The sequence below is a fragment of the Butyrivibrio sp. TB genome (assembly GCF_900110805.1).
GTDB classification, from domain to species: Bacteria; Bacillota; Clostridia; order Lachnospirales; family Lachnospiraceae; genus Butyrivibrio; species Butyrivibrio fibrisolvens_C.
In genome coordinates this window covers 1-166360 of the sequence record NZ_FOER01000008.1, presented here as the reverse complement: position 1 = coordinate 166360, position 166360 = coordinate 1, and the positions used below count along the sequence as shown (strand labels likewise).

Genomic DNA, 166360 nt, shown 5'->3' with positions numbered 1-166360 from the left:
TATAAGATTCAGGCTTCGCATGTGTATTTGGAAGCACTGGAAAACTCCAAAGAACAGGGCAAAGAACTTGATGAAGCTTAATGTGCCAAGATGGGCGGCTTTTAAAATCGCTTACAATGGCGACAGATATGCTAGACTTGCACACAATGGCTGGGTACAGAAAGCTATAAGCACAAAGAGACTAACCTCATTTGGATTAGTCTCAATGTTAGATTACTACACCGATAGGTGCGTTACTTGTTAAGTTGATTGAACCGCCGTATACGGAACCGTACGTACGGTGGTGTGAGAGGTCGGGAGATTGATTAAATCTCCCTCCTACTCGATTATAATCTATGAAGCGGATTGTGCTTTCTTCTGTATTCACTTGGTGTACACTTGTTGACCTGCCTGAATATCCTGTTAAAAGTTGAGATGCTGGCAAATCCTACAGCAAGAGATACTTCCGTGATAGACAGATCAGGCATTGCCAGAAGATCAGATGCTGCCTTGATCCTTCTGTGAGTAAGATATTCGTTAAAAGTAAAATTAGTATACTGTTTGAATAGTCTTGAGAAGTGGAACTTACTAAATCCTGCCTTATAAGCAATTGACTCAAGGCACAGATTCTCCATATAATGCTCATCAATATATTCAAGTACTTCATTGAATTTATCGATGTATTCTTTCTGCTTATAGATCCTGGTATTGGACAGCTTCATCTCGGAGATCCTGTATCTTCCAATAAGGGAGAAGAGCTCCAGAAGATGAGAGTATATCATGATATCTGCAAAATCACTGTCTGAGAAGTATTCTGTTCTCATCTGGATGAGAAGGTCATAGATATCATCATAGACAGGCAGGAAGGTCTCTTTTTTGATCACAATAGGCTTTCCAAGGATAGTGCTTATGGATGTGAATCCGCTAAGCTTTTCAAGGAAGTGAAGATCGAAAAGGAATATAAAACGAGCTCCTTTGCTTGGTGCATGCAATGAATGAAGAGAACTGGACGGGATGATAAGGATCTCTCCCGGAGTTATATGGAATTTTTCTTCAGAGATAGTAACTTCATACCACTCTTCAACGGGCATGATGATCTCAATTGCATTGTGCCAGTGAGTTTCGTAATCCTCATCCTGGTCATTGTACCAGATCCGGAGTGTTGAATCGTTAAGATATTGAACTATTTCCTGATTCTGTTTAAGTTTTCTGGTGCCTGCAAAATCTTTATTGATTATGTTAATTCCGGAATTTAACTTTTGAGCTGCCAAAACCATTAAAATCCCCCTCTAACCCTAAAAAATAGCAAAAAATGCCTGCTTAAAATTTGCGATTTATCGGTCACAAAAAATATTACCATGCAAAATATAAAAAAAATACAGGAAAAATTATTGTATTTTATAAGAAAAACTATGACACTTTTGACGCGAAATATCAATAAAATAATTGCTTTTTAAAGTAAGCAAATTCTGAATACGATAGCGCAATATCTGGCAAGTTAAGACTTATCATGGAATTTATAATTATTGATAAAGCTAGAAAAATAGCTGTTTTGGCTAAAAATAGCAATAATTGATAAATCATCTGCACAAAAATAAGCCTTTATATATTACATTTTTGGGCAAAAAGGTGATTTGCTTATTTCTAAAAGAGAGGAATTATTATGAAAGCAGTTGCAACAAACCCGATTCTTTCGGGCTTTTATCCTGATCCATCTATCGTCAGGGCGGGGGATGATTATTACATTCTGAATTCATCTTTTGCGTATTTTCCCGGTCTTCCGATAATGCACAGCAAAGATCTTGCCAATTGGCATCAGATCGGTAATGTGCTGTGTGATGATAAGTCTCTTCCGCTTGAGAATACCAGACTTTCACAGGGACTTTTCGCTCCTACCATAAGGTATCATGAGGGAAGATTCTATGTTGTATGCACCAATATCTCACATGGAGGTAATTTCATCGTAACAGCAGATGATATAAACGGCCCCTGGTCTGAGCCTGTATACATTAAGGGTGCTGACGGAATAGACCCGAGTATCTTCTTTGATGAGGACGGAAAGTGCTACTATATCGGAACTCATCCCAATCCGGAAGGAGAGAGATACAGCGGCAATTACCACATCTATATCGGTGAGCTGGATACTGAGACTTTCCAGTTCTGCGGGGACAAAGTAGATGTATGGAACGGCTCTATGAAGAATATCATCTGGCCTGAAGGACCTCACCTTTACAAGAAGGACGATTATTACTACATCATGCACGCAGAAGGCGGCACAGGACCTAACCACTGCGAAGCAATCTGCAGAAGTAAATCTCTTTTCGGACCTTATGAAAATAATATGAATAACCCCATTATCACTCACAGGGATATGGGTAAAAAGTATCCTATCCAGTATGTAGGCCATGCTGATCTTGTAGAAACTCCTGATGGAGAGTGGTTCATGGTAATGCTGGGTGTAAGGCGTACTGAAGGCTACACAACTATAGGTAGAGAAACCTTCCTTGCCAAGGTGACCTGGGAAGACGGCTGGCCGGTTGTAAATCCCGGAATAGCCAAGCTTACACAGACAGTAGATACCGGTCTTGAAGAAGTTAAGTGGGATGATGATGTCAAAAATAACAGAGACTACAGATTCTCTTCCATGGACAAGATAGGACCTGAATTTGTTACATTAAGAAATGAACAGGAAGGAAGATACACTCTTTCTAAAGAAGGTCTTGTCATGAAGGCTTCAAAGCTTCCTGTTACACAGGAGTCCAATCCTTCATATCTTGGCTTAAGAGTTCAGAATCATGCTTTTAAGGCATATGCAACAGTTAACACTACAGAGTCAGATAATCTTACAAAAGGCCTTGTGCTTATGCAGAATGAAGGCTTCTCTTTAAGAGTAGAAGTCAGCAAAAATAAGGCATCTGCTCTGCTTAGACAAGACGGCGCTGACAAGATCATAGGTCAGACAGAAGTTAAGGACGGATCTGTCACATTTGTAATAAAGGGCGATGGACTTAAGGGCCAGGCTGGAATAGTTGAAGGCGATAAGGAAGTTATGTTTGATGAAGTAGACATAAGAGCCCTTTCAACTGAGGTAGCAGGCGGATTTGTAGGATGTACAGTAGGAATGTATGCTTCAGATAATACAGGAAGCGATCTTACAAACAGCGCATTATTTACAGACTTTAGATATGAGGCCTGATATACGGGGCACATATCTTATCTGTTATCAGACCATCTGCAATATGCCTTTGTTATGAGATTAATACAATAAATGAGGTTTAGAATGAATTACATTATTAAGAACAAAAACAGACTGGTTTTTTATTATCAGGCAGGAACTTGTAAAGGCGTACGCCGTGTTATCGGCAAGGTATCAGAGGATATCAACAAGGTTTTAGGTATAACTCCTGAGGAGCTTTTAGTTGAGTCCTTTGAAGATATATGTACTGATTCTGATAGTAAAGATATAAAAGGTATATATGTTGCAACACTTGATGGCGACAATTCCTTCCCTCTTACAGGGGACGAACTTGAAACTCTGCGTGGAAGAAGAGAGGCTTATGCATTTCTTCTTAAGACGCTTCCCGGTGTTGAAGAGCCTATCCTTGTAATAGTAGGAAGTGACAAAAGAGGTGCTATTTACGGTCTGTTCCACCTGTCTGAGCTTCTGGGAGTGTCACCCTGGGTCAACTTTGCAGATGTAAGACCAGCTAAGAAGGACGAAGTTACTATAACAGATGAAGATACACTCATCTCAAGACAGCCTTCTGTTAAGTATAGAGGTCTTTTCATCAATGATGAGTGGCCGTCTTTTGGTAACTGGACCATGAAGCATTATGGCGGATTTACAGCTAAGATGTACGACAATGTCTTCGAGCTTATCCTCCGTCTTAAGGGCAACTATCTCTGGCCTGCAATGTGGACATCAAACTTCTCACTTGATGGCCCTGGTCTTGCAAGTGCAGAACTTGCAGATGAATACGGAATCGTAATGAGTAACTCTCACCATGAGCCTTGCTCAAGACATTCTGAAGAGTGGGATCTTGTAAGAGGTGAAGATTCTAAATACGGCAATGCCTGGAATTTTGACAAGAACAAGGAAGGTCTTACCAATTATTGGAGAGATGGTCTTAAGAGAAATGCGCCTTTTGAAAATATCATCACAGTAGGTATGAGAGGTGAGAGAGATAGCGAGGTTCTTGGAAGAGAAGCAACTCTTAAAGAGAACATCGACTACCTTAAGGAAGTTATACTGACTCAAAGAGATCTCATACAAGAAGTATATGGTGACAAAGCACAGAATGTTCCTATGATGCTTGCTATATATAAGGAAGTAGAGAAGTACTACTTCGGAGATGAGAATACAGAGGGTCTTAGAAGCTGGGATGGTCTTGATGGCGTAACACTTATGCTGTGTGAAGACAATCAGGGCAATATGAGAAGACTTCCTGAATACGGCGAAGAACACAACGGCGGATTCGGAATGTACTATCATTTTGATTATCACGGAGACCCGGTTTCTTATGAATGGGTTAACAGCACATATATACCAAAAGTATGTGAGCAGATGAGTGAAGCATATGACAAGGGAGTAAGAGATATCTGGATCGTTAATGTTGGAGATCTTAAGCCTCAGGAATTCCCTCTTACATATTTCTTCGAACTTGCATATGACTATGAGAAGTGGAGTATCCATTCTGAGAAGCCATATCTTAGATTCCTTGATTATTTTGTAAATCAGCAGTTTAAGAACTTCCTTCCTGATTCAGAACTTGGAAGACTCAAAGAGCTTCTTGATGAATATACATATCTTAGCAGCATCAGAAAGCCTGAAAGTCTGTATCCAGGAACACTTCACAACTTTAACTATGGTGAAGCTGATCGCATATATGCTAAAGCCAAGAATATAAGACGAAGCTGCGACGAACTTGAGATGTTCATCTTAAGTAACAGGCTAAAAGAGATTGACTCTGCTTTGTTTGAACTTGTAGTTTTCCCTGCAAGAGTAATAGCTAATCATTATGAGATGATGATTGCAGCAGAAAAGAACAGAGTATGTGCGGCTCAGGGAAGAGTCACAGCCAACTTCTATGCAGAGGAAGTTGAGAAGTGCCATAGGATTGAGAAGAATCTCATCAGCACATATCATTCTATCGAAAGCGGCAAGTGGGATGGAATGATGCTCTCACAGCATACAGGCTTTAGATTCTGGAATGAAGAAGAGAATATGTATCCTGTAAGATCATATATATGGCCTGCAGATAAACACAGGATGATAGTTACCGTTCCTCTTACAGGTCAGTATTCTATGGGCGGAGATTGGACCAGAAAGAATCTCTTCTTATATGAATATATAAAACCTGAAGTAAGCTCCCAGACTTTCCTTATCGAAAATGGCGGCAACGTAGATGTTGATTATAAGATTGAATCAGGTGATGACTGGATCAGTCTTAGCGAAACAGAAGGCAAGATCCCTCCATTTGAACAAATTGATGAGATCATAAGCGAGAAAGAGATCACTGTAACAATAGATAGAGACAAGATCGTTGAGCTGATCGGAGATGTTTCTTCTATTATAGATGCTGATGATAAGAATACCGATAACAGCGAAAAAACTACTATTAATAAAGAAGTTTTTGATAGAAACGGTAAGAAGGTTAACATCGTAAGGAGAAACAATACTTATTATATAAGCGGAAGCATTCTTGTAAGCTCCGGCAATAAGAAGGTAACACTTGTAGTCCTTGCTGCATGCTATGGCGAGGAGATCTCCAAAGAGCACATGGTTCCAGTTGTTCCGGATGAATGGGTGAGATTTATCAATGCTTTTGATTATCCGACAGTATTTGCAGAAGTAAGAGAGCCTGCTAATACCGGAGACTCGGTAGGACTCGTTATCGAAGCTGATGAATATGAGAGTATCAGTGATGATAAGGATAGAGATCTTAAGGTAATAAGTCCTATAGGCAAGTACAGGAGCGGTGTCAAAGCACTTGGAAGAAGAAAGGGTGATAATACAGATGTTACTTATTCTATAAATACTATAGAAGAAGGCGAGTATGAATTTACCTTTATCATTGCTCCATCTAATCCTATCACCAAGGACAATAGCCTGAGAATCGCAGTTACCTGGAACGGCGAAAGACATGAGCTTAATCTTATAGGTAAGGATTTTGTTGGAGGTGATAATTCCAACTACCTTTGGTCAAAAGATATATTTGCAGGAGAGCACAAAGAAAGCCTTGTTCTTAATTGCAAAGCCGGAAAAGGCAGTCTGAATATAGATTTCATTGATGAAGGTATAGTTCTTCAGAGAATTCTTGTTAAGAATGTGAAGAGCAAATGGCACAAAGGCTTTCTTGGTCCTAAAGCAATAATTGAAAAATAATTGGTCAAAATAACCAATACAAAGCGCCTAAAACTATGCACAATTGTGGATGATAGCAAAGAATAGCAATTGGTGAACAAGTAGTCGCAATATATAGGAAGTTTACGAAACTTGCGAAACGTATAATTAAATTATGAAATCTAATGCAGGAGATAGGTATATGAAAAGTTGGAAAAAAGGCCTGGCAATCGGGGCTGTAGCGGTTCTGGCAGTAATAGGCATCGCTGCATTGTTTCTGACAAAAAGGGTCGAAAACTTTAGGGACAAGTACGAAGGGGTAGACCTCACCAAAGAAGTTGAAGGTATGGAACGTACAGGCGGCTATACCGGATACCTTCTTGAACATGAGGGAGCCAAGAATTCCGACAAGGACATTGATATTGATCTTTCCACATATGATGCTGAAGGCGATGTCAAGTTCGAGACAAGCTATGAAGGCGAAAGCAATGTTCTGTATACAGAACTTGATTCAAAAGTAACCTTTAAAGTTAATGCTCCGGAAGAAGGTTTTTATAATCTATACCTTGAGTATTATCTCCCAGAGTCAAGAGGTGTTGCTGCTGAAAGAGCAGTATACATCAACGGAGAACTTCCGTTCGATGATGCCATCAATATTTCTTTTTCAAGAGTATGGGTTGATGGTGGAGAGAAGAGAGTTGATAACCAGGGCAATGAAATAAGACCAAGACAGGCTGAAGAGTACTGCTGGCAGAATGCTTATTTCAGAGATAAGCTTGGTTACATCTCAGAACCATACAAGTTCTTCCTTAACAAAGGCGAGAACGAAGTAACACTTGAAGCAGTCAATGAGCCGATGGCAATCAAGAGCCTGAAGTTCACAAGTGTATTCGAACTTGCAACATACGAAGAGTACACTGCTGCTAACTCTGATAACAGTGCCAACCAGAAAGATGGTTATACACAGGTTGTTCAGGGCGAAGAATCAGCAAGAAGATCAGAGTCATCACTTTATGCTAAGTATGACAGATCTTCACCATCCACTCAGCCAATGTCACTTATGCATACAGTTCTTAACTATGTTGGTGGAGAAGCATGGAGCACAAACGGACAGTGGATTGAATGGGATGTAACAGTTGAAGAGGATGGTTTTTATAACCTCACTGTAAAAGGAAGACAGAACTATTCAAGAGGTAATGTTTCTAATAGAACTCTCTATATCGATGGAGAGATTCCATTCAAAGAAGTAGAAGAGATCTCCTTCCCTTATGCAAACAACTGGGATCTTATAACACTCTCTGATGAGAATGGTAATCCTTATAATTTCTATCTTACAAAGGGTACACACACAATCAGACTTGAAGCTTCACTTGGAGGGCTTGGTACTATCCTTGAAGAGATTGAAGATTCAACATACAGACTGAATCAGATGTATCGTAAGATTCTCGTTTATACAGGAGCTTCACCTGACCAGTACAGAGACTATCATATCGAGACAACATATCCTGAAGTTATGGAAGCTATGGATCTTGAGTCTAAGAGACTTTATAAGATAGTTGATGACATGGTTGACTATTCAGGTCAGAAGGGCGACTCAATTGCAACAGCTCAGACTCTTGCACAGCAGCTTGAAAGATTCTGCAAGCAGCCCAATAAGATAACTACAGAATTTGGTACATTCAAAGATAATATTACAGCTCTTGGTACATCAACTCTTAATCTTAGTATGACCAAGCTGGACATCGATTATATCGAAGTAACAGCAGCAGGAACTGCGCCTAAGAAGGATACGGAAAGCGCTCTTGACAAGATCGGACATGAGATCAAGTCATTCATAGCTTCTTTCCTTGTTGATTACAACGCTGTCGGTGATGTATATGGCGATGACGAAGATGTAGTTAAGGTTTGGGTTCTTACTGGTAGAGATCAGGGTACAATCCTTAAGTCCATGATCGATGAAGACTTTACTACAAATACAGGAATCAAAGTTAATGTAGAGATCGTTGATGCAGGCGCGCTTCAAAGTGCCGTAATAGCAGGAAGAGGACCTAATGTAGTTCTTTCAATAGGTGCTGATCAGCCTGTAAACTATGCACTTCGTGGATCTGCAGAAGATATCACTCAGTTCCCTGATTATCAGGAAGTTCTTGCTAACTATTCTGAAAGCTCATATGAACAGATAAGTCTTGACGGACATATCTATGGTGTTCCTGAGACACAGACCTTCAACGTAATGTTCTATAGAAAAGACGTTATGGAAGAACTTGGTCTTAAAATTCCGGATACATGGGACGAGCTCATTGCAGAAATGCCTACTATTCAGGGTAAAAACCTTTCAGTTGGTATACCTAGTGCAGCAGGTTCATCTTCATCTGCTCAGGCATCAACAAGTATTATGTCAGCATCAGCCGATCTGTCTATGTACTTTTCACTTCTTTTCCAGTATGGAGGAGATGTATATAACGAAGCCGGTAATAAGACAACAGTTGATACAGAAGCTGGAATCAGAGCTTTTGAAGATTATGTAAGGTATTTCAATGATTATGGCATACCTACAGTTTATGACTTTGTTTCACAGTTCCGTTCCGGTGAGATGCCAATTGGTATTGCACCATACTCAACTTACAACACTCTGATGGTTTCAGCTCCTGAGATAAGAGGTCTTTGGGACTTTACACTCATTCCTGGAACTGTTCGTACAAATGAAGATGGTACTACTTATATTGACCGCTCAGACTTTATATCAGGTGCGGCAACTATGATGATCAAGACTGAAGATGAACAGCTTCGCCAGAACTCATGGGAATTCATGAAGTGGTGGGCTAAGCCTGAAACTCAGGTTACATTCGGTCGTGAGATAGAAGCTCTTCTGGGTGCATCTGCAAGATATGCAACAGCTAACAGAGTAGCATTTTCCAATCTGTCATGGAGTTCAGATGATATCGAAGTACTCAATGCTCAGTGGGATCAGACAGTAGGTATCAGAGAAGTTCCTGGTGGATATTACACAGGAAGACATTTATCCAATGCAATACGTAAAGTATTTAATGAAAAGGTAGATTCACGAGAAACCATAATCGACTACTCCATCAAGATTGATGATGAGTTAACCAAGAAGAGAAAAGAATTTGGTCTGCCGGTTTATGGGGAATGAGAGAAGAAGGTATGAAAGATTTTTTCAGTAAGTATATTAAGCTGAGGAAGCGTGAAGCCCAGATAATGGTCAAAAAGGCCAAAGTATCCAAGATGTGCTACGCATTCCTTGCACCATATGCAATTCTTTTCGCAATGTTTTTTGTCTTCCCGGTTGTAGCTTCAATATATTTTAGTTTTACTTACTACAATATATTGCAGCCACCGAGGTTTTTGGGATTGCAGAACTATGTATCCTTGATACTTGAGGATGATGTCTTCCTTACCAGTGTCAAGAATACGCTTATGATAGCGGTTATCACAGGACCTCTTGGATATATCATGTCATTCCTTTTTGCATGGCTTATCAATGAGCTTCCAAGATGGGTCAGATCCATTGCGGTTATCGTATTCTATGCACCATCTATAGCAGGTAACTGTTATGTAATCTTCTCTGTATTCTTCAGAGGAGATGCATATGGATACGTTAACGCAGCACTTATTAACCTTGGAATAATTGATTCACCTATTCTTTGGTTCGTAAATCCACAGTATATGCTTCCTATATGTATGCTGGTTATCCTGTGGATGAGTTTGGGAACAGGCTTCCTTTCCTTCGTAGCAGGTCTTCAGGGTGTCGATAAGGCACAGTTTGAAGCAGGTTACATGGATGGCGTTAAGAACAGATGGCAGGAACTGTGGTACATCACACTTCCTAACATGAAACCAATGCTTATGTTCGGTGCCGTTATGAGTATCACTCAGGCATTCGGCGTAGCTGATGTAACTATGGCCCTTTGTGGTAACCCAAGTACTGACTATGCAGCCAGCACAATCGTTACTCACCTTATAGACTATGGTTCACAGAGATTTGAAATGGGTTATGCGTGTGCAATAGCAACAATTCTGTTCCTTATGATGATCCTTTGTAACAAGTTAATTCAAAATCTGTTGAGAAGAGTTGGTACGTAAAATGAAGAAAAAGGAAAAAGTCGTAAAAGAAAAAGAATATCGTAAGCCCTTAGTGAAAAGAAGGAAGCCTAACCGTTCCATTATCGGCGACATATTCTTATATCTGTTTTTATTATTTATAGCAATAGTAATGGCTTTCCCAATCATATATGCGGTCAGCAGTGCTTTAAAGCCTCTGGATGAACTCTTTAAGTTCCCGCCGCGTATATTCCCTCAGAATCCGACATTGGATAACTTCTCGGATCTGTTTGTAACAATGGGTAAGAGCTGGGTTACATTCTCAAGATATCTGTTCAATACTGTATGGATCACATTTGCAGGTACATTTGGACATCTGATCATAGCTTCTATGGCAGCTTTCGTACTTGCTAAGTATGATTTCCCGGGTGGACAGACATTCTTCAAGATTATAACAGTTGCGATGATGTTCACAGGTTATGTTACACAGATTCCTAACTACCTGATCTTGAACAAGCTTGGATGGATTGATACATATTGGGCAATCATAATTCCTGCGTTCGCATCACCTATGGGACTCTTCCTTATGAAGCAGTTCATGGAAGGTCTTCCTACATCACTTATTGAAGCTGCCAAGATCGACGGTGCCAATGAGTGGAGAGTATTCTGGACAATTGTAATGCCTAATGTTAAGCCTGCATGGATGACACTTATCATCTTCTCAGTGCAGGGTCTTTGGAACAACAGAGCATCTACATATATCTACTCAGAAGAGCGTAAGACACTTGTATATGCACTTCAGCAGATTCAGGCAGGTGGTATTGCAAGAACAGGTCAGGGTGCAGCGGTTCTCGTTGTTGTAATGATTGTACCTATCATTATATTCGTTCTTTCAGAAAGCCAGATTCTTGAAACAATGGCTAGTTCTGGTTTGAAGGATTAAGGAGGGGACATGAAAAAAGCGACAATTAAGAGAATCCTCGCCGGGGCATGTGCGGTAGCGGTAGCAGTTCTTGCTCCGCTATCAGCAGTAGCTGCCGAGAGAAGCTACTCATATATTTATGACTATTGGGGAGATGTACAGGATGCACCTAATGCATATACCTGTAGCAAGGTTTTTACATCATCAGAACTTGGACTTGATGTAAAGCTCAAATCTCCACAGGGACTTACAGTAGTAGGCAATAAGCTGTATGTATGTGATACAGGTAATAACAGGATCATAGAGCTTAACAGACCTACACCTCAGACACTTGAAGTTGAGAGGATAATCGATTCGTTTAAAGGCGCTGACAACAGCACTTTTGCAGCACCTACAGATGTTCAGGTGTCAGATGATGGCAATTTCTTTATCGCTGATAGCGGTAATGCCAGAATCTTAAAGCTTGATAAAGACCTTAACTACATAATGGAATTCAATAAGCCCAATGATAAAACACTTGATCCGGCACTTGTATTCCAGCCTACAAAGGTATCCGTTGACTCCGCAGAGCGTGTTTACTGTGTAGCATCAGGTATCAACAAGGGTCTTGTCAAGTATGAATCAGATGGAACATTTGCCGGTTTCGTAGGAGCTACACCTGTTACCTACAACTGGACAGATTATATCTGGAAGAAGTTCGCAACACAGGAGCAGAGAGCTCTCATGCAGAACTTCGTACCTACTCAGTATGATAACCTCTATATGGATCATGAAGGATTCATATATGCTGTTACAGGTTCCGGTGAAGCAGAAGAAATCAAGAGCGGAAGCGTAGATGTTATCAGAAAGCTTAACCTTATGGGTAATGACATCCTTGTAAGAAACGGTGAATGGCCTGTTATAGGTGACCTCTACATGGGTAACGGCGGTGGTTATGAAGGCGCATCCTATTTTACAGATGTTACCTGCTTTGATAATGATATCTATGTATGCCTTGATAAGAACAGAGGCAGACTCTTTGCTTATGATGATCAGGGCAACATGGTGATCGCATTTGGTGGTAACGGTAACATGGATGGTTACTTCAGAAGACCTTCTGCTATCGATCATATGGACTACGATCTGTTCGTACTTGATGAACTTGACTGTGCTATCACTCTTTTCACACCTACTGAGTTCGGTCAACAGATCTACGAAGCTATCGATCAGTTCGATAAGGGCTTTTATGAAGAGTCAGAGCAGTCATGGCGCCAGGTTATGGCACTTGATGGCAACTATGATCTTGCTTATATAGGAATTGGTAGAGCACTTCTTCGTCAGAAAGATTACAAGGGTGCGATGGATTATTTCGAACTTAAGTATGACGCAGATAACTACTCCAAAGCTTATAAACAGTACAGAAAACAATGGGTAGAAGATCATATCGTAATAATAGTTATTGTTATCTTGGCTATATTCCTCATTCCGCTTGGCATTGAGAGATACAAGAAGATCAAGTGGGAAATAGAAAAGGCTGAAATTGATGATATGAAACGTAACGGAGGATGATATGCTTCAAGTTTTAACACAAAAGGATAAAAGGACTAAATACCTGGATTCGTTAAAGTTTGCCTTGTACTGCATGTCACATCCTCTTGATGGTTTCTGGGATCTCACTCATGAAAAACGAGGAACAATGGCTGCAGCCAACACGATTCTATTTGCAACAGTTTTGATTCGTGTTTTGAAGCTTCGCTTCACAAGCTTTATATTCTTAACGGTTTACTGGGAAGACTTAAATATTTTCTTATACATTGCAAGTATTCTTTTCCCACTTGCATTGTGGGTTATTGGTAACTGGGGACTTACAACACTATTTGATGGTAAAGGAAGACTTGGCCAGGTATACATGGCAACATGTTACGGCCTTACTCCTTATCCGCTTGTACAGCTTCCTCTGATGATCTTCAGTAATTATGTAACAGTAGATGAGCAGGAGTTCTATACAGTACTTAGCGGACTCACACTTGTCTACGCAGGAATACTGATAGTAACAGCCATGGGACAGATACATGAGTTTTCATTTGGTAAGAACATTTTATTCACAGTATTTACACTTTTTGCGATGCTGGTAATGATCTTTATCTTAATGATATTCTTCAGTATGATCTCACAGGGTGTCGCTTACTTTATCTCTTTAGGTAGAGAATTTCTATTTAGGTTGTAATGGGAGCTTATATGAAAAAAGAATTGACAGAAAGACAGGTAGAGAGACGAAACGCTATAAAAGAAACTCTCAAGAGTATGATTGCTCCTGTGATATTCCTGGCTATAATCGGAGCAATTGTATTTGCGGTCGTTACTTATCAGAATGCGGAAGTCCCACCTGAGATTATCGAACCAAACGCGTATACGGAAATCGAAGGACCTGTGGTTATCGAAAATGATTCATTAAAGCTTACTATGGATCCTGAGACCACACAGTTCGAACTGCTTGTAAAGTCAAGCGGTAAAGTATGGAAATCATGCCCTGATGGAAGTGAAGATGATCCCATCGCACTTCCTGAGGAGAAGGCAAAACTTCAGTCAACTCTTGTTATGTCTTTTAACACAGAGGCAGGTCTTGAAACCACATATGATTCATTCAACTATTCTGTAAAGAATAAAATCTATGAAGTAATCCCCGGTGAAGACCAGATTGAAGTTAAATATTCACTTGGACAGGTTCAGAAAGAATTCGTAATTCCTCCGGTATGTACAGCAGAGGATTATGAGAAGTGGACCGGAGCTATGACCAAGGAAGGTCTTAATATCATAGGCGAGTATTACAAAAAGTATGATATTAATGATCTTGGTAAAAAGGATAATAAAGAAGAACTTCTTGCTAACTATCCTATATTAGAGACAAATGTTATATATGTTCTTCGTCCCGGTACTAAGGATAATGTTAAAAAGACAATTCAGAAGTATTTTGAAGAAGCCGGATACACATATGAACAGTATCTTGCTGACAAAGAACTCGATCTTTCAGAGACAGTCAATGACAAACCTATCTTCAATGTAAATGTTATCTACAGACTTGAAGGCGATGAGCTTGTTGTAGAGGTTCCTCTTAAAGAGCTTGAGTACAAATCAGATTATCCGATCTACACACTTTCAGTTCTTCCATATTTTGGAGCAGGTGGCAAAGATGATCAGGGATTCATGATGGTTCCTGAAGGCGGTGGTGCTATCATCAACTTCAATAATGGTAAGACTTCACAGAACAGTTATTATGCAAACGTTTATGGATGGGATATGTGCCTTTCACGTAAGGCCCTGGTTCATAACACAAGAGCATCATTTGGTGTATACGGAATATCTCAGGGTGATGATTCATTCATCTGTATGCTTGAAGATGGTAAGTCATATGCTTCCGTTCAGGCTGATATATCCGGCAAGAACAACAATTATAACTATGTAAATGCTGTATACAGCATCTGTCAGAGAGAGCAGTATGAAGTTGCAGATATCGCTAACTCTGAGATCTACAAATATCTCGAAGAACTTCCTGATGAGAATCTGTCTCAGAGATACAAATTCGTAGATTCAGGCAGCTATGTAGATATGGCTAAGGGTTATGGCTCTTATCTCAAGAATAAATATGGAGATTACATGGCACTTAACACTGATGCAGAAGCTCCTGTAGAAGTTGAGATCGTAGGTGCAGTTGACAAGGTTAAGCAGATTGTCGGTGTTCCTGTATCAAGGCCTCTTCCTCTTACAACATATGCAGAAGCTCAGGGCATACTTGAAGATCTTAATGCAAACGGCTTTAACAATATGTCAGTTAAGATGTCAGGCTGGTGCAATGGTGGTGTAAGCCAGAAGCTCCTTGAGAATGTTAACCTTGTAGGCGGTCTTGGCGGCAAGAAGGATCTTACAGCTCTTAGTGATTATGCTAAGCAGCAGAACATTAACCTGTATCTTAACGGTGTAACACAGTATGAGTACAACTCAAATATCTTCGATGGTTTCTTCTCATACACAGATGCAGCTAAGTTCATCAACAAGGAAAGAGCAGAGCTCTATCAGTACAGTGCTGTAACATATGCTCAGAGAGAAGGTGCTAAGACATTCTACCTTCTTCATTCAACACTTGCCGGACAGATGTCTGACAATCTTGTAAATGCAGCAGCTGGCTACGGCGCAGGCGTATCATTCGAAGATGACGGTAAAGATCTTTCTGCTGACTATTATGTTAAGGATACTCACTCCAGAGAATCAGTTCTTAATTCTCAGGTAGCAAGATTCCAGGCAGTTAATGATTCTGGCCAGAACATTATGGTCAATATGGGTAACGACTATGCAGTTCCATATGCAAGCATGGTTACTAATATGGATCTTAGAGGAAATGATTACACAATCCTTGATGAATGTGTTCCTTTCTATCAGCTGGCTATACACGGATATGTAAACTACACGGGTTATCCTCTTAACATCTGCGGAGATGATGTACAGCAGCTTCTCTATAGCGCAGAGTATGGTGCAGGTCTTTCATTCACAGTTATGAAAGAATCTTCATTCGCACTTCAGAAGACACTTTACACAGAGTACTATGGATCAGACTATGATGCATGGCGCGACAGAATGGTAGAGTACTACACAAGATACAATGAACAGCTTGGACATGTATTCAATCAGGAAATGGTAGATCATCAGAACCTGTCAGGTACACTTTCTGTAACTACTTATGCTGATGGAACCAAGGTATATGTCAACTATGATTTTGAAGATGTAACAGCAGACGGTCAGACAATTCCTGCCAGAGATTATCTGGTAGTGAGATCATAAGCGGAAAGGATTTAATGATGAAGAAGCAAAAGAATAAACTGGCGGGTCTTCAAAAGAGAAAAGCCATTGCCGGATATTTGTTTATATCGCCATTTATTATTGGATTCCTTGCCTTTATGGTTAAGCCACTCTTACAGTCACTGCACATGAGCTTTTCTGAAGTAAGTCTTGGATCCGGTAACTTCACACTTACATTTAACAAACTCGAGAACCTAAAATATGCATTTAGAGTTGATCCTGAGTATACAAGACTTCTTGTAGAAGAGCTTGGAAGAATGGTCGTCTACTCACTGGCTATCATAGTATTTTCATTCTTCGTAGCACTTATACTTAATCAGAAGTTCAAGGGAAGAGCACTTGTACGTGCAATATTCTTCCTTCCGGTTATCCTTTCATCCGGTGTTATCTTAGGACTTGAAACCAATAACCAGCTTATGGCTACACTTGCAGCTCAGATCGAAGATACAACAAGCGGTGTTAGCATCACAGCAGCTCTGGAAGAGATCTTAAGAACTTCCGGAGTTGGTGTAAGAGCTTTTGAGAAGGTCTTCGAAGTTATTGATAATATCTATGATGTTGCTATAGCATCAGGTATTCAGATCATCATCTTCCTGTCAGGTCTTCAGACAATTTCAAGCAGTATGTATGAAGCAGCTGATATCGAAGGATGTACTAAGTGGGAAAGTCTTTGGAAGATCACATTCCCTATGATAAGCTCAATGTTCCTTGTTAACTGGATTTATACAGTAGTTGACTTCTGCATGAGATCTGATAACGAGGTTATTAAGAAGATTCAGGCTGTAATGATCGATCAGATGCAGTACGGCAGAGCTTCAGCGATGTCCTGGGTATACTTCATAGTTGTCCTGGCATTTATAGGAATCTCATCATTCCTGATCTCTAAGGAGGTTTACTACTATGACTAAAGCAAAGAATATCGAAAAGCTCGGATTCTGGGAGAGAAACAGGCGTTCAGGCGGATATCTCCTTAGAAAGAAGATCATAGAGATAGCAGTAAGTATCTGCAGATTCATCCTTTTGTTCGGAATGTGCTTCCTTATACTTCAGCCTATTCTGAATAAGATCTCTGTCAGCTTCATGACAGAGCAGGATCTGTATAACCCGATTGTTACTAATATCCCGGAGCACTTTACAACAGCCAATTACAAGATGGCATCAGATGTAATGTCTTATCCTAAGGCTCTTGTAAATTCAATCGTTATATCATTTACGATAGCTCTTTTACAGATTACTGTATGTACACTTGTAGGATATGGTTTTGCAAGATTCAAGTTCCCGCTTAAGAATATGTGGTTTGCTTGTGTAATCCTTGTAATCCTCATCCCTCCGCAGACAATCGTAAGTTCACTGTATCTGCACTTCAGATTCTTTGATATTTTTGGAATCATTAAACTCATAACAGGTGAGACTATAAACCTTAGAGGTTCCAAGCTTCCATACTATCTTATGAGTGCTACAGCGATGGGACTTAAGAATGGTCTTTATATCTATATGATAAGACAGTTCTTCAGAAACATCCCCGGTGATATGGAAGAGGCTGCATATGTTGACGGATGCGGCATGCTAAGGACATTTGCAAGGATCATGCTTCCTCAGAGTAAGCCAATCCTTTCATCCTGCTTCCTGTTCGCATTTGTATGGCAGTGGACTGATGGATTCTACTCCAAGATGTTCCTTGGAACAACACCTCTTGTAAGTACATCACTTGCAAGAATCGTTGATTCACTTGGTGCATATATTCAGAGAATATCCGGAATCAAGACAACTATCTCAGTTGCTTATTCCAACTGTATCTTATCAACAGGTACACTTATGATCATTCTGCCACTTATTGTTATCTATCTCTTCGCACAGAGAGCTTTCGTAGAGAGTATAAGTGCTACAGGCATTAAGATGTAATGGGGATGTTAGAATTGCCTTTGGCAATTTTAACTCCTGGATTGTAAACAATCCGTGGGATGTTAGAATTGCCTTTGGCAATTTTAACTCCTGAACTGTAAACAGTTCTTGGGATATTTGAATTGTCTTTGACAATTCTGACTCCTGGATTGTAAACAGTACACCTTGTGGGGGCTGGTGTTCAGGCTCCACAAGAAACCAAAATAATGATATAATCTAAAGTTTACTTATGGTATTTAATTACTGGTTTAGGTATACTTTATAGGGGATCAATTTTTGAGAAGGAAGATTTCCACTATCAGTGGTTATCGATAAAACAATTTTTTCTTATGAAGGAGGAAAAATATGAAAAAGCAGTTAGCAAACAAAGCAATTGCTGTAGCAACAATCACAGCTATGTCAGCAGGTCTTGTTGCTTGTGGCGGTTCAGGTGATGCAGGAAATCAGGGAGATTCAACTACTGATTCAACAACTAATGAAGGCACAACAGATCAGGCATCAAATGAAGCTACAGAAGCTGAGGAAGAGGGTCCAAAGATTATCACAGATGAGAATGGTGATCCTATCGACCTTGGCGGTATGGAAATCGTAGTTCGTGACTGGTGGTCATCAGAAGAGCAGGCTGAGCCTTCAAACGACTATGAGGAATCTCTTGACGAGTATCGTGAGTGGATCCAGGAGACATACAACTTCAAGATTAAGCAGGTTGCTATTTCCGATTGGGGAACAACACCTCAGGATTTCGTAGACTATGTTACAACAGGCGGCGACGATAATAACTATGTATTCATCTTAAGAGGTGATGCAGCTATCGTTTCAGCTATGAACAATGGTCTTATGTATGACCTTGCAACTCTTGACTGCCTTGACTTCACACAGGATAAGTTCACATCAAACCTTATCCACGAGCAGTATTCTAAGGGCGATTCCATCTATGCTATGTCAGCAGGTATCGCTGAGCCTCGTACAGGTGTTTACTTCAACAAGAGACTTCTTACAGAAGCAGGTATCGATCCTGAAAGCATCTATGATATGCAGGCAGATGGCACATGGACATGGGATAAGTTCGAAGAGCTTATGGCTAAGTGTCAGAGAGATACAGATAACGATGGTGTCAATGATGTATATGGTCTTACACTTAACGAAGGTGTTATGACAACTGAAGCTGTATTCTCTAACGGCGGATCTTATGTAGCTAAGGATGCTGACGGTAAGTATGTATACAACCTTGAAGCTCCTGAGACTCAGGAAGCTCTTGAGTGGTGCGTAGATATGTACAACAAGTTCGACAACCACGATCCAGAAGGTGCTGAATGGGATTACTACAAGGAAGAGTTCGTTCAGGGACACGCTGCATTCATGGTAGAAGATGAGTATGCTGGCGGACCTGGTGCATTCCTTGCTGATATGGAAGATGAAGTTGGTTTCGTAATGTTCCCTAAGGGACCTAAGATGGACACTTATGTAAACGTATGGAGCAACAACCCGGCAGCTATTCCTGGATGCTATGATGCAGACAGAGCTTGGAAGATCGCATTCGCTTACAACCTCTACACAGAAGCTCCTGAAGGATACGAAGATTACAACGGATTCCTTTCAACAGCTCGTCAGGGTGTATTCGATGAAAGAGCAGTAACAGAGACAATCACAATGATGTCTGAGCCTGAGCACGGTACAGTTGCTTACCACGACATGATTCCTAACCTTAAGCTTGGTGAGGAGCTTGTATGGAGCATCGGACCTAACGCAGACGTTGCAGCTCTTACAGAAGCAATTGCTGATACATGGAAGGCTTATATCGACGAAGCTAACAAATAATTTTGGATCATTGATTCAAAATAGAAAGTGCTTTTATACTAATAATAAACTTCTGTTTAAAATCGTATAAGAGTATAAAACTTAAGAGGCGGTGCATGATGCATCGCCTCTTTTTAGAAAATGGATATGATGTATTTTATAGGTTTTATATGTAAACTTCCAACTTGGGCGGCGCTGTGTCTGAGAAGGTCTTGCATGGGCAGACAGAATATGAATCTTTGCCACGTTGTTAATTGTTTTATAATTCATGGCATGATATCTGAATTCTTTTATTCTGGGGTCCAAACTCGCTTCGCGGGGGCATGTGGACCCCGGGCAGAATAAAAAATTCATCTATCATGCTCATGAATTTTATAAAACAATTAAAAAACGTAGCAAAGATTCATATTCTGTCTGCCCATGCAAAACCTTCTCAGACACGGCGTCGCCCAAGTTGGAAGTTTGAGTATAAATAATGCAGATAGATATATTAGTAATATAGATTTATAAGTAAAATGATATGGATAGTATATTGTTCAAGGAGATTCTATGAAAAAGAAGGTAGTTAGCGTATTGCTGGCACTATTACTTGTTGGGTGCGGCGTATCAGGGAATGATAATGGTAATGGATCAGTGGATGATGGAGCCGCTGGTGGAGAAGTTACTAATGACAGTGCAAATGCAGATGCATCAGAAACAGGCGATAGTGCTGATAATAATGCCGGCAGTACTGATGATACAAGCGAGAGTTTGACAGGTGATGTTAATGCAGATGCAAGTACTTTAGATTCAGATAAGGAGACCGAAGAGATGGCTACTGAGATTGTGATTCCGGAATTAGATATAGCTCAGAAAGATATTCCTGATAATGATGGTCTTAAGTTCGTTCAGGATATGAAGCTTGGTTACAATATTGGAAATACATTTGATGCTTTTGTTGACAATGGTGTCAAAGATGATCTTACTATAGAGACAGCATGGGGCAATGACAAAGTTACTAAAGATTATATAAAAGCTATACATGATAATGGATTTAATACAGTAAGAATCCCTGTGAGCTGGCACAATCATGTAGATGAAGATCTTAAGATCAATGAGGCATGGCTTGACCGCGTTCAGGAAGTTGTAGACTATGCAATAGAAGAAGATATGTATGTTATTATCAATATACATCATGATAATCATCTTGAAGCAAATGGCTTCTATCCTGACGAGGATCATAAAGAGCAGTCTCTTAAGTATGTTGAGTCTATCTGGTCACAGGTTGCTGACAGATTCAAGGATTATGATGATAAGCTTGTATTTGAAGCTCTTAATGAGCCCAGACTTGTAGGTCACACTAATGAATGGTGGATTGATCCAAATAACGAAGACTGTAAAGAGGCTATTGCCATAATCAATGAACTTAATCAGAAGTTTGTAGATGTTGTAAGAGCATCCGGCAGTAATAACGAAAACCGCTATCTTATGTGCCCCGGATACTGCGCAAGTCCTGACGGAGTTCTTAATGATGGATTTGTGATTCCTACTGACAGTGCTGATAATAAGATAATCTTATCTATCCATGCATATACACCATATAGCTTTGCTCTTGAAAGCCCCGGAATAGACAACTTTGATGCAAGTTCATACGATAGCAGAAAAGATATTGACTATTTCATGGATAAAATATACTCAAAGTATATAAGTCAGGGTATTCCGGTTCTTATCGGAGAGTGCGGAGCAGTTGATAAGAATGGTAATCTTCAGGATAGAGTAGACTGGGCAGCATATTATACAGCTAAGGCAAGATCCTGCGGTCTGACTGTTACGATCTGGGACAACGGCGCATTTGCAGGAAACGGAGAACTATTTGGTTTCATAAACCGCGACGATGGTACACTTGCATATCCCGAGGTTATGGAAGCAATGCTTAAGTACTGCGAATAACGTTGTTTAAGTATTGTGAATAATGTTGTTTAAGTACTACGAATAAAGTGGTTAGTTACTGCGAATAAAGTTGATTTGGTGCTTCGAATATCGTTTTATAAACAGGCGTTCCACTTATATATCAAATACAAGTTGGACGCTTGATATATGTCAGTGTAAAAAAGTCCGGGTGGGCATTCCCTGCTTGGACTTTTTTGATGTTATAATTTGTGGCGAAGAGTTTATCATAAGTCACATGATGGCATATAATATGGCAGATACATTTATATACTTGCAAAGAGAATTATATGTGGCGGGTACACTCATAAACTTGTAAAGATAATTATGAATGCGATAGTTCATAAAGAGTATTTTGGAGGGTGAGACTTGAATATTACTTTTGATATAAATGGAATTGAAGTTAAGGCAACGTATTCTGAAGATAATATAGACAATATCTTTATTCCTTTGCTGGAGAAAATGAAAGATCTGTATGACCAAAAAGAAAAAAGAGTACTTGTGATGCTTGCGGCTCCTCCCGGATGTGGGAAGAGCACTCTTTTGTCTTTTCTAAAATATTTATCAGAAAATACAGATGGTCTTACGCCGGTGACGGTAATAGGTATGGACGGTTTTCATAGGTATCAGGATTATCTTAAGACGCATTCTATCATAAGGGATGGACATAAGATTCCTATGATAGATGTAAAGGGTGCACCGGAGACCTTCGATCTTGATAAGCTTCTTGATAAAGTAAAGCATGTAGCAGATGGAGATATATGCTCGTGGCCTGATTATAACAGGATGACTCACAATCCGCAGGAAGATGCCACTATTGTAGATAGTAATATTGTAATACTTGAAGGTAATTATCTACTGCTTAAAGATGAAGGCTGGAACAGGCTCAAGGATTATGCAGACATGACTATCAGTGTTACAGCTGATACAGATATGCTCCATGCACGCCTTATAGACAGGAAGATTATGAGTGGTAAGGGAAGAAGTGAAGCAGAGCACTTCGTTGACTATAGCGATATGTACAATGTAAGAACAGTTCTGGACAGATCATCAGATGCAGATGTTATGCTTAAAGTCCTTGAAGATGGCAGTTATAAGTGTGTCGGCAATTTATAATGTTGTCTTGAAAGAATCTTATCAAGTCAATACCGGCTACGGATTTCGTGGGATAATATCTTTACCTTGAAATTGACCTATTTGGTACATTCTTGAATTTTATGTTCAAGAATGCATATGTAAACAAGTTCATGATTGCGTAATCTTTTTGACATTTTTAGGGATTAAATATATGTTATAGTTAATCTGTACGATTTTTTGCAAAAGGAGGTGCTTTCATGAGTATTACTGTAAACCTTAGATATACAGGCAAGAATGAATCTGCGGCCAAATTTGCAGAAGAAATGATAGGAAGCGGGACAGTTGCTGCTATCAGAGCTGAAAAAGGAAATCTAAGATATGAATACTATATCTCTATGGACGATCCTGAGACTATCCTTCTCATAGACAGCTGGGAGAATCAGGCAGCTATTGATGCTCACCATGCATCACCTATGATGAAGACTATTGCAGAACTTCGTGATAAATATGATCTTCATATGACAGTTGAGAGGTATGTATCAGATGATAACATGCCTGATAAGGATGCAGCATTTATAAGAAAGTAGGAGGCTAGGCAGACTATGAAAGTGGTACTTGTTAACGGCTCACCTCATGTTAAGGGCAATGTGGCTGTTGCTCTAAATGAGATGGTAAAAGAATTTGAAGCAGAGGGGATAGAAACTCAGATCCTTAATATCGGTATGAAGGATATAAGAGGATGTATCGCATGCGGCAGATGCGCTGAGCTTGGAAGATGCACATTTGATGATATTGTCAATGAATCCGTGCACTTGTTTGAAGAGGCTGACGGTGTTGTATTTGCTTCACCTGTATACTATGCCTCAGCCAATGCTACGCTTATAGCATTTCTGGACAGACTTTTCTACAGCTCGCATTTTGACTGGACCATGAAAGTCGGTGCCAGCGTAGTTGTGGCTAGAAGAGGCGGATTGTCAGCAACATTTGATGAGATCAATAAGTACTTTACTATATCAGGCATGCCTGTAGCTTCTAGCTATTACTGGAACAGTGTCCACGGCGGCGCTGACGGCGAAGCAAGAGGCGATGCAGAGGGCCTTTTTGACATGAGAGCTCTTGCAAGAAATATGTCTTTTCTTATGAAAAGTATAGCTCTTGGCAAAGAGAAGTTCGGACTTCCCAAGAAAGAGCAGCATGCATGGACCAACTTTGTAAGAGAAGATCTTCTTAGCTGAGTTCATAATAATAGAACATTATATAAAGAGCTGTGAAAGGCTTAATATTGGCATTCCCATTCCAAAATGGGAAACCACAGAAGAAAGAGAACATCTCGAAGAACGCTGGAGATAAATATAAAAAATAGTAAAAAATATAGTAAAAAATATAGTAAAAAGGTATACTAAGTAGCGAACGGCAAAATATTTCACCTAAACCAAAAATATAGTTTAGGTGAAATATTTTTGTGCTGTAATTCACCTATAAAATTAAAGACACGAGGAAATAAATGAAAACCGGTAATGATATAACAATTAATGTAGTTTCATCTACAGTAAGTCAGTCAGATTCATCAGAATCAGGGAAAAAAACAAATAAAGATTTAAATTCAAACAAGAAGTCAATCTGGACGAGACTTCCTATAGTGATCCTTACAGCAATCTTTTGCTGTACTTTATGGGGGAGTGCTTCGCCTGCTATTAAGATAGGATATGATCTATTTGCCATAGCGCCGGGCGATACACCCTCGAGGATACTCTTTGCCGGTACCAGATTTATAATTGCAGGTATCATGGTTATCGTCTTTGGAAGTATACTTCAGAAAAAAGTGCTGATCCCTAAGAAATCATCTATTTTATACATTCTGGTCTTAGCCTGCTTTCAGACGATACTTCAGTATATATTCTTCTATATGGCCCTTGCCTTTACATCAGGTGTAAGAGGCTCGATCATTAATGCTGCCGGAAGCTTTTTCAGTATCCTTCTAGCAGTATATGCTTTCAGATTTGAAAAGTTATCTGTTCGTAAGGCAGCTGGCATGCTGATTGGCTTTTTAGGAGTATTTCTCTGCGTTACAGGTGGTAGCGCCTCCTTCCTTGAAGGAGGATTCTCTATTCAGGGCGAGGGAGCGATGCTTATTGCAGCATTTGCAAGTGCTGTTGCGGGATGTTTTATTAAGCTCTTTTCCCAAAAAGAGAATCCTGTAATATTGTCAGGCTATCAGTTCTTTATAGGCGGGATCGTCATGAGCATAGTCGGAAAGCTTATGGGCGGGAATCTAACCATCGTGTCTGCAGGAAGTATACCGCTTCTTGTCTATATGGCATTCATATCTGCCGGTGCATATACATTATGGGGAGTACTCCTTAAATATAATCCTGTTAGTACTGTTACAGTACTGGGTTTCGTAAATCCTGTGATGGGAGTTATATTATCAGCGATATTCCTTCATGAAGGCGCGGAGGCACTTAGTATCTATACTCTTATAGCGCTTGTGCTTGTAAGTCTTGGAATATATATCATCAATAAGAAAAGTAAATAGAATAATATAACTTAAACTTCGTAGCTGACAAAAGAAAGCCAGAAGAAATATTCAGGAATTAGTGCGATCCTCCGATATATGTATATCTGAATGTTTGTTTACAATATCAATTCAAAGAGGTGGTATTAAAGCCATTGCTTTAGTTTGGTATTAAGACTTTATATGGAGTTTTCAGGTATAAAGAGAGGTTATCTATGAATCAAAAGAAAAAGATTTCTGCTATATTTCTGGCACTTGTTGCCTTGTTTGTATTTCTGGCTCCGTCTAAGCTTCCTGCAAGAGCTGCTGGAACTGTAAGTATTACTTCGGCTCAGATTGAAGGAAGTAATGTAATAGTCAAGGCGTCTGCGTCATCTGTACCTTCAAGCGATGACGGATTGTACCATTTGTTTGCGCTTAAGATGTACGAAGTTTCGCCGTCGGGGACTCCTGTTGCAAGTGCAGCTGCAGGTACTAGTGCGACATTTTCTTTTGCCCTGAATAAGGAAACTGCAAGCTCGCATCTGTATGACAAGTTTGCAATAGCTACCTTAAATAGTGGCAGCTACACAATAGTTAGTAACTTCCATTACATAACTAACCCGGAAGCTCTGGCAACCAATACGTCTTCAAGGAAAAACGAATCTAACAAAAAGGGGATCTGGGGCAATAACCTTGGAGGCCTTAATGCAGGGCAGACTGCCTATAACTTTAATATCCACCAGTTCAGCATAAGCGAATCTTCCAGCGGCAACTGGAATTATAATGGCAAGACCTGGTCTATCACAGGTAACTTCTCAGGCTATGACGAGCTGATGAAAAAGTATAACAATCAAGGCCTTGCAGTAACGATGGTGGTTCTAAATGGCTATAAGGATGCGGAGTTTGTCTATCCTACGGCAAGGGATGGCGGCGGATCCTGTCCTTATTATATGCTCAATACTGCTGATCAAAGAGGTCTTGAGAAGCTTGAAGCTCTGATGTCTTATATCAGTAACCGCTATAACGGAAGTACCGGACATGGCCAGATCGATAACTGGGTTATAGGCAATGAAGTTAATGCGTATCTGTCATGGAACTATCTGCCATATACTGATGTTGCAACCTACTCAAGGATATATGCTGATAGCCTTAGGATCTGCTACAACGCTATCATGAGTGAGAACAAAAACGCCAATGTCTGCATGTGTATTGACCAGATGTGGGACAGAAACAGAACTTCTGATCCGACTTTCTACGATGGAAGAGATGTTCTTGACAATGTCAATGCTTATATTAAGTCAGAAGGTAACATTAACTGGGGACTTGCACAGCATCCGTACAATACTCCATTGTACTGGACACCATTCTGGACTCCGATGACGCCATATTATGGGTCACTTATAAGTCATGATGCAGGCACAGATATGCTTACAATGGAGAATATAGAAGTTCTCACGGATTATCTGTGTCAGTCAGCTTATCTTAATAATAAAGGTCAGGTAAGACCTGTATATCTGACAGAATGCGGCTATAGCTCAGCGGTATACGGTGATCAGAACTCGCAGGCTGCGGGGATCATTTATGCCTACAACAGAGTTATCCGTAACCAGTATATAAAAGGTATATTTATCAAAAATCTTGAAGAAAGCGGCGAAGAGATAGCGCAGAACCTGTACTTCGGAATCCTTGATTCAAGCGGCAATCAAAAAGTTGCATATGCCTACTTCAGGGATATGAACACCGGCGGTTCTGATAATGCAGTAGCTTTTGCCCAGTCCATAATAGGAGCAGATAAGTGGGCTAATGATATGAGTGCATATTCAAGGTAAAAGGGACTTAACCATAGAAGATTATAAGTTAGATGATGCAGCATGGACCAGGATATAAAATCTCTTGATCTGTAAGGGGATGGAACGAACAGAGGTACAGTTTGCATTTAGATGGTAAAACGTGCGAATGTATACGTATTGTAATTGACTACGCATATATAGCAATGAGATAATATTAAAGAGCAGCGCGATGAAGAGCTTATAGACTCTCAAGGCGCTGCCTTTTTATTTTTTAGAATCGTTGGACCTTGGCTCGTTGGAGCCGGAAGGAGGACTATGGGTAGGAAGAATTTTCTAAAAAGTTATGGTTTCATTATGGCTATGCTGATAGCTATCGTTGCAGGCTGCATTGTCGGATGGATATGGCCTGTTGTAACAGGGGAGGATGGCAGCACTATATCAAACGGTGCCACTGTTCTTGAACCACTAGGTAAGCTGTTTATAAACCTTATGTTCTGCGTAGTTGTGCCTATGGTATTTTTCTCAATATCAAGCGCCATTGGTAATATGCAAAGTCCTAAAAGGGCAGGCAAGATACTTGGAACCACTATTGCAACATTCTTTGTAACAGGTCTTATTGCTGCAGTTTTATTTTATATAGTCATGATGGTAATCCCGCCCGTTACACATACATATGATCTTACTGAAGGTGAGATTGGTGATACTATTTCGATTCCGCAGATGATCATTAACTTCTTTACAGTTGAAGACTTCACAGCTCTTTTTTCAAGAAGAGCGATGCTGCCTCTTATCGTAGCATCTGTATTTACTGGCTTTGGAATTCAGGGATGCGGCGGATCACAGTCTATTGTAGGCAAGTTCTTCTCTAACATGACTGAAGTTATCATGCGCATCGTTAAGCTTATCACCTACTATGCACCTATCGGATTCTTTGGATTCTTTGCAAGTCTTGTAGCTACATACGGACCTGACCTTATCGGTGACTATTCAAGAGCGCTTATTACTTATTATGTATTTTGTTTCGTATACATGTTTGTTTCATTCCCTCTGTATGCATGGTTTGGCGGCGACAAAAAGGGTATATCAGTTATGTTCTCACACCTGTTCAGACCTGCAGTTACAGCATTTGGAACATGCTCATCTGTTGCAACCATCCCTACCAATATGGAAGTTGCGCAGGAATCCGGTGTGCCTAAGGATGTTACGGATATAGTCCTTCCTATGGGCGCTACAATGCATATGGATGGCTCATCAATGTCTGCAATCCTCAAGGTTGCCTTCCTCTTTGGAATATTCGGTATGGACTTTACCGGTGGCAGAGCTGTCCTTGCTATCATAATAGCTGTGTTCTCATCAGTAGCTATGTCAGGAATCCCGGGAGGCGGCGGAGTAGGAGAACTTGTCCTTGTAACTATGTTCTTCCCTGATCAGATGGCAATTGCATATCCTATAGCTCTTGCGCTTGGCAATCTCATCGATCCTCCTGCAACTATGGTCAATGCAGCAGGGGATTATGTAGTTAGCTTCATCGTTGCAAGATTTACTGATGGTAAGGACTGGATCAATAGAAAATCGTCTAAGCCTAAAGAAAGTGAAAAAGCAAGCTGAAAAATAAATAACTGAAATTATAAAATCACAAAAGCAGTAGGTAGGGGCTGTACCGTGTCTACTGCTTTTTATGTGCAGGTAAAAGTGTGCTTGCGTGCAAACTTAAAGAAGTTGTATTATTGTTATGTAAACGCTTACATTTATATGGGGAGACATTTTTATGCGAGATCTTGACTATCTTAAGCTTTTAAGCCAGAAATATCCAAATTCAAGAAAGGCTGGTGCAGAGATCATCAATCTTCGTGCGATCTGTGCACTTCCAAAGGGAACAGAATATTTTTTCTCAGATCTTCATGGAGAGGATAGGAGCTTCGTGCACCTTCTTAGGAGCTCATCAGGTATCATACGGGCCAAGATCACAGAGACCTTTGGAGATATGTTATCTAGTCAGGAGCAGTTGGATCTAGCTAACCTTATATATTATCCTGATAGAATTATTTCAAATGCCAGACAGACGGGCGTAGATAATGCTGAGTGGCAGAAGATTACCATATTTAGGCTCGTTCAGATAGTAAAATGTGTTGGAAGAAAGTATACAAGGTCCAAGGTTCGTAAGAAGATGCCTGAGGATTATGCCTATGCTATAGATGAGCTCTTGCACAATGATGCCAAGGATGTTGACAAGAAGCAGTATTATCAGGAGATCATAAACGGTATCATAGACGTGGATGCAGGAGATGAGTTCATCACAGCCCTGTGCGGTCTTATTCAGAACCTGACTATAGATTCACTTCATATAATCGGTGATATATTCGACAGAGGACCTCATGCCGATGTTATCATGAACGAGCTTATGAATTTCCACGACGTTGATATCCAGTGGGGCAATCATGACGTTAGCTGGATGGGCGCTGCCTGCGGCAATACAGCCTGCATAGCCAATGTGCTTAGGATTGCGACCAGCTATAACTCTTTTGACGTACTTGAGGATGGTTATGGTATTAACCTTCGTCCTCTTTCTATGTTTGCTGCCAATACATATGCGGATGATCCTTGTGATAATTTCAAGATACATCAGCTTGATGAGAACAAGTACGACTCTGTAGAGCCCGAGCTTGCTGCCAAGATGTGTAAGGCTATCTCTATCATACAGTTCAAGCTTGAAGGACAGCTTATAATGCAGCATCCGGAATACGAGATGGAAGACAGGCTCCTTCTTAATAATATCGACTATGACAAGCATACAGTTACAATAGATGGCGTAACATATAAGCTTAAGGACTGGAACTTCCCTACAGTTGATCCGCTCCACCCTTATAATCTGACTATCGAAGAGGGCGAACTGATCCACACTCTTAAGATGAGCTTCATCCATTCGCCGCTTCTGCATAAGCATATACGATTTATATACTCCCACGGAGCTATGTACAAGATATGCAACAATAACCTCCTTTACCATGGCTGCATTCCTATGAATAATGACGGATCGTTTGTTGAGATCAGTAATGCAGACGGATCATTCTCCGGCAGAAGCCTTATGGATTATCTGAACCAGATGTGTATAGACGCATATTTTCTGGATGAGGTTACAGATCCTGTCAGGAAAAGAAAAGCAGTAGACCTTATGTGGTATCTGTGGTGCGGCAAGAATTCGCCTCTTTTTGGCAAAGATAAGATAACAACATTCGAGCACTATTTTGTCGATGATAAGGCAGCTTGTAAAGAGACTTTTAATGCATATTATTCATATACTGATAATAAAGAATATGTTGAAAAGATATTGAGTGAGTTTGGTCTGGGCTGCGCAGGATCTCATATAATCAACGGACATGTGCCTGTTGAAGTTAAGAATGGAGAGAGCCCTGTCAAGGCTGATGGAAGGCTCTATGTCATAGATGGAGGCTTGTCCAAGGCATATCATGAAAAGACAGGAATAGCAGGGTATACACTTATCTGCAACTCTCATCACCTTGCCCTTGCTGTTCACAGGAGCTTCACACCCGGGCAGGAATATACGCCCAAGATAGTAAGCACTGAGGAGTTTGAGAAGAGAGTTATGGTAAGGGATACTGATGTCGGACGAGAACTTAAGAAGCAGATAGATGACCTTAAGGAACTAATGGAAGCATACAAGAACGGTCTTATCAAGGAAAAGTGATAAAAGAAGTGCATCCACACCTCTGCATATTGGCATTCTCAAAATCTTTGCAATGGCGGACTGTATATGAATCATTGCCACGCTGTTAATCGTTTTATAAATTCATGGCATGATATCTTGAGTCTTTTATTCTGGGGTTCAAACTCGCTGCGCTCAGACATGTGAACCCCGGGCAGAATAAAAAAATCAATCTATCACGCTCATGAATTTTATAAAACAATTAAAAAGCGTGGCAATGATTCATATACAGTCCGCCATTGCAAAGATTCTGAGAATGCTGCTACGTAGAGGTGTGGAATTTAAGTAAAAGGATAATGAGAATTAGAAGTCGGAATATACACTTTGATTGAATCGTAGTAAGTATAGAGCTTCTGGACTCCGTTTTCCAAAATATAGTAGTGCCTGATGTATGGAATGAGGAGTATAATAAATAGGAATGTCAGGACGAGTAACAGGAGCATGGATGTCATTACATATGCAATTACTCCCATGAGAGTAAGGATTGCAAATGTAACGGTGACAATAAGATGGATGAGCCTTTCGTGCTGGAAGAAGGCTATCTGAGTCATGAGATCTTTGTATGCTCTTAGGTATTCTTCGCCGCTGTGGTCAGTGGTGATGAACTCTGCCATATAGGATAGATACTCTTTTAGACGTTTTTCCATACTGATTACCTTAGACATTTACTGAATACTTTCTGCATTCTGTACTTAGAAATGAATCCATGTTTTTTGAACAAATAACAGATATGACCTGTATCCATGGGTTTTGAACAAATAACAGATATGACCTGTATTCATGTGCTTTTATATAAATATTAGATATAATCGGTATATATAAGATATATCTTAACGGCATTCTGATAATAGCTTCTAAAATAATTGTATCACAGGAATGGGGGATTTTGATTCTATGAAAAAGTTTAAGATCACATTTAATTCACCTGTAGTTCTTGGTTTTATCTTTATAAGTCTTGCAGTATTGCTGCTTGGTTTTGCAACGCTAGGTGTAAGCAACGAGGTTTTGTTTATGACTTATCACTCATCGCTTACCAATCCTCTAACTTACATAAGGTTCTTTACTCATGTACTTGGTCACAGCGGATGGGATCATTATATAGGCAATGCTTCTTTTATCCTGCTGCTGGGACCTATGCTTGAAGAAAAGTATGGGTCGAAAAGGATAATGCAGGTCATCCTTATAACAGCCTTTGTAACAGGAGTTGTGAACTATTTCCTGTTTCCAAATGTGGCTTTATGCGGAGCAAGCGGCGTAGTATTTGCATTTATACTTCTTACATCTTTTACCAGCTTTAGAAATGGTGAGATACCGCTTACATTCATACTGGTAGCGGTGGTATTCTTGGGGCAGCAGGTGTACGAGGGCGTAGTCCTTACGGATGATATCTCGAATATGTCACATGTTATAGGCGGTATCATCGGCGCAGTTGTCGGATTCAAACTCAATAGAAAATAAAACATCTTTTTAATATCACGTTCCAATAAAAGGAATATTCATGATTAAGAATACGAAACAATTCCAGCTTCTTGTCTATTCAGACGCTACGGAGGATACAGAGTTCATAGATAATGTTAATGGCCTTGATATTGAGGCTGTAGCTGAGAGCATGATGTAATAAATGTTAGTTTAGAATTAAGATCCCGCGGTGATTGGATTCATCGTGGGATTTTTTAGTGAGATTTTTACTAATAATGTGTGTTCCTGTAATTGGCATTTAGAATCTTTGTTTTGAGCCTAAATTGTATAACGTTACTTCTGGATGAATGACATAGAGATTATCAGAATATATTCAGGATATATAATCAATCTGGCAATATAGAGATTCTATGAATTTTGAACGATATAAAAGGATGCATATGAATATAAAAGGTTGCTAATATATATAGACAATATAAAAGGTTGCTAATCATACATGGTTTGATATACACATAGTAAGATAGGAGGTTGGTTTCATGCAGAATCCATTTACACATACCTTTGGTATGGATTCGATTCAGTACTTATCAACTCTTCAGACAGAAGAGATAACAAAAGTCCTACTTAGCAAAAGAGATAGCTGCTAGGTAGGACTTGATTATTTTTATGCTTCTACGCCTTTATCAGCTAAAAGCTGCCTTAACCTTATGATTTCTTCTGCCTGAGAAGAAATAGTATCATCTTTCTTAAGATTCATCGAATTAGCGATATCCAGCTGTTCTTTAGTAGTATCCAGCTGTTCTTTAGTAGTATCGAGTTCTTCCTGAAGTTCATCAATCATATATGTAGCTGTATTGTGATCCATGATCTGCAGTTCTTTAGAGAACATATTCATCACTCCTTCGATATTCCTGCACATATCGTACAGGTGGGAATGCGGCGGAGTCGTACTTTTGGATAATAAAAGATAAAACCACTCTGACATTTTAAATTCGAGCAGAGTGGTTTGGATTTTCACTATACAACAAAGAAAGTCTATGCTAATATATTTCCTGTGCTCATTTCTGGAGTACATTTTCAACAGCACAAAAGCTGTCAAGGCGATTTCTCGCCGACATAATTTCCACTGATACTTGCGCAAGTACTTAGGAAACATATTTTTACAGGAAAGGATTCGATTTTATGTCACAAAACCAAATATCGATGGTCTTAGAACTAGTATACATTACTAACAATCAGACCATAAAGGATATTCAGTCACTAAATTCATTAATGGCTTTCTTTTGGACAGCGTTCAAAGAGGAAAGCAAGATTGACTGAATGAGCAAAATATGCTATATATAACATAAAAGAAAGGGAGTATTTTGGAAAAATTTGAAGTGGATTTTTACAAAGAGGAAGATGGAAGCAAACCAGTTGGCGCTTTTATCAGGACTCTTGATTTAAAATTGAAGGCTAAGGTGGTGGCTGACCTTCACTTGCTTGAGGAATATGGAAATATGGCAAGAGCACCACTGTCAAAGGAACTTGATGATGGAATCTTTGAAGTTAGAACGTGTGAAGGTAATAATATTGTAAGAATTCTTTATTTTTTTGATGCTGGAAGATTGATAGTTGTTACTAATGGTTTTGTAAAAAAACAGCAGAAAACTCCAAAGAGTGAAATTTTGTTAGCTAAGACTCGGAGGACTGATTATTTCAGAAGAAAGGAGGCAGGTACATATGAGTGATTTACAGGATCTTACAAATGAATTGATGCAGGATAATGATTTCAGAAGAGAGTATGAGTCTTTACAGCCTGAAATGGATATAAAAAGAGCAATTCTTGATGCTAGAATCAAATCAGGGATGACTCAGATGGAACTGTCTGAGAAAAGTGGTATTACACAAGCTGATATAAGTAGACTTGAGAACGGCACAAGGAATCCCAGTCTTGCGCTATTGAAGCGTTTGGCAGAAGCAATGGATAGCACTCTGAAAATTGAGTTTGTTCCCAAAAACAATATTGCTGAAGGGTAAAGTGCTTTTATATTATCTCTACATATTATGATGTAAGGAATACATTTATAGCAGAATCAATTTATATCTCTAATACGAACAAAAAAGAACTGTGAAAAAGTGATCATCTCATTTTTCACAGTTCTTTATATTTATCCTTCTTATTATGTACTTCAGTTCTTCTTGATTTTCTTCTTCAGCTTTTGATCGTGCTTATCAGATCTTTTTAGCAGTATGATCGTCAGCAAATAATATTCCTCTTACAGGGAAGAGAGCATTGAGAAGTATCTCACCAAATATCACACAGGTAATAACTTCGCCGGCTCCTACTGTAAGCATCATAAAAGGAATCAGGTCTGTCATGCCGTAAGCATATTTTAGTACGAACGGAATGATAAGCGCATTGCTTATTACAGGCGGAAGTGAGCAAAGAATCCTGTGTTTTCTAAGAGCATATGTTCCAATACATCCAATAAGTGTTGCTAAGGTTCCAAATATTACATCCGGAAGTGCACTTTGCATCAGGATATTAGACAAAAGACATCCTATTGTAACTCCGGGAATAGCAGCCGGTGTGAAAAATGGGAGGATTGTCAGAGCTTCTGAGAATCTACACTGGATTGCTCCGCTTGCAAGGTCGAATCCCTGCGCGAACATTGTTAATACTACATACAAAGCGCCGATGGCGCCTGCCTGTACGATGTACAGAGTTTTTGTTTTCTTCATTTTCTTTCTCCTTTAGTGTACGGCCATGTGCCGATTTTGCGAGTGGGAAGGATTTAACACTCGTATAGCAACAGGTATGATAACACTGAATAAAAGCTTTGTAAAGGCGATACTGATCAGACTAAAAATAAATAATCACTAAACCACTTGGACGGACCAGCATCCCCAAAGCTTTTATAAGGGCAGGCAGTATATAGAAAATAGCTTATCTAAGAATTATTTCCGGATGAAGTAAATTAATCATAATGATATAATGATAGTGCGAGATATTATGCATACTAATTGTATTACTTGGAGGTATTTATGGGAGATAAGTTATTGCCGCTTGTTACGAGGCATTTTTTGATACAGCCTCAGAGTGTTGATAAACTCTGGGAAGAAGAATGGTCAGTTACCCTTAGAGATGATGCTGATAAGAAGGTAGGGAGATTTCATTTTGAAGAGGCCGGAATTGATGGGGAAGTAACGCTTTTATTGGATATTGAACCTGCATACCAAAAGCCCTCTCTTGGTGCTGAAATATACTCTGCTATAGCAAGTTTTGTGTTTAAATTCCAGGAACTTAAGGTAGTCAGAACGTCTTGCAGGCATGAGGATGATGATCTTGTACATAGCCTTGAAAAAGCCGGCTATGTAAGGCGCAAGAACAGTGATGGCCGTGACTTTTATTCAATCACAAAACAGAAGACATCCTGGACAGGCCTTTACATGATATTAGGCCTTGTTGCAGGTTTGATCATTGGAATCACTATATCTAATCTCTGGGTTGGAACTTTTTCTGGAATAATAATAGGGACAGTAATCGGATATCTGATTGATAAGAAAGCGTGAATATACCGGATTTGTCGAGACTTTATGACGATATATGTTTTTTCATAGACTGATTATTTTTCGTATATAAATGGACCGGTACTTGCAGGAACATGGTGGGGGACATAGATGGACATTGCGGTTTTTAGCGATATACATGCCAATCACAGCGCCTTTCAGGCTTGTTTTGACAAGGCCTGTGAGAAGGGAATTACCAATTTCGTACTTCTGGGGGATTATGTAACGGACTGTCCTAATCCTCAGAAAACTATGGAAATGATATACATGATGCAGAAGTTTTTTAACGTCTGGATCGTGAGAGGCAACCGCGAAGAGTATCTTCTTGATTATAGGAAAAAGGGCGAGTCAGGATGGAAGAAGGGTTCTGCCAGCGGTACGCTTTTGTATACTTATAATAATATGACGGACAGGGACTTTAACTTTTTTGACTCACTTCCTATATATTCGATGTGGAAGCAGAAGGGTATGCCTTCTTTTGAACTATGCCACGGATCGCCCAATTCTTCAAGGGAATTCATGATGGGTAAGAGCCGTACTACAAGGCGTATTGTGGCTCAGCTAAGGTCTGATTTTATCCTGCATGGTCATCATCATGAACAGGAGACTTACACCTATAGAGACAAGAAAGCTGTCAATCCAGGCTCTATAGGCATTCCCTGGAACTATGGCGGCAAGACACAGTTTGCCATAATTCATGATGAAGGAGACAGGTGGGAAGAAGAATACTTTCAGCTTGATTATGACAGAAAAGAGATTCTGTCTGAGTTTATGTCATCAGGACTTATGGAGATGGCGCCTGCCTGGGCAGCAGTTACAATGCATACTATAAGAACAGGTGTGGATCTTAATCAGACAATCCTTATGAGAGCAATTCAGCTGTGCGAGCAGGAAAGAGGAGAAGCCCGTTGGCCGGATATCCCTGAGAGGTACTGGGCTCTCGCCCTTAAAGAGAACTATATAGATATGCATGGAAAAGATATACCTCATAGGTAGATTTTTAAACTTCCAACAAAAGCCAGACGCAGATTCAAGGGTAGGAGTCTGTCTGGTAAGGGGGAAGTCTGCAAGTAAATCAGATAATAAAGAGCTCGAAGCTTTGTAATAACAAGGCCTGTCAAAAATAAAAAAAGAATAAACAAAGGATTATAAAAGAAGGATACAATCTTCAAAGCCGCTCTGGAAGCGCGTTTGAAGGGGTATCCTTTTTTGATGATAAAAGGCCAAGAAGCAAATGAGAGAAAACGAGAGAATATAAGAGATATTACGAGAAAATGCTACAATATCCACCTGTAAATCAATTTGCAACATAAAAGCCGCAACATTATTATATATTTTGTGGTTAGCACTCAGGGAGTTTGAGTGCTAACAATTCTATAAGACTTAAGTTTTAGTCTAAAGTTAACAAGCACAGATATGATTGTTAATCTTTAAAAAAGCAAATTATATATCTATATAAAGGAGGCTTTATCATGAAATTAACACCACTTGGAGACAGAGTTGTATTAAAGCAGCTTGAAGCAGAGGAGACAACAGCATCAGGAATCGTTCTTCCTGGAAAGGAAAAAGAGAAACCTCAGCAGGCTGAAGTTATAGCTGTTGGACCTGGCGGAGTTGTTGATGGCAAAGAAGTCAAGATGGAAGTTAAAGTCGGACAGAAGGTCATTTATTCTAAATATGCAGGAACAGAAGTTAAGCTTGATGAAGAGACATTCATCATTGTAAAGCAGAACGACATTCTTGCAACAGTTGAATAAATCAAAAATTGCAAAAAAGATTTTGTCTATTTGATTTCGGATAAAAAGAAGATCTGAAATAAAGATGATAAACAGTTTTTATATGAAGCAGGATCATATCCTGCAAACTAGATAATATATTATGGAGGTCATGTATCATGGCAAAGACAATTAAATCAGGTGATGATGCTCGTATGGCAATGGTTGCAGGCGTTAACAAGCTTGCAGATACAGTAGGTGTAACAATCGGACCTAAGGGAAGAAACGTTGTAATAGACAAGTCTTACGGCGCTCCTACAATCACAAACGATGGTGTTACTATCGCTAAGGAGATCGAGCTTGAAGATCCATATGAAAACATGGGTGCTCAGCTTGTTAAGGAAGTTGCTACAAAGACTAACGACGTAGCAGGTGATGGTACAACAACAGCTACAGTTCTTGCACAGGCAATGATCAACGAAGGTATGAAGAACCTCGCTGCAGGTGCTAACCCGATCGTTCTTCGTAAAGGTATGAAGAAGGCTACAGACGCTACAGTAGAAGCTGTTAAGAAGATGGCTACAAAGGTAAGCGGCAAGGAGCAGATCGAAAGAGTAGCAGCAGTTTCATCAGGTGATGATGAAGTTGGTAAGATGATCGCTGACGCTATGGAGAAGGTTTCTAACGACGGCGTTATCACAATCGAAGAGTCCAAGACAATGCAGACAGAGCTTGACCTTGTTGAAGGTATGGAATTCGACAGAGGTTACATCTCAGCTTACATGGCAACAGACATGGACAAGATGGAAGCTAACCTTGAAGAGCCTGCAATCCTTATCACAGATAAGAAGATCTCTAACATCAACGACATCCTTCCTCTTCTTGAGCAGGTTGTTAAGACAGGTCAGAAGCTCCTCATCATCGCTGAAGACGTTGAAGGTGAAGCTCTTACAACACTTATCGTTAACAAGCTCCGTGGAACATTCAATGTAGTTGCAGTTAAGGCTCCTGGCTATGGCGACAGACGTAAAGAGATGCTTCAGGATATCGCAATCCTTACAGGTGGTAAGGTTATCTCATCTGACCTTGGTCTTGAACTTAAGGATACAACACTTGATGACCTTGGACGTGCTAAGAGTGTTAAGGTTACTAAGGAGAAGACAACAATCGTTGATGGTGAAGGCGACAAGGCTGACATCGATTCAAGAGTTGCTCAGATCAAGAAGCAGATTGAAGATACAACATCTGATTTTGATAGAGAAAAGCTTCAGGAAAGACTTGCTAAGCTCGCTGGCGGTGTTGCAGTTATCCGTGTAGGTGCTGCTACAGAGACAGAGATGAAGGAAGCTAAGTACAGAATGGAAGATGCTCTCAATGCTACACGTGCAGCTGTAGAGGAAGGTATCATCTTCGGCGGTGGTAGCGCATACATCCACGCTTCTAAGGAAGCTGCCAAGTCTCTTGAGAACCTTGAAGGTGATGAAAAGACAGGTGCTAAGATCGTTCTTAAAGCTCTTGAAGCTCCTCTTTTCCGCATCGCAACTAACGCAGGTCTTGATGGATCCGTTATCGTAAATAAGGTAAAAGAGTCTGAAGTTGGAGTTGGTTTCAATGCATATAAGGAAGAGTATGTAGATATGGTTAAGGATGGTATCCTTGATCCTGCTAAGGTTACAAGATCAGCTCTTCAGAATGCTACATCAGTTGCTTCTTCATTCCTTACAACAGAAGCTGCTGTAGCAACAATCAAAGAGCCTGTACCGGCAGCTCCAGCTCCTCAGCCAGGAATGTATTAATTAACTGATGGCGGAAGCTCTTGGTTTTTAAGAAGAACTTGTACATTCATAGGAATGGCAGGAGACTTCGTATAAGTTAAGATATATTTTGCACCACGATTATATCAATACGATATGATCGTGGTGCATTTTTTGCCCTATAATATGCAGTTTTGATGAGGTGATCATAATAAAAATGCGTAGTATCTTGCTTTACAAGCGTTTTCTTGGTAAAATTACCAATATATGTCTAATATAATCAGTAAAATGTTATAATAATTATTTAAAAGCGATAATAATTATACTGATGATCATTAGAAGTGCATTATAAGTCAAGGATTCTGAGGATTACACGTTCTTGAAAGCGCATTATGACGTTATTGCACAATCTATAATATGTTAAATAATGATGTTAACTAAAAGGTATATTATAAGGATTTGATCCTTTACCTTTATAAACTATCATCATTTTATAATAATCATTCATTGATTATGGAAAAGAGGAATAATGAAAGAATTAAAAGACTATGTACGTACAATACCTAACTTCCCTGAAGAAGGAATCATGTTCAGGGATATCACTACAGTAATGCAGGATCCGGATGGACTCAAGCTTGCTATTGATACAATGCAGGACCTTGTTAAGGATCTTGATTTTGATGTAGTAGTAGGAGCAGAGTCTAGAGGATTCATATTCGGAACACCTATTGCATATAATCTCCATAAACCTTTTGTACTTATCCGCAAGAAGGGTAAACTTCCTGCAGAGACAGTTTCAATCGACTATGATCTTGAGTATGGCAAGGCTACTCTTGAGATGCACAAGGATTCTATTAAGCCTGGTCAGAAGGTTCTCATCGTAGATGACCTTATCGCTACAGGCGGAACTACAGAAGCTATGATCAAGCTTGTTGAGTCTCTTGGCGGAGAAGTTGCAGGTGTACTTGTAATGATGGAGCTTGCAGGACTTAAAGGAAGACAGAAGATCGCCGGTTACAGACTGGATTCTGCTGTCGTATACGAGGGCAAGTAATTGGAAGATTAATCATTTATATTCTATAAATGATTAACTTCTAGAGATAAAATATTTATGTTCCATAAATATTTTACTCCAGGAGTTAATCATAAGATTAACTCCGAGAGATTAATCATTTATATTTTGTGATTAATTTCGAGAGATTAATATCAATTTCATAGATATTGATCTAAGTATATGCATTTTCTATAAAACTAAAAGATTGGCGCAAGAGGGAAAATGTTAGAACAAAGATTTGATGACGGTAAAATTGAATCAATTGAAGAGTTTCAGCCACCGGAAAGGCTTTATGAAGGTCTGATAGCCAGGGTACAGAAGTATCATCCATCTGATGATATCACCATGATCGAGAAGGCTTATAATATAGCGCGCGAAGCTCACAAAGATCAGCTTCGCAAATCCGGAGAGCCGTATATTATTCACCCTTTGTGTGTGTCCATTATCCTTGCAGATCTGGAACTGGATAAGGAGACTATTGCAGCAGGGCTTTTGCATGATGTCGTAGAAGACACTATTCTCACCAAAGACGAGATAGATGAGCAGTTTGGATCTGATGTAGCACTTCTTGTAGATGGTGTTACCAAGTTGCAGAGTCTGCAGCTTCCTGCCGACTATAAGGACAAGACAGCAGAGCAGCTTGAAATGCAGGCGGAGAACCTCAGGAAGATGTTCCTGGCTATGGCCAAGGATATACGTGTCATCCTTATAAAGCTTGCCGACAGACTTCACAATATGAGAACACTTGCTCATATGCCGCCTGAGAAGCAGCACAGGATAGCTCAGGAGACGTTGGACATCTATTCTCCTATAGCAGGGCGTCTTGGTATCAGTAAGATCAAGGTAGAGCTTGACGATCTGTCTCTTAAGTACCTCAAACCTGATATCTATAAGGATCTTAAGGAAAAGGTATCTGAGAAAAAGGAAGAGCGTGAAGCCTATGTTGAGATGATCGCCAAAGATGTTGAAGCTGCTATCAAAGAAGCCGGCATCAAGGGTGAAGTCAACGGAAGAGTTAAGCATTTTTTCAGTATTTACAAGAAGATGCACAATCAGGGCAAGACTCTTGATCAGATCTATGATTTGTTCGCTGTCAGGATAATCGTTGAATCAGTCAAGGACTGCTATGCAGCTCTTGGTATAATCCATGAGATGTACAAGCCTATCCCCAGAAGGTTCAAGGACTATATAGCTATGCCCAAGGTCAATATGTATCAGTCTCTTCATACGACACTGATAGGACCTAACGGTGCGCCATTCGAGATACAGATCAGAACTTTTGATATGCACAGAGCAGCAGAATACGGTATTGCTGCTCACTGGAAATATAAAGAAGCATCTGATGGCAAGAAGATCGAAACTCAGGAAGAGGAGAAGCTGGTATGGCTTCGCCAGATTCTTGAGTGGCAGAGGGACATGAGCGACAACAGAGAGTTCATGAACCTTTTAAAGAGCGATCTGAATCTTTTTTCAGAAGATGTATATTGCTTTACTCCTCAGGGTGATGTCAAGAATCTTCAGAACGGATCTACCCCAATCGACTTTGCATACAGCATTCATTCAGCTGTTGGTAACAAGATGATCGGTGCCAAGGTTAATGGTAAGCTGGTTCCTATTGATTATGTGATCCAAAATGGTGATCGTATTGAGATCCTTACTTCTCAGAATTCCAAGGGACCATCACGTGACTGGCTTGCAATTGCCAAGTCCACATCTACCAAGAACAAGATCAACCAGTGGTTCAGATCTCAGCAAAAAGAAGAGAATGTTAACCACGGTAAAGAGCTTATCGCTGACTATTGTAAGACCAAGGGTATTGAGATCTCTGATATAACCAAAACTGAGTATATCAATATCATCATCCGCAAGTATGGTTTCCACGACTGGGATGCTGTACTTTGTGCAGTAGGTCTTGGAGCCTTAAAAGAAGGCGGTATTGTCAACAAGCTCTGTGAGCTCTATGAGAGAGATCACAAGAAGGATCTTACTGATGAAGAAGTTCTTGCAGCAGCTAATGTTTCAAACTCACCTGCAAGGATCAATGGAAGTGGTAATGCCATTATCGTTAAAGGCGTTCATGACGTTGCAGTAAGATTTTCAAGATGTTGTAATCCTGTTCCAGGAGATGATATCGTTGGCTTTGTAACAAGAGGCAGAGGCGTATCTATTCATAGACGTGACTGCGTCAATGTTGCAGAGATGACTATGGAAGATAAGAGCAGGCTCATAGAAGCCCGCTGGGAGAGCGATGGTATTATTGGCTCTGAGAAATATACTGCTGACATCAAGATCTTTGCTAACGACAGACGAGGCCTTCTTGCAGATGTTTCAAGAATTCTTACTGAGAACAACATCAGCATCCTGTCTCTTAATACAAGAACCAGTAAGCAGGGCCTTGCTACCATGGATGTTTCATTCCAGGTTTCAAGCCGTGAAGAGCTTGTAACAGTTACAGATAAGCTAAGACAGATCGATAGCGTCATCGATATTGAGAGAAGTACAGGCTGATACGAACATTCTGATAAGAATAGTCTGATAAAAATAGTCTGATAAGAATGGTCTGATAAGAATAGTTTTATAAGAATAGTCTTATAATAACAGGCTGATTATAATAGACTGATAAGAACAGGCTGTTATATCGGCATCAGTACCTATTGACAAGCATTTTAATAGTTTAAGAATTAATATCAGCATGCCGGCATTATTTATATAATGTCGGCATGGCTGTGCATCATACCAAAGATTGGATCAACATTCTAATGGACAGTAATATTAAAGTTGGCCAGGTAACACTTGGCCCCATACAGACCAATTGTTATTTTGTTTTTAAAGATACAGAAGATAGAAGTGCTAGTAATGAGCCAGTGCCCTGCATCTTCTTCGATCCTGCGGACGCCGGAGAGTATCTGTATGAAAAGCTTACAGAGAAGAATATTAAGGTTGAGCTCATACTCCTAACTCACGGCCACTTCGATCATATGGCCGGAGCTGCAGATCTTAAAAGGCTCTCAGGAGCTCCTATATGGTGCTGGGAAAAAGAGTCATCGGTATGCGAAGATCCCGAAGTAAACCTTTCGTATGATTTTATTGGAAAAAGTATAACGATTAAACCTGACAGATTTTTAAGAGATGAAGAGATAATCGAAGCTGCCGGTCTTAAGTGCAGGCTCCTTGGAACACCGGGACATACAGTTGGTTCCTGCTGCTACAGTTTTGATGATGATAAGATCCTTATAAGCGGAGATACTCTATTTGAAGGATCTGTTGGACGTACGGATTTCCCCGGAGGAAGTTCTCAGGCTCTGGTTAGATCTGTACACGAGAAGCTTTTTGATCTTCCTGATGATACTATTGTATATCCGGGGCACGGCGGTGCTACTACAATTGGAGATGAGAAGCTCTACAATCCGTTTTTAAGGTGAGTTCTATGATTATAGTATATACAGATAAAGAGAAATACTTTTATGACATCCATTCTCTGGTCAAAAGTTTCTATCCGGAGGAGGATGTCCTTGTTTTTGTAAAGGGAACGAGGCAGATTCCCGAAGATGCCAATGTCATACTTACTATAGATATGACTCTGTCCTGGGATGAAGGACATATCGATGCTGATTTTATCTGGGATGGAAGAGCTGTTAAGTCTTTTTCCATGGACTGTATAAGAGAATCGGAAGCCTGCAGCGCAGATATGACGGATTCTCCAAAGAATGTCTTAAAGCGCCTTTTGTATACAGCGCTTAATGAAGAGACAGGCAAAAAGCTTCCCTGGGGGACTCTTACAGGTATAAGGCCTGTTAAGATCGCTATGCACAGACTTCTTGGCGGCGACAGCGACATGCAGATTGGCGATTATATGAAGAAGACCTATATCTGCTCTGATGAAAAGACTGAACTTAGCATCGAGATAGCGCACAGAGAGAACAGGCTCCTTGAAGGCACAACGGATGGCAAAGGATACAGCCTTTATGTGAACATACCTTTTTGCCCGACAAGATGTGCTTACTGTTCATTTATGTCATCGCCTATAGGCCTTTGGAAGGGGAAAGTTGATGACTATCTTGACTGCATCAAGAAAGAGATAGATGAGACTGCTCCTTTGTTTAAAGATAAGCGACTTGACAGCATATATATAGGCGGGGGAACTCCTACTACACTTGAACCTTATCAGCTTGAAAAGCTTATAGGCTGGATCAAGGACTCTTATGATACTTCTTATTCAAGAGAATTCACCATAGAATCAGGCCGTCCTGACTCTATTACTATGGATAAACTTAAAGTAATGAAAAAGGGCGGAGTTACAAGGATATCTGTTAACCCTCAGACTATGAGAGACAGAACACTTGAACTTATAGGCCGTCACCACAGCGTACAGCAGACCATAGACTCTTTCTATATGGCCAGAGAAGCGGGATTTGATCACATCAATATGGATATAATCCTTGGACTTCCGGGAGAAGAGCTTAGTGATGTTCAGTACACAATGGATGAGATAGCTAAGCTTCGTCCTGATGAACTTACAGTTCATTCGCTTGCCATTAAGAGAGCATCAAGACTCTATGACTACGTAGCAGATCACGGCCTTGCAGGTATGGATACCACATCCGCCATGATGAAAGTGGCAGAAGACGGTGCCAGAAGTATGGGACTTGGCCCGTATTATCTCTACAGGCAGAAGAATATAAGCGGCAATTTTGAAAATACAGGATATGGGCGCGGGGACAAGATGTGCCTGTATAACATAATCACCATGGAAGAGACACAGAGCATCCTTGCACTAGGCTCAGGTTCAGTATCCAAGCGTATCTTCGAGGGTAGCAGGATAGAACGAAAAGGTAATCCCAAGGATGTAAAGCTGTATATGGAGAATACAAGTAGCGATCCTTCTGTAATGAGAGATTTCTTTTCATAAAAATGATCCTAAAAAAGCTAGAATAGTCCCCTACATCCGGTCACCTCGATCTTGATGTGGGGGATTTTTTTGACCTTCTGTTCAAAATTAATAAAAAATACATCTTTTTGTCTTTGAAATTTGTTTGAACAGTCGTTCAAAAATCCATTGACATTAGTAGCCGGAGAACTTATATTTGATAACGTAATAAATACCTCTTAATTTTCTTTTGATCGAGTAGGTGATGTCCTTCTCGATTAATATGTTTTTAAGGGGATTTTGATTTCATCGAAATATAATCAAACGGAGTTTAAGATAATATTTTAAACTCACGGCTTTAAGAGGGCCAGGAAAGGGAGATCATTATGAAGAAGAAACTATTAAGCACTGTTCTTGCAGCAGCTACATGTGTATCTATGCTTGCAGGATGCGGATCATCTGATGGCAAGAGCACAGACAATGGCGCTGATAATACTGCAGAAAACACTGCAGAAAACACTGCAGAAGCTGAAGGCGGCGAGGCACTCTCTGCTTCTGACATCAAGATCGGTGTTATCTACATCGGTGATGAGAATGAAGGATATACAGCAGCACACATGGAAGGTATCGATCAGATGCAGGCTGCTCTTGGAATCTCCGATGATCAGATCATTGAGAAGACACTTGTTCCTGAAGATGAGTCCTGTACAGATGCTGCTGAAGACATGGTAGATCAGGGATGTAATATTATCTTTGCAACAAGCTTCGGTCACGAGTCTTACCTTATGCAGGTTGCTGCAGAATATCCTGAGATTCAGTTCTGCCATGCAACAGGTTATCAGGCTGCTTCTTCAGGCCTTTCTAACTTCCACAACTATTTTGACAACATCTACGAAGCAAGATATGTTTCAGGTGTTGTTGCAGGACTTAAGCTTAACGAGATGATCGCTGACGGCAAGATCACTGAGGATGCTGCCAAGGTTGGTTATGTAGGCGCTTATCCTTATGCAGAAGTTGTTTCTGGTTTCACATCTTTCTATCTTGGTGTTACATCTGTATGCCCTTCAGCTACTATGGAAGTTCAGTATACTAACAGCTGGGCTGATATGACAGCAGAAGGTGAAGTTGCTACATCACTTATCGCTGATGGATGCGTACTTATGAGCCAGCATGCTGATACAACAGGTGCTCCTACAGCATGTGAATCTGCAGGCGTTCCTTGTGTAGGTTATAACGTAGATATGACAACAGTTGCTCCTACATGCGCTCTTACATCAGCTACTAACAACTGGGGTGTTTACTACACATATGCAGTACAGGCTGTTCTTAACGGAGAGGCAATGCCTACAGACTGGACAGCAGGTTACAACGACGGAGCAGTTGCTATCACAGCTTTAAATGATACAGCAGTAGCAGATGGAACAGCTGATAAGGTTGCAGAAGTTGAGAAGGCTCTTGCAGACGGAACTCTTCACGTATTCGATACCAGCAAGTTCACAGTTGGCGGCAAGTCACTTGAAGATGCTATCGCAGAAGGCGGAGATTATGCCAAGTATGCTGATTATGTATCAGACGGATATTTCCACGAATCAGAACTTGCATCTGCACCTGCATTTGATATCATCATCGACGGCATCACTTCTAATGCAAACTAATGCAAACTAATGCATAGTGATACAAAATAGAAATTGTAAGTGCAGACAAGAGCACTTAATGCAAATGAATGCGAACTAATTAAAGTTAAAAAGTAGGATTATTATGGAAAATTACGCGATAGAACTTAAAGGTGTTACAAAGCGCTTTGGTAGTGTAGTTGCCAATAATCAGGTAGATCTCGCCCTTAAAAAGGGCGAGATTCTCTCTATTCTTGGCGAAAATGGAAGCGGTAAGACAACACTTATGAATATGCTCTCCGGAATCTATTATCCGGACGAGGGTCAGATACTCATAAATGGTAAAGAAGTGTCCATCAACTGCCCCAAAGATGCATTTGATCTTGGAATTGGTATGATCCATCAGCATTTCAAGCTTATAGATATACTGACAGCAGCCCAGAATATAATTCTAGGGCTTGATGGTGCTATGAAGCTTGATATGAAGAAAGTCAATCAGGAGATAGATGCTCTTGTAAGTAAGTACGGTTTTGACCTTACTCCTGCAGAGAAGATCTACAATATGTCTGTTTCACAGAAACAGATCGTGGAGATCGTCAAAGTCCTGTACCGCGGAGCTGACATCCTTATCTTCGATGAGCCGACTGCAGTTCTGACACCTCAGGAGACGCAGCGTCTTTTTACTGTTCTTAAGAAGATGAAGCTTCTTGGTAAGTCTATCATAATAATCACTCATAAACTTAATGAAGTTCTTGAGATATCTGACCGCGTAGCTGTCCTTCGAAAGGGTAAGTGCGAGGGCGTAGTTGAGACCAAGGATGCTACAGCTGCCTCTCTTACAGAGCTTATGGTAGGAGAGAAAGTAGAACTCAATATCCAAAGAAGTGATCCTCAAAAGCCCGAGAAACGTATCGAGATGAGAGGCGTAACAGTTAGAAACAGTGAAGGTCTTTCTATACTCAAGGATATCTCATTTGTTGCAAAGAGCGGAGAGATACTCGGCATTGCAGGTATATCCGGCAATGGACAAAAAGAGCTTCTTGAAGCAATAGCCGGCATACAGAAAATAGACAGCGGAGAGATCCTTTATTATCCTCCAAACGGAGCAAGTGTAGAGAAACTTTCTGAAAAGACTGTCAGGGAGATACAGAATCTTAAGATAAGCCTTTCTTTCGTACCTGAAGACAGACTTGGAATGGGTCTTGTAGGCTCTATGGACCTTACTGACAATATGATGATCAGAAGTTACAGATCAGGTAAGAGCAGATTTTTTACCGACAGAAAGACACCTCAGAAGCTTGCGAAAAGGATTGTAGATAAGCTCGAAGTTGCAACTCCCGATATCGATACACCTGTCAGAAGACTTTCAGGTGGTAATGTACAGAAGATCTTAGTAGGACGTGAGATTGCACTTAATCCTGATGTTCTTATGGTTGCATATCCTGTAAGAGGTCTTGATATCACATCTTCATACACTATCTATAACCTTCTTAATGAGCAGAAAGAGAAGGGTGTTGCTGTTATGTGCGTCGGAGAAGATCTTGATGTACTACTGCAGCTGTGCGATAGAATACTGGTACTGTGTGAAGGCAGGATTAGCTGCATAGTAAATGCTAAGCTTACATCCAAAGAAGAAATCGGTATGTACATGACAGGAGCCAGAAAGGCAGGAGTTAAATGATTAAAAGAAGTACAAAAACATCATCACGTATGTCGGTTCATCTTTCAAAACGTGATACCATATCTGTCTGGAAGGCATGGGGAATCAGACTTACCGCTGTTCTTATAGCTCTTGTCGTATGTGCGATCGTGATCGTAGGAATTACAGGTCAGAATCCTCTTAATGTATATTCGGGTATCATAGACGGAGCAGTAGGTTCAAGGCGCCGTATCTGGGTGACAGTCAGAGAGACTGTAGTATTACTTCTTATAGGTGTGGGACTTATGCCTGCATTTAAAATGAGATTCTGGAATCTTGGAGCAGAAGGCCAGATCCTTATGGGAGGAGCTGCTACAGCAGCACTTATGATATATCAGGGGAGCCTTCCTAGTGTGCTTCTTATAATCCTTATACTTATAGCATCAGCATGCGCAGGTATCATATGGGGCTTTTTGCCTGCATTTTTCAAGGCTCATTTTAACACCAATGAGTCTTTGTTCACACTGATGCTCAATTATGTAGCAATGCAGATAATTACTTTCTTGATCGTATTCTGGGAGAATCCTTCAGGATCTAATTCTGTAGGAATTATCAATTCAGCCAATAAAGGCGGTTGGTTTCCTAAGATACTAAGCTCAGACTATACTCTTAATATAATCATAGTATTAGTTGTAACCATTATGATGGCTATATACATGAAATATACCAAGCACGGTTATGAGATCGCAGTTGTTGGTGAAAGCCACAATACAGCTAACTATGCCGGTATCAATGTTAAGAAGGTAGTGATCCGTACTATGCTTATTTCTTCCGGAATCTGCGGCCTTGCAGGTGCAGTGATCGTAAGCGGAGCAAGCCATACGATATCTACCTCTACAGCAGGTGGAAGAGGTTTTACAGCAATCATAGTAGCCTGGATGGCCAACCTTAATCCTCTTGGAATGCTCCTTGTATCTGCATTTCTTGTATTCATGCAGCAGGGTGCTATTCAGATAGCTTCTCAGTACGGACTTAACGAGAATGCATCTGACATCATCACAGGTATCATCATATTCTTCCTTATTGGATGTGAATTTTTCATCAAATATAGGGTACGAGTTGAGAAGAAAAAGGAGGATGCAGCATGACACTTCTTCTTACATTTTTGGTTGCGGCAATAGGGCAGGCTGTACCTCTTTTGTTTGGCGCAACTGGTGAGATCATTACAGAAAAATCAGGTAACTTGAATCTTGGAATCCCAGGTATAATGTATATGGGCGGTATTTCAGGTCTTATGGGAGCCTTTCTTTATGAAAATAATACGGATGATCCTTCTAAAGTGGTAGGAGTTCTTATAGCTATACTTTGCAGTCTTATTGCAAGCGGACTCGGCGGTCTTTTGTACAGTGTACTTACTGTATCACTACGTTCTAATCAGAATGTTGTAGGCCTTGCACTTACCACTTTTGGAGTAGGATTTGGTAATTTCTTTGGAGGATCACTTTCAAAACTTGCAGGTGGCGTAGGACAGATATCTGTAGCTCACACAGCAGAAGGCTTTGGCGCATTTCTTCCTAAGGCACTTCAGAATATACCTGTTGTAGGCAAATTATTGTTTTCATATGGTTTCCTTACATATCTTTCTATTGTTATAGCCGTTATTATTACCTGGTTTTTGACTAAAACAAGAAAAGGCCTTAATCTAATAGCAGTAGGTGAGAATCCTGCAGTTGCAGATGCAGCAGGAATCGATGTTAAGAAAAATAAGTATTATTCTACAGTTATAGGTGCTATGATCGCAGGACTTGGAGGACTCTATTTCGTAATGGAATATCTTCACGGAACATGGTCCAATAACGGTTTTGGTGACAGAGGATGGCTTGCTATAGCACTTGTAATTCTTGCATTATGGAACCCCAACAATGCTATCTGGGGATCGCTTGTATTTGGAGCACTTTATGTTCTGTATATATACATTCCGGGTCTTACAAGAGCTACTTCAGAGCTTGTTAAGATGCTTCCATATGTTGTAACAATCGTAGTACTAGTCATCACAAGTAAGCGTAATAAGCCTGAGAATCAACCACCGTCAGCACTTGGAAGGTCATACTTCCGCGAAGACAGATGAGGAGACTAAATGAAGAATATCGAAAAGAACAATGAAGAGAAAATACTGGACGCAACACTTCGCGTAATCGAATCTCATACAATAAGCGGAACCAGGATCAGTCTTATTGCCAAAGAAGCTGATATGCTCCAGTCCAATGTTTTATACTATTACAAAACCAAGGAAGAAATCCTTGTTGCTATGCAAAAAAGGATATTGGACATTTTTCCAAAGCTTCGTGAGGAGCTTCGTAATAATACCGAGGATACACTTGAGTCAGCACTTGAAGTTTTTTCTAAGAATGAAGAGAATCTTCTCAAGAACTTCCCTGAATACAACCATGCTGAGATGGATTTTTGGGTACAGAGCAGAACCGATGAGGATACTAGAACACGTTTTTCACAGTCGTATGACCTGTGGAGACAGGAGATAAGAGATGTTCTTGTAAAATACGTACCGAATCTTCCGGATAATCTCAAAGAGATCCTTCCGGCTCAGTATGTATCAATGCTTGAGGGATTTACGATTCAGTATCTCATAGATGAGAATAAAATTGACATGACAGAGTATTTTGCCTTGAGCAGACAGCTTATACTAAATATGGTTAAGCCGTATATAAAATAAGAAAAAATAATAACTCAAGAAGTTTGAGATAATAATAATATCGGTATACCAAAACTATAAAAGATATACCCAGCAAGGAGAACAGACATGAATTTTCTGGAAGAACGCATTGCCAGAGACGGACAGGTTAGGGCAGGAAACATTTTAAAGGTAGACAGTTTTTTGAATCATCAGCTGGACGTAGATCTTCTTGATAAGATCGGACAGGCATTTTATGACAAATATAAGGACAAGGGGATCAATAAAGTCCTTACAGTTGAGGCGTCAGGTATTGCTATTGCATGTATGACAGCAAGATACTTCGGTGTTCCTGTTGTTTTTGCCAAGAAAGCCAAGAGTAAAAATCTTGATGGAGATCTTTATACATCAGTAGTTCATTCTTTTACTTACGACAAGGATTACAATGTTACTCTTGCCAAGAAATTTCTTTCATCTAATGATAAGGTTCTTCTGGTGGATGACTTCCTTGCTGTAGGTAAAGCCATGAATGGTCTTATAGATATCTGCAATCAGGCAGGAGCCAAGGTTGAGGGTATCGGCATCGCAATAGAGAAGGGCTTCCAGGATGGCGGTAAGAGACTTCGCGGCGAGGGATATGATGTAACATCACTTGCTATCGTGGATGCCATGGATGAAGAGAAGGGGCTTACTTTCAGAAAACAGGATTGATCGATGATCAAATATAATTGATTTTTAAATAGGCTGTCGCATTAAATGATTATTGCGCAGCCTATTTTTTTGCAAATAGATCCTAATATTATCTCAGTATATGAGCTGTTTTACCCGATATAAGAAAAGAAAATGAGCTTTTTGACTAATATACTGGTTCATTCATGTTTGATCAAATATGAACATGTCTGCATACTAAAAGAGAGAGTTCTATGCGTTCATTAAGAACAAGGATCACAGTAACCATGCTTTTGATTGTCTGTGGGGCGCTTATGCTCGTCACTTTTCTTAGTGCGGTCTATATTCAGAGGACCGAGAGCCGCGAATCCGAAGAGATTCTTATGAACATGTGCGAAGCTGGAGTTCGAAGTCTTGATTATTATTTTGACAGTGTTGAGGATACTGTGATCAAGGTCACTGATTACGCTGAGAATCATCTTGAAGGCCTGGGCAAGGATGACCTTGAGGCTCATATGGAGATTGTCTGCGATTATTTTGACATGATGGCATCAAAGACCAAGGGCGTTCTGACCTATTATTATCGTATAGATCCATCAGTTTCTACTGATGTCAAGGGATTTTGGTATGTGAATGTTGCGGGAGAAGGATTCAAGGAACATGAAGTTACTGATATCACCCTTTACGATGTTGAGGATACTTCCAAACTTGTCTGGTTCACGGCCCCCAAACATGAAGGTAAAGCCATCTGGTTACCTCCTTATATCACTGAGAATCTTGATGCTTATGTTATATCTTATGATGCGCCTGTATATTACAATGACAAGTTTATAGGCGTTGTGGGGATAGAAGTCGATTATTCAATTATGGCGCAGGAAGTTGATGTTATAAGACTTCCAAATAAAGGTTATGCATTCCTTAGTGATGAAAACGGATATCTTTTTTACCATCCCTTTATAGATGTGACTAAGATAAAATCAGGGAATTTATTCGAGATCCCTTATGATACGGCTACTGGAGATGACAATGTAGTCTTATATACATACGAAGGTGTAGACAAAAAAGCTGTATGGCTGCCTCTAAGTAACGGGATGCGGCTTAATGTATCGATCCCGTTAGCTCAGACACAGGCTACCGCGAAGAGACTGGTCCTGAATATTATAATATGCTCTGTCGAAGTTCTGATTCTTGCCAGTATTTTTATGATGATATATACCAAAAGGCTTACAAGTCCCTTAGAACAGCTTACTAAAGCAGCTGAGAAGGTTGAGAAGGGAGAATATGACTTTTCTTTGACTTATGATAAAGATGATGAACTTGGAAGACTTACAAGAGCTTTCCAGAATCTATCTGATAATGTCAAAGAGCATATTAGCGATCTAAGTTCACAGGTGTTTGTGGATTCACTTACCCATGTCAAGAATAAAGGGGCATTGATCAATACCCTTGAGCAGATCCAAAAAGAAATAGATATAGATCCTGACAGCGTAGAATTTGCTATAGGAACATTTGACTGCGACAATCTTAAGCTTATAAATGACAGATACGGACATGACAAGGGAGATATATTCTTAAAGACAGCCTGTTTTGCTATAAGTGATGTGTTTAAACATAGCCCTGTATTTAGAATGGGCGGAGATGAATTTAATGTTATCCTGCAAAAAGAAGACCTTAGTAATATGCAGGTATTGTTAGAACAGTTTGATGATAAAGTCAAAACGATCAATGAAGAGGCTAATAAGCCTTGGGAGCAGGTATGGATATCCAAGGGATTTGCAGTATATGATAAAACAAGGGATAAGACAACTATAGATGTCATGAAAAGGGCCGACGACCTCATGTATGAGAATAAGCGTATGAGGAAAGCCGCGCGGAAGTGAATCTATCCTAGCTTATCTCTGTCCCCGGTGGGTACTCCGGGGCATTGACCTGGCAAAATGGTCCCTTATCTCCTTATCTAGGGGTCATTTATGGTATAATTTTGGTATGTATATTTCTAAAAAATAATCTATTTATGCCGATATACTTATTTGGAAACCTTTTTATCATCTGTAGTAATACACTTGGAAAGGAAGAATAAGTCTGTGAGTGAACTCGAGCCGCGAAATACAATAGATGAGCTGACAGGGCTACCTAATTTTGCCGCTTTTATCGCTATGGCTCAGCATGTTCTCAATGATCCTACCGAACGTAAGGATATTGCGTTCGTCTATTTTAATCTGGAAAATTTCAGATCATATAATGAAGCATATGGACTTGCAGCCGGCAATGACTGTCTTGTTACTGTTGCAAGAACTATTGAGGCATTCTTTCCACAGGAGCTGTGCGGGCGTATTGCGTCTGACCATTTTGGGGTTCTGACAGACAAGGCTGATCTTGAATTCAAAATCGTTGGTGTATGTGATGAGATGCTTCCCTTCAGGATGGATACCCATCTACAGATGAGAGCAGGTATCTATTTTCCTACAGATAAGGACTTCGATGCCCATTCTTGTCTTAATAAGGCCAAGGTTGCCTGTGACAGCATCAGGAAAAAGTATGACTCAATGTTCGGCTATTATGATTCTGCTATAGATGAGAGGTATCAAAGAGAGCGTTTCATAATAGATAAACTGGATAATGCTATAAAGCAAAGGCATATTACTCCTTACTATCAGGCTGTGATTCGTGTTATGACCGGTGAAGTGAGCGGTTATGAAGCTCTTGCAAGATGGGATGATCCTGAGATAGGCAAGATATCTCCCGGAGATTTTGTCCCTATACTTGAAAAATACCAGATGATCAGAAAACTTGACCTGTTCATCTTTGAATCTGTATGTATTGATATAAAAGAGAAGCTGGACTTGGGCGCAGTAGTTGTTCCTGTGTCTATCAACCTGTCCCAGCAGGACTTTTTTGGCGGTGACATAGTAACGGAAGTTGATGATACTATCAAGAAATACGGAATATCCAGCGATCTGTTCCACATGGAAGTTACAGAATCCATCTTCGCCACAGAGCCCGGCAAAGTCGGAGACTGTATTGAAAGATTCAGAAAACTGGGCTATCAGGTATGGCTTGACGATTTTGGAAGCGGATATTCTTCTCTTAATATGCTCAAAGATTACAAGTTTGACTGTATTAAGCTTGATATGATCTTTATGCGCGGATTTGAAGAAAACCACGAGACCAGAGTTATCCTTCAGTCTATGATCAATATGGCCAAGAATCTTGGAATACAGACTGTTGCAGAAGGCGTCGAGACCCAGAAAGCTGCAGATTATCTTAGGAAAATAGGTTGTGAGAATATTCAGGGATTTTTGTATTCGCGTCCTGAAAAGATAGAAGTTACCTTTAATTCTCAGCTTAAGAGAGAATCTGAGGGTATGAGGAAATATTACACCAGAATTGGTAAGGTTAACCTGTTCTCAGCAAATCCGCTTGATCTAAGCGGCGGTAATGTTGATGAAGAGGGTCTTCCCATGGCTATTATGGAGATGAGAAGAGACAGACTCATCTACCTTAGCTGCAATCCTGCTTATCTTAAACATCTGGAAGAGTTGAATCTAAGCAGTCTTGATGAAGCCGAGGAGTTCCTAAACCAGGGCAAGAGGAAACTCCCATCTATATTTGTTAATGCTGTTATAAGGTGTAAGAACTCGGGCAAGCAGGAATCCTGTGACTATATACTAAACGGACAGAATTGTACTTTTCAGGCAAGGCATATCACAACTTACAGAAACAGATCTGCTTATCTTATAACGAGCCTTAATATGTCTGTATATAAGCAGGCTGCAAGATCTGAGAAGCAGCAAGCTCTTCTTAAGTTCATCTATACTCAGTACAACAAGATTGATGTTCTGGATCCTGAGAAGCAGACTGTGGAGAACATATATATTAACAGTTCTGAATATACAATCGCTGATCATATCATGTCCAGTGATGAGTATAGTCAGCAGTTTATAAATGAAAGCGTACATGAACTTGACAGAGACAGGTTCGTTAACTTTTTTTCCAAAGAAGAGATAATAGGCAAGATATCCAATACCAATAAAGAATACATAACAGAATACTTCAGGATCAAGAATAAAGACGGTTATTACAGATGGCAGAAATTTGACGTTATCTTCATAGAAATCAAAAAAAAGCCAATGTTCATGATATGTATAAGTGATATTGACTTTAGCCGTGTAAGGATGCTCCGGGATATGGATGAGAAATTACAGGAAGTTCCAAGGAACCCTGCATTTATGTGGCTTTCAAGTCGTGATTTCTCCAAGATCCTTGGTTATAAATCCTACAATGACTTCTTGGAAGGATCCTTCTACTTTGAAGTCAATCTGACTCAGAATACCATCATTGATATGCATCTTAGTGATATCAGTGAGGTTTACAGCAAATCTTATAAGGAAAGGTTCAATGACTATGAAGGTGTTGTTCGGGATATGATCAACACTCAGGTAGACATACAGGATATTGAGGCTGCTTCACTGTTTTTTGACAGGATCAATATCATAAGAGAGTATAAGGCAGGCAATGAGATAGGGTCTTTGGAATTTCGTTCTTATGCCAAGGGCAAGATGGCATGGCTGCACTGTACATATCAGGTTGTTAAGTCGCAGGAGACAGGAGAGCTTTTTGCTTACTTCTTAAACTACGATGTTGATGAATATAATAGGAAGCTCCTTAAAGAGAAAAAAGCTGTAGAGACAGATTTCCTTACAGGGCTCTTGAACAGATATAGTGCTGTTCCTGTTATGCGTGATTATCTGTTTAATAATCCTGAGAGCTCGTCTGCTCTTATCATGTTGGACCTTGATGATTTTAAGTTTGTTAATGATACTTATGGTCACGGCTGTGGTGATGAGATGCTCAAGGCTGTTGCAGCCAAGCTAAAGGACAAATTTGAGTTATATGGTATAGTATGCAGACTTGGCGGAGATGAGTTCCTGGGTCTTATAACCAATAAGTCCAAGGACTTTGTGGATGAGTTTTTGGCAGAACTTCTTGCTAAACCTGTAACGATAGAATATGACGGCAATATAGTAAAATGCTCCATGTCAGCAGGTTATGCAATGTATCCGTCACAGGGCAAGGAATATCATCATCTGTATGAAATGGCTGACAAGGCAATGTACTCAGCCAAGCATAGCGGTAAAGCTCGATTTTGCATGTATTCTCATAATGATAATGAGGAAAAGATCATTAAGATCGAACTTACAACAGATGAGATTTTAGAGACATTGCCTGCTGCATATGCTGTATGTGAGGTATCAGCCAATAATCCTATTCTTCTTGTTAACAGCGAATTTACAAGATTCTTTAAATGCAGTTCTGTAACGCAGCTTCATAATTTCTGCGACGGACATATAATAAATCTTGTAGCCAAGGAAGACAGAGATGGAGTAATAGATACTATCTATAGCGGTTTTGACAACTATACCGGTCAGACTATCAAGATGGCAGTTAACTTCAGGCAATATGATGGAAGTGAAAGTAAGTGTATGTGTCATATCAGATTTGTAAGGACAAGAGAAGGCAAGAGACTTCATGTCATGATAACTTAAAGCATATTGCGCCAAGGCGCGGAAAGCGGGGTAAATATATGATAATTGTAAAATCTCAGACATTTACAACAGAGCGTGAACTTAATGAGTATATCATGAATAAGATGACAGATCCTGTTAAAAAGGATGCTGCATTCAAGGTTCACAGGATCATACCTGTAGTACTTACTTCTTCAGCAGGCAAGGGCGAAGAATTCTCGATATCATCTACCATCAACTATGTCCTTGAAAGTGAAGAAACACTTGATACCAAGAAGGTATACTAAAAATATGATCAGGAGGCCATAAAGAGGAGGAAAAAGCATGGGTGACAAGTACAACATATGCCTTGATATCGGCGGAACCAAGATTCTGGGAGCAATCTTCGACAAAAAAGAAAATATCACTTACAGGCTCAAGAAGAAGACCAAAGAAGGCGGAGAGAGCGCCGGCAATGTAGAAGAAGTCATAATCAGTGTTGTTGACGAACTTATAAAGGAATCCGGAATCGATAAAAAAGATATAAATGCTATAGCAGCAGGGGCTCCGGGTGTCATAAACCAAAAAGACGGTATCATACTCTTTTCCCCGAATCTTCCTTGGAAGAACTATGATATCAAGTCTCCGATTAAGAAAAAATTCGGTGTGCCCTTCTATATTGGCAATGATGTAAACGTAGGAGTTCTGGGTGAGTATAAATACGGCGCTGCCAAGGGCTATAAGAATGTCGCAGGCTTCTTCGTAGGAACAGGTATGGGCGGCGGCCTTATACTTAATGGCAAACTCTTTACAGGCAATGAGTTCAAAGCTGCCGAGTACGGCCATATGATATTGGATCCCGAAGGCCCCTTATGCAACTGTGGTCAGAGAGGATGCCTTGAAGCTTTTTCCAGTAAGCAGGGTATGTCTTCTTACATAAGACAGCAGGTATCAAGAGGCCGCAAGAGTGAGATGGCTGAAGCCGTTGAAGGTGGCGTATTTAAGAGTAAGATCCTTAAAAAGGCTCTGGAAAAAGAAGATAAGGTTGCCATGGAAGCTGTTGACAGAGCTTGCCACTTTCTTGCCATCGCATCCGGCAATATGATAAATACCATAAGTCCCGATATCATAGTATATGGCGGCGGAGTTATGGAAGCTGTAGGAGATATCTTCATGGAGAAGATCCTTGCAGAAGTTGACAGATACTGTATGCCGTCCATAAGAAGTACGGTTGAGCTTAAAAAAGCAGCCCTTGGAGACGACTCCATACTCTATGGAGCCCTCTCTATGATAAATGATCAGAAGGGCTGACCTGCGATCATGATTAGGTAACGCAAACTTCCCATTTGCCAAACAGACTCCGGCCCTTGGATCTACGTTTTGCCGGGTGGTTAAAAAGTATTGTCGTGTCTTGAAGGTGTTATAATTCAAGGCATGATATCTAGATATTTATATTCTAGGGTCTGAAACTCGCTGCGCTCAGACATGCAGACCCTAAGAAGAATATAAATATCTAGCTATCATGCTCTTGAATTTAATAACACCTTCAAAAGAACACGACAATCCTTTTTAATCACCCGACAAAGCGCAGTTCCAAGGGTCGGAGTCTGTTTGGCAAATGGGAAGTCTTCAATGAATAATATATTGTCATTAAGCATAGAATCTTGTTTTATTCCGGCATAGTATGTATATCAACATATTCTCTTGGAGAGTAGCTATACTCCTTGCGGAATGCCTTGTAGAAATTTGAATAGTCGTTAAAGCCATACGTGATATACGCTTCGCTTATAGGCGTGCCGCCCAGCATCAGGTCTCGGCACCCGGCGAGGCGTTTTTTAACAATATACTGGTGAACAGAAAGGCCGAGCCTGTTCTTGAATTCATGTACGATATAGGACTTGCTGACATAGAGCTTTTCTGCGAGTACGTCAAGGGACAGATTGTCAGTAAGGTGCTCGTCTATATAAGATATGAGCCTTCCCATCATGTCTGTGTTCTCGGGTACGCTTATCTTGTTCTCGGATTCGTAGACATATCTTGTAAGCGTAAGGAGTAGTTCTGATGAATATATCCTGAGAAAAGCATCATGGCCGTAGTGCACAGTACTGATCTCTTCAAGGACAGTAATGGCACGGGATTGTACCTGATAAAAGAGCGCAGTCTCAAGATGGTGTACATATCTGCCCTTATCAGCTTCATCTATAAGGTATGAATAGTCGGATGATATGCTAGAGAGCTCTTTTAGATACATATCACTTATCCAGAATACAAATCGGCGATATGGCTTTGGGGCCTGATCATCTACTGCGTGGTTTTTGTCTATAACTCTTTTTATGGCATGGTGAAAAAGCCCTGGAGGAAATACAACGATATCTCCCGGAGTTAGCTTTATTGTATCTGCCACATTTTCAATCTGCATGTCTATATCGCCTTCTAAAAAAAGATAGAATTCATAATAGTCATGCGAATGCATCTCTACGGGCTTTATCACAGTATCGCTGTAATAATAAAGCTCGAATAGGTCTGAAAGCATGGTCTGTCTGGTTGTAAAATCACTTCTAAGTTCTCTTCTCATAATACCTATATTTTAATGCCAAATTTGCAAACTACGCAACTTTTTTATCAATTGTAATTATGGCATAAAAGCACGAAAATAGGTATTGTAAACGTTTTCACTGCAATTTGCTGATACTTTATGCAGAGGGCCCCTTTACAGGGGCTCATAGTTTAAAGCTGCAGATTGGGTGATTGCTGTTGACATCCTGTCGGGAGACTGAGGCAGATTGATGATCGTTAAAAAAATTATTTATATAAGAGAATGGAGATTTTGAATTATGGAAATGACTCTTCGCTGGTATGGTAAGGAATTTGATACTGTTAAGCTGTGGCAGATCAGACAGATCCCTGGTGTTAAGGGTGTTATTACAACACTTTATAATAAGGCAGCAGGTGACCTCTGGACACAGGATGAGATCAAGAAGCTCAAGGCTGACGTAGCAGAAGCTGATATGCACATCTCAGGTATCGAGTCCGTTAATATTTCTGATGATATCAAGATCGGCGGCGGCAAGCGCGATGAGCATATCGACAATTATATCAAGACTTTAGAGAACCTTGGTAAAGAAGACATCCACATGGTATGTTATAACTTCATGCCTGTATTCGACTGGACCAGAACAGAGCTTGCAAGAAGAAGAGCAGATGGTGCTACAGTTCTTGCATACAACCAGACAGCAGTTGATAAGATCAATCCTGAAGATATGTTCGCATCTATCAATGGTGACATGAACGGAACAGTTATGCCTGGCTGGGAACCTGAGAGAATGGCCCGCGTTAAGGAACTCTTCGAGATGTACAAGGATATTGATGAAGAGAAGCTTTTTGAGAACCTTGTATACTTCCTTAAAGCTATCATGCCTGTATGTAACAAGTATGATATCAAGATGGCTATCCATCCTGATGATCCTGCATGGAACGTATTCGGACTTCCTCGTATCATCAATAATGAGAAGAATATCCAGCGTATGATGAAGGCTGTTGATGATGTACACAACGGTGTTACATTCTGCTCAGGTTCTTATGGTACAAATCCTGAGAACGACCTTCCTCAGATGATCAGAAATCTTAAGGGACGTATCCACTTTGCACACGTACGTAACCTTCAGTTCAATACATTCCAGCATGAGGACGGAAGTCAGGTTACAAGCTGGGCAGGAGAGAAGATCCCGGTTGGTCCTGCTGATTTCGAAGAGGCTTGCCACCTTTCTTCAGACGGAAGCTTTGATATGTATGAGATCGTTAAGGCTCTCTATGAGACAGGTTTTGACGGACCTATCCGTCCTGACCACGGCCGTATGATCTGGGATGAGAAGGCTATGCCTGGTTATGGTCTTTATGACAGAGCTCTTGGTGCTTGCTACATCCAGGGTCTTTGGGAAGCAATCGACAAGGCAGCAAGAAGATAATCGATTATCATTTTGGATAATGATAGATCTTTTGGAAAAATAAATAACAAGTATGTATTCTTGAATGAAAACACTCAAGGATACATACTATAAAACTTAGATAATTGGAGATTAGTCATGAAACTTACAGTAGAAGGAATTAAAGATACAAACGCTTGGGAGTCCAAGGGATATCATCTTCCTGCTTATGACAGAGAGCAGGTTATAAAGAATACACAGGAGGCTCCTGAATGGGTACACTTTGGTGCTGGTAACATCTTCCGTGCATTCCATGCAGTTCTTGCACAGAACCTTATTGAAAAGGGACTTATGAATACAGGTATCGTAGTTGCAGAAGGATTCGACTACGAGATTGTTGAGAAGGCATATAAGACATACGAGGATCTGTCTATCCTTGCAATCCTTAAGTCTGACGGATCTGTTGAAAAGCAGGTCATCGGTTCTATCGCCAAGTCATACATCCTTGATTCTGAAAGAGATGCAGAATTTGAAGGTCTTAAGAATGTATTCAGAAATAAGAGCCTTAAGCTCTGCACATTCACAATCACAGAGAAGGGTTACAACCTCAGAAAGCCTGACGGAAGCTATATGGACGCTGTTGCAGCAGATATGCAGGAAGGTCCTTCCAAACCTCACAGCTATATCGGTAAGGTAGCAGCTCTTCTTGCTGAGAGATATTCAAATGGTAAACTTCCTATCGCTATGGTCAGCACAGATAACTGCTCACATAATGGTGAGAAGCTCTATGCAGCAATCTATGATTTTGCTAAGGCATGGGCTGATAATGGCAAGATCGATGCAGGTTTTGTAGACTATATAAATGATAAGAGCCTTGTATCATTCCCTTGGTCTATGATCGATAAGATCACACCAAGACCTGATGACAGCGTTAAGGCTATGCTTGCAGAGGACGGCGTAGAAGGTCTTGAGCCTGTAATCACAGGATTCCATACATATGTTGCTCCTTTTGTAAACGCAGAAGAGAGCGAATATCTTGTAGTAGAAGATGACTTCCCTAACGGAAGACCTGCTCTTGAAAAGGCTGGTGTTATCTTCACAGACAGAGATACAGTTAATAACGTAGAGCGTATGAAGGTTACAACATGCCTTAATCCTCTTCACACAGCACTTGCTGTATACGGATGTCTTCTTGGATATACAAGAATCTCAGAAGAAATGAAGGATGCAGACCTTGTTAAGCTTATAAATCAAGTTGGTTATGTAGAAGGACTTCCTGTTGTAGTAGATCCAGGCGTTATCAATCCTAAGGACTTCATCGATACTGTAACAAAGGTTCGTCTTCCTAACCCATTCATGCCTGATGCTCCTCAGAGAATCGCTACAGATACATCTCAGAAGCTTGCAATCCGTTTTGGCGAGACTATCAAGAGCTACATCGCAGCAGATGATCTTGATGTACACTCACTTAAGGCTATTCCTTTCGTACTGGCAGGATGGCTTCGATATACAATGGGTATAGATGATAAGGGCGAAGAGTTTGAATGCAGCTCAGATCCTCTTCTTGAAGAGGTAAGTGCTATCACACGTACTATCAGCCTTGGCGATACAAGATCATGTGATGAACTCAAAGCTGTTCTTCTTCCTATCCTTAAGAAAAAAGAGATCTTCGCTGTAGATCTTGAAGAAGTAGGCCTTGCAGATACTGTAGTAGCTAACTTTAAGAAGCTTATCGAAAAAGAAGGCGCTGTAAGAGAAAACCTTGCTGCACTTTAATCTATGATATAAGATCATTTGCATCAGATAGATGTTTAGATAAGATCTTTTAGCTCTAGCTATAAACACCTTATAATGTTTTTATAATTACTTAAGACTGCCATCTTATATGCCGAAATAAAGAACGGATTATTATGCTCGTTCTTTGTTTCGGCTTTTTGTTTTGGCTATTTATTTTGATTTTTGTTTTGGCTTTTTTCGGTTAGTTATTTCGATTTTTTGCTTCGCTGTTCATATGTAAGATCAATAGCGGTCTTTGAAAGGATCTTTATGCGCAAACATATAGTTCTGATAACCAATATCCTTATTATTGTAGTAGTCGTGGCAGGCTTCATCGCTATAGAGTATGGCTTTGTAAGTTTCTATAGACAGCAGACGAGGGAACAGGCCCAAAATGCGGTAGTTGTAACCGGTGTAGATGTATCTTCCCAGATCTCAAATGTATCTACCACCCAGAGAGTAGCTTCTCAGATGATAGCTTCAGATCTTTTCTTGAAACAGTGGATCAAAACTGAGACACCCAATCCTGACGACAACAAGGATATACAGGTTCTATATGATTACCTTAAAGAGTACAAGAATGTACTTGGCTATGACACGGTATTCTTTGTATCAGATGAAACAGGCAATTATTATTATCAGGATGGTCTTAATAAGATCATCTCTCCTTTGGATGATTTTGACAGCTGGTATTACAATTTTGTAGAGCTTGATGAACCTTATGATATTGAGATTGACAGAGATGAAACTCAGGGGTATGCAGTTAACCTCTTTGTAAACTGCCGTGTTGAAGACGAGAAGGGCAATCTTCTGGGAGTTGCCGGTACTGCGCAGGAAATTGGTGAGATTGAAGAATATATCACCAGCATGCAGGATGCAATGGGCGTAGACATAATGATCGTCAACAATGGCAATGCCATGAATTCTTTTAGCGGAAGTACAGATCATTATAAGGATGTTTCGGAAGCTTCTAAGATTTTGGGGATTCCTGAGATAGTACTCACTTCAACGGATCTTGGAAATGAGGATTATATCTGGCTTGACAATATTCATTGTATGACGGTCAAGCACAATGCAGACCTTAACTGGAATGTTATCGTTGTTAAAGATATCACACAGATTCTTAATGGATACAAGAAGTTTGTATTTTATGCGATACTGCTTCTTATAGCAGTTCTTGTAGTCTTCATAACTGTCGCTACGGTTTTTCTTACCAAAATGAACAGGATGTCAATAGAACATGAGAATACAGACGATCTGACAGGCCTTTTTAATAATAGGATATTTAGGCAAAAATATACTGAAAGTCTTCGAAAACATCGTGACAATATATCACTTTTTATGATTGATGTTGATGATTTTAAAAAGTACAATGATCAGATGGGCCATCTGTATGGCAATGGTGTTCTTAAACTTGTATCAACACTCCTACTACAGACTGTTGGAGATAGCGGTATCGTAGGAAGATGGGGCGGCGATGAGTTCATAGGTATCATGTATATGAATTCTCAAAGAACTGCGGATCTTCTAAGGCACCTTCAAAAGGACCTTGATGATGCAGAGACCAAGATGCCGGTGAGGATCAGCGGTGGCGTTACTGGTGTGCGCCATGGCGATACAATAGAAGCTGCCATTGATAGGGCTGATGTGGGCCTGTATGAGAGTAAGAATGCGGGCAAGGGCACGGTGACCGTGCATGATGCGTGAGAAGATGCGGTCGTGGTGTGCTTTGCAGATTTGCAAGTATACATAGAAAACTGAAAGGAACTTATATGAAATCTGATATGACTAAGGGAGCGATTGCCCCTATATTGATAAAATTTATGCTGCCACTATTTATTGGGAATCTGTTCCAGCAGTTTTATAATATGGTGGATACGCTAATTGTAGGCAGATATGTAGGGACGGATGCTCTTGCGGCAGTTGGTGCTACGGGTACTATTATGTTCCTGATCCTGGGTTTTGCTAACGGTCTTGCTACGGGATTTACTGTTCTTACCAGTCAGAGCTACGGAGCTCATGATGACAGAAGACTTCGTCATAGTATTGCCAATGCTGTGATACTGGCAGTTATCGTGACACTTATAACTACTATGGTAAGTGTTATCAGCATGAAGTCTATACTTCGTATGATGAATACGCCGGATGATATATTCGATTATGCATATTCTTATATAATCACTATATCTTATGGTATATGTGCAAGCGTCTTTTATAATCTTGGTGCATCAATACTTAGAGCTGTAGGCAATAGTAAAGTTCCGCTTTATTTCCTTATTTTCTCTGCATGTCTTAATGTGGGACTTGATTTTGTATGTATAGTAGGATTTGATCTTAAGACTTTCGGAGCAGCTCTTGCTACCGTTGTATCTCAGGGAATATCAGCAGTTTTATGCTTTGTATATATCTATAAGAAACAGAGGTCTATGTGGCCTGAAAGAAGTGACTGGCACCTTGAAGCCAGGGATACAAGCCATCAGCTAAGAGTAGGCGTACCTATGGCGCTTCAGTTCGCTATAACTGCGTCAGGAACCATGATCATGCAGGCTGCTATCAATCTGTTTGGCTCTACAGCTGTTGCATCATTCACTGCTGCAAGTAAGATCCAGGGACTTATAACTCAGGGTATGCCTTCCATGGGACAGACTATAGCTGCCTATGCCGGACAGAACTTTGGCGCTGGCAGGTACGACAGATTAAAAGATGGTATCAAGAATTCCATGATCATCATGACTGTATATTCTGTTGTTGCAGCTGTTCTTTCATTATCACTTTTAGAGCCTGCAATGCATCTGTTCTTTGATTCGGCGCAGGATGTTGCAGTTCACCTTCCATGGGCTATTCCATACATAAGATTCTGCGCTATGTGCTATATACCTCTTTCTGCTATATTCATCTTTAGAAATATGATGCAGGGCTGCGGATTCGGGTTCCTTCCTATGATGGGCGGAGTAGTAGAGCTGGTATCAAGGGCTATCATGGCAGTTTTGTCAATGAAGCTCATGATCTATGAACTTGCCAGCGCCTGCGACCCGGCAGCATGGCTTACTACCGGTATATTTACATTTGTAGCATGGCTCTATGTTGCGCCTAAGATTGAGAAGACGTTTGCCGGAAGGCAGATAATTAAATAAAAATATTAATCCTCTGTCAAAATGGCTAAGCTACATGGCTGAAATAGAAGATGAGTACCCTAGTGTGGGAAGGGAGATCTTTATGCTTCTATAAGAAAAAACAGCCGAAAAACACCAAATAAAACAGCCGAAAAACACCAAATAAAACAGCCTAAAATCACTTGAATTGATGATTTTGGGCTGTTTTATTTTAAAAAGTCATTCCTGTGATCAACCTGATTAAAGTTGTATCCGCGCCTTATCATATCTGAAGCCTTCAGGGCTACAAGATTGATGTCTGAATACATGGCGCGGGCTATCTGTGATACATCCATGCCCTGATAGATGTAGTCGAGGATTTCGTCATCGGGAAGGGATATTTCTGCAGCAAAAAGATTGGCCTCATATTCCATGCGGCTTGTCTGCATATCAAAAAGATCGTATTCTGCAAAGGCCTTGGCTATGTCTCTATGAAGACGGTCATGGCCTATTTCATGCAAGATTACGATGTTGTAGATCTCGGGAGCAAGGTCTTCCTTGATGAATATAAAAGGTATATCTTCTATGACCTGATATACCCCTTTTTGTTTTCTGAAAGGGACAGGCTTAACTGATATATCCAGATAATCAGCCAGAGAAGCCGGATCAGAAGTTCCGGCTTCTCTTATAAGTTTATGTGCCTGTTCAATTATATGATCATTATCGTAGTACATAATATGTTTTGATTTTTGTTTTGGTATATACGTTAGGCGTTTGCATCGTCATGGTGCTTCTTCTTGGCTTCTACATAAGCCTGCTGCATAGAGAGCATGAGAACATCCATATCGTCCTCATCCATCTTGCCGCCTGAAAAAAGGCTTGTAAGCTCTGCTACAAGACGCTTGGCTTCGACCTTATATTCAACTTCCTCTGAACTTATCAGGAATCTGTCATCGTCAGATACAAGATCTGCAGGAGTTACGCCCAGTACGTCAGCTATCTTGCGGAGCTGATTGGAGGTACGTGGGATGCTGAGATCTGTCTCGTAGGATGAGATGGTTCTCTGGGCTACACCCGATGCCTGTGCAAGTTCTGTCTGGGATATTTTACGTTCTTTTCTGATTGATTTAAGTTTCTGTCCAAATGACATAGTGATCTCCTCTGAGTTAGTCCTCTTATATTGTTAATGCTAAGCTTGAATATTGAATTACCGGTTCGGAAAATGCGTAAAATATAGCTTTCCGATGATTGTATTTCAGAATCTGCAAATTCGTGAAATGAACATATAGATCCTCTGAAAAATAGTAATACAAATGCTAAAATATTGACATTAGCATATTAACATCATAAAATGAAAATGATGAAGTTGAAATGCTAAAACTATGATACAGTATTGTAACATGTTTGGCAAGAGATAAGAGCAGGTTTTATGACTATAATAAAGCTGATAGCAGATCTGCATCGCATGAACACAGCAGGAAGTGCTTATCTGCCAATGCCGGGGCTCACAATATGAGGTTATATATGGATCAGAACAAAGTATTTGTAAAAAGGACGACCAGCCAGAGAGGTACTGTTTCAGGCAACAGGAAAGTATATGTGGAGGTCGAGGCCACTTTTACCAAAGACGGGTTCCTAAGACCTGTCTGGATCATATGGGAAGACGGGACTCGTTATATGATAGATAAGGTCCAAAACTGCAAAAGGGCTGCCAGTCTGTCAGCCGGCGGTTGCGGCATCTTGTATGAATGTATGGTCTGCGGCCGGCAGATACATCTTTTCTATGAAGAGAATTATAAATGGTTTGTATGCAGGAATTAAGATGTAAGCAAAAAATATGCTAATATAGCTTTTGCATGATAACTTCCAAAATCTTTTAAAAGAACTACTATGCATTCCAAGTGGGGAGCTTTAAAGAAATATATTTAAAGTATCAGTAGATTTTCATATATCAACCTTACATTTTGAGGATAATGTGCAGTTTTAATGATAATAATTACGGGTGATCTGGGCACTTTAATATATTTTTTTCAAAAGATATTGATTTGAAGCGGTTTTATGGTTTTTGGAATAACATGTAAAAAGTACCTATAGAAAAGTAATATTAGAAGATTTTTTTAATAAAAGTTGCCAAATTCTAAAAAGTAGAGTATAGTTCTGACTTGTACAAAGCGAAAAAAATGAGTACATATATATAGAAGAAACTCAATTTGCATTTGGATAAAAATAAAAATGTGGCCCAAGGCTGCAGAAAGGTTATTTAATGGCAGGAAACAAATTACTCATCGTTGAGTCACCAACCAAGGTCAAGGCAATTAAAAAATTTCTTGGAAGCGGTTATGACGTTGCGGCGAGCAACGGACATGTAAGAGATCTTCCCAAATCACAGATGGGAATAGATATTGAGCATGATTATGAGCCAAAATATATAACAATTCGCGGCAAGGGAGACTTGCTTGCAGATCTTCGCAAAAAGGTTAAAAAAGCAGATCATATATATCTCGCAACTGACCCTGACCGAGAGGGTGAGGCTATAAGCTGGCATCTTATTGCAGCTTTAAAACTTGCAGACAGCGGCAAGAAGGTATCTCGTGTTACATTTAATGAGATAACCAAGAATGCTGTTAAGGAAGCACTCAAGCATCCAAGAGACATAGATATGAACCTTGTTGATGCTCAGCAGGCAAGACGTGTTCTTGACCGTATCGTAGGTTACAGCATCAGTCCTCTTTTGTGGAATAAGATCAAAAGAGGTCTCTCTGCCGGACGTGTACAGTCAGTAGCGCTTCGTATCATCTGCGACAGAGAAGATGAGATCAATGCATTTATACCAAAAGAATACTGGAGCCTTGATGTCAATCTTGGAGTATCAGGTGAGAAGAAGCCTCTCGTAGCTCACTATTATGGTGAGGGCGATGAGAAAAAAGAGATTGAATCCAAGGAAGAGCTTGAAAAACTTGTAAAGTCACTTGAGGGTGAGAAATACAAGATAACACAGATCAAGAAGAGCGTAAGAAGTAAGAAGGCTCCGCTTCCGTTTACAACATCAACACTTCAGCAGGAAGCATCTAAGGCTCTTAACTTCAGCACACAAAAGACAATGCGTGTTGCACAGCAGCTCTATGAAGGAATTGATATCAAGGGAAGCGGTACTGTAGGTCTTATCACCTATCTTCGTACAGACTCTACACGTATAGCAGATGAAGCTCAGGCAGCTGCAGCAGGATATATAGAGGCTAACTTTGGCAAGGAATATCTTGCAGAAGGCGAAGCTAAGTCAAAGAATACACAGAAGATCCAGGATGCGCATGAAGCGATCCGTCCTACAGATGTTAACAGAACACCTGTAGTTGTTAAGGAATATCTTTCAAGAGAGCAGTTCCGTCTCTACCAGCTTATATGGCGCAGATTCATGGCATCACGTATGGCACCTGCCAAGTATGAGACAACATCAGTTCGTATAGATGCCGGAACACACAGATTTACTGTTGCTGCATCCAAGACTGTATTCGATGGTTTCATGAATGTATATACAGATGATGAAGACAAGATCGAGAAGAATACGCTCATGAAGGGAATAGATGAAAAGTCTGTTCTTAAGTTCGAATCTTTCGATCCTCAGCAGCACTTCACACAGCCCAAGGCTCATTATACAGAAGCATCCCTGGTACATGACCTTGAGCAGCTTGGAATAGGACGTCCATCTACATATGCTCCTACAATAGGAACTATTCTGGCTCGTCACTATATCTCCAAGGATGGCAAGAATCTGTTTGTAACAGATTTGGGACTTGCTGTTAATAAAGTAATGAACGATCAGTTCAGCCAGATCGTTAATGTTAACTTTACAGCTAACCTTGAGACACTTCTTGATGGCGTAGCAGAAGGTACTGTTAAGTGGAAGACTATCATTGAGAACTTCTATCCTGATCTTGATGAGGCTGTTAAGAAAGCGGAAGAGGAGCTTGAGAAAGTAACGGTCGCTGATGAAGAGACAGATGTAATCTGCGAGAACTGTGGTCGTAACATGGTTATCAAGTACGGTCCTCATGGTAAGTTCCTGGCTTGCCCGGGATTTCCTGATTGCCGTAACACCAAGCCTTACTTTGAGAAGATCGGTGTAGAGTGCCCTGAGTGTGGCAAGGATGTTGTCATCAAGATGACAAAGAAGGGAAGACGCTATTATGGCTGTCTTGGATTCCCGGAGTGTGAATTCATGTCATGGGCAAGACCTTCTAAGATCAAGTGTCCTACATGTGGCGGATACATGGTTGAGAAGGGCAACAAGCTTGCATGTGCCAATCAGGAATGCGGCTATGTAATGGACAAGCCTGAAGATGATAAAGACTGATCTGATTTAGTAAGAATAAAGCTTTTCCAAAAGCATATAGATTGTAATTCAAAGAGCTGTTTAGCAGATGCTAAATGGCTCTTTTTTGTGTCTGCTGTGGACTGAGGCAAGGACCATTTAGGTATAGGAATGTTATTAGAGTATATGTGAGTTTATAGAAAGACAAAAGCGAAAAAATCAATCATTGATAGATGATAAAAAGATAATTTAGGGATTAAAACTTTTGAAGTTAAAAGCGTTGAAGTACTGAAATTTCAACGTTTTTGGACATTTTCACCTAGAGAAAAATGACATTTCATGGTATACTAATTGGCGTTGCTTTGCAAAAATTTATACTTAAAATTTTTATGGAAAGAAGTTAGCTATGAAAGAGAAAAAGTTAGGACTTACGTCCCTCATATTGATGATTTTTACATCAGTTTACGGATTTAATAACATCCCGCGTTCTTATTACCTAATGGGGTATGCAGCAATTCCCTGGTTTGTGATAGCAGGCATCTTATTCTTTATTCCATTTGCATTTATGGTTGCTGAGTTTGGATCTGCATTTAGCCATGAATCAGGAGGTATGTACTCATGGATGTGCAAGTCAGTAGGACCTAAGTATGCATTCATTGGTACATTCATGTGGTATACATCATATGTTTTATGGATGGTCAATGTTTCATCTGGTATCTGGGTTCCGGTATCTAATATTCTATTTGGTAGAGACACGACAGCTACCTGGTCATTATTTGGATCAGACTTTTTGTCAGGCTCAAGACTACTTGGTATCATGGCTGTAGCATTTTTTATCTTCATCACATACTTTGATGCCAAGGGCGTTGATAAGATAAGCAAAGTAACTTCGATCGGTGGTACAGCTGTTCTTACTATCAATATATTAGTGGTTGTAGGCTCTATCGTTATGATAATTGTCCGTGGCGGGCAGCTGCAGCAGCCATTTGAGGGCTTCGAGTCACTTAAGACTCCGCTCAATGCTTCATATCAGGGTAGCCCTATTGCTATTCTTTCATTCATCGTATATGCACTCTTTGCATATGGCGGAATTGAAGCTGTAGGCGGCCTTGTTGATAAGACAGAAAATCCAGAGAAGAACTTTCCTAAGGGAATAATTTCTGCAGCTATGGTTATTGTTGCAGGATACGCTTTTCTTATCATGCTTGTCGGTTCATTTACAAACTATAGTGAGATCCTTGGAAGCAAGGAGATCACACTTGGAAATGTGTCATACGTGATCATGTCCAATTTTGCTGCAGAAATAGGTAAAGCATTTGGCGTTAGTCATTCAGCACAGCTGGCACTTGCTCACGGCTTTGCACGCGTTTATGCATTTATCATGCTTCTTGCACTAATGGGAGCAATGTTCACACTTGTATATTCACCACTTAAGCAGATCATCGAGGGAACCCCCAAAGAGCTCTGGCCAGGTAAGATGGGTGAGATTGACAAGGACGGCATGCCAGGGAATGCTATGTGGATTCAGTGCACTATCGTATGCGTAATGATTCTACTTATATCTTTTGGCGGCGATACAATGCAGCAGTTCTTCCTGATCCTTACCGCAATGGTTAATGTTGGAATGACAGTTCCTTACATGTTCATATCATATGCTTTTCCTAAGTTTAAGAAGATGAAGGATGTAGACCGCAGCTTTGTTGTATTCAAGAGCCAGAAGTCAGCAACTATCTGGGGCTATGTAGTAACGATCACATTGTTTTTGGCGAACTTATTTGCTATCATCCAGCCTGCAATGGAAGGTGATATCAAAACAACAATATGGTCACTTAGTGGTCCTGTCATCTTTGGTATATGTGCATGGCTTATTTACTCTTCATATGAGAAGAAAACACATGCAAGCGAAGCTGCAGAAGATATTCTAAAAGACAATACTGCAGAGGATGCTAGAGTAATCTAATAAGATATGTATAAAGCTGTTGGCGATAGTCAGCAGCTTTTTTGCAGAAAAGAGCCCTAGTGACGGAGGTAAGGACTTATTTGTCATAATACCGATAATTGTCAGAACATTAATGCAAATTGTTGCATTTGTTTGCTTTATTCGATTGATTTATGCCTTGTTTGTGTTTATAATGAGATGGGTATTATAAAAAATGTTTTATGTGCCTAAATATAAATATCAATTGAATGATGCAAATAGTATTCTATTGGCAATTACAGAAAGGATTTGATCATGAGCAGCGTTCAGCTTCTTGACAAGACTCGTAAGATTGGTAAGCTTCTTCATAATGTTAATTCCGGCAAGGTAGTATTTAATGATATCTGTGATGTTCTGGGAGAAATTCTTTTTTCAAATGTTCTTGTTATAAGCAGAAAAGGCAAAGTCCTTGGAACTTCAACAAGGCCTGATATTCCGGAGATAAGCGATCTTCTTATTGGTAAGGTTGGAAGTTTTGTAGATCCTATGCTCAATGAGAGACTTCTTACAATCCTTTCTACCAAGGAGAATGTGAATCTGACTACTCTTGGTTTTGATTCTGAAGAATCAGACCGATATCAGGCAATCATAACACCTATAGATATAGCCGGAGAGAGGCTTGGAACCCTGTTTATATATAAGGTTGAGCAGGCCTACGAGATAGACGACATCATCCTGTGCGAATATGGCACTACAGTTGTCGGTCTTGAGATGCTTCGTGCTGTTAATGAAGAGAGTGCAGAAGAAAACCGTAAGATAGCGGTTGTTAAGTCTGCAATCAGCACCCTTTCATTCTCTGAGATGGAAGCGATCGTACATATATTCGACGAACTCAACGGTATGGAGGGCGTACTTGTAGCCAGCAAGATTGCTGACAGAGACGGAATCACCCGTTCAGTTATAGTCAATGCTCTTCGTAAGTTTGAAAGCGCCGGTGTTATCGAGTCCAGAAGTTCCGGCATGAAAGGAACTTATATCAAAGTTCTTAACGATGTGGTTTTTGATGAAGTTAAGAAACTCAAAAAAGAGTCAAAATAAGCTGGAAAATCCTTAATGTATTGCTTCTTTATATAAAAATTATTTGTCAAAATGTCTAGAAAACAAAAAAGCCAGGAGATGCCGCTCCCTGGCTTTTTCTATACCGTTCTGGTCAAGGTAGCTAATTTATAATGAGCTTCGCTGGCATACTCCCTAGTTGTGCAATCCCTAAACAATCTGCATTTTTCAGCCGAAATAATGTTAGAGAGTAAAGATTTTTACAGCAATATACGATAATACGTTAACGATGCTTGCATATTACAATTAAAAGTTTTATCATAAATATTGAATAAACAGATAATATTTTACTCTATTTGCGATAATTAATTCCAAGGATGGGAGAAGCGCATAATCAAGCAGGAGCAATAAGCTGCAAAATTATAACGTTTAGGGCCGCGGAATAGGCGGAAAATAGGAGTAAGTATGATTAATTCCAACGCATTCGATTATATTAATGTTCTAGATGCAACGGCTGATGCTACGTGGGTAAGGAATGAGATCCTTGCCAATAACATTGCTAATGCGACAACTCCCGGATATAAAAGAGAAGATATAGATTTTGAAAATGAACTAAGACGAGCTCTTGGTAATATGAAATATAAATCACTAGACGAAAAGGTTGCTAACCTTCGCGGAACTAAAGTTAAAGGAAGAAGCTTTAAAGATAGCGTTAATTATTCCTATCGTCTTGATGAGAACAATGTCGATCCGGAGCAGGAGAACATAGAGCTTGTATCTAACCAGCTCAAGTATCAGGGTGTAATAGCAGGGCTTACATCTGAGTTCCAGAATCTTCAGACGGCTATGAAAGCGCCTTCATGATGAAGCTTAGAAAGGAGCTTTAAATGGGTTTATTTACTTCTTTTGATATTAATGGATCCGGTCTTACAGCGCAGAGATTCCGTATGGATATCATCTCTGAGAATATAGCCAATGCTAATACGACCCGTGATGAAGACGGAGATCCTTATGTACGTAAGGTTGTAACATTTGCGGAAAAAGGGGAACAGACCCCCTTTACAAAAATATTTAATAAAAAACTTGATCAGTACTCGGGTAAAGGTGTGAAAGTCACAACCGTTCGGGAAGACACCGAGACGCAGATGAACATAGTATATGATCCGTCTCATCCGGATGCTGATGAAGACGGCTATGTTACATATCCTAATGTCAACATCGTAACAGAGATGACCAATCTCATCGATGCTGCAAATGCTTATCAGGCCAATGCGACTGCTTTTAACGCAAGTAAGCAGATCGCGCAGATGGGACTTACAATGGGAAAGTGAGGTAGCTAAAAGGGCGGAAAGTTTTATTTCGGGTAAATACTATTGTTAGGGGCAAATGTTCGGGGCGGAGACTTGTTCGGGGAGTATCCTTTCGTGAAGATCTGTATGATCTTCATGCCTTAATGCACAGGGCAGATTTAAGGCAGCTTTAGGGGAAGGGTATTTCATGGGACAAGTTTTGTGTACCCAAAAAGGAGAGGGCTGATGGCTGATATATCTAATCTTACAAATGTATCTTCCGGCGCTGTCAAAGCTGCCGAGAAAAGAACCAGCCGGGTTAGTAATCCGGTTGGCAAGGCAGAGGATGATCGCAACACTTTTTCCAGAATCCTTGCTACAACTATCGATAATATCAATACTACCAATGCTTATCTGTCAGATGCCGAGAATGCAGAGATAGAATGGGCACTTGGTCAGTCCAAGAATACCCATGATCTTACAATTGCCATGTCTAAAGCTTCAACAGCACTTCAATATACAGTAGCAGTAAGAGACAGAGTGCTTACTGCTTATAACCAGCTAATGCAGATGCAATTCTAAAGTGCCTAGAAATGCATCCATGCATTTCTATACAGGCACAAGATACATCCTGTATCCGGGGCGCCAGGAAATGCATCCATGATCATCATTATGGGAGACATCGGATTATAGTCTTAATTCCTTTTTGAAAATGGGACATTTTCAAACTCATCATTTCATATTCTTGACTTCGGGTTTCTGACTTCTTGTTATTGACTTCGTGTTACATGCTTTATGGATGCAGCCTATGTTATTTGCAACTGGGAGAGGCTGATGATTCCAAATTAGGGTTGGCCGTATGGATCTTATTCTTCGTACGCAGAAGGGGAGGTAAGCATGCCCGATAGATTAAAAGCAATTCTCGACCGCGCCAAAGAGTGGTGGAACCGCTTTACAACTAAACAAAAGACTATGATAGTCGCAGTAGCTGCCGGTGCGCTTGTCACCCTGGCAGTTCTTGTGATGATATTTTCACAACCTAAGTACATCACGCTGGTTACAGCAGATGATACCAAGCAGGCTGCTGAGATAAGAGATCTTCTTGAAGAAAACAGCATAGATTATCAGCTGTCGGAAGATGCTCTTGTATTTAAGGTCCGCGAAGAGAGCCAGCAGGATGCAAGACTCCTTCTTGCGTCCAACGGCGTGCAGGCTGACGATTATACAATTGATAAAGTTACTGATTCTTCTTTTACCACAACAGAATCTGATAAACAGAAGAAGTACGTTACATATATGGAAAAAAAGCTGGAGAAGGATCTTGCATCTATTGAATCAGTAAACTGGGCAAGGATCACTCTTCATGTTCCTGAAGATGATGGAACTCTTCTTGCATCACAGGAAGATTCTACAGCAAGTATACTTCTTGAATTAAATGATCCGGAGCATTTTACCAAAGACAATGCAACATATATTGCCAAGATAATATCCGCAGCTTTAGGAAATGAGACTACCGAAGGCATAGTTATCATGGATTCGACAGGCATGATGCTCTATGCGGGTGGAGATGAGACTGTAATGGGTATAGCTACTTCTCAGCTTACATTAAAACAACAGGCTGAAGCTGCAGTAAGAACGGCAGTAAAAAATGTAATACTTGGAACCAACATGTATGACAACGTAGAAGTTGGTACCAATCTGAATATGGATTTTTCCACAATAGATGACACGATTCATACATACACACCTGTTGAAGGTGGATCTCAGGGCGTTTTAAGTGAACACAGATCTTATTCCTCGGATTCTACAGGAGGTGAGTCGGGGGTACCTGGGACAGATAGTAACGATGGCACAACCTATGTGACTCAGGACAATGAGAATTATTCTCAGTCGGTCACGGAAGAAGAGTCACATTATCTTCCAAACGAAAGGATCACAACTACCAATACCCCTCCCGGGGCGATTGATTACACTACATCAACTGTATCTGTATCAGCAATCAATTATGTAATACTTAATGAGGATGATTACAAAGCAGAAGATCATGAGGGTCTTAGCTGGAAAGAATATAAGGTTGCAAATGCTCAGCCTGTTGATGTTACTGAAACAATAGATGCAGCAACGCTTACAAGGCTTCAGAACCTTGTAGCCAATGCAACAGGCATCAGCACAGAAAATGTTACCGTAGGTCTTTTTGAACAGAATATCTATTTTGATAGTGAAGGCTTTAATATGAGCCTTACAGATCTGCTGCAGATAATCCTCATCCTCGTGATACTTGCACTTCTTGCATTTGTTATCATCAGAAGTCTTCATTCCGAGCGCCAGGAAGAGGTGGAGGACGAGCCGGAAGAACTGTCTGTTGAGCAGCTTCTTGAGTCTCAGCCAGAAGAAGCTGAATCTCTTGAGAATATCGAAATGGATGAAGGATCTGAGACCAAGAAACTTATCGAAGAATTTGTTGAGTCCAATCCGGAAGCAGCTGCGAACCTGCTCCGTAACTGGCTTAATGATGATTTTGCATGACATAGAAATGCATCCATGCATTTCTGGACATGTCTTGGAAGCAATCCTGCTTCCGTGATTGGCACATAGAAATGCATCCATGCATTTCTAGACATGTGCTAGATGCATCCTGCATCCGTGACTGGCACATAGAAATGCATCCAATATAGTTTTAACAATAACAAAATGGGAGAAAACGTATGTCAGAAGAAGGCTTAATGCAAGGCATGGCGCCTGCGTCAAATTTGACAGACAACCTTTCAGGCACACAGAAGGCGGCGATACTTCTCATCGCGCTTGGACCCGAGAAGTCATCTCTTATCTTTAAATACCTGAAGGAGGAGGAGATTGAGGAGCTCACTCTGGAGATTGCCAACACAAGATCTGTAAGCTCTGAGATAAAAGAGGCTGTTATCAATGATTTCTACGGCGTATGTCTTGCTCAGCAGTACATTGCTGAAGGCGGTATCACATATGCCAAGGAACTCCTTGAAAAAGCACTTGGTGAAGACAAGGCTATGGATGTTATCAGTAAACTTACTGCATCCTTGCAGGTTAAGCCTTTTGAATTTATCAGAAAGACTGACCCTTCACAGATACTTACTTTCATACAGGATGAGCATCCTCAGACGATCGCACTTATTTTGTCCTACATGTCACCAGCGCAGAGCTCGCAGATCCTGGGTGCCCTTACTCCTGACAGACAGGCAGATGTTGCCAAGAGGATAGCGACTATGGATAGAACGAGTCCGGATACTATCAAGGATGTAGAAAAAGTACTTGAGACCAAGCTGTCGTCTCTTGTTAACCAGGATTATACGATCATCGGCGGTGTCGATGCTGTTGTTGAGATTCTCAATACAGTTGATCGTCAGACAGAAAAGCATATCATGGAAACTCTCGAGATCGAAGAGCCCGAGCTTGCTGATGAGATCCGTAAGAAGATGTTCGTATTCGAAGATATCCTCATGCTGGATGACCGTTCGATTCAGAGAGTACTTCGCGATGTTGATAACTCAGATCTGTCTCTTGCTTGTAAAGGTGCAAATGAGCAGGTTCAGACTGCGATTTTCAACAACCTTTCAAAGCGTCTTGCAGTTATGATCAAGGAAGATATGGACTTCATGGGTCCTGTTCGTATGAAGGATGTTGAAGAAGCTCAGCAGAAGATCGTTAACATTATCAGAAAGCTTGAAGATTCCGGCGAGATCGTAATCTCCAGGGGCGGAGGTGATGATATAGTTGTCTAATCTTGTAAAAGGCATGTGGGTAACTCTTGATAGTGAAGATACAAGAATCATCGATAATAATGAGCTGTCTGATATCAAGATTCAGGAGTCTTACGAGGAAGAGATGCGGCGCCGTGCAAGGCAAAGTGCCCAGATGCAGACTGAAGAAGGCATGGACGGCATGGATGACACGTACGAACCCTCTTTTAACGAAGGACTTCCTGCAGAACCGATTGACAGACTGATGGAAGATCAGGAGGGTATGGATGGAATGGATGCAATGCCCTCTGAGATGAGTCTGTCTGATTTTGATGGCGAAAGCGGCATGATGCCGGATTCTCCGAGCCAGATGCCGGGCGACGAATACGGCGGGCAGGATCCTTCATATGGCGGTCCGGGAGATATGCCTCCAAATATTCAAAAAGATATAGATCAGATATTAAACGATGCTCAGGTACAGGCCAATCAGATAGTTGCTGATGCCAGAGCTCAGGCTGATCAGATTCTGAGTCAGGCAAGGGAAGAAGGCCACCGCCAAGGTTACGACGAAGGTTTTCAGGAAGGCATGAGTAAGTCTGAAGACAAGATAGAGAAGACCCTTCAGAAAAAAGAGAAAGAGCTTGAGGCAAGATACGAGCGTATGACCCAGTCTGTAGAACCTGAGATGGTTGATACACTGACAAGGATCTACGAGCATGTGTTCAACGTATCCTTTAAAGATGATAAGGAGATAATCCTTCACCTTCTCCAGACGGCTCTTTCAAGGATAGATTCAAGCGGAAGCCTTCTTATACACATTTCGCCTGATGACTATGACATGATCACAGATGCCAAGGAACAGCTCATGCAAAACGTAGTAAGCCCGGATACGGTACTTGAACTTGTAGAAGATCCTACACTTAAAGAAAATGAGTGCATTATCGAAACTGATGGCGGAATCTTTGACTGCAGCGTTGGAGTTGAGCTTGAAGAACTCGGAAGAAAGATAAAGCTTCTTTCTTTTGACCGTAGGAATTAGTAGGAGACCTTATGTCAGGTGGACTTATAGATTTTGGCAGATATAGAAAACTTGAAACTCAGACCTTTTACAGAACAAGGGGAAAGGTCATAAATATCGTCGGTCTTACAATCGAGTCAGCAGGGCCCGATGCCAAGATGGGCGATATTTGCTATATCTATCCCAAACAAAAAGGGGATGAATCTCCTGTTAAATATTCCGGAAAGCCCACTATGGCTGAAGTTGTAGGCTTTTCAAATGGAAGAGTGCAGCTTATGCCATATGAGAATACCAGCGGAATAGGAAGCGGCTCTATCGTGGAAAATACAGAGTCGCCTCTTAGAGTTAATGTTGGTGATGGTCTTCTTGGTCAGACACTTGATGGGCTTGGCCGTATTGATGGAACCAGCTATGGTCAGGGACATGTCCTGGAAAATGGAATCTCTTATTCTGTTGAGAACCAGCCTCCGGACCCTATGTCAAGAGATCCGATATCAGAAGTACTGCCGCTTGGCGTTAAAGCTGTTGACGGACTTCTGACTGTCGGTAAGGGGCAGCGTATAGGGATATTTGCAGGTTCCGGAGTCGGCAAATCCACCCTCCTTGGTATGTTCGCTCGCAATACTAAGGCAGATATCAACGTAATAGCCCTGATCGGAGAGCGTGGAAGAGAGGTTAGAGAGTTCATAGAAAGAGATCTTGGCGAAGAAGGCGTCCAGAGATCTGTAGTAGTAGTAGCAACTTCAGATAAGCCGGCCCTAGAACGTGTCAAGGCAGCTAAGACAGCAACGTCAATAGCAGAGTATTTTAGGGATCAGGGCAAGGATGTTCTTCTTATGATGGACTCACTGACACGTTTTTCTATGGCACAAAGAGAGATAGGGCTTGCCAGCGGCGAACCTCCTGTATCAAGAGGCTATCCGCCGTCTGTATATGCCGAGATGCCCAAACTCTTGGAAAGAGCCGGCAAGTCTCAGAAAGGATCTATAACAGGCCTATATACAGTGCTTGTAGATGGTGATGACTTCAATGAGCCTATCACAGATACAGCAAGATCGATCCTGGACGGACATATAGTTCTAAACCGTAAGTTGGCACAAAAGAACCATTATCCTGCAATAGATGTACTTCAAAGTATCTCAAGATGTATGTCTGCCATAGCATCTCCTCAGCAAAAGAGGGCTGCAGGTAAGTTCAAAAATGTAATGGCAACCTACAATGATGCAGAAGATCTTATCAATATCGGGGCCTACAGGAAGGGTGCTAACAAGAATATTGATTATGCCATCGAGAAGATAGATGCAGTCAATGATTTTCTACTCCAGTCAACGGATGAGAAGTTTTCCTTCGAAGAGATCATAGACCAGCTTGAGACTCTTTTTCCTGACGAACCCAAGAAATAAAGGCTTTCTTAGGAGCTATGCCTTGCTAAAAACAAGGCGCAAAGCGCCTTAAAATGACCAAGCCGGTCGCAAAGCTAGATTCAGAGCGGCTCAGACCAATCTGGTCAAAAGAGGATTTACATGGCAAAATTTGTCTATAGCATGCAAAGTGTACTCAATCTAAAGATCAAGACTGAGAATCAGTCCAAGATGGAATTTGGTGTAGCGCAGATGCACCTTAATGAAGAACTGGACAAAATGGAATCGCTTCAAAGACGGCTGGAAGATTATCTGTTTCAAGGCGAAGAACTTCAAAAAAGTATACTGGATGTAAATGAGATTCTGTTTAACCGGAATGCGGTTGAGAATGTAAAAGCTCAGATAGAAGATCAAAAGCTCAATATAGAGCGGGCTGAAAAAGTTGTAGATGAAGCAAGGATCAAACTCTCCAAAGATATGCAGGAGCGCAAGATGCAGGAGACACTTCGTGAGAGAGCATATCAGGAATATCTTCAGGAAGAAAAAGATGCTGAGTTTAAGGAAAGCGACCAGAGAACCAGTTTTACCTATGGTCAGAGGATCAGTGACAGAAAGAATAAAGAAAACAATGCGCAAGGAAGATAGCTATGTCTGACCACAATAAAAAACGCAAGGAAGATAGCTATGTCTGATCACAATATAAAGACGTAAGGAAGGAACTATTATGGCAGATAAGAAGAAAAAGGAACAAGAGCCCGAAAGACCGGCATACACATTGCCAGATGATCCCAAGGAGGCAATGAAACAGCTTAAAGCTGACAGAAAGCAGCTTAGGAGTGATCAGAAAGCTGCAGCTAAAGAGGCAAGACTGCGTGCAAAAGAAATGGAAGAAGCGGAAGCAGAGCTTAATGGAGATATCCATGGAGGTCTTGGTTCTTTTCTTCTGATACTCCTCATAATACTGGTATGGTTGCTTCTTATGGCCATTATGATCAAATTCAACATCCTGGGACTTGGCGATACCCTTACGCCTGCGCTTAAGGACATTCCTTATATAAAGAATCTTCTCCCGGGGGCGCAAACAGTGCAGATGAATAATAGCGGCGAAGATTCAAGCCAGGTCGTAGCCGATAATTCTGACTATGTTGCATCTCTTGAACAGGAACTGTCCAGACAGCTTGCTTTAAATGCTTCTTATGCAGCGACCATAGACAAACTCAATGCTGAAGTTGCAAGACTTGAGCCTTTTGAAGAAGAGCAGGCAGAGTTCGATAAGCAAAGACAACAGTTCTATCAGGACATTGTCTACAACGACAACGCTCCCGACGCTAGTGCATACGCGTCTTATTATGCAATGATAGCACCTGAGGAAGCTGCTGAGATCTATGAACAGATTGCTTCTGACGAAATCTCTGATGAAGAAGTTAAGGTCTATGCTGCAACTTTTACTGCAATGAAACCCAAGGAAGCAGCAGCTATTTTTAATAATATGTCTAACATAACTCTTGTTGCAAGGATCCTTCAGCAGATGGGAAGTGATGACAGAGCCAAGATCATGGGTAAACTCGATACTGAGGTGGCAGAGAAAGTTACTGAGCTCCTAGAGCCTGAAGGACTTCCGGAACTGAACAACGGCAAAAGTGCTTCGGGAAGTTAGAGGCAACTATGACTTCCCACTTGGACGGTGCAGTATCACCAAAGACTTTGCTGGGGCAGGCAGTATATAGATCATTGCCATGCTGTTAATCGTTTTATAATTCATGGCATGATATCTGGCGATTCCCATTCTGGGGTCTGAAACTCGCTTCGCTCAGACATGCAGACCCCGGGCAGAATGGAAATCTCCATCTATCACGCTCATGAATTTTATAAAACGATTAAAAAGCATGGCAATGATCTATATACTGCCTGCCCCAGCAAAGTCTTTGGTGATACTGCACCGTCCAAGTGGGAAGTCTGTAAATAGAAATATGTAAAGTTACTGTATAAAAAACTACTGCATAGAAAACGGATGCAGTAGCTTTTTTATATACTTTATATATAATTTTTATATAAAAAGTATAGTGGGAGATTGATAAGAATATTGTTGACATTCATAAATAGCGATGCTAGCATAAAAAATAGATGAAATCTGGTCTGGGGATGATACCCATGATAAAAAACGAGGGCTGTGATTTTATACTAAATCTATATCTACATTAAAGTTAACATCTTGTAAAAGGGGAAGACACCCATGACAAAAAACATTACAGTTACAGATGCAAACGGAGACATTATTGGGACCACATACCCTAAGAGGGCAAAGGGTCTTGTTAAGAATGGGCGAGCATGCTATGTAGGCAGCGGGACCATTCGAATGTCTGCATTGGATGCTTCGTCCGATAATATGACTATTTCGGAGGAAAAATCCATGAATTATATTACTTTTAATGGCGATGAATGGATTCGCCGCGATGCAGATATCTCTTATATGACCAGCGTGATGGACGGAACACTTACAGAAGCTTTGATGCTTGGTAATTGGGACGATCGCGAGAAGGTTGCCAGATCTAAGGACTTTACACTTTCCCCATTAACTGAATATCATTTTATATTCTGGCTTAACGGCGGCGAGAATGAAAAAGGTGATGAGACCTGCCTTTTCAAAGTTACCTTTATGGGTGACGATGGTAACAGCAGGATCTATAAGCTTAACAGGAACTTTATTCACCCGCTACTACATCAAAAGGGATGGGAGCTTTATGAACTTCCTTTTGTAACGCCGGATGTTCAGGATGGTGTAACTGTCACATTCTCTTTTGTGGCCGGCAAGGCTCCTATGGCTGTACTTCCAGCCCGTGAACCATCTGCTTATCTTGATCTTAAGGATGAGCCTGATGAGTATGAAGACTACAGACCACAGAGGCACAACCTGGTCTTCAAGGACGGATGGCCGTCAATCTCTCAGTATGGAGGAGATAGGTATTCCACTCAGGCTATCAAACAAAAGCTTGCCGGGAAGCGCTCCAAACCTGAAAAGGGTAATAATTTTTTTAATATCACTTATTCAGGTGGCGATATTGACGAAGAATGCAGGGAAAGTCTTGAAGAGTCTCTCTATGAAGAAGCCGAGCAGCAGTGCGATGAACTTGAGGACATGCTGGATGAACTTGAAGACCGCCTTGATGACATCAAAGATGAGCTTGACGATGCAGAAGATGAGCTTGATGATATAATGGATGAGGACGATTTCAAGCATAGAAGCGACTTTGGCAAGATCACAGAAATGGTTGGTCAGCTTGGAATATTGCATTCAGCTATACCTGCTCATAAAGCAGCTATAAAAGGTTATACGGGAACATTAAAGAGTCTTTCAAAGAGCCTTGGAAGGTCAGATTCTCAAGCGATAATTGCACAGACAGCTCATCTTAGAAGCATAGTGGAAGCTTTTGAAGAAAAGATAAGCTCATTCCAAGATCAGGTAAACGATTTTGTAGATTCTATCTCATCGCTGCAGGATTAAAAGTAATCTTTTGGTTTGGACGCTTAACATAATGAAGCGTCAAGTATAAACAAGCTTTATGTAAAAGCTTCAATTACAAGGCATGATAAGGGGCTGTGAAAAAATGAGAAATCATATTTCACAGCTCCTTATTTTTGTGCTTTATATTGTTATATAAAACATAGAAGCTCAAACTGCTTGACTGAAGTAGCATTTTCATAAATTAAAAGGTGATGTGAGCTTCGGGGAGACAGAGTATAAATTGTTGCCACGCTTTTAATTGTTTTATATAAATTCATGAGTATGATAGCTGGAGTTTTTTATTCTGCCAGGGGTCCACATGTATGAGCGAAGCGAGTTTGGACCCCAGAATAAAAAACGCCAGATAGCATGCCATGAATTTATAAAACAATTATAGCGTGGCAACAATTTATACTCTGCCTCCCTGAAGTTCACATCACCGGCATAGCCTTTATTGATAATACACTGATTAAGAGAAGGAAGTTTTTATCAGAAAAGGTTATTCCTTTTGCAATTTGCTCCGATATATGTGATGACAGGTAATATATGCGCAGGGAAGCGCGTCTTTATAAGAGCTTGAAACATACAGATTCAAACTCTCTCTAAATGCAAAATCCAAGGACAAGGACGTCACAGATGTAGCAGGAAAGGAGTGAGCGTACATGCCGGGTAACACAGTGTACGATGCCTCTATACTTTCGATGATGCCACAGGTGGCGACTGCAGCTACAAAGGTAGTAAGTAAAGTACAACAGGCAAAAGGTGATGATTTTGGCAGTGTTATCACAGATGCAAGACTTTCGAACATAGCAGGTTCGGATCAGACTAACCAATTAGACAAGACGCTGCAAAACACCGGTCAGGGAGCTTCACCAAAAAAGGTGAGTCCTAAAGTAAAACTGAATAATGACAACAAAGATTCAAAAGTAGACGTAAAGAAAGATGAATCAAAGGAAATCGACATCAAGGATCCCCAAATAAACGGGAATGAAGACATAAGTACCACAGACCTTGAAAACCAGATAGACAAAGTAGTTCAAGACGTCGAAGAAGCAGGTAAAGAACTTATCTCACAGATCGCCGATGAACTTGATGTTACAGATGAAGAAGTATTAGAAATTCTAAATCAGCTTGGAATGACACTTACAGATCTTTTTAATCCTGAGAATCTGACACAAGTGGTAATGGAAGTCACCGGCACGGGTGATGTAGCAGAAGTCCTGATGGATGAAGACTTATCATCATCACTTCAAAACCTACTTGAAAGTGCTCGTAAGATGATGGAGGACATAGCAGCAGATTACGAGACAGAGCCCGAAGAGATAAGTAAGATGCTTGAAACAGTCAAAAACTTAGAAGAAAAAGGGCAAACGCAAGGACAGGAAAATGAGTTTATCAAAGTTCTAAAAGATAAGCAGCCCAAAGACTTAGAAGACAAGATCGAGATCAAAGTAGAAGACAAAGCGGTAACTACTAATGAACAGGTGACAGTAAATAAGGGTTCTGAGAAAAAAGACAGTCAGAGTGATGAACGAAGCGAAGAAGGCAAGAATCTTTTTTCACAAAATGAAGGAATTAAAACTCCTTTGATGAATCCTTATCAGCAGATGGTAAAAGACTTAGAGAGTGCATTTAGTGAAGCAGCAGGAGCTAAAGAGGCAGCAAAAAGCACTACCACAAGTCAGATAGACATCATAAACCAGATCACAGAGCATATGAAAGTAAACATCAAAGAGGAAATGACATCAATGGAGATACAGCTCCATCCCGCAAGTCTTGGAACAGTAAAAGTCATGGTAGAGCAGGCACAAGGCGGCGGAGTTACAGCTAAGTTTACAGCATCAACACAGGAAGCAGGGGCAGCGCTTCAGACACAGCTGATGCAGTTAAGACAACAGCTTGACGAGCAGGGCATCAAAGTAAATGCAGTAGAAGTTACAGTAGATGCACATGCATTCGAACAAAACTTAGAACAAGGCAACCAGCAGAACGCTTCAGAACAGGAAACAAAACGTCAGAGCAGAATACGGAGAATCAACCTTGGAGATCCGGACCTATTGCAGGAGGATACCTTGGAGCTCGACGAAGAAACAAGGCTGGCAGCCGAAATGATGGCAGCAAATGGACAGACCGTTGATTACATGGCTTAAACAAGCTTATTACAAAGTCACTATTAAAGTCATGTAGCAGATCTATTTCTGCTAGAGAAATGAGGTAATAGAAATGGCAGTAGATGCAATAGTAAAAGATGGAGTTATCGTAAATAACGGTCAGGCAGCTTCTGAGAAAAAAGACTCAACTACAACCAACAAACTAGGCGAATATAAAGAACAGTTCATGCAGCTTCTGTGTGCACAGATGAAATATCAGGATCCTCTGGAACCTACATCCAACACCGAGTATATCTCACAGTATGCGCAGTTCACACAGGTTGAGCAGATGCAGAACCTCTCCAATACGGTAGCTCTTAACAGAGCAGCAGACATGGTTGGTAAGACAGTTCAGATCACTCAGGTAGATGAAGAGACTGGCGAGACCAAATTAACAGTTGAAGGTAAGGTTGACTTTGTGACCTACGAAAGCGGCACTTCTTATGTGAGCGTTAACGGCAACAAGTATAAGCTTGATGATGTTACAGCAGTTGTAGACGGAACCTATTTTGACAACACTCAGCTTGCAGAGTCCGTAAGAAAAGACCTTGATAAGCTTCCCGGCGTAGATTATGTAACACTCTATGCTGACAAGGACAGACTTGAGAGAATGCTTGCTAATTATGAAACAATGACAGCAATGTCAGGCGATGTATCACAATTCTTCTCGACAGCAGAGCTTTCCAAGATATCACAGTATGCGCTTAAGTACGCAGACCTTATCGATCAGGCAGCCAAAGAGACAGAGAATACTAACACTTCGCAGCCTGTAGAATCGTTAAATAATGAAGACAAAGAAGACACCTGATATGGCATCTGACAGATTGCCGGACAAGTTACCGGTAAAGTCATCAAAACAAGTTACTAAATAAGCTACACGATAAGGTAAAGGACGTTCCGGAGATAAGCCCTATCTAAGTGATTATCTCCGGAAGATAGAAAGGAGTAAGGATATCAAATGAATAGTTTTAATCCCTCCTTTCTTTCCATAGATCAAGTTCAGGGGCAGTACCTTGGCAAAGAAAAGACAGTTAATAGTAGTCCTAAGATAAACAGTGGACAAGAGTCATTCTCATCGATTCTTGACAAAGCCCAGGAACTGGCCAAAAGAAATGAGCCGTTAAAATTCTCAAAACATGCTACGGCAAGGCTCAATGACAGAAATATCGAAATATCCAAAGATCAGCTTGAACGCCTGAACCAGGGAAAGATACAGGCAGGAGAGAAAGGAATTAACGAATCACTTATACTTGTTGATTCACTGGCATTTATAGTCAACATACCCAATAACACAGTGGTGACAGCCATGAATCAGGAAGATTCAAGTGATAGCAAAGTATTTACAAATATCGACGGAGCAGTAATTGCATAAGGCCGGACTTAAGAAAAAAGAGAAAGTTTTTTTCTACAAAGAGGTCTTTTAAAATCCCGACTGACAGAAGGATTTTAAAGTTAAAGCATTCTGCTCCTACCAGTACCCAAGAGTTATTATTGTAGAAAGCAATTATTATCTCCCGGTGCTCTATAGTAGGAGGTTTTATCTATGTTAAGATCAATGTATTCAGGTGTTGCAGGTCTCAAGACTCATCAGACCAAGATGGACGTTATTGGTAACAACATCGCCAATGTTAACACCACATCTTTCAAATCACAGTCTATCAGCTTTGCAGATCTTATGTACCAGACAACACAGCACGCATCAGGCTCAACCGAAACAACCGGTGGTGTCAATGCCCGTCAGATAGGTCTTGGTGCTCAGTCAGCTTCTATAGCAACAGCGATAGAGACTCAGGGCGCAACTCAGACTACAAACAATCCATACGATCTTATGATATCCGGTGATGCATTCTTTATCGTCAATGACGGAACTCAGAATGTATACACAAGAGATGGTTCATTCTATGTAGATGGTAATGGTAATCTTGCTACTCAGTCAGACGGTTACTACATCATGGGATGGATGGCAGTTACTGATGAAGATACAGGTGTTACATCTATCAATACCAACGGCGGTCTTACCAAGCTCCAGATCATATCAGATGAGACCAGTACATTCCCTCCTGAAGGAACATCTCAGGCAGTAGTAAGTGGCAACATCGATGCCAAGGATACCAATATCACATCATCTGCAGGTAAGACTATAGCTCTTGAGTTCTATGATAATCTTGGATATCTCTACACAGCAGAGTTCACTATCAAGGACGTTGATGATGCCGAGAATACATATACCATGACACTTACAGATATCATGGACAGCGACGGCGTATCAGTAGGAGCAGAGCAGCTTGCTATGGTACACCTTGGTAATGATAATCAGGCAGGTGTTACCAATCAGGTACCCGGCGTTTTGAAGTCAGGCTATTATGTAAATAACTATTCCGCAGCTAAGGGAACAGCAGATTTTGCTATAACAGACAGTGATGTTAATACTACAGATACTACAATGTTCTCAGCAGTTCCTACAAGCGGTAAGCTCTCTGATCTGGATGATGCAGGAGTACTTAATGACCTGTACAACATAGTAATAGATGACGTGAATTTCTATGACAATGATACATATACAATGGATCATCTTGGTAATCTGACAATCTCTCATACAGGCACAACATCTCTTACAACCAAGAAGGGCGTTGTAAATGATACCAACACATCATCCTATAAGGTATCCGTATCAGGTGCAGTAGCAACTATAAACTATACAACCTCAACAGGTACTCTTACATCTGATGTTGATGGCGGCAAATACACAGGTATATCCTCTGCGTTAAAAACAGCTTATGCGATTCCTACAGGACTTTCGTCATCTACAACCTATCACACAACAGATGGCAATTCACTTACACTTACAGTTCCAAGTACAACATCTCTTGGCGTAGCAAGCGGCTATGAAGCAGTTGTTACAAGCGGTACAGCAGTAGTGACATCAGGTGCTGCTATCAAGAATACAACTCCTGTTAAAGGCAATCTCAAGAACCTTCCAGAGACAATACGCGGATATTATAAAGACCTTACCGAAGATAAGTATAATGCATATCCTGATACTGCTACATATTCACTGTCATCAGATGGAACACTTACAGTAACATATTCAGAGACTAATGAAGTTACTAAGACAACTGATGCGGTATCACTTTCAAATGCATATGTATATTCAAGTGTAGATGATACTGATAATCCTACAACTGTTACAGTTGTAGGTGCTTCGGATTCTTCTATCACACATACACTTGCCTTAAACGGCAAACTTGATAATACAACTCAGGCTTTACTGGCAGCTTGTTTTGGCATATCAGATGAGACTCTTTCTTCATATCGTACAAAAGAAGATTCTACATATGCTCCTACATATGCGATCGAAGTAGATACTACAACAGGTAAGATGTCTATTAAGTTCACTTATAAGGCTGATGAAACAGAAAGTAAGACTGATACCTATTCCATAACAGATACTACTAACATTTCAGCAAGTGTAGGAAAAGAGACTGCTGTATATACAGATAAGTCCGGCATCTCAACATATACGCTTAACTCCACAGGAAGTCTTGCTGATCTCATGGCCAATACAGATGCTGATGCTATTCTTGCAGCATTTGGAATTGATAAGACCAAGGCAGCAAATTATATATCCAAATCATCATATTCACAGTCATCATATGTTATATCCAACTCAGGACTTCAGCTTACAAGCTATGAAGACAGTGAGTATACACTTGATACAGGATCCGGTTACTCAGCATCAGTAGCAGGTACAACTGTTACAGTATCTCTTACAACTTCGGAAGAGGTTAATACTTCAGGTAATATGACAGAACTTTCATCTCTTGTTAAGAATGCTTTTGGTATATCAAGTGCAGATTATGATACAAGCGAACCTCTGGATACTTACACAATAGAGATGGATGCCAACGGCGAAGCTAATCTTACTATTACTGATAATTCTTATAAGACAATAGCAACAGAGTACAACCGTAATGAGATGACACTCAACTACGACCATGCGAATGGTTCATACACAGGTGCGACATTCAAACAGGCAGATGGAACAGAGAATGGAATAGGATATTCAACTATCACAACTGATAAGATCGTGCTCAATTTCAATCCTGATATGGATGATACTGTTAACCCTTGGACAGACGTATATCTTGACCTTAGTACAACAACTAACTATAACTCATCAGGTACATCAACACTTCAGGCTTCTAAGGGTGATCTTGCAGGCAATAATACAGGTCGTATGATGGGCGCTATGACAGGTATCTCCATCTCCAAGGATGGTAAGATATCAGCATCATACTCTAATGGTCAGACACTTCTTCTAGGTCAGATCGCATCTGCAACATTTGCTAATGCATCAGGTCTTGAGAAGGCTGGTAACAACCTCTACACAGCAACACTCAACTCCGGTGACCCTGTAGTTCAGGATATCACAGTAGGCGGCGGCTCAATTTCAACAGGCGTTCTGGAAATGAGTAACGTAGACCTTTCAAATGAGTTCACTAACATGATCACAGCACAGCGTGGTTTCCAGGCCAACTCACGTATCATTACAGTATCAGATACACTTCTTGAAGAGCTGACCAATCTGAAGAGATGATGATATGAAGTCATAAGATTTTGATTTCTATTATAAGATTTTGATTTATATCATAAGATTTTGATTTATATCATAAGATTTTGATTTATATCATAAGTTTTAGATTTATATCATAAGATTTCGTTTTTTATCATAAGATTTATACCGAGCAGATGCCCCTTATTACCAGGGCGGCATCTGCCGGCATTTGTATTTTTCAAAAAGGATAATGACCGTATATTAGATTTTTAACCTAATGTCGCGAGAAAAGCGAGTGACTAATGGTTCAAATTGTACCAAAAATTGCAAAAAATTTTGTATCTTTAGTATAAAATTGACAGACAAGTACAATATTTCGTGATATAATATTTTTTATAAAAAATATTTATTGCGAGCAGTTGTTTGTACGAATCATGTCTATCTATTGTTAATAACCTGGATAAAGGAGATTTAACGTGGATATAGCTACATTAGCAGCGCTTGGTGGCGGTGTATTTATCATTCTTATAGGAATTGCAACTGCTGGTGGTCTTCAAACAATTCCCAGTTATATTGATATACCATCAGTTATTATCACAATTGGAGGTTCGCTTCTTGCTACATTGGGTACCAATACGTTACCCGGTGCCATAGGTGCACTTAAGACTGTAGGAATCGTTATCAAGATGCCAAGCCTTGATATGTCAGGTCTTGTTAAACAGATTGTCGATTTGTCCAACACTGCAAGAAAAGAAGGACTTCTTGCTTTGGAAGAAGCGGCTAACGGTATCGAGGATCCTCTTCTTAAAAAGGGACTCCTATTAACAGCAGACGGTACCGAGCCTGAACTTGTAAGAGCTATTCTGGAAGCAGAAATTGATGCGGTTGATGCAAGACATAAATTGAATATCAAGTTCTTTGAGGACTGGGCCAGCCAGGGACCTTCCTGGGGTATGATCGGTACACTTATAGGACTTGTTAACATGCTCAATAACATGTCTGATGCATCATCACTTGGACCTAACATGGCGGTTGCTCTTATCACTACATTCTACGGATCTGCAATTGCTAACTGGATATGTTTCCCTGTAGCAGAAAAATTAAAATTCGATAATGATCAGGAACTTACTTATAAAGGGGTTATGATAGAAGGAATCTTGTCTATTCAGGCAGGCGAGAACCCCAGAGTTACAGAAGAAAAGCTTAAGGCATTTATGACTCCATCAGAAAGAGAAGCTTACGACGCAGCTAACGGTGGCGGAGGTGAGTAATGGCTAAAGCAAAAAAAGAAGCCCCGCCTAAAAAAGGATGTCCTGCCTGGCAGGGTACATTTGGCGATCTTATGAATCTGCTTTTGTGTTTCTTCGTACTTCTTTTCTCGATGTCAACTTTGGATGCGGCCAAGTATGAGGAAGTTGCAGCTTCTTTTAGTGCGGCTTTTGGTATTTTCTCTGGTGGTCAGAACGCTCTTGGTGATGGAGCACTGATAGGAGATGGTGTATCACAGCTAAGTTCGCTGTCTGCATATACTACTTCTATGGGGGCAGCAGCATCAGGTGATGCCCAGAACCCGACAGATGCCACGTCCGGAGATCAAAGCGCAGTGGGAGCTCCCGATGTATCTGAAGCAGAGGCTATGCTGGAAGCAGCTCAGATGGAAGCTTCAGAGAATCTTGCCAAGGAAGTGACAGAAGCTTTGCAGGCCGGAATGACTGATTCTGAGAAGGCTGAGCTTACAGAAGAGGAAGTTATATCAGATGTAGTTCTAAATTATACGAGTCAGTACGTACAGCTTACTATTAATGGATCGCTCCTTTTTGCATCAGGTAGTGCACAGGTTCAGGAGAGCGCATATCCTGTTCTTGATAAAGTTGGCGCCGTGCTTTCAAGCTACGCTGGCGGCACTATAGAGATAGAAGGTCACACAGATAACGTGCCTATTCATACATCACAGTTTGCCAATAATGATGAACTGTCGGATGCACGTGCACTTGCCGTTTTTTATTATATTATCGATGCAACAGACCTTGATCCTGCCAATATCAAGCACTCCGGAAGAGGTGAGTATCAGCCGGTTGCGGACAATACCACCGCAGAAGGCAGGGCCAAGAACAGACGTGTAGAGATAAGGATCTACAACCCACTTAGTGCTCAATACTAGGATGTTAAAATCCCCAAGGGGGATTTTAAATCCGAGAAGTCATTTTTCTTTGAAAAATGACTTCCCCAGAGCCTGTAACATTAGTAGCTAAGAGCTTATTTCCAGGAGTTTGGAGGTAAATATGAAAAGGAATATGCTGGCGATCATTATTCTGGCTCTTCTTGTGATCAATACAGTATTAACCGGAATAGTAATGCTGTCAGTTATGCAGACCAACCAGAAGACAGCTACAGTAATATCAGATATTGCAGCAGCTCTTGAACTTGAAGCCGGCGGTGGAGCCGGTACCAGTTCCGGATTTGCAAGGCAGGCATCTGATATCACAGCTGCAGAGACAGCCAACTTCGAGATCACAGATATTCAGATATCTCTTGCTAAGACAGATAGCGGTCAGGCTGCGATCCTTCAGTGCTCTCTTAACATATCCATGGATACGGTGAATTCTGATTATGCAACTCTTGGATCCAGTGAAAGCCTTGCAGGTGCCACATCCAAGATCAAATCTATAGCCAACGAAGTTGTATCCCAGTACAACTATGACAATATCTCAGATAATCAGGCTGCCATAGAGAGAGAGATTCTTGATAAGGTTCAGGATTATTTTGGTTCAGCATTTATTTATGACATAAGCTTTAGTTCGTTCTTGCCGGTTAAGATGTAACATAGGGACTTATGGGAGAATTATATGAGTGATGTCCTTAGCCAAAATGAGATAGATAACCTGCTGGCGGCGCTGTCAACGGGTGAACTTGATGTAGAGGAGATGTCCAAGGCCGATGAGAAGAAGGTCAAGGACTATGATTTCAGACGCCCTGCGAAGTTCTCTAAAGAGCATCTTAGGACTCTTGAGATCATCTTCGAGCACTACGGAAGACTCCTTGCTACAACTATGCCTCTTTATCTTAGAAAAAATGTACAGATCACAGTAGAGAACTCAGAAACAGTTACTTTCTCCGAGTTTTCCAATGCTCTTTCAAACCCTGTAATCCTTGGAATAGTTAATTTTAATCCTTTGCAGGGTCAGATAATAGTAGAAGTCCAGTCCAATATCGGATTTGCTTTTATAGACAGAATGCTGGGAGGTGAGGGAACTGCTCTTGACAGACCCAGGCCTTTTACAGATATAGAGATGCCGCTTATAGAGAAGATGGTAACTATCTGTGTCCAGCAGCTTGTTGAACCATGGGAGAACGTTGTTAATATCGATCCTATTCTTGACAGAATAGAGACCAATCCTCAGTTCGCCCAGGTCATATCACCTACTGATATGATCGCTATTGTAACACTGAATATGAAAATAGGCGATGTGGAAGGACTTATGAACTTCTGTCTTCCTTTTTTTACACTGGAAAGTGTAATGGATCGTCTCAATACCAAGTACTGGTTCTCCAGTATGCAAAGGCATAATGAAGAGAATGATTCTGAATTCCTTGAATCACTTGTCAGGAAAATCGATGTTCCTGTCAAAGCTGTACTTGGAAAGTGCCAGGTATCTGTCAGTGACTTTGTGCAGCTGCAGCTTGGCGATATTATAAGACTTGATTCCAAAGTAACTCAGGAAATGCATGTATATGTGGGAGATATTGATAAATTTACGGCACTTCCCGGTACTTCGGAAAAAAAGTATGCGGTTAGGGTTACGTCGGTGATAAGAGAGGAGGAATAAAAGATGGACGGAACACTCTCTCAGGATGAGATCAACGCCCTCTTGGAAGGGATGGATACATCCGGTGGTGCGGATTCCGGTGACAGTGCACCGGCCGGAGGTGGCGCTATGAGTAGTGAGATTGATGAATCCCTTCTTACTGATGTCGAGAAAGATGCGGTTGGCGAAGTTGCCAATATCAGTATGGGTTCTTCCGCGACAACACTATTCTCACTCGTTAACCAGAAGGTTAATATCACAACCCCCAGAGTTACACTTTGTAACTGGGACAGACTCATGGCGGATTATGAAAGGCCATGTGTATTCGTACAGATCAAGTACACTATAGGTCTTGATGGAAGTAACATCATGATATTAAAAGAACATGATGTTATGGTCATTACAGATCTTATGATGGGTGGTGACGGTACTAATATTCAGGATGGAGAGATCGGAGAGCTGCAGCTGTCCGCTATTTCTGAAGCTATGAACCAGATGATGGGTGCTGCTGCGACCGCTCTTTCATCTATGATCGACCAGAAAGTTGATATCTCACCTCCGCAGGCAACACTCCTTGCAGCAATGGATACGGATCCCGGTGAGATCGCTGAATTTTTAAGGGGTACTTTCGTAAGGATTACCTTTAAGATGCAGATTGGTGATCTCGTAGATTCGTCAATTATGCAACTGTATCCCGTTGACTTTGCGAAGAGTTTGTACGATACTTTTATTACAAGCACTAAAGAGGATCAGCTCCCACCACCAGGAGAACCGGCTCCTGCGCCGGCACCTTCACCGGCTCCGGCAGCACCCGGACCGGAAGCTGCAGCGCCTTCTATGGATCAGTCCCAGATGATGGGACAGCCAATGATGGGTCAGCCTATGATGGGGCAACCCATGATGATGCAGCAGCCTATGATGATGCCTATGCAGAACATGAACGTGCAGCCGGCATCCTTCCAAAACTTCTCACCGGACGGGCAGCTTATCGCAGGCGGAGAGAACATCACGCTTATCAAAGATGTTCCTTTGGAAGTCACAGTAGAGCTTGGACGTACTCACAAACCTATATCCGATATCCTTGATTTTGCACCGGGTACGATTATAGAGCTTGACAAAGTCGCAGGTGAACCCGTTGATGTACTTGTAAACGGCAAGTACGTAGCCAAAGGCGAAGTAGTTGTAATCGATGAAAGCTTTGGTGTAAGAGTCACTGAGATAATTAAGTAAAAGGGTTTTGTATCATTTATTAAAGATGTAAAGTTATTTGCAAATCTGTCCGATATATTCAACGCAGATTGCGATTAACATAATACTGACAACAAAAAACTTACTTAAAGAAATGGAGAATGAGCGATGGCAAAAAATGTGTTAGTTTGTGATGACGCAGCATTTATGAGAATGATGATCAAGGATATTCTTACAAAAAATGGCTACAATGTCGCAGGCGAAGCAGAGAATGGAGCTAAGGCTGTAGAGAAGTACAACGAGCTTCATCCGGATCTTGTGCTTATGGATATCACTATGCCTGAGATGGATGGAATACAGGCTTTGAAGAAGATCAAAGAAGGTGATCCTAAGGCAGTAGTTATCATGTGTTCAGCAATGGGTCAGCAGGCCATGGTTGTTGAAGCTATACAGTCAGGCGCTCGTGACTTTATTGTTAAGCCTTTCCAGGCAGACCGCGTTCTCGAGGCTGTCAAGAAGGTAATAGGATAAGTTGGATCTTACAGCATTTGCTCAGTTTTTGACTGTGATATTTCTATTCATAGTTATACTGGTGCTGACATATTTTACCACCAGATTTATTGCTGGATATCAGAAAAATCATTCTGTGAATACCAACATTGAATCTGTTGAAGTTATGCGCCTTAGCCCAAGCCAATATGTACAGATAATACGTATTGGCCAAAAGTATGTGGCAATAGCTGTGAGCAAGGATTCCATAGAAAAACTCTGCGAGCTTTCATCCGAGGACGTGGAAGCGATTTCGCATGAGGAGACTTCTATGAATTCCTTCAGAGATGTCATGGACAAAATTAAACAGGGTTTGCAGCGATAATATATCGCCGATAATGTCGCGATAGCGGGGGAATAAGCGGAATATGAGAAATCCTAAGGGAAAGGACAACATACGCCGGCTTTATTCTACGGCTGTCATCAGCACCGTAGCATTTGCGGGTATGGTGGCCTTTCTTTTCTTTGCTATTCCAATAGTATCTTATGCGACCGAGGCCGGAACGGTTTACGTTGACGACACCACGGATACTGACCCTACAATAGAACCGGATTATCATCTTACAGGTACTGACGATGAACGTACCAATATCACAGAACCCGGCACGGCTCAAACGGCAGAAGATCTATCGGAACTTAATATAGCCAACTATGTCACTGTTACTTATGACAACGGTAACGGCGAAATTAATGGTGCACTGCGCATTTTCATAACACTTACTTTACTTGCGCTGCTGCCTTCTTTTATCATCATGATGACCTCTTTTACGAGGATCATCCTGGTTCTTCACTTTACCCGAACAGCACTTAATACACAGACAGCCCCTCCTAACATGGTAATAATAGGACTGGCTTTGTTTCTGACATTCTTTATCATGCAGCCGACTATACTAAGAGTATATAACGAAGCATACGTCCCCTTTGAAAATGGCGAATTAACACAACAGGAACTACTAGACAGTGCCATGAAACCCATAAGAGAGTTCATGTATCCTCAGACCCAGCGTAAGGACGTAGTCATGTTCATGGAGATAAGCGGCGATGAATGGGACGGTACCTTGGATGACATACCTACAACAGTCCTGGTTCCATCATTTATGATAAGTGAATTAAGAACAGGATTCATCATAGGCTTTCTTATCTACATTCCATTTATAGTGATCGATATGGTAGTAGCTTCAGTACTCATGTCAATGGGTATGATGATGCTGCCACCAACTACGATCTCAATGCCTTTTAAAATCCTGCTATTCGTCCTAGCCGACGGCTGGAACCTTATAATAGGAAGCCTGGTTAAAACTTTCTATTAGTATAACTTTTGACCCTCCAAACATGAGCAAAGTAGCACGTAGTGCGGATTTGCGTTAGTTTTTTTAAAACGCTTTAATACAGATGTAAATTCACGGAGGCGCCTATGGATGCCGGAGTTGTTAATCAGATCATAAGAGATGCACTATTCTTAGTTATCAAAGTCGGAGGCCCCATGCTCCTGGCTTCCCTTATCATGGGCCTAATAATCTCAATATTCCAGACGGTTACATCGATCCAAGAACAGACGCTGACTTTCGTGCCTAAACTCCTAGTTGCCTTTGGCTGTTTGATTTTCCTAGGAAGTTACATGGGTACTCAAATATCAGACTTTATGACAAAACTCTGGTCAGACTTTTCTCTTTATATTCACTAATTAGCGCGGCCACTCCTTGAATCATTGATTCAAGTACCTTGGCAAGTATGAATCAATCACCTTTAAACTTATACCCCAAAGCCAATGATAGACGTAACCTTTACTTATGGAGATCTTGAATATTTTCTTTTGATCCTCGTGCGCGTATCTGCGTTTGTATTTGTTGCGCCTTTTTTCTCAGCAAGAGGAATCCCTGCAAGATACAAAGTTGCCTTTTCGCTCTTTATTGCCATAGTCCTCTATGACGTAGCCCCAAGAGCAGGCCTTAATTATTCCACAGTATATGGTTATGCCTTCATAGTCATAAAAGAAGTCTTGTCAGGAGCAATACTTGCTTTTGCGGCACTTATCTGTATGCAGATAGGAAGCTTTGCAGGACAGATCATAGACATGATGACAGGTCTTTCCATGGTATCTATCATGGATCCTGCCACCAATACCAACGTGACAATAACAGGAGCACTGTACCAGCAGATGCTCATGATAATGCTTATAATAAGCGGCATGTACAGATATCTTATAAAGGCACTTGCAGACTCTTTTACCATAATCCCTGTAAACGGAGCCGACTTCCAGATGCATTTCCTTTTAAGGACTATGCTTGAATTCATGAAAGATTACATGGTCATAGGTTTTAGAATCACACTTCCTGTGTTTATAGTATCTTTTACCATGAATATTGTCCTTGGTATCCTTGCCAAGGTATCACCTCAGCTCAACATGTTCGCTGTGGGTATGCAGCTCAAGATATTAGTGGGACTTGGAATTTTGTTTCTTACAAGCTCTATGTTATCGATTGCATCTGATTTTGTATTCGATCAGATGAAAATACTGATCCAGGAGTTCGCTTATGGACTTACGCCTTAGATATGATCTTCAGTTTTTTGCCAAAGAAGGTCCTGGCGGTGAGAAGACTGAAGAAGCTACCGGTAAACGATTAAATGATGCAAGAAAAAAAGGTCAGGTTGCCAAGAGTCAGGAGATAACCGTGGCAGCGGATCTTTTTGCTTTTTTTATCATACTAAGCATTTATAAAGAATATCTTGGAACTAATTTTGTATTCCTTTTTAATGATATCTATGGCAATATTCCAGACACTATCGTGATGGTGGATGGATATATTCCTAAAACTACTTTCGATTCCCTTTTTGTTAAGATCATAATAATAGCTCTTATTACGGTGCTTCCGTTTCTTATCGCGGGCTTTGCTCTTGCTCTTATCTGCAATATAGTTCAGTTCGGCTTCAAGATAACAACAGAGCCTATGAAACCCAAGTTCAGTAAGCTCAATCCTCTAAACGGTATCAAGCGTATCTTCTCGGTTCAGTCACTGTTTAATCTGGTTAAATCCCTTATGAAGATAGGTCTTATATCTATAGTCGTATATGTGACCTTGACAGGGAGAGATGAGTCACTGTTCCTGCTCTATGATATGCCTCTTCGTCAGGGGATTGCCCTTATGGGAGATATAATCATAGATCTTGGACTTCGCTGCGCTTTTGTATATATCATTATCGCTGCGGCAGATTTTATATACCAAAAGCATAAATTCCGTGAAGACATGAAGATGACCAAGCAGGAAGTCAAGGATGAGTATAAGGATACAGAAGGTGATCCTCAGGTCAAGTCCAAACAGAAGCAGAAGATGAGAGAAGCATCCCAGCGCCGTATGATGAAAGAACTCCCCAAAGCGGACGTTGTCATCACTAACCCGACTCATTATGCGGTAGCTCTTGTATATAATCAGGATGAGGACCCTGCTCCCAAAGTCATCGCCAAAGGTGCCGACTATGTAGCTATGAAGATAAAAGAAGCTGCCAAAGAAAACAATATTGAGATAGTAGAAGATAAGCCTCTTGCGAGAATGCTCTATGCCAATGTTGAGATAGGCGAATTCATCCCCCCGGAGCTCTACAAGGCTGTAGCGGAAGTACTGGCATATGTCTACAAGCTTCAGGGCAAAATATAATAGTAAACTCAAACTTTCCAAACATATGTTTGGCTGGCACAAGATGCTCAATCTCAAGAATTATACAAAAAATCGTACATATTTTTATAAAAAGTGATGAAATTACGGAGATTCTTTGATAAAATATCATTAAGGTGTTAGGGTTAGTGCAATTTTCGACCATTCTATGATGGATATCCTTCTTATAGAGTGGTAGGGAAAGGGGGATGCTTATGAATCGTAAGAAGTTCACTGAGCTGGTATTTGACTACGGCGTTGCACTTTACGTAGTATCTGCTCTTATCATGCTCATCATCCCTATTCCTGCATGGCTTATGGATCTTCTCCTTGCAGTCGACCTGTCTATGGCATTTGCTATTTTGTTTAATGCCATGTATGTCAAGGAAGCTCTGGATATGAGCTTTTATCCTACAATGCTTCTATGTACAACAGTATTTAGAATAGCTCTGAACGTTTCATCTACAAGACTTATACTTACTACAGGTGATCCCGGCAAAGTCATCGAAGTATTCGGTGAGTTCGTTGGTGCCGGTGATCTTATTATTGGTATTATCGTATATTTTATCCTTATAATCGTTCAGTTCGTAGTTATCAATAAAGGTTCTGAACGTGTATCTGAAGTTACTGCAAGATTTACACTTGATGCTATGCCCGGTAAGCAGATGGCTATCGATGCCGATCTTAATACGGGTGTTATAGATGACAAGGAAGCCAAGAGAAGACGTGATCATATACAGCAGGAAGCAACCTTTTTTGGTAACATGGACGGTGCTTCCAAGTATGTTAAGGGAGATGCTACTGCAGGCCTTATCATTACTGCTGTCAACATTGTAGGTGGTATTCTTATGGGAGTTCTAAGACAGGGACTTCCTATGAATGAAGCTGTTGACAAGTACACGATACTGACTATAGGTGACGGTCTTGTATCTTCAATCCCTTCTTTGTGTACGTCACTTGCAACTGGTGTTCTTGTAACCAAGGGCGCGGGAGAGTCGGATTTTGGACATACTCTTATCAAGCAGGTTTTCGGACTTCCTAAGGTTATGTACCTTGTGGGCGCTGTAGTAGCATTCCTTGGACTTTTTTCTCCACTTCCACCTGTTATATATGTGGCTATAGGTGCTGTATATATATTTGGTGCAAGGATGATGCAGCAAAGGGTTGAGGAGGCATCTACAGAAGAGGCGGCGGCTCAGGAAGAAGAGACAGAAGCAGAAGAGATAAGGCAGCCCGAGAATGTTAATTCGCTTCTTCAGGTGGATCCTATTGAGCTTGAGTTTGGTTATGGTATCATCCCCCTTGCTGATGTCAATCAGGGCGGAGACCTTCTGGACAGAGTTGTTATGATAAGGCGTCAGATTGCACTGGAACTTGGAACCGTAGTTCCTATCATACGTCTTCGTGATAATATCCAGCTCAATCCTAACCAGTATATTATTAAAATAAAAGGTATACAGATAAGCGAGGGCGAGATCCTGTTTGATCACTATATGGCAATGAATCCGGGACATGTAGAAGAGGAGATCACAGGTATACCCACTTTCGAACCTTCCTTCCATCTGCCGGCTATATGGATCACTGAGAGCCAGAGAGAGGGCTGAATCAATGGGCTACACTGTAGTTGATCCGCCGTCTATAATCGCAACGCACCTTACTGAAGTAATAAGAGAGCATATAGCAGAACTTCTTACAAGGCAGGATGTACAGAATCTTGTCAATAACCTTAAAGAGAACAACTCGGCACTTGTTGATGAGCTTGTACCAAAGCTTATGAGCCTTGGTGAGATAGAGAAGGTACTTCAGAATCTTCTTTCTGAAGGTATATCCATAAGAGACCTTGTTACTATATTCGAGACACTTGCTGATTATGCGCCCAGTACTCATGATACGGACATACTTACTGAATATGTACGTCAGAGCCTCAAGAGAGCTATATCCAATAAGTATTTCATATCAGGTGAGACTACAAGTGTAGTAACGCTTGATCCCAAGGTGGAGCAGGAGATCATGGGATCTGTCAAACAGACAGAGACCGGCGCATATCTTACACTTGATCCTGAGAGGACGAGGGCTATACTTAAGAGCGTGGTAACCCAGGCCAAGAAGCTTGAAGATAACGGCAGAAGTCCTATTGTTATGACTTCGCCTATCGTAAGGATGTATTTTAAGAAGATGACTGAAGATGCTTACAAAGATCTGATCGTTATATCTTATAACGAGGTAGAGAGTGATGTTGAGCTTCAGTCGGTTGGAATGGTAACGGCATAAGTTTTTTCAACAACAATTAAGAACTTTGGATACAGGGATTATAAATGATTGACATTAGGAAAAGAGGCCTATGATCATCAAGAAGTTTGTTGGTAAAACAGAAGAAGATGCCACGCAGCAGGCAAGAGATGAACTTGGTACAGGGATAGTAGTGATGAATGTCAGACCTGTGCGAAGAGTTGGCTTTTGGTCTTTTCTTCAAAAGCCCAAAACAGAGGTGACGGTTGCTCTTGAAGAAGAACCTGATCTGTCTGATAGAATAGTGCGCCCTAAAAAAAGTCAGATAACGCCTGATAAGGACAAGGAAACTACCGCTGTGGAAGAGCCTGTAGACATTAATAAAAAACTTGTCAAGGCAGCTCAGTCCGGTATACTTCCGCCTCTTAAAGTCGCTGGAGCCGATTCATTAAAACTTGCTACTTCCAATGCCGTTGCAGCAGAGAATGCCACGGCTTCTTCGGCTGTCCTTGAAAGGGCAGGAGTCACTGTTCCATCTTCCAATTCAGTTATTGAAGAAAAGCTTGACTCTCTTCATTCACTTCTTGAACAGAATATTGTGCGTCCGCAAAAGGATGCCGGGTCTTCTAAAGACGCTTTGGAACATAAAGAAAGCACGAATGCGTCTTCTAACAATAGTACTAATGTAAATTCCAAGGATGATCCTATTCCGGATGAGACTTTGTCTTTTATCAAGCTCTTATATAACACTATGATCGAGAATGAAGTTGACGAGCGCTATGTTAATGAGCTTACTGATGAAGCTCACAGATTTGCAAGGCCGGGTATACCGCTTGAATACTTTCTTAGCAATGTGTATCAGAAGATGATACTTAAGTTTGGCAAGCCTGAAGAGATCACTCCTTCTGAAAATGGCGTCAAGGCTGAAATATTTATAGGACCAACAGGCGTAGGCAAGACTACTACTATTGCCAAGCTTGCATCTAACCTGTCTGTAACAGCTCACAAGAAAGTTGCACTTATAACAGTTGATACATACAGGATTGCTGCTGCAGAGCAGCTTCGAACCTATGCTTCTATTCTGGAGATTCCATTCAGAGTCATCTATAGCGTAGAGGATATAAGGAAGGCTGCTGATGATTTTCAGGATATGGATTATATCATGGTGGATACAGCAGGACATTCTATTCACAATGATGAGCAAAAGAGTGAAGTGGGCAAATTTGTGGATGCACTTAAAGAAAAGATGGATACGGATACCTTCCTTGTAATGAGCGCATCTACCAAGTACCGTGATCTTTTAGAGATCGTGGATGCGTATAAAGAGGATTTTGACTACAAGCTTATTTTTACCAAAATGGATGAAACCGGTGCGGTTGGCAATCTCTACAATATAAGGCTTCATACCGGTGCTCCTATGTCTTATATCACAAATGGTCAGAATGTTCCTGATGATATTGCGGTATTTGACGCGCAGAGGGTTGTTAAGAGCCTTTTGGGAGGCAAAGGCACGCTGTGATCATAAAATGAGGCTTTAGGCGGTCAGGTATCCGGGGGATTGTGTATGCAGGATCAGGCTAGTCAGCTTAGGAATATTATAAAAAATGCAAATTCGTCAAGATCCAACAGACCTCTTGCCAGGGTTATAACCGTAACCAGCGGCAAAGGCGGTGTTGGCAAGAGTAATGTTGCTATCAATCTGGCCATTCAGTTTCGAAAGATGGGACAGAGGGTCATAATCCTTGATGCAGATTTCGGGCTTGCCAATATTGAGATCATGTTCGGGACTGTTCCTAAACATAATCTGTGCGATCTTATATATCAGGGCAAAAATATTAAAGAGATCATAACCTGGGGACCTATGGGCGTAGGCTTTATCTCCGGAGGTTCCGGGATATCGGGTATGTATAATCTTTCAAGAGATTATCTTGTTTATATAATAGTTAATCTTGCGGAACTGGATGCAATAGCCGATACAATAATTGTAGATACGGGAGCAGGTATCTCTGATGCTGTTCTGGAATTTCTGGTTGCAAGCGGCGAGATCATACTGGTGACTACTCCGGAACCAACATCCATCACTGATTCCTACTCACTTCTTAAAGCGCTTAATCACCATCCCAGATTTAGTAGGGAAGATACTGTTATCAAAACGGTCTCGAACAGAGTCGGATCCGAGGCGGAGGGCCAGCAGCTCTACCATAAGCTTAGTGCGGTTTCCAACAGGTACTTAAAGCTTCCTTTGACTTATCTTGGCTCTATTCCGCAGGACCAGCAGCTATCTAATGCTGTTATGCAGCAATCGCCTGTGTCGATTGCTTTTCCGAATGCAAAGTCGGTTAGATCATTTGAAAGTATTGCCAGAAATCTGAGCGGGGCTTTGGGCACTGAGCCGGAGGTACAGCCAAGAGGTATGGCAGCTTTCTTTTCACATATCATTAAGAGCAGAAAACTTGAATCTACCACAGCCGAGGCCGTGAGCGGCACGAAAGGATGACATGCTATCTGATTACATCATACCGGGAAACAGAATAGAACTTCAGACATATTCAAGTGGTTATAGTGACAACAGTGGTGATAGAAAATCTTATGCCAGCAAGATATACGATATCATATCCGAAGAGAGTATAGATGTCATGATGCCTATGGAGAAGGGACAACTTCAGCTTCTTCCTGTAGATGGTATCTATAACATCGTATTCTACTCAGACAAGGGGCTGCTTCAGTGCACTGGCAGAGTTGAGGACAGATACAGGTCCAACAATATGTATATTCTGACACTGGAACTTACAAGTCCGCTTTCCAAGCTCCAACGAAGAGAATATTACAGATTCAGTTGTGCTATTAATTTTAAATTCAGGAGCCTTTCGGATGAAGAGGATGAAGCTATTAAGGACAGTCCTTTTTTCTCAATAGATGAAGAACTTCCTATGGCTAAGGGTATGATCGTTGATATAAGCGGCGGTGGTATCAGATTTATAGCATCTGAAAGGATGGCCGAGAATACCAGGCTGTACATATGTTATCAGCTTCCTCAAAAAGGTGTTCTTAAGGATTACAGGATCATAGGACAGATACTTAAGACAAGAGAACTTGAGAACAAGCAGGGGAGCTTTGAACACAGAGTGAAGTATACCAATATAAATGAGGATGATAGAGAAGATATAATTCATTACATCTTCGAAGAAGAACGTAAAATGATGCGTAGATCATAAGAAGTACATCCCTGTACTTCTGGACATTTTCTTGTTACGTCCTGTAACGACGGGTAACTATAAACGTAATAAAGACAGAAAGTAGGCGAAAATATGAAAAAAATTTTTCTGGTTGATGACTCTGCACTTATGAGAAGCGTACTCAGTGATATCATTAATTCAGATTCGAAGTTTCATGTGGAAGCGACAGCCAGAGACGGTGTCGAGGCACTTGAAATGCTGAAGAAGTCGAATACATATGATGTCATGGTCCTTGATGTTAACATGCCCAAGATGAATGGCATCGAGCTTCTTAAGAAATTGAACGAAGAAAAGATCAGAATTCGCACTATGATGGCCAGCACTGATACTGTAGAAGGCGCCAAGGTCACAATGGATGCGCTGGAACTTGGAGCAATAGACTTCGTTCATAAGCCGGATAGAGCTTCTGCCTGCAAAGGAGAGGATTTTACCAAGGATTTCCTCACAACCCTTTGGAGCGTCAGTGTTTCAAAACTGCCTACAATTGTAAGTGTTAATAAAACTGATAAACCCGCCGATAAAAAGATTGATAAGCAGATAATACAGGCTGTTCAGAAGAATACAGCCAGTATATCCGGTAATAAGATCGTCGCAATTGCTTCATCTACAGGCGGTCCAAGAGCTCTTCAGGCGGTAATACCTAAGCTTCCAAAAAATCTCAAAGCACCTGTTGTTCTGGTGCAGCATATGCCGGTTGGCTTTACAGCTTCACTTGCTACACGTCTTGACTCTCTGTCCGAGATCCATGTCAAGGAGGCGGCAGAAGGTGATGAACTGCAAAGAGGAACCGTATATATCGCCAAAGGCGGTATACATATGCATATAGAGAAGAATGCTTCCGGTAAGTTTGTGATTCATTTTAAGGATGGACCTACAAGAGAAGGTGTTAAGCCAAGTGCCAATTTCATGTACGAATCACTTGCAAATTCTTCCTATGATGAAGTTGTATGTGTAGTCATGACCGGCATGGGAGCTGACGGAACTGAAGGAATCAAGAATCTTAAAGCAAGTAAAAAAGTGCATGTTATCTCTCAGGATGAAGAATCCTGTACAGTTTACGGAATGCCGAGAGCTGTAGCTACTGCCGGACTTTCCAATCAGGTGGTATCTTTGGATAAGATTGCACAGGAAATAGTAATGAATGTTGGTGTGACCTGAGGGTTGTATCTAAGGAACACGCCTTCATTCCATTGATAACTCTTCAAGGAGGGTAATAAAAAATGGATACTTCCCAATATCTAGGCGTGTTTCTTGATGAAGCTAAGGAACATATCCAGACTCTGAATGATGCTATTATGACTCTGGAAGATGATCCTACCAATGAAGACTGTGTCAACGAGATATTCCGTGCGGCGCATTCCATGAAGGGTATGGCTGGTACCATGGGCTATAAGCGCATGCAGCAGCTGACTCATGATATGGAAGACGTATTCTCTGATGTGCGTAATGGCACACTCAAAGTTGATACGCATATGACAGATACCTTGTTTAAATGTCTGGATGCTGTTCAGGAATATGTTGATAATATTGAGTCTTCTCAGGATGAAGGAACTGAGGAAAACGCAGACCTTATCAAGGCTCTTGCTGATATAAGGGCAGGTAAGTCCGGAGAAGATGCAGCCCCTGCAGCAGCTCCTGCAGCAGCTCCTGCTGAAAGTGCAGCGGCACCCGCGGCACCGGCAGCTCCTGCTGTAGCTCATGGGGACTGGCATCTTGTTCCTCTTGATGATAATGCCAAAGAAGCTATCAAGAAGGGTATTGCGGATAGCCGCAGAGTATTCGGTCTTACTGTCAAGATTCAGGATACATGTCTTCTTAAGGCTGCAAGAGCTTTCCTTGTAGTTAAGGGTCTTGAAGATATAGGTGAAGTTGTAGCTTCTGATCCAAGCAATCAGGATATAGAAGATGAGAAGTTTGAATTTACTTTCTCTCTTATAGTTGTAACTGATACAGATGATCCTGAGAAGGTTGCAGAGATTGCCAAGAACGTATCTGAGATCGAGTCTGTTGATATAGGTGAATTCGATCCGGATGCACCTGCAGCAGCGCCTGCAGCTGAAGCACCTGCACCTGCAGCTCCTGCGCCTGCTGCACCCGCAGCACCTGCACCTGCAGCTGCAACACCTGCTCCTGCACCTAAAGCTAAGCCTGCAGAAGCAAATAAGACTGCTGAAGCCAAGAAACCGGCAGGTAAGCCTGTTGTATCAAGAACTATCCGTGTTGATACAGAGAAGCTCGATTCCCTTATGAACCAGGTATCTGAGCTTATTATTGCCAAGAACTCGCTGATATCTGCTACAGAATCAGCAGGAATACAGAATAGTAATGTTGCTGAACAGATAGAATATCTTGAATCAGTAACAACCAACCTTCACGAATCAGTTATGAAAGTACGAATGGTTCCTATTGAATCCGTACTTCAGAAGTTCCCTCGTATGATCAGAGATCTTACCAAGACTCTTGGTAAGAAGATGGAACTGACAATGACCGGTGAAGAGACAGAAATGGACCGTACTGTTGTAGATGAGATTGGTGATCCGCTTATGCACCTTCTTAGAAACAGTGCAGACCATGGTATCGAAGATGCAGAGACAAGACTTGCCCGTGGTAAGGATGAGACAGGACAGATTTTCCTTCATGCTTATCAGGATGGTAACTCAGTTGTCATCGAAGTTGGTGATGACGGTAATGGTATCGATGCCAATGTTGTCAGAAACAAAGCTGTTGAAAAGGGTATCATGACCCGTGAAGAAGCTGACGTTCTCACAGAACAGCAGGCAATAGAGCTTTTGTTCCACCCGGGATTCTCAACTGCCAAGCAGGTATCTGAGATTTCAGGTAGAGGTGTAGGTCTTGACGTTGTTAAGAGTAAGGTTGAGTCGTTGTCGGGTACAGTTACTGTTAATACCAAGCTCGGAGAAGGATCCACCTGGATCATCAGACTTCCTCTTACACTTGCTATTATCCAGGGTCTTATGGTTGAAGTCGGCGGCGAGAAATATGCTATTCCGCTTGATTCTATTCAGTCCATTGAGAACGTTCCTGTATCGGATATCAAATTTGTATCCAATAAAGAGGTTATCAACCTTAGAGGCAGTGTAACAAGACTTATCAGAATGAATGAAGTTCTTGAGAATCAGTCAACCAACGATCCTAATGAAGATATGATCGTTGTTATCACTAAGCGCGGCGATCAGCAGGTTGGTCTTGTTATCGATAAACTTGAGGGTCAGCTGGAAATCGTTATCAAGCCTCTTGGTAAGTACATGACAAAGTGCAGATTCATCAGTGGTGCTACTATCCTTGGTGATGGTGAGATCGCACTTATTCTTGATACCAATCAGATTGGAGGATAATAATAATGGATGCACTCAGAGATACACAAGATATAGGAGAAATTGTTCAGTATATTATCATCAAGCTTGCTGATGAGCAGTATGGTATCGACATCAAGTATATAGATAATATTGTCAGAATGCAGAATATTACAAGAGTTCCTAAGGTTGATGACTATTTCAAGGGCGTTCTCAATATCAGAGGCGTTATCGTTCCTGTAATGAGTATTCGTATCCTCATGGGAATGGAAGAGGATGTTATCACCAACAAGAGCCGTATCATCATCCTTAAGATCGGAGATGAAGGTGAACTTCTTGGCATCATAGTCGATCAGGTCAACCAGGTTCTTAATATCGGTTCTCGCAACATTGACAAGCTCTCATTTGATGAAAAGACCAAGAAGACCAATGGAAAGTTCATCTCAGGAGTAGGTAAATACGAAGGCGGACTTGTATCAATTCTTGATCTGACCGCACTCGATCCTGAAACTGCAAAAGAAAAGAAAGAATAACGATATAATATTAAAATTAAAATGAAAATGTGATACTATATAAAGAGAGAACGAAAATAACAAATAGTTCTCTCTTTATATAATACATGGAAGTACATCCATTCAATGATTCCTTTCCGGGAAGCTTTTAAAGATCAGGAGGGTACGATTTGGCTGATTTAAGTCTTGATGCTCTTTCCGAGCAATATTACGATGTGCTCAAAGAACTTGGCAATATCGGTGCAGGCAATGCAACAACAGCCCTTGCACAGATGCTTGGTGCCAAGGTTGATATGTCAGTTCCCAGTGTAAAACTTCTTGAATTCAAAGATGTAGGCGACTGTATGGGCGGTGCGGACCAGATTATGGCCGGTATTTATCTACGCATGGAAGGTGATGTAGATGGCTCTATCATGTTCCTTACCGGACAGAAGGAAGCCAGATATCTTGCTAACAAACTTATCATGCAGGACAAGCCTGAAGATGAACCATTTGACGAAATGGAACTTTCTGCTCTTAAGGAAATCGGTAATATCATTACCGGTTCATATCTAAATTCCCTTGCTACAATGACAAACTTGAAGATGATTCCATCGGTTCCTTATGTTGCCGTTGATATGGCAGGTGCCATCCTGTCAGTTCCGGCTATCGAATTCGGACTCATGGGAGATAAACTTCTTCTTATAGAAAACCGTTTTTCAGATGATGTTCAGATAAGCGGTTACTTTATTTTACTACCGGATATTGATGGTTATAAGAAAATCCTTGGGTCCCTTGGAATTGATGTTTCCATGTTTGATTGAGGATATAAACAGTATTTTATGAGGATTATGCATGTCTGAAATAATAAAAGTAGGGATGGCTGATCTGAATACTTGTAAAGCCCCGGATGGTATTACGACCCTTGGTCTTGGCTCTTGCTGCGGTATAGCGATACGAGATCCTGTTACCAAAATCGGAGGCCTTGCGCATATAATGCTTCCGGATTCGACGGAGATCAGGAACAATAATAATGTTCCGAAATTCGCTGATACAGGTATCAGAGAACTCGTAAAACGCATGGAAGCTCTTGGTGCGTCCAAAAGCAGGATGGTTGCCAAAATTGCCGGCGGAGCTACAATGTTTGCATTTCAATCTGCAAGCGCCAGTATGCATGTAGGCGATCGCAATGTTGCAGCTTCTTTAAAGACGCTCAAAGAACTTGGTATCAGAGTATTATCGCAGGATACAGGTCTTAACTTTGGTAGAACGGTTATTTTCTATCCTGAAACGGGTGACTATGTCATCAGAGCTGTCGGTAAACCGGAGAAGATCATATGAGTGATGAAGATATCGATGTTCAAGGCGAAGAGACAATGGACGAAGGCCCTGATGAAGAAGAGATAGTAGATGATCATCCTGAGATGTGGAAAGATCCCAGGGTTGAGAATATCATAAGAGTCATTCGCAAAAATGAAAAAGCCAAGAACAAAAACGAGATCATCAAGGTCAATTATAAAGTTTTGATAGATCCTAAAACAAAGCTGATAGCTCCTTTTGTTACTTTGTTTGGGTCTGCGGTTATTGCTATTTTTACATTCTTTGATAATATGCCCACTGCCAGATGGTACATCGTAGTATTTGCTTCCATGGTTCTTTTTCTTTTTTTTGGAGCAGTACTCCAGAATATGGTGGAAAAATATGAAGAAGAGGCGGTAAAGAACTGGATTGACAGAAGACTGGAACAGGAACGCCTGAAAGATGAGGAAAAAGCAAGGAAAGAGGAAGAAGCTTTGATTGCTCAGGCGAAGGCAGCGGTAAAAGAAGAAGAGGATCTTTTTTTCTAGTATATTTTTTATTTAATTCATTCTATAAATATAAGATTATGCTCATAAATACTAGAACATGGGGGTAAGCGCTACATGGATGAAGCAGCAAGAATCAAGTTATGGAAAGAATATGAAAATTCAAAACTTCCCGAAATAAGAGAAAAGCTGATACTTGAATATGCTCCGCTTGTAAAACTGGTTGCGGGCAGACTTTCTATGTATCTTGGGTTTAATGTCGAGTATGATGACCTTGTAGGCTATGGCATATTCGGCCTTATCGATGCTATTGACAAGTTTGATACTTTGAAGGATGTCAAGTTCGAGACATATGCATCTCTTCGTATCCGCGGAGCTATCCTCGATCAGATCAGGAAGATGGACTGGATTCCCCGTACTATAAGGGATCGTCAGAAAAAGATAGATATAGCCATCAAAGAGGTTGAGGCAGAGAGCGGACATGTTGCGACTGATGCCGAGATAGCCAAGAAGATGAATATCTCTGAAGAGGAATATCTTAATTGGCAGAGCCAGATGAAGGTCACAGGTGTCATATCCCTTAATGAGTTTATGGAACAGGGATCAGATGTACCTGAGGATCGTAATCATGGTGCCAGATTTGATAAGCCCGAGGAAGTTATTGAGAAGGCAGAACTCAAGAAAATGCTGGGAGAAGCCTTGGAATTGCTCACAGAAAAAGAACGAAAAGTTATCCTTTTGTATTATTACGAAGAGCTTACTTTGAAAGAAATCAGCAACATTTTAGAGGTTTCGGAATCAAGAGTATCGCAGCTTCATACTCGTGCTCTTCAGAAGATGCGAGGCAAGATGGGCAAGTACATGGGTATTCTGACAGATAGAGCGTGATAACGAGATCCATAGACGATAGTATTGACATATGCCTTTTTGAGGCGGTTTTATATACTGGAATTTCAGGAGAATATATTGATCTTATGAACGGATATTTTCAGCTTGTTATAGGCAAATCCGGTACAGGTGTCAGGGTTTTTGATGCAACAGACGGCTGTGCGGAGGTTACTACAGGTGAGATAACTGAATATCTGGACAGAAACAGGATCGGCTATGATATTCTGGCTGTTAATGAAGCTGTCAAAAAAAAGGGTGCTGAGCCTGTTTATTTTACTCAGAATAAGGTGAATCCTGTTAGAGAACAGTATGTTATGACTATAGCGCAAGATCAGATGTCTGTGTCAGTTCGTTTTTATCCGCCTTCTGAAAATGTTAGCGGCGGGGAGCCTGGTCAGCTTACTGATTCAAAAGAAGTTATAGGCGATCTGGTGCTTAAAAAGATCAGGTTTGGCGTCGACAAGGATGCTATTGATAATTTTTTTTCTAATAGAGAATATTGTAAGGACATCGTCATCGCAAGGGGTAAGCACCCAAGAGATGGCAGCGATGCTGTTATAGAATATAAATTCGGAACCAGTAAAAAGCCTCGTCCATCGCTCAATGAGGACGGATCGGTTGACTATCATAATCTTAATATCATAAATCACTGCAAAGAGGGTGATCTTCTTGCTGTCCTGACTCCTGCGGATATGGGGGACTATGGGACAAGTGTTTATGGCAATCAGGTTAAGCCCAGGAGTGTTAAGGTTAAAAGCCTTCATTTTGGACAGAATGTTAAGCTTTCGGAAGATAAGCTTACAATTAGTGCTGAAAAATCCGGGCATGTGTCGCTTCAGGATGGTAAGGTTGTTGTGTCCAACGTCCTTAACCTTAAGAATGTGGATGTTGCTACAGGCAATATTGATTATGACGGAAGCGTGGCTGTTGCCGGTAATATTGCCTCAGGATTCAGTGTTAAGGCTGGTGGCAATATTGAGGTCAAGGGCACTATCGAAGGTGCTGTACTGGAAGCCGGAGCTGATATAATCCTTGAAAGGGGTGTCAATGGAGCCGGAGGCGGTCTCATAAAGGCCGGAGGCAATATTGTCACCAAGTTCATAGAAAATGCAAAGGTTGTTGCAGGCGGAAGCGTTAACGCAGAATCCATCCTTCATTCTGATGTGCAGGCAGGGACTGAGGTTAATGTAACCGGCAATAAGGGATTTATAGTAGGTGGCCATGTGATAGCCGGAGAGAGCATAAACGTCATAACTATAGGCGGTGAGATGGGAACCACCACAAGGATTGACGTTGGAGTTGATCCTTCGCTCAAGGTAAGGATCCGCGATCTTATGAAAGAGATAGGTGAAGAGAACAAGAACCTGCAGCAGATCAGACCTACTATAGATGGAATTGTAAAAAAACTTCAGGCAGGAACGGTTCTTGCTCCTGATCAGGCAGCTTATGCCAAGAAGCTTATGGCTATGAAGGCTCAGCTTGAAAGTGATATTAATGAAAAATCAGAGAATCTGATGGAGCTTCAGGATACGCTATCACAGACTCATAATGCATATGTAACAGTTAATGGAATATGCAACGCAGGAACAGTCATAACAATCGGGGAATTGTCCATGACTGTAGATAAAGCCGTTAAGTACAGCAAGTTTGTTGAAAAGGAAGGAGACGTAAGGGTAGCGCCTCTTGACTGAATGTTTAGTAATATTTTTTATGACTTGGGTTATGCCTTTGTTTTTCCATAAACAAAGGTAAGGAGGACTTGATGGGAATTGGTGTTATCATTTTACTTGTAGGCGGAGTGGCTGCTATAGTTCTTGGTTTTATCCTTCCTATAGGCAAGGAGCTTGAGAAGGATGATCAAAAATCTATGGAGTCTGCCGTTGCGCAGGCTGTTCATAAGACGATCGAAAAATCCCACGATAAAATTCAACAGCAGATAGATGATACGATTGAGGAATCTCTTATTAAGACAGAGAGAGGACTTGATCGTATTACCAATGAGAAGATGAGTGCTATCAGTGAGTATGCTGATACTGTCATGAATGATATCCATAAGAATCATGATGAAGTTATGTTCATGTATGATATGTTGAATGACAAGCAGAAAAATCTCACTTCTACAGTAGATGAAGCTGCCAAGGCTCAGGAGAAGGTCAACCAGACGGTTCTTGATGCAGAGATAACGGCCAGGCAGGCAAGAGAAGCTGCCACTAAAGTCAGCATGATGGCTCATGGAATAAATCCCGGATCAGCCAATATAGCGCCGCCTGATTCTAATTCTGCAGCAGGATTTTATGATGCGGCAACACCTCCTGTTTCTTTTCACAATGCTGCAGCTTCCAATTTTTTTGAAAATCTAGGAATTGATGGCTATGAACTTGATGGAACTGTAAGTGGTATACAACAGGCCAGAGCTGCTACTGATAGAAATAATAAAAAGGCAGGAAGCTCCGTATTTGGCGATGTAAGAGCCGGTAAATCATCTCCTGGAGCAGATCAGAACATGTTTGACGGAATAGATGCCAAGAGTTCCGGGTTTGCACCTCTTGGAGCTACGCAGCATCTGTCCAGTGAGGATCTTGATCAGCAGTTTGCAAGAGTATTTGGAAGTACTGATAATAACGAAGAAGACTATAGCGCACTCACAGATGAGATGGAAGCAGTTAGGGCTATAGCTGCAGCTACAACAGATCCTGTATCTGACAAGGTGATCCCGATAGCAGATGCTCAGCGCTCTGTAAGAGAAGATGATGATGCCGGTGAGCAGGCTCGTCAGAACAATAAGATCATGGAGATGCATGAAGCCGGAAAATCCAACATTGCGATCGCAAGAGAGCTTGGACTTGGAGTTGGCGAAGTAGGTCTTGTAATAGAACTTGCTCAGAAGAATAAGAGAAAAAGACAGATTTAGCATTGGTAAACTCGTCCGTTTTTGAACAGCTTGCGGCACATAGCCTCTTAGCTTGAAAGGAGGAGCATGAAACTAAAATTATATTTGCGAGGTCTTGGGATAGGTCTTTTGATAGGTGCTTTGGCACTTTTGATATTCGGCGGTGTTGATATAGGAAAAGGGTCTGAATCTGATTCAGACAATGCTACAGTACTTGTGACACCGGTGGAGGAAACTGATGAAAGCAAAGAAAGCGAAGGGACACTTTACGCTACTGCGTATCCTTTGGATGCTTCTGCCACTTCGCAAGCGGGCAATGAAGTATCTGAAGAAGGAAAAGAAGTATCTAAAACGATCGACGATGAACTCACTTCGACAAGTGACTCTATTTCGAAAGAAGATAGCGAAGCTGAAGAAGCAATATCGCAGGCACTATCAAAATCAAGCGATGCCAAAGCTAATGAACAGGCCGGAGAGTCTAAATCAAGCGATACTTCAAAAAATAATGAACAGGAGATTGAAACCGAGGACGGCGAAGCCTATGCTGTAACGGACGATAGTAAGAAGAATAGTGATACAGCTACCGACAATGGTCAAGCTGATACTTCTAAGAAAGATGATACAAAAACAGATACTACAAAAACAGATACTACAAAAACAGATACTTCGAAAGCAGGTAATACAGATTCAGATGTAGTGGGCACAGATACAGCCGGTTTGAGCGAAGGTCAGACAAGTACGGGAGACTCTGATACAACAGAATCAGGAACAAACAGTACTGATACTACAGCTTCAAGTCAGAATACTTCAGGAAGTGATCAGGCAGGTCAGTCTGTAGTAGTCCAGATTCCTGGAGGAAGCGACTCGGCATCTGTCTGCAGAGTGCTTCAAAATGCAGGCGCTATAGATGATGCGGCGGCTTTTGATGCATATCTTGTATCGAGAGGTATAGACAGATATATAAGATCCGGAACCTACTATATTACCGCAGGTTCCTCATATGAAGAGATAGCAAAGCTCATCACCGGGAGGTGATGGGCTTTTTTGTGATCTTGTTTTAATATATGTTTTTTGCTTATTTTACTCCTAAATATGCAAAAAAGCCTTGCATAAGCTCTTTGGTTGTGTTAATGTAATAGAGCTGTGGAAATTTCATGGGATATTTATGTCCTCATGGATTTCTACTATAACAAATCAATCACGTATGTCTGTTATGCTTTCGGGTGCTGCATTGCAGTTGGAAGCTGATCTCTCCGGGGCACGACGCCGCCACGGAACTTAGAGTAAAGATGTACGGAAGAATAACCAAATGGAGGTAATATCATGAGCGTTGTTACAATGAAACAGTTACTTGAAGCAGGTGTACACTTCGGACACCAGACAAGAAGATGGAACCCTAAGATGGCTCCTTACATCTTCACAGAGAGAAACAATATTCACATTATCGATCTTCAGAAGTCAGTAGGCAAGGTTGACGAAGCTTACAAGGCAATCTTCGAGATCGCTGAGCAGGGCGGTACAGTTCTTTTCGTAGGTACTAAGAAGCAGGCTCAGGATGCTGTTAAGGAAGAAGCTCTTCGTTGCGGTATGTACTATGTTAACGAGAGATGGCTCGGCGGTATGCTTACAAACTTCTCTACAATACAGTCAAGAATTCAGCGCATGAAAGATATCGAGAGAATGCAGGCTGATGGAACATTCGAAGTTCTTCCTAAGAAGGAAGTTGCTGGTCTTAAGAAGGAGCTTGATAAGCTTCAGAGAAACATCGGCGGTATCCGTGATATGAAGAGAATCCCTGATGCAATCTTCGTAGTAGATCCTAAGAAGGAACACATCTGCATCCAGGAAGCTCACGCACTTGGAATCACACTTGTTGGTATCTGTGATACAAACTGCGATCCTGAAGAGCTTGATTACATCATCCCTGGTAACGATGATGCTATCCGTGCAGTTAAGCTTCTTGTTGGTAAGATGGCAGACGCTGTTATCGAAGCTAAGCAGGGTGCTGAGAATGAAGTACCTGCAACTGAGGAAGCTGAAGCTCAGGACGCTGAATAATTTTTCATTATCGAAGAGAAGGAGAATAAAACAATGGCAGCTATTACAGCAGCAATGGTAAAAGAATTACGTGAATCAACAGGCGCAGGAATGATGGAGTGCAAAAAGGCTCTTTCTGCTTCTGATGGAGATATGGATGCAGCAGTTGAGTTCCTCAGAAAGAACGGTCAGGCTAAGGCTGAGAAGAAGGCTAGCCGTATCGCTGCTGAGGGTCTTACAGCAGTAGCTGTTAAGGATGAGAAGACTGCAGCAGTTGTTGAAGTTAACTCTGAGACAGACTTCGTTGCTAAGAATGAGAAGTTCCAGGCATTCGTTAATGCAGTAGCTACACAGGCAGTTAATTCTGATTCTGCAGACCTTGATTCTTTCATGAACGAGGCATGGAATGAGGATTCCAGCAAGACTGTTAAGGAAGCTCTCGTAGAGATCACAGCAGTTATCTCTGAGAAGATCGATATCCGTCGTTTCCAGAAGCTTACAGCTTCTGAAGGTATCGTTGTACCTTATGTACACGGTGGCGGACGTATCTCTGTTCTTGTAGAAGCTAAGACAGACGTTGTTAACGATGCTATCAAAGAAGCTCTTCACAACGTTGCTATGCAGGTTGCAGCTCTTGCTCCTAAGTATGTAGATATGAACGATGTTCCTGCAGAATACAAAGAGCACGAGAAGGAGATCCTTCTTGCTCAGGCTACAAAGGAAAATGAGGAACTTCCTGAAGAGAAGAGAAAGCCTCAGCAGATCCTTGAGAAGATGCTTATTGGTCGTCTTAACAAAGAGCTTAAAGAAATCTGCCTTAACGAGCAGGTTTATGTAAAGGCTGAAGATGGCAAACAGACAGTAGCTCAGTATATCGCACAGGTTGCTAAGGCAAACAGCGCTGATCTTACTATCAAGAGCTTCGTTCGTTTTGAGACAGGCGAAGGCATTGAGAAGAAGCAGGATAACTTTGCAGAAGAAGTTATGGCTCAGGCTGGACTTAAATAATCAAAACTTTGTTTATCAGGGCTCCGGTTACAACCGGAGCCTTTTTATTTCAAGAGATATTTGATGACTCATAGGCCTGTATTTATAGTATTGTGACGGTTTTGGGACTTAATGGGTATTAATGTATCTCGAATTTACTGAACTTTAGCTATAATTATTATTATAAAGTCAATATATATCGGATTCTCGATTGCCTGAATTTGATTAATGAGTTAAAATATTAAGTGCATCAGTGGTTTTTATATACTGACAGCATGGTATTGAAATGAGGTTTTAGAAATGGCACAGCCAGTTTCTATTAAGGGGACAAAATCAGGTATCATTCTGGTACTTGATGAAACAATTCCTTTTATTCAGCTTAAAGAATTAATTGAACAAAAGTTTATAGAGGCTTCATCCTTCCTGGGTCATTCCAGTATGGGACTTATAGTACGAGGGAGAAGGCTATCAGATGCAGAAGAGGCTGAGGTCCTTGATATAATTTCAAGAACTACTCAGCTTAACATTGTCTGCATACTTGATGAGGATCATCCGCTTGATGCAGCTTTTACTAAGATGGTATCGGGCGCTGTATCTTCGGAGAATTCTTATAAAGAGCAGGTTCAGCCACAGGCTATAAGACCTGAGCTGTCAGGAGAAGAAAGACAGCAGCTGATGGACCAGGCTTATAATGAAGCTTATCAGGCAGCATTTGAACAGATTGGTGATGCTAATGCCAGAATTCATGTTGGTAATATTCGTTCAGGACAGGAGATCATATCTCAGCATTCTATAATCGTCTTTGGCGATGTTAATCCTGGTGGAAGCATTGTATCTGCAGGATGCATATTTGTATTCGGAGCTTTAAAAGGCAATGCATTTGCCGGAGCAACAGGCGATCAGAACGCATTTGTAGTTGCTACTGATTTTAAGCCTCTTCAGGTTAGGATTGCTGATGCTATAGCTGTATCTGAAGATGAGACGGTTTCTAAATCCAAAAGGCTTCTTAGAAGGAAAACCGGCAAGAATACAGTATCAGGTCCTGAAGTTGCATACACTTATCAGGGAGCTATTGCAAGATCAGAATTTAATAGCAAATATCTTAGAAGCAATCAGTTCTTTAAGTGATATTTTATGCAATCGATGTTTTAGAATTATGGATTTTGCAAGTATCAAGGATACATTTGCTGATCTATAACATGTTTTAGGTTGTTTTACTTGATTTGATCCTTTATGGATCAGATCAATAGATTTTAATAAAATTTATTCTTTGGAGGAAGGCTACAATGGGAGAAGTTATAGTTGTTACATCTGGTAAGGGAGGCGTAGGTAAGACCACAACTACTGCCAATCTTGGAACCGGTCTTTCACTACTTAACAAGAAGGTAGTTCTGGTAGATACAGATATAGGTCTTCGTAACCTTGATGTTGTACTTGGACTTGAGAACCGTATTGTTTACAATCTTGTTGATGTTGTTGAAGGCAATTGCAAACTTGCACAGGCTCTTATTAAAAATAAGGATAATTCAAATCTGTATCTTATTGCAGCTGCACAGCAGAGAGATAAAAATGCAGTTAATGAAGAACAGATGAAAAAGCTTACAGCAGAGCTTAAAGAGCAGTTTGATTATGTTATCATTGACTGCCCTGCAGGTATAGAACAGGGATTCAAGAATGCCATTGCAGGTGCTGACAAGGCAGTTGTTGTTACAACTCCTGAGGTATCAGCTGTACGTGATGCAGACAGAATCATAGGACTTTTAGAGGCCAATGAGATGAAAGATTCTCAGCTTATCGTTAACAGACTCAGACCTGATATGGTAAAGCGTGGCGATATGATGAGTGCTGACGACGTTGTAGAAGTTCTTGCAGTTAATCTTCTCGGAATCGTTCCTGATGACGAAGACGTAGTAGTTGCTACTAACAGAGGTATTCCTCTTGCAGGTAACGGTAAATCACTTGCAGGTCAGGCATATATGAATATCTGCAGACGCCTTAATGGAGAGCAGGTTCCTTTCCTGGATCTTGAGTCTAAAAAAGGATTTTTCAGCAGATTATTCAGCAAATAATAAACTACCAGGTGGAAGGGGAGACGTACAATGAAACTGTCAGATTTGTTCAAAAGAAAAAGTTCAGGTGACGTAGCAAAAGACAGGCTTAAAATGGTTCTTGTCTCTGATCGTGCTAATTGCTCACCTGAAATAATGGAGCGTATTAAAAGCGATATCCTTGAAGTACTTTCCAAATATGCTGAGGTAGATAAAGATCAGCTGGATATTCATATTACTCAGATGGAGACGGATGAAACCGGAGCTAACAGTGTACCGGCATTATATGCTAATATTCCGATCCGAAATATTCATCATACGGCAAAGTAAGGATTTTACTTGCCTGAAAGGCTATTTATGACAGGACTTACTGCGCAACAGGCGCAGGACAGATATATTCGAGGCTATGGCAATACACAGATAGATAATGCTCAGAAGTCTACGAAGGATATCTTAAGAGAAAATATATTTACATACTTTAACTTGATCTTTACGGTGCTGGCGGTTTTACTTATAATCGCCGGCTCGTATAGGTCATTGACTTTTTTGCCGGTTGTTATTGCCAATACTCTGATCGGTATTTTTCAGGAGCTTAAAGCTAAAAAGGTTCTCGATAACCTTTCTGTCTTGAATGCTCCCACATGCCAGGTTATAAGAGATGGTGAAGAGATCACAGTTCCGATACAGAATCTTGTAATAGATGATGTTATCGTACTAAGAAGTGGGAATCAGATTCCTGCTGATGCGGTTGTTATATCCGGAGAAGTCAATGTTAATGAGGCGCTGCTTACCGGTGAAGCTGATGAGATCAACAAAAAGGTCGACAGTGAGCTGATGAGTGGTAGCTTTGTTGTGAACGGACTTTGCTATGCCCGTCTTATCAGAGTGGGTGAGAAGTCCTATATCTCACAGCTGACCTTGAAAGCCAAGAAGATGGAAGGTGGCGAGCAATCTGAGATGATCAAATCCATTAACAGGATAGTCATCTTTTCTGGTATTGCCATTATTCCTGTTGGTATCACACTTGTGTGGCAGAGCCTTTCGCTAGGCAATGATTTTAGCGAAAGTATAGTTTCCATGGTGGCTGCTGTTATTGGAATGATCCCTGAGGGTATGTACCTTCTTGTGAGTCTGGCTCTTGCCATGAGTGCAGTAAGACTTGGTATGAATCAGGTTATGCTTCATGATATGAAGAGTACAGAGACACTTGCCAGAGTAGATATTCTCTGTGTTGATAAAACCGGTACTATTACAGATAACTCGATGCTTGTCTGTGACATTATACCTGCAGAGGGCAGAAGTGAACAGGAACAGACCGGTGATCGTATTCGTATGTCTGAGTACATAGAAGCGCTTCCTGATGATAATATGACCATGAAGGCGCTGGCAGACTATTTTCCGTCTATGGGCTCAGGAGATTGTGTATCTAATCTGCCTTTTTCATCTGTAAGGAAGTATTCAGGTGTACAGTTCAATGATAAGACATATGTTCTTGGTGCTCCTGACATTATCCTTCAAAAAGATTATGACAAATACAAAGGTCTTGTAAATGAATATGCCTGCAAGGGACTTCGCGTAATTGTTTTTGCTGAGTATAGTGAAAATGAAAGCAGTGTCCCTGTCCCTGAAAATGGTACAGCTGGCGGTAAGGTAACTCCTGTGATGTTTGTCCTACTGCAGAATCCCCTTCGTGAGAATGCTGCAGAAACCTTTGCTTATTTTAAGAAGCAAAGCGTAGAAGTAAAAGTTATATCTGGTGATAATCCTGTGACAGTCTCGGAAGTTGCAAGACAGGCCGGGATACAGGGTGCCGAGAAATATGTGGATGTTCGTTCTCTTGACGATGAGAAGCTTAGTGAAGCGGCTGTAAAGTACACTGTATTTGGTCGTGTACAGCCAGAACAGAAGCAGAAACTTGTAAAGGCACTTCAAAAGGCCGGACACAAGGTGGCAATGACAGGTGACGGTGTTAATGATATTCTAGCCATGAAAGATGCAGACTGCTCTATAGCTATGGCGGCCGGTTCCGAAGCAGCTATGCAGGCAGCTCAGGTAGTCCTTCTGGACTCTGACTTCTCTCATATGAAGCAGATTGTATCTGAAGGCAGAAGAGATATCAATAATATTACAAGATCCGCTACATTGTTCCTTGTTAAGAATATCTTTTCGTTATTATTATCGATATTTGCTATTGTGAGCCTGATGACTTATCCGCTTCAGGCATCTCAGGTTACATTTATTAGCATGTTTAACATAGGAATACCTGCCTTCTTCTTTGCGTTGGAAGATAATACAAAGAAAAGCTCCGGATCTTTTATGGTACATGTCCTTATGAAGGCACTTCCTGCTGCGATTACAGATTTTCTGGCAATAGCAGCTCTAGTCTTATTCGGTGAGACTTTTGGTGTATCAACAGAGGATATTTCGGTAGCGGCTACATTCGTTATGACGATTGTCGGTTTTATGATACTTATTAATATCAGTTCACCTATGAATAAATTCCGCACAAGAGTCATATTAGGGTGTATTATAGGTATGATATTTGCAGCGGTCGTATTTAGTGACCTGTTCGCAATTACGTATGTTTCTAAAGAGTGCATAATGCTCTTTGTACTCTTTGTAATTGCTACAGAGCCGTGTATGCGTTACCTTACAATGCTGTGTGAATGGATAGAAAACAAACTCAAAAATAGAAAAAGGAAGTCAAAATAATGTCTGAAGAAAAAAAATATGAAGCATTAAAACTTGAAAACCAGTTATGTTTTCCACTTTATGCTTGCTCAAAGGAAATAGTAAGGTCTTATAAACCTTTCTTGGACAAGATTGATCTGACTTATACTCAATACATTACAATGATGGTTCTGTGGGAAAAGAAGAAAGTTAATGTTAAAACTCTCGGAAAATGTCTTTTCCTGGATTCCGGTACACTTACTCCTGTACTGAAAAAACTTGAATCAAAAGGTTTTATTAACAGGGAGCGAAATGCTGCTGATGAGAGAAATCTTGAAGTGACTATAACACCTGCGGGTGAGAAACTTAGAGATGAAGCTCTTTTTATTCCTGAGAATATAGGCTCATGTGTTAAACTTACATCTGATGAAGCTAAGGAGCTTTACAGACTTTTATATAAGGTTATTGGTAATATTCGAGAAGATTGAAACTTTTTTGATAATATATACAGCTATAATATGTGGTTTGATAGGATATGTATTTAGCTTATAAAGTAATACTTTCAATTGGCTTTATAGAAGATTAATACTTCTTTGTTCAAATAAGATGTGTGTTATGATATACTGTTTAAAAGTTTTTGATTTATATAAGCATTATAAGTTAGATTATTGAAAGGTTATAGGCCGCAGGGGACGGCAGGTATTTTATGAAGTTTAATCGCGTTGATGATACACGTGTTGAGTGCATAATATCCGAGGAGGATCTTGAAGAATATGGTATTGGCCTGCAAGATCTTCTTACTAAGAAAAAAGAGGCTATGGACTTTCTTCGTGAAATTATAGAGAAAGCTGAAGAAGAGGTTGACTTTAAACCTATTGATGGTGCAATGATGCCTATGCAGGTGACAGTAACTCCTGATAAGCGTATATCCATCACTCTTAGCGAGGATCCGGATGGTACGATTCAGGATCTTCTTGAAAAGCTTACTAAAGATGCAGGAATCAGATTCCCTAAGAACTTCCTTGAAGAGCTGGGAGATGCTCCTGAGCCTGAGAGAATCGAGCGTATCAATGAATATCTTCAGCACCTTCACGAAGTAAATGATGAGAAGAATGATATTATAAATAATACATATTCTAAAAAAGGATCTGATATCAAGAATGCCGGTGGAAGATTATCACAGATTCGTGAAGGCAAAAGAAAACGTAATTCTTTTGCTCTTGGAAGACTTGAATCAACCGGTTTTGTATTTTCTTTTAAGAATATGGCAGATGTAATAAGGTTTTCACACCTTATTAAAGGCAGGATCAGAATGCAGACCAGTCTTTACAAGAATCTTAAGGACGATCTGTATTATATGCATTTTGAAAAGGGTACAGATAGTGTTGTTCACTTTGCTTCTGTATTTACTATGGCTTATGAGTTCGGAACATATATTACAAGCAGTCCTATCTATATTGCTAATGTTGAAGAGAGTTATGAGGTTATCATTAAGACCAAGGCGGTTGATACACTCAGAAACTTTACAGTTTAATATTCAGTTTGAATCTCTTGGATATTTTTTGAATCTGTTAGATTCAAACTGAAAATAGTTTTGAATGGAGATTTATATGAGTCACAAGGACGAGAGCGAACAGGTAAGGCTTAACAAATATATTGCACAGTGCGGAATTTGCTCTCGCAGAGATGCAGATAAGATCATCGAAGAGGGACGAGTATCTGTTAATGGTCAGCCTGCTCTGGCAGGTACCAAGGTTAATCCCGGAGATGTAGTAAAAATTGATGGCAAGAGAATAAAGCTAGTTACAGATACCAAGGTATATGCATATTATAAGCCTGAAGGAGTTGTATGTACTCAGCGCGATGCTCATGCGCAGCGTACAGTTGCTACAGAGATCAAAACTCCTGTCAAGGTCAACTACGCAGGACGATTGGATGCTAATTCAAGCGGACTGCTTATTTTATCCAATGATGGAGAACTCATCAATAGAATGATGAAGTCATCCAACAATCATGAGAAAGAATATGTTGTAAGGGTTGATAAGGAAGTTAATGGCGCTTTTCTGCGTCAGATGGCTGGTGGAGTATACATTGAAGATCTTGATGTTACTACAAAAAGATGCAAGGTCGTTAAGACCGGAAGAAATTCATTCAGGATCATCCTTACTCAGGGCCTTAACAGACAGATCAGACGTATGTGTAAGGCTCTTGGCTATAATGTAAGAGAACTTATGCGTATCAGAGTATTAAATATTGAGCTTGGCAGCATGAAGCCTGGAGAACTTAGGGAAGTTACAGGAAGAGAGCTTACAACGCTTTATTCAAAGTGCGGACTTAGGAAAGATACTGCATCTAATTAACCTGTGTTAGATGCAGTACAAAATTATAGAATAAAAGATATATTTATTGAATGTTGGCCAGGGATATGGGCCTTTATTTCATTGGATATTGATAAGAGAGGACTAACCGTTGGGAGAGACTAATTTAATACAAGAATACAATAAACTGTGTGAGACTATTAAGTATCACATGGATCGTTACTATAATCAGGATGCTCCGGAAATAAGCGATTATGAATATGATCAGCTTATGCTTCAGCTTAAAGCTGTTGAAAAAGAGCATCCTGAGCTTATATCTAAGGATTCACCTACAAGGATCATAGGTGGTTCTGTCAAGAGAACTGCAGGTGTTACAGTTGAGCATGATGTTCCTATGCTCTCTATTCAGGATGTCTTCTCCAAAGAAGAAGTACTTGAATGGGTTCACGACGTAAGAGCTATGCACCCTGATGTGCGCTTTTGCGTAGAGCACAAGATAGACGGACTTTCTATGAGTATCCGTTATGAAAATGGTAAGCTTACACTTGCAGAAACCAGAGGAGATGGCCTTATTGGTGAAGATGTTACTTCCAATGCCATTGTTATACCGGATGTTGTAAGAAGTATATCCTCTGAGTTTAATTCGCTTGAAGTGCGTGGCGAAGTATATATGAGTCATGAGGATTTCGACAAGACCAACAGGATTCAGGAAGCTCATGGCAAGAAGACTTTTGCTAATCCCAGAAACTGTGCTGCGGGTACTCTGAGACAGCTTGATAGCGGAATGGTAAGAGAACGTGGCCTTTCTATGTTTATTTTTAATATACAAAGATCTGATCCGCAGATAGCTTCTCATTCTGAAGGCCTTGAGAAGATGAAGGCTCTTAAGATGGCTGTTGTCCCATCTGCAGTCTGCGTAACAGATGATGAGATCCTTGCACAGATTGATGCTATAGGAGAGTCAAGAGGATCTCTCCCGTATGATATAGACGGCGCTGTAATTAAAATCGATCAGATAGCCTATAGAGACGATTTTCCGGCAGGCTCCAAGTATTCAAGTGGTCATATTGCATATAAGTATCCTCCGGAAGAGAAGGAAGCTGTTATCAAAGATATAGAGCTGTCAGTTGGTATGACAGGAAGAGTTAATCCTACAGCGGTATTTTCTGAAGTCAGACTTTGTGGTACTACAGTTTCAAGAGCTACTCTTCACAACCAGGACTTTATCGACAATCTAGGTATTGGTATCGGAAGAACAGTTCTTGTATATAAGTCAGGCGAGATCATTCCTAAGATAAGAAGCGTGGTAGCTTCTAAGAATCCTGCTGATTCTGTGACATTCAAGATTCCTGATGTCTGCCCTGTATGCGGTGGCAAGGTTGTAAGAGAGCCTGATACAGCGGATATGATCTGCACTAATGATGACTGTCCTGCCAAGCTTGAAAGGCGTATCATCAACTTTGTAGGTCGTGACGCCATGGATATAAAAGGTTTTGGTGAAGAGTATATCAGAACCCTTATAGAGAACGGCTACCTTCATGATATAGCTGATATATATCTACTCAAGGACTATAGGCAGGAACTTATTGAAAAAGGTCTTATAGGCAAAGAAAAGGGCACTGATAACGTTCTTAATGCGATAGAAGCTTCTAAGTCCAATGAACCTTTCAGACTGCTTACAGGACTTTCTATACCAAATGTAGGAAAAACATCGTCTAAGACAATAATGAAAGCTTTTAACAGTATAGACGACCTTATGCACGCGAGAGTTGATCAGCTTGTTGAAGTTCAGGATGTGGGAGAGACTACAGCACTTTGCATCCATGACTTTTTCCATAAAGATTCTAATATAAGACTTCTTGAAAGACTTAAAGAATATGGTCTTACTTTTGATATGGAAGTTGTAGAATCTTCAAGTGAACTTGCAGGTCAGACATATGTTATAACCGGAAGTCTTGAAAAGTTTGCCAACAGAGACGCTATGGTAGCATTTATCGAAAGCCATGGTGGAAGCGTATCTGGAAGCGTATCCAAGAAAACTTTCGCACTTATCAATAATGATATTGCTTCTAATTCAGGCAAGAACAAGAAGGCCAAAGAACTTGGAATTCCGATCATAACTGAAGAAGAGTTTTTATCAAAAGTTCAGAGTTAATGAAGGTATAGCAAAAAAATATATGCGGTATTAAAAACTTTCATATATAATTGCTGTAATACTATTGCTAAAGTGCCATAAGACAGCAGCGCTTTTTTAAGTAGTAATTTAAAAGGTACAGGATCTGTCATAAGCATTTTAAAATTAAAAGTAATATCAGAATGGAGATATAAGGTTATGCCTATTAAGATTCAGAACGATCTTCCTGCCAGAGAGCAGCTTGAGAAAGAGAATATATTCGTAGTAGATGAGAACAGGGCCATGCATCAGGATATCAGACCCCTGTCCATATGTATTCTTAATCTTATGCCGCTTAAGGAAGATACTGAGCTTCAGCTTCTTAGGGCTCTTTCTAATACTCCTCTTCAGATAGATGTTACATTTATGAGAGTAAGTACACACGAAGCCGGACACACCTCTACAACACATCTAAACAGCTTTTATAATACCTTTGATGAATTAAAGGACAACCATTATGACGGAATGATCATAACAGGTGCACCTGTTGAGAAGATGGAGTTTGAAGAGGTTGATTACTGGGATGAGCTGTGCCAGATTTTTGAATGGACCAAGAAACATGTGACATCAACTTTTCATATCTGCTGGGGGGCGCAGGCTGCCTGCTATTATCACTTTGGTCTTAAGAAGATACAGCTTCCTCAAAAGCTATTTGGAATCTATGCTCACAAAGTGCTCAACAGGAAGGTTCCGCTTATTAGAGGATTTGATGACGTATTCTACATTCCTCATAGCAGATATACCTCAGTACCGATCGATGATATTCACAAGTGCAATAAGCTTGTAGTACTGGCAGAGTCTTATGAAGCAGGAGCAATGCTCTGCATGACCAAGGATGGAAGACAGATCTTCAGCTTCGGACATGCAGAATACGACCGCTTCACACTTGATAGTGAGTATAAGCGTGATGCCAAGAAGGGGCTAGGAACTCCGCTTCCAAGAAACTATTATCCGGATGATAATCCGAATAATAAACCAAGGCTTACTTGGAGAGCGCATTGCAACCTCTTGTATTCTAACTGGCTTAACTATTACGTATATCAGGCAACTCCATATAAGTGGGGACAGATACTCGATGCTGATAACATTGTCAAGGCATCAAAGGCACTGACAGAAAAAACTGATAATGGTAAATAAGAATAGATATAGTTGTTATGAGAAAGACTGTCTTTGGAGGCAGTCTTTTTTGAATGGGTTATCGAAATACCGTAAAAATATATTTGAAAAACACCCATGAAAGTTTTAAAATATATATATGGTGTTTGTACTTTTTGATACTCAGTAAATAATATTTCATAGCCCACAAACAGGCCCTGAAAGGAGATTATATTATGGCTCTCAATCTTGAGGAGGAACAGGTAGAAAAGAAGGAAGTTAAAGCAAGAAAGAAAACCAAAAAGACAAGGGAACTTTTAGAAGAGGCTGATCGCCAGATGAAAGAGCTTCACAGACAGCGCGATGAATATGTAGAAGTTCTTGATTCTCTTAACAAACAGTCAGAAGAGCTTGGTGAGATGAGCGCCAAGGGCTTAAAAGTCGAGCATGAAAAGTTTGGAGAAGGAAAAATTTCTTCTCAGGACGGAAAATATATCGAAGTCAAATTCGGTAAAGTGGTAAAGAAGTTTGTACTTCCTGGTGCAATTGCAGAAAAACACCTTAAAGTCAGTGATGAAAAAGTCTTGGAGTTCTATAACAAGAGTGATGATATACATAAACAGATACTGAAGGTTCAGATGCAGCTTCGTTCTACAGATTTTGCAATTGAGCGTCAGGCTGATAATATTGAAAAACTTAACCAGAAAGCTTGATCAAAAAGGTCAGATAGTTCTAATAGCTGAGCAGCTAATATAGAGGATTTTAATTAGCTGACATATGGTTACAATAACAAAGGTTCTACCGCTTGCTTATTATATGCGGCAGAACCTTTTTATATTGATGTTATGTGTGACCGGATCTAAATATTATGCATTAGCCTAAATTTAGATCATAAGATTGATCATAAATCGAACCATCAATTGAATTATCATTTCGGATCAGTTTAATGATTAGATCGCAACTTTCTCATCATGTTCAGTATTGTTTTCCTTAGTCTTCTTGTCAGCAAGCTTCCTGTTAGCAGTAGAGAGCATGAGCTTGATCCTGTTGAGCTGATTGACTTCAGAAGCACCCGGATCATAATCGATTGCAACTATATTAGATCCCGGATAATGTCTTCTAAGCTCTTTAATAACGCCCTTACCTACAACGTGGTTTGGTAGACATCCAAATGGCTGTGTGCAGACGATATTGCCAACGCCTTCTGTGATAAGCTCGATCATCTCACCTGTAAGGAACCATCCCTCACCTGTCTGATTACCGATATCTACGATAGGCTTAGCATATTCTACAAGCTTGTAGATACTTGTTGGAGCCTCAAAATGTTTGGAAGCTTTAAGTGCTTTTGTTGCTCCGCCTCGAAGCTTTTCAAGAGCCCAGATGGCTACTTTCATTGCCTTAGCAGTCTTTTTGCTGGTTCCAAGATATTCAGCCTTGTATATCTGGTTGTAGAAACAGTAGAGCATGAAGTCCAGAAGATCCGGAACTACAGCTTCTGCGCCTTCTGCTTCGAGAAGATCTACAAGATGATTGTTAGCAGCAGGAGCGAACTTGACAAGAATCTCACCTACGATACCAACCCTTGGCTTAACTTCATCTGTGATCTCGATGTTATCAAAATCTTCAACCATCAGACGACACATCTTCTGGAATTTAACCATATCAGTTGTAACATTTATATTCTTTTTAGATACAAATTCTCTGCATCTTGTAAGCCACTTTTGATGAACTTTTTCAACAGAACCCTTGACCTTCTCATAAGGACGCATTCTGTAGATACATCTCATCATGATATCTCCGAATACAGCACCGTATGCAGCACGCTTGAGCATCTCAAAGTCTATCTTGAATCCTGGATTGGATTCGAGCTTGGATAGGTTGAAGGATATAACAGGTATCTGTTCCATTCCGGCCTTTTTCAGAGCTCTTCTGATGAATCCCACATAGTTGGTTGCACGGCATCCGCCGCCTGTCTGAGACATTACAACTGCTGTCTTGTTAAGATCATATTTGCCGGAATGAAGTTCATCCATGATCTGACCTACAACCCAAAGAGAAGGGTAGCATGCATCATTATTAACATACTTAAGACCCATATCTATGGCATGCATATTGTCATTTTGCATGACAATAAGGTTATAACCACAGGCACGAAGAGCGCTCTCTAATATATCGAAGTGTATAGGTGACATCTGAGGACACAGGAGAGTATATCCTTCATCCTTCATCTCTTTGGTGAAGAGAACTCTGTGGTTAGCACAGTCACGAACTGTAGCATGCTTGCCTTCTTCTTCACGTACACGGATAGCAGCAAGAAGTGATCTTACACGGATCCTTGCAGCACCGAGGTTGTTAACTTCATCGATCTTAAGACATGTATAGATCTTGTCAGATCCGTTCAGAATATCTGCAACCTGATCTGTGGTAACAGCATCAAGACCGCATCCAAAAGAGTTGAGCTGGATAAGGTCGAGATCATCACGTGTACGTACGTAAGCTGCTGCTGCATAAAGTCTTGAGTGATACATCCACTGGTCTGATACGATAAGAGGCCTTTCAGGAGCTCCAAGATGTGAGATAGAATCTTCTGTAAGTACGGCTACTCCGTAAGAACAGATCATATCAGGTATACCATGGTTGATCTCAGGATCTATATGATATGGACGACCGGCAAGGACTATACCATGGCGATGATTTTCTTCCATCCATTTAAGGGTTTCTTCACCTTTTTTCTTAACATCTTCACGGCACTTTGAAAGTTCATCCCATGCAAGCTTTGCTGCTTCAGCAAGCTCTTTTTTAGGAATCTCTGTGAATTCCTTATAAAGAGAATGAAGTATAGTATCAAGAGAGGTAAAGGCCATGAAAGGATTGCGAAGGCGCGCTTTACCTGATGTGATAGCTTCAACGTTATTTTTGATATTCTCAGAATATGATGTAACAATAGGGCAGTTGTAGTGGTTGGTAGCCCCCTTTACTTCTTCTCGCTCATAGAAAATTCCTGGATAGAAGATGAAGTCAACTCCCTTGTGTATCAGCCATTCTACATGACCATGGCTGATTTTGGCAGGATAACACTCGGATTCTGAAGGTATAGATTCTATACCCATCTCATAGATCTGATGTGATGATCTTGGAGACAATACTACCTTGTAGCCAAGTTTAGTAAAGAAGGTATGCCAGAAAGGATAGTTCTCATACATGTTAAGAACTCTCGGGATTCCTACAGTACCTCTTGTTACTTCGCTATCAGGAAGTGGCTTGTAGCCGAATACTCTCTTATATTTCCAATCAAAAAGGTTAGGAACTCCATCAGCGTTCTTGACCTTGCCAAGACCTCTCTCACAGCGGTTGCCTGAGATGTGCTGTCTTCCGCCTGTGAACTTGTTGACTGTAAGGCGGCAGTGATTGGTACATCCCTGGCAGGTAGCCATAGATGTAGAGTACTCAAGGCTGTTAATCTGATCTATTGTGAGCATTGATGTCTCGTAAGAAGGATTCTGCATGAATCTGTTTCTTGCGATAAGAGCAGCACCAAAAGCGCCCATGATACCTGCGATATCAGGACGGATAACCTCTGCTCCGGCTATCTTTTCGAATGCACGAAGAACCGCATCGTTGTAGAAGGTTCCACCCTGAACTACGATGTTACTTCCAAGTTCCTTGGCATCAGACACCTTGATAACCTTGAAAAGAGCATTCTTGATTACAGAATATGCAAGACCTGCAGAGATGTCATCTACACCGGCACCCTCCTTCTGAGCCTGCTTAACTTTAGAGTTCATAAATACAGTACAGCGGGTACCAAGATCGATAGGATGCTTAGCAAAAAGAGCTTCTTTGGCAAAATCCTGAACGCTGTAATTAAGAGACTTGGCAAAAGTCTCTATAAATGAGCCGCAGCCTGAAGAACAAGCTTCGTTGAGCTGAACTGAATCAACAGCCTTGTTCTTGATACGGATGCATTTCATATCCTGACCGCCGATATCAAGGATACAATCGACTTTGGGATCGAAGAATGCAGCAGCATTATAATGAGCGATAGTCTCAACTTCACCATCGTCAAGCTGGAATGCTGACTTCATGAGAGACTCGCCGTAACCTGTAGAACAGGAGCGGGCTATACGTACGCCTTCCGGCATCAGCTTATATATCTCCTGCAAAGAGTTAATGGCAGTCTGCAAAGGAGAGCCGTTATTGCTTGAATAGAATGAATACAGAAGATCACCGTTTTCTGATACAAGAGCACACTTGGTAGTTGTAGATCCTGCATCTATTCCAAGGAATGCATTGCCCCTATAATTGTCAAGAAGTGAAGTCTTGACCTTGTACTGATCCTGACGCTTCTTGAAAGCATCATAATCTTCCTGAGTAGGGAAAAGAGGCTCCATTCTGGCAACTTCAAACTCCATATGGATCTTTTTGGAAAGTCTGGAAACCATCTCATTCATATCATAAGAAATAGCTTCCTCGGCATTCATAGCACTACCCATAGCAGCAAAAAGGTGAGAATTGTCCACATCTATAGTATGCTCATCATCAAGCTTTAAAGTCCTGATAAAAGCATTTTTAAGTTCTGACTGGAAGTGAAGAGGACCACCAAGGAATGCAACATGACCTCTTATAGGCTTACCGCAGGCAAGACCTGAGATAGTCTGATTGACAACTGCCTGGTATATAGATGCAGCAAGGTCTTCCTTAGTAGCACCGTCATTGATAAGAGGTTGGATATCAGTTTTTGCAAATACACCACATCTTGCAGCGATAGTATACAGAGAATTGTAATTTTTGGCATACTCATTAAGACCGGCCGCATCAGTCTGAAGAAGAGATGCCATCTGGTCTATAAATGAACCTGTACCGCCTGCGCAGATACCGTTCATACGCTGTTCAACATTGCCGTCTTCAAAATATATGATCTTGGCATCTTCACCGCCAAGTTCTATAGCAACATCAGTTTTAGGAGCAATTTCTTTAAGCGCTGTAGATACAGCAACAACTTCCTGTACAAATGGAACTTCAAGATGCTTGGCCAGATTAAGACCGCCTGAACCTGTTATCACAGGATGAATTCTAACGTTGCCAACTTTGGCCTGAGCCTCTTTGACGAGCTCGGCAAGAGTCTCACGTATATTGGCGTAATGTCTCTTATAATCAGCAAAAATTAGTTCATGTTCCGGATCAAGAAGTGCAACCTTTACAGTTGTAGATCCAACGTCAATGCCAAGTGTGTAGTCTTTTGAAATCATCTAAACCTCCGAATGAAATTACCAAAAAGCCGAAGATAACTGTAATATTACACATCGTCTCTTAACAAAAAACGGCGGCAGCGTCCCTAGTCAGTACACTAGCGTTAATCTTGATGCTGCCACATAATTGTAATTTCATATTCAACTATAATTTCTTATTAAAAGGAAATCCCTAAAAACATTCTTAGTGATTATAAAACATGACCGGTATTTTTTCAATGTGCTACTTTACTATAGTTAAAAAATCCAAGTTAAAAAACTATAAAGTGTTTGAGAAATATTTGCGCTATTCATTTACAGAAAAAACAATAAATGCTAAAATCAAGGATAAAGAAGCGCAGTGGGATGTAAGTACTTACCGACTGCGCTTAATATTGCCACATTAAGTTCTATTATCGCACATATGTAAATATGAACACTTGTTTTTTGGCTTGTATTTTCTATGGATTTTTGGCGATAAATACATGAATATTTAAGAGGTCATTATGTTCAATAAACTTGAAAGAAAATTTGGCAGATATGCCATCAGAGATCTTACGATCAAACTTATGATCGTTTATGCCATAGGATATATGGTATGTCTTATGGGAAGCCAGGCAGATCCGTTATTTGTTGATAATTATATCAGCTTCAATCCATACATGATCCTTCATGGACAGATCTGGAGACTTGTAACATGGATTCTTATACCTCTTCAGGATAATTTTCTTTTGTATGCGATCTCTATCCTGCTTTTCTATATGCCAATCGGCAGAACCATGGAAAGCGCCTGGGGAGATTTTAAATACAATCTTTATCTGTTCCTTGGATTTATTATCACTATCATTGCAGGTTTTGTCCTCTATGGAGCATATGCTTTATATGGACTTTCATTAGGTGCAGAAAGTGAGACATTCTCTCAGATTCTGCAGCTTATAGGCACAGCTGTCGGAAGCTGCACAATTCCTTATTATATTACGATGTCTATCTTTTTTGCATATGCTGCAACATTCCCAGATGCGACTGTACTTCTTATGTTCATCATCCCGATTCAGATGAAGTGGCTTGGTATTGCATATGCAGCTCTTTATGGATATAAATTTGTAATGTCTATTGTAACTTTGATAAGAGCTTTTGCGCAGTATGGATTTATGACAGGATGGATAGGCGGATGCGGTATCATAGCAGGTATCATAGTACTTATAGCTTCACTCATTCCGTTTGTTATTTTCTTTTTTGGAGACCGTTCCAGCAGACTTAGGAGAAAGGCCGGAAGATACAGACCTTCAGAAGTAAGAAGAAGAACAGAATTCAGACATAATGTTGAAAATGCTAAAAAGGCTCAGCGCATGACAGCTCCAGGATCTGCACATCATAAGTGCGCCGTATGCGGACGTACAGAGATTGATGATCCAAACCTTGAGTTCAGATACTGCTCCAAGTGTAAAGGAGCCTATGAGTATTGTCAGGATCACCTCTTTACTCATGTTCATGTTGAGAAATGATCGCATTTGCACGATTTACTGATATATTTCGTTTTGAGCTGATAACGAAGACTTTTTACCAAATATATTGCATGCTCAAATATAAAGTTTGAGTTAGAAAATTAATCATACACAGAATAGGAAATATTGATATATGGATAAAGAAAAAGAATTTGCCGCATTACTTGCGGATGTTACTAATCTTGGAAGACAGCAGAAAGGTATTGTTTCTAAGGAGCAGGTAAAAGAAGCTTTTGATAAGCTTTCACTATCTGATGATCAGCTTACACTTGTATATGATTATCTTAAGAAACATGGAATTGGTATAGGAACACCGGCTGATCCTGAAGAATTCCTTACAGAAGAAGAACACAACTATCTTAAAGATTATATCGAATCCTTATCAGAACTTCCGGAAGTAACGGATAGTGAGAAGATTGGTATTACAATATCTGCAATGTCAGGAGATAAATCAGCACAAAACAGGCTTATAGAGATCTATCTTCCTACAGTTCCCGATGTTGCCAAGATGTATGCCGAACAGGGCGTATATATCGAAGATCTTATAGGTGAGGGCAATCTGGTACTTACATCCGGCGTCACAATGCTTGATGCCATAGAGAAACCTGAAGAGGCTGAAAGCTTCCTTACCAAGATGATGATGGATGCGATGGAAGAGCTTATATCTGATAATCTTGATGAAGATGCCAGAGGCCAAAAGGCTGTCAAACACGTTCAGAAGGTTGCTGACAAAGCAGCAGAACTTGCCAAAGAGCTTAGAAGAAGCGTAACAGTAGAAGAACTTGCTGCAGAAACTGACCTTACAGAAGATGATATCATCGAAGCTATCCGTATGACAGGCAATAACATAGAAGATATAGATTTTAACGAAGAATGAATCTGATCTGGTAATGATTTAGTAGTCAAATAGGCCCATTGATAAAATTCACAATTAAGCTTCGGGGGCATTATGAAACAGTTTTTGTATGAAATCGTGAGTAATAGCAAAAAAGACAACTCTTTTGACGAAGCAAGAAGATATGCAAAGGAACATGAGGATTTTCAGGTTCTTGCTCATATTTATTTTGGATATGCTCAGCTTGATAAGACAATGGAGATGGTATCATATTTGAAATCTCTTTTCCCGGGAATCAAAATTGCCGGTTCCAGTTCTTGTGGAGAGATCAAGGATGGTCATCTTACAGATCGTTCTATTCAGATATCCATATCTTTTTTTGAAAAGACTAAGATAAAAACAATTATATATGATTGCAGGGATAGGAGCGAGTTTGATAACGGCATTCTCATGCAAGAAATGGTTGACAGCGATCCTTATGCAAAAGCTGTAGAAGTAATTGTTGCAACTCATTCAGGACTCCATGCTCAGAAATTTTTTGATGCTCTCGAAAAGTGTAATGAATCTGTGGCTGTATTCGGCGCAGCTGCTGCCAAGTATGATGATACAAGTGATACCTTTGTATTTAATGAAGATGGAATATCCCTCTTTGGTATAGTATGCGTATTGTATTCAGGTGAGGACTTTCATATCAGTACAGCTTATGCACTTGGCTGGAAGGAACTGGGCCATTCGATGACAGTCACTAAGGCTGAGTCTGAGAAGCTATATGAACTAGACGGCGAGCCTGCTTTTAATGTATACAAAAAGTATTTGAAAATTCAAAATGACAGTTCTTTTTCCAGAAATGCACTGGAATTCCCGCTTATGTATAGTGAATATGATGTTGACGTTGCCAGGATCTCCTTAAAATGTGCCAGTGACGGAACTCTCTACCTTGGCGGAGAACTAAGAAACGGTGATATAGTAAGACTTGGCTATGGTGATCCTGTAGCCATCCTGGACAGTGTATACGAAGCTCAGGACAAGATCAGATTATTCCAGCCTCAGGCGATATGGATCTATTCCTGCATGACGAGGATGAGTTTCTGGGGAGATGATATTGACTGCGAGATATCACCCTTTGATAAGATCGCTCGCACGTCCGGATTCTATACATTTGGTGAATACATAAGGATTGGCAAAAAAATCTATATCCATAATGCAACTCTTATTTCAATTGGTATGAGAGAGAACGCTCCTGCAGGAATCCCTGTAATGGCTCTTCCAAGGCTCACCCAGAAGAAAATGAGTGGTGAAATATCCATGGTTGAGCGCCTTGTAAGCTTCATTCAGGCGACAACAGGAGAACTCGAAAGACTTAACAAAAATCTTGCTCAAAAGGCACTAACTGACGATCTGACCCGAATATATAACAGGCGCAGGATAGAAGAAATAATGGAGAGCTTTATTGAAGAAGGTCGTCAAAGCCGCGATCAGATTTTCTTCCTGCTTATGGATATAGATTATTTTAAGCAAGTCAATGATACTTATGGACATGACACCGGAGATGTTGTTCTTAGGAAGGTTGCAGGCGTTCTTAAGAATTACATGAATGATGATTGTGTTCCCGGAAGATGGGGCGGTGAAGAGTTCATGATCGTAGCTCGTAATATCACCAAGACCATGGCTCTTGACCTTGCTGAGAGTATCAGAAGAGATATCTGTGATGAAGATTATGATCCGGTTCCGGAACTAACTGTATCTATAGGTATAGCCGGTATGTCTCCAAACGATAATATTCTGGAATTATATAAAAGGGTGGATAAGGCTTTGTACCATGCCAAAAAATCCGGAAGAAATTGTGTGTTTTTCAGCACTGACTGATATCTTTGGACAGATGGAAGGATTAATAATTTTTGACATCTATCTCGTTATTTGCTGCTAAACTTATTCAATAGTTAAGACGAATTAACCCTTTATTAGTGCTACAATATAAGGCTTTGTACATCCTGACCTGGGAAACTAAAGAAAACCGGTGGTCATTTTTTGTAAATATTACACAATAAAAAAATGCGGGATTTTCGCGTTTTTTGAAAAAAGGTGTTGATTTTTTGAAAATAATCTGTTATATTTTACTACGTTGAATCCACGAGATAATCTTTAGCAAAATAAGCGAAAGCTTATGACGCAAAGCTATAGGGCCTTTAAAATGGCAGCCAGTTGCACTGTACTTTAAATTCTTGCCGTCTGCTTTATGCAGACGGTTTTTTACTTGTGTACCGGCTCATTTCGAACTTGTAACTTCAATTCATTGTTAAAAAATAATCTTTTTTCACTCTTTCTCCGATATATTTATATGACGTAGGCGGTAAAAGGATTTTTATCGTTCTTAATATGATCATGATATTTTTATGAAACTCCCAGAACTAAGGATTGGCTTAGTGAGCACAGTATGAGAGTAAATAATAGTCTTAGGTCTAAGATCTTCAAGTCTATGCTTTGTCTTATAACAGTTATTATCATGACTGTTTCTTTTGCATTGCCGCAAACTGTAAGATATTCCAAAGCTGCGCCTCCGGAAGCTGAGAAGCTTGATGATGAACCGGTAGAGGCGAATTTCTATGGAGATATAGTCCCATCTTCTGATATAGCTAATTATAAAAACGGAAAAACAGGAACAAGGACAGTTAAAGTTGGATATTTTATGATAGACGGCTTTCAGATGTATGATGAGAATTATGGATATTCCGGTTATTGCTATGATTATCTTCAAAAGATCCGAACCTATACCGGGTGGGATTATGAATATATAGGAGATGATGAAGATATAGCATTCTCTGATCTGTACAGGATGACTGTTGAGGGCGAGATCGACCTTATAGGCGGCATAACCTGGACACAGGAAAGGGCTGATAAGCTCATCTTTTGCAATGTGCCAATTGATATGGAGTATACGACCATATATGTAAAAAATGGCGATACAACTTTTCTTGCCGGCGATTATTCCAAATGGAGAGACATAAGGCTTGGCATTGTCAGGGGGACTACTTACGTTGACAAAGTCAGGGATTTTGCAGAATCGAATTATTTTACCTACAAGGGATATTATTATGACGGTGATGAAGATCTAATTGCTGCTCTTGAAAACGGCGATATTGATGCCTTTGTTTCTGGAAGTTCCCATAACTTTCCCGGAGTTTCAATTTTGGCACAGTTTGATCCAAGCTATTTGTTTTTTGCCACGGGGCTTGATAACAGTGATCTTATGGACAGTCTCAATCATGCTCTTTCTCAGATAGAGACTGTTGATGCAGGCTTTAAAGAGTCACTTATGTCCAAGTATTATCAGGGCAACGGCACTAGTAATATTACATTCACATCCACAGAGAAACTCTATCTTGATTCCCTTATCACTAATAACAGAACCTTTACTCTTTTGGCCAATCCCGATAACTGCCCATTATCTTATATTGATGAAAACGGTAAACCATCAGGTATCCTTGTGGATATGACAACGTCTATACTTGACAGTATAGGCCTTTCATATGAATTTTATGAAGTATCTGACAGATTTGAATATATAAATGCTTATAATGAGCACAGAGCAGATATAGTGATCGACTTTATATCGGATTTTGGCCGGTCCGAAATGGGAGGATATTACGAGTGTGATTCCTATTTTGATACCTCTCTTGCCAGTGTCCATAATGATAAAGAGTATTCTTATGATACGATAGTAAAAAGACATGGAGACGGAATCTTTAATGATAGTATACTTCAAAGCCTAAGCGATACTGATAATGTTGTATTCCTTGATTCTTTAGAAGCTACAAGGCGTTATCTTGCAGCTCATCCCAAAGCCTGTACAATGCTGCCCTTGGAAAGCGCGGTAGTGCTTGTCGGACAAGAAGAGACCAATGCACTTGTTGCTGAAGATATATCTTATAGAAATCTGCGCTTTTGCATGGCTGTTAACAGTAGCTGCGGCCATTTTCTTATAGGAATCTTTAATAAAGCATGTAACTCTTTTCCTCAGCAAAAAAGAGCTGAGATCATCAGCAGATATGATATTGACAATTACACACCGAAGACCTTTAGAGCCTTCATATATGATAACCCTATGTACGGCTTTGTAGTTATTGTTTCAGGTCTTGTCATCTTCTTTTTGGTGATCATAAATCATATTGGCAAAAGAAACAGACGTAAGGTTGAAGATCTTAACCAGAAGCTGTCTACAGCGCTTGATGGAGAAAAGAAAGCGTCTGAAGCCAAGAAGAGATTTTTCAGTAATATGAGCCATGATATGAGGACGCCTCTTAACGGGATACTGGGGCTTACCAGAAGCGTTATTCGAAATGGTATAAATTCGGTAAACGATCTGGATTATCTGTACAAGATAGAAGACAGTGCCAATTATCTGGAGCTGCTTATCAACGATTCACTTGCAATGAGCAATCTGGGAAGAGTCGAGATAGAACTAAATCCTCAGATGTGTGATCCCGGACAGGTCTTTGACAGCCTTAAAAATGTTGCACTTACCTTTGCAAGAGAAAGAGATATACGAATTATATTAAGAAGAAAAGAAATAGTAAACCTTCCGACAATGATCGATTATAGCAGACTTGAACAGGCGATACTAAATGTTATCTCCAATGCAGTTAAGTTCTCACGTAAAAGCGGTACTATCGAGATCGATCTGACCAGCAGCATGATAGACAATGGCAAGGTTGAATACACCTTAAGCGTTCAAGATCACGGAATCGGAATGAGCAGCGATTTTCAAAAGACGATGTTTGATGCCTACACGCAGGAAGACAGAGGTGAGATGACAGATCATGCAGGGACAGGAATAGGGCTTTCTGTTGTCAAATCCATTGTCGAGAAGATGAATGGCAGAATTGATATTAAGAGTAAAGAAAATATAGGAACGATAGTGACTCTTGTCTTTGTATTTGATGTCTGCGCAGGAGCCATGCTCGATGATCTGCAAGAAGATTATGAGCAAAAAAGCCTTGAAGGTAAGACTGTTCTGTACTGCGAAGACAATGAGCTTAATATGGATATAGTATGTGCTATCCTTGAAAGCGAGAATGTCAAAGTTGAAAAAGCCTGGAACGGCAAAGAAGGTCTTGATTCATATACAAACCTTCCGGAGGGATCACTTGCGGCAATACTTATGGATATCAGAATGCCTGTAATGGACGGCCTTACTGCTGCCAGAGCCATAAGAAATTCAGACAGAGAGGATTCAAAGACCATACCAATCATAGCTGTATCTGCCAATGCCTTTGAGGATGACAAAAAAGCTTCGAAAGATGCAGGGATGAATTCGCATCTGTCGAAGCCTGTTGATCCAAAGCTTCTGATAAGTGAGATTAAGAAATATGTATACATATAGTTTGTATGATCGAACCTATCTGCTAATAAAATTACTCCGCCTTGTGGTAACTATGCTACAAGGCAGAGTATATTATCTATAGAATAATCTATTTCTTGCGTATTCTGCGCTTTTTGAGCCATCTTATGATCATGAACCTAAGGATCAGGAAACCTGCAGAAGTTGAAGCTATGGCAAATCCTATGAATCCAAGAAATGGGATTCCAAATACCTGGGGTTTCATATCTGTGGTGCATATGATTGCCGATCCAATGAGCAGACCTGTAATACACATTCCAATTACAAGGTTTCGTACAGACGTATAGACAAGCTCTGCAAATGGGCCTGAAATCTGAAGCCTTAGATTGGTTCTGGATTCTCCCTTTAGGTATTCTTTTAACGCATCTGTTGCAAGACCCGGAAGCTCTATTCCTTTACTTGCGGATCTATAGAGTCTTTTTAGATTGGTCTTAAGTTCAGCCTTTAGATCTACGTCTTCAAGATATGTCTCGCCAACTCTTGATGCAGCTATGTCGAACATATTGATATCAGGTGCAATAACTACAAGATCACCCTCTATATGTGCAAGGCCTCTTGCCAACATAGTAACGCCGTGTGGTAGGGCTAAAGAGTTACTCTTCATGATATCCATAAGATCCTGCATGGATTCCGGGATATTGATAGAACCCATGGAAAGAGACCCGTATTTATTTAGAAAGTCCCTAAGATTCTCATACAGTAAAGCTCTGTCTACAGGCCCGAACTCATCGCACAGGTCCATTACAGCACTTTCCAGCATAGATACATCTCTAAGAGCGATACTTTCGACGCCTCTCATCATGATGCGGCGCTGCTGCTCGGTAAGTCTTCCCATCATCCCCATATCAAGCCATATGATCTTGCCATCCCGTACACACAGATTGCCGGGATGAGGATCTGCATGGAAGAAGCCATCATCCATTACCTGCTTGATGAAGTTATTGACAAGCTTCTGACCGATCTCATGGCAGTCATAGCCCATTTCTTCAAGCTTATTTATATCTGTTATAGATATACCATCTATATATTCCATAACAAGAACGCGGTCTGTAGTATATTCTTTGTATAGCTGCGGAACACCTATATAGGCCACGTCTTTGTTATTATGTGCAAATTCGGTTATATTGGCAGCTTCCTTTAAAAAGTCCATCTCCTGTTGGGCGACAGTCCACATCTCATCAAGGACCATGTCAAGATCTACCATGTTCCTAAGATCGCCGATCTTGGGCATAAGTGATACCAGGCGGTGTAGAAGACCTATATCGCGGGCCATGATATCATAGATGCCTTTTCTTTGAACTTTGATCACGACTTCTTCGCCGTTTAATAAGACAGCTTTATGAACCTGTGCTATAGAAGCTGAGCCAAGGGGCTTTTCTTCGATAGAAGATAGGATATCTTTTATATCGCACATCCATGACTTTTCAAGGACCTCTTTGACCTCTTCAAAAGGCATGGGAGTTACATCTGTTGTAAGCTCCATAAGAGCATCACAATAGCGCTTGGGCAGGATGTCCGAATGAAGGGACATTATCTGCCCAAGCTTAACATAAGTGGGCCCTAATTCTTCGAGAATCGTCCGAAGCTTTTCGGGAGATATGCCGCGGGTTATGTGATTGCGCATAAGGACCTCGCGGATTTCTTTAAATCTGGAGCTGTTGTCTTTGGTGTTTTTGGTAGTGGTTTCTGTCATATTCCTCATAGCCTCGGGCATAACTTTTTTGGTTATTTTTTTGTATTGTCCATGTACATTCAGTTAGATACTGATCCATGAATATACACAGTGATAATACATGATGAAAATACATGAACTTTATTTGTCTTTTAAAGCTTCCTTTAAATTCTTGAGCTCTTCTTCAGAAAGAGATCCTACAAAATCCTCCATGTTTTTGGGAGCGGAAGAGCCTTCTTTATGTTCTTTATAAGTGCGCTTTAACTCTTTGTTGAGCTCTTTGCCCTGTTCTACAGTAAGTTCGCCCTTTTCAACAAGGGTTCCTACCAGCTCGTCAGCCTTCTCTGCTGTAAGAGCAACAGCGCCGACACTTGCCAGAAGAAGCTTCTTAAGACCGTCAGTAATAGGGTTTTTGTTGTCTGCCATGATGAAATCCTCCTTATTTGCATGTATTTTAGTATTTATTGACTTGAACTTCGCACATTTAAAATAGTCTAGGTTGTCGAGTATTCCTGAGGATGACAGTTGATAAATGATTTTATTGTCATGAAAATTGTATAAAATTCAAGGCATGATATCTGGAATAATATATTCTGGGATTCATAAACTCGCTTCGCTCAAACAGATGAATCCCAAACAGAATATATTATTCCATCTATCAAGCTCTTGAATTTAATACAATTTTCAAAGACAAAAAAATCATTTATAGGCTGTCATCCTCATGAATATTCAAGGTATTGAGTATGTTATAAATGTGCGAAGTTTAAGTTATCAATTAAATAATCCAATAATGAAATAGTATAGTTTTGGAAAGAAGATAATACTGCCAATAACAGCTGACAGGATCGCTGCGACTAAGACGGCGCCTGCGGCAGCATCTTTTGCTTTCTTGGCTAGGGGTGCATATTCTGAGCTTGCAAGATCGACGACTGCTTCGATTGCTGTATTTACAAGCTCAAGAGGAATGATTATTGCAAAAAGTAAAATACATACGAACCATTCGGTAAGGCTGATCTTAAGAATAAAGCCGAATATAATGACCAGAGTAGTAACAATAAGGTGAATCTTGATGTTACGCTCATCTTTGATAGTATTAAAGATTCCTTCAAATGCATATCCAAAGCTCTTGTAAAGTGGACTTCTTTTCTGATTGTTATCCATCGGCACTTTCCACCTTTGTTTATGACTTTTGAACTGAAAAGATATTAGAACTATATTATTTATTTTACTATAAATGGACTATTTAATCCACATCTGACTTCGCTTTTACGCATTTTAAGCCGCTTATCCTGAAAATTGTGCAATTCGTCGGATTTTGAAGAGGAATAAGGTGCAAGGTAGTACAATGCTGTTTAAGCGGTATATCGTAGAAGTTTTTAAATTTAGGTGAAATGAAGAAGGATAATAATCAGATGTATGAGAATAATTTAGTAATGAACCAAAATACCAGAAATAATAAGACTAAGGGAAGTCCTATAAATGTATCTTATTTTTCTACTGAATATTTTGCGCTTTGTTTTGCTGGGGTTATGGTAATTTTGCTCGGATTACTTTTCTTGACAAATGATAGCTTTGATAGACACGGTAAAGAAGATAATGCGCTAGGTGTATTAGTTATTATTATTGGTATATCAGTGATAGTGGCTGGCATTATGATCATGAAAAATCGAAAAATAAAGATTGTTGGAAATAGGCTGATATATGTATCAATGTTTAGGAAAAAACACTCTTTTAATATTGATAATATAAAGAAAGTAGAAATATTGGGATATAGGAATACTTCAGAATATAAGATTGAAATTATAATAGATAATTATTCTTGGTGGTTAAAAGTTTATAAGGACTGTCCGGGTTATGAAGAGTTAAAAAAATATTTTTACAATAAAGGAATGTTATCTGTAGCCGGACTTAAAATACGGCCTTACGATGATGAAAATGAGATATATAGTGATGATGAAAACTGATAATAAACAGTTATATCTATAAAAAAGACCTGACAAAATAATAAATATAAGCAGGATATGGAAAGAAGGAGCTATTTATGAAAAAAGTTACATTACTTAAAAAATACTGCCTAGTAGGACTGGCAGGAATTATTGCTGCATCGGCTATAGGATGCACTAGCGAAGATATCAATCTTGATAAAGATGAAGTTGCAGAAGATGTATCTTCGGAAGAATCATCACAGGATGAAGAAAATGAAAAGGTAGAAGATAATAACACAGGTTCTACAGACAATTCTTCAGATAGTGAAGATGGCAAGGATGAGTCAGATGCTAATACTGAAAGTACCGAAGATGCTGATGTTAGCGAGGATGATACAGATATTGGTGCTAATAGCAGAACCGCATATAAAGAATTCGAAGATGGCACAGCGAAAGTTAAATATGTGATATCAGATGGCGACTTATTCTTCAATGCTGAGTATAATGATCCGGTTTTTGAAGAAGCCGAGTTCTATTCTATGGATGAAATCATTGAAGCTTGTAAAGAGCTTGATTATTACAATGCTGATGGAAATCCTACGATTACCTATACAGAGATCGACTGTGGAGACGATTGCATTCCGGAACTATATGTTGATATTCAGTTTGGCGCTGCATCTTCTCTTGCGATGATCATTAAAGAAGTCGATGGAGAACTGGTTCTTTGCTATGATGAACTTTATGGTGACAGATATATGCTGGAAATTGGCTCTGATGGAACTATTGAAGGATCAGGAAGCAGTGCGGCAAATATTCATTCTATTAAGAAAGCATTTATTGACGCTGATGGAAATTATATTTACTATTACGGATGTACAGAAACACTTGGTTTATACAACTTCAGCTTATATACATCAGGAGTAAACGAAGCAGACTTTTCTACTGACGGACTTGATATTGATCACATCGGCGTAGACCAGTACTACTTTAGTGCAGACTATAGAAACTGTGATTACTTCTATCATTACTTCATATTCGATGACAACTATGAAGATATTTCTACTGATGCAGACTATGAAGATTCAAGCGAGATCAAGCAGGCATTCAGCGATGCTGGCGTACTGCCTTATACTCAGGATGAGATAGACGAAATGCTTGCTGAAAGGGCAGAAGAAGTCGGATATCCTGGAAAATAATCTTTATGAGATAGTATAAATTCATGACTTTTAGTATGAAGTGAAAAAAGATATAGAATCATAAAGAACAAAGATTATAATTCAAAAACCCGTTTACGTTAAAGTGAACGGGTTTTTGATGTAAGTACAGAATTTAATGTGTGAAAACAGATAGCTAAGTAGCATCTTTTACTTTGTGTGGTTTTATATATGTTACACACAGTTTCTAAAAGGAGATAGAAAATGGAATCAATATTGATCAAAGACACAACTCGCGAGCAAAGAGAGCAGATAGTAACAGAGTCAATCGGCAACATAAGCGGATCATGTGACGGCTTCATGTCCGGCCTTGCAGAAATGTATCAGGACCATATTGATGGCAAAAAAGAGATCCGTGAGATCAACATGGAGTTCAGGGCACATTACGAATCAGGTGTTGAAGGGCCGGAAAAGCTGATTGCGGATATAAAATTTGAAAAGAAAAGCCTCGATATAGGATATATTATTGTATTTGATCTATATATGTGATATCATGCAGTTGAATAAAAGAAAGGGCGATTTTGTCGCAAGGGTGAACGAATGATTATTAGATAATTTGATTTAGGTGAACATATTGATAGGACTGCTGCTTATGGCGGCGGTATTATGTGTACGCTTAAATTGGATTATCATGCATTCGAAGCCTTTATTTATATATAGGTCTTTTTGTGTGAGTCTATTTTGCGTACGCAGGATAGGCTTTTTTTAGCTGAAAAGGGAGACTTATATGGCGAGACATTTATTGATAAAAGCAGAGAATATAGTCCATTCCTATGGAGAACAGACCGTACTGGATTTCGACAGGTTCTATCTGTATGAGGGCGAGAAGGTTGGACTTGTTGGGATGAATGGCGCAGGCAAGAGTACGCTTCTCAAAATTTTGGCAGGGGAGCTGAAACCAACCAAAGGAACAGTATCGAGCAATTGTATTCCGTTTTTTTTCGAACAGTTTGGCTCAGACAGTGAATACTTTGAAACTGACTATGCAGAAGCCGGCAAGATGGGAGTTGCAGACCACATCTGGCAGGAAAACGTTAGCGGCGGAGAAGATACCAGGATAAGACTTGCACAGCTCTTTTCAAGTCCACATGCAGTGGCATTTCTCGACGAACCCACATCAAATCTGGATTATAACGGTGTGGAAATGCTCAAAAAAAGACTGAACGAAATAGAAACACTGGTTGTGATCAGCCATGACAGGTCCGTTCTTAATGAAATATGTGACAGGATTGTAGAGATTTCTTTTGGCAAACTTCAGAACTATAGCGGAAATTATGATGAATATGTTGTTCAAAAAGAAGAACAGCGAAAGACTCAGCAGGCCGAATATGAGAACTATCAGGCTGAGAAAAAGAGGCTTCAAAGCGTTTACGTTGAGAAAAAAGCCAAGGCCAAAACTGTAGATAAAAAGCCAAAGAACATGTCAGCAAGTGAAGCAAAGGTTAGAGCGTTCATTGGAAATAGAAAACCTGAGGACAAAGCCCGTGGAATAGAAAGAAGTGCCACAAATGTCCTAAAACGCCTTGAACATATGGAGATTAAAGAAAAGCCCAAAGAAGAACTTACAGTAAGACCTGATTTCAGACTGACCAATCCGCCAAGAAATCCCATAGTGATCCGTGGAGAACATATTTCTTTTGCCTATGATGATCACGTTATATTCGACGATGCAGATTTTATGATCAAGAATGGAAGTAAGGTTGCGCTACTGGGCGGTAACGGAGCCGGCAAGACTACTTTACTGGAACTAATAAATAATAGAGAAAAAGTATACGTAGTCCCAGGAGCCAAAATAGGATATGCCAAGCAGAACATGTCCCAGATCGACCTTGATCGAACCGTTCTTGAAAATGTGCGCAGGGTCAGTATCCAGAGCGAGAGTCTTTCAAGGATTGTACTGGCACGTCTTTTGCTATCAGAAAGAGATATGAACAAAAAGGCATCAGAGCTTTCGGGTGGTGAGCGGATGAAGCTGTCTTTTGCCATGCTCTTTGTATCGAATGTGAATTTGCTGATACTGGATGAGCCTACTAATTATCTGGACATCCCATCTGTCGAAGCTTTAGAGAAAATGTTGGTGGAGTATGAAGGAACTCTTATATTTACTTCGCACGATAAAGTGTTCGTGGACAGAATCGCTACGGATAGGCTTTATATTAGCGATGGGAAGATAAGATAGACTTAAGTAATGTTTGCGATATCACTTGAACTGTTTAAATAGTTTTCTATACAGAGTAACTTCGTATCTATGATGAAAAGAAAATAATAGATGCAATATAAAAACTGCGGTGTAAACAGCCATTTCAAATGGCAACTTACATCGCAGTTTTTTGTCAAAAGTAAAGGATTTATTTCCTTATCCCTGTATCTATTATAGCATAAGCTGCAAGCTGATTTAAAGCCTTGTTTTTCAAGGAGTTAGATGGTAATTTATTGCCTAATCGCAGTAATAAAGGGGGATTTAGATATCATGAGAAATTATTTTAAAATTGTAAGAATGATGTTTGCATCAAGTAAGAGGCTAATAGTTGGGGCATTTGTTGTAATGTCAGTGCTTATTGCTGTTGAAATGGCAATACCACTCGGGATCAATACTATGATCGACCGTTTGGAACATGATAAAACAGTACATACGTTTATAGTATCGGTGTTTTTGTTTGTGATCGGGTATTTTTTGCTGTCTGTTTTGTCCGGAATCAATACAAGGCTTTATATCCGTATAGGCAATGATCTTCTGTGGAATATGAGAGTGAGGATATATAGGGTTCTTTGGGGAAGTGATTACATGGAACATATACAAAAGTCTAAGGATAAGTTTAAATATGTTCTGTCAACGCAGACATATACTGCATTTGCAATCGCAGTGATATATTCTGTCGGAGGCTTTGTTAATGCGCTTACGGTTATGGCATTTTTGGTAATAACCTTTTGGTATAGTATTCCGGCAGGTCTTACATTAGTTTTTGGGATTGCGATAACATTAGGAACATCATTTATAACCGGTCGCGGTATTTTGGGTAACTATGAACTATGTGACAAAGCTCATGAGTCGGATACTGCGCAGGTTTATGAGACAGTAGATATGGTAGAAGCTGCTCGTACTAATGGCCTGGAAGTATATTATCTTAGAAAGAATAAAAAAATACATGATAGTTTCATGAAGCTGTCAGAGAAGGCAGAAGGAAAATCCACATTCTTTGAAACTATAGAAAGCAGCTTAAATAACCTTATCTATATTCTTGTGGCAGGCATGCTGCTATTGACATCGAATGTTAGCGGAGGAAGACTTGTAACAGTTCTTTTTATTACAAATACAATTCTCTCGGTTAGCGGAAGAGTTCAACGACAGCTTCAGGTGATAATCAAGAATATTCCGGCTTTTGACAATGTCGCAGGGCTTATGGATATTTCAATTGATTCGGGAAAAGAGATAAGTGATATAGACAGCATTAAATTCGACAATGTCACCCTGGACATTGATGATAGGAAGATTGTAAGCAATGTCTCTTTTGAGATAAAAAAGGGTGATAATGTACTGATCCGCGGGGAAAATGGTAGCGGTAAAAGTTCGCTACTTAAGATGATACTTGGCTTATATAAGCCGACAAGCGGACAGATTTCTATAAATGATACGTCAGTTTCTGAGTATGATTCTCGCTCTTTTTACAAAGAGATGTGCTATGTTTCGCAGGATGAACTGATACTTAATGAAAGCGTTGAAGATTATCTTAGATACGTAACTCATACTGATTGCAGCGACGATGAAATAGGAGCAATGCGAGGGAAGTTAAAGCTAAATTCTGAGATTGGAATTATAGAAGAAAATGGAGCGGCTCTTTCCGGTGGCGAAAAGAAAAAACTGTTCATGATGAAATGCATGATGGAATCTAATGCTTCGCTTGTTATTCTGGATGAGATCGATGCAGGACTGGATGTTGAAACCAAGGCACTACTTAAGAATTCGGAAAAAGAACTACTAAGTGATCCTACTAAAATAGTCATTAAGATATCTCATATTGATAGTGACGAAACGGGATTTGATCAGATTATAAATTTGTAACAGGTTAAGATTTACATCTATCATGCTCCAGAATTTAATAGAACGATTTATAAGTTTGGCAATGATTTATATATCACAGCCCCTGAATAGGATTTGGGAATGCTGGTTCGTATATGTGAGAAGTCTGCTTGTATACAATAAGCATTATACTTCAAAAACAGTAGAATAGCCATTTTCACTATGCTTTTACGCATTTTAAGCCGCTCATCCTGAAAATTGTGCAGTTCGTCGGATTTTGAAGAGAAATAAGGTGCAAGGTAGTACAATGCTGTTTAAGCGGTATATCGTAGAAGTTTTTAAATTTAGGTGAAATGAAGAAGGATAATAATCAGATGTATGAGAATAATTTAGTAATGAACCAAAATACCAGGAGATAAAGAAGATGAATAATAAACAGATTTATCAAGAAAATATGAGCCCCAGTCAAAGTTCAGGAAGAAATAGTGAGTCGAGGAATGCGATAATTGTGTCGTATTATGATGGTACAAGAATTACTGTAGTTTTAATTGGATTGGTTTTGATTATTATGGGGCTCAATTTTTGGGAGAACGATAGTCAGTTCATGGATAGCCAAAGTTTGAATATTCCTGTGTTCGTAGGTATATTATTAGTCGTAAGTAATGTTTTGATCATGATTAATAGAAGAGTAAAAATAATAGGAAACAGGATTATCTATACATCAATGTTTAGAATTAGTCATACTTTTAGTCTTTATGATATCGAGAAAGTAGAAATTGCAAGCTATCATAAATCTCCAGGAGAAAAGATTATTATAACTCTTGATGATTGTTCTTTTTGGATAACTGTTGATGGGTGCTGCCAAGGGTATGATGAGCTGAAAAAGTTCTTTTACCATAGAGGAATGTTGACGGTGTCTGGCATTATAGTACGGCCTTTCGATTATGATTATGAGAGTGGAATAGATTACGAAGATTACGAAGATGAGTATGAGAGTGGAATGGATTACGAAGATGAGTGGGATAAATTACTAAGATGAGTATTAAACAAAAGTATGAAAACTTTAAACCCGTTTACTATAAAATGGTAAACGGGTTTTGCTATAAATAAATATATATGCAGATGTCAGTGCTTTTAAAGAATTTCAATGTTATTTATTTCTGCCAATTTCATCATCCCATAACTTTCTCATATCCCAAAAGCTCAAACCGTCTGCAGTAAGCTCATAGAACATTTTTTCATTAGCAGCGCGGTCAAAGATATCAAAGAACATCTCATCAAGGTCTTCAAATTTGGGATCAAGTTGATATTCGCTAATATCCTTGAAACCAAGCTTTCTGAGTGAATCATAGGCGAGATCTCTTTTTTCAGGATTCTTTGAGGTGTGCATATCGGTACAGCCGTCAATATAGGATATAAGCAATGTTCTAGGCTCTTTCGTATCTTTGGCTATAGCAGCGATAAGAGCTTTGTTATAAAGATAGCCTTCTATGTCGATCCAGTTCTGACTCTCTTTTACCACCTTATTATCGGAGCTGTCTAAGGAATAGCCGGATGACACGGGGGCAAAAGTCTCATTTTTAAGCATCCTGCCAAGATCTTTGCTCCTATATTCAGGACTCAGCATGGGAACACATATCAAATTAAATAAAATATACTCAATACTCAGTTTTACAAATAAAAGGCCGAGTAATAAAAGTATAATGGCCTCTATTATTGTGCCGGATATATCTCCATCCCTGACGTCTAAGACAATCATAAATACGCTAAATCCCACCCAAAGAAGTGATCCGAGAAGGGCGAAGAATTTGCGCCAGAATGCAACTTTCATTTCGTTTTTTATGATTGTTTTCATCATTAACCTCCTGTGGTTATATGAAATACTTTTATAATAATTGTAGTATAATTGCTGGATTGTTGCATGCATGTTTTAGACTCCTAACTTATCCTGTCTTATCGACAGACGCTGCACTGCTAAATTGGGAGAAAAGAAATGTTGAGGGGGCAGATATGATAAAAGGTTATTCGAATGTGGCTATGTCGCGTTTGACGCTGGGCACTCATTTGGGAGACGTTACAGATACAGTGTCAAAGCAGTATCGAGGTGCTATAGAATATGCGTTGCAACATGGTATCAATACAATAGACGGAGCTATAAATTACCGAGGCATGCTTTCTGAAAAGGATGAGGGCATAGCACTGCGAGCACTTATTGAATCATGTGCTTTACGCAGAGAAGATTTTTGTATTACATCAAAAGCGGGACTTCTTTTTGGAGATATTACAGAACGAATTAACCCAAAGATGTACCTTGAAAATATATTGAAACCGCAAGGAATTACAGAGGAAGATTTCTATCAGTATGATGGCCTGTATCAGACATTGAACCCTACGTTTTTTGAAATAGCACTTGAAAAGAGCCTTCAGAATCTGTGACTTGAAACAATTGATATTCATTATATCCATATCCCGGAGATTTCAAGAGCAGGGATGTCCGAAACAGAGTTCTATGACCAGATGGAAAATCTCTTTTTCTGGTATGAAGATAAGGTGAGAGAAGGAAAAATAAGATCCTATGGCATTGCTTTAGAATATATGGGAAAAGAGCCGTTGGAAACAAAATGGCATTTTGAATTGGAAGAAATAAAAAGAAGAGCAGATATTGCCGGAAAAGAGAAAAGCAGTCTTAAGTATGTGATCTTTGAGTATAACATTGATTGCCCATATCTTCAGAGCACTGTGAGCCAGATGGTTGCAGGCGAGAAAGTAACATTGGCAGAAGATTGCCACAGATTGGGATTTGAAACCGTAGCCAGTATGCCATTTGCCATGGGAGATGCCTTAAAGAATCATTCGGTAAAAGAGCTACTTGAGTTTGCGTTAAGTGGCTCTGACCATGTAATTGTGGGCAGCAAGAATGTGAAACATATTGAAGAGATTCTAAAGTATATATAATATACAATAAGTATTTTTACTAGCACTTGGATGATAATTTTGGAAGCGGAGAAACAAGTTCATGAACTGGTATCATGCATCACCAATTAAAGATCTTAAGACCTTGGAACCACGCATTTCCAATCACGGAGTTCCGCTGGTTTATTTATAAAAGAAAAGAGAAAATGTTCTAGTTTATCTTAGTAACGCCGTTGAAAAATACTGCAAAGAGACAGGCTTTGTGCATGAAGGCTCGCTATGATATCATAAGGCATATGCTTACACTTTAGTAAGTGTGTGCCTTTTATTTTTGCTTGTAGAGATAAGGAGTGCTTTAAAGTATTATGGAAGATCTGCATTTTTTATATACAGCATTATTGGAACATCCAGCTTTTATCATAGGCGAAAAGGACAAGACTACTTTTGAAGAATTGTTTAAGAGTAGACTTGATCAGGCAAGCGACTTTGATTCTTTTATTGATACGACCATAGATATGACGGCTTTCTTTGGTGATGGTCATACAAGAAAGTCGGAGTAGACTTTTCAAAACTAGATGATAGACTCAAAGACTTTTCAAATCGGTACAAAGATGAACCAACAGACAAGCAGGCTTCATATGCATCTGAAATCAGGAGTGATGCAAAATATCTTTTAGCTAAAGCTGGTCTAGATACAGATCAACCTGTGTGGGAAATACAGGTTGATGAAGATGAGCTCATTGTTCTGATCATGGGAAAAGAACATAAGAAAATTGCTGAAGTTGAAGGAGAGCCTAATATCTGTGTCGTGGAAGTACCATCTAATCAGTGTCTGGGACTGTATAAGGCGGCTTTGTATGCAAGGAAGAATCAGATATCTTTAGCTCGATTATTGGTAGAAGGATAATATTATAAATTATGATGATAGATTTTATAGAGTTGACCCGTGATAATTACGCGGAAGCATGTCATGTAGACAGAGAAGATATTCCATCCGATTTTGTTTCTGGCATAGATGAAATAATGGAAATAACCGAATACGGAATCGCGCATAATTGCATAGGACATACCTATATTATTATGGTAGATGGTGTCTGTTCTGGTTATATATTACTTGGCGAAGCGCTTAGATGGGAAACTGATCCACCACAAATGCAAGAACAACCCTTTTACCGATTGATGGTTTTTGTTATAAGTAAGAACTACCGAAACAAGGGCATTGGTGGCGAAGTCTTAGAAAAAGTGATTACACAGATATACAAGGAATTTGGTGTAAGACCTATAGCTCTCGGATGCCATAGAGATAATTATAGAGCAGAAGAGTTTTATAAAAAGCATGGCTTTATCAAGACGGAGTATCTGGAAGGAAATGATTACTATTTTCTCAGGTATCCGGGGCAATAGAGAAAGATTAAAACGTAAAATATTTTATGTGTAAAATATTTGCACGAAAAATATTGTGATGCTATAATTATAGTGAACAATAGGAAAATCCTTAATGGAGGAACGGCTATGATTATAGAGATTAGGGCAAAAAACTGCTTCGCATTTGATGAACAGATTGCTTTCTCAATGAAAGCTGATATGCGTAATAAAAAATTTGCCTCAAATGTACATAAAGAAAATAACTTTAATGTCCTTAAGACAGCTGGAATCTACGGACCTAATAATGCAGGAAAAACCTGCCTTATAAGGTGTATTAAAGCTATAAAAAGTGTTTTACTGAATAAGAAAAATGGCCTTATGTCAAATATTTTTACAGACAACGATATCTGTGAACTTGGAGTCACTTTTTTATCCGGTGGAAGAAAGTTCTCGTATGATTTCAAGTACGATGTCAAGAAAGAGGCTTACGTCTTTGAATCATTTATAGAGGTGTTGAAAGATCAGTACAATAACGAAAAAGAAGTGTGCTGGCTGAAACGCGATACGCTCAATGAAGAATATGAGTGCATAGATACAGAGCTTTTGACAATGATGCCTGTTGTTGCAAAGAATAATGTTATTTTCCACCTTATTGATTCTACAAAATTTAAGGCACTCAATGAGATGAAGGAAGTTCTGGTTGGTTTTGCTGAAAAGATAGATGTTATCAATATGAATAATATCCCTATGGAGCATACCATCGACCTTATGAAAAACAAGAATCAGCTACAGCAGAAAGTTGTTGATTTTATTAAAAATGCAGATCTTTACATGGACAATTTTGAATATGTGGAAATGGGGAATGTAAAGCTTTCGTCTGGTGACGCTGATGAAAAGCCTGAGGAAAAAGTGCTGGATGTTCCAGATAGTGTAATGGATCAGATCAGACTGGTTTCTACATATAAGGGCGTTCAGGTTCCAAGTATGTTATTTGATTCTACAGGAACTAAAAAGATAGCAGCAATGGCAAGTTATGTTATTGAAGCGCTTGAGCAGGGACGAATCTTGGTAGTAGATGAGCTGGATAGCAGTATTCATTTTAAACTTACAAGAGCCACCGTCGCCATGTTTAATAATGAGCTCAATACTGATGCTCAGATGATCTTCACAGTACATGATATTAACCTTATGGATTGCAAACGCCTTTTCAGAAAGGAACAGATATGGTTTGTTGATAAGGATGAAAAGGGCGTTTACGTTTATTCATTGTCTGACTTTACCGCAGAAAATGGTGTGAGAGATACATCTGACATAATAGAAAAGTACCGAAAAGGAGCTTTTGCGGCGCTGCCTGATCCTGAACTGATAAATTCTCTGTTAAGTATAAAGGGAAATGTGAAGGAAGCAGTTGCAGATGGCGAATAGACTTCCTGATATATCGGACAAACATAAAATCTGCATTATCTGTGAAGGTAATGAGGAATATAAGTATCTGGAACATTTGAACAATTTACAGGTATGGAATGATGTTTATGAAATAGCCCTTGTTAATGCGGCGGGAAATGGTAATATTCCTGCTCGGTATCAGGATAAGTACCAAAATGGATCTTATGAAATTGTTCTTATATTCTGTGATACAGAAAAGAAACCATATGAACAATATGAAGATATTAAGCGAAAGATAAATGATTTCCATGGTGTCGATAACGCTGCTGAAGAAGTGATAATATTTGGTAATCCATGCACTATGCAGATTATATCTAAACACTGGACTGATGAGTTTATCAAAAGACCTGCGAAGGCTGTCAATGCACCGCTTATAGAGAAATATACAGGTGTTAAAGGTTACAAAGGTAGAGCTGATCAGATTGATCAGGTAATGAAGAGCATTGATACTGATAATTATACTTATATGAAAGAAAGAATCGGCAAGTTGCCTACAGACGATCATGTTGACGGCTCAAGCAATTTCAGCAAACTTGTGCAGTGCTTGGAATCAGATGATGTTAAGTGGATAGATAGAATTAATGATTCTATAGAAGCGTAAAGGATAATATAATGCGTATTCATGAAGTAGATTTAAATGAAGACGTTCTGGCTAAGCTGATCCGTTTTTCAGAGGACTGGGCAGCAGAGAACAGTTGCTACGGATATCGCCAAAATGACAGATCAGATATTGAAGGCAATAGAATATTTTTTGCAGAGGATAATGGCGATATAGTTGGGTATCTTTTTGGTAAAGTTTGTGGATCTAAGCAGATGAAATCCATTATGCCGGAGGGTACACCATACTTTGAAGTTGAAGAATTGTATGTAACTCCGAAGAAACGCTCCCAAGGCATTGGAGAGAAGCTTTTCAGTTTTGCTGAGGATGCTGTCAAAGCAGAGGCAGAATATATGGTTCTGAGCACTGCTACGAAAAACTGGAAGGCTATATTTCATTTTTATATTGACGAACTCAATATGAATTTCTGGAGCGCAAGGCTTTTTAAGAAGATAGAGAAATAAGACTTGGAGGACTGAAGGGGAATGGTAGTCCGTATGTGCTTGAGTTTAATGAGATTGCTCTTAGTTGAATGACATAATTTTTAAAGGACGTCAAAATGAGAAAAAAAGTAACTTCGGTAATTCTTATAGGCATGCTTATTATTTCTGCATGCTCTTTTTCCAATTCAAATAAAAATGATACAGAAGGTGCTGGGAGCACAGAATCAATATCGGATAAAGAAGCTGTTTCTGATAGCTCGAGTGAAGGAGCTACTGACGACGCGAATTCTATAGATGCATACGAAAGTCTTTGGACTACATTCGGAATCAGTGAAGAAACAATCTATGACAATGGCGGAATGATATTTTACTGCGAGGAATTTAGTGATAAGCATCTTTCCGGAAAGTTAGTAAATGTTGATTCGGGTTCTCAAAAAACGGCAGAAATACAATTTGATGATATTGATGTTGATGAAGATCGGGCTAAGTTCTATTTTGAGGATGAATGGGGCAATACTGGGAAAATGATTGTTTCTAAATCTGAAATAGTCATGCATATAACTGTTGAAGAGTTTGTTTTATCTGACAATAGCCCAAGTGAATTCAATATGGATTATGATTATTCGTTGGTAAAAGTTAGCGATGTAGATATAAGTGGCGAAAGAACTAAAGCGACTCAAGCTGCAACAAATGAGCCGGTAAGTATTCCTGAGTTTATCAGATACGAGGATAAGGATACCATTACGGGAAGCGGTGTTGATGGAGGAGAAATGTCTTTTGAAAAAAACATTTCTCTTGCATATTTGTCAGAAGAAAGTGAAGAACAGTTTCAGGCACTAGCTGATGTAATCTCGCAAGTAGCGGATGAAAAAAGAGCTTATATCAAAGAAGATGAAGATGGTTTCAATAAGGAAATAAAGGAAATTGCAGATGGAACATGGCAAATAGAGCATGCTGATGAAATTGGAGTTGTTGGATATCCTGAGAGGACTGTTCATGAAAGGACAGATTATTTACAGAGAGTAGATTCTGAGTATGTATGCATTCTTTCTGTTGAGGATGATTATGAGGGGCAGTTGAGTGTTTCTGCATATTATGAAACTTACAACTATAATGTCCATACCGGAGAGAATATCAAGATTTCTGATGTGATACCGGACAAGGAGACCCTAAGATATTATCTTGTTAGAGAGCTTTTGCTCATGGAAAAGGAGTATCAATATAGCTTTTATCCAACATTAAGTAAAATAGATGAATACATTATTTATGATTATGATGGCATAGTCGAAGATGAGTATTCCAGAGGATTTATATGGTATTTGGATAGTATTGGTGTGACTATTATTCTTAATCCTTATGATGTAGATAGAAATTCAGTTTGGATAACGATACCATACACAAGTGAACTTATTTCTGATAATTATCTTCCTTTTGAAGGTCAGGAAATCACTTCAGAATATAATTATGACCACCAGATATGGAATATGAATATTGAGCTTGGCAGAGATATCGAATACTATCTGCCGGTTTTTTCTGAAGACGAAAGCGTAAATGATATTTTTATCCAAGCTATTAAGACTCTGGAGTCTACTGGGTATATGCCAAATGGAGAGTACTGTTATGGTAGTGGGAGACAGGATTATGCTAAAGAAAAAGATGTGTCCTATCGGGATTCTGTAGCTGTTTGCGATGCTACCGGTGATGGAAAACCGGAACTTCTTATCAGAATAGAAGGCGGACATACATCCACTATATCGCAATGGATATTTTCATATAATGAGGAAAAGAAATGCTTTGAGAAGTTGCTGGTTGACTATACTATGGAGTATTTTGATGACGGAATAGTAAAGTGTGACTTTTCTCATGGAAGTATGTATGAGGATGATTTCTGGCCTTACGATCTATATCAGTATAACGATCAGACTAATGAGTATGTGTATATTGCATCGGTTAATTCAAAGCAGCTTCTTCACGATTATGAGACAGGAGAGCTTGATGATGAACTAAATAAAAATTTTCCATATGAAGAAGATAAGGACCAAGATGGAAAAGTCTACGATATCAGCATAGATGGTCAGGTTGTTTGGATGGATAATGCTGAATTTGAGGCTTGGCAGGCTGGTTATATAGAAGAAAGCAAGAGAATAAGCCCAGACTGGCATATAATAGCTAAGACAGCGGTTATTCATTGAACATTGTTAATTCCAAACAGGAGATTGTTGAGAAAGTTATCATAAGTCCGATTGGTTTTCCAACCGGACTTACTTATGTAGCTCATTTACTGATTAAATCTCTTTTTGGTCTTGATTATCATCGCTATTCATATATCTATTAATGATGAGGCATTTTGATCGAATTAAAGTTTGTAAATTTAGTAGAATAGCCTTTTTTACTGTGTTATTATAAGGCATATGCTTGCGAAATCGTGAGTATATACCTTTTATACTAGAATGTTAGAAAAATATACTATGAGTAAAGTGTAAATAGATAAAATGCAGTTTAAAATAATGATGTTAGGAAAGCAATATGAGCTCAGATAATAGAGATATTGTAAGGATAGATTCATACGATGATACCAGGTTTTCTCAGATGGTTCTTAATCAACACGGGGCTTATCTGATAGATGGAGAGCCTTATGAAGTTGAAATAATTGACAACATAACAGCAATTGTCAAGGGGAAGGATGCTTCAGTATATGTTGATTTAATCGAGGAATTCCGCTTTAATGCGCCTCATATTACAAGATATATTGATTCTGATAATAATCCTGTATCTGAATTTGAGCAGGAACAACTGGTAGAAATAAAGCTATCAGATATACAACCATCACAGTTTTTTATCGATGAAACCAAGTTAGAGGCTGTAAAAACTTTCGTTCATGACAAAAGCGATATTGTTATACAGGCTAAGCCTTGTAACAACCGTTATATATCTCTGGATGGGCATACAAGACTTTACCTTGCAGTAGAGCGAGGCTATGAAACAGTTAAGGCTGTTATATCTGAAAGCGATGAGTGGGTATGGCCCTTTGTTAATGAAGCAGTAAAAAGAGAAATCAAAACGCCAAAAGATATGCAGTTACTTACACATGAGCAGTATGAGATCCAGTGGAATCAGTACTGTGACAGTGTTTTTGAAAAGGATAATAAAACAGGAGAAGTATTTTAAAAGGTATAGAAATGATAGAAATAGTTGAGTTTACAAGAGATTACGTTGATAAAGTGATAGATTATGAAAAGAGATTACGTCAGGAAGAGCCAGATACATATTTCTGGGAGCCTGATAATGAGTATAGGGATAAAATCATAGCTTCTTTTTCAGATAAAAGATTTGTTAATGCAGTGTCATTTCTTGCGTTAGAGGGGGACGCTGTTATTGGCAGAATTGATGCTTCAATCGTATCAAGCCGAAATGATGGAGAGTGTTATGCAGCATACCTTGACTGGATATGTGTTCTCAAAAGTAAAAGGCATCTTAAGGTTGCTCAGATGATGCTTACAAAGCTTCGTGAAGAGCTGAAGAATAGAGGTACATCTATGTTGATAGCACTTATGGCGCGAAATGATGAAGCTCAGAGATTTTATAGAAGTGTAGAAAATGCAGAGATCCATGATGAAGGGATATGGATGAACATTTGATGAGGAAATGTTATGTTGGAATATCATGTGACTACTGACGTAGAAAAGAGCATAATATCTGACTGGAAATATGCTGGAGATTATTCAATCTATAATAGTATTCCCTATGAAGAGCAACTATCGAACCATATAGAAAGACAACGCCTATAGGGGAAGGTTTGTTCTATAGGATGCAGATTTAGAGGAACTGTGTGATGGATATTAAGCTTGTTTCTGAAAATGAAATTGACAATGCATTGGACCTTATCCTACGTGTCTTTATGGAGTTTGAAGCGCCAGATTATTCTTCAGAAGGTGTGGATTCTTTTGTAAATGATATTATTAAGAATGATGATTTTAGAAAAGGCTGTATCGAAGGTCAGTTCAAGATGTATGGAGCTTTCGATAATGGAAAAATAGTTGCTGTGATGACTATGCGAAAGCTTTCGCATATAATGCTGGCTTTTGTTAATAGAAATTACCAAAGACAAGGAATTGGAAGAATGCTTTTTGAGCATATCTGCAACGACATAAGATCAAATAATGACAATATTTCTGAAATAACTGTGAATTCTTCGCCTTATGGTTTGAGATTCTATAAAAGTCTTGGATTTACAAAAATATCTGAGGAACAGGAAAAGCATGGGATTAAATTTATTCCTATGGCATATAAGTTATGACAATATAGTAGTATTAGATTTATTGACAGCAGAGGTGATGTTATGGCGAAATTATACGACAGAGCAGACATATATGATCTGATAGAAAGTGATGCTCGAACTGAGATTATACGTAAAGATTGGGAGGAATTCCTAGGAAACAGAAAAATAGATACTGTCCTTGATGTCAGCATCGGTTCAGGCGGACTAACATTACCGCTTCTGGATCTTGGTATAGAAGTATACGGTTCAGATCTAAGTGAAGCTATGCTTTCTAAGTGTGCTACGAAAGCAAATAAAAAAGGAAAAAGTATCGAGCTAAAATGCAGTGACTTTCGTGATCTTTCCTGTTGGGAAGATAGGTTATTTGACTGCGTTGTTAGTTCCGGCAACTCTCTGGCATATGTCTCGAACGAAGACGTACTAAAGACTCTGGAGCAAATGGATGCTCATGTAAAACAAGGCGGTTTCCTATGCTTTGATTCTCGAAATTGGGAGATGATACAGCGTGAGAATCAGAGATTCTATTTTTATAATCCTATGTTCAAAGACGGCAATCGTATAAATCTGATCCAGGTTTGGGATCATAATAGTGATGGCTCCATTACTTTTAATCTGATCTATACTTTCGAAAGAGATAACCATATTTTCCAAAAGGAAGTTTTTGAGGAACACTATAATCCTTTTCCCAAGGACATGGTGATTGAGAAGATGGAAGCCATGGGCTATACGGATATAGAAATTAAGCCGTTTCCTTGTAACGTCCCAGAGACGGATTTTGACAAGATTGACTGGTACAGAGTGATCGGGAGAAAAAAATAATGGGAAAAATAGACCTTATTCCGGTAAAAGAGAATGAACTAGATAAGGAATGGATACTTGAAACAATACTTCAGGAGCCGAGAAACTGCCACTTATACGAAAAATGCGGATTTGTAAGATTCGGCGGCGAAGAGGTTGTTAATGATAAAATGACACTGATAACATACAGGCTTGAAAGAAACGCCCCTAGTAAAGAAGGATAAAACTATGAAAAAAGTATATCTAAAAGAAGCAAACATGGAAGATGTGCAAAAGGAGTATGAGTTTATTACTCAGCTTCCAGAGGACGAAAACGGCTTCACCAATAAGGATTATGGTTGCTCATACGAAGAGTTTGAAAAGAAGATTCTCCCGGGATATATAGATAAATCCAATGGAATAAACCTTTCTCCCGGACATGTTCCCGGAACAGAATACTTCCTGTGGGATGGCGATACGATCGTAGGACTTTTCAGGATCAGGCATCACCTGTGCGAAGCGCTTGCCAATGGCGCCGGCCACATAGGATATGGAATCAAAAAAGAATACCGAGGCAAAGGATATGCCAATGAAGGCCTGCGCCTGACTATAGAAAAGGCATGGGAGACCATTCCGGAAGACGAGATCTATATGTCGGTTCATAAGGATAACCCAGCATCTTTGAAAACGCAGCTTAAGAATGGCGCTTATATCCACCATGAAGATGACAAGGAGTTTTTTACCAGAGTAAAAAGACCTGAGGCAGACCTTAAATTAGTAGAAGCTGAGGACAAATATGCCGATGAGATTAGCGCATACAGACAGGAATTTCTGGACTGCGAAGACCACATGGATGGTTGCGGGTCTCTTAGAAAATATGAGAATCCGCTTGAGTACATTGAGAATTGCAGACAGAGGGCAGCAGCTGATGCTTCATCCAAGATTGGAGGGCAAGCCGTGCAGTTTTTGTGCGTAAGGAAGTCTGATGATCACCTTATCGGAATGATACAGTACAGATACGAAGCTGATCCGAAGTTCCGGATAGGTTATTCGGTTAGGCCTTGCGATAGAGGGCATGGCTATGCCAAGTGGATGCTCAGGCGCCTTTTGGCATGGCTTAAACAGCAAGGGATGTCAGAAGTTACTATAGCTTGTGAACCTTCTAACACTGCCAGTGAGCATGTAATTCTTAATTGTGGTGGCAAGCTTGTCGAAAGCTGCACTTATAAAGGAATTGAGCTACTTGTATATTCTTTGGAGATATGATGATGGAATTAGTATTAATCAGGCATGGTGAAAGCTTGGGCAATGCTTTGAAAGGTGAGTCTGCTGTTTATACGGGAAGATGGGACTGCAATTTGACTGAGCGGGGGTATCAGCAAGCGAAATCTCTCATTGGGAACCCGATTCTTGAAAACATAGATGCCTGGTATTCTTCGAATCTGATACGAACAATTGAAACAGCGAAGACTATAACCGACAGAGATATAATTGTAGATAAGCGGCTGCAGGAAAGATCCTTAGGCGAATTTGAAGGTTTGACCATAGAGAGTGTGAAAAAAGATCCTCGTTATATAAAGTATTTTACAGATCCGGAGTTTATGCAGTTTAGAAATAGCTTTACAGTTAAGGCTCCTGGCGGCGAAAACTATGGAGATGTTTGCGAAAGAGTTAGAGACTTTTTACAGGAATTAGTTAGTAAGGACTATAAGAAAGTTGCGATTGTTACTCATCATTGCGTGATTAGATGTATTGTGAAAATTCTCAATAATCTTTCGGAAGAAGAAACTTTAAGTTTTAAGGTCAATAACTGCGAGCCTATTAGTGTTCAGCTTAGAGATGATGCATTACATTGATATGCGAAGAAAAAATCAATAATTAGACTACCAAGGAGAAGACAAAACATGAAGAAAAGTATTTACGGAGTTTACAAAGGATCGTTCCTGGTTTCGAAGGCGGAGATATTTATTGGTGAAAAGGAAGATGGCGAAGAGTTTGTTCAGTTTTCACTTCTGGATATTGGACAGATACACGGCGACTTTGATGAGATCAAGAACATCACTGATCAAGAAGCTAATGTAGTCCTGATCAATAGTGGCACTCCATATGACGTGGCAATGGTGCTTAATGGTGATAAGCTTAATATTCATATGGAGCTTAGCGAAGAACTAAAATTTGATTTTGAACTTGATAAAATTTCTGATGAGGCGGATTTTTGCGAATCATATAGCATAATTCCCGAAGAAAATGTTGATTTTCTTAAGGCAAACAATGAATATTCAAGTGATGAGAAGCTTATAGATTATAAATATGAGTTCAATAATCCTGAAGTACTTGCTGAACTTGATAAAAGAGGTTTTGAGAGAGTTAAGGATTCATCTTTTTCGTCTATTTGGAAGCTGTTTACTAAGATGTGCGAACTATTTACACAGAATGGAATGAGCGTATTGAACCAAAAGAAAAGAGGAACAATTGCCAAAATGTTAGAAGCAGACGAGTTTGGCTCATGCACCAATTGTCGCGGCATGTCGATAATTTTTGCAGGGGTACTTAGAGCTAATGGAATCAAGGCATTTTATGAAGGCTTATTTAGCGCGGATTCAGATGATAGAGAATGCCATATAGTTAATGAGGTCTATGTGGAAGAATTTGGAAAATATATTTTGTTTGATGCTTCTTTGTGCTCTGTATATAAGCTTGATGGCAAGTATCTGAACTCAGTTGAATTGAAAGACGCAATCATAAATGGCAGAGCAAATGATGTTGTAGTTGAGCGCTGCAATGATAAGAAAAAACAATCAAATGTTGAAATCCTGTCATATTACAGCAAGAACCTTGTTCACTTTATGCGCTGCATTAACAGCAGTGAATCCACTGATACAACAGAGGATAATACTGTTGTTTTGTCTCCGGTATCAGCAATAGAGGAGTATGGAAATAAAGGAATTATTACTACTGACATTGATAAGTATTTTGCGGCATGATTCATGTGAATATTTATTAAGGGTAGAATTGGAATTGACACCTGACACGTTACAAGGTACAATTATATTATGATAAAATCATTTACACATAAAGGACTAAAAGAGTTCTTTGAAACTGGATCAAAAAAAGGAATACAGCCTGATCATGCACCTAAATTAGCCAGAATGCTTGATAGATTGGATGCTAGTACTAGTCCACAAGATATGAATTTGCCTGGATATCGGCTACATCCTCTAAAAGGTGATATGAAAGAAATGTGGTCAGTTACAGTAAATGGAAACTGGCGAATGACATTTTACTTTGAAGGGCAGGATGCCTATCTTGTAGATTATATGGATTATCATTAAGAAAGGAGCATCAAGATGACACGTAAACCAACACACCCAGGATCGGTGTTTTTAGAAGATGTAATGAAACCCTTGAATTTATCAGTAACAGACGCGGCCAAAATGTTAGGTGTTAGCAGAAAAGCACTTTCTGAATTTATAAATGAAAAGACTTCGCTAAGTCCGGAGATGGCACTGCGTATTAGTAAAGCTACAAATACTTCTGCAGAGAGTTGGCTTAACATGCAACTTAAATTGACATTATGGAAGGCAAGCCAACATGAACCAACAAATGTTATTCCATTCCCATTACCTGATGTTATGGAGGGATGAGATTTTATTTGAATTTGCGCGCCAGTCATTGTTACAACATTGTAAGATGGCTGGCGCTATTTTTTATTGACCGCTCGCCAATCCAAGTGCTACAATCATCCAGGAAACGAAAACATTGATTTGCTCACTTACGAGCAGAAAGGAGGACAATTATGACATCAAACATGAATACTAATTACGCAACTATATATACAAGAGGCATGGTTGTCCTTAGTCTCATAGGCTGATATTTCTACCAGCTTTTTCCATGTAAAGGATTTAGAACCACTCGGCTTAGAATAATCTTTATTCGACTGAAGATGACGAGTCAGTACACTAAGACAACAATATGACCTCTAACGTTAATCAGAGGTGTTTTTGGCATGCCCAAAACGCCCACGGAGGTTTTATTTTGATACAAATAAACGGAAAATACGCAAATGCCAGGATCATGGTAAGCGCGAAAAAATTAGGTGGATCGCTACCGCAATTAATTAGGTTCATAATGGATTCGAATAACGTACATTTTACTATGTTTAAAGTCGAATGATGAACATTTCACTACGACTTGGAAGGAGCTGTTATGTCGAATCCAAAGAAACCACAACCTCGCAGAACAGATGAGGAATGGTACAGACTCATTATGGACTGCAGAAAGAGCGGGCTATCCGATTCTCAGTTTTGTCAAGCAAATGGAATTCCTAATTCTTCGTTTTCTACTGCTGTCAAACGTCTACGCAAGAAATCTTTCGCGATTCCTG

Annotated in this window: 139 protein-coding genes, 3 pseudogenes and 1 riboswitch; of the genes and pseudogenes, 130 read left to right on the top strand and 12 right to left on the bottom strand. The window is 40.2% G+C overall.

Annotated elements, in window-relative coordinates; translation table 11 throughout:
• Nucleotides 1-244 (top strand): annotated as a pseudogene (locus BMX21_RS19530) (group II intron reverse transcriptase/maturase); the annotation flags it as partial.
• 82 nt (nt 245-326) lie between these two features.
• On the opposite strand, the gene BMX21_RS07425 reads toward BMX21_RS19530, so the two are convergent.
• Nucleotides 327-1256 (bottom strand): AraC family transcriptional regulator, encoded by a 930-nt coding sequence (locus BMX21_RS07425; RefSeq protein WP_022754991.1) that lies wholly within the window; start codon nt 1254-1256, stop codon nt 327-329.
• A 386-nt stretch (nt 1257-1642) separates the two neighbouring features.
• Here BMX21_RS07425 and BMX21_RS07420 point away from each other — a divergent pair, with 386 nt between their 5' ends.
• The 19 genes from BMX21_RS07420 to BMX21_RS07330 all read left to right on the top strand — a co-directional run bounded on the left by BMX21_RS07420 (nt 1643) and on the right by BMX21_RS07330 (nt 30831).
• Complete coding sequence (locus BMX21_RS07420; RefSeq protein WP_092042934.1) at nt 1643-3175, top strand: glycoside hydrolase family 43 protein; 1533 nt, start codon at nt 1643-1645, stop codon at nt 3173-3175.
• A gap of 84 nt (nt 3176-3259) precedes the next feature.
• Nucleotides 3260-6364, top strand: coding sequence for a glycosyl hydrolase 115 family protein (locus BMX21_RS07415; protein WP_177173961.1), 3105 nt, complete (start codon nt 3260-3262; stop codon nt 6362-6364).
• Between the two features lie 160 nt (nt 6365-6524).
• The gene (locus BMX21_RS07410) at nt 6525-9476 is read left to right on the top strand and encodes an extracellular solute-binding protein (protein ID WP_022754994.1); all 2952 of its coding nucleotides are present in this window, start codon (nt 6525-6527) and stop codon (nt 9474-9476) included.
• An 11-nt stretch (nt 9477-9487) separates the two neighbouring features.
• Nucleotides 9488-10426: a carbohydrate ABC transporter permease gene (locus tag BMX21_RS07405; RefSeq protein WP_027205452.1), complete on the top strand. Its 939-nt coding sequence runs from the start codon at nt 9488-9490 to the stop codon at nt 10424-10426.
• 1 nt (nt 10427) lies between these two features.
• A complete protein-coding gene (locus tag BMX21_RS07400; protein ID WP_022754996.1) occupies nt 10428-11327 on the top strand; it encodes a carbohydrate ABC transporter permease in 900 nt (299 codons plus the stop codon).
• A gap of 9 nt (nt 11328-11336) precedes the next feature.
• Complete coding sequence (locus BMX21_RS07395; protein WP_022754997.1) at nt 11337-12854, top strand: hypothetical protein; 1518 nt, start codon at nt 11337-11339, stop codon at nt 12852-12854.
• Between the two features lies 1 nt (nt 12855).
• Nucleotides 12856-13512, top strand: coding sequence for a YIP1 family protein (locus BMX21_RS07390; RefSeq protein ID WP_022754998.1), 657 nt, complete (start codon nt 12856-12858; stop codon nt 13510-13512).
• An 11-nt stretch (nt 13513-13523) separates the two neighbouring features.
• The gene (locus BMX21_RS07385) at nt 13524-16118 is read left to right on the top strand and encodes a DUF5696 domain-containing protein (protein WP_143057218.1); all 2595 of its coding nucleotides are present in this window, start codon (nt 13524-13526) and stop codon (nt 16116-16118) included.
• Nucleotides 16119-16132: 14 nt separating this feature from the next.
• Nucleotides 16133-17044, top strand: coding sequence for a carbohydrate ABC transporter permease (locus BMX21_RS07380; RefSeq protein WP_242829488.1), 912 nt, complete (start codon nt 16133-16135; stop codon nt 17042-17044).
• Nucleotides 17037-18038 carry a carbohydrate ABC transporter permease gene (locus BMX21_RS07375; protein WP_092042927.1) on the top strand — a complete coding sequence of 334 codons (1002 nt, stop codon included), beginning with the start codon at nt 17037-17039 and terminating at the stop codon, nt 18036-18038. The genes BMX21_RS07380 and BMX21_RS07375 overlap by 8 nt, the downstream gene beginning before the upstream one ends.
• 345 nt (nt 18039-18383) lie before the next feature.
• Entirely contained in the window at nt 18384-19856 is a 1473-nt protein-coding gene (locus BMX21_RS07370) for an extracellular solute-binding protein (protein WP_022755002.1), read from the top strand.
• Nucleotides 19857-20384: 528 nt separating this feature from the next.
• On the top strand, nt 20385-21764 hold the full coding sequence (locus BMX21_RS07365; RefSeq protein ID WP_092042924.1) for a glycoside hydrolase family 5 protein: 1380 nt from the start codon (nt 20385-20387) through the stop codon (nt 21762-21764).
• Between the two features lie 366 nt (nt 21765-22130).
• Nucleotides 22131-22877, top strand: coding sequence for a nucleoside/nucleotide kinase family protein (locus BMX21_RS07360; protein ID WP_092042921.1), 747 nt, complete (start codon nt 22131-22133; stop codon nt 22875-22877).
• Between the two features lie 218 nt (nt 22878-23095).
• The gene (locus tag BMX21_RS07355; protein ID WP_022759420.1) at nt 23096-23425 is read left to right on the top strand and encodes a putative quinol monooxygenase; all 330 of its coding nucleotides are present in this window, start codon (nt 23096-23098) and stop codon (nt 23423-23425) included.
• Between the two features lie 15 nt (nt 23426-23440).
• A complete protein-coding gene (locus BMX21_RS07350; RefSeq protein ID WP_092042919.1) occupies nt 23441-24073 on the top strand; it encodes a flavodoxin family protein in 633 nt (210 codons plus the stop codon).
• A 269-nt stretch (nt 24074-24342) separates the two neighbouring features.
• Nucleotides 24343-25374: a DMT family transporter gene (locus BMX21_RS07345; protein WP_092042916.1), complete on the top strand. Its 1032-nt coding sequence runs from the start codon at nt 24343-24345 to the stop codon at nt 25372-25374.
• A 194-nt stretch (nt 25375-25568) separates the two neighbouring features.
• A complete protein-coding gene (locus BMX21_RS07340; protein WP_092042913.1) occupies nt 25569-27164 on the top strand; it encodes a DUF5722 domain-containing protein in 1596 nt (531 codons plus the stop codon).
• Between the two features lie 276 nt (nt 27165-27440).
• Complete coding sequence (locus BMX21_RS07335) at nt 27441-28733, top strand: dicarboxylate/amino acid:cation symporter (protein WP_027205809.1); 1293 nt, start codon at nt 27441-27443, stop codon at nt 28731-28733.
• Between the two features lie 160 nt (nt 28734-28893).
• Nucleotides 28894-30831, top strand: a complete 1938-nt coding sequence (locus tag BMX21_RS07330) for a fructose-1,6-bisphosphatase (RefSeq protein ID WP_092042910.1) — start codon at nt 28894-28896, stop codon at nt 30829-30831.
• Nucleotides 30832-31130: 299 nt separating this feature from the next.
• Here the strand turns inward: BMX21_RS07330 and BMX21_RS07325 are convergent, their stop codons facing one another.
• Nucleotides 31131-31496, bottom strand: coding sequence for a hypothetical protein (locus tag BMX21_RS07325; RefSeq protein ID WP_092042907.1), 366 nt, complete (start codon nt 31494-31496; stop codon nt 31131-31133).
• Between the two features lie 247 nt (nt 31497-31743).
• Between BMX21_RS07325 and BMX21_RS07320 the strand changes: the two genes are divergently transcribed.
• Entirely contained in the window at nt 31744-32307 is a 564-nt protein-coding gene (locus tag BMX21_RS07320) for a rhomboid family intramembrane serine protease (protein ID WP_022754534.1), read from the top strand.
• Between the two features lie 625 nt (nt 32308-32932).
• Here BMX21_RS07320 and BMX21_RS07315 read toward each other — a convergent pair.
• A complete protein-coding gene (locus BMX21_RS07315; protein ID WP_143057217.1) occupies nt 32933-33157 on the bottom strand; it encodes a hypothetical protein in 225 nt (74 codons plus the stop codon).
• Between the two features lie 475 nt (nt 33158-33632).
• On the opposite strand from BMX21_RS07315, the gene BMX21_RS07310 reads away from it, so the two are divergent.
• Both BMX21_RS07310 and BMX21_RS07305 read left to right on the top strand, forming a co-directional pair.
• The gene (locus BMX21_RS07310) at nt 33633-33998 is read left to right on the top strand and encodes a type II toxin-antitoxin system RelE/ParE family toxin (protein WP_177173960.1); all 366 of its coding nucleotides are present in this window, start codon (nt 33633-33635) and stop codon (nt 33996-33998) included.
• Nucleotides 33991-34287 carry a helix-turn-helix domain-containing protein gene (locus tag BMX21_RS07305; RefSeq protein WP_092042903.1) on the top strand — a complete coding sequence of 99 codons (297 nt, stop codon included), beginning with the start codon at nt 33991-33993 and terminating at the stop codon, nt 34285-34287. The genes BMX21_RS07310 and BMX21_RS07305 overlap by 8 nt, the downstream gene beginning before the upstream one ends.
• A 195-nt stretch (nt 34288-34482) precedes the next feature.
• On the opposite strand, the gene BMX21_RS07300 is transcribed toward BMX21_RS07305, so the two are convergent.
• Nucleotides 34483-34992, bottom strand: coding sequence for a QueT transporter family protein (locus tag BMX21_RS07300; RefSeq protein WP_092042901.1), 510 nt, complete (start codon nt 34990-34992; stop codon nt 34483-34485).
• 303 nt (nt 34993-35295) lie between these two features.
• Between BMX21_RS07300 and BMX21_RS07295 the strand changes: the two genes are divergently transcribed.
• The 18 genes from BMX21_RS07295 to BMX21_RS07210 all read left to right on the top strand — a co-directional run bounded on the left by BMX21_RS07295 (nt 35296) and on the right by BMX21_RS07210 (nt 58635).
• A complete protein-coding gene (locus BMX21_RS07295; RefSeq protein ID WP_027205438.1) occupies nt 35296-35823 on the top strand; it encodes a hypothetical protein in 528 nt (175 codons plus the stop codon).
• Between the two features lie 108 nt (nt 35824-35931).
• Nucleotides 35932-36816, top strand: a complete 885-nt coding sequence (locus BMX21_RS07290) for a metallophosphoesterase family protein (RefSeq protein ID WP_092042898.1) — start codon at nt 35932-35934, stop codon at nt 36814-36816.
• Nucleotides 36817-37292: 476 nt separating this feature from the next.
• Nucleotides 37293-37577 (top strand): co-chaperone GroES, encoded by a 285-nt coding sequence (locus BMX21_RS07285; RefSeq protein ID WP_027205437.1) that lies wholly within the window; start codon nt 37293-37295, stop codon nt 37575-37577.
• A 137-nt stretch (nt 37578-37714) separates the two neighbouring features.
• Entirely contained in the window at nt 37715-39331 is a 1617-nt protein-coding gene (gene groL, locus BMX21_RS07280; RefSeq protein ID WP_022754527.1) for a chaperonin GroEL, read from the top strand.
• Between the two features lie 487 nt (nt 39332-39818).
• Entirely contained in the window at nt 39819-40343 is a 525-nt protein-coding gene (locus tag BMX21_RS07275; RefSeq protein WP_022754526.1) for an adenine phosphoribosyltransferase, read from the top strand.
• 222 nt (nt 40344-40565) lie between these two features.
• Nucleotides 40566-42851: a RelA/SpoT family protein gene (locus BMX21_RS07270; RefSeq protein ID WP_092042895.1), complete on the top strand. Its 2286-nt coding sequence runs from the start codon at nt 40566-40568 to the stop codon at nt 42849-42851.
• 251 nt (nt 42852-43102) lie between these two features.
• Nucleotides 43103-43765, top strand: coding sequence for an MBL fold metallo-hydrolase (locus tag BMX21_RS07265; protein WP_092042892.1), 663 nt, complete (start codon nt 43103-43105; stop codon nt 43763-43765).
• A gap of 5 nt (nt 43766-43770) precedes the next feature.
• Nucleotides 43771-45252, top strand: a complete 1482-nt coding sequence (gene hemZ, locus BMX21_RS07260; protein ID WP_092042890.1) for a coproporphyrinogen dehydrogenase HemZ — start codon at nt 43771-43773, stop codon at nt 45250-45252.
• Nucleotides 45253-45596: 344 nt separating this feature from the next.
• The gene (locus BMX21_RS07255; protein ID WP_092042887.1) at nt 45597-46865 is read left to right on the top strand and encodes a BMP family ABC transporter substrate-binding protein; all 1269 of its coding nucleotides are present in this window, start codon (nt 45597-45599) and stop codon (nt 46863-46865) included.
• Nucleotides 46866-46965: 100 nt separating this feature from the next.
• Nucleotides 46966-48504, top strand: a complete 1539-nt coding sequence (locus BMX21_RS07250; protein ID WP_027205433.1) for an ABC transporter ATP-binding protein — start codon at nt 46966-46968, stop codon at nt 48502-48504.
• Nucleotides 48501-49610 carry an ABC transporter permease gene (locus tag BMX21_RS07245; RefSeq protein WP_092042885.1) on the top strand — a complete coding sequence of 370 codons (1110 nt, stop codon included), beginning with the start codon at nt 48501-48503 and terminating at the stop codon, nt 49608-49610. Before BMX21_RS07250 ends, BMX21_RS07245 begins: the two co-directional genes overlap by 4 nt.
• Nucleotides 49607-50590: an ABC transporter permease gene (locus BMX21_RS07240; RefSeq protein WP_022754519.1), complete on the top strand. Its 984-nt coding sequence runs from the start codon at nt 49607-49609 to the stop codon at nt 50588-50590. Before BMX21_RS07245 ends, BMX21_RS07240 begins: the two co-directional genes overlap by 4 nt.
• A gap of 9 nt (nt 50591-50599) precedes the next feature.
• Complete coding sequence (locus tag BMX21_RS07235) at nt 50600-51193, top strand: TetR/AcrR family transcriptional regulator (protein WP_092042882.1); 594 nt, start codon at nt 50600-50602, stop codon at nt 51191-51193.
• An 87-nt stretch (nt 51194-51280) separates the two neighbouring features.
• Nucleotides 51281-51862, top strand: coding sequence for a xanthine phosphoribosyltransferase (locus tag BMX21_RS07230; protein WP_027205430.1), 582 nt, complete (start codon nt 51281-51283; stop codon nt 51860-51862).
• 212 nt (nt 51863-52074) lie between these two features.
• On the top strand, nt 52075-53700 hold the full coding sequence (locus tag BMX21_RS07225; protein WP_092042879.1) for a diguanylate cyclase domain-containing protein: 1626 nt from the start codon (nt 52075-52077) through the stop codon (nt 53698-53700).
• 204 nt (nt 53701-53904) lie between these two features.
• On the top strand, nt 53905-57366 hold the full coding sequence (locus BMX21_RS07220) for an EAL domain-containing protein (protein WP_143057216.1): 3462 nt from the start codon (nt 53905-53907) through the stop codon (nt 57364-57366).
• 38 nt (nt 57367-57404) lie between these two features.
• A complete protein-coding gene (locus BMX21_RS07215; RefSeq protein ID WP_022754514.1) occupies nt 57405-57632 on the top strand; it encodes a hypothetical protein in 228 nt (75 codons plus the stop codon).
• A 37-nt stretch (nt 57633-57669) separates the two neighbouring features.
• The gene (locus BMX21_RS07210; protein WP_092042873.1) at nt 57670-58635 is read left to right on the top strand and encodes an ROK family protein; all 966 of its coding nucleotides are present in this window, start codon (nt 57670-57672) and stop codon (nt 58633-58635) included.
• 358 nt (nt 58636-58993) lie between these two features.
• Here the strand turns inward: BMX21_RS07210 and BMX21_RS07205 are convergent, their stop codons facing one another.
• On the bottom strand, nt 58994-59899 hold the full coding sequence (locus tag BMX21_RS07205; RefSeq protein WP_092042870.1) for an AraC family transcriptional regulator: 906 nt from the start codon (nt 59897-59899) through the stop codon (nt 58994-58996).
• Between the two features lie 259 nt (nt 59900-60158).
• Between BMX21_RS07205 and uxuA the strand changes: the two genes are divergently transcribed.
• From uxuA to BMX21_RS07185, 4 genes are all read left to right on the top strand, one after another.
• On the top strand, nt 60159-61289 hold the full coding sequence (gene uxuA, locus BMX21_RS07200) for a mannonate dehydratase (RefSeq protein ID WP_092042867.1): 1131 nt from the start codon (nt 60159-60161) through the stop codon (nt 61287-61289).
• 117 nt (nt 61290-61406) lie between these two features.
• Complete coding sequence (locus tag BMX21_RS07195) at nt 61407-63023, top strand: mannitol dehydrogenase family protein (RefSeq protein WP_092042863.1); 1617 nt, start codon at nt 61407-61409, stop codon at nt 63021-63023.
• A 270-nt stretch (nt 63024-63293) separates the two neighbouring features.
• On the top strand, nt 63294-64730 hold the full coding sequence (locus BMX21_RS07190) for a sensor domain-containing diguanylate cyclase (RefSeq protein ID WP_092042860.1): 1437 nt from the start codon (nt 63294-63296) through the stop codon (nt 64728-64730).
• Nucleotides 64731-64795: 65 nt separating this feature from the next.
• Nucleotides 64796-66157, top strand: a complete 1362-nt coding sequence (locus BMX21_RS07185) for an MATE family efflux transporter (protein WP_092042858.1) — start codon at nt 64796-64798, stop codon at nt 66155-66157.
• A gap of 185 nt (nt 66158-66342) precedes the next feature.
• Here BMX21_RS07185 and BMX21_RS07180 read toward each other — a convergent pair whose 3' ends face one another.
• Entirely contained in the window at nt 66343-66849 is a 507-nt protein-coding gene (locus BMX21_RS07180; protein ID WP_027205423.1) for an ImmA/IrrE family metallo-endopeptidase, read from the bottom strand.
• A 32-nt stretch (nt 66850-66881) separates the two neighbouring features.
• A complete protein-coding gene (locus tag BMX21_RS07175) occupies nt 66882-67265 on the bottom strand; it encodes a helix-turn-helix domain-containing protein (RefSeq protein ID WP_022754507.1) in 384 nt (127 codons plus the stop codon).
• 374 nt (nt 67266-67639) lie between these two features.
• Here BMX21_RS07175 and BMX21_RS07170 point away from each other — a divergent pair, with 374 nt between their 5' ends.
• The 55 genes and pseudogenes from BMX21_RS07170 (at nt 67640) to BMX21_RS06900 (ending at nt 129073) form a co-directional block, all read left to right on the top strand.
• Nucleotides 67640-67936 carry a hypothetical protein gene (locus BMX21_RS07170; protein WP_092042792.1) on the top strand — a complete coding sequence of 99 codons (297 nt, stop codon included), beginning with the start codon at nt 67640-67642 and terminating at the stop codon, nt 67934-67936.
• A gap of 442 nt (nt 67937-68378) precedes the next feature.
• Nucleotides 68379-70466, top strand: a complete 2088-nt coding sequence (gene topA, locus BMX21_RS07165) for a type I DNA topoisomerase (protein WP_092042789.1) — start codon at nt 68379-68381, stop codon at nt 70464-70466.
• Between the two features lie 364 nt (nt 70467-70830).
• Complete coding sequence (yjeM, locus tag BMX21_RS07160; RefSeq protein ID WP_092042787.1) at nt 70831-72384, top strand: glutamate/gamma-aminobutyrate family transporter YjeM; 1554 nt, start codon at nt 70831-70833, stop codon at nt 72382-72384.
• 273 nt (nt 72385-72657) lie between these two features.
• Complete coding sequence (codY, locus tag BMX21_RS07155; RefSeq protein WP_022752880.1) at nt 72658-73440, top strand: GTP-sensing pleiotropic transcriptional regulator CodY; 783 nt, start codon at nt 72658-72660, stop codon at nt 73438-73440.
• A gap of 423 nt (nt 73441-73863) precedes the next feature.
• A complete protein-coding gene (flgB, locus tag BMX21_RS07150) occupies nt 73864-74262 on the top strand; it encodes a flagellar basal body rod protein FlgB (RefSeq protein ID WP_022752879.1) in 399 nt (132 codons plus the stop codon).
• A gap of 23 nt (nt 74263-74285) precedes the next feature.
• Entirely contained in the window at nt 74286-74729 is a 444-nt protein-coding gene (flgC, locus tag BMX21_RS07145; RefSeq protein ID WP_022752878.1) for a flagellar basal body rod protein FlgC, read from the top strand.
• Nucleotides 74730-74933: 204 nt separating this feature from the next.
• Nucleotides 74934-75269: a flagellar hook-basal body complex protein FliE gene (gene fliE / locus BMX21_RS07140; RefSeq protein ID WP_092042784.1), complete on the top strand. Its 336-nt coding sequence runs from the start codon at nt 74934-74936 to the stop codon at nt 75267-75269.
• A gap of 315 nt (nt 75270-75584) precedes the next feature.
• Nucleotides 75585-77213, top strand: a complete 1629-nt coding sequence (gene fliF, locus BMX21_RS07135; protein WP_092042781.1) for a flagellar basal-body MS-ring/collar protein FliF — start codon at nt 75585-75587, stop codon at nt 77211-77213.
• 206 nt (nt 77214-77419) lie between these two features.
• Nucleotides 77420-78442, top strand: coding sequence for a flagellar motor switch protein FliG (gene fliG, locus BMX21_RS07130; protein ID WP_027205417.1), 1023 nt, complete (start codon nt 77420-77422; stop codon nt 78440-78442).
• On the top strand, nt 78435-79439 hold the full coding sequence (sctL, locus tag BMX21_RS07125; protein WP_092042778.1) for a type III secretion system stator protein SctL: 1005 nt from the start codon (nt 78435-78437) through the stop codon (nt 79437-79439). The genes fliG and sctL overlap by 8 nt, the downstream gene beginning before the upstream one ends.
• Nucleotides 79440-79450: 11 nt before the next feature.
• The gene (gene fliI, locus BMX21_RS07120; RefSeq protein WP_092042776.1) at nt 79451-80821 is read left to right on the top strand and encodes a flagellar protein export ATPase FliI; all 1371 of its coding nucleotides are present in this window, start codon (nt 79451-79453) and stop codon (nt 80819-80821) included.
• A gap of 120 nt (nt 80822-80941) precedes the next feature.
• Nucleotides 80942-81424, top strand: coding sequence for a flagellar export protein FliJ (locus BMX21_RS07115; protein WP_022752872.1), 483 nt, complete (start codon nt 80942-80944; stop codon nt 81422-81424).
• Between the two features lie 79 nt (nt 81425-81503).
• Complete coding sequence (locus tag BMX21_RS07110; protein ID WP_092042773.1) at nt 81504-82436, top strand: magnesium transporter MgtE N-terminal domain-containing protein; 933 nt, start codon at nt 81504-81506, stop codon at nt 82434-82436.
• Between the two features lie 576 nt (nt 82437-83012).
• Nucleotides 83013-84281 (top strand): hypothetical protein, encoded by a 1269-nt coding sequence (locus BMX21_RS07105; RefSeq protein ID WP_092042770.1) that lies wholly within the window; start codon nt 83013-83015, stop codon nt 84279-84281.
• A gap of 662 nt (nt 84282-84943) precedes the next feature.
• Nucleotides 84944-86431 (top strand): flagellar hook-length control protein FliK, encoded by a 1488-nt coding sequence (locus BMX21_RS07100; RefSeq protein WP_092042767.1) that lies wholly within the window; start codon nt 84944-84946, stop codon nt 86429-86431.
• 73 nt (nt 86432-86504) lie between these two features.
• Nucleotides 86505-87239: a flagellar hook capping FlgD N-terminal domain-containing protein gene (locus BMX21_RS07095; protein ID WP_092042764.1), complete on the top strand. Its 735-nt coding sequence runs from the start codon at nt 86505-86507 to the stop codon at nt 87237-87239.
• A 150-nt stretch (nt 87240-87389) separates the two neighbouring features.
• Nucleotides 87390-87803, top strand: coding sequence for a TIGR02530 family flagellar biosynthesis protein (locus BMX21_RS07090; RefSeq protein WP_027204199.1), 414 nt, complete (start codon nt 87390-87392; stop codon nt 87801-87803).
• Nucleotides 87804-87974: 171 nt separating this feature from the next.
• Entirely contained in the window at nt 87975-91028 is a 3054-nt protein-coding gene (locus tag BMX21_RS07085) for a flagellar hook-basal body complex protein (RefSeq protein ID WP_092042761.1), read from the top strand.
• Between the two features lie 434 nt (nt 91029-91462).
• Nucleotides 91463-92257: a motility protein A gene (locus tag BMX21_RS07080; RefSeq protein ID WP_022752864.1), complete on the top strand. Its 795-nt coding sequence runs from the start codon at nt 91463-91465 to the stop codon at nt 92255-92257.
• Complete coding sequence (locus tag BMX21_RS07075) at nt 92257-93147, top strand: OmpA/MotB family protein (protein ID WP_092042758.1); 891 nt, start codon at nt 92257-92259, stop codon at nt 93145-93147. The genes BMX21_RS07080 and BMX21_RS07075 overlap by 1 nt, the downstream gene beginning before the upstream one ends.
• Before the next feature lie 121 nt (nt 93148-93268).
• The gene (locus BMX21_RS07070; protein ID WP_022752862.1) at nt 93269-93808 is read left to right on the top strand and encodes a flagellar basal body-associated FliL family protein; all 540 of its coding nucleotides are present in this window, start codon (nt 93269-93271) and stop codon (nt 93806-93808) included.
• 24 nt (nt 93809-93832) lie between these two features.
• A complete protein-coding gene (fliM, locus tag BMX21_RS07065) occupies nt 93833-94813 on the top strand; it encodes a flagellar motor switch protein FliM (RefSeq protein WP_092042755.1) in 981 nt (326 codons plus the stop codon).
• A gap of 3 nt (nt 94814-94816) precedes the next feature.
• Complete coding sequence (gene fliY, locus BMX21_RS07060) at nt 94817-96022, top strand: flagellar motor switch phosphatase FliY (protein WP_022752860.1); 1206 nt, start codon at nt 94817-94819, stop codon at nt 96020-96022.
• A gap of 126 nt (nt 96023-96148) precedes the next feature.
• Entirely contained in the window at nt 96149-96511 is a 363-nt protein-coding gene (locus BMX21_RS07055; protein WP_022752859.1) for a response regulator, read from the top strand.
• A gap of 1 nt (nt 96512) precedes the next feature.
• Nucleotides 96513-96854 carry a flagellar biosynthetic protein FliO gene (locus BMX21_RS07050; protein WP_092042753.1) on the top strand — a complete coding sequence of 114 codons (342 nt, stop codon included), beginning with the start codon at nt 96513-96515 and terminating at the stop codon, nt 96852-96854.
• A gap of 43 nt (nt 96855-96897) precedes the next feature.
• Nucleotides 96898-97839: a flagellar type III secretion system pore protein FliP gene (gene fliP / locus BMX21_RS07045; RefSeq protein WP_242952890.1), complete on the top strand. Its 942-nt coding sequence runs from the start codon at nt 96898-96900 to the stop codon at nt 97837-97839.
• Nucleotides 97840-97943: 104 nt separating this feature from the next.
• Nucleotides 97944-98213, top strand: a complete 270-nt coding sequence (fliQ, locus tag BMX21_RS07040; RefSeq protein ID WP_092042751.1) for a flagellar biosynthesis protein FliQ — start codon at nt 97944-97946, stop codon at nt 98211-98213.
• Nucleotides 98214-98297: 84 nt separating this feature from the next.
• A complete protein-coding gene (locus BMX21_RS07035; RefSeq protein WP_092042749.1) occupies nt 98298-99080 on the top strand; it encodes a flagellar biosynthetic protein FliR in 783 nt (260 codons plus the stop codon).
• Nucleotides 99064-100182, top strand: a complete 1119-nt coding sequence (gene flhB, locus BMX21_RS07030; protein ID WP_092042747.1) for a flagellar biosynthesis protein FlhB — start codon at nt 99064-99066, stop codon at nt 100180-100182. Before BMX21_RS07035 ends, flhB begins: the two co-directional genes overlap by 17 nt.
• Nucleotides 100183-100394: 212 nt before the next feature.
• Nucleotides 100395-102450, top strand: a pseudogene (gene flhA, locus BMX21_RS07025) (flagellar biosynthesis protein FlhA).
• A 70-nt stretch (nt 102451-102520) separates the two neighbouring features.
• Nucleotides 102521-103927, top strand: a complete 1407-nt coding sequence (gene flhF / locus BMX21_RS07020; protein ID WP_092042745.1) for a flagellar biosynthesis protein FlhF — start codon at nt 102521-102523, stop codon at nt 103925-103927.
• Nucleotides 103928-103972: 45 nt separating this feature from the next.
• Nucleotides 103973-104905, top strand: coding sequence for a MinD/ParA family protein (locus BMX21_RS07015; RefSeq protein WP_092042742.1), 933 nt, complete (start codon nt 103973-103975; stop codon nt 104903-104905).
• Nucleotide 104906: 1 nt separating this feature from the next.
• On the top strand, nt 104907-105623 hold the full coding sequence (locus tag BMX21_RS07010) for a flagellar brake protein (RefSeq protein ID WP_092042739.1): 717 nt from the start codon (nt 104907-104909) through the stop codon (nt 105621-105623).
• Nucleotides 105624-105716: 93 nt separating this feature from the next.
• A complete protein-coding gene (locus tag BMX21_RS07005) occupies nt 105717-106802 on the top strand; it encodes a protein-glutamate methylesterase/protein-glutamine glutaminase (RefSeq protein WP_092042736.1) in 1086 nt (361 codons plus the stop codon).
• A 62-nt stretch (nt 106803-106864) separates the two neighbouring features.
• The gene (locus BMX21_RS07000; protein ID WP_092042733.1) at nt 106865-109000 is read left to right on the top strand and encodes a chemotaxis protein CheA; all 2136 of its coding nucleotides are present in this window, start codon (nt 106865-106867) and stop codon (nt 108998-109000) included.
• A gap of 5 nt (nt 109001-109005) precedes the next feature.
• On the top strand, nt 109006-109491 hold the full coding sequence (locus tag BMX21_RS06995; protein ID WP_022752847.1) for a chemotaxis protein CheW: 486 nt from the start codon (nt 109006-109008) through the stop codon (nt 109489-109491).
• A 149-nt stretch (nt 109492-109640) separates the two neighbouring features.
• Nucleotides 109641-110273 (top strand): chemotaxis protein CheC, encoded by a 633-nt coding sequence (locus BMX21_RS06990; RefSeq protein WP_022752846.1) that lies wholly within the window; start codon nt 109641-109643, stop codon nt 110271-110273.
• A 31-nt stretch (nt 110274-110304) separates the two neighbouring features.
• Nucleotides 110305-110790 carry a chemotaxis protein CheD gene (locus tag BMX21_RS06985; RefSeq protein WP_092042730.1) on the top strand — a complete coding sequence of 162 codons (486 nt, stop codon included), beginning with the start codon at nt 110305-110307 and terminating at the stop codon, nt 110788-110790.
• The gene (locus BMX21_RS06980; protein ID WP_092042727.1) at nt 110787-111296 is read left to right on the top strand and encodes a hypothetical protein; all 510 of its coding nucleotides are present in this window, start codon (nt 110787-110789) and stop codon (nt 111294-111296) included. Before BMX21_RS06985 ends, BMX21_RS06980 begins: the two co-directional genes overlap by 4 nt.
• Nucleotides 111297-111371: 75 nt before the next feature.
• Nucleotides 111372-112142 (top strand): FliA/WhiG family RNA polymerase sigma factor, encoded by a 771-nt coding sequence (locus BMX21_RS06975; protein ID WP_022752843.1) that lies wholly within the window; start codon nt 111372-111374, stop codon nt 112140-112142.
• Nucleotides 112143-112228: 86 nt separating this feature from the next.
• Nucleotides 112229-113833 (top strand): DUF342 domain-containing protein, encoded by a 1605-nt coding sequence (locus tag BMX21_RS06970; protein WP_092042724.1) that lies wholly within the window; start codon nt 112229-112231, stop codon nt 113831-113833.
• Nucleotides 113834-113904: 71 nt separating this feature from the next.
• Entirely contained in the window at nt 113905-115053 is a 1149-nt protein-coding gene (locus tag BMX21_RS06965) for a DUF6115 domain-containing protein (protein WP_092042721.1), read from the top strand.
• 66 nt (nt 115054-115119) lie between these two features.
• Complete coding sequence (locus BMX21_RS06960; protein ID WP_092042719.1) at nt 115120-116067, top strand: hypothetical protein; 948 nt, start codon at nt 115120-115122, stop codon at nt 116065-116067.
• Nucleotides 116068-116355: 288 nt separating this feature from the next.
• Nucleotides 116356-117090 (top strand): 30S ribosomal protein S2, encoded by a 735-nt coding sequence (rpsB, locus tag BMX21_RS06955; protein WP_092042716.1) that lies wholly within the window; start codon nt 116356-116358, stop codon nt 117088-117090.
• Nucleotides 117091-117123: 33 nt separating this feature from the next.
• Nucleotides 117124-118077: a translation elongation factor Ts gene (tsf, locus tag BMX21_RS06950; protein ID WP_092042713.1), complete on the top strand. Its 954-nt coding sequence runs from the start codon at nt 117124-117126 to the stop codon at nt 118075-118077.
• 279 nt (nt 118078-118356) lie between these two features.
• The gene (locus BMX21_RS06945; RefSeq protein ID WP_022752837.1) at nt 118357-119184 is read left to right on the top strand and encodes a septum site-determining protein MinC; all 828 of its coding nucleotides are present in this window, start codon (nt 118357-118359) and stop codon (nt 119182-119184) included.
• Nucleotides 119185-119342: 158 nt separating this feature from the next.
• The gene (minD, locus tag BMX21_RS06940; protein ID WP_022752836.1) at nt 119343-120125 is read left to right on the top strand and encodes a septum site-determining protein MinD; all 783 of its coding nucleotides are present in this window, start codon (nt 119343-119345) and stop codon (nt 120123-120125) included.
• Nucleotides 120126-120155: 30 nt separating this feature from the next.
• The gene (gene minE, locus BMX21_RS06935) at nt 120156-120434 is read left to right on the top strand and encodes a cell division topological specificity factor MinE (RefSeq protein ID WP_022752835.1); all 279 of its coding nucleotides are present in this window, start codon (nt 120156-120158) and stop codon (nt 120432-120434) included.
• A gap of 27 nt (nt 120435-120461) precedes the next feature.
• Entirely contained in the window at nt 120462-122816 is a 2355-nt protein-coding gene (locus BMX21_RS06930) for a cation-translocating P-type ATPase (protein ID WP_022752834.1), read from the top strand.
• The gene (locus BMX21_RS06925) at nt 122816-123262 is read left to right on the top strand and encodes a MarR family winged helix-turn-helix transcriptional regulator (RefSeq protein WP_022752833.1); all 447 of its coding nucleotides are present in this window, start codon (nt 122816-122818) and stop codon (nt 123260-123262) included. Before BMX21_RS06930 ends, BMX21_RS06925 begins: the two co-directional genes overlap by 1 nt.
• 218 nt (nt 123263-123480) lie before the next feature.
• A complete protein-coding gene (locus BMX21_RS06920; RefSeq protein ID WP_027204215.1) occupies nt 123481-124308 on the top strand; it encodes an adaptor protein MecA in 828 nt (275 codons plus the stop codon).
• A 76-nt stretch (nt 124309-124384) separates the two neighbouring features.
• Nucleotides 124385-125134, top strand: a complete 750-nt coding sequence (locus BMX21_RS06915) for a pseudouridine synthase (protein WP_022752831.1) — start codon at nt 124385-124387, stop codon at nt 125132-125134.
• A 109-nt stretch (nt 125135-125243) separates the two neighbouring features.
• The gene (gene ligA, locus BMX21_RS06910; protein ID WP_278304251.1) at nt 125244-127247 is read left to right on the top strand and encodes an NAD-dependent DNA ligase LigA; all 2004 of its coding nucleotides are present in this window, start codon (nt 125244-125246) and stop codon (nt 127245-127247) included.
• Nucleotides 127248-127424: 177 nt separating this feature from the next.
• On the top strand, nt 127425-128402 hold the full coding sequence (metA, locus tag BMX21_RS06905) for a homoserine O-acetyltransferase MetA (protein WP_022752829.1): 978 nt from the start codon (nt 127425-127427) through the stop codon (nt 128400-128402).
• 194 nt (nt 128403-128596) lie between these two features.
• On the top strand, nt 128597-129073 hold the full coding sequence (locus BMX21_RS06900; protein ID WP_022752828.1) for a hypothetical protein: 477 nt from the start codon (nt 128597-128599) through the stop codon (nt 129071-129073).
• A 237-nt stretch (nt 129074-129310) separates the two neighbouring features.
• Here BMX21_RS06900 and BMX21_RS06895 read toward each other — a convergent pair whose 3' ends face one another.
• Nucleotides 129311-133609, bottom strand: coding sequence for a 2-hydroxyacyl-CoA dehydratase (locus tag BMX21_RS06895; protein WP_092042710.1), 4299 nt, complete (start codon nt 133607-133609; stop codon nt 129311-129313).
• Nucleotides 133610-134094: 485 nt separating this feature from the next.
• Between BMX21_RS06895 and BMX21_RS06890 the strand changes: the two genes are divergently transcribed.
• The 4 genes from BMX21_RS06890 to BMX21_RS06875 all read left to right on the top strand — a co-directional run bounded on the left by BMX21_RS06890 (nt 134095) and on the right by BMX21_RS06875 (nt 141308).
• A complete protein-coding gene (locus tag BMX21_RS06890; protein ID WP_022752826.1) occupies nt 134095-135093 on the top strand; it encodes a zinc finger MYND domain-containing protein in 999 nt (332 codons plus the stop codon).
• Nucleotides 135094-135226: 133 nt separating this feature from the next.
• A complete protein-coding gene (locus BMX21_RS06885; protein WP_092042707.1) occupies nt 135227-135970 on the top strand; it encodes a sigma-70 domain-containing protein in 744 nt (247 codons plus the stop codon).
• Nucleotides 135971-136042: 72 nt separating this feature from the next.
• Nucleotides 136043-137794 carry a sensor domain-containing diguanylate cyclase gene (locus BMX21_RS06880; RefSeq protein ID WP_092042704.1) on the top strand — a complete coding sequence of 584 codons (1752 nt, stop codon included), beginning with the start codon at nt 136043-136045 and terminating at the stop codon, nt 137792-137794.
• A 268-nt stretch (nt 137795-138062) separates the two neighbouring features.
• A riboswitch (cyclic di-GMP riboswitch) is annotated at nt 138063-138138 on the top strand.
• A 224-nt stretch (nt 138139-138362) separates the two neighbouring features.
• Nucleotides 138363-141308 carry an ATP-binding protein gene (locus tag BMX21_RS06875; protein ID WP_092042701.1) on the top strand — a complete coding sequence of 982 codons (2946 nt, stop codon included), beginning with the start codon at nt 138363-138365 and terminating at the stop codon, nt 141306-141308.
• Nucleotides 141309-141396: 88 nt separating this feature from the next.
• On the opposite strand, the gene BMX21_RS06870 is transcribed toward BMX21_RS06875, so the two are convergent.
• The 3 genes from BMX21_RS06870 to BMX21_RS06860 all read right to left on the bottom strand — a co-directional run bounded on the left by BMX21_RS06870 (nt 141397) and on the right by BMX21_RS06860 (nt 144159).
• Nucleotides 141397-143019 carry an ABC1 kinase family protein gene (locus tag BMX21_RS06870; RefSeq protein ID WP_092042698.1) on the bottom strand — a complete coding sequence of 541 codons (1623 nt, stop codon included), beginning with the start codon at nt 143017-143019 and terminating at the stop codon, nt 141397-141399.
• A 120-nt stretch (nt 143020-143139) separates the two neighbouring features.
• Nucleotides 143140-143424 (bottom strand): phasin family protein, encoded by a 285-nt coding sequence (locus tag BMX21_RS06865; RefSeq protein ID WP_022752821.1) that lies wholly within the window; start codon nt 143422-143424, stop codon nt 143140-143142.
• A gap of 345 nt (nt 143425-143769) precedes the next feature.
• Nucleotides 143770-144159: a diacylglycerol kinase family protein gene (locus BMX21_RS06860; RefSeq protein ID WP_092042695.1), complete on the bottom strand. Its 390-nt coding sequence runs from the start codon at nt 144157-144159 to the stop codon at nt 143770-143772.
• A gap of 251 nt (nt 144160-144410) precedes the next feature.
• On the opposite strand from BMX21_RS06860, the gene BMX21_RS06855 reads away from it, so the two are divergent.
• The 6 genes and pseudogenes from BMX21_RS06855 (at nt 144411) to BMX21_RS06830 (ending at nt 151194) form a co-directional block, all read left to right on the top strand.
• Entirely contained in the window at nt 144411-144962 is a 552-nt protein-coding gene (locus BMX21_RS06855; RefSeq protein ID WP_092042692.1) for a hypothetical protein, read from the top strand.
• A gap of 77 nt (nt 144963-145039) precedes the next feature.
• Nucleotides 145040-146119: a hypothetical protein gene (locus tag BMX21_RS06850; RefSeq protein WP_092042689.1), complete on the top strand. Its 1080-nt coding sequence runs from the start codon at nt 145040-145042 to the stop codon at nt 146117-146119.
• A 222-nt stretch (nt 146120-146341) separates the two neighbouring features.
• Nucleotides 146342-146574 (top strand): annotated as a pseudogene (locus BMX21_RS06845) (purine biosynthesis protein PurH).
• Nucleotides 146575-146864: 290 nt separating this feature from the next.
• Complete coding sequence (gene abc-f, locus BMX21_RS06840) at nt 146865-148316, top strand: ribosomal protection-like ABC-F family protein (protein WP_092042686.1); 1452 nt, start codon at nt 146865-146867, stop codon at nt 148314-148316.
• Between the two features lie 291 nt (nt 148317-148607).
• Nucleotides 148608-150197, top strand: a complete 1590-nt coding sequence (locus BMX21_RS06835; protein ID WP_177173959.1) for an ATP-binding cassette domain-containing protein — start codon at nt 148608-148610, stop codon at nt 150195-150197.
• 382 nt (nt 150198-150579) lie between these two features.
• Nucleotides 150580-151194, top strand: coding sequence for a hypothetical protein (locus tag BMX21_RS06830; protein WP_092042680.1), 615 nt, complete (start codon nt 150580-150582; stop codon nt 151192-151194).
• 111 nt (nt 151195-151305) lie between these two features.
• Here the strand turns inward: BMX21_RS06830 and BMX21_RS06825 are convergent, their stop codons facing one another.
• Nucleotides 151306-152082: a hypothetical protein gene (locus tag BMX21_RS06825; protein WP_177173958.1), complete on the bottom strand. Its 777-nt coding sequence runs from the start codon at nt 152080-152082 to the stop codon at nt 151306-151308.
• 83 nt (nt 152083-152165) lie between these two features.
• Here BMX21_RS06825 and BMX21_RS06820 point away from each other — a divergent pair, with 83 nt between their 5' ends.
• From BMX21_RS06820 to tnpA, 20 genes are all read left to right on the top strand, one after another.
• The gene (locus BMX21_RS06820) at nt 152166-152591 is read left to right on the top strand and encodes an aldo/keto reductase (RefSeq protein ID WP_092042674.1); all 426 of its coding nucleotides are present in this window, start codon (nt 152166-152168) and stop codon (nt 152589-152591) included.
• Nucleotides 152592-152672: 81 nt separating this feature from the next.
• The gene (locus BMX21_RS06815; protein ID WP_177173957.1) at nt 152673-153110 is read left to right on the top strand and encodes an aldo-keto reductase family protein; all 438 of its coding nucleotides are present in this window, start codon (nt 152673-152675) and stop codon (nt 153108-153110) included.
• Between the two features lie 323 nt (nt 153111-153433).
• Nucleotides 153434-153628, top strand: a complete 195-nt coding sequence (locus BMX21_RS06810) for a hypothetical protein (protein WP_092042670.1) — start codon at nt 153434-153436, stop codon at nt 153626-153628.
• A 146-nt stretch (nt 153629-153774) separates the two neighbouring features.
• The gene (locus BMX21_RS06805; protein WP_092042667.1) at nt 153775-153975 is read left to right on the top strand and encodes a hypothetical protein; all 201 of its coding nucleotides are present in this window, start codon (nt 153775-153777) and stop codon (nt 153973-153975) included.
• 11 nt (nt 153976-153986) lie between these two features.
• Nucleotides 153987-154472 carry a GNAT family N-acetyltransferase gene (locus BMX21_RS06800; protein ID WP_092042665.1) on the top strand — a complete coding sequence of 162 codons (486 nt, stop codon included), beginning with the start codon at nt 153987-153989 and terminating at the stop codon, nt 154470-154472.
• A gap of 108 nt (nt 154473-154580) precedes the next feature.
• Nucleotides 154581-155858 (top strand): AAA family ATPase, encoded by a 1278-nt coding sequence (locus BMX21_RS06795; RefSeq protein WP_092042662.1) that lies wholly within the window; start codon nt 154581-154583, stop codon nt 155856-155858.
• Nucleotides 155848-156480, top strand: coding sequence for a hypothetical protein (locus BMX21_RS06790; RefSeq protein ID WP_092042660.1), 633 nt, complete (start codon nt 155848-155850; stop codon nt 156478-156480). The genes BMX21_RS06795 and BMX21_RS06790 overlap by 11 nt, the downstream gene beginning before the upstream one ends.
• An 11-nt stretch (nt 156481-156491) precedes the next feature.
• Complete coding sequence (locus BMX21_RS06785) at nt 156492-156941, top strand: GNAT family N-acetyltransferase (RefSeq protein WP_092042658.1); 450 nt, start codon at nt 156492-156494, stop codon at nt 156939-156941.
• 95 nt (nt 156942-157036) lie between these two features.
• Complete coding sequence (locus tag BMX21_RS06780) at nt 157037-159112, top strand: hypothetical protein (protein ID WP_092042656.1); 2076 nt, start codon at nt 157037-157039, stop codon at nt 159110-159112.
• A gap of 334 nt (nt 159113-159446) precedes the next feature.
• A complete protein-coding gene (locus BMX21_RS06775; protein WP_092042654.1) occupies nt 159447-160088 on the top strand; it encodes a hypothetical protein in 642 nt (213 codons plus the stop codon).
• A gap of 11 nt (nt 160089-160099) precedes the next feature.
• Complete coding sequence (locus BMX21_RS06770; RefSeq protein WP_027215659.1) at nt 160100-160558, top strand: GNAT family N-acetyltransferase; 459 nt, start codon at nt 160100-160102, stop codon at nt 160556-160558.
• Between the two features lie 194 nt (nt 160559-160752).
• Nucleotides 160753-161217, top strand: a complete 465-nt coding sequence (locus BMX21_RS06765) for a GNAT family N-acetyltransferase (protein ID WP_092042652.1) — start codon at nt 160753-160755, stop codon at nt 161215-161217.
• Between the two features lie 42 nt (nt 161218-161259).
• On the top strand, nt 161260-162018 hold the full coding sequence (locus tag BMX21_RS06760) for a class I SAM-dependent methyltransferase (protein ID WP_092042650.1): 759 nt from the start codon (nt 161260-161262) through the stop codon (nt 162016-162018).
• Nucleotides 162018-162221, top strand: a complete 204-nt coding sequence (locus BMX21_RS06755) for a hypothetical protein (protein ID WP_092042648.1) — start codon at nt 162018-162020, stop codon at nt 162219-162221. The genes BMX21_RS06760 and BMX21_RS06755 overlap by 1 nt, the downstream gene beginning before the upstream one ends.
• A gap of 4 nt (nt 162222-162225) precedes the next feature.
• Entirely contained in the window at nt 162226-163242 is a 1017-nt protein-coding gene (locus BMX21_RS06750; RefSeq protein ID WP_092042645.1) for a GNAT family N-acetyltransferase, read from the top strand.
• Nucleotides 163243-163244: 2 nt separating this feature from the next.
• On the top strand, nt 163245-163832 hold the full coding sequence (locus BMX21_RS06745; protein WP_177173956.1) for a histidine phosphatase family protein: 588 nt from the start codon (nt 163245-163247) through the stop codon (nt 163830-163832).
• A gap of 48 nt (nt 163833-163880) precedes the next feature.
• A complete protein-coding gene (locus BMX21_RS06740; RefSeq protein WP_092042640.1) occupies nt 163881-164960 on the top strand; it encodes a transglutaminase-like domain-containing protein in 1080 nt (359 codons plus the stop codon).
• 69 nt (nt 164961-165029) lie between these two features.
• Nucleotides 165030-165308, top strand: coding sequence for a type II toxin-antitoxin system RelE/ParE family toxin (locus BMX21_RS06735; protein ID WP_022752804.1), 279 nt, complete (start codon nt 165030-165032; stop codon nt 165306-165308).
• Nucleotides 165309-165323: 15 nt separating this feature from the next.
• Nucleotides 165324-165620 carry a HigA family addiction module antitoxin gene (locus BMX21_RS06730; protein WP_092042637.1) on the top strand — a complete coding sequence of 99 codons (297 nt, stop codon included), beginning with the start codon at nt 165324-165326 and terminating at the stop codon, nt 165618-165620.
• 562 nt (nt 165621-166182) lie between these two features.
• Nucleotides 166183-166360: IS66 family insertion sequence element accessory protein TnpA (gene tnpA / locus BMX21_RS20175; RefSeq protein WP_442857322.1), on the top strand; the 178-nt coding region annotated here is incomplete at its 3' end.

Bases quoted from the DNA above. Each gene is read 5' to 3' on its own strand.
- BMX21_RS07190 (WP_092042860.1), top strand. From the start codon at position 63,294: ATGCGCAAACATATAGTTCTGATAACCAATATCCTTATTATTGTAGTA.
- BMX21_RS06735 (WP_022752804.1), top strand. From the start codon at position 165,030: ATGATAAAATCATTTACACATAAAGGACTAAAAGAGTTCTTTGAAACT.
- BMX21_RS06750 (WP_092042645.1), top strand. From the start codon at position 162,226: ATGAAAAAAGTATATCTAAAAGAAGCAAACATGGAAGATGTGCAAAAG.
- BMX21_RS07230 (WP_027205430.1), top strand. From the start codon at position 51,281: ATGAATTTTCTGGAAGAACGCATTGCCAGAGACGGACAGGTTAGGGCA.
- BMX21_RS07170 (WP_092042792.1), top strand. From the start codon at position 67,640: ATGGATCAGAACAAAGTATTTGTAAAAAGGACGACCAGCCAGAGAGGT.
- BMX21_RS07055 (WP_022752859.1), top strand. From the start codon at position 96,149: ATGGCAAAAAATGTGTTAGTTTGTGATGACGCAGCATTTATGAGAATG.
- BMX21_RS07035 (WP_092042749.1), top strand. From the start codon at position 98,298: ATGATAGACGTAACCTTTACTTATGGAGATCTTGAATATTTTCTTTTG.
- BMX21_RS06915 (WP_022752831.1), top strand. From the start codon at position 124,385: ATGAGTCACAAGGACGAGAGCGAACAGGTAAGGCTTAACAAATATATT.
- fliF (WP_092042781.1), top strand. From the start codon at position 75,585: ATGCCCGATAGATTAAAAGCAATTCTCGACCGCGCCAAAGAGTGGTGG.
- yjeM (WP_092042787.1), top strand. From the start codon at position 70,831: ATGAAAGAGAAAAAGTTAGGACTTACGTCCCTCATATTGATGATTTTT.
- BMX21_RS07300 (WP_092042901.1), bottom strand. From the start codon at position 34,992: ATGAAGAAAACAAAAACTCTGTACATCGTACAGGCAGGCGCCATCGGC.
- abc-f (WP_092042686.1), top strand. From the start codon at position 146,865: ATGGCGAGACATTTATTGATAAAAGCAGAGAATATAGTCCATTCCTAT.
- BMX21_RS07115 (WP_022752872.1), top strand. From the start codon at position 80,942: ATGGCAAAATTTGTCTATAGCATGCAAAGTGTACTCAATCTAAAGATC.
- BMX21_RS07175 (WP_022754507.1), bottom strand. From the start codon at position 67,265: ATGTCATTTGGACAGAAACTTAAATCAATCAGAAAAGAACGTAAAATA.
- BMX21_RS06925 (WP_022752833.1), top strand. From the start codon at position 122,816: ATGTCTGAAGAAAAAAAATATGAAGCATTAAAACTTGAAAACCAGTTA.
- BMX21_RS06970 (WP_092042724.1), top strand. From the start codon at position 112,229: ATGAACGGATATTTTCAGCTTGTTATAGGCAAATCCGGTACAGGTGTC.
- BMX21_RS06975 (WP_022752843.1), top strand. From the start codon at position 111,372: ATGGATGAAGCAGCAAGAATCAAGTTATGGAAAGAATATGAAAATTCA.
- BMX21_RS06870 (WP_092042698.1), bottom strand. From the start codon at position 143,019: ATGACAGAAACCACTACCAAAAACACCAAAGACAACAGCTCCAGATTT.
- BMX21_RS06880 (WP_092042704.1), top strand. From the start codon at position 136,043: ATGAAACAGTTTTTGTATGAAATCGTGAGTAATAGCAAAAAAGACAAC.
- BMX21_RS07375 (WP_092042927.1), top strand. From the start codon at position 17,037: ATGACTAAAGCAAAGAATATCGAAAAGCTCGGATTCTGGGAGAGAAAC.
- BMX21_RS07305 (WP_092042903.1), top strand. From the start codon at position 33,991: ATGAGTGATTTACAGGATCTTACAAATGAATTGATGCAGGATAATGAT.
- BMX21_RS07295 (WP_027205438.1), top strand. From the start codon at position 35,296: ATGGGAGATAAGTTATTGCCGCTTGTTACGAGGCATTTTTTGATACAG.
- BMX21_RS06980 (WP_092042727.1), top strand. From the start codon at position 110,787: ATGAGTGATGAAGATATCGATGTTCAAGGCGAAGAGACAATGGACGAA.
- BMX21_RS07095 (WP_092042764.1), top strand. From the start codon at position 86,505: ATGGCAGTAGATGCAATAGTAAAAGATGGAGTTATCGTAAATAACGGT.
- minE (WP_022752835.1), top strand. From the start codon at position 120,156: ATGAAACTGTCAGATTTGTTCAAAAGAAAAAGTTCAGGTGACGTAGCA.
- fliG (WP_027205417.1), top strand. From the start codon at position 77,420: ATGGCGCCTGCGTCAAATTTGACAGACAACCTTTCAGGCACACAGAAG.
- BMX21_RS07210 (WP_092042873.1), top strand. From the start codon at position 57,670: ATGGGTGACAAGTACAACATATGCCTTGATATCGGCGGAACCAAGATT.
- BMX21_RS06810 (WP_092042670.1), top strand. From the start codon at position 153,434: ATGGAAGATCTGCATTTTTTATATACAGCATTATTGGAACATCCAGCT.
- BMX21_RS07395 (WP_022754997.1), top strand. From the start codon at position 11,337: ATGAAAAAAGCGACAATTAAGAGAATCCTCGCCGGGGCATGTGCGGTA.
- metA (WP_022752829.1), top strand. From the start codon at position 127,425: ATGCCTATTAAGATTCAGAACGATCTTCCTGCCAGAGAGCAGCTTGAG.
- tsf (WP_092042713.1), top strand. From the start codon at position 117,124: ATGGCAGCTATTACAGCAGCAATGGTAAAAGAATTACGTGAATCAACA.
- BMX21_RS07335 (WP_027205809.1), top strand. From the start codon at position 27,441: ATGGGTAGGAAGAATTTTCTAAAAAGTTATGGTTTCATTATGGCTATG.
- BMX21_RS07005 (WP_092042736.1), top strand. From the start codon at position 105,717: ATGAAAAAAATTTTTCTGGTTGATGACTCTGCACTTATGAGAAGCGTA.
- BMX21_RS07255 (WP_092042887.1), top strand. From the start codon at position 45,597: ATGAAGAAGAAACTATTAAGCACTGTTCTTGCAGCAGCTACATGTGTA.
- BMX21_RS06770 (WP_027215659.1), top strand. From the start codon at position 160,100: ATGATAGAAATAGTTGAGTTTACAAGAGATTACGTTGATAAAGTGATA.
- fliP (WP_242952890.1), top strand. From the start codon at position 96,898: ATGAGAAATCCTAAGGGAAAGGACAACATACGCCGGCTTTATTCTACG.
- BMX21_RS07070 (WP_022752862.1), top strand. From the start codon at position 93,269: ATGAAAAGGAATATGCTGGCGATCATTATTCTGGCTCTTCTTGTGATC.
- BMX21_RS07315 (WP_143057217.1), bottom strand. From the start codon at position 33,157: ATGTTCTCTAAAGAACTGCAGATCATGGATCACAATACAGCTACATAT.
- BMX21_RS07365 (WP_092042924.1), top strand. From the start codon at position 20,385: ATGAAAAAGAAGGTAGTTAGCGTATTGCTGGCACTATTACTTGTTGGG.
- BMX21_RS06930 (WP_022752834.1), top strand. From the start codon at position 120,462: ATGACAGGACTTACTGCGCAACAGGCGCAGGACAGATATATTCGAGGC.
- BMX21_RS07270 (WP_092042895.1), top strand. From the start codon at position 40,566: ATGTTAGAACAAAGATTTGATGACGGTAAAATTGAATCAATTGAAGAG.
- BMX21_RS06890 (WP_022752826.1), top strand. From the start codon at position 134,095: ATGTTCAATAAACTTGAAAGAAAATTTGGCAGATATGCCATCAGAGAT.
- BMX21_RS06755 (WP_092042648.1), top strand. From the start codon at position 162,018: ATGGGAAAAATAGACCTTATTCCGGTAAAAGAGAATGAACTAGATAAG.
- fliM (WP_092042755.1), top strand. From the start codon at position 93,833: ATGAGTGATGTCCTTAGCCAAAATGAGATAGATAACCTGCTGGCGGCG.
- BMX21_RS07290 (WP_092042898.1), top strand. From the start codon at position 35,932: ATGGACATTGCGGTTTTTAGCGATATACATGCCAATCACAGCGCCTTT.
- BMX21_RS07345 (WP_092042916.1), top strand. From the start codon at position 24,343: ATGAAAACCGGTAATGATATAACAATTAATGTAGTTTCATCTACAGTA.
- BMX21_RS06875 (WP_092042701.1), top strand. From the start codon at position 138,363: ATGAGAGTAAATAATAGTCTTAGGTCTAAGATCTTCAAGTCTATGCTT.
- BMX21_RS06745 (WP_177173956.1), top strand. From the start codon at position 163,245: ATGGAATTAGTATTAATCAGGCATGGTGAAAGCTTGGGCAATGCTTTG.
- BMX21_RS07370 (WP_022755002.1), top strand. From the start codon at position 18,384: ATGAAAAAGCAGTTAGCAAACAAAGCAATTGCTGTAGCAACAATCACA.
- rpsB (WP_092042716.1), top strand. From the start codon at position 116,356: ATGAGCGTTGTTACAATGAAACAGTTACTTGAAGCAGGTGTACACTTC.
- topA (WP_092042789.1), top strand. From the start codon at position 68,379: ATGGCAGGAAACAAATTACTCATCGTTGAGTCACCAACCAAGGTCAAG.
- BMX21_RS07085 (WP_092042761.1), top strand. From the start codon at position 87,975: ATGTTAAGATCAATGTATTCAGGTGTTGCAGGTCTCAAGACTCATCAG.
- BMX21_RS07385 (WP_143057218.1), top strand. From the start codon at position 13,524: ATGAAAAAAGAATTGACAGAAAGACAGGTAGAGAGACGAAACGCTATA.
- BMX21_RS07400 (WP_022754996.1), top strand. From the start codon at position 10,428: ATGAAGAAAAAGGAAAAAGTCGTAAAAGAAAAAGAATATCGTAAGCCC.
- minD (WP_022752836.1), top strand. From the start codon at position 119,343: ATGGGAGAAGTTATAGTTGTTACATCTGGTAAGGGAGGCGTAGGTAAG.
- BMX21_RS07420 (WP_092042934.1), top strand. From the start codon at position 1,643: ATGAAAGCAGTTGCAACAAACCCGATTCTTTCGGGCTTTTATCCTGAT.
- BMX21_RS06965 (WP_092042721.1), top strand. From the start codon at position 113,905: ATGGGAATTGGTGTTATCATTTTACTTGTAGGCGGAGTGGCTGCTATA.
- BMX21_RS07405 (WP_027205452.1), top strand. From the start codon at position 9,488: ATGAAAGATTTTTTCAGTAAGTATATTAAGCTGAGGAAGCGTGAAGCC.
- BMX21_RS07180 (WP_027205423.1), bottom strand. From the start codon at position 66,849: ATGTACTACGATAATGATCATATAATTGAACAGGCACATAAACTTATA.
- BMX21_RS06775 (WP_092042654.1), top strand. From the start codon at position 159,447: ATGAGCTCAGATAATAGAGATATTGTAAGGATAGATTCATACGATGAT.
- BMX21_RS06835 (WP_177173959.1), top strand. From the start codon at position 148,608: ATGAGAAATTATTTTAAAATTGTAAGAATGATGTTTGCATCAAGTAAG.
- codY (WP_022752880.1), top strand. From the start codon at position 72,658: ATGAGCAGCGTTCAGCTTCTTGACAAGACTCGTAAGATTGGTAAGCTT.
- BMX21_RS06765 (WP_092042652.1), top strand. From the start codon at position 160,753: ATGGATATTAAGCTTGTTTCTGAAAATGAAATTGACAATGCATTGGAC.
- BMX21_RS07415 (WP_177173961.1), top strand. From the start codon at position 3,260: ATGAATTACATTATTAAGAACAAAAACAGACTGGTTTTTTATTATCAG.
- fliI (WP_092042776.1), top strand. From the start codon at position 79,451: ATGTCAGGTGGACTTATAGATTTTGGCAGATATAGAAAACTTGAAACT.
- BMX21_RS06730 (WP_092042637.1), top strand. From the start codon at position 165,324: ATGACACGTAAACCAACACACCCAGGATCGGTGTTTTTAGAAGATGTA.
- BMX21_RS07075 (WP_092042758.1), top strand. From the start codon at position 92,257: ATGGCTAAAGCAAAAAAAGAAGCCCCGCCTAAAAAAGGATGTCCTGCC.
- BMX21_RS07380 (WP_242829488.1), top strand. From the start codon at position 16,133: ATGATGAAGAAGCAAAAGAATAAACTGGCGGGTCTTCAAAAGAGAAAA.
- BMX21_RS07330 (WP_092042910.1), top strand. From the start codon at position 28,894: ATGCGAGATCTTGACTATCTTAAGCTTTTAAGCCAGAAATATCCAAAT.
- BMX21_RS07350 (WP_092042919.1), top strand. From the start codon at position 23,441: ATGAAAGTGGTACTTGTTAACGGCTCACCTCATGTTAAGGGCAATGTG.
- BMX21_RS06865 (WP_022752821.1), bottom strand. From the start codon at position 143,424: ATGGCAGACAACAAAAACCCTATTACTGACGGTCTTAAGAAGCTTCTT.
- uxuA (WP_092042867.1), top strand. From the start codon at position 60,159: ATGGAAATGACTCTTCGCTGGTATGGTAAGGAATTTGATACTGTTAAG.
- BMX21_RS07010 (WP_092042739.1), top strand. From the start codon at position 104,907: ATGCTATCTGATTACATCATACCGGGAAACAGAATAGAACTTCAGACA.
- BMX21_RS07275 (WP_022754526.1), top strand. From the start codon at position 39,819: ATGAAAGAATTAAAAGACTATGTACGTACAATACCTAACTTCCCTGAA.
- BMX21_RS07100 (WP_092042767.1), top strand. From the start codon at position 84,944: ATGCCGGGTAACACAGTGTACGATGCCTCTATACTTTCGATGATGCCA.
- BMX21_RS07235 (WP_092042882.1), top strand. From the start codon at position 50,600: ATGAAGAATATCGAAAAGAACAATGAAGAGAAAATACTGGACGCAACA.
- BMX21_RS06825 (WP_177173958.1), bottom strand. From the start codon at position 152,082: ATGCATGCAACAATCCAGCAATTATACTACAATTATTATAAAAGTATT.
- BMX21_RS06850 (WP_092042689.1), top strand. From the start codon at position 145,040: ATGAAAAAAGTTACATTACTTAAAAAATACTGCCTAGTAGGACTGGCA.
- BMX21_RS07240 (WP_022754519.1), top strand. From the start codon at position 49,607: ATGACACTTCTTCTTACATTTTTGGTTGCGGCAATAGGGCAGGCTGTA.
- BMX21_RS07205 (WP_092042870.1), bottom strand. From the start codon at position 59,899: ATGAGAAGAGAACTTAGAAGTGATTTTACAACCAGACAGACCATGCTT.
- BMX21_RS07015 (WP_092042742.1), top strand. From the start codon at position 103,973: ATGCAGGATCAGGCTAGTCAGCTTAGGAATATTATAAAAAATGCAAAT.
- BMX21_RS06860 (WP_092042695.1), bottom strand. From the start codon at position 144,159: ATGGATAACAATCAGAAAAGAAGTCCACTTTACAAGAGCTTTGGATAT.
- BMX21_RS07245 (WP_092042885.1), top strand. From the start codon at position 48,501: ATGATTAAAAGAAGTACAAAAACATCATCACGTATGTCGGTTCATCTT.
- BMX21_RS07340 (WP_092042913.1), top strand. From the start codon at position 25,569: ATGAATCAAAAGAAAAAGATTTCTGCTATATTTCTGGCACTTGTTGCC.
- BMX21_RS06800 (WP_092042665.1), top strand. From the start codon at position 153,987: ATGATGATAGATTTTATAGAGTTGACCCGTGATAATTACGCGGAAGCA.
- BMX21_RS06855 (WP_092042692.1), top strand. From the start codon at position 144,411: ATGTATGAGAATAATTTAGTAATGAACCAAAATACCAGAAATAATAAG.
- BMX21_RS07195 (WP_092042863.1), top strand. From the start codon at position 61,407: ATGAAACTTACAGTAGAAGGAATTAAAGATACAAACGCTTGGGAGTCC.
- fliE (WP_092042784.1), top strand. From the start codon at position 74,934: ATGGCTGATATATCTAATCTTACAAATGTATCTTCCGGCGCTGTCAAA.
- BMX21_RS07410 (WP_022754994.1), top strand. From the start codon at position 6,525: ATGAAAAGTTGGAAAAAAGGCCTGGCAATCGGGGCTGTAGCGGTTCTG.
- BMX21_RS07000 (WP_092042733.1), top strand. From the start codon at position 106,865: ATGGATACTTCCCAATATCTAGGCGTGTTTCTTGATGAAGCTAAGGAA.
- BMX21_RS07110 (WP_092042773.1), top strand. From the start codon at position 81,504: ATGGCAGATAAGAAGAAAAAGGAACAAGAGCCCGAAAGACCGGCATAC.
- hemZ (WP_092042890.1), top strand. From the start codon at position 43,771: ATGATTATAGTATATACAGATAAAGAGAAATACTTTTATGACATCCAT.
- flgB (WP_022752879.1), top strand. From the start codon at position 73,864: ATGATTAATTCCAACGCATTCGATTATATTAATGTTCTAGATGCAACG.
- BMX21_RS06820 (WP_092042674.1), top strand. From the start codon at position 152,166: ATGATAAAAGGTTATTCGAATGTGGCTATGTCGCGTTTGACGCTGGGC.
- BMX21_RS07285 (WP_027205437.1), top strand. From the start codon at position 37,293: ATGAAATTAACACCACTTGGAGACAGAGTTGTATTAAAGCAGCTTGAA.
- BMX21_RS06795 (WP_092042662.1), top strand. From the start codon at position 154,581: ATGATTATAGAGATTAGGGCAAAAAACTGCTTCGCATTTGATGAACAG.
- BMX21_RS07355 (WP_022759420.1), top strand. From the start codon at position 23,096: ATGAGTATTACTGTAAACCTTAGATATACAGGCAAGAATGAATCTGCG.
- BMX21_RS07320 (WP_022754534.1), top strand. From the start codon at position 31,744: ATGAAAAAGTTTAAGATCACATTTAATTCACCTGTAGTTCTTGGTTTT.
- BMX21_RS07390 (WP_022754998.1), top strand. From the start codon at position 12,856: ATGCTTCAAGTTTTAACACAAAAGGATAAAAGGACTAAATACCTGGAT.
- flgC (WP_022752878.1), top strand. From the start codon at position 74,286: ATGGGTTTATTTACTTCTTTTGATATTAATGGATCCGGTCTTACAGCG.
- BMX21_RS06790 (WP_092042660.1), top strand. From the start codon at position 155,848: ATGGCGAATAGACTTCCTGATATATCGGACAAACATAAAATCTGCATT.
- BMX21_RS06740 (WP_092042640.1), top strand. From the start codon at position 163,881: ATGAAGAAAAGTATTTACGGAGTTTACAAAGGATCGTTCCTGGTTTCG.
- BMX21_RS06815 (WP_177173957.1), top strand. From the start codon at position 152,673: ATGGAAAATCTCTTTTTCTGGTATGAAGATAAGGTGAGAGAAGGAAAA.
- BMX21_RS06995 (WP_022752847.1), top strand. From the start codon at position 109,006: ATGGATGCACTCAGAGATACACAAGATATAGGAGAAATTGTTCAGTAT.
- fliQ (WP_092042751.1), top strand. From the start codon at position 97,944: ATGGATGCCGGAGTTGTTAATCAGATCATAAGAGATGCACTATTCTTA.
- fliY (WP_022752860.1), top strand. From the start codon at position 94,817: ATGGACGGAACACTCTCTCAGGATGAGATCAACGCCCTCTTGGAAGGG.
- BMX21_RS07265 (WP_092042892.1), top strand. From the start codon at position 43,103: ATGGACAGTAATATTAAAGTTGGCCAGGTAACACTTGGCCCCATACAG.
- BMX21_RS07215 (WP_022754514.1), top strand. From the start codon at position 57,405: ATGATAATTGTAAAATCTCAGACATTTACAACAGAGCGTGAACTTAAT.
- BMX21_RS06885 (WP_092042707.1), top strand. From the start codon at position 135,227: ATGGATAAAGAAAAAGAATTTGCCGCATTACTTGCGGATGTTACTAAT.
- BMX21_RS06960 (WP_092042719.1), top strand. From the start codon at position 115,120: ATGAAACTAAAATTATATTTGCGAGGTCTTGGGATAGGTCTTTTGATA.
- BMX21_RS07325 (WP_092042907.1), bottom strand. From the start codon at position 31,496: ATGGAAAAACGTCTAAAAGAGTATCTATCCTATATGGCAGAGTTCATC.
- flhB (WP_092042747.1), top strand. From the start codon at position 99,064: ATGGACTTACGCCTTAGATATGATCTTCAGTTTTTTGCCAAAGAAGGT.
- BMX21_RS06760 (WP_092042650.1), top strand. From the start codon at position 161,260: ATGGCGAAATTATACGACAGAGCAGACATATATGATCTGATAGAAAGT.
- BMX21_RS06920 (WP_027204215.1), top strand. From the start codon at position 123,481: ATGAAGTTTAATCGCGTTGATGATACACGTGTTGAGTGCATAATATCC.
- BMX21_RS07425 (WP_022754991.1), bottom strand. From the start codon at position 1,256: ATGGTTTTGGCAGCTCAAAAGTTAAATTCCGGAATTAACATAATCAAT.
- BMX21_RS06985 (WP_092042730.1), top strand. From the start codon at position 110,305: ATGTCTGAAATAATAAAAGTAGGGATGGCTGATCTGAATACTTGTAAA.
- BMX21_RS07105 (WP_092042770.1), top strand. From the start codon at position 83,013: ATGACAAAAAACATTACAGTTACAGATGCAAACGGAGACATTATTGGG.
- BMX21_RS06830 (WP_092042680.1), top strand. From the start codon at position 150,580: ATGAATAATAAACAGATTTATCAAGAAAATATGAGCCCCAGTCAAAGT.
- BMX21_RS06945 (WP_022752837.1), top strand. From the start codon at position 118,357: ATGGCACAGCCAGTTTCTATTAAGGGGACAAAATCAGGTATCATTCTG.
- BMX21_RS06900 (WP_022752828.1), top strand. From the start codon at position 128,597: ATGGCTCTCAATCTTGAGGAGGAACAGGTAGAAAAGAAGGAAGTTAAA.
- BMX21_RS06785 (WP_092042658.1), top strand. From the start codon at position 156,492: ATGCGTATTCATGAAGTAGATTTAAATGAAGACGTTCTGGCTAAGCTG.
- BMX21_RS06780 (WP_092042656.1), top strand. From the start codon at position 157,037: ATGAGAAAAAAAGTAACTTCGGTAATTCTTATAGGCATGCTTATTATT.
- flhF (WP_092042745.1), top strand. From the start codon at position 102,521: ATGATCATCAAGAAGTTTGTTGGTAAAACAGAAGAAGATGCCACGCAG.
- BMX21_RS06895 (WP_092042710.1), bottom strand. From the start codon at position 133,609: ATGATTTCAAAAGACTACACACTTGGCATTGACGTTGGATCTACAACT.
- BMX21_RS07225 (WP_092042879.1), top strand. From the start codon at position 52,075: ATGCGTTCATTAAGAACAAGGATCACAGTAACCATGCTTTTGATTGTC.
- BMX21_RS07185 (WP_092042858.1), top strand. From the start codon at position 64,796: ATGAAATCTGATATGACTAAGGGAGCGATTGCCCCTATATTGATAAAA.
- groL (WP_022754527.1), top strand. From the start codon at position 37,715: ATGGCAAAGACAATTAAATCAGGTGATGATGCTCGTATGGCAATGGTT.
- BMX21_RS07090 (WP_027204199.1), top strand. From the start codon at position 87,390: ATGAATAGTTTTAATCCCTCCTTTCTTTCCATAGATCAAGTTCAGGGG.